Raw genomic sequence first — 223,899 nt, forward strand, 5'->3', positions numbered from 1 at the left:
AGATGTTCTGCATCGAGAGTGGATAACATATCCAAGCTCAATTTCATTCGGCGCTCATGCGAAGGCATTTGCTGTACTATTTGCGGCTGATTCAAGCCTAAACTATCGTATAGTAACGGGCCTGTGTACCCTTTATTAGGACCACCGTACAAATAAATAGCATTGGAGGCAAATCGAAGCACTGCAACTGTTTCTTTATCCAAAGCGTTTTTTAATTTTTGATGTGCAGTCGCTATTTTTTGTTCATGCTCGGCAATTACTTGCTGCGCTCTTTCTTTACGGCCAATAATAGAAGCGATCTGCAGCAACGTTTTCCGCCAATTTTCCGAGCTGCTAGGCAGCTTGTAGATAGGTGAGATTCTGCTGCATTGATCCAAATTCCACCTGTGATATCCCTCATCCAAAAATATAAATTGAGGCTTGTGCATGGAAAGCATCGACCAGTCTTTGCTGGATATATCGATCTGCGGCACATCATTCATTCCTAAATACTCTTGCCGCCCCCAATGTTTATGTGCACACTGTATAACCGGGGTCACCTCAAGGGCTACTAAATAATCCTCTAGAAACGGAGCGAAAAATCTGGTTTCCAGCGCATGGCCGGATCGGTATTGACCAGGCGTGACACCGACCTTTTGCTTGAATTTACGATTAAAATAATACTCATTGTTATAGCCGACAGAATGAGCGATTTGCTGCAGATTGTCATTCGTAGTCAGCAATAATTGCTGTGCTTTGTCTATACGGACTGCATTTAAAAATTCGATAGGAATTTGACCCGTCATTTCTTTAAATGTTTTTGTATACTGCCAACGATTGATCGCCGCACTCGCTGCCAGCTCAGATATTGTCAATGGTTGATCGTAATGCTCGCGCACATATGCGATCGTTTTCTGGATCACTTCACGAATATTGTAATCTTCCTTTTTAGCATGAAAGCTCTTTAAAATTTGGGTGAATAGAGCAAGAAACCGGGTTTGATTGTTTAATTGCTCTATTTCATTTTCGGCAAACTGATGCTCGTATAAAGTATCTGCTTGTATACGTGCGGCTGAAAAACTTTCACAGCCCGCAGCTACTCTTTTTACAGCTTCACTAAAAAGTTCGCTGCCATTCGCCCCAAAAGGCGCTTTGTGATCCATGAATATCGAAAAAGCGATCGTATAGTACTCCAATCCTTCTTTCTGCAACGTTATTTTATATTCACTGTTAGGAGGCAATAAGCAGCATATGCCGGCATGCAGTTCGTAAGCTTGGTTACCTGTATGCAGCTGACCGCATCCTTCTGCAATTAACAAGATCGAATAAACGGGCAGCTCCAGCCAGACAGATTGATTAGGCAGCTCTTTATTCCACTTTATACTCTCCCAAACAGGTATATATGAACAATGAGTAATTTTAGGCTTCAATAGAAATACCTCCTTCCTTTATTTTCATTTGATAATGATTATCAATATCTATAGTTAGTGTAAATGAAAAAGAGAAGCTTTTCAACGATTTATTGAAAGCTTCTCTAAATATTATTATACATGTGTATGCAGAGCGTTTATTTCTTGGAAAGCACGTCTACAATATCGTCAAGCTTTTTCATATTTGCTGTAATAGCTCCACTTTGCCAATGGGAACGCTCGAACTTATACACTTTATTATTTTTAAAGGCTGGCACCGAGTTCCATAGCGGACTATTTAACAGCTCGAAGGCTTCCTGGTTTTCAGGAGATTCCCAGCTTCCATTAGAGGGAAACACGATTATATGATCTGCATCTAGTTTGGCAAAGGCCTCTTCAGACAATATTTCTTGAAAGCTTTCCATATTTTTAGCAAGCGGATGAGGTTCAAGCCCAAATGTACTGTATATTTCACCGGCATACCGATTTTTCACACCGAACAATGCAATGGTATTGTCTCCTGTGTTGACACGAATTACGGCAAATGTTTCCCTGCCTTCCGTTTTATCAAACATCGCTTTCGCTTCGCTTACTTTGTCGGCATATTGCTTCAGCACGGCTTCGGCTTTTTCTGGTATAGATAAAACGTCGGCTACCGTTTTGAAAATATCTTCAGCGCTTTGCAATTTATTTTCAGGAATTCGATAAGTTGGCGCAATCAAGGAGTACTGCTCATAGTTGGCTTTGTCTACTACGCCATCAACGATAATAAGATCTGGCGAATAAGCAAGCAGCGCTTCAAGCGAGCCTGTTATATCAAAAAGCGGTGCATCCAGCTGCAAATATTCCTGTGTTCCCCAAGTGGGATGGTACCATTGTACGACTGGGGTTACATCTAATGCCTTCAAATAATCTTCCAAGTAAATTGCCGCCACCCTTTGTGGCTTAGCGGGAATTGTTACGCTGCCGAACTCATCTGTAACCTCTCTTGTCTCCGCTGTTGCTTCCGCTTCTTTGATTTTGTCGTCATCCGATTGTTTTTCAGTTGCTGGCGCATGCGAAGCCGGCTGCTGTACTGACTCATTTGTATTTTTGCTGCAAGCGGCCATCGTTATTAGCAGCAGCATCATTATAATCGCGGATGTAACTTTTACTGATTGAATCGTCATTTGTTTCTCTCTCCTATATGTTTTTATCACTGATACTCATTCTCAGTTGACAAGACATATAGTAGCTTACTCTAGCATGTGTAACAATACACTTTCTGGATCGCTTTTTTATACTTTTTCAAATACCGCAATTTCTCGCGACCAACGCTTCTTGCTGCAGTGTAATTAATGACATTAATGACATTAAGTTAATGACGTTAATTGTATATAGTTAATGGGATTAACTAACTACACTTCATTCTCCTGTACTGTTATAAATACTTGATACTTTTTACGGTATTGAGCAGGTGTGAGCTCGACCCCCTTTTTAAATACTCTCGTAAAATAGTTCGGATCATTCAAGCCGCACTTGGCTCCAATTTCTTTTAAGCTCAGCTCGGTATGCAACAACAGCCGTTTTGCCAGCTCTATTTGCACATGATGACGATACTGTATAGGGGTTAAGCCTGAATATTGCTTTAGACAGCGAGTAATGTAATCAAAATGATAGTGCAGCTCCTGCTCCATTTGCGACGAATTAAAGGGTCTAGTAATGCTTTGTTCGATGTAATGTGCCGCTTGCTCGCTTAAATAATAGGACCGGGAGTGAAGCCTTTCCCTAATGCCATTCTGAAGCTGGACAAGAAACTGATTGAATACAGCATACAGCTCAAAGGAATGCTGGCGTACAAGCGATGTATGAATTTCGACCATACGATCCAGCAATGGGATGAGCGGCCTTAGCTCAACAACGGAGTGCTTGGGCAAATGAAGGGTTGCCGTCTGCGCGGTCAATGTTTCATTATTGCCTGCAGCTAAAGGCTGAGGCCAGTTCATATGCTCGCTGGAGATGGTGCTTGCTTCCCGGTCATAAATAAAATGCAGCCAGTATACTTCGGACAATTCATCTGAAGCGCGGTAGCCGCGATGTATTTTATTGGGCTCTAGAATGAGTATGCTGCCCTTTGTCAGCTCGTAGCAAATATCGTCTTCCTCAATATAAATTGCGCCACTGACAACAATTAATAAATCATAGAGCTGAAATTTACGTTTGGCATGGATCGTTCCCGAATGCCACAAAGCATGGCCTACTGTTGCAAGCAGCGGCAGCGGCGGCACTTGAAATTCAATCACCTGCATAACTACACCTCCAAAAAAATCGATATTGTGCTATAAATAGTCGATATCGTTAGCTGTTGGCTTTATTTAATGATACTACAATAGTAGATATCAGCATACTATTGGAGGTAGATTCAATGCGTTTTCGCCAAGTTCATCTCGATTTTCATACTTCAGAGGCAATTGAAGGAATCGGCAGCTCTTTTTCTAAAAAACAATTTCAAGAAATGTTGATGCTGGGACGCGTAGATTCAATTACCGTTTTCGCGAAATGCCATCATGGCTGGGCCTATCATCCCAGCAAGGCAAATGACATGCATCCGCAGCTTGATTTCGATTTGCTTGGCGCCCAAATCGAAGCGGCGCACGAAATCAACGTCCTTACCCCCATTTATATCTCAGCAGGATTGGATGAGAAATTAGCTCGCCGCCGTCCGCAATGGCTCATTCGCGACCAACAGGAAAAATTAAATTGGGCGTCCGATTTCATGTCTGCCGGCTACCATCAATTTTGTATGAATACACCCTATTTGGATGTGCTTGTGGAGCAGGTAGCTGAAGTTGTCCGAAGCTATGATGCTGACGGTATTTTCCTCGATATCGTAGGCATTAGAAAATGCTATTGCCAATTCTGTGTAGCGAAAATTCGCGAGCGCGGATCCGATCCCCGCAATTTGGCTGATATGAAGCTGATGTGGGAAGAAACCTATCATACCTATACAAAGCGTATTAACGAAACTATTCATGGTATAAAAAGAAATCTACCTATCTTCCATAATAGCGGCCATATTACTAGAGGCCGGCGTGATCTCGCGCATAAAAATACGCATCTGGAGCTGGAATCGTTGCCGACAGGCGGCTGGGGGTATGACCACTTCCCGTTATCAGCCCGCTATGCACAAACGCTTGGCATGAATGTGCTCGGCATGACAGGCAAATTCCATGAATCCTGGGGTGAGTTTGGGGGCTATAAGCATCCGAATGCGCTTCGCTATGAAACAGCGCTCAGTCTCGCTAATGGATCAGGATGCTCCATTGGCGATCAGCTTCACCCTGCAGGTCTGATGGATAAGGCGACCTACTCTTTAATTGGAGCTGCATACAAAGAAGTAGAAGCCAAGGAGGCCTGGTGCACGGATACATCAGCCATTAGTGAAATTGCGCTGCTATCATTCGAAGCTATATCTTCTTTCACTCGTGCAGAGGGGCAGCGTGTTAATAAATATGCAGATGTCGGTGCGGCGCGCGTGCTGCTGGAAGGCCACTATCTATTTGATGTTATTGATATGGAAGCAGATTTCAGCCCATACAAAGTTATTATTTTGCCTGATGCAATTGTCAATTCCGATCTGCTTATGCAAAAAATAAATGCTTTCTTGGCAGGCGGCGGGAAGCTGCTTGCTTCAGGAAAGTCCGGCCTTGATGAAGAAGAAACAAGCTTTGCATGGGACTTTGGCGCCAATTGGAACGGAATGGCAGATTCCTGCCCTTCTTATTTCCTTCCAGAGTTTCCGCTTCAAGCATTGGAGCAAGCTTCCTTCGTCATGTATACAGAGGCACAGCATATAAGTCTTGCTGATGCCGGCATCGCTCACGGTACGAGAGAAGATTCCTATTTCAACCGTGATCTGTTTACATTCTGCTCACATCGTCATACGCCATCGACCTTGCAGCCAGCCGGCATAGGCATGTCAGAAGGCAAGGACGGCATCTACATCGCTTGGAATGTATTTGAGGAGTACGCGACCAAGGGCAGCTTGCATGTGAAGGAGATGGTCTGCTTTGCACTTGATCAGCTGCTGCCAAACAAGAAGCTCGTAACGAATCTGCCGGCGCAAGGCATAACGACACTGCAAGCCCAGCCGGCAGCTAACCGCTGGATAAACCATCTTCTCTATGCCGCACCCGTTAAGAGAGGACTTGATATCGAGGTAATTGAGGATTTGTTACCGCTGCGTAATATCGAAGTGGCAATCGAAGCACAGGAGCCTGTGCAAGAAGTTTATCTGGCTCCGCAGCTTGCTCCTCTTCCTTTTACCCAAGCGGATGGTATTGTTCGCTATACCGTTCCCGAATGGGCTTGTCATCAAATGATCGTGCTGCAGTTTTAGCTTAATTGCTTATTTTTAAAACAAAACGAGCTGAAGAGTCTTCTTCAGCTCGTTTTGTTCATTTTATTTAACGCTCACTGTCATTATCGACATAAGGACCTGTCGTTCGGCGGACTACAAGCTCAGGAAGCAAAATAACACGCTGCTTATTCAGCTTTTCCCCGCTTATTTGATGTACGAGCAGCTCGATGACCTTGCTGCCCATCTCACGGATCGGCTGTGCAATCGTAGTAAGCGGCGGGTCTACTATTGTTGCAAGAATCGTATTATCGAACCCGATGACGGACAATTGATCGGGAATGATGACGCCTCGCTCGCGTGCAGCTTGAACGGCTCCTATTGCAAGGAGATCGTTGCAGGCAAAAATGGCAGTCGGCGGATGCGGCTGGTCGAGCAGCGCCCCTGCTTCCCGCTTGCCACCATCAATCGTAAAGTCGCTAATTCGAATAAGCTGCTCATCATAGATGAGCTCATATTCCTCAATTGCAAGGCGGTAGCCGCGTACGCGCTCGCTGCTGCTCATAACCTTTAAATCCTCGGCAATGACGGCGATGCGCCGATGACCGCTGGCAAGCAAATGAGAGGCTGCCTGATAGCCGCCCATAAAATCATCAACAAGAACAGTATCGACGGCCAGCGTAGGCATGTCACGAGCTATAAGCGCGATCGGCATGCGTGCCTCCAGCATATCCTTCAATCGTTTGTCATTCCATGCGCCAGTTGCGAGCACGATACCGTCCACGCTTTTCTGCTGCAGCAGCGCAATATATTCGGCTTCCTTCTCCCATTTATTATCTGTGCTGCAAATGACTAGGTTATAGCCCAGCTCATGAGCGCGATCCTCCGCGCTTCGTGCTATTTCTGCAAAAAAAGGATTCGCTATATCAGGTATAAGCATACCGATCGTAAATGTATTTTTTCCGGTTAGCGCAGACGCCACAACACTCGGCTGATAGCCCATTTCGTCCATAATGGCTGTTACACGCCTGCGCGTCTCATCGCTTATGCGACCTGTATGATTCAAAACTTTAGAAACAGTGGCAATTGACACCCCTGCTTTTTGAGCGACATTATAAATAGTGGGCTTCATTGTTCAGTCCAGGTCCCTTCATGCTTTTACGTGCCATAAAACATAGTAGTTACATTTTAAACCAAAAAGTTTTGGCAGGCAATGAACAAGGCGCAGAAATCCGTGCTGTACTGAACTTCATCAAGAGCCACCTTTATATCGGAATCTTCAATCCACTGCCCGACAGTCACATTTTGCTTAAAAGGCGCTTGATTCGTCTCGGTATTTCTTCAGCCAGTTCATTCCATTCCATATATAGGCTGACGGGGATCCGATACGGTTGAAATTGCATGGATGGCTTAAATTTGAACGATTGTAAATAAGCGGCTGCCTTTTGATCGATTTCTTCATTAGTATTGTACGAGCCGGCTAATAGGTCCGGGACCATCAGGCCGCCCTTCCCTGCATTTTCATTTGTTTCCTGATATAAATTCGGAATCTTTCTAAGCTCATCCACTGATGATGCGAAGGCGTGCTTGCCAGGCTGTGAATAAATTTCGACATGCGTTCGTTGCTGTATATTCTGCCCGCCAGCCAGCAGCACATTGTTATAATCCCCATGATAGCTGGCTTCAGCGTATACGACCTCTCCCTCATGTCCGACATAAACCCAAAAATGCTCCAGCTCATACATATGCACAATATCGTAATCAAAATAAATGGCATACTCAATAACAAAGCTTACTTGAGAGGGATCAAACGTAATGTAACGCTTTAACATAGAAGGCGATTGGCACGCCTCCTTGATTATGGTGGCGCCGACCAAAACAGGGAAAAAAGGTTCCTTTTCATCAAAATAAATGATCGGACTGTATCGATCCAGCAGTTCTACGTCCATCTTCACACATTCCCTTCCTCGTTCGTTGGAATCTGCTCCTGCGACTTAATTACGAACGACCATCATCTTTTTTCGCGTATAAAACTCCACGCCATCTTTGCCGTTCGCATGCAAATCGCCATAGAATGATTTTTTATAGCCGGAAAAGGGGAAAAATGCCATGGGCGCCGGCACGCCTACATTAACGCCCAGCATCCCTGCATCGATATTTTCACGGAACTGGCGAATAGCTTGCGCGCTGTCGGTAAAAATACAGCTTCCATTAGCGAATTCGGATTGATTGGCGATAGCTATCGCTTCCTCCAACGACTCCGCTCTAACGATGGATAGCACAGGAGCAAATATTTCATCCTTCCAAATGGATGAGCCCGGCTTCACATGATCAAATATCGTTGGGCCTACAAAATAGCCCGCTCCGTTTGCTGCCTCGCATTGCCTGCCGTCAAGCAGCAGCTGAGCTCCCTCAGCTACTCCCTTCTCGATATAGCCCAAGGTGCGCGCTTTGTGAGAGTCGCGAATGACAGGACCAAGAAATACGCCTCTATCCATGCCGTTGCCGATTGCCAGCTGAGCAGCGGAAGCGACTAAGCGAGCAGTCAGCTCATCGGCAGCCGAACCGACCGCAACGACAACCGAGCAGGCCATGCAGCGTTCACCTGCAGAGCCAAAGGCGGCATTGACGATTTCTTTTACCGTCAGCTCCATATTAGCATCTGGAAGAACAAGGGTATGATTTTTGGCTCCGCCAAGTGCTTGCACACGCTTGCCCTGTGCCGCTGCAGATTTATATACATATTCAGCAACGGGCTGTGAGCCTACAAACGAAATAGCCGCGACCTTTGGATGCTCCAGCAGACGGTTGACTACGTCATGCGCTCCATGCACAATATTTAGCACACCATCAGGCAGACCCGCTTCCGCCATCAGCTCGGCAAGCCGATTCGCTAGCAGAGGCGTTCTTTCGGAAGGCTTCAGCACAAACGTATTGCCGCAAGCAATCGCCAGCGGAAACATCCAGCAAGGCACCATCATTGGGAAATTAAACGGCGTAATGCCTCCAACCACCCCTATCGGATAGCGGTACATTGCCGATTCAAGGCCGGTTGCAATATCGGGCAGGACGCTGCCCATCATAAGTGTGGGCGCTCCGGCAGCGAACTCTACACACTCTATGCCGCGCAGCACCTCGCCATAAGCTTCGGCGTAGCTTTTGCCATTTTCTTGTGTAATTAGTTTAGCAAGCGGGTCCCAATTATCGACTAATAGCTGCTGATATTTAAATAAAATACGGGCGCGGCGCGGAACAGCCGTCTTTTTCCAGCTTTCAAAAGCTGCCGAAGCTGCAGCGACTGCTTTATCTACGTCTTCCTGCGCAGATAGCGGCACTATGGCGATTGCTTCACCTGTTGCTGGGTTGGGGATAACATCCGCGCTGGAGGTGCTGGCATCTACCCACTGTCCTCCTATAAAATTTTGCAGCCTCAAAACAGAATTAGGTGCCGTCATAAGCTACCGCTCCATTCTCTTTATTGTCACGCAGCACTTGCTCGATTTGCTCAATCGTAGGCATAGCATCAGAACAGCTATGGCTTGCTACAACAATTGACGCTGCTGCACTGCCATACAGCTGGCATCGTTCTATCGGCCAGCCTTGCAACAAGCTGTAGATGAACGCGCCGGCAAAGGAATCGCCCGCTCCAAATGTCTTGACGACGTTGGCAGGAAATGTGCGCCCGCGTATAGCTTCACCGCCGCGCGTATAGGCAGTCGAGCCGTCACCGCCACGTTTAATGAGCACAAGCTTTGCATTTTTGGCTAGCCAATAACTTGCCGTTGCATCATCCTTGCCGCTGTAATCCTGCTTATTGTCCTCCATCAGATCGAACTCTTCTCTGCCGCCGAATATAATATCGCTTTGCTCTGCGACCAGCTTGCAGTACACAGATTTTTCGTCATCTGACTGCCAGCTGTACGGACGGTAATCGATATCAAATATAATAACTGCCCCATGCTTGCGAGCAAGCTCGATCGCTCGAAATACCGCTTCGCGGGACGGGCTCTTGGCAAGTGCCGTTCCTGATATAAGCAGTGATTTGGTTTTACTGATCAATTCCTCCTGGATATCAGCAGGCTCTAGCAGCAAATCGGCTGCATGATCACGATACATCATAATACTGCATTCCGCAGGGGATTTAATTTCTGTAAAAGCAAGTCCTGTCACACTTCCAGAATAATCCGTAATGACATTGGACGTATCAATATGCTGCCGATCCAAATAATTCGCGATAAATCTTCCATGCTGATCATTGGCTATTCTTCCAATAAAAGCAGTGCGCATGCCAAGCCGCGCCAGCGCGATTGTAATGTTGGCTGGCGAGCCGCCCACATATTTCGTAAAGGTCATCGTCTCCTCCATCGGACGATGAATTTCGTTGGCATTGAGATCGATGCATAAACGGCCAAGACCAATGAAGTCGATGCTTCGATCTACAGGAAAACGAATGTCATTTGTCGACATAATTTATAGCTCCTCTCTGTTCACTCAGGCTTTGGCGTACCGAATAACCATTCATGCTCGGGATCATTATGAAATCGCCATTGCCTGGCGGGGCCAGCCATCACATTTAAATAATAAACCTCATAGCCCGGCGGCGCAGATACCGGGTGGTAGCCGCGCGGGACAAGAACGGCATCGCCATTTCTCGGCACTAACGCTTCATCGAGTGTACGATCATCGGTATACACGCGCTGCATAGCAAATCCATGCTCGGGGTTCATTTTGTAATAATACGTTTCCTCTAATAAAGATTCTTGAGGCAGGTTGAGCTGATCATGTTTATGAGGCGGATAGCTGGACCAATGGCCTGCCGGTGTGAACACCTCTACAACTAATAAATGATCAGCGGGCTCAGTTTCCGGCAGTATATTATGAATCGTACGTTCCATGACGCCATGTCCTCGCTGAGAAACACCAACATCCTGCGGTCTAATTAATCTGGCCGGATAAGCTCCCTTGCCGGGAGCCGTGCAGATAGCAAGCTCCAATTTAGTTATAGCTTTGATTGCAACCGCATCATGCGGCGGAGCATAGACCGCATAGGGCGGCTTTTGCTCAAATACTGACATCCGCTCACCGATCGCTGTCCAGCTTTCTGTTTTCGTTGCTGCGTTTGCAACGCCCGTCAGCAGCACGATACAAACCTCTTTATTTTCGGTTTCAAAACAATAGGTTTGCCCGGCGTTCAATGTGATCACTTGAAATCCGACATACTCCCAGCCTGCACTCTCAGGAGTAATCGACAATACTAACCCGCCAGAGTCAGGCTTATTGCTGCTTGAGACGATGAGTTTAGACATGCTGCATCACCTCCAGCCTAACGGGAACGCCGTCACGAAGAGATTGGCGCGCAGCTTCCGCGATTCTCTCGGCCTGCAGCCCATCGAAACCGCTGACAGGAACAGGCGTTCCTTGCTGTATACTGCTGCAAAACTGAATAACCTCCTCGCGAAAGGCATCGCGATATCGCTCCAGAAAGAACAGCAGCGGCTTATCTCTATGCACGCCGTGCTCTGTCATGATTTCCGCACTGTTAGAAAAATCATTCGACACCGTTATACAGCCTTCCGAACCAAACACCTCTACTCGCTGATCATAACCATAAGCCGCTTTACGGCTATTATCGATAATGCCCAATGCGCCATTGGCGAAGGTGAGTGTTATGACGGCCGTATCGATATCCCCAAGCTCTTCAAAGACAGAGTCAACCAGTACGGCCCCCTTTGCATATACTTCAACGACTTCTGATGCCGCCAAGTATCTGGCCATATCGAAATCATGAATCGACATATCCATAAACAACCCCCCAGATGAACGGATATACGTCTCAGTCGGCGGATAAGGATCTCTTGATGTTATTTTAATCAAATGCGGCATGCCCGCCTGGCCTTGCTCCACCAGCTCTCGCACACGCTTGAAATTATGATCAAATCTTCGATTAAAGCCGACCTGCAGCTGAACGCCTGCTTTGTAGACCTCATTAAGCACCTCTTTAGTTGAAGCGGGATCAAAGCTAAGCGGCTTCTCGCAAAAAATATGCTTGCCTGCTTGCGCTGCTTTTCTAACAATTGGCAAATGGCTCTCTGTAGGGGAACACACAAACACCGCTTCTAATTCTTTATCAGCAAGCAATTGCTCATAATCTGTTGTAATGATTGCTACACCGAGGCTCCTTGCCCATTCTTGCCACCCTGCCTCTGGACTAATATCCGACACTGCTGCAATTTCAATTTGCGGCAGCTGCAGCATGTTTAGAATATGCAATCTGCCTATTCTGCCTGTTCCAATGACGCCGATCTTTAGTTTTTTCATAGGCTGGCCCCGCTTTCATGGAATAGATAAATATTGCTTAGCCAATTTCGCATATGCAACCGGATCGGCCCTTGCAGGATCCTGTTCGGCTTCAATAATGATCCAGCCGTCATATCCCCGTTCATTCAGCTCCTGCATGATAGGCACAAAATCAATGCATCCGTCCCCGGGCACAGTAAACAATCCTTCGATAACCGCGTCTGTAAAAGGAATCGCTTCCTCTTGCTTCCGCTGTCTTACATGCTTCCGCACATCCTTTAGATGAATATAAGCGATCCGATCATAATAGGTGTGCAGCAGCTCTAGCGGATCAATGCCGCCGTAATAGGCATGGCCGGAATCAAAAAGTAAATGAACAAGGGCAGGATCGGTCGAATCCATTAATCGCTGAATGGCTTGCGGCCCCTCTATAACCGTCTCCGCATGATAATGATAAACGAGCTTCATACCCAGCTGCTTACAATAGCGCCCCGCTTCATGCATGCCAAAAATAAGATGCTCCCATTCCTGTTCATCAAGCTCCAGCTGCCTGCTCCTCTCCTCTGTACGCGGGTCTGAAAAACCATACGATACCTCGCATACTACCGCATGCCGGCAGCCCATTTCATGAAGAAAGTCAGCATGGTTGCGAAAGGCAGCCAGCTCTTCTTCCAGCAGCTCAGGCTGGCTGAACATAACCGATTTCCACTGCGAGGTCAGCACCAGGCCATATTGGGCCAGCTTGCTCTTCAATTCTGCTGCGGGCTTCGGGAATTTGCGGCACATTTCTGTTCCTTTAAAGCCAAGCAGCGACATTTCCGACAATACTTGGTCACAGGTATAGTGGTCTCCGACTGAAAGGACATCTTCATTCACCCAATTAATCGCCGATATACCGAACTGGTAACGCATAACTCTTCTCCTTCCTTTCCATTAGAAGCTTTAGAAGCGTCTTGCAGATTCTAGTTTCTTTTGCAGCTTGCCATAAGCTTGCTGAACTTGATTATTTTCCGAAACCTCTGCAACACCTACATGCCACCACGAATCATAGCCGCTTGTTCCCGTGCCGGGCAGCACCTTAATATCTATTAAAGTACTTGTCGTCTCCAGCTTGGCAAGTTCAAGCGCTTCAGCTAGCTGGTCAGCAGTATGTGCAGTATAAGCCTTTGCACCTACGCTTCTCGCATAAGCAGCAAAGTCAATCGGCATATACGCTCCGCTTAATTGTTCCTGCTGGCGATAACGAAATTCATTGCCAAAGCTGCCGCTTCCATGATCTCGCTGCAAGTTATGAATACATTGAAAACCATGATTATCAAACAATAAGACCGTTATTTTTTTGTTCTCCTGCAAGCTTGTAACAAGCTCCGAATGCAGCATCAGATAGCTTCCATCACCGACAAGCGCATAAACCTCCCGATCAGGCTCGGCAAGCTTCACGCCAAAAGCGCCCGCCACCTCATAGCCCATACAAGAAAAGCCATATTCCATATGATAGGTTTTAGGTATTGAACAACGCCATAAGCGATGCAAATCTCCTGGCAGGCTGCCTGCTGCGCCTACAATGATATCTTCGCTGTTGATAAAGGAATTAATGATGCCCAGCGCTCTCGTTTGCGTGAGACCATCTTTATGCTCAAGCTCATATAATCGATCAACCTCAGCATGCCATTCCTCTTTCATTTGCAATAGCTTATTTGGCTTGTATTTGTTTTCATACCCGCTTTGATTAAGCGCTTTACCAAGCGCAATTAATCCTTCTTTGGCATCAGCAACAATCGGGCATGCTTGCCATTTCACAGCATCTGCTGCACCTATATTAATCGTAATCACGTCAGCATCCGAACGAAAGGCTGTTTTGGACTCTGTAGTGAAATCTGCTAGTCTCGTTCCTACTGCAATGACAGCATCCGCTTCATGCAGCAAACGATTAGCTGCAGCCGTGCCAGTAACGCCTACACCGCCAAAGGCGAGCGGATGCGTCCAGGGCATAGCACTCTTCCCTGCTTGCGTCTCCAGTACAGGGATGCCTGTCGCTTTTGCAAATTGCTGCAGTTCTTCTGCTGCGCCGGAATAATGAACACCGCCACCGCAAATAAGGACTGGCTTCTTCTTGCTGCTCAATAAGGCAGCAGCACGATGGACAGCGGACTGTGCTGCAGGACGCCGATCGGCCATATGCATGCGGTCAGCAAAAAAGTCCGCCGGGTAATCAAAAGCCTCACATTGCACATCTTGCGGCAAGCATAACGTTACTGCACCTGTATCTGCGGGATCGGCAAGCACCCGCATTGCTTGATTCAAAGCTGACATCAGCTGCTCAGGCCTCGTAATTCGGTCCCAATACCTGCTTACAGGTTTAAATGCATCATTGACACTTATTGAATAGTCCATAGGATGCTCAAGCTGCTGCAATACGGGATCTGGCTGTCTGGAAGCAAATACATCTCCGGGAAGCAGAAGCAGCGGTATACGATTAATGGTTGCTGTACCTGCTGCTGTTACCATATTTAGTGCGCCCGGACCTATGGAGGAGGTACAAGCAAACGCTTGCAATCGATTTTGTTGTTTGGCATAAGCAATTGCCGCATTTGCCATCCCCTGCTCATTCTTGCCTTGAATGAATGTAAAATCAGCGAGCTCGCCCTGCTGCTGCGCTTGTTCAAGTGCCTGCCCGATGCCTGTTACATTGCCATGTCCAAAAATCCCCATTATTCCTTTTAAAAACTTGTGCCGCTCGCCATCCCTAACCAAATATTGATGGTTCAAAAAGCGAATCAATGCTTGAGCCATTGTCAGTCGTACGGTGTCCAAAGTATTCCCTCCTTTTCAAATGATTAAGCGCTTACCCTACATAATAACTGCATGCTGCGAACTTCGCAATACTATATTTTCAAATGATTGTTATTTTACTGCCAGCAAGCAAACGATCAATAGGCATGGCATTACACGGCTACCATACGAATATCGTACATAGAAATTCTAGAGCCTCTCCATGGTTTTTCTTCGCTTTTCTATTTAAACTGTTATTATATAAAGCTTACAACTTTCGAGGTGATTTATATGAATATTATATCCAGCAAGCAAAGCAGTTCTCTTTGGAATCATACAGAGCTGTATGTTAAAAGATGCAGTAATAAACGCTCCTATCGAATCTATATTGCGGTTCCTGGCACTCCCCCGCCGCTAGCAGGTTATCCGGTCATCTACTTGCTAGACGCCAACTCCGTTTTTGGCACGATGACTGAAGCGATGCGCCTGCAATCACGCAGACCGGAGGTCACTGGAGTGCAGCCGTCCATAATTGTTGGAGTAGGGTACCCGTCTGCTGAACCATTTCCAGCTGAAAGACATTATGACTTTACGAAGACAACGCCTGACAATGAGCTTCCTCCGCATCCTGCAGGCGGTCAATGGCCTGAGCAAGGCGGAGCTGATGATTTTCTAAATTTTATCGAAGAAGAGCTTCAGCCTTATATTAGAAAAAACTATATGATAGATGGGATGCAGCAGACAATTTTCGGACATTCCTTGGGCGGGCTTTTTGTGCTCCACACACTGTTCAATAAACCTCATCTGTTCTCATGCTATATCGCAGGCAGTCCATCTATTCATTGGAACAAACATAGCTTGTCAGCTTCTGAGCAGCAATTTGCTAAGCGGATTCATCAAGCGCCGCTCCCCATCCGCTTGCTGATCGCAGTCGGCGAATTAGAACAATCCCATAAAAGCGGCATGTTCAGCAATGCCAAGCAGCTGGCAGCTCGGCTAGAGGTACAAAGTGAGCATGGCCTGCACGTTAAATATAAGGAATTTTCAGGAGAAGGCCACATTTCAATCTTGCCTTCGCTTATTAGCAGGGCCATTCGCTTCCCATTGGAAAGTACAGATTTTCGATAAGTTATCATTAGTGGCGATAGAGATCTCGCTATTGTTGAGCGAGCACTAACGGGCCTGCGCTAACTGTATTTCCTCAGGCAGTTGAAAAAGTATAAAATGGAGTATGGACATATGTTTGCAGGTAGTAGCTAAGTACATTTTGTGCATTTAGATTCATTGAACTACCCTTTATTTCGCGAAATGAGCCAAACTAAAAGTAGTTTTTCCCTTTAGAATCATAAAAAAGCCAAATTTCTTAAAACTAAGTACAAGAAATCAGCGTGTTGAAAAAGCTCCGCAGCAGCTTAATAGCCCGGATAACGGACCTAAAGTAGTCAACGGGAAGCCGTCGATTCGTTGTAGCATCCTTTTAGAATTGTGACGGAACTGAGAGGCTCTATTTAGCAATAAAAAGGGGGTTTAAATCTGTAACGGAACTGTGGTGAGCTATATGTCATCTTTCCCCGTTTAGGTAGTGAATTTGAGTAAATAAGGTTTCTCAGTTCCTTTAGATTTTAGAATAAGCTGATTTCCGTACAATAGCGTGTCTCAGTTCCGTTAGCTTTTTCAACGGCCTGAAGAATTGCATTTAGCTTTAGTTTCGGCTTGGTTGCCCACAATGACAGTCCCACCTAAATGCGATAGATCTTCACTTCATTCGTTTTGGTATACTAGCATTTCTAAAAATTCATCCCTCGTCTTTAAGGGTTCACACAGTAAACAAACCTCCCCCAAGACTAGCAGCCAGCCTGTCTTAAGGGGAGGTTTGTAACATTTATGCGGTGCGTCCTTTTTTTCGATAAAGCAATAATATGAAATAAGGCACTCCAATGATCGCTATAACGATGCCGACCGCCAGCTCGGCTGGGGCAAAGACCGTTTTGCCTATATAATCCGCTGTTACGACTAGAAGTGCGCCTATTAACGCACATACCGGTATCATCCGCTTATGCTTATGGCCTGTCAGACGCCTGGCGATATGCGGAGCTATTAACCCGATAAAGCCAATGCCGCCAGCTACCGATACACAAGCACTGACTAGCCCGATGCAGCACAGCAGCAGGAGCGCCTTCTCTTTCTCCACAGCAACTCCCAAATTTCTTGTCGTCGTGTCATCGAGCGTGAACACATCTAAAATGGAAGACTTGTAGTATATAACGGGAACAAGAATAACGATCCACGGCAATACGGATATAATGTACTTCCAGTTAGCGTTATAAATGCTGCCAGCACTCCATACGGTAGCCATTTCAAAGTCATTCGCATTCATTTTAAGACTGATGTACAAAGAAATAGCTCCCATTCCAGAAGCAATCGCAATACCAGTGAGCAAAAAGCGCTGCGATTCCAGCCTGCCGTTTTGCCAGGAGAACAGATAAATTAACAGAGCAGCGAGCAATCCGCCTACCATGCCAAAAAGCGGCATCATCATCGCCGTCCCTGTTCCGATACCTTTTACTTGTCCTTGGAAGAAAAATAAGAAAATAACGATAGCAGCTCCTGCACCAGCATTAATTCCTAGCACGCCTGGATCTGCCAGGCCATTACCCGTCGTGCTCTGTAAAACAGCACCAGCAATGCCTAGCCCGGAGCCAACAAGCAAAGCAATAATAATGCGCGGCAGCCGGAATTGAAGCACGACCAAATTTTGATCATCATCCGAGTTCAGATGCAGCAAGCTTTTCATGATATCCATAACTGATATATTAAAGCTTCCGCTAGTAAGACTTAAATAAATAGCCAGCACAAGCAGCATAAGCAGCACCAGCATTAGCAAGGCAAATTGTGAATAGGAATGTTTTTTAAGCAGCCTTTTCAACCTTTCCGCCTCCCTTCCTACGAATCAAATATAGAAAGAAAGGTACGCCAATGACCGCAGTTACAACACCGATCGGCGTTTCAAACGGATAATTGATAAATCGGCTCAACACATCGCAAAAAGCAAGAAATACAGCTCCTATTACTGCTGAGCATGGAATAATTTTTCGATAATCAGCACCTGTTAAAAATTTGGCTATATGAGGAATAATTAACCCGACAAAACCAATTTTTCCTGCAAGCGCTACGGAAAGTCCCGTCAGTATTACCACATTTATGGTCGCCAAAAGCTTGATCATGACCGTTTTTTGACCTAATCCCGCTGCAACGTCCTCTCCCAACGATAATAGTGTAATGGATTTAGACAGAACCATAGCCAATATGAACCCTATGATAGCAAATGGAATAGCAAGCTTAATCAGAGTCGGATCTATTTGATGTAAGCGGGCGTTATACCAAAAGCTTACATTTTGCGAGATTTGGAAATACATAGCCAGTGCAGCTGAAATACTGCTTAGAAAGGTTCCGATAATCGTTCCTAATATAGCCAGCCGTACAGGTGACAGCCCGCCAGGAATCAATGAGGCCAGCCCGAATACAATGACAACGCTAAATGCAGAACCAAGGAAGGAATAGCCGACCATGCCAAGTGAGGATGTGCCCGGAAGCACGATCATACAAACTGTAATTGCAAAAGCCGAGCCGTCCGATACGCCCATAATGGAAGGGGATGCAAGATAATTTCTTGTCATCCCCTGCATTAATGCCCCTGATATCGCTAAAAATGCGCCGATTAATAATGAACCTATTGCTCGTGGCAGCCTGGAATGCTTAATTATTTGATGGTTCACATTGTCTGGATCGAAATAACTTTACATGCGAAATGCTGCATTTCTTCGTTCGCAGCAGTTCAAATGCTTTTCTCGTGTTTTCAACCATGTGCCTTTGGATATTCGTCTTATAGATTCCTTCGGCTGTCCCTACATACATATAAATCTTTTGATCGGGCGAATATTGGTCAGCTTTACCCATAAACGGCATAAACCCTTCATACCAAAAGGAAGCTGATATGGCTCCAATAGCGCCAAATACTTGTGGATACAAATATGCTGCGTAAATAGAGATAAGACCGCCTAACGAGGCACCCATTATAGCTGTGCCTGTAAAAGAGGAGTCCGTATTGTATTCGGCATCGATATATGGCTTTAAATCATGAACGATAAAGCTTAAGTACCGGTCCCCTTTCCCGCCAAAGTCGTTAAATCTCTCTGTCAGAGCCGGAGCAGGCCAAGGTGTGTAATCATCATTGCGCTGCGCAGATTCAATGCCTACTAAAATGACTTCCTTCAGCTTGCTTTCTGACATCCATTGTTCCATTGTGTCTAGGCTGTTCGTTCCAGCGCAGAATAGATCACAGCCGTCCTGAACATAGACAACGGGAAAAGCGCTCCAGCTTTCCTTATAGCTCGGAGGCGTATAAATCCACAGCCTTCTGTCCATAAAGATTTGTTCGCTTACATTTCCCCTCAACATGTGCCCCTTCTTCCACCCTCCAAATAAAAAATGAGAACAATCAACTATAATGATAATCATTCTCAATAAATTATAAGCGAACATGGATTGTAGTAACATGGACTATTTACGGTTTTCGTTTGCAGTATCTCCATACAGCAGCTTTAATAGATCATCTATCATGCGATCGCAAGCATATGCTGAATATTCACGCCAAGGATCTGATAAAATTTCATACATTTGATTTTTTCTTACCGCTTTCAAATTAGCCCACTGCGGAAGTGATTGAAAAGTCTGCCAATGCTCAAGCGTTTCCGTTTCCTGACAAATATTAAGCAAAATATGATCAGGATCGCTAAGCGCCAATTGCTCTATCGTTACGTTACGATTGAAGCTGCAGCATTCCAAATGCTCTGCTTCGTTCAGCTGCAATTCTTCGTATATGAGCTCTCTCATTCCTCTAGTATGGCAGTAATAGCAGCTATTTTTATACATGCTCAAAACAAGCACGGTTTCCTTCTGCAGCTTTTGCTTTAATAATTGTCTCGCATGCTGCAGCTTCTGCTCATAATGCTCCAGCCAACGCCGTGCCTCCTGCTGTGCCCCTGCCTGCTCAGCTACCCAAAGCAGCTGCTCGCGCCAATTGCCAGATTGAACAGAAAGAGCTGCTACCGGTGCTATGCTCTCCAGCCGCTGCTTCTCCTCCGCATGAAGATGCTCTTCACTGCAAATGATCAGATCCGGCTTGTTAGCAGCCAATATGGACAAATTAGATTCCCAATCCAGATTATAGCGATAAGCGCTTAATTGCACCGGGATTTCCGATCGGTAACGTTTATAATAATAAGCTGTCCATTTTGGGTGCAGCGGTGCGGCAAATGGCAATATATCCAGTACGAGCAAATAACCGGCAATGGACGAATCATAAGCCGCAATTTTAGTTTTTCTTTTTTGCACATAAAATGCAGGAGAGACGCCTACCTGCTTCTTGAACATACGGCTGAAATAAAACTCATCATTATAGCCTACCTGATGCGCAATTTCGCGCAGTTTGGCACTAGATTGCGCCATCAGCTTTTTTGCCTGTTTAATTCTAATTTCTGTTACATATTCGATAGCGCTTTTTCCATACGCTTTTTTAAACAGCTCCACATAATATTTAGAACTTACCTCCGCCATATGCGCAAGCTGGTCTATTGTAATTGGCTCATAATAATTGCATTCCAAATAAGCTTTTGTTTTTTCAAGCGCGGAGCGCGTATCCGTCAAAGGCTTGCTGCCCGAGCACTTGAACATCTGATACAGCAGCTCATGGAACAACGATTGCGCATGAAATCTTTCTGCCGTCGACTCATGATGATGACAAGCATTTATTTGCTCGCACAATGGCAGCAGCTGTGTGCATGTATGCATTGCTATTTGGTCTTTCCACTCCAGCTTTTCGTATTGATTATCCGTCATTCCGTAATCAAATCTAAATAAATACAGCTCCTGCTGAAGAAACGCTGCTCACCTTGGCTTAGGAAACCGTTTCTCACTGAGATATAAACACAATATAAGTCTTCAAATTTTAATAACGATGATTTTTTTCAAAAAAAGCTCCTGCTCGATCTTATTATCGAGCAAGAGCCTCCTTCTACAAAATGAATAATGGCGAATTATTTATATTGCGAGGTTGTAAGTGGAATAAATACGGAGCCTTCTTTGGAAATATCGCCATAAACATATAATTCCTCTACTCCGCCAATATTCACTTCAATCGTTGTCAAGCCATCCTCTGCTTTAATAAGCTCTACTTCTTTCAATATAATATCTTTTTTAGAATCTTTAATGGTGAATTTTTCAATATCGGAGCCAATTGCTGCAACTTGCAGCTGCAATGTTTGATACTGTTTCTTTGGATACAGCATAAAGCTGCTGCTGCGGTTTCCAGTAGCGTTATCAAAAAAGACCTCTTTGTAATCCTTGCCCTTATAGGTAGTAAAGGCCGGGTCTTTAGTATGATACATATCTTTGAAGCCAACAGATAAAGCAGTGCCTTCGATTTTCTCTCCAAAAATAACGGTTCGTGTAGCTTGATCATAATCAACGGCTACCCCTAACGCATCTGCGACCGCTCTAACTGGAACGTAGTTGGCATTTTGATACAAAATGGGTACGATTGCATTGCCATTAACATCCTTCAGCTGCACTGGAGCCCCATCCACTTTAACTTTCACGTCGGGATTCAAGTACGCTTTTATTTCTTGCAGCTTGGTAGCAGCATAAGCACCTGTCCCCATACTCGCCAAAATCGTTACGCCTAAAACGGCGGCCATCGTTTTTTTCTTCAAAATATCCTCTCTCCTTCTAAATATATAAAAATGTATGCGTACTATTATATATATGGAAAGAGTTACTATACAAGTTAAGAAAGTACTATTTGGAGAGATTTAACAATAAATTTGCATGCAAATTTAAAATAGGCTCATTTATAATATTTTTTATGCTGTAGCTTCTGTTTTTTGCCGGACATAGACGGTCTGATTCTGATTTACCGCCTCTTCATGAGCAGCTCCAGTAAGCTCGAAAGGCAGACATAATGGAACGCCGGTGCGGGGATCTGGAATAATATCAGCTTCAATACCGAACACGGTTCGCAAAACGTCCTTCGTCATAACAACCTCTGGCGTCCCCTCGCTAATTAGCGTGCCATTTTTAATGGCAACCATATGCTGCGCAAAGCGGGTAGCGTGATTAAGATCATGAACAACCATCACAATCGTGCGTTTTTGCTCTTGGTTAAGCTGCTGCAGCAGCTTCAGCACCTCCAGCTGATGAGCCATATCCAAATAAGTAGTAGGTTCATCCAAGAAAAGCATGTTTGTGCCTTGCGCCAACGCCATCGCGATCCACGCCCGCTGACGCTGCCCTCCTGACAGCTGATCAACCGGACGATCATAGAAATCACCCATGCCGGTTACTTCTATCGCCCACTCGATCATCTTTTTATCCTCAGCTGTTAAAGAGCCGAAGCCCTTCTGATGCGGAAAGCGCCCATACCCGACTAGCTCAGAGACAGTAAGCCCATCCGGCGCAGTCGGATTTTGCGGCAGTATAGCGAGCTGTTTCGCTACTTCCTTGGTCGGTTGGCTATGAATCGATTTGCCATCAAGAAACACAGTTCCGCCTAGCGGCTTCATCATGCGGGCCATCGCTTTAAGAATCGTTGATTTCCCAGAACCATTCGCGCCGACAAGCGCTGTAATCTTTCCTTCCGGAATAGATAAGTTTAAATTGCTTACGATCAGCCGCTCCGAATAACCGATATCGAGCCTTTCTGTATAAATTCTCTTCATAACTTCTCACTCCTCTTTATGTAGATTCTTTATAATGTTTGAACAATAATAGCTTCCATTTCCTCACACTATATGTTGAGAAGGATTATCAATATCAATGTTAATATATCAAATCCGAAGAAGCTTCGCAACCCTAAAATTAATTGGACATCTGTACAATAGCTTGAAGACTCACTTGTTTTCATGAATAGCATTAGTAATACATGGTAACAATATGACTCAATTATAGTAAAAAATACTTTACGTATGGGGTAATCTGCATGATCAAAACAACTGGAAAAATTAGCTTCATACAACTTTTCATGGTCATCATGCTTTTTAACGGCTTACTCAGTCATGTAATCGTCAACCCGATTTTGCTTGAGGCTTCAAGAAGAGATGCATGGCTATCTGTTCTATTTGCTACTCTTTTATTTCTTCCATGGTGTGCTTTGCTTGTGTACATTATGAACAAATCAGGGAGACAAAAAATACAGCCTTGGCTCGCCGAGAAAACCTCTCCATTACTTTCTTGGCTTATACTGGCTCCAATTATTGCACAGCTATACTTAATTGGCGGTATGACCATTATTCAAACAACTCTGTGGACGGTATCTAATTACTTGCCGGCTACACCTCAATATGTGCTCATTCTCACTCTTCTCCTCGTAAGTCATTTTGCTGCCAGAAACGGCATACGTACAATTGCTATAGGAGCAGGCATATTGCTGCCAATCGTGGTTTGTCTCGGTTACTATGTTTCCTTTGCTAATATGCCGAATAAAGACTGGTTTTTATTGCTGCCTATGATGGAAGATGGCTGGGGGCGTGTTTTAAATGGCATGGTCTATATTGGCGGCGCCTTTATCGAACTGTCTCTGGTGCTTCTTCTTCAGCATCGCTTGTCTAAAAAGGTTAAAGTATGGCAAATGCTCTTGCTTGGCCTCGTTCTTGCCTATATTACACTCGGACCGGTAGTGGGTGCCATAACAGAATTCGGCCCTGATGAATCAGCTAAGCAAATGGTGTCTCCCTATGAACAGTGGAGGCTTGTAAAACTGGGTTCGTATATTGAGCATGTTGACTTTTTTTCTGTTTTTCAGTGGATCGCTGGGGCATCGGTGCGAATTAGTTTGGCTCAATTTTTATTGTATGATTTGATTGCTTTTAAAAAGCCAAAATCCCGCAACCGCTTTTTAGGTGTCATTACACTCAGCTATTTAGTTATCACGCTTTACATAAGCCGAAAACATACGTTTTATTTGGATTTATTTGAAAAGTATCTCGTTATCACTTTAATTATCACTTTGATACTAAGTGCAATATTGACTGTCATTGCTCTGTTTAGCAAATCTTCCAAGGAGGTGCAAAAATGAGTCAACAAGCTGATCTAGCCTCAGTCTGGACCGAGCAATCGCTTCGAGATATGTTCAGTAAAGCTTCTGATGTCAACATACGCTCCTTTCATTATAAGCATGAAGAAATAAGTTTCAGTATCATACTCGTTTTCTCGGAAGGGCTTTGCGATAGCTGGCAAATTATAGAGACTGTGCTTCCAGAATTAAATCAGCAGTTTCTAGAGGACAATTTCGAAGCACTGTTAGATGAGCAATCGATCGGTCCCTTGCCGCTTAAACGAATCGAAGCGAAGCAAGCCAAGGAAGACATGATAGATGCTATATTTGATGGCGATCTTGTGCTGGTTTTTCTAGAGTACAATTCTGTTTACAAGCTAAATATGAGCAATCGGCCAAAACGCTCCCCTGAAGAATCCAGTACAGAAATATCGATCAAAGGGCCCAAGGATGGCTTTGTTGAAGATATAACGACAAATATTGCGCTTATTAGAAAAAGAATCCGCAGCACCTCCTTATGCTGTGAATCATTTGTACTTGGCACACGAACAAAGACGAAAATTGGCTTACTATACTTCGACGATATTTTATCGCCAAAAATATTAGAAGAGGTACGAGAGCGCTTGAATAACATAGATGTCGATGGCATTTACAGCATAAACCAATTAGAGGATGAAATCGTCGATGTGAAATATCCTCTCTTTCCTTTGCTTGATACTACTGGCAGACCAGATTTCGTTGTGAGCGGCTTGCTGGCAGGCCGATTTGCCATCATTGTGGACGGCAACCCTCAGGCGCTAATCGGACCAGCTACATTCGGGCTGATACTAAAATCACCGGAGGATATGCATTTCAGCTTTCAATATGTATCTTTTGCCCGGATTATTCGAATAATCAGTTTTGTGTTGGCGCTGCTGCTTCCCGGGTTATGGGTCGCACTAACCGCTTTTCATCAGGACCAGATCCCTTTTCAATTTATGGCAACCATCGCCGTGTCGCGGCAAGGGCTTCCTCTGTCAGCCCAGATGGAAATGTTTGTCCTGCTCTTGCTGCTGGAAATATTCAGAGAAGCTGGCGTCCGCTTGCCAAGCTCGATCGGGCAGACGCTAACCGTAATCGGCGCTCTCGTTATCGGAGATGCTGCTATTAGGGCCGGTCTCGTGTCCCCTTCCGTAGTAGTCGTAGGATCGATTACAGCCGTAATGGGCGTAACGCTTGTCAATCAAACGCTTAGCACAATGGTCAGCGTTATACGCTTCACTCTGTTTCTTATATCATCCATTATCGGCATGTACGGCTTAATACTGGGCATTGTTTTGCTGATGTTTTATATGTCAAAAATTCATTCTTTTGGCGTACCTTATTTATCCCCTTTGTCGCCTCCCAATGTGGGAGATATATTAAGGGGGTACTTGAGAGCACCCTGGAACAAAATACGCTACCGCCCAAAAGCGCTGCATCCGATTGATCCCGATCATCAAGGGGAGGAAAAGGAATGAGAAAGAAAAGGTTACTTCTGCTGTTCTTGAACCTCTTCATTCTGTTATCGCTAACCTCCTGCTGGAATTCAAAGGATATTCAAAATATGGCTTATGTCACAGCTATCGGGTTCGATTATGCGGATAATCAATATACGACCTACGTGCAGGTACTAAATTTCTCAAACGTTGCTAAAGGCGAGGCTAATGCCATGGGTAAAAATGTTCCCAATTGGATTGGCAAAGGGACAGGCACTACAGTGACGGAGTCGTTCAACAGTATTTATGCTACCTCTCAATTAAGACTTTTTTGGGGACATGTAAAAGCGATCGTTTTAAGCGAACGCTTTTTAAAAGATATTGATCAAGTAGCTGAAACCTATGACATGGTCAATCGTTATCGTGAAATTCGCTATAACATACTGCTATATGGCACTACCGAATCGATGATCGATATCTTTTCACAAAAATCAAATTTGAATATAACACCTATCGAATCGCTGCTTGCGCAGCCGTCGCAAATATATTCTCAACGTTCCTATATACTGCCAGTATACGGCTACAAATTAATAGCAAGTCTGAATGAACCGTCAGGATTAGGCATTCTCCCTGCTTTATCGATTGACCACAACAACTGGTTTGAGGATAAAAAAGGAACGTCGATGTTTAGAATCAACGGCGCCTACTTTTACAATGAAAAAAAATATAGCGGGTACATGACAGCAAAACAGCTGGAGGGCTTCCGCTGGATGCAGCACAAGCTGGAACGCTCGCCAATCAACATCCCTGATGATAAAGATCCCGCAGCAGCAATTGTGCTGCAGAAACCAAAAACTAAAATCCATCATTACGAAAAAGACGGAAAAGTTAATTTTGATATAAAAATTTCCTTGCTGGCTTATGTCGACGAATTGATCAGAAATGAAACGAAAGAAAATATCGAGAAGCAGGCAGGCGAGGTTATAGCGAATCAAATTAGAGCGTCATTCGAAAAGGGAGTCGAGATTAAGGCAGACGTGTTAGAGCTCGGTTCGCGACTTTATCGAATGGACAATACGCTCTGGGAGAAACAGCACAGCAAAAACACATTTTTTCTTACGAAAGAATCACTTCGAAACGTTGAAGTAAAAGTAACCTTAATCCATTCAGGCAAATATAAGCTTAAAGTGGAGTAACTGTAACCGTGATATAAAAACAAGGGAGAATCGGACTTCTGATTCTCCCTTGTTGCTGCTTTATTTAGCTTCATTAGCTTGCTGTGCTGCTACGCCATCCCTCTCATCTCGCTTGGGCATAATGAAAGCAACAGCAATAATTACAATCGCAATAATCGCCGCTATCGTAAAAATGCGGTGCAGGCTCACCTGCAATATTGCAGGTTCAATTTCATTCGCTTTGCCTGTATGCAGCATTAATCCAAAAATCGTAATTCCGACTGTCTGACCAATCGTTCTAATAAAATTGTTGCTGGCCACTGCGGCTCCTCTCATTCTCATGCCTACAGCAGAAGTGACGGCTATCGTAATCGAGGTCGATATGAAGCCAAAGCCAAGCCCGCATAAAGCAGAATAGACGGCAAACCAAAGCATGGCGGAATCCGCATGCAGCGTCGTAAAGCCGAATGTACCGATCAACAAAATAATGGCGCCCAAAAAGCAAAGCTTCTTCAACCCTGCCCGAGCGATTAAGTTACCGGCAAGGATGGAACCAAGCGGCCAAGTAATAGACAATGGAATCATCATAATGCCGGAGTAAGTAGCAGACTTGTTATACACCCCTTGCATCCACAGCGGCAAGTAAAATGTTACAGCGACTACTAGAATGCAAAAAAGAAAGCTTTCCAAATTGGAAATGCTGATTGTTTTATTTTTGAACAGCTCTAGCGGAATCATCGGCTCCGGCGACTTCTTTTCAATGTAAATAAACCAAGCGAGCAAGCATACTGCCGCAAGCAACAAGGCCGCTATAAGCAGAACGCTGGCGGACGTATCGCCGCTTCCTCTTGTATCAATGAGCGACATCCCGTACAAAAAGCAAATCATCGCTAATGAAAAGACAATAACGCCCGGAAAATCGATATGCTGCTTTTTCTTTGCTATCGATTCCTTCAAAGAGCTGCTCAATAAGTAGATCGCCGCTATTCCAAATGGGATATTCATATAAAATATGGCGCGCCATGATACATAATCGACAAAAAGCCCGCCTACTAGCGGTCCGGATATACCTGCTATTCCCCATATGCTGGAAAGCCAGCCTTGGATTTTTGCACGCTGTTCGAAATTGTATAAATCCCCGATGATCGTATAGGGAATCGTAATAAGTGCGCCGGCGCCAAGACCTTGAACAGCCCGAAACCAGATAAGCTGGTCGATCGATTGGGCGAGCCCCGATAAAGCCGAGCCGGTTAAAAAAATAATCGCACCTGCAATAAAAACATTTTTGCGGCCATATAAATCTGATAGCTTGCCGAATATCGGCGTTGTAATGACTGTCGCAAGCAAATAAATAGAGATGATCCAACTGAACTTTTCTATGCCTTGAAGCTCACGGGTAATACTCGGCATTGCTGTGCCTACTATCGTCCCTTCGATGGCCGCAAGAAAGGTAGCTACAAATAATGCGATTGTAATTTTTCTTTTCGTAGCATCATTCGTAACAGCTTCGTTATTCATCGGCGCTCCCGCCTTCCTATGTAGCTAACATTTGACTATTTTTGCAAAGCATCCATTGCTGCATCTACCAGCCTATCAAATGCCTCATCATTCTCCTCCAGCTCATCCTCAACCTCATTTAGCTGCTCCTCATTGCCTGATTCATGCAAAAAAAACAAGCCGTAGCCCCAATCCTTGCCTTTTTTGCTTTGAAGAGCCATTTCATACTCGTTTTTATGGCCCTCTACATTAAATTGAACCTTTCCAACGTAACCGTCTTCCTTCGTGTAATTCATTTCCGCGTGAATAACGGTAATATTCATTGTTTCATCCCTTTCTAGGCGTTAAGTATTCGTCCATGTAGAATAGCAAAACCCCGCAAACATTGCAACAGCATGCTTGCGAGGCAAGGATAATGGCTTCGCCGTCCTTCCTTTAACGAAGGAATACGAATTAAAGCTTCTTCGCTCGGCTATTATGTCTAAATATCAGCACGACAACAACCAGCGTCATTAACATAATAATAGACAGTATCCATAGGGTAGCATTGGATTCACTAGATGCCGCTTTTTGCGAAAGAGGAAGCTCTGGCGGCGCAGAACCGCTTCCAAGCAGGCTTAAATCTTCCGATGCCATATCAATAGATGCGGTACGGCTGCATAGGCTGACATGCAAGTCGCTATCCTTAAGCTTGGCGTATACGAGATACGTTTTGCCTTCTTCAAAGCTGAAGCCGCAGCTCGCCTCATGAAATGCAGATAAAACAGTTATAGAAGAGGTAACCTTTCCTCTCCATACCTCGCTTACATCAAACGTTATTTTGTACGTGCCGCCTGAAGATATAATACCTTTACCCTTTTTCTTATTCTCCGAGACTACGGTTCCTTTAAAAACTGCGTCATGTTCATCGCGATGCTTCAATACATCAGGTGCAGCAGCGCAGTCGCAAGCATATGTTTGCTTCGGCGCAATTACAATGCCCGCTGCCACTATTGCAGCGATAATAAGCAGGCTTATGTATTTTTTAAATGATATAAACGTCACACTGAACACAACTCCAAGCCCCCTCCATCTAATAATCTCTCTATCTTATTGTTAGACGGATGACACTGTAAATAAGTTACAATCTGCCAAACTAAATTTACAATTCCTTAAAACATAATAAATAAAAAGATAGCAGCAAGCGCAAAGCGATAATAAGCAAACCATGATAAACGCAGCTTTTTCATCATATTAATAAAAGTAACGACAGCAATCATACCGACTATAAAAGCGGCAATCAAGCCGACAAGAAACAGAAGGATATCTGACTTCACCAGAAATTCCCTGCTGCCTATCAAATCAACCATACTGGCGCCGGCCATAATAGGAACAGAGACAATAAAGGTAAATTCCGCTGCTGCCTTCTGGCTTGCTCCAAACAGCATGCCGCCGGATATCGTAGAGCCTGATCGGGAAAAACCCGGCCAGAGCGCTAAAATTTGAAAGCAGCCAATGGCAAAGGCCTGTTTATATGTAATATCGTCAAGCTCCTGCGCAACGATATTACGCTTGAAGCGGTCTGCAATAATCATCAGAATACCGCCTGCAACAAGCCCTATTAGCACGGTTTGGGGACCAAACAAATATTTTTTTATGACACTGTGCAAAGCTACCGCTACAACGCTTGCCGGGAGCATAGCCAAAATAATATGCAGCGCGTTCAAGCCTGCGCCTTTTTTGAAATTAAAATTCAATAAACTGACAAAGCGGTTGCGATACAACACCAGCACCGCCAGCACTGCGCCGAATTGAATAACAACCTCAAAAGTTTTTGCACGATCCCCTACAAACCCTAACAGTTCGCCTGTTAATATTAAATGCCCTGTCGAGGATACCGGCAAAAACTCTGTTAAGCCCTCTACAATCCCCATAATAATAGCTTGAATTAATTCGTACAACGATATCTCTCCCTCCGCTGGCTAAATTCACTCCTATATTAAATACTATGCATGTCCAAGGGGAGATACTTCTGTTTCTGATCGATTTACTTCGATATCGACCACATAAATGCGATGATCATCTCTTTGCTGTACCGTCAAAATCACATGATCAAGCGCCCATGGCTCTCCTTCTTCCAGCTCCGGGTTTTTCTCGAATATCCATCCGCCTATCGTATCGACCTCTCCGCTCTCCAAATTCATATGGATAACATCATTTAGATCGCTAATAAGCGCCTTACCGCTAACCCGATAATGGTTCTGATCCAGCTGCTCAATTTCCAGCACTTCATCCTCGTCAAATTCATCGCGGATTTCACCTACGATTTCCTCGACTATATCTTCAATCGTAATCATACCGGAGGTTCCCCCATACTCATCAAGCAAAATAGCCAGCTGCGCACGCTCATTTTGCATTCTGCGCAGCAGCTTGCTGATTGGCATCACTTCCGGCACAGTCAGCACCGGCTGCAGCAGCTCGTCAATTAAAAATTGTCCATCCTTCGGGTCGTGCAAAAACAGGTGCTTCGTATGCAAAATACCGATAATATTGTCCTTGCTCCCCTTGGCGATAGGAAAGCGAGAGTATCGCTCCTGGCGTATCGTTTCTAAATTTTCTTCCTGCGATGCATCAACGTATAAACAAGCCATATCGGTTCGCGGCACCATAATTTCCTTTGCCAGACGTTCATCAAATTGAAAAATGCGATTAACATAACCATACTCGCTCTGATTGATTTTGCCGCTCTCGTAGCTCTCTGTAACGATCATGCGAATTTCTTCCTCCGAATGAGCTTCCTGCTCATGCGAAGGCTTGAAGCCGAGCAGGCGGACAAGTCCATTGGCCGATCCATTCAAAAGCCAAATAAACGGATACATCAGTTTATAAAACCAAATGATTACTGGTGCAGCTGCTTGGCTGATTTGCTCAGCTTTAATAATTGCAAGCGTTTTTGGCGCTAGCTCGCCAAGCACGACATGCAAATAGGTCACAAGAGCGAAAGCGAATACGAAAGTAATAATTGTGCTTACTTCAGCAGGAATATGCCAATAAGCAAGCAAAGGCTGCAGCAGCTTGGCGATCGTCGGTTCTCCCAGCCAGCCCAGTCCTAACGCAGTAATCGTAATGCCCAGCTGACAGGCAGATAAATAACTGTCCAAATGCGAGGTTACACGATGAACAGCCTTTGCATTTTTCACGCCTTCGGCTACCATTTGATTGACTCTGCTTGTGCGAATGCGGACAATGGCAAATTCAGTCGCTACAAAAAAAGCTGTTAGTACGAGTAATAAAATAAATAACACTATTTTGAGAACCATCGTAATCTCCTTATCTGAATGTAAATAATAGGTTAATTCCTATTTCTACATCCTCTCCGATGTATACGCGGTCTATACTCCATACGCTAATGATTGCTTCATATTACCAGGGAACCTCATTATCGCCGTTATTTTCCGTCTCATCCTCATCATGCTTTTGCTTCGTTCCGATTAGCGGCAGCAGCTCTTCCAGGCTTTGCGGCTGCAAAAGCTCAACCGGAGACAAGCCTTTCTGGAATTGAAAAGCATCGCCTTCCAGCACGGCTACATAACGATCATTATGCTTCGCAAAATGAATCGTAATGCCGAAGTCGGAAAGCTGTCCGCTTACGGAGGCATTGCCTATTTTAAACGCAAAGGGAAGATCCTCCTTCTGCTCCACCAAAGCGGCTGCGGCTACCTCAACCTGCTCTTGGGACCACCATTCCTGCAGCTCCCGCTTCTCACTGGCAGCCCAAACCTCAACGGCATTTTCCGCCTCGCTCCTTGCTGCCCCGGCTTCTTCTTGAAACGTATCAGAAACATATTGATGCACCATATCGACAACCTGCTCGCTTATAACTTCAGGCAGCGGCTTCTCATAGGATACGAATTTTAGAAAATCCTCGAAATATCTGGCGTGAGATGCTTGATGGATTTTCAGCTCCCAGTGCTCAAGCGTTCCAGTCTCTGGCATATGAGGATATTGAATCGACTTTATGCTGCGTGCGCTTATAGCCATCTCTACTTGAGTAATTAAGCTCTTTTCCGATATAGTAGCAATTTTGGGTTCAAAATCACATTTCAGCAAAAACAGAAACGGCTCATCAAAATAAGTGTTCAGCTTGGATAAAGCAATAATAAATGCTCCGCCTCTTACCGCAGAGGTATCCATATAAATACGCACCAGCTCATCGGCTATGCCGAAGAATCTTTCTTTATTATCGGCATCTCTTAATCTTTGAAACAAATTATAGTTCTGATTGCTATCCAGCTCGTAGCCGGGCTCAACCATAAACCTGCCGATTTTTGTAGGCACATTGGCAGAACTGGGATTGCGCTCTACTTTGCGCTTGACGATTTTCGTGAATTCATCATTTAAAAAGTCCTTTAGCTCGCTCTCTTCGTACTCATCATGCTCTAATGTTTTATAATGCTTGAAGCGCTTGACGGATGAATCCGCATCACCCTCGGTCTGAATAACAAAAAAAGATAAATATTGCAATGAAAAATCCATGAATGCAGCCCTTTCTAAGCTCAATTAATAATAATATTCATATAAATGAACGGCGGCATAGATCGTCCCGATATGAAGGATCAGCAAGGTAGGAACGCCAAAGATAAAAGAGGCATGCTTCGTTTTATGATGAAACACCTTCATCGCCAGCCAAATCCCGACTGCGCCTCCTAAAAAGCAGAGCCAAAAAAAACGTTTTTCCGAAATTCTTCGTTTATGCCGCCTGGCCAGCTGCTTATCCTCCTTCATTAGCCAATAAGCATAACCGTTCATGCAGCAGTAATACAGTATAATTATGATCCATATTGCCTTATCCACAACTATTTCTCCTTGTCTATATGAAGGTTGCAGTGTTACTGCTGTTCGCGTGGACGCACCCGGTTAGTCGCAACAGCCTGAAGCGGATCATCGGGCCAGTAATGCTTCGGATATCTTCCCTTCAAATCTTTTTTCACCTCAAAATAAGTACTGCTCCAAAAGCTTGCCAAATCATTCGTCACCTGCACCGGTCTTTGTGCTGGCGATAATAGTTGAATCGTAACGGGAAGGTTCCCGTCCGCAAGCATCGGCGTCTGCTTCATACCGAATAATTCCTGCAGCCTGGCTGACAATATCGGCCTGTCAGGATCAGAATAATCAATTGGCAGCTTCGAGCCGCTAGGCACAGTTATATGTGTTGGCAGCTGCTCGTCCAGCTCTTTTTGCTGCTCCCAGCTAAGCATTCCCGCTAAAAGCTGCGCTACTGAAACTTTGCCCAGCTCTTGAGCAGAGCTTTTGCCGTATATATACGGTTTTAACCCTTGCTCCGCATTTTGAAGCAGGCCCTCGTCAGATACATTTGGCCAGCTGCCGGGCGAATACCTGTACATCAGCTGCATTCTTTGCTGCAGCTGTCTCGCTTGCTTTGTCATATGAAGCATAGTCAACCCTCGCTTGCGCAATTGCGCGATGAGCTGCTCCGTTACCATTTCCCAATTATGATTGGGGATGATTTGCTCTTTCAAAATAATGGCGCCAATGCGTTCCTGTTTATGCGTTTTAACAGACTGGCCAGCCTCTTCCCATTGTATAAGCTCATCAATAATGATAAGACTGCTGCAATATTGCCGCAGCTCAGGCAAGCTAATGGCTGCTGCTGATCGGATATAGCTGTCTTTGCCGACGTCTTCAATCTCGCAAGCAACGATAAACGGTGTTTGAAGCAAAGCATCATCTATGGCTCCGGCGCCTCTTCCATTGGCGAGCAAATAACGTTTATCCTCTCTTTGTCTAGCGATCCGGTCAGGGTAGCCATAAGATAACAGCACTCCAGTGGAGAGCTTTTCTTCTGCGTTGCTGCCGCTTGCCGCCATAATCCGCGCTAGACTCATCTCCCATTGCTTAGCTTGAGCGATTATTTTTTGGGCGGCAGGCTGTGAGCTGTAAGCAAGCAAATTTTGAAGTTGGGTATCGACGTCCTGGTTAGCAGCCGAAACAGCCAACGTTCTTTCACTGAGCATGCTCGCCAGCATACATGCTTGATGCTGCTGCCCATACGACAGTGCCTTCAGTATGATTGCGCCAAGCCTCGGATGAACGCCAAGCTGAGCGGTGGCTATGCCTTGCTTGGTAGGATGGCCCGCTTCATCGATCGCTCCTAAAAGCTGCAGCAGCTCGATCGCTTGATTAAAGGCAGCCTCTGCGGGCACAGTTACCCAATTCAGCTCATTACAGCCTTTAATGCCCCATATGCGCAGCTCAAGCGCCAGCTGGCTTAAATCGCCCAGCAATATTTCTGGAACATGATGCTCAGACAGCAGCCTGTGCTCCTGCTCGGTCCAAGCGCGATAACAGCGTCCAGGCGCAAGCCTGCCTGCTCTTCCGCTGCGCTGCTGCGCTGCTGCTGCCGAGATTGGAACAGTTTCCAGCCTGGACATGCCCGTTCGGTAAGAAAACCGCTGAATTCTAGTTTTCCCGCTATCGACTACTGCAGTAATGCCTTCAACCGTAATACTTGTTTCCGCAATTGAGGTTGCAAGCACAATTTTTCGAAATCCCGGCGGAGCGGCTGCAATTGCAGCGCTTTGTGCCTCCAGCGGCATGCTGCCATGCAGCATATGTATGCAGACTTTGGAATCCTTCAACTGCTGCTCAAGCAAGCGCGCCGTTTTTCTTATTTCGCCAATACCCGGTAAAAAAGCGAGCACATCTCCGCCGCATTGCTGCAATGCGCCGACAATAAGCCGGCACATACATTGATCCAGCGCCTCGCTCGAAGGCTTGTCCAAATATTGAATGCTGACAGGATAGCTCCTGCCTTGGCTGGCTATGATAGGGGCATTGCCTAAGAGCTGGGCCAATTCGTTCGTATCGAGCGTTGCAGACATGACAATAATTCGCAGATCATCGCGAAAAAGCTCTTGTGCCTGCAAGCAAAGAGCTAATCCTAAGTCGCCATGTATATGTCTCTCATGAAATTCATCAAATATAATGGCAGCCACATCGCTCAACGAAGGGTCATGCTGCAGCATGCGGGTTAAGATCCCTTCGGTTACTACTTCAATTCTGGTTGACTCGCTAATACAGGTATCCAGCTTCACGCGATAGCCTACTGTTCCGCCTGCTTTTTGCTGCAGGGAGGCTGCCATATACTGAGCAGCCGATTTGGCTGCGAGCCGTCTTGGCTCAAGCATAATTATTTTTTTGCCCGCTGCCCAGCTTTGATTCAGCAAAGCAAGCGGCACTCTTGTAGTTTTACCGGCGCCTGGCTCCGCCGTCAGGACAATATTGTTTTCCTGCTCTAATTTTTGCAAGAGCTCTGGAAGAATAGCGTCAATTGGAAGCTGTTTCATACGCTGTTAGTTCCTTCCTTATTTTAAAATCCTCATCATTTGTACAACCGGTCTGGAATCGCCTGGCAATGCTGCTTCCTTGGCAAGCAGCTGTGAGGAACCGTCGCCGTCAAGAAAAATGCCGTCAATCAGCTTGCCAGCGCCAGTCTGCTCTACTACAGCTGCCCGAAACTCAGACAAAGTATGCTTCGTTTCACTAACGAAAAGGTACAGCATGCCCGCTTCATCGTAAGCGGCAGCTGATCGCAATCTGGCCGAATCCATAAATGGCGCTTCTTCAAGCTTAGCCTGGCTCAGCCATTGATCGTCCTGCTGCAGGCTCATGCTTATGCCGCCCTGTGCCCAGAAACGCGTATAGTCTTTAACGCGTATCTCCTCTGCTTTGCTTAGAACCTGCACATTCATTGTATTTGCTGCGCCGTCCCATACCAAGGTTCCTCGGCTATACTTCACATTTTCCCCGCCGCTGCCGTAATCGCTAGCCTTTCCATTAACAGCTGTACCGTTCACAACGGCGATGCTCAGCAATTGGTCGCCAAAGAAAAAACCGCCATTGATGCCTACCCTGTTGCTTAAAGTAACATTATCATGTATGGCTTCAAGCGTTATATTGGACGGCTTCGTCACTAACTGATGAATAATGGCGCCATTGGACGCTTCCAGCCTCTGATAGCTGTATTGGCTTACATGCTCGATCGTTCCCTGATTAACTGCATCCCTGCCAGTAATCGACTGTATCATGAAATATAGCGCGATAGCGAGTATAACCAAAATACCTGCCAATATGCTAAATGACGCGATCCACTGCTTACGGGTTAATTTGACATGCTGATTGCTAGACATTCGACCTTCTCCTTCAAATCAATGATCCAACTACTAAGCTATTATACAAAAAAAGCAGCACTTTGGGAAAATAAACGTATACAAGCAAGCTGCCTCGCATCCTTTGTTCAAAACAGCACTTCCTTAATCAAGGACGTGCGATGTTTCTTTTTAGGACAATGAGACAGCTTGCTTGATATTTCAAAATGAATTAATCGAGCTCCTCCAATGGATAGAAGATCAAATTGATTGGGAACGCTGAGCCAGCCGGCGGACTGAATTCAATATCCAGGCTTTGTTCCCTTCCTGTAGTCTTTGCCAGCATGACCATGCCGTCGAATGCAGTCAACACTCCCGATGCCGGCGCCTTCATCATTTCACCGTTAATTTTGAAAGGCCCTTTGAAGTAACCGCCTTTGGCCAAAAGCATGATAGCCATTTTTCTCGGCTTTTCCGAGTGGATTTTGTACACAGTGCCATAGTTTCCAGATAGCACGGCTTCCGTTCCGCGCTGCGGATCATAGCCCTGTACGAATGGATCGACTTTACCGTCACCTAGCACAAGCTTTAGCGGGGCCGTTAAGCCTTTTTCGGATAAATCCACTTTCCAATCAAAGCCTGTCGTCTGGAAGGTGCCGCGAATATGGCCGTTGAAAGCCAGCTTCGGCAAGTCCAGCATAGCAGACGATACTGCCTTGTCCGCTGCAAAAGTAAATTGGATTTCGCCGTCTGTTTCTACATCGTACATCAAATTAACGCCTTGTGAAGGATGAAAATCAGGAAACTGCTTGTAGACGAACGTTTGTCCAGAAGGAATGACCATCTGCTCCTGCTTGTCCTCTCCCATCAAAAAATCCACCATCGCTTCGCTGCCAATCAAGTGCGCATAAATGGACGGGTATACCTCGCCTTTGTTAGTCGTTTTAATTGTTACATCATGATCCGAAGTGTTCGTTGCCAGAATAGCAAACGATACTGTCTCCTCTGTTCCATTAATATGGTCCGCATACAGTCTTCCCTTGCCGTTGATTTTGTCTTGGTACAAAATACCGAGCTCCTTGAAGGTTTCGGGGCTGTCGCTCATTAGCAGCGTACGGGAGTTATCTTCCGTTACTTTTTTCGGCAGATCCGGCAAATTCAAATAATATTTATAAAGAGTGCTCCAGTCCGTTTTCACATAACCGCCAACAGGCTGCATATAGATCGGATATTCCTGCTCTGATAAATAGACCTCATCCGTTACGACAATTTCCTTTGTAAAAGGCACGCTCACCTTTCCTTTTTTGTCTGTAACCGTTAAGGTTACGGGATAGGTTCCTGCTTCAAAAAACACATCCTCGCGGCCTTTCCATTCCAGCTTCAAGCCTTCGGCATCAGGATCATAGCTTAAATTTATATATTTAATCGGCTCCCCCTTGCGGTATTCCGTTTTGCCAAGTGCAAATTTCGCAACTGGAGTAGAGTTTTTTTCCTCAGGATCATATACGCCTTCCGGCTTTCGGGTATGAAGCACCTCGACCCTTCTAAGCTCGTGATCGTATATATAGGAAGCCCCCATGTAATCAGAGAGCCAGGTCAACTTGATTAATAATCTTCCGTTGGCAAGCATAGCTACATCATCAAAGTTAAAACGCTGGCCATTTACAAATACTTCCTTGTTTACGGTATCGAATTGAATATTGAATTTGGGCGTTTCCATCATAATTTGACGCGTTTTTTCAATCCATTCTACCTTCATCCCGAAGGCATCGCCTAAAAATTTAGCTGGCACATAAGTTTTTCCTTTGCGGATAATGGGCGGGGAATCCAACGTAAATGCCTCGCCATTCAAATAAACCTCTGGTTGATCGATATGTAAAATAACATATGATGTTCCGCTCGTAATTGTTGAAGCATGGACAGCCGATGGCGTTACCGGAGAAGTCAATAGCGCTACGCTCAGTACAGATGCTACTGCCAGCCGCTGCAGCCGACTATGCTTTTTCTGAATAGACATGGATAATTCTCCTTTTTACAAAAACTATGTATTTAGTTGCAATCTCATAATTAGACGAGCATGCCCTTTTAAAGTTGCACTAAATCATAGAGACGACCAGTCTAAAGCTGCGGTTGTCATAACTTTGTAACATTTAATGTAAAAAGCAGCGCACTCATTCAATATCATCCTGTTCAATTCAACTAATATTAAGCAGTAAGCTTTAATTGCCAGGCGTTAAAAGCACTTGCGGAACTTGAATTTCCGGATGGTCAAACACAACCGCTTTCGTATTGTATACGTTGCCTAACAGCTCCGAGGTGACGACCTGCGCAGGCGTGCCGACAGCTGCAATTTGACCTTGATGAAGCACCATGATTTCGTCGCAATACATAGCGGCCAGGTTTAAATCATGCAGCACGGCTAACACGGTCAGCTTACGTTCCTGCTGCCATGCTTTCACTTGATCCATCAGTTGCATTTGATAGCCAATGTCCAAATAAGTAGTCGGTTCATCTAATAATAAAAGTGAAGGGTTTTGAACCATCAGCTTGGCTAATGCCACTCGCTGTCTTTCGCCGCCGCTTAACTGCTCCAGCTTGCGATGCTGTAAATGCTCAATTCCCATGGCAGCAAGCGCTTCATCAATCATGTTCTCCACATCAGCATCCTCGCCCCCAAGCCAGTTCTGGTAGGGGAATCTTCCCATTGCTGCGATTTCTCTTACTGTAAAGCCTAATGGAGGAATGCCTTCCTGCAGCAGAACAGCCATATATCTGGCCAGCTTTTTTCGCGCGATCAAATGAACAGGCTTGTCATCAAGACATATTTCGCCGCTGCTTGGCTTGACAGTTCCGGACAGCAACTGCAGCAAGGTCGATTTCCCGGCCCCGTTAGGTCCGATAATCCCGTATATTTTCCCTTCCGTGAAGGAACAGCTTATTTGCTTTAATATTGCAGTTGACTGGATAAAGTGGGAAACGTTTTTGATTTGTATCATAATAGCCCTCCCTTACTTTCCTCTTTCTTTCTGCGGATAAGCAAATAAGCAAAAAACGGGGCACCAATCAAAGCGGTCACTACTCCGAGCGGAATTTCTCTCGGACTCATTGCCATTCTTGCCAGTGTGTCAGACCAAAGCACAAACATTCCGCCGCCTATTGCCGATAGCGGCAATAAAAAACGATAATCCGGACCGATCAGCAAGCGAACAAGATGCGGAACGACTAAACCGACAAAGCCGACTACGCCGGATACAGATACGGCAGCTGCTGTCAAAAAGGTGGAGCAGAGCAGCACGATCAGCTTCGTCCTCTCCACCTTCACCCCAAGATGAGCCGCATGCCTCTCACCAAGCATGAACAAATTAAGCGGCTGGCTGAAAATGAACAGGACAGGCAGTCCTACGGCAACAAACGGTAAAATCATCCCAACATGCTCCCAGCTTCTTAAAGCGAGCGAACCCATAATCCAAAATAAAATTTGATTAACGACGCCCTGTGACATCGAGATCATTAACGATACGAAAGCTCCTAAAAAAGCTTGAATTATAACGCCCGATAAGATTAACGTCTCAATATTCATCGCTCCGTTGCGTCTAGCCAGCCATAAAACAGACAGCAGCGCTGCTGTACCCGTTACGAACGCTGTCAGCGGCAGCGTCCAAATCCCCAAGGCAAGCTGCAGCCCGCCAGCTATAATAAAGGCAGCGCCAACCGAGCTGCCGGACGCGACGCCGAGCGTATAAGGATCTGCAAGCGGATTGCGCAGCACACCCTGGAAGCCCGCGCCTGCAAGGGCCAGAGCTGCTCCTACTAATACTGCAAGCAGAACTCTCGGCAGACGCACCTTCGTAATGATGGCTACTTCAGCACCGCTAAAGCTGGAATTATCCATAGACAAGCCAAACATATAATGCACGAGTATGCGCCAGGCATCTTGAATCGAAATGCCCGCTGAGCCTAAAGAAAGGCTAGTAATAATAGAAACAGCAAGAAGGAGCAATGCTGCTCCTCCATACAAGTAAAGTTTTATTTTCATTTCGCTTCAAACAGCTCAGGGTGAACCGCAGCAGACATTGCCTGCAGGGCGTCTGCCAGACGCGGGCCAACTCGCGATACAAGATCCTCATTTATAGGGAAAATCGCTTTGTTTTTCACAGCTTCGATAGCATCCCAGCCAGATCTTGCTGCAATTCCATCCACCAGAGCGTTTGTATCCCCTCCGTAGCTTGAGAATAATATCACATCCGGATTATGCTTGATCACCATTTCATTGTCAGCTTCGAACCAGCCCTGCTGCTCAGCAGCAATATTGCTGCCGCCAGCTAGTGAAATCAGTTCATCGATAAACTCGCCGGAGCCAACTGTCCATCCATCAGAAACATCAAAGAAAACCGACTTTTTCGCTGCATCTTTAATTTTGTCTGTCACTTCCGATTTAACTGTAAGCATATGACCCGCTACTGCAGCAGCTTCATTTTGTTTATTCATAATTTTACCGATTAATTCAATTTTCTGGGCAACTTCGTCATATGTTTTCGGATCCGTTGCATATACGTTAATATTTAAAGCTCTAAGCTGCTCTACTGCGGCAGTATTCATAGTAGAGGAAGCAAGCACCAAATCAGGCTCCAATGCAAGCACCGCTTCAATATTTGTTGTTACATCTCCCACCTTTGGTTTTTCCAGCGCCTCTGGCGGGTAGTTGCTGAAATCATCAACACCTACAACCTGCTCACCTGCACCGATCGCATATAAAATTTCAGTCTCGCTGGACAAAATAGAAACAACCTTGGCAGGCGCTTTTTCAAACGTAAGCTCAAATCCAGTGCTGTCCTTAAGTGTCAAGGGATAGGCAGTCTCGGCCTCCTGATCAGGAGTCGGTGAAGCCGTCGTCTCAGGCGTACTGGCAGCTGAACTGGATGAAGGCGTAGCGCTAGGCTGATTCGTACTGCCAGCTCCGCAGGCAGCCAGCATAGCTGTCAAAATAACAGCTAGCAAGGACAGCAGCATTCGTTTATTCCATTTTTTATTTTTCCACATTGAACATCTCTCTCCTATTCTCTATATCTAGCTGAAACACAAAAAAACATTCCCAACAACAAGTGTCGGAAATGCCCGTGATTGCCTGCAGGATTGCTGCAAACAATGGATCCCCCGAACACCTCCCTAATTCCTCGTAGGCATAAGCGTCTTTTAAACAGGCAGGTATCCTGACTCAGCTTGAACGATCAGCGCCTTCCCAAGCAGCGGCTGCTCAGTGGCATTAACTGATGTTGACTTTCCAGCAAGGCTGGTGTCCAGCATTACAGTGGCGGGTCCGTACCGGATTTGCACCGGTTTCCCAATTATGCTGACCGACGTAAGATAGCATCTCTGCGATCGATTAGCACCTGTTTAATTAAAATAAAATTGTCAGTAGTAACTATACACTTCAACCGCCTATTTGTCCATTCCCGACCATAAATCGAAAGGAGTGCGCTTATGAATAGAAAAGCATCACCCGCTCACTATTCATCTAAAGCAATTGTAATATGCCTGCCTATCGTCATCCTTATTTTCGGAATTTTTTATTTTTTTCAAGATACATTGCATCCTTCTGCAAAAGAGGAAAGCCTGCCTGTTACTACCGAGCATCTTCAAGCTGACTTGCAGGCCATATGGACGGTTACGCCAGCCCCGGCAAAAGTACTCACACCAAACACCTTTATTATCGAGCTTGCAGATAAGGATCAACTGCCGATCACAGGGGCCGAGCTGTCCGTGAAGCTCAGTATGATCGGCATGTTTTGCGGCGATATGAATTTCACGCTTCAAGAGCAGCAGCCCGGTACTTATATCGGAGAAGGCTACCCGCTAATGCCAGGCGACTGGCAGGCTAAACTCTCGATCAAGCTCGGACAAGAGAAACCGGTCACATTGTTTCGCGAAATGAAAGCGGTCCGCACTTTATAACATTTATCACTACCATAGCCATATCGCTATAGACGGAATAAGGCCATTAGCAGCTAGCCCGCGCATTATGGCAATGATTCCTATTAATAAAGCAGCGGCATTGCCGATTTTGCGCAGCAGGCTTCTATTTTTTCTAGTAATCAGCTTTGCTGCTGCCGCTGTCGCTGCCAGTACAGGAAAGGTAGAAAGGCCGAATAACAGCATAATAACAGCCCCCGATACCATTGTACCCGAAGCAGCAGCATTCATCTGCATCGCATAGGTCAGCCCGCAGGGCAGAAATCCGAAGGCAAAACCTGTTAAAGCAATATGCAGAGATTCCATATAGGCACTGCGCTCTGACCTTGGGGTCATTTGATGATGCAGCCTTGCAGACAAAGCCGCTAAAAATGGCAGCTGATTTCGCCGCCATAGCCAAAGCAATATAAAAATACCGCCTATAATAGATGCTGCGCCTTGCAAGCCTGCTACCTTGCCTGCGACATTGAGGAAGGAACCAACAAGGCCCATCACCATTCCAAGCAGCGTATAGGAGGTTATTCTTCCCGCGTGATACAGCAGGCTCGCCCGCCATGCAGAAAAAGAGCTGTTAAGCGCAACCGTCGTTACAATCCCTCCGCACATGCCCATGCAATGGGGAGCCCCGAAAATACCTGTCAGCAATATTAGTCCCGCCTCATGCCATGTTATCATCATCCTTTCGCTGCTCCTTTGTATCTGCGATTCATTTGCAGCTTCAGCCGAAGCGCATTGCTTACAACAGAAATCGAGCTTAGCGCCATTGCAATTCCTGCCATCCACGGCTGCAGCAGACCTGCTATAGCGAGCGGTAGCATCAGCATGTTGTACAGGAAGGCAAAGCCCAAGTTCTGTTTCACATTCGCAATCGTCAATTTACTAACCGCAATTACGTCTGTAACTGCCTTAAGTCTAGAATAGAGCAGTGTAATATGTCCTGCATGCAAAGCCGCTGTCGTTCCGCTCCCCATTGCAATGCCCACATCGGCAGCAGCCAAGGAAGGCGCATCATTCCAGCCGTCACCAATCATTGCGACTTGCTTCCCATGCTGCTGCAGCTGACGCACCAGCTCCAGCTTGCTCGCAGCCGTTTGCGAAGCGTATACCTGCTCGATTCCAGCTTGGGCAGCAATCGCATGGGCGGGCGCCGCCCCGTCGCCAGTTGCCATTATACTCGTTATATATGTGTTTCGCAGCGCAAATACGAGCTCAGCAGCCTCCTCTTTTATCGGATCTCTAAAGCTGATAAAGCCTGCGCAACGATTTTGCCAAGCGGCGAACAGCACCGTCTCGCCATTGGCCTCTCTTTTTTCTGCTTCCTGCAATAATAGCAATACAGGGTTTATTTGGTGCAGCTTCAAAAAACTTAAATGTCCAAGCATAAACAGATGCCCGTCTATTTGCGCCTTGACGCCCGAGCTGGCTATGTAGCTGCTATTCTCGGCTTGAGGAAGCTGCAGCTTCATAGCTACTGCACGACTGACAATTGCTTTTGCAAGCGGGTGCTCGGCTTGCATTTCAGCGGCTGCAGCATAGCTGAGCAAACGGTGCTTCGTCATGCCAAGAGCAATAATTTGTGTAATAATCGGCGTACCTGTCGTAAGCGTTCCTGTCTTATCAAAAACTATCGTATCGACAGCTGCCAAACGCTCAAGTGCACTGGCATCCTTCACGACGACACCCTGCTTGGCCAATCGCCCCGAAGCGAGCACAAGTGATAAGGGCGCAGCTAAGCCAAGCGCGCAAGGGCAAGCTACCAGCAGCACTGCAACCATGCACAAAACAGCATGCTGCCAATTGCCCGTATCCAGCCATATTCCCCACAGCAATAATGTCAATGTCGCGATCAGCATAATTATGGGTACAAATATAGCAGCAATTCGATCAACCTGTCGTTGAATATTCGCTTTAGAGCGCTGCGCCTTCCTGACCAGCTCTTCTATTTGGCTAAGCAGCGTATCATAGCCCGCGGCATTGGTTTGTATCGTCAGTTTTCCCGCTCCATTTTTTGTGCCTGCCCATACTTGCTGTCCTGGGTTTTTCTCTATAAACTTACTTTCTCCCGTCAGCAAAGACTCCTCTACTGTGGAGCAGCCCTCAAGCAGCAAGCCGTCCACAGGTATAATCTCGCCCTCTCGCACCTCGACCAGCTCGCCTTTTCTAACGAACTCACTTCTTACTTCCTGCCACTTTTCTTTGCGCAGCACTCTTGCTAATTTATTGGCCAAGTCATTATAGCTTGAATTAGCTTCATGTGCTTTGAGCGAGGCGGCGGATTCAATATATTTGCCTAACAAAATAGCAGTTATGACAACCGCAGACGTTTCAAAATATAGTGGAATGCCTGCCATCAGCAGCTCTTTTGACTTCCACAGCTCATTTTGGAATACAACATAATGACTGTAAAAATAAGCCGTTGACGTACCTAATACGACTAGCACATCCATGTTCGCGCTTCGTTGCCTAAGGGCATGAAAGGCGCCAAAATAAAATGGCATGGCGATTACGAACTGAATAATCGTTCCAAGTGCAAGCTGCAGCCAAGGATGAAAAAGCAGAGGCGGCAAGCTCTCAGCAATAAAATGCAACCATGACACATGCTGAGTCATGCTCAGCAGAAGCGGGATAGCTAATAATAAAGAGCACAGCAGTCTGGTTTTCAATTTGTTTTTTTCTTGCTTAATACTCTCTATTGAGGTTTGATTGGCTGAGGCGTGAAAGCCCAGCTTCTCTACGGTTTGCAAAAGCTTAGGAATTGTAATCTGCCGAGTATCATATTGGACCCAAGCGGTGCGAAATGCATAGCTTACAGCTGCTTCACTGATACCTTCCTTTTTCTGCAACGCCTTCTCTATTCTGGCAGCACATGCCGCACAATTCATCCCTGTTATAGAGAATTGCCCTGTTGTAAGCTGCTGCTGTTCATTCAGCTGCATTTCATCGATCAGTGGATATGCCGGAGACCGGGCTTTCATTTATTATCGCCCCCATTCCTGTCATGCTGCACAAGCAAGGCCTGTACTTTGCTATACAATATATGTTAGCTTGGGCGAATACATGAATAAACGATTCTACACAATGAATGAACTTGGTCACACGTTCCGTTATTTGCCTAAAAACCGCCAACTTCTTCATTTCGCGGTCACTCATTCCGCTATACAGCTCCAAAAGGGGCACTTTCTGCGATTTATGGATCAATAACGGAACGTCTGTCACTTTGCCGCCTCAAAACTACGATTTTGGGCATAATAACGGAACGGCTGACCAACTAGTAATACACGACAACAGTTTTCCAATGTAAGTTTCCCCAACAAACTGAGGAAAATCAGTTAGCTTGGGCGCATGAGTGCTCATTTTCAAAACAGCGTTTGCTATTGCAAAGTACTTATCGAGGCGGCATCGACCGATTCTGTATGATATTTCATATACAATTGGGGTTTTCGGGGCATTCCAGTACATTGTGTATGAATTTTCATATACATTTAGCCGTTTGGAGGCGGCATCGACCAGTTCTGTATGATATTTCATATACAATTGGGGTTTTCGGGGCATTCCAGCGCATTGTGTATGAATTTTCATATACATTTAGCCGTTTGGAGGCGGCATCGACTGATTCTATATGATATTTCATATACAATTGGGGTTTTCGGGGCATTCCAGTACATTGTGTATGAATTTTCATATACATTTAGCCGTTTGGAGGCGGCATCGACCAGTTCTGTATGATATTTCATATACAATTGGGGTTTTCGGGGCATTCCAGCGCATTGTGTATGAATTTTCATATACATTTGTGTTTTTCAAGGTATTTATGCGTGTTTTGTCAGGAATGCAGCTAGCTTTCTATATACTTTGTTTCTTACGATTCCGACCGCTATTGTTCGCCAATTTCGGATATAGAAACCTGTAAAGTTTAAAATGAGCTTACAAAGACGGACGCTCAACATAAAAAACACTCTTCCGCCGACAAAGGCAGTAGAGTGTTTTTCGTTTAGTCCCTTTCGTATATGGAGCCTGACCGGCTGGCAAATAGCTCTGTGTACACTTTTTCTGCATACGAGTCTGTCATGCCGGCGATATAATCAGCGACGAGCCTTTCCCATGGCCATATGGCCTTGTGCTTGTCATAGCTTTCGGTCCAATCCGGAGGCAAAATGCTGCGCCCTGCATCATAGTCAATAAAGCTGTCCCACAAGCGCTGAATCATAATTTCACTTCTCTTTTGCAGGCGCTGCACGCGGAAGTCCTTTATAAGCGTCACCCAAGCGAGCTTTTTTAATATTTCCATCGTGCGGAGCAATTCAATATCTTCTACCCCATCCCGTACAAACGTAATCCTTTTCCAATTGTTTGCGGGATCCTCTATGATACCGACTTGATTGGCAAAACGGTTTACCCATCTCGCTTTCATTTCGCGTCTCGTCCGGGACGTTTCACGGTCAAACTGCTCGTAGACGGATTGCCATTGCTGATAGTAATCAGTCAGCACGCACTCGACCATATGTCTTATATTGGTCTGTTCCCAGCGCATCGATTCCTGGCTCGTCGTATCATTCAAAATCTCAGTCATAATATGGTCCACAAGGCGGTCATCTTCAAAGAAGCTGTTCGATAATTGAATTTTTCCTGCGCGAATGCCATCTTCAATATCATGGGTTGAGTAGGCGATATCATCGCATAAATCCATCAACTGAGCCTCCAACGTGCTGCATCCCTCCGGCATTTGCCAGAGCTCGCGCAAATAATGGATCCCCTTCCACTCCATCGGATACACGCCCTTGACGACAGCCGGGTCAGCGAGCGAAGCCGGATACTTGTTAATAGCTAACAGCACAGCTGCAGTCAGGTCAAGACCTCTCTCACTTCCCGCCCGCTTTTCCAAGTACATTAAAATACGAAAATTTTGAGCATTTCCTTCATAAGAGGAGCCATTATAGGAACGAAGCAAATCATTCAGCACCTGCTCTCCTTTATGACCAAATGGCGGATGCCCCAAATCATGAGCCAGTGAAGCACATTCGACTACCTCTGGGAGCAGAATAAGACCGGGATGCTCATTGCCTTGAAGGAAAGCATACGATTTGCCCAATCTGCGCGCCACCTCGCGAGCAATTTGCGATACCTCCAACGAATGGGTAAGCCTTGTACGATAATAATCACCCGAGCCTGCACCGAACACTTGCGACTTGCCCTGCAGTCTTCGGAAAGCCGGCGATTGAATTAATCGGGCATAATCCTTCTCATATTCGTCGCGGTCCTCGCTAGTATGAAGATGGCCATTATCATCAAGCCGTATTTTTCGAATATTCATGCGACCACCTCCTGCTTAAGAAGCTATTCTCCTGTAACTACCTCGCCTTTCCAGGAAAGCATGCCTCCATCAACATTAATAACATCATAGCCTTGGCTGGTCATATATTCACATACTCTGCCGCTTCTGCCTCCACTGCGGCATATAAATATAACTTCGCCAGGAACGTCGTGTACTTCATGCTCTCTCGCTTGAAATTGCGATAATGGAATACTGCGGGCTTGCGCGATATGCCCTTCTTCCCATTCGTCAGGCTCACGCACATCAATTAAATTAATGTTTGCGTTATCTGTTAATAAAACATCCAGTTGTTCTGCAGTAATCTCACGAAACATATCAATACCCTCTTTTCTTTGTTCTACATATTATTAAATTTTAGCTTATTTGCTATTCGAATGTCTACTTGAGAAAGGCATTGCAATTATGTTTGTACGCAGCACTGCCGTTGTGCGCCGGTTCCAAAATAAAAAACTGCCCCCGCTAACCATGACGGCAGCAGGAGCAGCACATATTATTTATTTTGACGAAGCAACCTTCGCACGCTTGCGATTCAGGAACTCATACACGATTGGAACTATTACTAGTGTAAGAAGCGTTGAACTGGTCAAGCCGCCAATAACGGTTATTGCCATGCCTTTAGAAATAAGGCCTCCCGATTCAAAACCGAGTGCAAGCGGAAGCAGTGCACCAACGGTCGCGATCGCAGTCATCAGAATTGGACGCAAACGAGTTGTTCCTGCCTCAAGAAGCGCCTCTCTGACTGATAAGCCTTCTGCTTCCTTGTGAATGACACGGTCGATCAAGACGATTGCGTTCGTTACTACGATACCGATCAGCATCAGTGCGCCGATCATTGCTGTAGCACTGATCGTTTCGCCTGCGATAAACAAGCCGACCATCGCGCCGATTGCAATAAACGGCAGTGAGAATAGAATTGCAAACGGCGTTAGACCACCGCCGAACGTTAGAACGAGAACCAAGTATACGATAGCTACAGCTGCCAGCATTGCAAGACCAAGTTGAGAAAACGTCTCGTTAATTTGCTCTGTAACGCCGCCCATCGTAATTTCAATATTTCCAGGGATATCCATGTCATTAATCATTTTATTAATTTCACTGGATACCGCGCCGATGTTGGCTACCGTTGCATCTGCTTTAACTTCTGCATAAATTCTGTCGTTGCTTCTTGTAATCGTGTTAGGAGATTCGCCTTCTTCTATTTTCACGACGTCTTTGAGCGAAACCTCCATGCCAAGCGGCGACTGCAGCTTCACATTTTCCAAATCAGCCAAGCTGCTGTACTGGCGATCCTCTACTTTTACGTAAATATTAACGGCATCGCCATTATTTTCAATCGTTGCAAGCAGCGGACGCTCCCGCACAGGGCTTAGCTCCATCGCGATTTGTCCCGCAGTAAGACCTACCTGACTCAGCTTTTCACGATCTGCAACGATACGATATTGATTGTACGTTTCTGACAAACTGGAGCTGATATTTTTCAGATTTTCCTTTTCCTTGAGCTTATTCATAAGCTCATTTACTACAGGCTCAAGCGACTTCATATCAGGACCGTACACGAGCATGGAAAGACCCGATCCGCCTAAGCCGCCGCCAGCAAAGTCTTGCTCCTTCCAGGTCCCTTTGCCGCCAAGCTCCTTAAGCAGAGGTACGATTTTTTCCTTTTCCTCGCTGAAGCCCTTGTAGTCTTTATCATAATTCAAATTAAATAAAGCTTGCTTGGACGCTCCCGGGCTCATTGGATTAGCACCGCCCACGGAATATTGTACTACTTTAAGATCATCGCTATCTTTATATCTATCCATAAGCAGTTTCTCAGCATCAAGCGCCATTGCTTCTACCTGCTCGCGTGTTTCTCCCGGAGCCGGGTTATAAGTGATAAGCATCATTTTTTGCTCATCGTCCGGAATAAAGCTTGTGCCGACTAGCGGATATAAGCCCAAACTGCCGACAAGCAGCAAGACAGCAATTCCGAATGTGATCAATTTGTGATTAAGCGACCATTCAAGCAAGCCTCTATATTTGCGGGCAAGCTTGCTTGGATTTGAATCATGCTTCTTGCCTTCTTTGAGCCCATTGCGGAACATCATATGCGCCAGCATTGGAACAATTGTAACGGCTACTACCAAGGAAGCGCCTAGCGCAAAAACGACTGTTAATGCGAACGGCATAAAGATTTCGCCGACCATGCCGGAAACGAAGCCAAGCGGCAGGAATACAGCTACGGTAACAATCGTAGAGGACATGATCGGAATGATCATTTCTCTAGTAGCTGACAAAATAAGCTCTTTGCCCTTCAGCTTCTCATTGGAAAGCGACAATCTGCGGTAGACGTTTTCTATAACAACGATAGAGTCATCAATTACGCGGCCAATCGCTACCGTAATCGCACCAAGCGTCATAATATTTAGTGTAATATCCATCTGCTTCAATGCAATCATGGCCATCAAAATGGATAGCGGGATAGATACGATAGAAATAATTGTGGAGCGGATATCACGCAAGAACAGCATAATAATTAAGATGGCCGCCAATGCGCCAATTACTGCCTTGCTCAGCATCGTATTGACAGATTCCTCAATCGGTTCACCTTGGTCAAACGATTGAACAAAGGTCATGCCTTCATTTTGTTCCGCAAGCTTCTTGAGCTCATCCTTAACCTTGTTAACTACTTCGACCGTGTTGGAATCAGCGCCTTTGACGATGTTAATCCCGATCGCGTCCAGACCATTCGTTCTGGAAACAGATTCTACCTTGTCTTCAATCGTAATATCGGCAACATCGCTCAGCTTAACGCCTGGTACAATTACCAAGTTTTTAAGCTCATCTTCTGTTGCGATGTTTCCGTCAATCATGACCGACTTTTCACTATCGCCAAATTCAAAAATACCGAGCGGCACAGAAAGCACAGAAGCGCTAATGATGCCTTTCACCATATCCTCTGTCATATTAAGCTGGGCTAATACATCCTGCTTAAATACGAGCTCGCCTTCCTTCACGCTTTGACCGGCAATTTGAACTGCTGCTACGCCGTCAATGCTTTCGAGTCTAGGAATAACAAAATCCGTAGCTGCTTCTGTCAATTGCGGCATCGTTTTTGAGCTGTCAGACAAGCTCAAGGAAATGACTGGGAAGGCATTGATATTCATTCTGGAAATAGATGGCTTTTGCACCCCGTTAGGGAATGTGATTTGCTCCAACGCTTCCTTTACATTATCTTCTGCCCGATCCATGTCCGTATTATATTCAAATTCAATAATGACTGATGAAGCATTTTCAAATGATGTGGAGCTGACATTTTTAGCTCCCTTTAAATTTCTAGTCCTTTGCTCGACTGGCTTCGTAATTTTCTCCATTATCTCTTCAGGAGCGGCGCCAGGATATACGGTTGTTACACTTACAATCGGAATAGTAATATCCGGGATCATTTCCATCTTCATTGTGCTAGTCGATTGAAGCCCGGCGAACACAACGATAATCGTCATAATCCATAAAGCAAACTTATTGTTGAGCGAAAATTTAATAATGCTTTTCATATTCATCCTCCATTTTTCTCAAATCCAAATTCATATTTCTTTTTATACTTTGAAACGATACCCTACACCCCAAACCGTTTCTATATACTGAGGATTAGAAGGATCGTGTTCAATCTTCTCTCTTAGTCTTCGAATATGCACAGTAACTGTTGCGGTATCCCCATTGGAATCCAGTCCCCAAATACGCTCAAACAATTCCATTTTATCGAAAACCCGGTTAGGATGCGAGGCAAGCAAAAGCAATAGGTCATACTCCTTGGATGTAAGCATAGCCTCTTCATCATGAATCGTTACTCTTCTGGCCGGGCGATCGATGCAAAGACCACGGATTTGAATAAAATCATTATGACTGTCTTTATTAGAAGTAAGTCTTTCATAGCGTGACAAATGCGCTTTTACCCGCGCAACAAGCTCGCTAGGACTAAACGGCTTCGTTATATAATCATCGGCCCCTAAGCCAAGCCCTCTAATTTTGTCGATATCCTCCTTCTTGGAGGTTACCATTAAAATCGGCACGTTGTGCTGCTGCCGGATTTCCCGGCAAATCTCAAAGCCATCCATTTTGGGAAGCATGACATCAAGTATGATGAGATCATATTGTCCATCCAGCGCTTTTTTAAGGCCTATGTCACCGCGGCCTTCAATATGAACCTGATAGCCATGGCTCTCCAAATAATCTCTTTCTAGCTCTGCTATGGCCCGTTCATCCTCAATGATCAGAATATGCTGCATTCATTTTCACCACCTTAGCCGGCTCCATCTTTGGAAGCTTTATCGTAAATATTGCACCTTGGCGCGCGTTTCTTGCTGTTACCATACCGTTATGCCCCTCAACAATTTGTTTCACAATTGCAAGCCCAAGGCCGCTCCCGCCTGTTTCTGAATTACGTGATTTTTCCGCACGGTAAAACCGGTCAAATATAAAAGGCAAATCATCCTCCGTAATACCGGGTCCATTATCTTCGATTTCAATAACAGCGAAATGCTCATCCTGCTTCAGTCGCACTTGCACGCGATGCGGCAAGTTATTATCGTCAAACTCCAAATACTTCACACAATTGTTCAAAATATTGTTAAGCACGCGATTCAGCTTCTCCAAATCTGCAGAGATCATAAGTTGATCTATATTTTCCGAACTAAAAGATAAAGCGATGTCCGACTTCTCAAGCTCGAACTGCTGCTCCTCCATAAAATGATCCAAATATCGGACAAGCTCTACCGGTTTAAAATCGAAAGCAACAGTATGCAGATCCAGCTTGGAAAATAAAAACAGCTCATCAATCAGCTGATCCATATGCGCTGCTTTGCGATAAATCGTTTGTAAATAGCGCTCACGCATTTCATCTGTATTGGCAATTCCGTCCAGAATGCCTTCTATATAGCCTTTGATCGCCGAAATTGGTGTTTTTAAATCATGTGAAATATGGGAAAGCAGTTGCTTGCGATTTTCCTCATATTGAAGACTTTGATCGATTGAGCTTTTCAAGCGAACCCGCATTTCCTCAAAGGCAATGCTCAATTGTTCAATTTCATTGACCCCGCTCGCAAAATTTTTACAATTGGTTGAATCAAGCAGCTGGTAGGATAGATCGCCATCCTTAATGCGCAAAGCTGCTGTCTTCAGCGATTGAATAGGCTTAATAATGCTTCTGGATACATAGTAGGTAAGCAAAAAGCTCGTTAATGTAATAAAGCCAAGCAGTGCAGCGAGCACAAGCGGGTGCCAAAATATTGGTATTGGATCAATTCTGCGGAATAAAATCATTTGGCCGTTGCTTCCATCCGGGTATTGAAATTGAATGTTATGCGTGCCAAAGCGATAAAGCTTGAAGGAAAGCTCTTCAGGCAGCTGCTCGATGTAGGCGCTCCAATTTTCATTCGGAGAAATATCCTGCAAAAAACTGGATACATCTGCTATTTGTCCATTCCTTATGACTACCAGCCCAGCCCATACTTCAGCAAGCTCCTGCTGCAGCTCGTCCAAATAAGCTTTATCCTCGAGCTTGCCAGTGTCATGCTCGATTACATATGTAAGCTCTCCATAGACAAGCGCCTGCTCAAACCTTTCAATTTGCTGATTTTCCGATAATTCACGTAAATCATGCTTGCCAACGATATAAAACACGGTTAAAAACAAACAAAGCATCAAAATAACCGGAACAAACGTCATGGCAAGATAGGACATATACAATTTCAATCTAATGGACAAAGAAATTCCCGCCTCGCATGGCATATTTCGTATGATCAGATTTCCATTTCTTTTACTTTTCTATCATAACGATCATTTCTAACGGATTTCATAGATAATTATTACAAAATTATTACGTTTGCTCAAAGTATTATCTGTAGAGACTACCAAAACCATCCATATTGCACAAGGATAAACGGCTTCCGCCGTCCTTTGGTCGAGCGGGTTTACCGATGAAATATAGAAAAACAGGTATAAGGTGCAACGTATACCTGTTTTTCTATATTTCAAAAAAGGCCAAGTCTTTAGAACGTATTGTCTAAAGCTTGACCTGTTTTTAAATGATACGACTTTTAAATTAGTGAACTTACTTCAAGCCGCCTATGCGATCAATCGGCCATATCCGAAAAACCGCCTTTCCTTCCAGACTGCTGAAAGCGACAGGACCAAATGCGCGGCTGTCAATGCTATGCTCTCGATTATCGCCCATAACGAACACTTTATCCGCGGGTACGACAAGCTTGAAATCGCTTTGATCGGCTAATGTAATACCTTTAATATACGGCTCATCCAAAGGGTTTCCATTAATAAAAACGAGGCCTTCGCGGATTTCAATCTGCTCGCCCGGCAAGCCGATTACCCGCTTCACAATACGCTGATCGTATTCTGGACCGTTGATGATTACGATATTCCCCCTCTTGGGCGCTTTAAAATAATAATTCCATTTGTCAATAACGAGTCTTTCATTTTCCACAAGTGTATTTTGCATTGAAATATTATGTACTTTTGTCTGAGCATACACATAATTGTGAAACAGCATAGCTACCGTAAAGGAGACAACTATCGTAATGATCCACTCCAGCACAGGCTTCCAGCGCTTGGGTTTTTCCGTATTTTCGTTCATATTCGCTGTTTCATCTATATTTGTCATTTGCTATCGCCTCTCCTTTTCGTACGTACCATTATACCACCATCTGCACATATGTTGTACTACGCTTGAAATTCATATTTGTTTCGTATTTTCACAGATTACAATATACAGTAAAATCAGGTACAGGATAAACGAAGGGAGAGATATCCTTGTTTCGCACAACTAAAAGTCAAAAATACATCTTTACGCTTGTTACGCTTATCTACTGGATTTCGATGTATATCTACGTTCCCACATTTTCTCCATATTTGAATAGTAAAGGCTTTTCCTTGCAATTTATTGGGATCGTCATTTCCAGCTATGGTCTGGTCCAGCTGCTTGTGCGTTTCCCGCTCGGCATATGGTCAGACCGGTTTGGCAAGCGAAAGCCATTTATTGTGCTTGGTATGCTTTGCGCCCTGATTAGCTGTCTGTTATTTCTCCTATCAGGCTCCTGGATTTGGCCGCTGGCTGGCAGGATCGTTGCTGGCGTATGCGCTTCTACCTGGGTCGCATATACCGTGATGTATGCCGGTTTTTTTAAAACAGAGCAAACAGGCCGCGCTATGGGCAATATCAGCTTTGTAACGGTTAGCGGTCAAATGATTGGTATGCTGCTTAGCGGCTGGCTGGCTGACGGCTTTCATGCGAATATGCCTTTTATTATTGGCGCGGCAGCTGCTGTCCTCGGATTATTGCTCGCTTTATTTTTGCAAGAGCATGCAGTAAATGATCGGCAGGGCATGTCCCTTGCCAATGTTAAAGAAGTTGTTAAAACCAAGCTGCTTTGGCGGGTCTCCTATTTATCCATCCTTGCTCATTGTGTATTATTTATTACGATGTTCGGCTTTACGCCGCTCAAAGCAGAAGCGCTTGGAGCAGGCGGGCTCGAGCTGACGATCGTTGTATTTGCCTTTATGCTGCCGCATGCTGTTGCCTCTTTTATTACAGCAACGATATTTGTGCCGCGCTTTGGCCAATACGGGACAATAATGATCAGCTTTGTACTAAGCGGCATATGTACAGCTGCTATAGCTATTGTGCCGTCGCTTGAGCTTCTTTATGTTACCCAAGCAGTCAATGGCTTCGCGCAAGGGCTTCATTTGCCGCTTTTTCTCGGCCTGGCAATTAAAGAAGTAGCAAGCTGGGGAAGAGCGACCGCCATGGGCCTTTATCAAGCCGTTTATGCCGCCGGAATGTTTTCTGGACCTTTTCTTGCAGGCTTTCTAAATCAGCAGTGGGGTCTTGGCAGCGGCTTCGCCCTTGGCTCTGTTCTGGCGCTTGCGGCAGCCATTTTTACAGCCATATGGGCCGGCCAAGAACGCAAACGGAAGAAAAAGCTGCCAGCTGAGATGCCATCCTCCCTGCAAGGTTGAATGCTCAGTCATCCGCTGAACAGCTGCAATTGAAGCTGCACATAAATTTTACGAGGCAGCCAATAATACCAGGCATACCGCTGCTGCAATACCCATCATCGCTGCATCTTGTTTTTTCAGCTGCAGCCGGAAGCCAAATACAGGCATTTCTTTTACCTGGCTATAACCCCGCAGCTCCAGCGCTTCAGCCATTTCCTCCGCCTTCCCTACAATCGAACGAAGATAAGGAATAAGCATCGTAAGCGCAATACGAACTGACATCATTCCGCTGGAAGAGGCGAGCTTCCCTCTTGCTCTAGCCAGCTTGCTATATCGCTCCCATTCCTGCATCAGCAGCGGAATAAACCTAAAGATTAATGTCATTAACAATCCGAAAGCCGCAATCGGCAACCCATAACGATTAAGCCAGCCGAAGGTTTGCTCAAACGCTCGCTTCAGACGAAATGGCGTAACCAGCGCCAGAATCGGCATGCCTATTATCATCACTAGCAGCAGCTTAACTAAACGTTGCCCTGTGGAAGCTGCTTCGAGCCAGTTAAAATCAAGCGGGGCCAGTGAAATGCCGCCAATTGCCGTCAGCACAATGGCCAATACAATAAATCCTCTTACTACAGGAAACATCGGCTCCGCTGCTTTGCGCACGATTCCAATCGCAATGATGACCAGCAAGCCTGCCAAGCCTATCACAGGCCACTCTGTCTGAGCCAATATGCCTGCAGACCACATGAAATAACTTAACACTATAGCTCGCGGGTCAAAATATTGGTTGCTTAAGTTATTAATTTTTGAAGGATTATGGCTACTTACATATATTTGCTCTTCAAATGGTTCCACAACTTTCGCTTTCTCATCCCCTGCAAACAGCTGGGAAAACGACTCATCTACAGGACGTTCAGCGCTTGCTGCCGCTTCCTTTATCCAATCGGCTATTAATTCAGCGGCAAGCCCAGGACTCAGCCTTGCAGGCACCTGCTCATGAGAGCCGCTGTTGTGATTATGACCTTCCGAGGGCTTTTGCTGTAACGGAATAAGCTTTTTATGTCGAATCGTCAACACTTGATCCGCTATAGAAAGAAAAGGCTGAATATCATGCGTAACAATAATCGCGCCTCCTCCGCCTTCCTTTTGCTGCCTCAGTACAGATTGCAATAAGGCAATCCCTTCGCTGTCTAACCCGGCCAGCGGCTCATCCAGCAGCAGCCAATCCGGCTTGCAGCATATTAAACATGCAAGCGCCAATCTTCGCTGCTGGCCGCCGCTTAATGTCCAGGGTTCACGCGGCAAAATGTCAGGCTCCAGCCCTACTAGTCGTATAGCTTTTGTAGTTCTTTCCTGCATACATTCTTTGGTGAGCTTATACGGCTTCATAGAATATTCGAGCTCTTGCTGCACATTTGCTGCAAACCACTGGCTCTCTGCCTGCTGCATAGCGATGCCAAGCTTAAGCAGTGCCGCATGATTCAATTTGGGCCTGCGGCCCTTCTTACGCCAAAGCTGTTGCCCTGACAGCTCAATCGTACCCTCTGCAAGCTTTCGTAATCCAGCGATAGACTCGAGCAATGACGTTTTCCCCGTTCCATTTGGACCTGTAATGATTATAATTTCATCCGCTTTAAACTGCATATTGATTTGTTCAATTAAACTGCCATCGCTGATGTCGTTAGTTTTCATAATAGTTACGTTATGAAGTGCCAATTGCCTATCGCATTTAATACTCATAGCTATATACCTCAGCCTTCAGTTCATCCATATTTAACGGAAGCTGATGCAGTTCTATTCCTTTATCAGCCAATTGCCATGCAATTTGGACCGCATAAGGCGCTTCAAAGCCATATTCCTCGCAAGGGCTGCTGCCTTGACGGTTATGAGCATCCCGGGCAAACCATTGCGATGCTGGCCCATTAAACACAATGCGGCCCTGATCAAGAGCAATTACATGATCCCCTCTTACGGCTTCCTCCATCTGCTGAGTCGCCCATATAACGGTTACCCCCTGCTTATTAAGCTCGCGCATGCGAGTAAGCACTAGCTGTGCCGCCTGCTTATCCAGCATCGACGTTACTTCATCCATCAGCAGCAAATCTGAGCTGACAGCTGCCGCTCCTGCAATTGCAGCAAGCTGCTGCTGTCCGCCGGACAAGGCTTCCAGCGGCTGATGCAGAATAGGCTCAAGCCCCAATTGCTTGAACACCTGCTCAGCCCTGTCGAGCATATGCGGCTGTCCCACCTGATGCTGCTCCATCATAAGTACAACATCCTCCCAGCAAGTAGAGCCTATTAGCCCTGAGCTAGGCTGCTGCAGCACGATCGGTATTAAATGGGCTTGCGCCAGCTGCTCGGGCCTGTTGACTCTTTGAGTTCCCTCTACCCTGTAGCGTTCAAATCCCGCCAGCAGCTTTAGCAACGTGCTCTTGCCGCTGCCGTTGCGTCCATAAAGCTGAACCCACTCCCCGCTCTGAATGCAGAAAGATATATTATCCAGCAATTTCTTTTCTTCTTCCTTATCAACTGCTTTAGTAAATACAGATAAGTTTGACCATATAATTTTTGAAAAAGAGTCCATTATTTTTTACCTACCCTCTTCACGATCGCAAAAAGCTGTGATACAATGCTCATTGTTAACTATAAATCATTTTAATTGGTTAACAATAAAAATGCAATAACGAAAAAGGAGATTATGTATGAAAGCACTATCGATTCGTTCACTTGTTTTTACCGCACTATTTGCAGCACTATTTATTGTAATGAGCTTGCAGCAAATGAAGCTTACTGCTTCACCGATCCCCCTCACCTTTCAAACGCTTGGAGTTATTATTGCCGGTATTTTTCTCAAGCCCAAGCAGGCTTTTCTAAGCATATTTGCAGTCGTTGTACTTGGTGCAATCGGGTTGCCGGTTTTCGGCGGCAAAGGGGGGCTTTCGCATATTTTGGGAGGATCAGGCGGATATATTGTCGCTTTCCCTTTCTGCGCATTGTTTATTAGTTTAATCGTAAACAAATGGATGAACAAAGCTAATCATAAATCTGTCATGAATATGATCGTTCTTTACATAATGTTCATTCTGGCAAGCATCGTCTTCGTCTATGCAATCGGAGTGCCATGGATGATGGTTGCACTGGATTTTTCTTTAAGCAAAGCACTCGCTGCCGGCTGCTACCCGTTCATTCCCGGCGATTTAATTAAAGCTGCTGTTGGAATAATTGTTTTGTTTACTTTAAAAACAACGATCGTAAGAACTCGCATTTAGTCAAGGATAAACGGCTCCGCCGTTCTTTGGACAGGCGCGTTTACCGATGAAATATAGGAACAGGTATAAGGAGAAAACTTATACTTTCCTATATTTAAAAAAACCGCAGCGGTCTTGACTTCCAAGAAGTCGGTCCGCTGCGGTTTTACGTTTTAATCGCTGCAATCCTCTGGATTGCCGCCTTCTGCATCTTCTACACTAATTTTCTCAGAAACCGTATCCCGAATAACTGAAACGACAAGCTGGAGCAAATAATTAATATCTGCTTGGCTTTGCTGAAATTGAGCTACAATTGGAATGCCGTCAAGCTCATCTTGGAGCTCCTCCATCTCAGCTTCTATTTTTTTTACCATTTCTGCATTTTTGAACGTCGTTTCGAAAGCGACGACTTCCTTTTGCTTCTTTTTAATAAGGCTGATCAGCTTCTGGATCCGCTCATTGTTATTGATTTGCATTTCTGCACGGCGATAATCCTGAACCTCCTCTGATGCAAATATCGCGTCAGACAGCTCCTTTGCCTTTTGCATAATATTATCACGCACTATAATCTCACGAGTATGGAATGACGGAACATTAGTATTGTCATGCTGATGGCTGCATACTTCTCCAGTTGCATATTCATTATGCACGGCGCCGGCATTTCCTTGTATATTTGACATGGTTGACATCGCTCCTAATTATATCGCTATATTGCTGACTGTACCAGCACTTCAAAATCTATTAACTAACATCGCTTTGCGCGTCAGACTGTACAACTTCACCTTTAATATACCAGGTTTGCGCATCGACTATTTTGACCTGCACAAAACAGCCTATCCATTCCTTAGGTCCTTCCAAATGCACAAGCTTATTCGTGCGCGTACGTCCAGAAAGCACATTAGCGTTGTTTTTGCTCTCGCCTTCAACCAGCACTTCCATAACGGTTCCTACTAGCTGTTCATGCTTCTCGCGCGCTATAGAGGCTACCAGAGCGTTTAGACGCTGCAGCCTTTCTTTCTTTACCTCCAAAGGCACATTATCCTCCATTACAGCAGCCGGTGTGCCTTCACGCGGTGAATATAAATACGTATAAGCCATATCAAAGCCTACTTCCTCGACTAGCGTAAGCGTATCTTCGAACTGCTCCTCTGTCTCGCCTGGAAAGCCGACGATTATATCGGTTGTAAAGGATACATCTGGAATAGCATGCTTGATCTTCCCGGCTAATTCGAGAAACTTTTCACGAGAATATTTGCGGCTCATTTTCTTCAGCACTTCTGTACTGCCAGATTGGACAGGCAGATGGATATGCTCTACCAGATTGCCGCGGCCGGCAAGCACAGAAATTAAATGATCATCGAAATCGCGCGGATGACTAGTCATAAAACGGATACGCGGAATGTCAATTTTGGATATATCGTCCATCAAGTCGCCAAAGCGATACTCAATATCCTCAAAATCTTTGCCATAGGCATTAACATTTTGCCCAAGCAGCGTAATTTCTTTAAAGCCTTGCCGCGCAAGCTCGCGCACCTCATCAATAACATCCTGAGGTCTGCGGCTGCGTTCCTTGCCTCTCGTATAAGGGACGATGCAATAGGTGCAGAACTTGTCGCAGCCGTACATAATGTTGACCCAGCCGCGCATGCCTTCGCGTTTCTTAGGCATATTTTCAATAATATCGCCTTCCTTGGACCACACCTCTACGACTAGCTCCTTGCTGAAATAAGCTTCCTGCAGCAGCATCGGAAGACGATGAATATTGTGCGTTCCGAATATCATATCGACAAAGGAGTGCTTCTGCAAAATACGGCCAACTACAGATTCCTCTTGCGACATGCAGCCGCAAACGCCAAGTATAAGATCAGGCTTCTCCAGCTTCAAGTTTTTGAGATGGCCTAATTCACCGAATACTTTATCCTCCGCATTCTCGCGAATGGCGCAAGTATTCAGCAATATCACATCGGCAATCTCACGATCCTCGGTAGCGATATAGCCCATCTCTTCAAACATGCCGCGCATAACCTCAGTGTCATGCTCATTCATTTGGCAACCGTACGTTTGTATTAAATAATATTTGCCTACTCCCATTGAACGAAGCTCAGCAGGAATAGAGAAATCGTAATGCACTTCAATTTCTTCCTTGCCTCTGCGTTTTTCTTGCTTATAGTTCGGAGTAGAGTTTATTTGAACGATTCTTCCTTTAATACGGTATGTCGAAGTATGCTCATTCTGCTCAAGCAGCTTGGCATCGCTAAAATCGAAATATTTGGAGTAATCTTTTTGTTCTGCGGATTTTTGTTCCGTCATGCTTTGATTGCTTCCTTTCGTCAAAACCAATCACTTCCTTATCGGCGTCTATCATCATTCATATAGTCCAATGTCCTATTATACCAGTTAAGGATTTATGGGGTCAATGAATGAAGCGATCAGCCGCTAAACGATCAGCTCTGCTGTATCTCCATTGGCAATCCCTGCCGCATTCGCTTCATCCGTGTCAATGTGCATATCCAGCGCATAGCTGTCCGATACGCGAACAACTACATTTTCAAATACGACGCCGCGCTCACCGCTTGTTCTTACAGCAACGCGCTGCTTGTCCTTCACGCCGAACCGTTCAGCATCAGTGGTATGAAAATGAATATGTCTGGCGGCAATAATTACCCCTTCCTCCAACTCCACCTCACCAGCTGGACCTTGCAGCTTAATGCCTGCAGAGCCCGCAATATCACCTGATTCACGCACGGGCGGATTAATGCCTAGCGCAAAAGCGTCTGTTTTTGACACCTCAAGCTGAGTTTTTCCTCTTGTAGGTCCTAAAATGCGTACTTTTGGAAAAGTTCCCTTAGGTCCAATAACAGCTACTGTTTCGTTAGCGGCAAATTGGCCTGGCTGTGTAAGTGGCTTCATCTCCGTCAACGAGTAGTCATTGCCGAACAGAATTTGCAAATGCTCTTTTGATAAATGAATATGTCTGGCGGAAACACCGATTGGAATTTGATTATGTAACATGTAAGCCACTCTCCTGTCCGTTCTCTATTTCTGCATTTTATTATTGCATTTCTATATATTAAAAATATAAGCATACAGACTTATGTCTGTATGCTTATATCATAGCACTTATTTAAATTCAGCTACAAGCTTTGTGAACTGTTCTTCACTAATCTGTAACGACTGATGGGCTAATCCGCCCTCATCGAAGCCTTTTATTTGCTTTTCATAAGATGGGCGCGTTGTATCTTGATAAATAAGTCCGGTAAGCATGCTTTCAGTTTCCATAATTTTGGTAATGGCTGAAATACGGTTCGCTGGATCATACTCCGGGAATTGATCCAAATTAACAACCCGCTCCTTAAACCAATCGTACGTATTAATTTTATTAAAGGTAACACAAGGGCTGAACACATTAATGAATGAGAAGCCATCATGTTTTATGCCCTGCTCGATAATGCTTGTTAACTGTTTAATATCGCTTGAGAATGATTGGGCGACAAAGGTAGCGCCTGCCGACATCGCCAGCTCCAGAGGAGACAAGGTTGATTCGATTGCGCCCTCTGGCGTTGACTTCGTTTTGAAGCCTTCCGCGCTGCGTGGCGAGGTTTGTCCTTTTGTAAGACCGTATATTTGATTGTCCATTACAATGTACGTAATGTTCATATTTCGGCGTATCGCATGTATGGTATGACCCATGCCAATTGCAAAGCCATCCCCATCGCCGCCTGATGCGATAACCGTAAGCTCGCGATTGGCAAGCTTAACGCCTTGCGCAATAGGCAATGCGCGTCCATGTATGCCATGCAGCCCGTAAGCGTTAATATAACCGGATATGCGCCCCGAGCAGCCAATTCCCGAAATGACAGCGACCTCCTCCGGTTCAAGGCCGACATTTGCCGCTGCGCGCTGGATAGCTGCTTGAATAGAGAAATCACCGCAGCCAGGGCACCAGTTGGGCTTTAAGTTATTGCGAAAATCTTTAAATGTTGCCATTATTCATTCAACCCCTTACACGCATGATAGACTTCGAGCGGCAAGAACGGGTTGCCATCGTATTTTAAAAGATTAGTGATTTTGTCGGCGAAGCCTGTATTCATTTTAATTTGAGATGCCAGCTGTGCTGTTGCATTGTTTTCGATTACGACAACCTTATCCGCGCTTTCCAAATACGGGCGAAGCAGATCAGACGGAAATGGATACATTTGACGAATCGTGACATGATTTGTTGTGATGCCTTCCGCTTCCAGCTTTTGTCTTGCTGAATCGATCGTTCCGCCGGTTGAACCCATGCCGATAATAAGCAGATTTGGCTTTTCATGAGGCGCATCTGCTCTTACTGCATCTCTAATTTGCAGACCGGCAATTTTTTTAAGTCTTTTCTCCATCATTAAACGGCGATTAAGCGCATTTTCAGACGGACGGCCAACTTCGTCATGCTCAACGCCTGTAACGTGGTGAATGCCGCCCTTCTGGCCCGGCAGCACGCGCGGCGAAACGCCATCCTCTGTAAGTTCGTAGCGCTTGAACATTTCTCCAGGCTCTTTCTCCCCTGCGTCTTCCTGCAGCTTCCCGCGCTTGATCTCTACCTTGCTGAAATCAAACACCTCGCAGGACTGCTTGCCCAGGGAGAGCTGCAAATCCGTCATGACGATGACTGGAACCTGATACTGCTCGGATATATTAAAGGCTTCCACCATATCGAAGAAGCAATCTTCGATAGAAGCTGGCGCAATAACAACCTTCGGTATTTCGCCATGAGTACCGTAAATCATCGCATTTAAATCTGACTGTTCCTGCTTCGTCGGCAAGCCGGTTGAAGGACCGCCTCGCTGTGTATTGACGATTACGAGCGGAGTTTCTGTCATGCCCGACAAGCCGATGGCTTCCATCATAAGCGAAAGCCCGGGACCTGCCGAAGCTGTCATCGTTCTTACTCCTGCATAATTTGCTCCGATAGCCATCGTTACAGCTGCAATTTCATCTTCAGTCTGAACGACTGTACCGCCAAACTTCGGCAGTTTTTGAATCAAGTATTCCATAATCTCGGAAGCAGGTGTAATCGGATAAGCAGACATCAAGCGGCAGCCTCCGGCAATGGCGCCAAGGCCGATGGCTTCATTGCCGATCATAAACAGCTTCTGCTCGCCATCAGCGTCTGCCAGCTTGAATTCATCAAGCGGTCCTCCTGCAAGCTGCAGCACGTAGTCCGCGCCATGCTTGACAGCTTCTATATTTTTTTCTACAACAGCAGCTCCCTTGCGGCCAAATTCCTCTTCAACTGCCTTATTAAATACATCAAGCGGCAAGCCGAGCAGCGCCCAAGAAGCACCTGAAGCTACCATGTTTTTCATAAGCGAAGTGCCCAGATCTTCAGCAATCTTAGTAATAGGAACAGCAAATAATCTAGCATCCAATCCGTCCGGCACTGTAGGGCTGAATTTTGCATCTGCCACAATAACGCCGCCAGGTCGAAGCTCGCCTGCATTAAGGTCGATGCTTTCCTGATCAAAGGCTACTAGAATATCGAGATCATCAGATATCGCACGAATCGGCTTCGTGCTGATCCGTATTTTATTATTCGTATGGCCGCCCTTTATGCGTGAAGAGAAATGACGATAACCGTACAAATAATAACCTAACCGATTAAGAGCCGTGGAAAAAATACGATCGGTGCTCTCAACGCCTTCCCCTTGCTGGCCACCGATTTTCCAAGACAATTGACTAATCAAAGTGTCCATCTCCTCTTTATTATGAACATGTCTATTCGATAGACAATATCAGCTATTAAACTATTTTCGCCTCATAAGAATGTATAAATATGACAGTCTTTTCGTAAAAACAATTCTTATCGGGATAAAAACCTCCGTTTACCTCAGCAGCTTCTCTAGAACTGCTAAATTAGAAGTTTTTCTCATAGTCATAACAATTTTAAGATTGTGCAACTAAAAAAGCAATACACTTTCAATTAACGTTCACAATTTACCAAAATTAATTTGGCAAATTCGTCTCCAAAAATAAAATAGCGTTGCCAGCTAAAAAATGATTCGTTTGGTGTTCAGAATAAAACTTCAGCAGCTCATTCTTCAGTCGATACAAATGACCCGGATGTTTCAGCTCCTGCACATGTGTATCAATCCCGTCAAAATCAGAGCCAAGCATAACTGCCTTCTCACCCCCAAGCTCACAAATATGCTCGATGTGGCAAACAATATCGTATATGGTACTGCTGCGATTGTGCACGAGAAACTGAGGCACATAGGTAACGCCGACTCTTCCTTCTCGCGCTATAATACATTGTATTTGAGAATCGGTCAGATTTCTTGGGTGAGAGCACACTTCACGCGCATTGGAATGCGATGCAATAAAAGGTTTGGAGGTCAGCTCCGCCAGTTCCCAAAAACCTCGGTCAGACAAATGTGAAATATCGAGCAGCATGCCGATCTGTTCGCAATATTGCACAAACTCCTTGCCTGCTGCAGTCAAACCGCCATTGCGCGGCTCCAGCACGCCGTCTGCCGCCCAATTCGCATAATTCCAGGTCAATCCTGCAAATCTTACGCCGAGCCGATACAACATATGCAGCAGCGCCTTGTTGTTGTACAAGCCGTCTACTCCCTCCATCGACAACAATGCGCCAATCCGGCCTTCTTTTATACACTGTCTTAAATCCTGTTTATTGCGAATGAAGCTTATGCTTGGCTGGCTTAATATTTGATTGTAAAACAAATCCACGCTTTCCATTACGGCTACTAGCCAATCCTTCCGTACAGACGGAATATAAATAGCAAAGGTTTGAATAGCCGCCTCTGCTTCCTTTAAACGTTCAAGGGTGACATCTAATTGATCCGCTTCGTCACGAGCAAAGTCAAGCTCATTATTCAGCAACAGCTTGTATAGTACATCGCAGTGAAAATCAACTGACTTCATGCCTTCACTCCCTTGCCTGTTGTACGTCATTTCAGACAGTTATATGACTCACTTGTCCATTAGCCTACAGGTCATTGCAAAAAGCCTGTTTACATCCTACGTAAACAGGCCGCGTCGTTACAGCTTGCCAGCAGTGTATTCTCATGTTGACAGATACGGCCGTTGCCGATTATCGCGGTTCAACTATTAACTTGATAGCTGTGCGATCTTCGCCATCAATTACGATATCGGTAAATGCCGGAACACAAATGAGATCCACACCGCTAGGAGCGACAAATCCACGCGCAATAGCAACCGCCTTAATCGCTTGATTCAATGCGCCAGCACCAATGGCCTGCAGCTCCGCTCCGCCACGCTCGCGCAAAACGCCCGCCAGCGCTCCCGCTACAGAATTTGGATTGGACTTTGCTGATACCTTTAATACATCCATGAAAAGTACCTCCCCTAGAATGTTGGTTGGATTCACTTATAAATTCTATTCGTTATTTTTTAAAAAATTCCTTCATTTTCAACTTCAATTGACTGTAAGTTCAGAATTATCAGAATTTATTTTATGAATTGAGGCTGCACGCGCTTTTTAAAAAAAGCTGCCCTTTTACAAGAGCAGCCAATCTTCTTCCGTTAAACGGATTTTATCAATTTTTTGTGCTTTGCCGGTCACATCGTCAATTTTTACGGACACTGCGTGCAAATGCCATTTCCCTTCATCCACAACAAAGCGCACTGGCATTTGTGTCTTGAAGCGATACAGCACAGCTTCCCGCTCCATTCCGAGAACACCCTCCTTGGAGCCTACCATGCCTACATCTGTAATATAGGCTGTGCCTTGCGGCAGTATTGTATCATCATTTGTCTGGACGTGAGTATGCGTGCCGACTACAAGTGAAGCTTTCCCATCCAGATGCCAGCCCATTGCAATTTTTTCTGAAGTAGCTTCGGCATGGAAATCAACAAATACTGCAGACGTACGCTTCCTTGCCTGTTCAACCAATTGATCAGCCATTTGAAAAGGACAATCTATTGGCGGCAAAAAGGTTCTTCCCTGCAAATTGATAATAGCAAGCTCTTTTCCATTTGCCTTAATAAATGCCATCCCTTTGCCGGGCGCTTCTGGGCTGAAATTAGCCGGGCGCACAATTCTTGGCTCCTCATCGATCCATTCGAAAATATTTTTATTGTCCCAGGTATGGTTGCCCATCGTAATGCCATGGATGCCCCATTCGAAAAACTCAGTAGCAATCGTTTTTGTAATTCCGCGACCTGCAGCGGCGTTTTCACCATTTGCAATAATGATATGCGGATTATATTTGCTGACAAGCGAAGGCAATACCTGCTTCAACGCGCTTCTGCCGACATTGCCAACGATATCGCCAATAAACAATAAATTCATCGTTCTTACCACACTTCCTTCATATGCACAAAAACAAGCTGCACTGACAAAGCCCGCTTTTTGCAAACTGCTGTTTGTTGCTTATAATTTGAAAGAAAGTGGCTGCGCAGCAGCCACTTTCTTCAATCGTCTGTTCGATTGTAATGGAATCAAATTCTATTCGTTATGAATTTGATTATTACTTCGCATATTCAACCGCGCGCGTCTCTCTTATTACCGTTACCTTAATATGTCCCGGATAATCAAGCTCGCCTTCGATTTTTTTCGTAATATCTCTTGCTAGGCGGAACGCCTCTGTATCATCAATCTTGTCAGGCTGCACCATAACGCGTACTTCACGGCCAGCTTGAATCGCATAGGACTTCTCAACACCTTCAAAAGATTCTGTAATCTCTTCCAGCTTCTCCAGTCTCTTAATATACGTTTCGAGCGTTTCTCTGCGTGCGCCTGGTCGAGCGGCAGACAATGCGTCTGCAGCGCCTACAAGCATTGCAATAACCGAAGTCGCTTCTGTATCTCCATGGTGAGACGCGATACTATTAATAACGACAGGATGCTCCTTGTACTTCTTCGCCAGCTCTGCTCCGATTTCAACGTGAGAGCCTTCCACTTCATGGTCAAGCGCTTTGCCGATATCATGCAGCAAGCCTGAACGCTTGGCTAATGTTACATCCTCGCCCAGCTCTGCTGCCATTAAACCAGCTAAATAAGCAACCTCCATGGAATGCTTCAGTACATTTTGGCCATAGCTTGTACGATACTTCAAACGACCTAATATTTTGATCAGATCAGGGTGCAAACCGTGAACGCCAACCTCGAAAGTTGCTTGCTCACCATATTCGCGAACGCGCTCATCGATTTCCTTGCGTGACTTTTCAACCATTTCTTCAATACGTGCAGGATGAATTCGTCCATCTGCAACTAGCTTTTCAAGTGATGTGCGAGCAATTTCGCGTCTAATCGGGTCAAAACCGGATAAAATGACCGCTTCCGGTGTATCATCAATAATTAGATCGATACCGGTCAATGTTTCTAGTGCTCGAATATTGCGGCCTTCGCGCCCAATGATACGGCCTTTCATTTCCTCATTTGGCAGCGTGACAACGGATACCGTCGTTTCAGCCACATGATCTGCCGCGCAGCGCTGAATAGCAAGCGATATAATATCTCGCGCTTTTTTATCCGCCTCTTCCTTAGCTTGTTGCTCAATATCTTTAATCATTTGTGCTGTTTCGTGGCGAACTTCCTGTTCTACATTGGACAAAATGATCGATTTAGCATCTTCCATCGTCAAACTTGAAATTCTTTCCAGCTCGCTTAGCTGTTGCTTATAGATGGAATCAATCTGTTCTTGCGTTTCCTCGATGCGTTTTTCCTTGTTGGCCACAGTTTCTTCTTTGCGTTCAAGCATCTCTAGCTTTTTATCCAACGACTCTTCTTTCTGCATGATGCGTCTTTCCTGACGCTGTACTTCGTTACGTCGCTCACGAATGTCTTTATCAGCTTCGGAACGGAGCCTGTGGACCTCGTCTTTCGCTTCAAGCACTGTTTCTTTCTTCTGAGCTTCCGCATCCTTTTTTGCATTTTCTACAATTTGAATAGCAGCTTGCTCAGCGCTAGAAATTTTGGCTTCAGCTATAGACTTTCTAATGACGTATCCAATCCACAAGAAAATTGCGCCAACAAGGATATAACCCAAGATCCAGATCCATAGATCTTCCATCTTGTTCACCTCCTTGCTGCATACGCCAAGCATACGCCCGGCATGATAATAGGCTTTTAACCAGTTCCATATTGTTTCATCATAATACAATTTGACGAAAATAATCATGTTGAATCAACTTTTGGAAGGAAAATTGATTCAAAGATTGAAGGAATACAACCTCATTTTATCTTTTCACAAATTCAATTGTCAAGCAAAAGCCCATCATCTTCTCCTTTTTCCTCCACCGCTCGCTGAAATTGCTCCATTTTCATTACTTCGCGAACGATATCGGAAGGAAAGCCTCTGCGCATTATAAACAATTGGAGCTTGCGTCGTCTGTCAGCATACTCGCCTTTTAACGATCTCCATTTCTTATCTGCTAACGTACTGGCAGCTTGCAATTCACTTTCATAATCAAGCTCAGCAATCGCCTCCATGCTTGCTTCCTTGGAAACGCCCCGTTGCCGCAGCTCATTCATAATGAAGTGTCTGCCTTTCAAAGCAGAATTCACCCTGCTCTGTACAAATTGCTTCGCATATAACTCATCATCTACAATTCGTTCCTCTTCTAAACGATCGATAGCATATTGTATATGATGCTCTTCAAATTCCTTGCGCAGCAAGTAGCTGTACATTTGCTTTTTCGTTCTCGGCTTCGCTCCCAAATAAGCTATAGCAAGCGAATAGGCTGCATACTTATGATCTGCCTCCTGGATTTCTTCCACTTGCTCCTTCGTCAGCTCCAGCCCTTTCATCAAGCGATATTTAATCCATATATCTTCATGCACAGACAAAATAGGTTCTTCGCCGCCAGCGTACAATAAATATCTTTTCTTCCCCTGCTTTTCAAGCTTGACAGATGTAATCATATAGCTATGCTCCATCGTGCTCATCGCAATACTTCCCCCTGTTTTAAAAATAACGTTTTCGGTCCCTATTGCCGACATCAGACGCATAGTTTCTTCTTTGAAATAAGCGTATGCTTTAAACTTTTATAGCATAAAACAACTTCGCCGGTCCACAAGGACCGGCGAAGCGCAGGAATGAATATGTATCAAACCTTGAATCAATCTCATACTGCTGATAGCAGTTAAATAAAATTGATTATTTCCTTATAGTTCAAACTCATCGAAATCTTCTTCTTCCTCTTCAGAAACGGTTGCTTTGGCAGCTGCAGCCGACAAATTGCTTGCCTCGCGAATTTGCTTTTCGATTTCCTCGGCTAGCGCTTTGTTATCCTTCAAAAATTGCTTCGCATTTTCGCGGCCTTGGCCAAGGCGCTCACCGCTATAGGAGAACCACGCTCCGCTCTTCTGTACAATTTCGAGCTCAACGCCAATGTCGATCAAGCTTCCTTCCTTCGAGATGCCTTCACCGTACATAATGTCGATTTCGGCCTGCTTGAATGGCGGAGCTACTTTATTTTTAACGACTTTAATACGAGTACGATTACCTACCATATCATTGCCTTGCTTCAATGTTTCCACGCGCCTTACATCAAGGCGAACACTGGAGTAAAATTTCAACGCTCTTCCGCCAGGCGTTGTCTCCGGATTACCGAACATAACGCCAACCTTCTCGCGAAGCTGGTTGATAAAAATTGCAATTGTTTTGGACTTAGAAATAGCTCCCGAAAGCTTACGCAAGGCTTGAGACATTAGTCTCGCCTGCAATCCGACATGGGAATCACCCATATCGCCTTCAATCTCTGCCTTTGGCACAAGTGCAGCTACCGAGTCAATAACGATAACATCAACAGCGCCGCTTCGAACGAGCGCTTCAGCAATTTCGAGCGCCTGCTCGCCTGTATCTGGCTGAGAAAGCAATAATTCATCAATGTTCACGCCAAGCTTGCTCGCATATGAAGGATCAAGCGCATGTTCCGCATCGATAAAGGCTGCTTGTCCGCCAAGGCGCTGCGCTTCTGCAATGGCGTGAAGAGCAACTGTTGTTTTACCTGAAGATTCAGGTCCGTATACTTCAATTATGCGACCGCGGGGAAATCCGCCGATTCCAAGTGCAATATCAAGAGCGATTGAACCGCTAGGCACGGTTTCAACCTGCATATGAGTCGATTCACCCAATTTCATAATAGAGCCTTTGCCAAACTGCTTTTCAATTTGCTTAAGAGCATTCTCCAACGCTGCGCGACGATCCGTCAACACACTCACATCCTTCAACGATTATATTAGTATAATACCTCTTTTACAGCTGCTTGCCAACACTTTTTTTCGAACACACATTCGCATATTTTTTCAACTGCTGATTTTGAGCGCAATCAAGCCCTTATAACAAACGCTACAGCCAACTTTATAAACACAGCTCATCTTACAGCCCGCCCCAATGTTAATAGCATCAAATGATTATTGCGTACATGTAACTTCAACAATCAATTGCTGTAAAGTAACTATTTCTTGAGGCCAGTCGTGCCTCGTAAATGTTAAAAGCAACTCCCCCTTCGAAAATTGCGTTCTGACATCTCCTCTCTCATTCAAGCGGGAAGCCGTCGATTCGTTGTAGTAGTTAAATAACCGAGCAAAAGTCGTAATGCCATATGTTTAGAGTTGTAACGGAGCTGAGAGGCTCTATTTGGCAATAAAAAGGTATTTTAAAACTGTAACGGAACTGTGGAGCGCTATAGGTGATCTTTTCCCCGTTTAGGTAGCGATTTGAGTAAATAAGGTTTCTCAGTTCCTTTAGATTTTAGAATAAGCTGATTCCCATACAATAGCGTGCCTAAGTTCCGTTAGCGTTTTTCAACGGCCTGATTTATGCAGTTAGATTAAGCAAATATAGCCCAAATTCAGCCCCCCTCAAACTAAGTACATATTTTCAGGCTGTTGAAAAACAGTTCGGAAATGTAACGAATCCCCGCAGCGTTATTGCGTGGAAAAAGCCCTTTTAAAAAATCTAACGGAGATATGGAGACTGTCGATTAATTGTGGGCAACTATTAAAAAGCAATAAGTAAGGGGAAACGGAGAGCAAGAATGGGAATGGAGAAGCGGCAGCGTCCGCCTTTGTAGGCCAATTTTATCCTTAACAGGGTTTATTTATTAAGAAAAATTGGACTACAACAGCGGTCGGAATCCCAATCTTGATCGCAGTGGCACCCCTTCTTATTGCCTGTTGCCTTATCCACAATTAATCGACAGTCTCATATGCGGCCTTATTCAGGTCAAAAGGTGCTAAAAACGTGGATTATTCACACATAGAGCTGCTAATCTTCGTTACAATTTAAAATGAGCTGTTTTCGTTGAATTAGCGCTTGTCAGCTTCGTTAGAATTATTTTTCAACAGCTTGATATCTTCTCTTTAGATCAGCATATTCACCTAAAAACACCAAACCAGATACGCAAAAATCCACTTAGTTGAACTACGGCACATGTTCGCACAATTCTGCAACACTGCAACACTTTAGATTGGGGAGCGAGTTAAGTCAAATTTGGACATTGGGCCTAATTAACTGTGATTCGTTAAAGTTAACCCAAATTGCCTCCTAGAAACTGTGAAGCGAGCCGATTAACAATATCGTCGTTAGCACCAGTCTCTTATGCTTTACGAATGTGTCATATGCCGATTTGTGCTTAACAGGTGTAACATGCGCTGAATCCCCTCCTTCCTAACCTTTTAACTTTCTAAGACGGTTTACCGATAAAAAATAGGAACAGAAGCAAGGTGACAAGCTATACTTTCCTATATTTGAACATAACAAAAACCGCAGCGACTGAGTCGCTGCGGTTCTTCCGCTAGTTGATTTCAAGTATACCTGATCCCCAATAAAATAACAATGATCAGCTAAACTAGACGCAGCAGCTAGTTTGCAGCGCTGAGCGCTTGCCACAAACGGAACAGCGCCGCATTGACTGCACGCAATCTTACCATGGATCGATTGCCGTTGAATTTGCCTTCGTAGACAACTGTTTCCTTTCCCCGTTCTGCAATCGCATAATAAACGAGTCCAACTTCTTTCCCTTCAGATTGAGACGGGCCTGCAACACCGGTAAATGAAACGCCGAAGTCGGCATCCGCCAGCTCGCGAATACGCTCCGCCATCATTCGTGCTGTATTCTTGCTTACAGCACCTGCAGCCTGCTCCCCTTCCAAATCCTCCATCGGAATGCCGAGCAGTTTATGCTTCATTGCATTCGTGTAGGTAACCGCTGCTCCTGCGTACTCTCCACTGCTCCCAGGAACGCTTGTAATCATTTCTGAGAATAAACCGCCAGTGCAGCTCTCGGCGCTCGCCAGCGTTCTTCCTGAGCCTCTAAGGAGCTCCAAAACAGTAACCTCGATCGGAATGTCTCGCTGAGCATATAAATGCTCTCCGACACGTGCTTTAATTTGCTCTACAGCTTCATTAATTTTTATATTAGCCTCAACCTCGTCATCCGCTTTGACGGATACGCGTATTGTAACCTCGCCTTCTTTGGCATACGGGGCAATCGTCGTTTCCTTTTGCGCTTCGATCAAGTCGATAAGCCGATGCTCCAAATTGGACTCGCCGATTCCGGCAAATTTCAAAATGCGTGAAAACAGCGGCTTTACATTGCCTAGAATAGCTCTTAGCCAGTCATCACCCGCTCCGGCTATCATCGCCTTCATCTCGCGCGGAGGGCCTGGCAGAAGCATATAGTAAGTACCGTCCTGCTCCAAAGCATTGCCAACCGCAAGCCCGGTCGTATTTTCAAGCGGAACGCTTCCTTCAAGCATAATAGCCTGCCTGCGGTTGCTTTCCACCATATGTACGCCGCGTTCTGCGAACATATCTTCAATTTTTTTCATGGATGGCTCATGAATAATCAGGTCGCGCTTCAAATATTCCGCAAGAACATCCTTCGTCAAATCATCCTGGGTAGGGCCGAGCCCGCCGGTAAAAACAAGCAAATCTGCTCTGCCGCGGCCGACTTCAATCGCCTGGCGCAATCTGCCGGCATTGTCGCCGACAACTGATTGGAAGTATACATCAATGCCTAGCTCGGCTAATTTAATGGATAATGCCTGTGCATTCGTATTTACGATCTGGCCGAGCAGCAGCTCTGTGCCGACAGCGATTATTTCTGCTTTCATCTCATTTATCCCTTCATACTAAAGTTGTCCAAGACGGGGAAAGGCACTTCTCCATGCTGTGGAAAAGTGCCTGTTCCTTTATTCAACTGGTATCAAATGCTTATTCTTAACGAAATAATCTACGCCTGAATACACCGTAATCAATGCGGCTATCCAGCTTACAATGACGTCAAACGGGAAATCGATAAACGCAAACGGAAAGTTATTGAGCAGCAATGAAATAATCATCGTGATTTGAATCGCTGTTTTCCATTTGCCCCATTTGCTGGCCGCCATAACAGAGCCTTCAAGCAGTGCAATTTGACGCAGCCCGGTTACTGCAAACTCACGGCTTATTATTACGATGGCTATTAAAGCGTTCAGCTTGTCCATTTGCACCAATGAAATAAGCACCGCAGCTACAAGCAGCTTATCGGCTAACGGGTCAAGCAGTTTGCCCAAGTTTGTAACGATTTTGTTTTTGCGGGCAATATAGCCGTCAAGCCCATCTGTGCTGGCAGCAATAATAAAAATTAAAGCCGCGACAATTTGATTGTAGGTGATTTCAAAATCAGAAAATTTCAATGATCCGAAATTAAACTCCATGAGCAGAAAAAACAAAATAACAGGAACAAGAAAAATTCTTGCTAGCGTAATTTTATTCGCTAGATTCACGCAATTCCCTCCCCGGATAAGTCGAACTCATACGCATGCGTGACACGAACCTTTTGAATAGAGCCAATTTCTGTGCGGCAGTTGGAAATAAACACTTCGCCGTCAATTTCAGGCGCATCGTACATAGAACGCCCTATATATACATCGCTCCTGCCATCATAGCGCTCAACAAGAACGTCAATTTCCTTGCCGATATATTTGCTGCTGTTATCGCGGGACACGACCCTTTGAATTTCCATAAGCGTGTTAACGCGCCACTCTTTAACATCATCCGGCACATGATTCGGAAGCCTTACTGCAGGCGTTCCTTCCTCGCTGGAATAAGCAAATACGCCCAAACGGTCGAATTTGACCTCTCTGACGAAATCGCAAAGGCGCTCAAAATCCTCCTCGGTCTCGCCCGGGAAGCCTACAATTAAGCTTGTGCGAAGCGCCACATCCGGAATGGCTTGGCGGATTTTGGCAACGAGCTCGCGTGTGTCGCGCTGACGGCCAGGTCTGCGCATTCTTTTCAAAATAATATCCTCGCTGTGCTGAAGCGGCATATCGATATATCTACAAATTTTCGGATTGCTAGCGATCGCTTCAATCAGCTCATCAGTAAAGAAGCCCGGATACGCATAGTGCAATCTCACCCAAGCAATTCCCTCAACCTCGCTTACTCTATGGAGCAGCTCAGGCAGCATGAAGCGATCGTACAGATCGGTGCCATAATTGGTCGAATCCTGTGCAATGAGGCTGACTTCCTTTACGCCCTGTGCAGCAAGCTGCTCTACTTCCGCAATAATAGATTCCATAGTTCGGCTGCGGAACTTGCCGCGCATCATCGGTATACTGCAGAATGTGCATGCGTTATCGCATCCCTCTGCAATTTTGACGAATGCTGTATAGCGTGGAGTCGTCACCTTGCGAGGCAATTGAATATTGTAGTCAAACACAGGATTGCCGACTTTAATCGGCTTTTTGCCGCGCAGCGCTTCATCCACAATATCCGTAATGTTATGAAAATCTCCTGTGCCGACGATGCCATCGATTTCAGGCATTTCCTGCATCAGCTGCTCTTTGTAGCGCTGTGTAAGACAGCCTGATACTATAAGCGCCTTCAAACGACCTGATTCTTTAAGATCAGCCATATCCAAAATGGTATTGACTGATTCTTCCTTGGCAGCATCAATAAAGCCGCAAGTGTTTACGATAATGACTGTAGCTTCCTCTGGCTCATCTACCAACAAATAGCCTCTTTCATCAATTAAACCCGACATAATTTCGGAATCAACCAAGTTTTTCTCGCAGCCCAACGTAACTACCTTTACTCGTTCACTCATTTGTTTATCCCCAGATCCCTTCTATCTTGTTACCCATTCCTGTTACCTGTAATTCATAAATTGCAGCTCTACCGGCAAATCTGCGCCTCTCAATAATGCGATTACCGCTTGCAGATCATCGCGGCTTTTGCCAGTCACTCTTATTTGATCGCCTTGTATTTGGCTTTTCACCTTAAGCTTGGAGTCGCGAATCAATATGTTGATTTTTTTTGCAACATCCTGCTCAATTCCTTGTCTAAGCTTAATACGCTGGCGAACGGCGCCGCCTGAAGCACCTTCAATTTTGCCAAAATCCATATTTTTAATAGGAACACCGCGCTTTATAAGCTTGGATTGCAAAATATCAACCACGCTTTTCAGCTTAAACTCATCATCGGAACCGATGACAAGCTCCTCTTTTTCAAGCTCAATAGAGCTTTTGCTCCCCTTGAAATCAAATCGGGTCGAAATCTCTCTCTCAGCCTGCGTAATCGCATTGCCTACCTCTTGAAAATCAACTTTAGACACAACGTCAAACGAGCTTTCTGAACTCATTGGCCGCTCCCCCTATCCCCATTCCATTAATAACAAAATTAATTGGTCGTTCCGCTAGGCGGCGCCGATTGAACTGAACCGCCCGTTTCGGCTTCTCCCGCTTCAATTTCGAATAAAAACTTTTTAGAGCTTGATTTGTCGCCATCCGTTACAAGAACGCCGTCAATTTTAATTTCAGCGTAGTCCGCGCGTCCCACATTCACATAAGTGCGCATCGGCAATTCATATGTAAGGACTGCTCCATCCTGTGCATTATCATAATACAGTCTATTACCATTTTTGCCATATTCCGAAATCTCAACCCATGCTTTTCCGCCATTAATCTTAACTTCTATCGTATGAGTCTTGTTAGCCGGACCAATCAAATACTTTTCCCCCTTAACCGATGAGGAGTAGCCATTATTGACAATAGTTGTCGTTGGCGTAGGCGTTGGTGTTGGAGTAGGGCTCGGCGTTGGCGTTACTGCTCCGCCAGCAGCACCGGAAGGCGACGGTCTTTGCGATACTTGCGTAGTAACCTTAGACGGATCGAGCTTGTCCGGATCATCTGCTTGTCTACTAATGGCATAATACCATACAACCACTATGATTAAAATGAAAAAGCACCACATGACGATATTGAAGCCAATCTTTCCGAATCTTTCAGACTTGATTGATTTCACACGTCTAGGCGGCCTTGCTGCTATTGGCTCGGGATGCTCCTGCTGGCTCGGAGAAGGCGGCACCTCATGCTGATATAAGCGCAGCACTTCTTCTGGATTCAGCCCAACAGCTTCTGAATAATTTTTAATAAAGGCGCGAACATAAAATGTGCCTGGCAGCACACTATGGTCCCCGGATTCGATTGCCTCCAAATATCGCTTCCTAATCTTAGTCAATTCTTGAATGTCATCCAGTGACAGTTTCCTTTCCTCTCTAGCTTTGCGCAGCAATGCGCCCAAATCAGACATGAAAAGGCCTCCCTTCTTTTAGATACCATCAACATCATCCAATGAAATATCACCGATCGCAATTTCTTCATCAGGGCTGCTTCTTAATTCAATAATAAGATCAAATATTTGATAATCATACCTGCTCTCATTCACAAATATATCGGGATGCTCAATAACTTTAGTCGCAGGCATCTCCATAACTTCCTTTAACAGTATCTCATGCTTTTCATTAGAGCGCACCGTGCTTACTATCCCGTCAATGATAAACACATTATTAAGGTTCATTTCTTCTTCCGTCAATTGACTTCTTACCGTTTGGCGCAGCAAGGTGGAGGATACAAAGGTCCAGCGCTTATTAGCGCATACGCTGCCTGCAATAATCGATTCTGTCTTCCCTACGCGCGGCATTCCTCTAAGACCGACTACATGGTTGCCCTCCTGTTTAAATACCTCACCCAAAAAATCAACGAGCAAGCCAAGCTCGTCTCTTGTGAATCGAAAAGTTTTGTGATCATCGGAATCACGTTCTATGTAACGGCCATGACGAACAGCCAAAATATCTACAATGGTCGGCGTACGCAATTTATTGACAGTTATATTATCCACTTTTCTTAGCAATTGTCCAAGCAATTCAATTTTAACATCATCATTCGTTTGCAGCAGCATGCCTCTTGTTCGATCCTGCACACCGTTGATTGAAATAATGTTCACCTCAAGCATACCAAGTAAGGAGGCAATATCTCCAAGCAGTCCAGGACGATTTTTATGAATTCTGTATTCCAAATACCATTGCTTTAATTCCATGAAGGCTGCCACCTCTTCTAAAATGACCAATTAAAAATATCTCTACTGCTTATTCTACAAATTTCGGCAGTATCCTGCAAATCATACAATTTCCTTTCTAAGATTCACAGCTTCGCGTTCCTTTGGACAAGTACGTTTTACAGTGAAATTAGAAGTTTTATATTTGCAGAAAAGCCTCCAACCTGGAGGCTTCCCGCATAAGCAAAACCTCTATTTTAAACTTGCCTGAAACTAAGTCAGCCAACCGCCGTTAGGGCTAATGATTTGACCGGTAATATATGACGATTCCGGCAATGACAAGAAATAAACGAGCGAAGCGATTTCATCAGCTGTGCCCAGCCTGCCTAGCGGAATATCTTGTTTAATCGCAGCTTTTTCATCTTCGTCAAAGCTATCCATCATCTCGGTATCAACAGCGCCAGGCGCCACTGCGTTTACTGTAATGCCTGATGGCGCCAATTCCTTTGCCAATGCTTTTGTAAAAGCATTCATGCCGCCTTTCGTTGTAGAATACAGCACCTCGCAGGAAGCGCCGGAGATACCCCAGATGGAGGAAACGTTAATAATACGTCCAAAGCGCTGGGCAACCATGTTCGGCATAAAGAGCTGTGTAATAAGAAACATCCCTTTCAGATTAACAGCCATTACATCGTCCCATACTTCTTCACTCACATCTGCAAGCAGGCCATAATGCGCAATACCGCCGTTATTCACGATGATGTCGGGCATCATGCCATGAGCCTCCAGCTTCTCCTTCATTCGTTCAAGCTGCTCTTTACTTCTTAAATCTGCCGATATCGTCAGCACTTGAACGCCGTACGTCATACATATTCTTGCCGTTTCATTGGCGCTTTCATGAGAATTCAAATAGTGAATTACGATATTAAAGCCTTCCACAGCAAAGCGCTTTGCAATAGCAGCGCCAATGCCGCGGCTTCCCCCAGTAATTAATACCGTCATTTTCTTAAAGCTGTTCAATGCTTGTCGCTTGTAACGATCGATACAGCCATATGCTCAAAATCAAAATGGTCGCGCAATCTGGCATTAATCTGTTCAAGCGTGCTGTTTTCATACAATGCCAAAATGTCGAACATATCGCTGTCTCGGAAGGAATAGCGTGTAAATTCGCCGGCAATCGCTTCGGGAGAGTTAAGCATTCTTAAAAATCCGCCGATTTTTTTTCTTTTTACTCGCTCAAACAATTGTGGATCCAGACCATCCTGTGCGGCCTTTTGAATCGCTGTCCTCAATTGTTCCAACAATCGTTCAGGCTCTGGCGTGTCTCCGCCAATAACAGAGAAGCCGTAGCCTGTCATAATATTGTACTCATGGCCGAACGAATCCGTAATAAGCTGCTGCTCATACAAGAATTGATACAAAGGTGTGCTTGATCCGAGCAATACATCGAGCATCAGCTTAGTGACTACTTCCTGCTCTAACAGCTCAATTCCGGCTGCCGTCACTTGTTTTTCCTTAAAGCCTATCATACATTTAGGCAGAGAAACAGCCAATTTTCTTACAACCTTTTTGTCACGAACGGCAGCAGGCTCTTCTTCAAAAATTCTTGCGATTTCACCTTGTGGGGCAAAAGATTTTTTGGCCTGATTGCGTTTAACCAAATCAATAATGCTTGGCGCATCCACACCGCCGACAACGAACAGCAGCATATTGGAAGGGTGATAAAAGGTTTCATAGCATGCGTATAATGTTTCCTTGTCAATTTTACCGATCGATTCAGCCGTACCGGCTATATCAATATGAACGGGATGCTTTTGATACAGCGCCTCAATCAAGCCAAAGTAAACCCGCCAATCCGGATTGTCAGCGTACATATTAATTTCCTGTTCAATAATCCCTTTTTCCTTCTCTACATTTTCATCAGTAAAATAAGGATTTTGAACAAAATCGATTAAGGTTTCCAGGTTTGCTTCAATCTGCTCTGTGGCAGAAAATAAGTAGACAGTGCGGTCAAAGGTAGTAAAAGCGTTAGCCGACGCTCCCTGAGACGCAAAGGTAGCAAAAATATCGCCAGTCGGCTCTTCGAACATTTTGTGCTCCAAAAAATGGGCAATACCGTCCGGCACCTGAACAGCCTCTTTGCCGGCAACGGCAAAGTGATTATCAATCGAGCCGAACTTTGTCGCAAATGTTGCATAAGTCTTCTGAAATCCGCTCTTTGGCAGGACAATTATTTCCAAGCCGTTATCGAGCACTTCCCGGTATAGCGTTTCTTGAAATCTTTTGTATTGTAATACTTCCATTATTAGCGCGCCTCCTTCCGGTTGCGAAGAAAGTAAATCGTATCCAGCTCGACATGCTGTGCAACAGAAACAATCTGCTCGGAAGTTACAGCATTCACTTCAGCAAGCAGCTGCTCCACAGGACGTTCAATTCCAGAGAATACGCTATTAAAATGATAAGCTGTCATTTCAAAAGCAGAATCCTGCATCTCCCGCAATTGATTTGTAAGCATCGCTTTCGTTTGGCTCAGTTCGAGCTCAGTAAGCTCGCCGCGTTTCATCGCTTCCAGCTGCTCTTCAATAATGGCAACAGCGCGGTCATAATTTTGCATTTCAATACCTGATTGAATCGTGCATATGCCCTTATGTCCGTCTAATCTTGAAGAAGCATAGTAAGCAAGGCTTTCTCTCTCACGCACATTCAAAAACAGCTTGGAATGAGGATAGCCCCCAAGAATGCCGTTATACATAAGCAAGGCTGCATAGTTCGGGTCATTATAGCCCGTATGCGTTCGAAGCCCCAGATTAAGCTTGCCTTGACCCACATCCAATTCTTCAACCACACGTTTAATTTCACCATGGCCTGACTTCAATATAGTCGCGCTATATAAAGAAGGTGCGCCGTCGTGAATGTGGAAGTGCTGCTCGATGAGCGCAGCAACCTCGTCAAGCGTTGTATCGCCTACGACGTACAGATCAAAAGCTGCTTCCCGCTGCCAATGCAAGTAGCGTTTATATAACGATTCAGGCGAGATATGCGGCAAATCGCTTCTTTGCCCAAGCGGATGCAGACGATAAGCTTCACCCTCACACATCTCCTCAAGACAGCGCTCAGCTGCATAGCGGATTTTGTCATTAACGATCGCGTCAAGCCTCTTGTGCAGCGTTTCTTTCTCAGCCTTTACATAGGCAGCTTGGAAGCCGTCGCCCTCCAATAAAGGATCGGAAACGGTTTCGCCGAGAAATTGCAGCGCCTCTGCCAGCAGCGATTGCTCCGACGATACAAATTGATCATTAATAACGTCCATTCTAAATTGCACAATTTGCGCGTCGCCGCGCTTATATACATCAAAACCAAATCCAGCGCCATACATTTCGTCAAGCTTGCCTCGAAATGCGGTAGTCTCAGGCAGCTTGGCATTTCCTCGGCGTAAAACAAATGGCAGAAGCGCTGTTTCCGTTACTGTATCTTCCCTTAAGGGCACTCCGGCAAATAATGATATTGCGAAGGTTTTGAATCGTTTGGTAGGTAAAACATGCAGTCTCAAACGCTGTACCTGACCCGTTTGGAATAAACTCACGATTGGACTTCTCCCTTCCGTGCACGCTCAGTTCGTGCTTTACGTTATCTTCTTGATTCTAACCGAAATGAAATGGAAGAAGCAACCACCTCCTGCCTTGCAGAATCGGGTTGCTCCTACCTTCATAAAGGTATGCTTGCAGTTGAAGCTTCATAACTGCAACATTGAATTCGTAACATTTGTATTAATCAAATACAGAAAATATGCTTGCCAATCGTCATAATTTGCTGCCTTGTCCAAATCCACTTCGATGTAGCTGTTACCGGATTGAAGTAATACAGACAGCCGTTTGTTGGATCAATGCCATTAATCGCATCTTCTACAGCTTTTCTAGCGGTATCATTGGGTGTCAAGTAAATTTGACCGTCGGCAACTGCGGTAAAAGCTCCGGGCTGGAAAATAACACCATACACAGAGTTTGGGAAGCTTTGTGATTTGACGCGGTTAAGAATAACTGCCGCGACAGCCACTTGCCCTTGATAAGGCTCGCCCCGCGCTTCTCCATATACGGCGTTCGCCATTATTTTGAGATCATTTTCAGTTAACCCAAGTCGGTTGGATTGTGGCAACGAAGATCCCCCAGCCGAGCCTCCTCCGCCAGTAGTTCCTTGATTGTTGCCAGTGTTCTGTCCGGGTTTCCAAGCTTTAGTAGCGTCTACAAGCTTTTGCTTCGTCAGCGAACCTACAACGCCATCGGATTTCAAGCCGAATTTCCATTGAAACCAGGTCACTGCATTTTTCGTTTTCGAACCGAAGATACCATCTATTTTGCCATCATAATAACCAAGGAAATTCAATCGGCCTTGCAGTTCTGTAACATCCTGGCCTGTCGACCCCATTCGAAGCGTAGCACTGCTAAACGTTTGTTCCGCATCTCGCGGCTGCATGACATACATCGTGGAAAGAAACAAGACAACAACAACAGTCATCAAGATTACTCTTATTCTCATGTAGGAATCTGCCTTTCTCATCCAAGTTTGTTCGCTATAGGTAGCGTTGCCTAACTTAAGTATGAGAAAGTTCTCCCTTTTCTATGCAGAAAGACTAATTTTGATCATGAATTATTGTTGAGACAAGGCTTATTGCTAGTTTGCTTGAAATTGCTCCTGCGTCATAAGCACTTCTCTTGGCTTGCTTCCCTCATAAGGACCGACAATCCCTTTGGCTTCCATCTGGTCAATCATTCTCGCTGCCCTCGTATAGCCGATTCTCATTCGTCTTTGCAGCAAGGAAACAGATGCCTGCTTCGCTTCAACGACGATTTGAACAGCCTGGCCATACAGCTCGTCAAGCTCAACTTCGTCTTCTGTCTCTTCCTCAATTTCTGGAACGAGATCTTCCTTATACTCCGCCTCTGCTTGATCACGGGTAAACGAGACAAGCGCCTCCACCTCCTGATCAGACAAGAAGGCGCCTTGCACACGAATCGGCTTGGACATGCCTACTGGCAAAAACAGCATATCCCCCCTGCCCAGCAGCTTCTCAGCTCCAGCCATATCAAGTATCGTTCTGGAATCGACCTGCGAGGACACGCCAAATGCAATTCTGGACGGAATATTTGCTTTAATTACCCCAGTAATAACATCAACGGACGGCCTTTGCGTTGCGATAATAAGGTGAATACCTGCAGCTCTGGCCATTTGCGCCAGCCTTGCTATTGAATCCTCTACATCGTTAGCGGCTACCATCATTAAATCAGCAAGCTCGTCGACAATAACAACAATATATGGCAATATTGCAGCAGGATTATCAGCCATAAGCGCATTATAACCTTCAATATTGCGCGTTCCTGATTTGGAGAACAGCTCATAGCGCTTCTCCATCTCAACTACTATTTTTTTGAGCGCCAGCGATGCCCGCCTTGGATCCGTAACGACAGGAGCTAACAAATGGGGAATGCCATTGTATACATTTAGCTCTACCATTTTGGGATCAATCATAAGAAATTTGACTTCATCCGGTGCTGCTTTATATAAAATACTTGTAATAATACCGTTAATACAAACGGATTTACCTGAGCCAGTAGCACCCGCTACCAGCAAATGGGGCATTTTTGCTAGATTGCCGACAATCGTTTGACCAGAAATATCCCGTCCAAAAGCTATGGACAGCTTGGAAGGCGCATTTTGAAAAGCAGCTGTTTCCATAACCTCGCGCATCGTTACAATAGACACTTCCATATTTGGCACTTCAATACCTATTGCGGATTTACCAGGTATAGGCGCTTCCATACGCACATCTTTGGCAGCAAGCGCAAGCGCAATATCATCAGTTAATCCGACAATCCGGCTTACCTTTACGCCAGTTGCCGGCTGCACCTCATATCTGGTCACCGCCGGACCGCGAACGACATCGAGCACTTTAGCTCGCACGCCGAAGCTCTCGAGTGTAGCCTCCAGCTTGCGCCTGGAATCAAACAAGTCGCTTGCTTCAGAGCCTGCGCCGCCTCCGCTCGGCTTGTTTAACAAGCTGAATGGCGGGAGCATGTAGGGTACAGCCTGTTGAGCGTGCTGTTCGTCAGCAGCAATTGGCCTGCGTGGCAAGCCTTCCATCATTTGTGCGGCTGTTACGATAGCTTCTGAGTCGTGCAAATTATGTAGATTGGAATTTTCATCTGAGCTATCAGCTGCAGAAATGTCCCCTGCCTCTGCATCAGCTTCTGGTTTTGCCTGCTCGACAGCACTATTGTCGTTGTTATAAGCATGAACATCTTGAGAATCATATCTATCCTGCTCCTCGTAAACAGGCAGATTATCCGTACTAGAATGCATTTGGCCAGCCTCGCTATAGGAAGCTCGCATTTCTTCAGGATCATGGTCAAGCTGATTATGTTCTATTATTGCAGCAGCGTTCTCTTGTGAACGATTATCCGCATCCCATGGCGGGCTGCTGTCCGTTCCATCAATGCGGTCATTTGCACTGTCTTGCTGCGAGTAGGAATTGCGGGCAGCGTGCTGAAGCTCCCATTCCTCCTCTTGATCTGACTCTTGCATGCCAATATTTTTCGCTTCCATTCTGCCCGTAACAGACTTCCAGGAGAAGAACAACGATTTCTTTCTTTTTTCCACACGCGGCGCGCTTTCATCAGCAGCATCATTATAATAATCGTCGTCCTCCATTTTTTCTTCCTCTTGCTCGCTCGCTGCCAACTGGTAAGCATTTGCTTTTTTAACAGCTGCTCTTTTCTTTGCCCACTGCATTTGTTTGGCCTTGAACAGCTTATATATCCGCATCGCTTTCTTGACAACGATGCGAAGCATATCGACATAAGAGCGGCCGGTGAGCAGCATTAATGAAATAGCGAACATGACAAGCATAATCAGCAATGCGCCATAATAGCCAAACAATAAGAACAAGGCTGAATATTGCACAGCACCGATGTATCCGCCGCTTATTTGTTTATCGCGAATTGAAGTTTTAGGAGCATCTAAAGAAATTAATTCTTGTTTGAGACCTTTGTCCAGCTCGCTAAAAATCAAACCGCCTGACCATTGCTCCTTAGGGAGCACTTCAAAACGTTCGTTAATTTCTGAAATAGCGCTGCTAAGCGTAAATGCAAGCACCAAAACAAGCAGGCCCGTTTTGCGGCTTGTCCAGCCTTTGGGCCATGCTCGCTTAATCATAACTGTCAAACCTATATAGACGCCAACCAAGGCCAGTACAAAATAAAATTTGCCAAGAGCAAGCCCAAACAGCTTGGACAATGCACGTCCAACAGCTGCCTCGCCTGATAAAGCAATAATCGAAATGGTAATTAACAATATACCGTAAACTTCATACTTCAGCTGAGCGCCTATCGATTTTTTCTTTCTCTTTCGTTTTGCCAATACAGTCACCTCTAATTACACATTATACCATAGCAAAATAGTAGAGGGCTATTAAGCAATGCGAAGAAGATTCTCATAATTAAAAGCAGTCGTCAATCCAGCTCCTTTAAGAAGACTAATCTAAGCTGTTATATGAAACAAATGCACCCGGCATCAGAGCAGGGTTCAAGTAATCGTCAAGCGAGCATTGCAGCAATCTAACGATTTGCCCAACACCAGGCGATACCGGCATTATCTCCATTTTGACGCCGAGGGCTTCAATTTGCACGGTTGGCTTTAATTGATCGATGCCATCCAAAATAATTTCCAGCGGCAGAGCCGTGTATAGTGTCATGCTACTCACCTTTCTTTCTTTGTTCGATCAATGCATTTAACTTTTTCATCGCAGCACCTAGCCCTCCCACTTCATCGATCAAGCCGTGCTTTACTGCATCAGCACCTATTACCGTTGTTCCAATATCTCTAGTCAGCTCGCCCATCGTAAACATCAATTGTTTGAATTTCTGTTCAGACACTGCGGAATGAGCCGTCACAAAGCGTACGACACGCTCCTGCATTTTTTCCATATATTCAAACGATTGAGGCACGCCTATAATTAGACCAGTCAGGCGAATCGGATGGATCGTCATAGTAGCTGTTTCGGCAATAAAGGAGTAGTGTCCAGCTACTGCTATAGGAACGCCAATCGAATGCCCTCCGCCAAGCACAAGCGTTACCGCAGGCTTTGATAATGAAGAAATCATTTCTGCAATAGCGAGTCCAGCTTCCACATCTCCGCCAACCGTATTCAAAATAATAAGCACGCCTTCAATTTTGCTATTCTGCTCTGCGGCAACAAGCTGCGGAATCATATGCTCATATTTCGTCGTTTTATTTTGCGGCGGCAATATAAGATGCCCTTCGACCTGTCCAATAATCGTCATACAAAAAATATTGGATTCACTGTTTGTTGGAACTGTTGACTGTCCTAACTGGGTAACAGCTTCAATTGCAGCCGATATTTTTTTGCCTTCTTCTTCTCCTTCCCGCTCTTGACCTTGCTCTTTCGTTGTATCTTCTTTCATTGCGGATACCCCCTCATCACTTTAACTAGCTGTTATAGTATGAGATGGGAAACAAAAAAATATGATGCAAACCGCATAATAAAAAATCGCTTGTCTCTAAGACAAGCGATTTTTGCGTGATGGGTTTCAGCGATTACACTTCCATTATGATCGGCAATATCATTGGACGTCTGCGCGTTTGCTCATATAAGAATCGTCCCAGTGCATCTTTAACATTCGTTTTTAAGGACGCCCATTCATTCACCTTATCATTCATCAGCTTATTAAGCGTAGATGTAACAATACGGTTCGCTTCATCCAGCAAGCCTTCCGACTCGCGAACATATACAAAGCCGCGTGAAATAATATCTGGTCCTGACAAAATCGTTCCGTCCTGCTTGCTAAGTGTCACAACAACGACCAGAATACCGTCTTGTGACAGTAATTTGCGGTCACGCAGTACAATGTTTCCTACGTCGCCAACTCCAAGTCCGTCGATCAACACATTGCCCGCCTGTACTTTAGAGCCCTTGCGAGCGACTCCGCCCTGGAACTCCACCGTATCGCCGTTGTCGACAATAAACACGTTTTCAGCATCCATGCCGATGTCTTCGGCAAGCTTGGCATGCTGGCGTAGCATACGATATTCACCGTGAATTGGAATAAAGTATTTTGGTTTAACTAAATTGAGCATAAGCTTCAGCTCTTCCTGGCTGCCATGCCCGGACACGTGAACGCCGGATACGGAGCCCGGTCCGTAAATAACATGGGCACCCAAGCGGAACAGCTCATCTACGGTGCGGCCTACATAGCGCTCATTGCCGGGAATCGGCGTTGCTGCAATGATAACTGTGTCGCCAGGTAAAATATCTACCTTGCGGTGGGTTGAACGAGCCATTCTCGTAAGCGCAGACATTGGTTCTCCCTGGCTGCCTGTACATAGGATCACAACACGGTCTGCAGCCATTTTATTCACTTCCTCAGGCTCAATCAGCATTCCTTCTGGAATGTTCAAATACCCAAGCTCTGAAGCGATGCTTACAACATTAACCATACTGCGTCCTACTACAGCAATTTTGCGGCGAGTTGCTATAGAGGCGTTAATGATTTGTTGAATACGGTGAACGTTGGAAGCGAATGTTGCAACGACGACACGCTGCTCCGATTTGCGGAAAATATCTTCGAGCTCATGACCGACATTACTTTCTGAAGGCGTATAGCCTGGCCGTTCGGCATTCGTGCTGTCCGACAACAGCGCCAACACGCCGCGCTTGCCGATTTCGGCAATTCTTTGCAGATCAGCAAATTGATCATTGACAGGCGTATGGTCGAACTTGAAGTCACCTGTATGCACTACGTTTCCTTCTGGAGTCTCGAGGCAAACGCCCACGGAATCTGGAATACTGTGATTTGTACGGAAAAACGTAGTGCGAATTGCGCCGAGTAAAATTTCTGAATCCGCATTTATAAGAATTCGTTTCGTTTCACCAAGCAATCCAGCTTCCTTAAGCTTACCTTCGATCAAGCCCAGTGTGAGCTTCGTTCCGTATACGGGAACATTTAGATGCTTGAGGACATAAGGCAAGCCGCCGATATGATCCTCATGGCCGTGAGTAATAACAATACCGCGAACCTTATCGCGATTTTCGACTAAGTAGCTAATATCCGGAATAACTATATCTATACCCAACATATCTTCTTCTGGGAACTTGAGGCCAGCATCCACAACTACGATATCGTTGTTGTATTGAATGACATACATGTTTTTACCAATTTCGCCTACTCCGCCCAAAGCAAAGATGAGCAGCTTGTCCTGATTATTCTTTTTTGACAAATGAATCTATACCTCCTAGTTTTTATGCGTAACAAAATAGCGCTTCATTGCGATCAAAACGCAGTTGAAACATTACGTGTTGTACATATTTCGTTTTATTTATTTTGATTATTGTCAGATGCCGCTCTGACTTTAAAAATGCCAAGAAAATTTTACCGAACCCATTCACTTGTCATCATTATACATGATCAAAAAGACACTTTACAAGTGCTAGCCAAAATATCATGCGATACCGCTCATTCTTTACCAGCATTTTTTATAGTTTTACCGAGTATTTATGCGGTTATGCTTTTTTTGCAGCATCTTATTTTTTTATTGTTAAAACGTGCATTTCCTGCTCTATTTTAAAGTTCATATCTTGAAATTCATTGAATTGATTAATATGTATGCCCGTTTTTTTGATTTTTATGGAGAAGTCAGGCGCTGCCTCCCAAAAAATTCCACTAATCATTTCAAAAAAGCCGGTGCATAGCGCACCGGCTTAATTAGCGAGCTTGTAACCACAATTATTTGGAATAGGATTGCAAAAGCTCTTCAATAAATTGGGCTTCTCCTTCATTCACCGTAATAAGCGGAAGTCTTACGCCTCCGACTGGGAAAGCTTTTAGACCAAGCGCATATTTTACAGCTACGGGATTTGGCACAGGGTTCGGACAAGCAAACATGCCTCTAAAAATTGGGTGCAGATTTCCGTGAAGCTTGGCAGCCTGCTGAACATCGCCGTTCAAATAAGCTTCGATCATCTGCTTCATCTCAGCACCTGCAATATGGCTGGAAACACTAATGATGCCTTGTGCTCCAACTGCAAGTGCCGGCAGAGTCGCGCTGTCGTCGCCGCTATAAACCAAAAACCCTTCAGGGGCAGCACTAATAATTTGAGTAAGCTGATCGAGCGAAGCACAATCCTTCGTTGCAACAACGTTAGGGATTTGTGCAAGTCTAAGCGTAGTATCTACAGAAATATTAACTGCCGTTCTGCCTTCAACATTGTAAAGAATGACCGGCAGGCTTGTAGCCTCTGCAATCGCTTTGAAGTGCTGGTACAGCCCTTCTTGCGAAGGCTTGTTGTAGTAAGGCGCTACAAGAAGCACGCCATCTACGCCGCAGGCTTCTGCAGCCTTTGTCAATTGAATAGAGCCGGCTGTATTATTGCTGCCCGTACCTGCAATTATTTTGCAGCGTCCGGCAGCATGCTTGACTGCAAATCGAAACAATTCCTGCTTCTCATCTTCAGTAAGCGTAGGCGATTCGCCAGTCGTGCCTGAAACAACCAAGCTGTCGCTTTTTTGTACATCAATCAAATAATCGATCAGCTTTTCTGTTGTTGCCCAATCAATTTGTCCTTGTGCATCAAATGGAGTAACCATTGCGGTAATTAATCTTCCAAAATCCATCCTGACTCCTCCTAAGCCGTTTTGCTTCGCAAGACCAGAAAGCATGCGCCTTTGTTTTGCGAAGCAAAACTAATCAGGTTAAGCTTAAATCATTGGTTTGCGAACAGGTATAATATGAATAAAGCTTACAGCATCTATTTGTGAAGCTCAAATTTATTATGAAGGGTACGAACTGCTTCTTCCATTTCAGTACCTTGCACAAGCACCCATATCGTTGTGTTTGAATCGGCTGACTGCATAATAGCAATATTCTTTTCAGTTAATGCCTCGACAATTTTGGCCATAACCCCTGGCTGACCGTTCATTCCGCCTCCGATAATCGATACTTTCGCACAGCCCTTTCTTTCCTCAGGCTCATAGCCAATAGTCCGGAGCAGCTTGATGGCTTTGGCAGCATCTTTATCAAATACAGTATAGGTCACCTTGTTAGGCGTAACATGAATGAAATCAACACTAATCTGATGATCGGCCATTGTTTTGAATACGGATAAAGGCATATCGGTACATTGGTCCGGAGATTTGACAGTAAGCTGGGTTAACCCGGAATAATGAGCAATTCCAGTTACATGTCGATCATACAGCATTTGCTCGCTGCCTGTATACACCTGATCGCCTATCCATGTGCCCGTATCCTCAGAAAATGTCGATCGAATACGAATCGGCAGCCTTGCTTGCTGGGCAATTTCGACAGCTCTTGGATGAATAACCTTAGCTCCCTCTCTTGCCAAATTGCATATTTCTGCGTAAGAAACGGCCGACAACGGCTTTGCTCCTGTCACAATACGCGGATCAGCTGTTAAAACACCGACTACATCTGTATATATATCTACGATTTCGGCAGTCAGTGCAGCACCTAGCGCCGTTGCGGAGGTATCGCTGCCGCCTCTGCCTAATGTCGTTAATTCTCCCGCTTCAGAAACTCCTTGAAAACCAGTTACGATCACGATCGTTCCCGCCTCCAACGAAGCTATTAAAGCTTTGGGGCGGATTTCCAAAATTTTGGCATTGCCAAACTGTTCATCCGTTATAATGCCAGCACCGGCTCCCGTATAAACATGAGCCGGCAGTCCGCGTTCTTGCAGCATAGCGCAGAGCGTCACTGCGGATATGGTTTCGCCGCAGCAAAGCAGCAAATCGCGCTCACGAGAAGATAGCGGCTCTTTCTCGCTATACACAAGCTCCAGCAACGTATCGGTTGCATAGGGTTCTCCTAATCTGCCCATTGCCGATACAACAACGACAACTGCATAGCCATTATTGCGTTCGCGTATAATGTGGCTGATTACTTGTTCCCTGCTTTGCTTGGTTGTAAGCGAGGAGCCGCCGAATTTTTGAACGAGGATGCGCATACTGTATACCTCCCAGAGCCTGCTGGCTCTTATAGCTGGCGGGCGATATACGCGCCTCAATGAGACTGTTTAGATTAACCTTTTACGATTTCTTCTGCAATTTGAACTGCATTCCAAGCCGCGCCTTTTAACAGGTTGTCAGAAACAATCCACATATTCAGGCCGCGATTATGCCCAAGATCACGTCTTAGACGGCCAACGAAAACATCCGGCTTGCCAGCTGACTCCGTAGCAAGCGGATACTGCTGGCTTGCAGGATCGTCAACAAGCGTAATGCCTGGCGCATTCGCCAGCAGCTGCTTTACTTCCTCAAGATCATAGTCATTCTTAAGCTCAACATATACCGACTCAGAATGGCCATAGACAACCGGAATACGCACGCAAGTTGCGGTTACTTCGATGGACTCGTCGCCAAGAATTTTTTTAGTTTCATTGACCATTTTCATTTCTTCGAATGTATAACCGTTATCTGTAAACTTATCAATTTGCGGAATGGCGTTAAACGCAATTTGGTGCTTCACAGGAAGTGCTCCTACAGGCAAAATAGCCGGATTGACTTCTTCTTCAGCAAGTGCTGCCTTCGTTTGGCGAAGCATTTCAGTTATAGCGCTTGCGCCTGCTCCTGAAACAGCTTGGTAAGTAGATACGATAACACGCTCAATTCCATAACGGTCCAAAAGCGGCTTCAAGGCAACAACCATTTGAGTCGTAGAGCAATTCGGATTGGCAATCAGGCCGTTATGCTCACGGATTTTGTCAGCATTAACCTCTGGAACGACAAGTGGCGTATTTACATCCATGCGATAAGCGCTAGTATTGTCGATACATACTACTCCTCGCTCTATAGCATGGCTGGCCAGCGCCTTCGTAACATCTCCGCCTGCGCTGAATAAAGCAATATTTATTCCATCAAAGCTTTCAGGCTTTGCTTCTTCTATAGTAACCTCTTGACCCTTGAACTGGACTTTTTTGCCCGCAGAACGTGCTGAAGACAATAGCTTAAGTTCCTTGATCGGGAAGTTTCTCTCTTCAAGTAATTTAATAATTTGTTCCCCTACTGCGCCTGTTGCTCCAACTACCGCAACATTAAACAATGTTTGACTAGACATATGCTTTCTTCTCCCCTCACAATAATAAATCTGTTTACTAGATTAATATAGGCTGCAGCTGCTCCCCTTGAAGCGCTGCCTCGCACGCTTCCATAATTAAATCCATTTTTGCCACGAGTGAATTAGGCTTTTGCACCGGATTGTCTTGTCCGAAAGGTACAAAATAAATATTTTTGGCGACAAGCAAACGAGCTATATTCGCTGCGTTTAATCCAAGGCCGTCATTAGTAGAAATCGCTAGGACAACAGGTCTGCGATTTCTCATTTGAGCTTTGGCGGCCATCAGCACTGCGCTATCTGTTTGCGCATTTGCCAATCTGCTCGTTGTATTGCCCGTACAAGGCGCGATAACCAGCACATCAAGCAGCTTGGAAGGCCCAAGCGGCTCGGCTTGCACGATTGTTGATATAATTTCATTGCCTGTAATCGAGGTCAGCTGCTCCTGCCATTCCTTGGCTGTACCGAATCTAGTATCCGTTGTCACTAGCGTTTGCGATACAATCGGTATGACTTTCGCGCCAGCATCGACAAACCGCTGAATTTGCGGCATTACCTCTGCAAATGTACAATGGGAGCCAGACAATGCATAACCTACTGTTAAACCATTCCAATCCATTATTCATTCCTCCGATTGCTAATATCGTCCATCATCAACTGTACTAAACAATCCGCTATGATTCGTCCAGCAGTTTGAGGTGCAACGATACCTGGCAATCCGGGGGCTAACAACGCTTTAACGCCGTATTTTTCCGCAAAGGGAAAATCTGTGCCTCCTGGCTTTGATGCAAGGTCTATAATGACCGCATGCTTCGGCATTTTTGCGATAATTTGCGCTGTGACTATCATAGTCGGAATTGTATTAAAAATCAAGTCAATCTTGCTTACATGATGTTGCAAATCACTGATATAGAAAGGGTCGAGCCCCATTTCAAACGCTCTGGCGTAATGCTCTGAGCGCCTGACGCCTACCTTGACTTTAGACCCTAGCGCTTGCAGAGCCCTAGCCATTGTAAATCCTGTACGGCCTAACCCTAACACGATGGATGAGGAACTGTGAATTGTAAACTCTGTATTTTCTATCGCCATCTTCAGGGCGCCTTCGGCAGTCGGTATCGAATTATAAATAGCAACATCATCACGTTCAAACAATTCGACCAGCTTTAATCGGTGCATCGCGCACAGCTGCTGCAAATAAGGTCTGGCCATGCCTGTATAAATTACAGCGTGCTTCGGCAGCTGCTCGGCAAGCTCATTCGTCAGCTTTAAAGGGCTGTTGCCAAATGGCGCAGCGACCTCACCTTGCTCGTCAGTTCCAGCTGCAGGCAATATCAATACATCTGTCGTGGCAAAGACCTCTTTGTCACAAGAACAAAATGTAACAGGGCCATAATCTGCCTCGTATTGTTCAAAGCCGCATACGAAGACTGAAGCTTCCAGCTCGTTAAGCTTTCTAATGACTTCGACTTGTCTGGCATCGCCTCCAAGCAAAAGCACCTGTATGCCTGTAAACATCGAGCATCACTCCCTTCTATCACTAAGCTACAAGGATAAACGGCTCCGCCGTCCTTTGGACTGGCGCGTTTACCGATGAAATATAAGAACAGATAAAAGGTACAAACACTTATACTTTCTTATATTTTAAAATATACTATGCCTTTGCCCAGTGCATGGTGATAAGAAGAAATGATGCGCTTCAAGAAATAACGATGCAGTCCTTTTGCTTTTGCGTTAACTTTCGAATTATCGTCGATCAAGTCATTTGCGGAGCATGAGCGAATAATTGTACAATTTTTCTTAAATAATCCCCCAACTAAAACGCTTTGATTGGGGCTTCGACGCTTTTTGTACGAAACTGGAAGTTTAATAATTAGAGAAAAAGGCTTCGGTCCCCCTTTTTTTTGACCCGTGCGTTTTAAATTAAAAAAGCTGCGCTTAAGGAGCATCAATTCTCCTTAAACACAGCTTAAACCGAGTAACTCAGACGGTTGAAAGGTACAAATAAATGTATATGAAATTATTAATTAACACCTGTATGTCCAAACCCGCCGCTGCCTCTTACGGTATCAGGAAGCTCGTCAGTCTCTACGATTTGCACGCTTGGCAAAGTCTGAAATACCATCTGCGCAATACGCTCGCCGCGTTTGATGACAAATGGCTCCTGACCTAAATTGATGAGCAGCACCTTAACCTCACCGCGATAGTCGGCATCGATGGTGCCCGGCGAATTCAAGCTGGTAATGCCATGCTTGTATGCAAGTCCGCTGCGCGGACGAATTTGCGCTTCCATATTGGCAGGCATCGCCATTGAAAAGCCTGTCGGAATAAGCTGGCGCTGTCCTGGATTTAGCACTACATCTTCAGCCACAGCAGCGTGCAAATCAAAGCCTGCCGCCCATTCTGACATTTTTTGAGGCAATGCTATATCCTCATTGCCAGCCAATCGCTTAAATAGAACCTGTTGCAAAACTATTCCTCCTTATATTAGCTGCGTCTTTATCATTTGTACCGACAGCAGCTACTGCAAATGGAACCGACAGCATCCGCTGTGTAACGAATGCAACGTCTTCCATCGTAACCTTATCAATGCGTGCAAGCATTTCATCAAGCGTGAAATGCCGTCCCAGCATAAGCTCGTTTTTACCTAGTCTGTTCATCCTGCTGCTTGTACTTTCGAGACTCAATATCAAGCTGCCCTTCAGCTGCTCTTTCCCGCGTGTCAGCTCGTCCTTGGACAGGCCGTTCTTCTGCAGCAGATCCAATTGCTCCATCGTCAGATCAATGACTTCCTTCGTCTGCTTTGGAGCGGTTCCAGCATATACCGTAAAAAGTCCTGTATCCGCAAATGACATATGATAAGAATAAACGGAATAGGCCAGTCCGCGCTTCTCTCTTATTTCTTGGAACAAGCGGGAGCTCATTCCTCCGCCAAGGGCGTTGCTTAACAGTATCATCGCGTACAGCTGCTGATCTTTAAAAGAGCATCCCGGAAAAGTAAGACAAATATGCTGCTGTTCTGTCTTTTTCTTATAAAATATGTAGTCGCCTACAAATAACGGAGCCTCATTGCTCACTTCTTTGCTGGAGTGCAGGTTAAAGCCGCCAAAATATTGCTCTAGCAGCGTCAGCAATTTCTGCTCTTCAACGTTGCCGGCAACACTAATGACCGTATTCTCAATCGTGTACATTTCGTTCATATACTGTCGTAAATCCCCAGGCTTCATATCGATCAAACGATCTTTGATTCCCAAAATGGAATAAGCAAGCGGATGATCTCCGTAAGAAGCGCGCGCCGCTTCATCATGCACTTTATCGTCAGGCGTATCCTCATACATTGCGATTTCTTCCAAAATCACGTTTTTTTCTTTCACCAGCTCTTCTTCATTCAGCTCGGAATTAAAAAACATATCAGACAATGCATCAACAGCGATCGGCAAATGCTCATCCAGCACCTTTGCGAAATAGCAAGTATATTCTTTGGAGGTAAATGCATTTACATTGCCACCTATGCCGTCGAATACATCTGCAATATCTTTTGCTGTTCGAGTTGCTGTACCTTTGAATAGCATATGCTCTATAAAATGTGAAATTCCGTTATTGTTAGTCGATTCATTGCGAGAGCCAGTTTTTACCCATATTCCAAATGATACCGAACGGACAGTAGGCATATATTCAACCACTACTCGCAAACCGTTGCTAAGCATATATTTCTTCACAAGCGTCCTCCTAAACTATGAATAAGTCCACTATATCAGAATCGCTACTTCCCCTCAACTGCTCCGGCATCAATACGCTCGGACGACAAGGTCTGACTGACAGTACCGATTGCATATCCTCTTTTTTTAGCTGCTTTTATCATCCCGGGCAAAGCATCGCGAGAGCTGGCAGTAGGATGCATCAAAATCAGTGCGCCAGGCTCCAAGTGATTCGTAATTTTTGTTACTATAGAGCTTGCAGGAGGCTTGCGCCAATCAACCGTATCGATCGTCCATAAAACCGTTTGCAGCCCCTGCTCTCTTGCGATTTGTACGGTAGCCTTATTATAAGAGCCTGACGGCGGGGCGAACAGTCGATTTTTGACCTGCAGCACCGACTCCAGCAGCTGTTCTGTCCGCTGTATTTGCGACTGCTGCTCCGCTCGGCCAAGCAGCTTCATATCCGGATGCGAATAAGCGTGATTGGACATTTCATGTCCTTCAGCTTGAATCTGCTTTGCTATATCCGGATTTTTTTTCAACCAGCTTCCATCGAGAAAAAAAGTAGCCTTCACATTCTCATCCCGTAAAGTTTTTAAAATAGCTTCTATGTACTCATTGCCCCAAGCTACGTTAATCATAAAGGAAATCATTTTTTTATTCGGATTGCCGCGATAAACAGGATGAGCCCCCAGCTGTTCAAGCTTTATGTCCGGCTCAACCTCTGCATAATGAAATGGAATAATGTCTGAGTTTGGGTTTAATCGGGCTGCCTGGAACGTTTTCTCTACATCCACTTCCAAGCCGTTATAGCCAGGTATAGCATGCCATACACGATCGATTCTTGCATTAATAGGAGCGATATACTGGTTTTTTGCTTCTGCAACAATGCGCTCGTACAGCTGCTCCTCTGCCTCTGTGCGCTTGCTGCTCCAAACCAACTGGCTTTCCTTGCTGCTCTTTAGGCTTTTTATAAAAAAGGCCACATCTGAATTTAACCGAACAAAAATCAGCAATGCTAAAATAGTGCCGGCAATAGCCGCACCTTTACGCATCCATAACATTGGCATCACTCCATTTCATGCCGCCTGGCGAGACAAAAATACTCGTACAAGCAGCATCATGCTTATCACCAATGTATGACAGCTTGGACGCTGTTATGTAAACATTTTTTTATCAAGGATAAAAGGCTCCGCCGTCCTTTGGACAGGCGCGTTTACCGATGAAATATAAAAACTGATATAAGATTACAAGAACTTTACTTTCTTATACTTTAAAATAAAAAAGAGACAGATTTCATCTGGCTCTTCGAACGTTTTGTATGGAAGGGAAATTCCATCCAATCCTAGGATTGAGCTGGAACTTCCGGCGTTAATACCGCTTTGCGCGACAAATTAATTCTGCCTTGCTGGTCGATTTCCGTTACTTTCACAGTAATTTGATCCCCAATTTTCACTACGTCCTCTGTTTTGGCAACACGCTCAGTGGACAGCTGCGAAATATGAACAAGACCGTCTTTATTTGGCAATATTTCAACAAATGCGCCGAACTTCTCAATGCGCTTTACTGTGCCCAAATAAACTTCGCCGACGACAACCTCTTTGACGATACCTTCAATGATCGCCCTTGCTTTTTTGTTCATTTCTTCATTAGAAGAAGCGATAAACACCATACCATCTTGCTCGATATCAATTTTAACGCCGGTTTCTTCTATGATTTTGTTAATGATTTTACCGCCTGCACCGATAACATCACGAATTTTATCCGGATTGATTTGCAGCGTCAAAATTTTCGGAGCATATTGAGATAGGCTTGTTCTTGATTCGGACATAACTTCAAGCATTTTGCCCAAAATGTGCATACGGCCTTGGCGTGCCTGCTCAAGCGCTTGCTCAAGAATGCTGCGATCGATGCCCGCAATTTTAATATCCATTTGGATGGCAGTAACACCCGCTGGCGTGCCGGCAACTTTAAAGTCCATATCGCCAAGATGGTCTTCCATGCCTTGAATATCGGACAGGATCGAGAATTGCTCGCCATCTTTAATCAGTCCCATTGCAATGCCTGCTACTGGCGCTTTAATTGGAACACCTGCATCCATCATCGCCAGCGTGCTCGCGCAAATGCTTGCTTGTGAGGTAGAACCGTTGGATTCTAGCACCTCGGACACTAAACGAATCGTGTACGGGAATTCTGACTCAGACGGAATAACTTTGGATAGAGCGCGTTCACCAAGAGCACCATGTCCAATTTCGCGACGGCCTGGAGGACGAAGCGGTCTAGCCTCGCCAACGCTGAATGGCGGGAAGTTATAATGATGCATGAAGCGTTTTGTTTCTTCCGGCGATATGCCATCCAAAATTTGAACGTCTCCCATTGCACCTAGCGTACAAATGCTTAGCGCTTGCGTTTGTCCACGAGTAAACAAGCCCGAACCATGCGTACGCGGCAGCAATGCTACATCGCACTCAATCGGACGAATTTCCTCAAGTGCTCTGCCGTCTGGTCTTACTTTATCATGAGTAATCAAGCGGCGAACTTCTTCTTTTACAATATCGTACAGCACTTCTTTTACGTCAGCCATCAGTTCAGGACTGTCAGCGTAAATTTCTTCAAAATGCACAACTGTTCTGTTGTTTACTTCGTCAATAGCATCTTGACGGGCATGCTTTTCTGCAATTTTAATAGCAGCGACAAGATCTGCAGAAGCATATGCTCGTACAGCCTCATTAACCGCTTCATCTACTGCATGCAGCTGAACTGCCATCTTGTCTTTTCCTGCAATAGCTTGAAGCTCATTAATTGTTGCTACAATCTTTTTAATTTCTTCATGGCCGAACATTATCGCTTCCAGCATAACGGTTTCAGACACTTCATTAGCCTCTGCTTCCACCATCATGATTGCGTCGTTCGTTCCAGCTACGACTACGAAAATATCCGTTTCCTGCTCCTGCTCAACCGTAGGGTTAATCATATACTCCCCGTTAATACGGCCGACGGTAACACCGCCTATTGGCCCATTAAAAGGAACATCAGAAATAGCCAGCGCCGCAGAAGTTCCAATCATGGCCGCAATTTCTGGCGAGCAGTCCTGATCCACGCTCATCACGATATTAGCAATTTGCACATCGTTGCGGAATCCTTCCGGAAATAGCGGACGTATAGGCCGGTCTGTCAAACGGCTGGATAGAATCGCCTTTTCGCTAGGTCTGCCTTCCCGCTTAATAAATCCGCCCGGGATTTTACCTACTGCATACAAACGCTCTTCATAGTTTACAGTCAGCGGAAAAAAATCTAGATCCTTCGGCTCTGTTGATGCTGTAACAGTACAAAGCACAACAGTATCGCCATATCGCACAGTAACTGCAGCATTTGCTTGCTTAGCCAACCGGCCCGTTTCCAGGGACAGCGGTCTTCCGCCAAGCGTCATCTCTACACGGTGTATCATTTAATTCCTCCTTTTCCTATTACAAAAAGCAACCCGATTCCTATTATCATGTCGATAACCGGGACAATCAGGTTGCTTTTCATGTCGCTTGTTTTAACGGCGAAGGCCGAGTTTTTCAATCAGTGCGCTGTAGCGTCTGATATCTTTGTTCTTCAAGTATGCCAACATTTTACGACGTTGACCTACCATCTTAAGCAAACCGCGACGGGAATGATGATCTTTCTTGTGCTCGCGCAAATGCTGCGTCAAGTTAGAAATATTCTCCGTCAGGATAGCGATTTGTACCTCTGCAGAACCAGTGTCACTCGCGTGTGTTTTGTGCTCTTCGATCAATTCTTGCTTACGCTCTTGTGTAATTGCCATCCTCATTCACCTCCTTTTCATAATCGCCAATAGCCTCGTTGCCGTCGGTGAGATCATGCACCCAAGCTATGGTTCAACTGCTATATTATACAATTGTATAACAAGCAATAACGATGTAAAGTATACCATATTGTCTCTTCGTTTGTCGAGCGATTTCCTTTACTCAAACATAAACAGCTTTGCCGCACCTTCGAAAGATGCTTTTTACCGCCCTACGCTAACGATGCTTTTTGCTGTTTCGGCATCCTTATTAATTTGAGCAATTAACTCCGCAACGGATCCGAAGCGCTGCTCTGATCTGATGAAATCAATAAAATGTACGGTTACAGCTTTCCCATAAATATCTTGATTGAAATCAAACAAATGAGCTTCCATGACAGGCTTAATGTCTTCTTTATTAAATGTTGGCTTAATTCCGTAATTTAATACACCGCCGTACATTTTCCCATTCACTTCTGCCTTAATAGCGTAAACGCCCAGCTTTAAGCCGGCATAAGGATCATTAAAGCGTAAATTAGCAGTTGGAAAACCAATTGTGCTTCCCCTGCCGTCGCCACGCTCGACTGTGCCTGTAATGGTATATGGTCTGCCAAGCAGCCTTTCTGCATGCTTCAAATCGCCTTCCTTAAGCAGCTGCCGGGTAAATGTGCTGCTCACCTTTTGGCCATTATCAAATAAAGGCTCTACGACAGATACGCCGATCTGCGGCAAGCAGAGCTCCTTGAGCATGGCAGGATCACCAGCTCCGCGACTGCCAAATCTAAAGTCAAAACCGACAGTGATATGCTTTACATTGAGCTTTTTTATTACTTCATCAATAAATTGCTCAGGCGATACAGACGCAAACTGCAAATCAAATTTCATAACAAAAACAACTTCAACGCCGAGCTTGGCAAATATCGCTGTTTTATCATGAAGCGGGGTTAAGCATTCGTCATAATGAGCGCCTCTGCCGAGCACTGCTTTAGGATGAGGAGTGAATGTCATAACGGCTGCCCGCATATTATTTTGCTGCGCAACTTTAACAGCCTGTCCGATCACATTTTGATGGCCTTTATGTACCCCGTCAAAATGGCCGATAGCAAGCGAAAGCTGTGTATTAAGTGTAAGAGGCAAGTTTTGTAATGGATAGCTTATTGGTATAATGTCCAATGCTGAAACACCTGCATTCCTGATGAACTATTCGGCATTGCCTTATTTAAAGCCTTGAATAGATCTGCATCTGCGATAAACTTAAATAGCAGAAAACACTTTAATCGGCTTCAAAAGACTAGCTGCCGTATCTATTTGAAAAATGCCCAAAAATATTCTCGAACGATTGTACAGCCGGACAATTTGCCCGTTCTCCCATTCAGCTTGTTGAATATTTGCCGCTTGCAGCCGAATCTTCTGGCCCTGCAGCGCGCGCTCCCCTATAGCATCATCAACAACTGACTCTGGGATATGAGAGATCGCTTCATCAGCAGCCAGCAAATGATCGGTTAGCTTATCGGCTTGCGCCAATTGCTCGATTTGCTCGATTGTCAAGCAGCTCTCTTCTGTTATGCCGCCCGACATAGTACGAATGAGCTTTGCCATCGTTGCGGGTACTCCTAAAGCTTTGCCTATATCCACACATAAAGTACGAATATAAGTGCCCTTGGAGCATTCCACAGAAAACGTTATTTCCGGTTCCTCCGCCTGCAGATTCGTGCTGAGCAATTCGATTTGATATATATGCACTTTACGAGATTTCCGCTCAACCGTCTTTCCTTCTCTAGCCAACTCATAAAGCCGCTTTCCGTCGACTTTAACGGCTGAGAACATGGGCGGCACCTGATCAATTGTCCCTTCAAACCTGGTCAGCGCTGCTTGTACCTGCTCAAGCGAGACTGAAACATGATCAGAGCGCTCTATAACATCTCCCGTTATATCCTCTGTATCTGTTGCAATGCCCAGCCTTAAAGTAGCCGTATAGGCCTTAGGCCTGTCCTGCACATATTCTACTACGCGCGTAGAACGGCCTAGACATAAAGGAAGTACGCCCGTAACCATCGGATCAAGCGTACCGGCATGACCAATCCGCTTCATCTTCAATAGTCGGCGTACTTTTGCTACTACATCATGAGAAGTCCAACCTTCCGGTTTCCATACTGCCAAAATGCCGTCCATCTACATTACCAACGCCTTTCTGACAGCTTCCACCAATTGTGCAGTAGCCTCTTCAATCGTGCCATCAAGCTTGCAGCCTGCCGCTCTTGTATGACCCCCACCGCCAAACTGCTGCGCAACCTGCGCCACATTCGCTTTTCCCGCAGAACGCAGACTTGCCTTCAGCGATCCGTCTTTACTCTCTTTAATCAAAATGCCAACCTCTACTCCGTCCACATTAAGCGCATAATTGACGATGCCCTCAATATCTTCCGAGACAGCCCCTGTATTCTTCATATCCTGTTGATCGATATAAAGCCAGCCTATTTCAAGGTTGTCACTGAAAGTAAGACGATTAAGCGCGAGCTGCAGCAATTTAAGCTTGCCGATCGTCATTTTTTCCAGCAGCCAGTCTGCCAGCCAATAGCCAGATACTCCTACCGCCAGCAGCTTTGAAGCAATTTCCATTACCCGCGGGCTAGTATTCGAATACCTAAATCCACCTGTATCAGTAATTAAGCCTGTATAAATTGCGGTAGCGCAATCCAGATCAAGCGGTTGCTTGGCAAGCTCAATCAAATCAAACAAAATTTCTACTGTTGCAGCGGCATCAGGCCGTATGACATTGACAGCGCCGAAGCCGTTATTCGTAGGGTGATGATCTATATTAAGTAATTGCGAGTTAACCCCGAATGATCGGCTGACTTCGCCTATTCTGTGAAAGTCGGCACAATCAACAGCGATTATACGGTCGAACGATTCTTGAAATTTATCTTCACTGTAGCGTTCGATACGATCAAAATCGTATAAATAATTCAAGCGGCTTGGCAGTTCGCTTTCGTTAACTAGCACAGAGGCTTTGCCAAGCTGTTTGAGAAGCCAGCTGACGGCGACGGTTGAGCTGATAGCGTCGCCGTCCGGCTGGACATGAGAAACTACAAGAAAAGAGTCACCTTCAAGAATAAAGGCCAGCGCCTGCTCCAGCTGTTCCATATATTCCTTGTGGGCCGTCATCATTGCTTATCATTTCCATTATTAATTTCGTCAAGCAACGACTCGATACGGCTTCCGTACTCGATACTGTTATCGAATTTGAACAGAAGCTCTGGGGTATGGCGAAGCTTCATACGTTTGCCAAGCTCTGAACGAAGGAAACCAGTCCCTCTTGCCAGCGCTTTTAACGTAGCTTCTTTTTGCTCATCATTGCCAAGTACGCTCAAATAGACGCGCGCTTGAGACAAATCGCTTGTCGTCTCTACACCTGTTACCGTAATAAAGCCGATGCGCGGATCTTTAAGCTCCATTTGAATAATTTGACTCAGCTCTTTTTTAATTTGCTCGCTGACTCTGCCTACTCGAATTTTTGCCATGCTTAAATCACCTCTCTACTGTCTCCATGACAAATGCTTCGATAATATCGCCTTCTTTGAAGTCGCTGAAACGCTCTAACGTTATACCGCATTCGAAGCCTTGGCTAACTTCCTTGGCATCATCCTTGAATCGTTTCAACGAATCCACTTTACCAGTATATACAACTATGCCGCTTCTAACCACTCTAGCCTCAGCATTTCGCGCTACTTTTCCATCGGTTACCATACAACCGGCGATTGCACCTACACGAGTAACCTTAAATACGTTGCGCACCTCAGCATGGCCGATAACGACCTCTTTATAAATCGGATCAAGCAAGCCCTTCATAGCTTGTTCAATTTCTTCAATTGCGCTGTAAATAACACGGTGCATCCGAACATCAACCTTCTCAGAAGCGATTGTAGCTTCTGCTTGCGGATCCGGACGAACGTTAAAGCCAATTACGATCGCATTCGATGCGGATGCCAAAATAACATCAGATTCCGTAATAGCTCCTACGCCGCTATGAATAATTTTGACACGGACGCCTTCTACTTCGATTTTGGCCAGGGAGCCCTTAAGTGCTTCAGAAGAGCCTTGAACGTCAGCTTTAATGATAACATTCAGATCTTTAATTTCGCCTTCTTTAATATGGTTGTAAAGATCGTCCAGCGTAACTCGAGTATTGGCGCCGATTTCGCTTTGACGGTGCTTCACCGCACGGCGTTCAGCAATTGTGCGCGCTTTGCGCTCATCTTCAAACACAAGGAATGGATCGCCTGCATGAGGCACTTCCGTCAAGCCGGTAATTTCAACAGGCGTTGAAGGTCCCGCTTCCTTCAAGCGGCGGCCGCGGTCGCTTACCATTGCTCTGACACGGCCGAAGCAGTTGCCCGCCACGAAAGCATCGCCAATGCGAAGTGTGCCGTGCTGAACAAGTATTCGGACTACAGGCCCTTTACCTTTATCAAGCTCAGCTTCAATTACTGTACCGCGAGCACGCTTGTTAGGGTTTGCTTTGAAATCATTAACTTCAGCTACAAGAAGAATCATTTCGAGCAAGCCTTCGATTCCGATACGCTGCTTCGCTGAAATTTCAACGAAGATCGTATCTCCGCCCCATTCTTCAGGGACAAGCTCATACTCCGTCATTTCTTGCTTGATGCGATCTATATTAGCTTCAGGCTTATCGATTTTGTTGACTGCAACGATAATTGGAACGCCGGCAGCTTTGGCATGGCTGATTGCTTCAACGGTTTGCGGCATAATGCCGTCATCCGCTGCTACTACAATAATAGTAATATCAGTAACTTGAGCGCCGCGTGCACGCATCAACGTAAACGCCTCATGACCCGGAGTATCAAGGAACGTAATTTTCTTGCCGTTGATTTCTACCTGATAAGCACCGATATGCTGGGTAATACCGCCAGCCTCGCCGCTAGATACATTTGTTTTGCGAATGGAATCAAGAAGCGTCGTTTTACCGTGATCGACGTGTCCCATAATTGTGACGACAGCAGGGCGAAGCTTAAGATCTGCATCATCATCCACTTCTTCGATCGTTTCAAACGCATCTTCTTCCACTGGAATTTTCACTTCAACTTCTACGCCGTATTCATCAGCAATTAGTTGAATAGCTTCCATTTCCACTTCTTGGTTAATCGTAGCCAGAACACCTAAAAACATAAGCTTCTTGATTACTTCAGAAGCGTCTTTATGAAGCAGCTTTGCTAGATCACCCACCGTTAACGTGCCGCGAACGATAATTTTCTTAGGTGTATTGTCGATTTTTTCGCGAGGCGGCTGTGGAGCCTGCCTATTATTGCGGCCACGATTATTACGGTTGTTGCCTCTAAAATTATTTTGACGGTTTGAGTTATTGTCATCAAATTTTCTTTGACCGCCCTTACCGCGATTCGAACTATTGTTGTTTGAAGAATATCTGTCTTCAGAACGGTTTGTTTTATCTTCCGTGCTCGTTCTTCCCTGCGGCTGCTGCTGATTGGAACGGGCTGCAGAATCTGTGCGCGTATTGTTTTGCTGCTTTTGTCCGCCTCCATGATTGGAATGGCTGCGGTTGCCGCCTTGACCTTGACCAGCTGAACGTCCAGCTTGAGACGACTGATTACTCGAGCCCTCTTGGTTCGATCTATGCTGACCGCCGCGATTGCCGCCCTGCTGATTGGAGGAGCTGCGCTGTGCGCCTGTGTTATTGTTGGAACGGCCTGCCGGTCTTTCAGCTGTCCGTACACTTTGTGTCGCTGCTTGTTTTTCTTCTTTTGGCTGCGACTGATTAGAAACTGTAGTATTAGTGTTTTGTTTTTGTTCTGATGTTTGAGTTGTCATATTAATGGATTTCATTGGCCCCTGTCTATCTTGATTTGTAGGTTTTGCTTCTTGAGCGCGCTTAGCAGCTGCATTGGCCTTGATGTCACGGAAGAAACCTTCTACCTTTTGCACCATTTCAGGCTCCATAACGCTCATATGGTTGTTGACTGGAAGATCCAGCCGCTTCAATATTGTAATAATTTCTTTACTGCTCATATTTAAAGACTTTGCATATTCATAGACGCGCAGTTTATCTTTCATATCCTTACTGATTTTGTTATTGCTCAATAGGATCCACCTCCGTATAATAGCTCAAATGACTCGCAATCATAGCTGCAAATTGCGTATCCGTAATCGCCAGTACTACCCGATCTGGTTTACCAATTGCTTTTCCCAGCTGTTCGCGGTCGAATGCTTCGGCGAGTTGTATTCCGTAGGTGCGGCATTTATCTGCAAATTTCTTTTTGGTATTGGATGAAGCATCGGCGGCGATAATAACGAGCTTGCACTTGCGCTGCCGGACTGCCTTGAGAACAATTTCATCGCCAGAAATCAGCTTCCCTGCTCTCATCGCCATGCCCAGCTGCGAAAGACTTTTATTAGTCTTCATCTCCAGCCAGCTCCTTATTAGCGATAAACCGCTCCTCTACTGCAATAAACTGTTGCTCTAGTTGTTCGTAAATCGCCTCACTGACAGATTGTTTCAAAGCTCTATCGAGAGCCTTGTTTTTTCGAGCCAACTGAAAGCAACCTACTTTACCGCATAAATAAGCGCCTCGCCCCGCTTTTTTACCCGAAAGATCTATCATAATCTCTTCGGCCGGTGTCCGTACAACCCGAATAAGCTCCTTCTTCGGCATCATTTCCTGACAGGCTACACATTTTCGAAGCGGTACTTTTCTTGGTCTCACCGCACACCCCTCCTTTGCGAAATCGATCGTCCTTTACTAAGGACCCGCTTGCTTAAAACGATCAATCAAAGGAAACCGAATCTTGATGCATCGTTTCTGCTGATGTTTTAGGACGGCCAAATTCCTGCTCGGCTTGCGACTCGCTTTTAATATCAATTTTCCAGCCAGTCAATTTAGCGGCAAGCCTTGCATTTTGACCTTTAATCCCGATCGCAAGCGATAATTGATAATCCGGCACAATTACTCGCGCCATCTTCTCCTGCTCAAACACGATAACCTCAAGCACCTTGGATGGGCTAAGCGCATTGGCCACATATTCCTCCACATTGTCTGACCAGCGCACGATATCAATTTTCTCGCCTTTCAGCTCAGTTACGATCGTTTGCACGCGCAAGCCCTTCTGGCCTACGCAGGAGCCAACCGGATCAACCTCGCTATTGCGCGAATGCACAGCGATTTTCGAGCGAAAGCCCGCTTCGCGAGCTACTGAGCGAATTTCTACCACGCCGTCATAAATTTCCGGCACTTCCAGCTCGAACAAACGCTTAAGCAGGCCCGGATGTGTTCGGGATAAAATAATTTGAGGGCCTTTCGTCGTGTTTTCCACTTTAGTAATAAAGGACTTCACACGATCGCCATGCTTGAATTTATCTGTCGGCATCAGCTCAGTCAACGGCAGCACCGCTTCCACCTTGCCTAAATCAACAAACAAATTACGCGTATCCTGACGCTGCACGATACCGTTGACAATATCCTCTTCCTTATCAATAAATGCATTATAAATAAGGCCTCGTTCAGCTTCACGAATTCGCTGGGTAACGACCTGCTTTGCCGTTTGCGCTGCAATACGGCCAAAGTCACGCGGTGTTACCTCAATCTCCGCAATATCATCCAGCTGATAATGCGGATTAATTTCGCGAGCCGCTTCAATTGATATTTCAAGACGCGGATCAAGCACCTCATCTACTACTGTTTTGCGAGCATATACCTTAATAACACCGCTATGTCTATTAATGTCTACCCGCACATTTTGCGCAGTATTGAAATTACGTTTGTAGCTTGAAATTAGCGCTGCTTCAATCGCTTCAAGAAGCACATCCTTAGCTATACCTTTATCACGTTCTATCTCATGTAATGCTTCAATAAAATCCATACTCATTGGAACGATGTTCCTCCCTTCATAATCTTGTACACTAGAAAACAACTGCAAGACGTGCGCTTGCTACTTTTGCATATGGAATCGTATGATCTTTTTTTCCTATACGAACAACGACATTCTCGCCATCGAATGCCTCTAGGTAGCCTTCAAATTCTTTTAGTCCGCCAATTGGTTCATAGGTTGTAATAAATACATGCTGGCCGATTGCTTTATGTACATCCTCAGCCCTTTTAAGCGGCTTCTCTGCGCCTGGGGAAGAAACTTCAAGAAAATAGGCCTCCTTGATCGGATCCTCCTTGTCCAACTGCTCGCTGACGTACTCGCTAATACGACCGCATTCATCAATGTCGATTCCGCCGTCCTTATCTACGAATAATCGTAAAAACCAGTTGCTTCCTTCTTTTACATATTCAATGTCAACCAGTTCAAAGCCATGTTCATTGAGATAGGGTTGTACCATAGCCTCAACAGCGGATTTGATATGGGATGTGCTCAAATTAAAATAACCTCCTGTTTGTTGCGCGCTAATGAGAATTTTTCCATTACAAAACGTAAAGAGTGGGTTTCCCCACTCTTCTGCATCAAATGTCACTATCATCATTTCCACAAAAATTATATCATAATCAACGAAGAGTGACAAGAAATGATTTCTAGCTGTCTAAAACACAACTCTAAAACGCTAAAGGAGACTTTCGATTAATTGTGGAGAAAAGCAGCAAGCAATAGAAAGGGGGACCACTGCGATCAAAAATGGGATTCCGACCGCTGTTGTTGCGCACAATTAATCGACAGCCCCTTAATGTCCCCTATACGCTTTCTAAAAGAGCGAAAGCTGGTTGCTTTCCGGCAACCCTCTAAAGCAGCCCATCTCGCTAAGCATCTCAATAATTGTTTTTGTAGCTTTCGATTTCATCTGGAAGTCTTCTACAGACAAAAACTCTCCATCCTCACGCGCCGCCGCGATATTGCGCGCTGCATTGTCGCCTATGCCCGCAAGCGCAGCAAACGGAGGAATCAGTGAATTTCCGTCCACGATAAATTTCGTAGCCTCGGACCGGTACAAATCAATCGGCTTGAACGAAAAGCCTCTGGCGGTCATCTCCAGCGACATCTCCAGCTGAGATACCATGCTCTTCTCCTTAGGCGTTGCATTAAACCCTTTTGCTTCAATCTCCACCAGCTTGCGAAGAATGGCATCGTAACCTTGGCATAACAGTTCAATGTCGAAGTCATCCGCGCGAACGGTAAAATAAGTCGCATAAAATTCGATCGGATAGTACAGCTTGAAAAAGGCTGTGCGCACTGCAGATATAACGTAAGCCGCAGCATGCGCCTTCGGAAACATATACTCGATGCGCAGGCAGGAATCGATGTACCACTGCGGAACCTTGCAGCGCTTCATCTCCTCTATCCATTCCTGCGTAAGGCCGCGGCCTTTACGCACGCTCTCTGTAATTGTAAATGCCAAGCCAGCATCCATATTAGCTTTGTAGATCAAATAAAGCATAATGTCGTCACGACAGCCTATAACGGTTTTAATGTTGCAGGTGCCATTTTTGATAAGCTCTTGCGCGTTGCCCAGCCATACGCCTGTTCCATGTGACAAGCCTGAAATTTGCAGCAAGTCGGCAAAGGAAGACGGCTGTGTTTCCTGAAGCATCTGACGCACAAACTTCGTTCCCATCTCCGGTACGCCGTAAGTAGCTACCGAAGAGCGAATTTTCTCAGGCTCAACGCCAAGTGCAGCAGTCGAGTTGAACAAGCTCATAACCTTTGGATCGTTCATTGGAATAGTCGTCGGATCGACGCCCGTCAAATCCTGAAGCATACGCATCATCGTCGGATCATCGTGTCCCAGTATATCCAGCTTGAGCAAATTCTCATCGAAGGCGTGATAGTCAAAATGCGTTGTTTTCCACTCCGCTGTCACATCATCAGCCGGAAATTGTACTGGCGTAACATCCTCAACATCCATATAGTCCGGTACAACAACGATACCGCCCGGATGCTGCCCCGTGCTGCGCTTCACGCCTGTACAGCCGCTTGCGAGCCTGGCTAGCTCTGCGCCTCGCCACTTTTTATGATGCTCTTCCTCATATTTTTTCGCAAAGCCATATGCCGTTTTTTCTGCAACGGTGCCAATCGTGCCGGCACGGAACACATTTTTCGGACCAAACAGAACCTTGGTATAGTTATGCGCAACAGGTTGATATTCTCCTGAGAAGTTCAAATCTATATCCGGAACCTTATCCCCTTTAAAGCCCAGGAACGTTTCAAAAGGAATGTCCTGGCCCTCGCCTTTCATCGGCTGGCCGCATTCCGGACAATTTTTGTCCGGCAGGTCGAAACCGCTTGGCACGCTTCCATCTAAAATCCATTCGCTGTGGCGGCAGTCTGGATTTTTGCACAAGTAATGCGCTGGCAATGGATTAACTTCTGAAATGCCTAGAAAAGTTGCGACCACTGAAGAGCCGACCGAGCCCCGGCTGCCTACAAGATAACCATCCTGATTCGACTTTTTAACAAGCTTTTCCGAAATAAGATAGTTCGCTGAAAAACGATATTTAATAATAGGAACAAGTTCTTTTTCCAAACGGTCGACGACTACTTGCGGCAGCGGCTCGCCATACATGCTGATTGCCGTATTGTAGCAGGTGCTTCTAATTTCTTCATCGGCGCCTTCTATGTTAGGAGTAAACAGCTCTTTGGGGAACATATCATATTTCTCAAAGCGTTCGGCCAAATCAGCTGTATTCGTAACAACAACCTCAAAGGCTTTTGCATCGCCCAAGAAAGCAAACTCCTCCAGCATTTCCTCTGTTGTGCGCAAATGCGCGTCCGGCTTGCGTATGCTCTTCAGCGGACTAAAGCCGGTAATGCCATGAATCGTAATATCCCGATAAATTTTGTCGCGAGGATTGAGGTAATGAACGTTCCCGGTTGCAATAACCGGCTTGTTCAATTCAACGCCAATATCGCATACTCGGCGCATTGCCTGTTCAATTTCGGCACGGCTGCGCACAAGCCCCTTCTCAACCAGATGCATATAGAAATCGATGGGCTGAATTTCCAGCACATCATAAAATTCTGCTACGTCCTTCGCTTCTTCATAGGATTTATTCAGTACCGTTTCAAAAAACTCGCCCTTCTCGCAGCCTGATATTACTAATAGTCCTTCTCTTAGCTCTGTAAGCTTACTCTTTGGAATCGTTGCTACCCTTTTAAAATATTCAGTATGCGATAAGGAAATAAGTTTGAATAAGTTCTTTTTGCCATCGGCATTAAGCGCGTAAATATTACAATGGAAGGGGCGGGTGTTGGATAAGTCCATGCCGACATAATCGTTCAGCTGATGCAAATCAACGATTTTTCGTTCAACGGCATCCTGGATGAGGCCAAACAGCACGCCTCCCAAGGCGATGGAGTCATCGATCGCGCGGTGATGATTTTCAAGGCTAACCTTATACTTATCAGCCAGCGTATTGAGACGGTGATTTTTCATCGTTGGATGTAAAAACCGGGCTAATTCGAGCGTATCAAGCACCGGATTATTAACCTCCGGCAAGCCCAACGACTTACAATTTGCTTGAATAAAGCCTATATCGAAGCGGGCATTATGAGCTACTAGTATATCATCGCCGATAAATGCTAAAAACTCCTTAAGCTTTGGCTCAAGCTCAGGCGCATCCTTTACCATTTCATCATTAATATTAGTCAGCTGCTGAATGTTATAAGGAATGCTTTCATGCGGATTAATGAAGGTGGAGAAGCGATCAATCTCCTTGCCTTCCTTCATTTTCACGCCGGCAAGCTCTATAATTTTATTATTAATGACGGAAAGCCCCGTCGTCTCAATATCAAATACAATATACGTGCCTTCAGCAAGCGGCTCAGGACGCGAATTGATCACCATTGGCACCGCGTCATTAACGACATTGGCCTCAAGTCCAAACAATACCTTAATGCCGTGTTTTTTAGCAGCCTTAACGGCGTCCGGATAGCATTGCACATTGCTGTGATCTGTCACAGCAATCGCCTTATGCCCCCACTTGGCAGCCATCTTCGCATAGGCATCGATAGAAGCGACCGCATCCATCGTGCTCATCGTCGTATGCAAGTGAAATTCCACTCGCTTGAGCTCGGCACGATCCATCCGATCTGGCGGCGAGCCGATTTCGTGCAAATCATTCGGCATCATGACCAGCTCAGGCTCCTGCATGAAACGGTCGTATTCTATGCGGCCCCGCGCTTTTATCCATTTGCCGTTAGACAGCTGCGAAAGAACCTTCACATCTTCCTTCGTCTTGGCAAACATCTTCATCGCTATGGAATCTGTAAAATCAGTTATATTAAAAACAAATAACGTGCTCCCGTTGCGCAGCTCCTTCACATCCAGCCCGAACACGGAACCTTGTACCGTTATTTTCTTTTCTTCATCGTGAATATTCATAAGAGGCGTAGCCTCTTCGCGAATGTCATAACCTACGGCAAGCCGTACAGCTTCATCGCTATCGCCATCGGCAGCCGTTGATTCCGAATAGGCCTCGGCCATTAGCTGCTGAACAGTTTCCCGTTCCTCCTGTTCAATCTTTTGCATAAATTGTTCGTAAACTTCTTCTCTCGACTCTCCAACCACCAGCTTGACCCGGCACTCTCGCATAAAAAATTGCCTGTAAAAACGAATAATAAATTCATCAATTTGTTTTTTTCTAGCTAATTCAAGTCCTGTATTATCAAGCAATGATATGGTAAGCAGATCCCCTTCGGCTTCCAGGGTGCTTTTATGCAGCCAGCCATTCACAGATGCAATTTGCTGCTGAATCCATTCCAGAAACAGCGGCCAGTACTGCAGCATTATGTTTCCTGTTTCAACAATAGGATCATAAGTAAATTGAAAGGAAACAGAGGCTATATCTTTGAATTTCAATTCGGCAGCTTGTACAAGCGCGCGATAAGCCATTAATGGCACTATGGACGTTTTGCATATGCAAAACGTCCATTCGCGATTGTTCTTGCTTACTATAACCTGATTAATATAACCATCTTGATAATAAGATTGAATTAGATCCTGCGGCAGGCCCGTATGCTGCAATAGCAGCTCAAACCGCTGCCGCTTCTCAGTGGATAGGCTCATTCCATTCCTCTCCCATCAATCCGAGCTGAATACCAATCAGCTCTTAATAAGCACGAGCAAAAACTACAGTATGCTTCGATTCATCACCGCAAACAAGACAAGAAGATTTTTGAACGCTTGGGTTAAACGGTATATTACGGCTTGTCGCTCCCGTCTCTTCCTTCACTTGCGCTTCGCATGCCGCAGATCCGCACCAGCCTGCTTCAACAAAGCCGCGCTTTTCCTGGAACAATTGCTTCATCTCGTCAAGCGTATCTACAACCTGTGAATTATCAGCCATAAATTGCTTGGCGCGATTATACATTTCTTGCTGGGTTTCCGCCAGCATTGCTTCAACCTCTTGGACGAGCCTGCTTTGTTCCACTATACGCTTCTCGCCGGTAATGCGGGAGACAAGTACAACTTGTCCATTTTCCATATCTCTTGGTCCAAGCTCGAGACGGAGCGGAATGCCGCGCATTTCGTATTCGTTGAACTTCCAGCCAGGGCTTACATCGGAGCGGTCATCGACTCTAACGCGAACACCTGCTTTTTTCAGCTCCGCGTAAAGCTCGTCTACTCTGCCTACGACTTGTTCTCTTGTTTTGGCTGGTCCAATTGGAATCATAATAACCTGTGTCGGCGCAACCTTCGGCGGCAATGCCAATCCGCGGTCATCGCCATGCACCATAATTAACGCACCGATCAATCTTGTACTTACGCCCCATGAAGTGGTATGGCAAAATTGCAAATTGTTTTCACGGTCAAGGAATTTGATATCAAAAGCATCTGCAAATTTTGTGCCCAAATAATGGGATGTCCCGGCTTGAACTGCCCGCCCATCCTTCATCATCGCTTCAATCGAGAACGTATCTACAGCCCCTGCAAACCGCTCAGACGGCGTTTTTTCCCCTTTAATAACAGGGATAGCAAGAAACTCTTCGACAAAGGAAGTGTATACGTCGAGCATTTGCATCGTTTCGGCGCGCGCTTCTTCCTCGTTTTCATGCGCTGTGTGTCCTTCCTGCCATAGAAACTCGCTTGTACGAAGGAATGGAAGAGTGCGCTTCTCCCAACGCACAACGTTAGCCCACTGATTGATCAAAACAGGCAGATCGCGATACGATTGAATCCACTTCGCATACATATGTCCAATCATCGTCTCTGAGGTCGGACGAATAGCCAGTCTTTCCTCCAGCTTTTCGCCAGCTGCTTCGGTTACCCATGGCAATTCGGGATTAAAGCCCTCAACATGCTCCTTCTCCTTCTGGAAAAAGCTCTCGGGAATGAACAATGGAAAATATGCGTTGCGATGACCCGTTTCTTTGAAACGGCGATCCAAATCACGCTGAATATTTTCCCAAAGCTCATATCCCTCCGGACGAAATACAATACAGCCGCGTACTGGAGAATAATCCATTAGCTCAGCTTTTTTGATGACATCGATATACCATCTCGAAAAGTCTTCGCTTTGCGGTGTAATTTCTGTAACAAACTGTTTATCTTTGGACATGTTCTATTGACTACTCCCCTCTTACTAACCGTAAAATATCATTATAGGTCACGACAAGCATCAGCAGCATCAGCATCGCAAAACCTACAAAATGAACTAAGCTCTCCTTGGAAGCGTCAAGCGGACGGCGGCGGACGGCTTCAAGGCCAAGGAAGATTAATCGGCTTCCATCCAGAGCAGGGATTGGCAGCAGGTTGAATATTCCAATATATAAGCTGAGCAATGCGGTCCATTGTGTTAATTGTACGATTCCTTGCCTAGCAATTTGGCTAGTCATTTCGGCAGTCCTTACAGGTCCGCCCAAATCATCCAGCTTAAACTGTCCGGTAACGAGCATTTTCAAGCTTTTAAAAATGTTGATCGACATTTCTTTCATAAGGTAAGCTGATTTGGATACAGTCTCACCCGCAGTCGCAGGACGTGTGGCATATTTGGAGGTAACGCCTATTTTGCCGACTCCTGCTTCATCTGGCACCGGCGTCAGCTTCACTTGCATCGGCTGGCCGGCTCTAATAATATCAAGTGTAATCGGTACGCCGGCAGAATCTCCGATAATATCAATCATTCTTCCGAAATCCGTACCGATCTTCTCACCATTGACGGCATCGATCACATCGTCTGACTGAAGCTGGGCCGATTGGGCCGGCATCCCATCAGAAACCTGATTAATAAGCAGCTTCTCTGCTACGCCAGCCATTTGAATGTAAGTGCCAAACAGCAAAAAAGCTAGAATAAAATTCATAAGCGGACCGGCAAAAATAGTCATGGCGCGCTGCGGCAGCGTTTTGCTGTTAAAGTGTCGATCGATTGGAGCGATTTGCGTTTCCGATCCTCTAGCAATAATGTGTGCTTCACGCTGTACGGCAAAGGTTTCACTTTCCCCGTCTACAAGCAAAGTAAGCGAAAGCTCTTTCTCCAAATCAACAGCCTGCACCTCGCCGCGCATTACATTGCTGCGCTCATCCAAGCGATCAAGATATATAGCCGTTACTTCATTGTTTTTTATCCGGACTGCTATCGTTTGGCCTGGCTGCACTTCGACAATTTCGGGGTCTTCTCCAGCCATTCTGACAAATCCGCCAGCTGGTATAAGCCGCAGTGTATATTTTGTTTCTCCGCGTTTAATTGACAACAGCTTAGGACCAAAGCCAATGGCAAACTCACGAACTAAAATGCCTGCCCGCTTAGCAAATATAAAATGACCCCACTCGTGAATCGTCACAATGACAAAAAATACGGCCACTGTCAAAAATACAATTTGAATCATATGCATATAGGTATAGCCTCCTGTTCATTACGGCCTGTACATAGATTATCATTATTCTCCTATCCGATACAAGAGAACCATAATTGCAGGATCGGCTTAAATCTCTGACGCTAGTCGTCTCGCCCAAAGATCTACTTCAGCAATACTTTGCACATCAGGAAGATCAACAGCTTCATGACGGCTAATAACGGTCTCCAAAACTCGTTCTATATCAAGGAACGAAATTTCCTCTCGCAAAAATCTTGCGACAGCCACTTCATTGGCAGCATTAAAAACAGTTGGAGCAGACTGCCCCATTATTCCGCAATCATAGGCAAGCTTAAGACAAGGAAACCTTATGTAATCCATCTCACGAAAAGAAAGCTTGGCAATAGCTGCTAGATCAAGTCTTTTGGTAGGCGTTGCCCAACGCTCTGGATAAGTAAGAGCATACTGAATCGGCACGCGCATGTCCGGGTCTCCCAGCTGTGCAATAATACTGTGATCCTTAAACTCTACAAAGGAATGAATAATACTTTCAGGATGCATGAGTACTTGTATACGATCATAAGGCATATCAAAAAGCCAGTGCGCTTCGATGACCTCCAGCCCTTTATTCACCATCGTCGCAGAATCGATTGTAATTTTTGCTCCCATGGACCAATTAGGGTGCCGGAGTGCGTCTGCAACAGTAACATTCGCAAGTTCATCACGCGACCGATCGCGAAATGAACCGCCTGATGCAGTCAGCGTCAATGTATTAACAGCCTCTCTTGGCTCACCGTTCAAGCACTGGAACAATGCCGAATGCTCGCTGTCTACGGGGACAATTGCCACTCCGCGGTCGCGAGCACGCTTCATTACCAGATGCCCCGCTGTAACTAATGTTTCCTTGTTTGCAAGCGCAACGGTTTTGCCTGCATCAATCGCCGCTAGTGTGGCGGGTAAACCGCGGCTGCCCACGATTGCGGTTACAACGACATCCGCTTCTTCAATCGAGGCAGCTTCAATCAGACCTTCCTCACCGTACACGATACGCATTGAAGCCGGCAAATGAAGCCGCGCTTCCTCTGCCAGCTCCTTCGTTGCCAGGCATACCAGATCCGGATTATATTGTTTAGCCTGCTTAATAAGCAGTTCAATATTATTCCCCGCCGTCAAAGCGGTTACCTGAAATTGTTCAGGATGATGCGATACAATATTTAATGTTTGCGTTCCTACAGAACCTGTCGAGCCGAGCAGTGCAATTTTTTTCATCATTGCTTCTCCTTCCTCTATAAAGGGATTAATCCCGTAAGCAGAAGCAGCGGGAATACAATCAGCCAGCTATCGCAGCGATCCAGCACTCCGCCATGTCCCGGCAGCAAAGTGCCAGTATCTTTAATGCCCTTTACTCGCTTATAGGCAGACTGCATCAAATCGCCAAGCTGGCCGGCAATTGCAGCTAGCAAACCAATGATTACGGCATGTCCGATAGATACGATAGAAGGAGCGCATAGCGAGAAGATAACAGCAACAATAACAGCAAGCGCAACACCGCCAATTGCACCCTCAATCGTTTTGTTAGGACTTATTTCGGGCCACAGCTTGTTTTTGCCAAACGCTCTGCCTGAGAAATATGCGCCTACATCAGAGGACCATATCGATCCAAATGCGATAAACGCCCAAAATAAACCGTCATTCTCGATTAATCTCACTTCAATCATAGCATTGAAGCCATAACCCACATAGATGGCGCCAAGCAGCATAAGCGCTGCATGGTCTATCGTTTTGCGATTTTTAGTTATTACTGTGACAACCAGCAATAAACAAACTAGCAGCCAAATCATTTGCATCGCGGATGGGGCTGCAAGTCCCCAATGCTCCCATGGAAGCACAACATATAGCATGGCCGCATAACCAAGCAGCGTCATGCTGTCATACCACTTATGTCCGTTCATCCGGGCGAACTCATAAAACCCGATAACAGCAAGCAAAATCATTAAAGCTGCGTACCAATTTCCGCCTGCAACTGCTACAGCAATAAAAAATGCGCCGGCAAGGACACCTGTAATGATACGTTGTTTCAACTGTCGTCACACTCCGTCTTTGAGCTTATAATCCGCCATAACGCCGAATGCGTCGCTGATACTGTTCAATTGCTTCAAGAAAATGAGCTTCCTTGAACTCCGGCCAATATACATTTGTAAACCAAAGCTCACTATAGGCCAACTGCCAAAGCATAAAGTTGCTAAGTCGCAGCTCCCCGCTCGTTCTGATCAACAAATCCGGATCAGGCATCTCTTTTGTTAACAGCCTTTGCGACATGGATTGCTCATCAATATCCTCAAGCTGCAGTTTTCCATTTTTAACATCCGCGGCAATATCCCGAACGGCTGCAAGCATTTCCATTCTACTGCCATAATTTAGAGCAAAATTTAATACAAGCCCTGTATTTCCAGCCGTTTTGGCAATAGCTTCTTCCACAGCCTTCAAGGTGTGCTCAGGCAAATCATCCCTATAACCCATCATTCTGACCTGTACATTATTAGAAATAAGCTCTTTTAGCTCAATTTCCAAAAATTGCTGAGGCAGCTTCATTAGAAATTCCACTTCATCCCTGGGTCGTTTCCAGTTTTCTGTTGAGAAAGCATACAACGTCAAATATTTAACGCCAATCCTGTTTGCCTCCATCGTGATGCGCTTCACTGTCTTCATACCGGAATGATGACCCGCAACGCGAGGCAGACCGCGATCTTTAGCCCAACGGCCATTTCCGTCCATAATTATAGCAACATGCTGCGGCACATTATCCATTGCTTGCGATTTCGACTGCGGCAAGGACGAAATGCCTAACTTGGCCAGAAGTCGCTTAATCATCCTGCTTCCCCCCAAACCGAAATCAACAAGAAGAAACAACGCCATCTTAAGATGCGCGGTTTCTTCAAGAATTTCAAGACCAATTCCGCCTCCCAGAGGGGCGATTGTATGTTAGACTTCCATAATTTCTTTTTCTTTTGCTGCAAGCACTTTATCGACCTCAGCAATAAATTTATCTGTCGATTTTTGAATATCTTCCTGATGACGACGTGATTCATCTTCAGAAATATCCGTCTTCTCAAGCTTTTTAACATCGTCATTTGCGTCACGGCGAATATTGCGGATCGCAACCTTAGCATCCTCGCCGAACTTTTTAGAAGCCTTGACAAGATCAGCGCGGCGTTCTTCCGTAAGCATCGGAATACCGATTCTTATCGCTGAACCATCGTTGGAAGGTGTTAGTCCCAAATCAGATTTCAAAATCGCCTTCTCGATTGCAGCCAGCGAGGACTTATCCCAAGGCTGAATAAGAAGGGTTCTGGAATCAGGAGCATTTATGTTTGCTAATTGATTAAGAGGTGTCATTGCACCATAATACTCAGCTTGAATACGATCAAGCAGCGCTGGACTAGCTTTACCCGCGCGAAGCGATGCTAGTTCTCTCTTCAGGGCGCTTATCGCTTTTTCCATACGCTCTTCCGCATTCTTTTTCACTTGTTGAGGCATTACTTAGCACTCCCTTTCACAATTGTTCCAATTTTTTCACCCAATACAACACGCTTAATGTTTCCATTTTCAGTAATCGAAAATACGATAAGCGGAATATTATTATCCATGCACAAGGAGGATGCTGTCGAGTCCATAACTCCCAAATTACGATTAAGCATATCCATATATGTCAGCTCTTCAAACTTCTCAGCAGACTTGTCTTTGAATGGATCTGCAGAATATACGCCATCCACTTTGTTTTTAGCCATCAGAATAACCTCAGCTTCGATTTCAGCAGCACGAAGCGCAGCAGTAGTATCCGTTGAAAAAAATGGATTACCGGTTCCAGCTGCAAAAATAACGACACGGCCTTTTTCCAAATGGCGAATAGCACGTCTTCTAATGTACGGCTCAGCAATTTGCTGCATCGCAATTGAAGTTTGTACACGAGTTGGGACATCAATTTGTTCCAACGCGTCTTGAAGCGCAAGTGAATTCATCACTGTAGCCAGCATGCCCATATAGTCAGCAGTTGCACGATCAATCCCTTTTGCAGAGCCGGCAATTCCTCTCCAAATGTTGCCGCCGCCGACAACGATAGCCACCTCTACTCCAAGGTCGATCACTTCTTTCACCTGATTGGCAATGGAAGAAATGACGGAAGCTTCGATTCCGTAACCTTCTTGCCCCGACAATGATTCGCCACTTACTTTCAAAACGATGCGTTTAAATACTGGATGTGCCAACTGAAATACCTCCATCATGCACCTCATGCAAGCATGAGGCAATTAAAATGTTTTTTGAAAATGCAAGATCAACTAATTTTTAAGAAAAGAAGGCGGGGCGAACGCCCCGCCCCGCCTGTGCGTTCGGATTAAAGTTTAGCTTGTGCCATAACTTCTTCTACAAAGTTATCTACTTTTTTCTCAAGGCCTTCACCTAGCTCGTAACGAACGAAGCGACGGATGGAGATATTTTCACCAATAGTGCTAATTTTCTCATTAACAAGAGTTGCCACAGTTTTGTCTGGGTCTTTAATGAAGGATTGCTCAAGCAAGCAATATTCTTCGTAATATTTAGAAATGCGGCCTTCAACCATTTTTTCAACGATTTTTTCAGGCTTGCCTTCATTTAGTGCTTGATTTTTCAAAATTTCGCGTTCTTTTTCGATTTCGTCAGCAGGAACTTCCTCGCGGCGAACGAATTTCGGATTGGATGCTGCAATATGCATAGCTACATCTCTAGCAAACTCGCGGAATTGGTCTGTTTTTGCAACGAAGTCTGTTTCGCAGTTGATTTCAACTAGAACGCCGATACGACCACCAGCATGAATATACGATTCAACAACGCCTTCAGTTGCTACGCGTCCAGCCTTGTTAGCTGCAGCTGAAAGGCCTTTCTCGCGAAGCAAGGCTACCGCTTTATCGATATCGCCGTTTGTCTCATCCAATGCTTTTTTGCAATCGAGCATTCCTGCTCCTGTTCTTTCACGAAGTTCTTTAACCATGCTTGCAGTAACTGCCATGAAAAACCCTCCTATAAATTAACATCTGAATTTTGTTCAAAAAAAGGGCAGTGAGAGGTTTTCACCATCTGACCACCCTTTGTGTGAAATATAAGATATTACAAGTTATCCGTTAAGGATAAACGGCTTTGCTGTCCTTCAAAAAGGTGCGTTCACCGATGAAATGCAAGGGCTTATATTTCTTTTCGTTTAGCTGAATGAATTATTTATTAAGCTGTTGTTTGCTCGCCTTGATTAGCTTCAACAATAGCATCAGCCATTTTGGAAGTCAGCAGCTTAACGGCACGAATTGCATCATCGTTACCAGGGATTACATAATCGATTTCATCCGGATCACAGTTAGTATCTACGATACCAACGATTGGGATACCAAGCTTGCGAGCTTCTGCAACTGCAATGCGCTCTTTGCGTGGATCGATAATGAACAATGCGCTTGGAAGACCTTTCATTCCTTTAATACCGCCAAGGAATTTCTCCAAACGATCTTTTTCTTTGCGAAGAATGATTACTTCTTTCTTAGGAAGAACTTCGAATGTGCCGTCCTCTTCCCATTGCTCTAGCTGCTTCAAACGATCGATACGCTTTTGGATTGTTTGGAAGTTAGTTAGAGTACCGCCAAGCCAACGTTGGTTGATGTAGAAGTTTCCACAACGCTCAGCTTCTTCTTTAACTGAATCTTGAGCTTGCTTCTTAGTACCAACAAATAGTACTGTGCCGCCTTCAGCAGCTACGGATTTAACAAAGTTGTAAGCTTCGTCAACTTTCTTAACCGTTTTTTGCAAGTCAATAATGTAAATTCCGTTTCTTTCTGTGAAGATATAACGATCCATCTTAGGGTTCCAGCGACGAGTCTGATGACCGAAGTGTACCCCAGCTTCTAGTAGCTGTTTCATGGAAATAACCGCCATTTCTTCAACACCTCCTGATATGGTTTTTTGATTTCCTCCGCTCGTCGCATCTTCTACCAAAACTTATGCCGAGCATAAGCACCATTGGTAAAATTGACTAAGCGTGTGTTTTTAACACCGTCAATTAATATATCATAGATAATGCCCAGGTGCAAGGAAACAATTAAAAATTATAGCTTTTCACGCTACAGGCAAATTTCTGGAACGTTCATTCCGTTATTTTCGGCTGCGTATTCACGTGCCTGCTCCTTGGACAAGGGTTGGCTCGTAACGATACGAGCGACCTCGTCCGGACTCATTTGCTCTTCGAACAGGAAGCAGCCGGCTCGCACTTTTTTGATGCTGCCGTTTACTTTTTTCTTCATCATTGCAACAAAAGACTCCGTATCCTCCAGCACCTTCTGCTCATGCAAAAGCTTGGCAGCTGCTGATAGTGTGAAACCCGGCTCGATACGCAGAATAAGCTGCTCCCGAGACACAGCAGGAGCAGCCGTCACAGAAGGCTGTCCCTGCGCGTCCTGCTCCGTATCGATTTCAGCGGTTTCTGCATTGTTTTCAATGTTTTCTGTATTGTTTTCAACTTCCTTGCTCGGCTCAGCAGTCCCATTGTCCGTGTCAGCCTGAACCTGCGGGCCAGCCATTCCAACACTTCCTCCATCGGCTTGTCCATCACCAAGCAGCTGAGAATTACCGTTTATTTCTTGTGACTTCTCATTCAGCTTTTCCTTGCTGTCATTGCCGAGCGAAATCAATTGAAGCAATAGCGCACCAACAATGATGCCGATTCCAAGCCCTATCAGGAACGAACGTTTATCCACGAGCACTCGCCTCCTGCTTGGCAAGCTGTATAATTAACTGAACCTCGCCCTTGTTAAGCTGAAGCTTCTTCGCTATCGCTTCTATTGATTTTCCGCTATTATGCAGCTGAAATAATTGCTCATAGCGCTGCTCCAAAGATGTCGGAGCAGGCTTCTCCTCAATAGACTCCTGTTGTGCTGGCAAGTTCTGTGCAGCAGCAGCTGGTTGAGCTTGCAGATGCTGCTCCGCCCGGCTTTTCTTTTGCTGCTCCAGCTCGTTCATCAGCGCAGCCAGTTGCGTCTCCAGCTGAGAAACCTTGCTCTCATGCGCAGAAGCTGTTTGTTTAGAGCTTTGTTGAGTTTCCTTTACTAGCTGAACAAGCGCTTCATGCTCTTGCTCAGCCGTAAACATATACTGCTCAAGCAGCTGCTCCATATCTTTAGTTTTTGCAGCATCAGCTGCAGCTTTTGATTTCGCACGCGGCATAGCATAAGCAATAACTGCGATAGCAGCACCTAGAAGTACAATATAATGCCATGGCTCCGACACAGGTTTAACCGCCTTTCCTACCTTAGCTTGCTGCCCTCGAGCTGCGATTATTATAATGAAATATCCAAATGATGTCCCTTGTAGGGATGGGCAGGGGCTTCGTTAGGGTCAGCATCATTTGCATCGCGCCTTTTGCTGCGCGGCCCTTTTTGCCCTTCCTGCTGCGCTTTCCCCTGATCACTCGTTTGGACTTGCGCTTTTGCCGACTTTTCAAGCTGGCTGCTTTGCGTCCTCTTTTCCTCTGTTTCTCTTTCTGTTTGATTCGCAAGTAAGTTTTGATCAACTATCGGCTTTTGGGCAGCTTGACTTTGTAAAATGCTTACATCCTGTGTTCTTGGAATGGACATTTGCAGATCAAGCGATTTGAATGCCAATACTATCTCCTCCTTGCACTGCCATTATAATGGAAACATCGCGACGTCGCCTTCATAATATTTGAAATAAACATGCTCAGAGCTGTCTTTTATAAATTTAGTATACCGGCCGATTACGATTTTCGTTCCACCGAAAATTATGCCGCTTACATTAATTCGCGAAAGCTCCGTATTTTCAAGCGATTTTTCAATTTCCAGCATACGTTCTTTCTGCTGATCGATATCGAGTGAGGTTTGTCTTCGGGTAGCGGTGAGCTTTACTCTCATCGCCAGGCGGTCCGGCGTCAATTGGCCGGCTGCTGCCATTTGATCCAGTATAACGAGCGCTTTTTCTGTTTTGTCCAAATTTTCCATAGCAGCCCGGATAGATTTTCTCAAACCCTGGAATTCCTCGCGCAGCTGAGGTTGCACGCCTACCTCGATCGTAGTTGCAGTAGACATTGCATTGCCGATAATTCTTGCAGTTACCGTCTCGCCAGCTTGAATGAGGCCGCCTACAATCAAGCCTTTTGTGCCTGAGCATACAATATGCTGGCCTGCCTTCACATTAGAATGCATAATGCTTTGAGTGACGGTAACATCGGCTCCAGCTACAACATTAGCATCTTGAATAAAAGAGCTTTTCACATGCTGTCCGGCATGAATAAAGCCTTTCCCGCTGGCCATAATGCCGCCGGTAATTTCAATCGAGCCCCCTGTTTCGATTTCTGCGCCCTCAACGCCGCCAATAACGCGAATATCTCCGGAAGCCTTAATCTTAAAACCATTAAGCACATTTCCCCGTACAATAACCGTCCCGACAAAATCAATATTGCCGACCCGATAATCTACGTCTCCATTTACTTCATAGATCGGAAAAACATTAATTTTTTCTTTATCCGTTATCGAAATCATACCATCAATTGCAGCGTAAAGCATCGGTTTTTCTCCCGCTACAACGACATTCTTTCCCAGCTTAAAATGTGCTTTCTTGCCAAATACCGCTTCAAGCTCATTTCCATCGACTGTCCTGCCTGGCTCCCCCTGCATGGGTTCAACAAGCTCGGCGATCGGCTGGCCTTTCTTTACATTTTTAAGCTTGGTAATCTCTTTAAAATCAATGGTTCCATCCTGGCCTTCGGCAGGGCGTTTTTCTTGTCCGCTTTCCAGATCATAAAAAAATCGGATATAGCCATCTTTACCGGGCCTCGCTATTTTGCCGGCAGCCACTAAAGTTTGATCCTTGAAATAAGCGATCGGGTTGGCGCATATTTGCTTCAGCACATCTGGCAGCAAGCCATACGCAATTCCTTTTGCTTCTAAAAACGATTGAAGTTGTTCAGGCGTAACAACAAAATCATCAGACAAACGATTAAAGGTTACGAAAGCAGATAATTTATCAGAAGATACATGGATGCGCAAGTATGAATCCAGCTTTTCCACGTCCACTTGATTTCCTCCTTACTTCTCACGTTTTTACTTTTAGTCTATAGATTAATGCTGCATTAGCTGGTCCTTATGCTTGGCTAATACACCCCTAAGCCTTAAGATCGCTTTGGAATGCAGCTGCGATATTCTCGATGGCGACAAAGACATTACTTCAGCAATTTCACTTAATGACAATTCCTCGTAATAAAACAACGACACAACAATTCTCTCTTTCTCGGTCAATCGTTCAATTCCTTTAACCAATGATTCCTTTAAATAAAACTCATGCACCTTATAATCCGGATTTTTAGCTTTATCATCCACCAAAAGCGACATTCTGGTCTCGGAATCCTCTTCGCGAATAGGATCCTCTAAAGAACATACGGTAGCTACAGATATATCCTGCAGCATATTAACAAATTCCTTCTCTGAAACCTGCAAGTAGGCGCTAATTTCCGCATCTGTCACAGAACGCATATATTGCTGCTCTAAAAGCTGATAGGCATCCTCAATTCGTTTAGCTTTTTCTCTAACCGAGCGAGGAACCCAATCCCCCTGCCGCAGGCCGTCAATAATTGCGCCTCGAATACGCCAGGATGCGTAAGTTTCAAATTGCAGCCCGCGCAAATAATCAAATTTCTCTATAGCATCAATCAGCCCCATTACTCCGTTGCTTGCAAGATCATCGCGGATAATATTTTTGGGCAAACCGATAGCCATGCGATTCGTTACATAATCGACAAGCGGCAAATACGTTTCAATCAACTGTTTCTTCGCTTCTAGATCACCTTGCTCACGCCATTCTTTCCACAGCTGAAGGTTTATCAAATGAGGTGTCTTTAGCTCAGTCATCAGCTCACTCCCCTGTCAGGTGACGAATTGCTTTCGCCAATTCCTCAGGCTCTGTATTTTTGGATGAAACAAATTGTGGTGGATTAAGAGGCTTGAACTCAGCCTGCTTCTGCTGCTCCTGTTCCTTTTTAATAGACTTTTCATCCTCTGTCTGCTGAACGTCAGTGTCTGTTAATTGGGACTTAAGCAAATCATTTAAGTCATCCGTTTGAGGCGGCGTCACAAGGTCTAGCTGAGCCCCTTTATCCTCCTCCTTCGCATGCAGCGAGGGAGTCAAAGAAGGCGGCTTAACAATCTGAGCGAAAATCAACCGCACCGCATATGCCACCACAAAAAATGAAATAAAAGCGTATACGCTGCGGAGCAGTACGACGTCTATCAAATTACTGCTTAAAGAAAATATAATCGTCAAAACTGCACCTACTAAGCCAAACGCAACGTTCCACCGCCAACTTCCTATCATTTCAAATCTCCTTTATACCATGCTGAACGCTTCTAATAGAAAGAATTCCGCTGCTGCTGTCAAATTCGATCGTTCGTCCATAGCTTCCACCCGTATCCTGTCCTAAAACAGGTATGCCCAGCTCCTGAAGCAAATGCATACATGACTCTACGTTGCGCGGACCAATGCGAAGGGAATCCGTTTGGCCTGCGAATGTAAACATTTGGGCGCCGCCTGCCATTTTAGCTTGAAGCCTGTCTCTCTTAGCGCCGCTCTCTATCATTTTTTGAAGCAAATCAGGTATAGCTGTATCCGCATATTTTGCAACATTAAATTGCAAATCGCGAGCAATATTCGATGAAGGCAGCATAACATGAGCCATTCCGGCAATTTTGCGCAGCGGATCAAACAAGGTTAATCCGACACATGAACCTAGTCCAGTTGTTTTAAGCACATCGCCGTTCAACGCAATATTCAGATCAGCCATACCGACCTTCACCAGATTGTGCTGTATCATTCCAAACCGACTCCTAATGCTCCAAAAATTTTGTCAAAAGAATGTGGATCCGGAATGAGGAAAAACTGGCCTTCCAACGATTGATAGCCTTCTAAAAAAGAAGTTTCTATTAGAAGCGCTGAATCTCCCATTTCACCATATTGCATTAAGCCATAGCTTAATATAGCGCCTGCCATATCATGTGCAATAAGCGGCACAGAAGGCTGCAAAGCAAGCTGAGTAAAATCAGCAAGGGAAGATAAGTAAGATCCAGCTAAAATATTGCCAATCTCGCATAGGGTTGATAGCTCCATCTCCGAATACGATCCTTCTGTTCTCGCCTCTTGCACTAATAGATGCATAAGCAGCCGATCGGCTGCATGATCATCCATTATAAAAAACATATTCCCCGGCGCTTCCCCCTCTACTCGAAGGAACACCGCGATCACTATTTTTTCAGAGCCTCCTACACGCTCGGCAACTTCTTCAAACGGAAGCAGGCTAACCTTGGGAACTGCCATATCTACCGGCTTGTTCAATAAAGTTGATAGTGCAGTAACCGCATTGCCAGCCCCGATATTGCCAACCTCTCGCAATACATCGAGTTCAAATGCTTCAAAGCGATTGTAGACACCCAATTTGCTACACCTCTAACCCTTCGAGCTGAATGATTTCTTGCTTATTCAACACTTCATTCAAATTAAGCATAATGAGCAGCCTGCCTTCTCCGAGCTTGGCAATGCCATGCAAATATTTCGCTCGTATCCCACCAACAATTTCAGGTGGAGAATCAATTTCATCCGTATCAATATCGATGACATCATTTGCCGAATCAACGATAAAGCCAACCTCGATATCATTTACAGCCACTACGATAATACGGGAGTTTTCATTCAACTCTGTTTCTTCAAGATTAAATCTGCCGCGCAAATCGATAACTGGCACTACAGCGCCTCTTAAGTTAATGACCCCTTTAATAAAAGCTGGAGTTTTTGGCACGCGAGTAATTGGAGACAGCCGTTCGATCGTTTGTACCTTATCAACTTCGATACCGTATTCTTCATGATTCAGAGCAAACACAATTACTTTCAATTCTTCTCCCATCTGTATCCCTCCTTATTTAATTAAAGCATTTGGATCAATAATTAACGCCACGTAGCCATCGCCTAGAATAGTTGCGCCGCTTACGGCATGAATATTAGTCAAGTATTTGCCCAGAGACTTCAGGACAATTTCGCTTTGGCCAATAAATTCGTCAATAATAATAGCTGCATGCTTGTCGCCTTTGCGTACGACGATAATTTCGCTTTCCTCTTCTGTTGAATCGTCAAAATCAGGACATTCCAGCACCTTGCTTAACGAAACGATCGGAATTACAGTATTGCGGAATTGGATCATAGGCTGTCCATGTACAAGCGTAATCTGTTCACGCTTAATGATGGCCGTTTCTACAATTGATGACAGCGGCATTGCATATTTTTCAGACCCCATCTGAATAAGCATCGCCGAAATAATAGATAACGTCAAAGGAAGCTGGACGGAAAACTTAGTGCCCTTGCCTTGCTCGGAGCTGATCGAAACGTTGCCGCCTAAGGAAGTAATTTTACTTCTGACGACATCAAGCCCTACGCCGCGTCCTGATATATCTGATATTTTATCAGCTGTACTGAAACCAGCTGCAAAAATAAGCATATTAATTTGGTCGACTGAAAGCTTCTTCGCTTCCTCTTCTGTCAATACCTTATTTTTAATCGCAATCTGACGCACTTTATCCGTATTGATTCCGCGGCCATCTTCCTCAACCTCAATAAATACATGATTGCCGCTATGAAAAGCTCGCAATTGAATCGTTCCGGTCTCAGGCTTCCCGGCTGCAATTCTTTCCTCCACCGTTTCAATGCCATGGTCGATCGAGTTGCGCAGCAAATGGACTAGCGGATCACCGATCTCATCAATAACCGTTCTGTCTAGCTCTGTATCTGCACCGGTTATGACGAGCTCGATTTTTTTGTCCATAGATTTTGCCAGATCGCGAATCATGCGCGGAAAGCGGCTGAATACAGTATCTACCGGCACCATACGCAGCTTTAATACGATATTTTGCAGATCGGAGCTGACTCTGGCCATATGCTCGACTGTCTCGGTCAAGTCGTTTCTATTAATTTCGCTGGATAGCTGCTCGAGTCTGACCCTGTCTATCAACAGCTCGCTAAATAAGTTCATTAATGTATCCAAGCGGTCTATATCAACACGTATCGTACGGGATACCGCGCCATTTGACGGCGGCGCCTGCTTTTTGGCAGCAGGTGCAGCCTCGCTGCCTGGCGCCGAGCTTTTCGGTGATGGAGCTGCCGGCGCAGCTGCCGGACTTTCTACTGCCGCTGCAACTGAAGCGCTGCTTGGACCTTGTACAAGGCTAGAAAGCGTTTCTTTATCCATAAGTGCGACATCAACCGATTCAATTTCAGAAATAGCTAGCAGCTGTTCCTTTAATTCTGTCTCAGACAGGCTTGAAATTGTAAAAATAGTAAAGGAGCGGTCAAATTTCTCTTGCTCCAGATCCTGCACAGAAGGATTGGATTGGATAACCTCGCCGTTGCGTTCTATTAAATCAAATACCATATATGCTCTGGCTGCTTTAAGCAAGCAGCTTTCCAGCACAGATACTTGGACAAAATAAACCTTATGCCCGCTTTCTATCGATTGCTCCAGAACGGATGCTTGAAATTGATCAAGCAGGCCGCCTGCTGAAGAATTAGCAGCTGGAGCAGACTCGGCGCTGCTTGCAGCTGCGGGCTGCGCGGCTCCGCCAGCTTTATAATCGCTCTTTGTAATGGCCTGCAATGAAGCTACAATTGCAGAAACGTCAGCCTGGCCCGTTCCTCCGCCAATAATATCCTGAACCATCGCTTCCAAAGCGTCTAGACCTTTAAACAAGGTATCAAATATAAAGCTATCCATTTGCAGCTTGCTGTTGCGAACAAGGTCCAGCACATTTTCCATTTCATGCGTCAGCGATGCCAAATCTTCAAAGCCCATAGTAGCGGACATGCCCTTTAGCGTATGCGCTGATCTGAAAATGGATTGTACAATAGTAAGATCCTCAGGATTGCTTTCAAGCTGCAGTAAATTTTCATTCAATGCTTGCAGGTGATCATTTGATTCGTCAATAAACATGGATAAATATGCATTCATATCCATCATCTCGCACCCCCTGTTAATCGGTCTGAATTACGCTTCCTTTATTTAGTTAAAATCGCTTGTTCAAGATAGGCGGATATTTGGCTTAATGGCAACACCTTATTAGCTGCGCCGCTTTCAATTGCCGAACGCGGCATACCATATACGATACAGCTTTCCTCCGCCTCTGCCACTGCTGATGCCGCTCCGCTGGCTACAAGCTGCTTCAGCCCTAAAGTGCCATCGCTGCCCATCCCTGTCATAATGACGGCATGACGCTGCAGCTCGGTAAAAGAAACGAGAGATTCAAACAGCACATCCACCGATGGCCGGTGACCATTGCGCTGCGGTTCACTAGAAAGCTTGATGCAGTATCCGTCTTTATCCTTCTCAAGTCCCATATGCGAGCCGCCTGGCGCTATATACACCTTGCCTGCATAGACGCGCTCCCCTTGCTCCGCCTCTACTACCTGCAAGGAACTGAAATTGTTAAGCCGCTGCGCCAGCGATTTGGTGAATTTAGGCGGCATATGCTGTACGACAAGTACCGGCGCTGCAAAGTCAGACGGCAAGGAGCTGATGACTTCGTGCAAAGCACGCGGCCCGCCGGTAGAGGTGCCGATTGCAACCAAATGAGTAAAATCATTTTTGTCGGCACTTTTTTGAGTTGCTTTCTGCAGCTTCTGATTTTGCAGTACAGGTTTTATGATAGAAGCAGGCTGCTTGATCGGTTCTGCACTTGGCAATTTTTTCTTTATTAACGGATTATTCGCATGCTTTTTTATAGAAGTTTCTGCAGCCTGCTTTTGCTCGTTGTCTCGCATGAAAGGCTTTGCCTCTTTGCCGGACTCCTCGGGCTTGCGATAATCTAACGTGCGCTTATGTCCCAAAACGGCTTTTGGCTTTTCAGCAGTCTGCAGCCCTGCCGGCATGGAGCGTTTAGATACTACTGCAATTCTTAGCTTTTCTAGCAGCAGCTCGCCTACTTCGCTTACATGCTGCGAAATTGCGCCGAGCGAAGGCTTTCTTATAAAATCAAAAGCACCATATTGCAAGGCTTTAATCGTTTCTCGCGTATTGTCTTCGCTAATGCCAGAAAGCATAATAACCGGTACCGGACTCTGCTTCATAATCGCCTGCAGCGCCTCGATGCCGTTCATAACCGGCATTTCCAAATCAAGGGTTACAGCGTCAGGCTTTAATTGTTGAATCATTTGTAAAGCTTCAGCCCCATTGACCGCTGTACCAGCAATTACAAATTGTCTATCCTGCGCGATTAAATCTGAAATAATTTTACGCATAAATGCAGAGTCATCAACAACGAGTATTCGATAAGGAGCCATTCCATTACCCCCGTTCCAAAGGATTATCACGCTAGTCTGAACATTTTACTTAAAAACCCTTTGATACCACTACTCTGTTGCACAGGCGCTTGAATTGCTAGAAACGACCTAGCAATTTCCATCACAGCTTTTGAGGCAGCTGTAGAAGGATAGCATATTGAAAAAGGAATTTGTTTCTTAACTGCGCTTGACACGTTGCCATCATCAAACATAATGCCGAGCGAAGGCAATTCCGTATCTAAAAATCGCTTCGCTACCAAGCTGATCTTGTCCAATGTCTGCTGTCCTTCCTTGCGGTTGGTTGCCCGATTGACAACGAGCTTGAAGGACACATCGATATGCATCGCTCTTACCATTTTGATTAAAGCATAAGCGTCCGTTATTGAAGTAGGCTCAGGCGTTGTGACGACGATTGTTTCATCCGCGGCAGTAATAAACTTTACTGTCTCCTTTGACAGCCCGGCGCCTGTATCAAACAATATGACATCATACCTGCCGTGCAGCTTTTCAATTTCGCCTGCAAACCTTTCCAGCTGCTCTGCCGTCAGCTCCAGCAAATCCTTAAAGCCCGATCCGCCAGCAATATAATGCAGCCCCTCTGGGCCGACAGCTATAATGTCCCAAATTGTTTTTTCCTGAGTGAGCAAATGATACAGATTGTAGGGGGTCGTTTGTCCCATAAGCACATCAATGTTCGCCATGCCGATATCGGCATCAAATACGAGAACCTTTTGACCTAGACGCTGCAAGGAAAGAGCAAAATTCAAGCTGAAATTGGATTTGCCAACACCACCTTTGCCACTAGTGACCGTAACGACACGCGTGTTTTTAAGCTGGCTTTGCGAATTATTTTGTTTGACGAGCTGTCTCAATGCTTCTGCCTGATCATTCATCGCTTACTTCTCCTAGCAGTAACTGTATATAACTTGAACGATCAAATCGCTCGATATCATCCGGAACGGTTTGACCTCCAGCTACAAAGGTTGGAATAAGACTGTATTTTAAAATAAGATTCAAAATTGCCCCATACACGGTCGTTTCGTCAAGCTTTGTAAATAGTACCTTCGTAATGCCATACTTGGTGAAACGCTCCGTAATAATTTCCATATCCTTCGTTTTCCCTGTCAGACTAAGCACCAATATCGTCTCGCTCGGCCTGGATGAATGAAATAAGCTGTTCACTTCGGATACATGAAGCTCGCTTCGGTAATTTCTGCCTGCCGTATCCATCAAAATAATATCGCACTGGCTTAAATTATCGTATGCTTTATGAAGATCGCCTTGCGAAAATACAATTTCAAGCGGAATATCCAAAATTGTCGCATACGTGCGCAGCTGATCGACAGCTGCTATTCGGTAAGTATCGGAAGTAATGAAGCCTACTCGTTTATTATTTTTAATTTTGTATTCTGCCGCAAGCTTGGCAATTGTCGTTGTTTTGCCGACTCCCGTTGGACCGACGAAATGGACAACCGATGCTTCCGGATGAATTTGATTAGGACTGAAGCTTGCAAGCCACTCTTCTAATCGATCTGCTGCTGCCCGCCACAGCTCATCTGGCGAAAGCTTGTTCAATTCAGTATCATACTGTTCAAGCAATTCATTAGTGAGCCTTTCAATCCATTCCAGCTCAACTTCCTGATCCAGCAATCTCCGCCTAAGCGCAAGCACTGCATCGGAAAACGCGCTATGACCTGCTTGCTGCTTCGATAGTTTCATCATCTGCTGCCGCATTTCCTGTAGTTCTTCTAGAATTTGCTTATCAGAAATGCCGCGGTCAGCAGCAGGCATATGCGCCGGATTGACCGGATTATCCTTTACTGCTGGTGCCGGCTCCGGCGGGGGTGCCGCCGTCCGGGAAGAGCTTTTCAATATTTGCTCTAGAATTTGATTTACATCGGCTGCACTTGGCTTGCTGACGGTCTCACTGGCGGCAGGACTTTCCTCTACCGCCGCAGTCACTTCAATCTTTTTTTTGCGAAACAAGCCCATAAAGCCGCCAACTGCAACAGGTCTCGATTCCAAGATTACAGCATCCTTGCCCAGCTCTGAACGAATGAGCGCAACCGCTTCAGGTAGCTGATCAACTACATAACGCTTTACTCTCATAGATTCACCACCCCAACACTTTGCACCTCAACGCTAGGCTCAAGCTCGCTGTAAGACAATACAGGAATTTCCTGCATCGTTCGTTCCAACAGTTGGCGCAAATACATTCGAATCGTCGGCGATGCCAATATAACTGGCTGATGGCCCGATTGTATTTGACGATTCACTTGTTCATTCATCAGCTGATACATGCTTTGTGTCGTTACCGGATCCATCGCAATATACGAGCCATGGTCTGTTTGCTGTACGGATTCCGCAATTTTTTTCTCAAGCTGCGGTCCTACTGTAATTACGCGAAGCGTTTCTCCAGATGGAGCAAACTGCTGAGTAATTTGACGCGATAGCGATTGTCTGACATATTCAGTAAGCACATCGGGATCTTTTGTATATTGGCCATGATCTGCCAGCGTTTCAAATATAGTAACCAAATCGCGAATCGACACCTTTTCACGCAGCAGCTTGGCAAGCACCTTTTGAATATCTCCGATGGTAAGAATATTAGGGATAAGCTCGTCTACTAGTGCAGGATAAGTTTCCCTGACATTTTCAACCAGCATTTTCGTTTCTTGTCTGCCAATCAGCTCATGAGCATGTCTTTTAATAATTTCAGTCAAATGAGTTGCTACTACTGAAGGCGGATCGACAACGGTATAGCCCGACAGCTCGGCGCGTTCCTTCATGCCTTCGTCAATCCATATGGCCGGCAAGCCGAAGGCCGGTTCAGTCGTTTCTATACCGATAACCGAATCGTCCTCGAATCCTGGACTCATCGCCAAATAGTGATTTAACAGCAAGTCGCCTCGAGCTACCATATTGCTTTTAATTTTGATGACATACTCGTTCGGCTTAAGCTGAATATTATCGCGAATGCGGATGACTGGTACAACAAGACCTAAATCAAGCGCGCATTGTCTGCGAATCATAATGATGCGGTCCAGCAAATCTCCGCCTTGCTGCGTATCTGCAAGCGGGATAAGTCCATAGCCGAATTCAAATTCAATCGGATCAACCTGCAGCAGGCTAATAACACTTTCCGGACTTCGCACCTCTTCAATTTGCTGCTCTTCAACAAGCAGCTCTTCCTGTGCTTGCTTTTTATGTAAGGATTTTTGCATAATATACGCGCCAACAGCGATAACAATCGCAAACGGCCATGTTTTTAAAATGCCGATTGGCGTAAGTCCCAGCATCGCTACAGTACCTGCTGCTATATACAGCATTTTTGGATACTTAAATAGCTGAGAGGTGACATCTTCTGCCAAATTGCCCTCTGATGCCGCTCTCGTCACGATCAAGCCTGCAGCAGTGGAAATCAGCAGCGCCGGAATTTGTGTAACGAGCCCGTCACCAATCGTTAAAATGGAAAACTTGGCGAGAGACTCTGTAAAGCTAAGATTATGTATAGACATACCAATGATAAAGCCACCGATTAAGTTAATGATAACGATAATAATAGAAGCAATTGCGTCACCTTTGACAAATTTACTCGCACCATCCATTGCCCCGTAAAAATCTGACTCCCGTTCAATTTTGGAGCGGCGCTCTCTTGCTTGCTGCTCATTAATCAGCCCAGAGTTCAGATCCGCATCGATACTCATCTGCTTGCCCGGCATCGCATCGAGCGTAAAGCGGGCAGCAACCTCTGCAACACGCTCTGAACCTTTCGTAATAACGATAAATTGCACGACGACCAAAATGAGAAATACGATAAAGCCGACAACGACTTCGCCGCCGCCTACCCAGCCCCCAAATGTCTGAATGACATCGCCAGCTTCTGCGCGAGATAAAATACTCCGTGTAGTAGATACGCTCAAAGCAAGGCGGAACAGCGTCGTAATAAGCAATATAGCTGGAAAAATCGAAAAATCCAGCGCTTCTCTTGTATTCATCGCAACTAGCAAAATCATGAGCGCTATCGAAATGTTAAGAATCAGAAGTATATCGATAAGCAATAATGGGATTGGGATGATCATCATGAGTACGATACCAATTATTCCAAGTATGATGACCAGATCTCTTGCTTTCATGACGTTCCCTCCTCCCACCTGTTATGTCGTTCGTCTCCGACCTTTAATTTTATATACATATGCCAGTATTTCAGCCACAGCTTGGAACAGGTCACCGGGTATCACATCGCCAATCTCTGCCTGTTCGTAAAGCGCTCTGGCAAGCGGCTTGTTTTCCATCGTTATGACACCATGTTCCTTCGCAACCTCTTTTATACGAAGAGCAAGGTGATCCATCCCTTTTGCTACAACGGTTGGCGCCTCCATTTGGGAAGCGTCATATTTCAGAGCTATTGCAAAGTGAGTCGGATTCGTAATAACAACATCTGCTGTCGGTACATCCTGCATCATGCGCTGTAAAGCCATTCGGCGCTGCTTTTCCCGAATTCTTCCTTTAATGAGCGGATCACCTTCGGATTTTTTGAACTCATCTTTAATATCCTGCTTTGACATTTTAATACTTTTTTCATGCTCATATCGTTGATACATGTAGTCGGCAATGGCCAGAACTGCAAGTACAGCGCCTATCTGAATGCCTAAATTAATCGTGATTCCTGCGGCGTATGAAAAAATATGCTCAATAGGCTGAGTCGAAAGGACTATCATATGATCCCATTCGCTTGTTATAGTAGAATAAACAATGACTCCGATAATAAGCACCTTTAGTACGCTTTTTAAAAACTCTACTAAGCTTCTTACAGAAAAGATTCGCTTGAATCCTTCTATCGGGTTCAGCTTTTTCAGCTGCGGTTTTAATGGCTCACCTGTAAACAGAAAACCAAATTGTACGATATTCCCTACAGCGCCAAAAACGACGGCGATAGCAAAAATAGGAAGCATCAAAATGACGATCTTGGAAACAACGGTTATAAAAAAATCCAGCACATTGCTCGTTGTTACTTCAAGCAGAAGCCAATCCTGAAAGAAGCTGCCGAATAAATGCAATATATTCTGCTTATAGTAGTTGCCCAGCATGAGAAAAGAGGCAAACACAAATAGTAAAATAAATGCTCCTGGCAAATCTGAAGACTTGGCTACTTGCCCCTTTTTCCTCGATTCACTACGCTTCTTCGGCGTTGCCTTTTCCGTCTTTTCTTGGCTGAAAAGCTGTAAATCCATCCGCAAACGAAATGTTTTCATGCTCCCGCCTCCTATTGCCCATCCGCCGCGGGAGCTTGCTGTAAAATACCAAACAACTGCTCAAGCGAAGAAAATAAAATAGAAAACAGATTTTCAAACAAGACCGCCAGGCTTGGTATCAATACAACTAAAAGAAATAAGCCGACGATAATTTTCAAGGGGATCCCAACGACAAATACGTTAAATTGGGGGGCTGTCTTTGTTAAAAAACCAAGCCCTACATCCGTCAAAAAAAGGGCTACCATCATTGGAGCAGCAACTTGAATGGCAAGCAAGAAGGTCATGCTAAGCGCCTTCGTGAGAAAAACACTCACATTTCCGCTCATCACCCTTGCAAACAGCTCATTATCAAGCGGCATCCATGCATAACTGTTCATAAGCCCCGCCAGCAAGTAATGATGGCCATTAAGCATCAGAAACAATACCATTAATACCATATATTTGAAGTTGCCTAGAAGCGGAGCCGATGTCCCTGTATTGGGATCAATCACGTTAGCCATTGCAAATCCGATTTGCATATCCATGAGGGCGCCTGCTGTCTGAACAACTGAGAAAAATAAATATACGACGAAGCCCAGCAAAACTCCCAGCAAAATTTCTCGCAGTACAAGCAGTATATATTCAGGCCCTAGCACTATGTTTTGCTGCAAGCCATAGGACAGAAATACTAGCAGCGAAATCATAAAGCCTAATCCGATTTTGAAGGTTGCCGGTACGCTGCGCGAAGAAAATATCGGCGTCACGACGAAAAATGCTGTAATTCGACAAAAGATTAACAAAAAAATAGGAAAACCGTGTACGATTGCATTCATCAACTTTACTCACAACCTAACCGATGTAATGATGTAAATTATTCAGCAGCTGATAGGCAAAGTCGACAACCGTGTTTAATATCCATGGTCCAAAAATAATGATTGATACAAATACCGCCACAATTTTTGGAACGAAAGCGAGCGTCTGCTCTTGAATCTGCGTAGTTGCTTGAAATACACTGACGAGCAAGCCAACAACCAGCGCAAGTACAAGCATCGGTGCACTAGCTTTTAGTACGGTATATACTGCCGAGCCTGCTAGTCCGATAACAAAATCAGCACTCATCTTTGTTCCCTCCTTACCCTATCAAGTGTTAAAGCTGAGAAGCAATGATTTGACAATTAAATACCAGCCGTCCACTAACACGAACAACAATATTTTGAAAGGAAGTGAAATCATTATTGGCGGAAGCATCATCATCCCCATCGCCATTAATGTACTGGCTACAATCATGTCAATAACGAGAAACGGTATAAAAATCATAAAGCCCATTTGGAAGGCTGTTTTCAGTTCACTGACAGCATAAGCCGGAATAAGCACGGTGATCGGAATATCCTCATAGCTTGTCGGCTTTTCCGTTTGGGTGTAATTCATAAATAAAAGCAGGTCCTTCTCTCTTGTATGGGAGAACATGAATTTTTTCATCGGAACTGCAGCTTTTTCAAATGCTTCAGTCTGTGATATTTCTCCCTTTAAGTATGGCTGAAGCGCCACATCGTTTACTTGGCCAAAAGTCGGAGCCATTATAAAAAAAGTAAGGAACATGGCAAGTCCAATTAATACTTGGTTTGGAGGCATTTGCTGTGTGCCCAGCGATGTTCGGACAAACCCCAATACGATTACAATTCGTGTGAAGCTGGTCATCAGCACTAGAATAGCTGGCGCAACGCTCAACACCGTAATTATTAAGAGCAAGGACAAAGCGCTAGTGCCTGCTGGCTCTTCTCCGCCGCCAATATTTATTGAAATATCAGGCAAAGGTTCCGCTGAAGCAATCTGAGCGGCAAACATAGACAACAGCAAGATTGCTACGAAGGAAACTAACCTTTTACTTTTCATCATCCATCAACCGTTCGTTTGATTTTGCATCCTTTATTAATTGCTTAAGCTGTTCATTGCGCATAGTTCGCTGGTTCAGCTGATTTTGCAGCAAATCTTCAAAGCTGGAATCTGAATTGGCTGTACTGCTGTCAGCTTCCTGCTGCTTGGCTGCTTTGGAAGTCTGCCATTTTTTTATAAAGGCTAGTCCGAATTGACCGGAGCTCCAGCCTTGATCTGCATCTCGCTCAAAAGCAGCCAGCACTTCCTGGGCCTCCAGCGGATCATCGATCTTATCGAGCAGCGTAATGTTTTGACCTACACCAACGATATATATACGACCAGCTACTTCGATAACCTGCAGCGAGCTATGCTGTCCAAGAGACGTTCCGCCTAATGAACGAAGTGCGCGATTAACCCCCCATAATTTATTGCGATTAGACATCCATTTCAGTAATAAAACGATAAGTACGATTACAATCCCAAGTGCTACCATGATCCAAACGATGCTTCCCAGCAATTCGCCCGGAGACGTTTGTTTAAAGGTCGGCTCCTCAGGAAGGCCGCTTGTTTCACTGCTAGCGGCCAACCACAGTCCAACACTACCTAGTTTTGCGACCATAAAGCTTACCCAAGAGTTTTCTTGATCGCTTCAATAACACGATCTGCTTGGAATGGCTTCACGATGAAGTCCTTAGCGCCAGCTTGGATCGCATCGATTACCATTGCCTGCTGTCCCATTGCAGAGCACATAATGACCTTGGCATTAGGATCCATCTTTTTAATTTCTTTGAGCGCGGAAATACCGTCCATCTCTGGCATAGTAATATCCATCGTTACAAGGTCTGGCTTTACTTCTTTAAATTTTTCAATAGCTTGAGCACCATCCTGTGCCTCGCCTACTACTTCATATCCGTTTTTCGATAAAATATCGCGGATCATCATTCGCATGAACGCTGCGTCATCAACAATTAAAATACGATTTGCCATTTTTCATATCCTCCTAGGTGGTTCAAGTTATTATTGTAATTTCTGAATACGATCCCATTGGCTTACGATATCGGTTACACGAACACCAAAATTCTCGTCAATGACTACGACTTCGCCTTTTGCAATGAGCTTGTTATTTACTAGAATATCTACCGGTTCACCGGCCAGCTTATCAAGTTCAATAATCGAGCCTTGCGACAATTCTAAAATATCTTTAATCTGCTTCTGGGTCCTTCCTAATTCTACAGTGACCTTGAGCGGAATGTCGAGTAATAAATTTAGATTTGTTTGATCGGTTTGAGCGTAGCCATTCTGATTGAAATTGGCAAATTGCACGGGCTGTACATTCACATTTCTATTAATGTTTGACTGCGCATATGGATCATGATAGACCGGCTGCTGTTCGTACATTGGCGCTGCTGCAGCATGCTGAGGCGCATTCATGGCTGGCTGAGCTGCAGGCATCTCCGCTGCTGGCGCCGGCGCTGGAGCAGGAGCAACAGACGGGCTTTGCTGCTCGGCAGCTGCCGCAGTCTGACTCGCTGCATGAGCATGCTCCTCCTCCACATCTCCCATTAGCGTAGACACCATCTGCTTCGCAAACGACACTGGAAGCAGCTGCATAATTGTAGAATCTATCAAGTCCCCAATCGTAAGATGGAAAGAGATTTTAATAAATACATCTACTGGCGGCAAATGGTTCATGCCATCTCCATTGTTAACATCTAAAATATCAATGCCGGGAGGCGAGATATTAACCATACGATTGAAAATCGTCGACATCGATGTCGCCGAAGAACCCATCATTTGATTCATTGCTTCTTGTACAGCGCTTATATGTATTTCATTTAATTCTTCTGCTGTTACTTCGCCTTCTCCGCCCAGCATAAGATCGGCGATAACCTGAGCATCCTTTGTTCTGATTACGAGTGAATTAATCCCTTCAAAGCCATCGACATACTGTACGCTGACTGCCACGTGAGGCTTAGGAAATATATCTCCCAGCTCAGAGCGCTTTACTAGCGTAACATGCGGAGTTGTAATATCTACTTTTTTGCCTAATAGAGTCGACAAAGCAGTAGCAGCACTGCCAAATGTAATATTTCCAATTTCACCGAGCGCATCCTGTTCTATTGAAGACAAGAAATCGGATAATTGAACCTCATTAGCGGGTGCTGGCACATCATCTGGCTCATTAGAGGATTGACGAAGCAAGGCGTCAATTTCTTCCTGTGATAAATAGTCTTTACTCATCATACTCTTCTTCCGCTCCTTCACTTACAATCTCGTCAACCTGTATGGCCAGCCTATCTTTTGTCGAACCCGGGCTGCCAATAAATTTAAGCTTTTCACCAACTTTTATTTTCAATCCTTCATCAATCGGCTTATTAAGCGATAGCACATCTCCAACCGACAGGCTAAGAAACTCCTTGATTGTAATAGAGGTTTCTCCTAGCTCAGCGATGATATCGAGCTTCGCCTTCTGGACACGCTGCTCTAATGTTCTAACTTCCTCCGGTATGCGTTCCTTTTTCTGTGAAACAAACCAATGATGAACCGATAATCTTGGCATAATTGGTTCCAGCACAACATGCGGGATACAAAGATTGATCATCCCAGTCGTATCGCCGATTTTTGTGCTAAAGGAAATTAATGCGATCGTCTCGTTAGGAGATACAATTTGCATAAACTGCGGATTCGTTTCCAGCGCTTCCAATCGCGGCGAAATGTCTACAACTGTTTTCCAGGCTTCCTGCAAACTTTCGAATGTGCGTGCAAAAATACGCTCCATTACTGTCGTTTCAATTTCTGTTAAATTCGAAATTTTAGAAGGTGCTACTCCTTGGCCCCCCAGCATGCGGTCAAGCATCGCATAGGCTACGTTAGGATGAACCTCAAGCACCATCCGGCCTTCTAAAGGCTCGGCTTCAAATATATTCAAGATCGTCATTTTCGGTATAGAGCGAATAAATTCATCGTAAGGAAGCTGCTCCACGTCAACAACATTAATTTGAACAAAAGTACGAAGCTGTGCTGAGAAATAGGTTGTTAAATATCGCGCGAAGTTTTCATGAATACGAGTTAAGCTGCGAATATGATCCTTTGAAAAACGAACTGCCCGCTTAAAGTCATATACACTAACCTTCCGTGTAACCTCTTCCTTTTTTAAATCCTCCGCATCCATTTCACCGGATGATAGCGCAGCTAGCAATGCGTCTATTTCATTTTGCGATAAAACATCAACCATTATCTCACCTCCTTCGAGGAATGTTGCATTTGTGCATTAGATTTGTGAAATCATAAAGTCAGTAATTTCCACTTTCACGAGCTTTCCTTTTGGCAGTACCGGATTGATAAGATTAAGCAGCTTTGACTCCAGCATATCCTCACCAACCGAGCCTTCCAAATCTTCTGGCATCATATCAGCCAAAGTACGGCTTATAATAGGCTTAACCTCAAACTCAATAATTTTATCAAAATCTTCTTTTGTCTTTTTACTGTCCAGCTGGAATGCGAAGTTCATAATCACTATGTAATCTGGATCTTTCAGATTTCTTCGGTAATCCTTGAGCTCAGAGGTAACTTCCACACGCTCTTTGGCGCTTAGAACCTTTACTGCAACAGGCTTGTTGCTTGCTTCTCCTTTATTGCTCTGATCCGAAAAGAACTTGTTATACAAAATGAATGACACAATAGCTATTAATGTAATGGATAACAAAATAGTAATCATCCACGGCAGCATCTTCTTCATGTCAAAGGCCCCTCCGTTTGTTTACTGCTGCGAGCTATCCCCACAACACCTATTTCTTGAAAATATTGCTGACAAAGCTTCACAAGCTCGGAAGCTTTTTCCTTCACTACAATTCTATTTCCTGTCGTTAGCGTAATTATAGTGTCTGCAGCCTCATCCACAGTTTCGATAAGAAGAGCATTAATCGTTATTTTTGTTCCGTTTAAGCGTGTAACGGTAATCATTATTGGCCCCCTCTTATGGAGGGAGGCTTCCGCCTCCCTTATTCATTACGAACTTAACGCTTCAGGTTAACAACCTCTTGCAATATTTCGTCAGAAGTGGTGATTATTCTGGAATTCGCTTGGAAGCCGCGCTGTGCTACGATCATTTCAGTAAATTCAGCAGTAAGATCAACGTTGGACATTTCCAGCTGACCTGAAATAATTGAACCTGTGCCGACTTCAGCGTCGCCTGCTGTAAACAGCTCAAACTCGCCATCCGGGTTTGCGTTAACTGTCATACGGTACATATTGCCGCCAATTTTTTCAAGACCGGCAGGGTTGACAGCCTTTGCGATACCAAGCGTTCCTGCTTCCACTTGACCGTCAGCTGTAATTCCGATAATTTGACCTGTTTGGCTAATTGTAAAGGCCGTAATTTCTTCTTCAAGTACGATTGGAGCACCGTCTTGTCCTAATACAAAATAGCCCTCGGCCGTAACAAGCTGTCTGTTTGCATCAAGCGTAAAATTACCCGCTCTTGTCAAAAATTGCGTCTCAGCGTCGCCGCCAGGCGATACTACAAAAAATCCGTCGCCGTCAATGCGCAAGTCTGTCGCGATATTAGTTGTCATTGCACTTCCTGGCGTATGAATCGTATCGATGCTGCTGATCGAAACGCCTAATCCGATCTGGCGAGGATTCACACCGCCGCGTGTTCCTTCTTCTGGGGCAGTTACGCCTGCAACAGTCTGGCTTAATATATCCTGAAACATGACCCGACCAGCTTTAAAGCCTACAGTATTTACGTTTGCAATGTTATTGCCGATTACATCCAGCTTCGTTTGAAAGCCTCTCATTCCGGATACGCCGGAATACATGGATCTCAACATTTTATTTTCCTCCTTAAAACGGATTAAGTACATGGAGCAGCTGCTTCAATCGGTCCACAGCTGCGGGCCTCCTGCAAGGTCCAGCCCTATGATAAAATAATGGCACTGTCAATTTGTGTAAACACATTGCTTTGCATTTGCTTGCCTTCTATTGCTGTAACTACCGTCCGGCTTGGCACATTTACTATCATTGCAATATCGCGATAGACGATAAGCGAATCCTTGGCTCCTTTTTGAGCCGCTGCATCCACCGCATCGCTGATTTTGCTGATAGATTCAGGCATAAGCTTAATTCCTCTTTGCTCCAGTCTTGTTTCTGCATGGTGACTGAATTTGATGAGCTTGTCATCCAGCATTTGCTTGAATGAGGAGGCTGGCTCCGAAACTACTTTCCGGCTTTTATCGCTTTGCAGCGGGGCATGAGTAACAGGAAACAATTGTCCAATTTTTATGCTGTTATTCATGGCGTTTCATCCTCGCCGCCTGGGTTGCTGTTATCGCCATCCTCAACTTCTTCTTCGCCGCCGTCAGCTTTTGGCTCAGAAATGGAAATCAAGTAATCAATCGCCACTTCATTTTTGCCTATCTTGGCCAGCAGCTTGCCATCCTTAGCTACTACTGCGTCTACAATACCGCTTAGAGTAATTACTTCGCCCAGTTCATCATACTCATACCACTCTACCGCTTTTCCAATTATATTAGAGGCGGATCCGATATTCTGCCGCAGCAAAGCCAGCTCATTAGACATATTCATCAACTGCTCAACAGACGTAAATTGAGCCATTTGCGCGATAAAATCTTTATCCTGCATAGGCTGCATCGGATCTTGATTGCTCAGCTGCGTCACTAAAATTTTTAGAAATTGATCCTTACCCATCGTATCCCCTGTATTGCGCTTGGAAGCCGTTTGTACATTAGATTGATGGTAGTTCGGCCAAACATTCCTTGTCGATATGTTGTCTGCCAACGCTAGTCACCTCCGTTCGACGCCAATTTTCAGGCCCTGCATTTTATACCGTTTCATTAACAGCTCGCCCAAAGCCCAGCTGCTGGATGACGACCTGCTCGATCAGCTCAGTTTCGAAGCTTGCTTCGCCATGGCTATTGTCTGACTGATCTTCCTGATTAGTAAAGCGGCCTCCGCTCTGTTTCTCTTGCTGCTGATCAAATTCAAGCGTTGCAGCCTGCTCATGCGTGACGTTCAATTTGTCCACGTTCAAGCCTTGCGCCTGCAATGCAGCACGCAGTTGCGCCATTTGATTCTCGATCAGTTCCTTGGCCATCGATGTATCGGTTTGAAATACTGCTGTAAGCTGTCCGTTTTGCATCGTAATTCTGACATCGACTTGTCCCAGCTGCTCTGGATAAAGCTTAAGCTTTGCTTCCGAAATGCCATTGAAGGTTGCGATACTGAATTTTTGAACAATCATGCCGGACATCGTGTCTGCAAATTTGTCAGCAAATACGAAAGTCGTTGCAGCCTGATTGGACGGAGCCGATACCGGAACTGTGCGGGCATGCATCAGCTGATTAACCGGAACAGCAGCATTCACTTCAGCGCCACTATTCACGGCTACCGCTTGGTTGGCTGAGCTTGACACTGCCTGCTGCTCTGCTGTCAAGCTAACGCGATTGGATTGCTGATGCAATTTCTCCAAATGCTTATCGGCATCGCTTCCATTCGTTTTCGCTACTGCCCAGTCTGGAAGTTTATTATCAGCAGCTTCAGTTGGAAGTTTGGCTTCAGTTACCGATTTGTTAGCTAATAGCTCATCTAGCTTTTGAACGAATTGGGCTAGAAGCGGAAACGGATCCTGAAGCTTGCCAGCTTTTATTTCTCCATGCTGCAGAGCAGATTGCAAATTCAGCAACGCATCTTGCAGTTGAATAATAGTCGCTGCCTTATTCGATACTTTCTTTGCTCCTAATGCTGCTAGGTCATTTGCTTCCTGCGGCTGCTGTACTTGTGTCGCTTGCACCTGCACGCCCAGCAAAGCCATAAGTGCATAGCTATGCTGCAGCATAGCTGCAAGTTCGTCCTCGCTAACTGCTGCTTCTTCTTCAGCTGCGATTGCCTCGTCCAGCTTATCTAACAGCTGCTCCAGCTGCTTCAGCAATTCCTCTGCGGATATTTGCAGTTCATTTGAAGCTCCAGCTGTCACTGTGCTGTTTATGATTTGTTCAACTATTCCGACTGGCTGACTTGTGTCTGTTGCAGCGGATGCGGCAGGTGTGTTGACTTGACTGGACAGCACTTTGGAGAACAATGCATTACCGGTGCTCTTCATTGCGCCATTCGCACTATTTCCCGATGCTGCTGACGCAGCCGGGACAGCTGCAAATGGAAGAGTTGATGTAGCCATTTCCATTTCTTTCACCTCCTTTCCTAGTACAATTTGCAAGCATTTTATTTGTTATCATTTAATAGTTTGGATACAATTTGAGCGGTTGTCGTTTGATTGCGTTTAGACATTTCTGTAAGAATGCCTGATCTTGCCGCATCATTCAGTGACTCTAGCAGGCTTAGCACCTTAGCTGAGCTAATTTCATTCATTTTGAGCAGCAGCTCTGCTGCGCTCTTAGCTTCCATTACATTAAATGTCGCTGCCAGCTCGTCAGATTCCAAACCTTTCACCGGGGCTCCAGGCTGCGCATCTTCATTTAATTGCAGGCGGGACTGCAACGCCGATATTTGCATATCTTTTGAAAGGACGTTGTCTTTCAGCATCATTGTAGCGTCCGCAGCACGCTTGGGATTCATCTTTTCCATAATGCGCACTCGATCATCCGGTCTCATCGATGAGAATAACAGCACCGACTCTTCCACTGTCATATTCTGAATAATTGGCGCTGCTTTACTTGGTGTCATCTTGGAAAACATACTTGCCAGCTCTTGAATTTTCGCTTCATACTGTTCAGCATCCAGCAATGTCTCTTCACTCAAAGCCTTCAGCTGCGCATTTTCACTTTCCAAATTTTTAAGCGTCTGCTCGGAAGCTCCTTTGCTTTCATTAGCTGCGAGCAATTCACTTTCCAGCTCAGAAACCTTTTTTTGAAGCTCTTCGATTTTCTCTGACATCTTAATTGTTCTAATTTGATCATCATCCATGGAGTTCCCTTTAACTTTAGGATCAGGAACTATGTTTTTCACAACAGGAATCGATTGTCCGATTGTAAAAACGCGATTTCGAAAATCGACATCCACAAAGGCAGCAAGAATGACAAGCAAAATAACGACCATGACGACTGGCACCATCAGCATCATAAATCTTGCAAAGCCACCATAACCTTCTTTTTCCACACTCGTTTCCGCCAATTCTATTCACTCCCTCTAGCCGGCATAGCAATGATTCATTATTACGGGACAGTCACCATGAATCGGGCGGTTGCAAGCTCGTCAAGCTCATTCTGTTCCTTTAGCTGCACATCATGCCTGAACCGTTCGTAGGCATTTTCCTTGGCTTTAAGCCATACCTTCTCATCCTTCATGCGATCCGCTAGCTTGCTTCTGCTTTTGTCAACGGCAATTTGCGCTTTTCTAACATCTTTCAGCTTCGCTTCAATTCTGGTATGTAAATACTCCGTATATTGCTGGATCATTTGAAGCTCCGATAACGAGGCTCCGCCATGCGAGGCTTCGTGAAGCTTGTCCTCCCAGTGCTTTTTTGCTTCCTCAAGCTCCTTCAAGGAAAGCTCCTCGGAATGAAGAACGCTCAGATCGCTGGAGAGAATCCATTCCGCCTGCGTTTTCTCGCTTGTTTTCAAATCGACTACCTTTTGGAATGAATAATGAAAAGCTGCCACTGATTACTCAACTCCCAATAAAATCATTTCGCAACCTTTGCTGTGCTTCGTCATAGCTTACTTTCTCAGTCGTCTTTTGCCTTGTAAAGCTATTAATCTCTTCTATATAAGCGATAGCTTGATCAATATCTTTATTGGAGCCTTGCTGATAGGCGCCGATATTAATTAAATCCTCTGACTCGCGATAGATGGCAAGCAGCCGTTTTAATTCATTAGCAGCATCCTGCTGCTCTTCAGGCACAATCGCATTCATAACGCGGCTTACGGAAGCCAGCACATCAATAGCAGGAAAATGTCCTTTATGGGCCAGCTGCCTGCTCAGCACAATATGTCCGTCGAGAATACCGCGGACGGCGTCTGCGATAGGTTCATTCATATCATCACCGTCAACAAGCACGGTATAAAAAGCGGTTATCGTACCTGTCGGACCAGTACCTGCGCGCTCTAACAGCTTCGGCAGCGCTGCAAACACGGAAGGCGTGTAGCCCCGCGTCGCAGGCGGCTCGCCTATCGCAAGCCCGACTTCGCGAAGCGCCATTGCATAACGCGTAACGGAATCCATCATGAGCATGACATTCAAGCCGCGGTCACGAAAATACTCAGCAATCGTCGTTGCAATGAGTGCGCCCTTCATTCGAATAAGTGCAGGCTGATCCGAAGTCGCTACTATAACAACCGATCGCGCCAAGCCTTCAGGACCAAGGTCCTTCTCGATAAATTCGAGCACCTCGCGGCCGCGCTCGCCAATTAGTGCAATAACATTGACATCCGCTGATGTATTACGCGCGATCATGCCGAGCAGCGTACTCTTTCCTACGCCTGAACCGGCAAATATACCAACGCGCTGGCCTTGCCCTACTGTAAGCAAACCATCGATAACCCTTACGCCTATACTAAGCGGTTCTGTTACACGCGGTCTTTGAAGCGGATTATTCGGCTCATTATGAGTCGAATAATGAGGCATACGGCTAGGCAGGAACGAGCCGTCAAGCGGATTGCCCAGCCCGTCAAGCACTTTGCCAAGCAGCTCTGAGCCTACCTGGACCGTAAGCGGCTTGCCTGTGCCAACGACATCACATCCTGGACTTATCGCATGCAAATCGCCTAGCGGCATCAAAATTACTTTATTTTCCCTAAACCCTACTACTTCTGCTATTAACGGTTTTGCGCCTTTAGTAGGGTAAATATGACATACATCTCCAATGCTGGCATCCGGTCCCTCGGACTCAACCGTAAGTCCTATAACCTGTGTTACTTTACCGTTGATTCGCACTGGATCTACGGTTTGCAAATGTTCTACATATTTAATGGCATCAAGCTTACTCATACCCATCACGCTCACGATTCTCTTCGAGGCTTTGATTGGCAAGCTGGAGCAGCTCACGTTTAATTTCTTCCAGCTGTGTATCAATGCGCGCATCAATGCTGCCAAAGGCTGAACGTATGACACAGCCGTGATCTGTAATAGTTGAATCTGGCAATATTTGCAGCTCAGCTTGTGAATCGATCGATAGCTGCAATTCTTCCCTGGCCGCTTGTACAAAAGCAAGCTGAGAAGGCGATACACATAATGTTATAACGCCTTGCTCCCGCCTTCTGGACAGCGACTTGCGAATCAGCTCAAGGGCAAGATCATTCGTATCAGCCAGCTGTTTCCCAATAATTTTCTCAGCGATTGAGCAGCTTAGTTCGACCAAAAAAGGCTCGGCTTCTTGAATAATCTGCTCTTTCATTTCATAGGCTGATTGCAATAATTGGGCTGCTTCCTGAAGCTTGCCTTCCCACTGCTGTGAAAGCTCGTGTTTTACTTGTTCACGCCCTTCCGCATAACCGCGTTCCAAGCCTTCCTGACGGGCAGCTTCGGCGATCACTTGATCCTCTTCGCGCTTTTGCAGCCACCATACATCGATTTGCTGTTCGGCTTCCTCCAGCAGTCTATTGCTTTCTATCGTAGCTTCTTTAACTCTCTCTTCCGCTACAAATTGAGCATCATTCAATATTTGATCCCTCAGCGAAATCGTCTCTGCATCCGGCTCCTGCTCTGCTTGTTGAGTCTCGAAATCCACTGGTTGTAAAGCTGCTTCATATTGATGAATTCTTTCAAGCTGCTTATGCTCGCCTACAGGTATAACTCTGGAAGATTTAATAAGATTAGACAATGATATCATCTCCCCCGCCGCGAGCAATGATGATTTCGCCAGACTCCTCCAGCCTGCGAATCGTTGCTACGATGCGAGTTTGGGCTTCTTCGACATCACGCAGACGAACAGGTCCCATAAACTCCATTTCTTCCTTGAACGTATCCGCCATGCGCTTGGACATATTGCGGAATATAGCTTCTCGCACTTCTTCACTCGCCACTTTAAGAGCAAGCTGCAAATCTGCATTTTCAATATCACGGATAATTCTCTGGATAGAACGATTGTCGATATTGACAATATCCTCGAATACAAACATCCGCTTCTTGATTTCTTCAGCCAGCTCAGGGTCCTGAATTTCAAGCGCATCGAGAATCGTACGCTCTGTACCACGGTCTACCCCGTTTAAAATTTGTACAATGGAATCGATACCGCCTGCATTTGTGTAATCCTGCGTCACAGTAGCAGACAGCTTCTGCTCCAGAACGCGCTCAACCTGAGAAATAACTTCAGGGGAGGTACTGTCCATAAGCGCTATTCTGCGAGCGACATCCGCCTGCTTGTCCTGAGGCAAGGATGATAATATTTGCGACGATTGATCAGATTGCAAATAGGATAGGACGAGAGCAATCGTCTGAGAATTTTCGTTTTGAATAAAATTCAAAATTTGTGATGGATCAGCCTTTCTGGCAAAATCAAACGGCCTAACCTGCAGCGTGGCAGTAAGTCGATTAATAACATCCAGCGCCTTTTCAGCACCCAAAGCCTTCTCCAATATTTCCTTGGCGTAAGTAATACCGCCTTGTGAAATATATTCCTGAGCTAAACAAATTTGATGAAACTCAGAAAGTATCGTCTCTCGCTCTTCGCTATCTACCTTACGTACGTTAGCAATTTCCAACGTCAATTGTTCGATCTCATCATCTCGCAAATGCTTGAAGATTTGGGCGGATACTTCTGGTCCCAGCGTGATTAATAAAATGGCTGCTTTTTGCCGACCAGTCAATCCTTGCATCGTTCTTGCCAATTCGTGCACCCCTATTCATCCACAAGCCAAGTACGAAGCAGATTAACAAACTCATCAGGCTTGCGTTTGGCAAGTGTTTCAAGATTTTTGCGCGCTTGATTTTCGCTGCTGACAGTTTCCAGATCAAGCGTTGGATATTCCACTTTCGCCGGAGGAGCCATCTCCATCTGTTCCTCAATCGGCTGTTTTCGCTTGCGTGCGAGCATAACAACTAAGCCGCCGATTAATGCCAGCAATGCTGCACCGATGCCAATTGCCCAAGTTGTAGAAATTCCGCCTGCAGAAGCTGTAGCATTCCCTTCAGAAAACTTGCGTGCGATCAGGGAAACTTTCTTTTCAATTAATTGATCATTATTAACATCTTGTCCGGAATCCGCCAGCTTGCCGCGTACAAATGTAGTCAAATAATTCATAATTTGCGTTCGGCTAGCTTCATCGCTTATTGCTGATTCATCAATAGCTACGTTAATGCTTAAATCCCTTAATACAAAAGGAGCAGATTCGATGTTATTCGTAATGCGGTTCACATCATAGTTGCGAAATTGGCTGCTCGTTTCAGAGCTTCCGCTGTTTTGAGAGGCTGCGTCGTAAGAAGGTATATCCGTCTCGCCAGTTCCTGCAACACCGCCGGCAGCTCCTGCGCTTCCAGTAAAGCTGCTGTTATTCAGCTCTTCGCTTATGATAATCCCGTTATTATTGTTGTTTTCCAGCGGCTTGACCAAATCTTCCTTGCTGACCTTTTTGTCAAAGTTGATGCTGCTGGATACGCTGACTACCGTTTTATTGATATCTACAAAGGAGCTTAGAAATTGCTGAACACTTTTTGCTACCTCGGACTCGAATTTTTGCTGAATTTGGAATTGCAGCGCTATCGCATCCATTCCGCTTGTATCATTGCCGCCTGCTTCAGATGAGGTCAGCACGCCTTGCGGGCTCGCAATTACAATATCTTTAAGCTCTAAATCCGGAACAGCCACTTTAACTAAATTATAGTAACCGTCGATTTCTTTTTGCGAAGGACGATAGCCTGGAACAAAGTTAATTCTTATGCTCGCAGTTGCTTTACTAGTATCTTCAGGTCTTAGAAAGACACTTTCCTCCGGGCGATTGATCAGCACCTTGCTGCTCTCTACCCCCTGCAAGCCGTTCAACAGCTTTTGCACCTCGCCGTTAAAAGCGCTCTGATACATGACATTAAATTCATTTTCAGTGGTGCCCAGCTGAGACGATTTGTTACTGAACAAATCAAAACCGATTGATCCGTTTTGTACGAGGCCTTGTGAGCCCGCATCGATCTTAACTTTTGAAGCTACCTTGCTCGGCACAGATATGTTTTTGCCGTTCGAGCTTATTTGATACTCGATTCCGTTGTCATCCAAATATTGAATAACTGCTGCCGCATCTGTTGCATCGAGGTTTTTGAAGGCTAATTCATATTCGGTTTTTGTAAATATAACCGTCATTAAAATGATGGCCACCAAAATTCCGCAAACAGAGGCTCCTAACCATATTTTTTGTTTTCTGCCCATCTGGCCCCAGAATTGTGTGAGCCTTTCTCGATATTGGGCGAATTTCTCGTTCACGTTGTCACCTCACCCAATCTCTCTGCTGAGTATAAAGTTCATTAAATTTGCATCCTCATAATATCCTGGTACGCTTCAACCATTTTATTGCGCACCTGTGCAGTAAGTTGCAAACTGAGCTGGGCTTGTTCAGAAGCAATAAGTACTTCGGTTACATCGATTTGTCCTGCCATATATGTATCGTTTAATTTGTGAACATTTACCTGCTGAGCTTCTACGCCTTCAAGAGCCCTTTGCAAATATGCACCGAAAGACTGCGTCAATTGAGCAGGAGTCTTATCCGCTACCGGATTGGATTCCATCTGCTTAATTGGAACAATCTGACTAAGTGATACTGCTTGAATCATTAATATCCCTCCAGTCTAATGTGAAAGTCACTATTTCTTGCCAATCTCCAGCGCTTTGACAAACATTGATTTTGAAGCGTTAATTGCGGTTACGTTAGCCTCATAGGAACGGGATGCGGATATCATATCGATCATTTCCTTCGTCACGTCTACATTTGGCATTCGTACATAGCCGGCTTCATCAGCATCGGGATGCGTCGGATTATATACTAGCTTATCCGGAGAGCTGTCTTCTGTGATTTTTGCCACTTTTACGCCATGTTTTTGATTGGTCTGGCCTAGCTGCTGGTTGAACATAGAAGAGAAGGTTTGGCCATTCGGTGCTAATACGACCATTTTTCTTTTGTATGGCTCAAATTTCCCATCAACAAAGCTTCCTCTAGTGGATTCAGCATTAGCGATATTCGACGATATAACGTCCATACGCATACGCTGTGCAGTTAAAGCTGAGGCACTTACATCAAAGCCGTTAGAAATTTTCAACTACTAGCCTCTCCCTTCAATTGCAATGTTCATCATTTTCATATCATGGTTCAATTGTTGAATGTAAAAACTGTAGTTCAGCTGGTTTTTTGCCAGCAAAGCCATTTCACTGTCAACATCGACATTATTGTTATTATTTCCCATCGAGGTTGACTGGTCCGTTATAACCTTTGCTACAGGAATTTTAGCTACTTCAGAACCAAAGGCTATATGCCTATCATCAGTCCTTTTTCCTGCAAATTGCAATTTCCTACTGTTACCAAGAGACTGCTCTAGCATCGATTCAAATAATACTTCTGACCTTTTGAAATGAGGTGTATCCACATTAGCAATATTGTTGGAAATGATACGCTGTCTCATTTCTGCGGCTTGAACAGCTGCTTCCAACCGTTGGAATGACGCGCTATTCAATAACTTCATCACTATCTCACCACTTTCAATTAGAAAATCTTAATTTAATGTATTCAACAGAATTTCTCTCATTCCTGCTTAGTTCGACATAAATTTATTATAAAGTTGATTTTTTTGTCGATTTATCAAACATGTAAAAAATGGTCCTAATTTTCATGATTTTGGCAATAAGAAAAAAGACCTGTCTTTTTGTGGAAAGACAGGTCTCGAGTAGAACTTTAGTTCTATAAATGATTTTTCACTTCTTTTTATTTAATTCCAGTAAAAGCTGCTGATTCAAAATTTTAATGTATGTTCCTTTCATGCCGAGAGAACGAGTCTCTATGACGCCGGCACTTTCTAATTTGCGCATCGCATTGACGATCACAGATCGTGTAATGCCAACCCGATCTGCAATTTTGGATGCAACGAGCAGCCCCTCCTTGCTGTCGAGCTCCTCAAAAATATGTTCAACAGCTTCCAGTTCGCTAAATGACAGCGAGCCGATCGCAACAGCTACAACTGCGCGGCTGCGCACTTCCAATTCAATCTCTTCCGCACGCTCGCGCAAAATTTCCATGCCTACTATTGTCGAACCGTACTCCGCAAGCACAAGATCGTCCTCGTCAAACTGCCCGTCAGCGCGTGAAATGACAAGCGTGCCAAGGCGATCGCCTCCGCCTATAATCGGCACTACCGTCATAATCTGCTGATCCATCAGAGTGTGAAACGTTTCCTTCAGTCCCGGATCAGGCGCTACATTCGGCATCGACTCCTGCATGTCCAAAAATCGGTCATTAATATGCTGTGCAAAACGCAGCTCTTCAGCAGGCAGCGAACGAAAATAATCATGGTCATACGGATCAGCAGCGGCGCAGCCTAATATTTTGCCTCTGCGACTAACAACGAACACAGTTGCCGATATCGTTGAGCTGAGCACCTCTGCCATTTCCCTGAAATTAACTGCTTTGCCGGCTGCTCTTTGCAGCAGCCGGTTCAGCGTCCTTGTCTTTGATAATAAACTCATGTGCCTATTGCCTCCTACAACTCATAACCACTACAATATATATTGGCTCAAATCTCGATTTTGCGCAATGCTTCCCAGCTTTTCTTTTACGTATTCAGGCGTAATCAATAGGTGCTCAAGCGACAACTCCGGCGCTTCAAACGATAGATCCTCCAGCAGCTTCTCCAAAATGGTGTGCAGCCTGCGGGCTCCAATATTTTCTGTATTGCGATTAAGATCAGCAGCAATCGAAGCAAGCTCCTTAATGGCATCCTCTGAAAATTCAACCTCTATCCCTTCCGTTTCAAGAAGAGCGGTATATTGTTTTGTCAGAGCGTTTTTAGGTTCTGTCAATATCCGGACAAAATCCTCCAGACTCAAGCTTGTAAACTCTACCCGAATCGGAAAACGCCCTTGCAGCTCAGGAATCAAGTCAGCCGGTTTGGCAATATGAAACGCTCCAGCAGCAATAAATAATATATAATCTGTTTTAACCGGCCCATACTTTGTCATTACAGTCGATCCCTCGACAATTGGAAGGATGTCCCGTTGAACCCCTTCGCGTGAAACATCTGGTCCCGATCCGCGAGAAGGGCTCGCAATTTTGTCTATTTCGTCGATGAAAATAATGCCGCTCTGCTCCGCGCGTTGAATAGATTCCGCTATTACATCGTCCATATCAATGAGCTTATTCGCTTCCTCTTGAATAAGCGCTTTGCGCGCCTCACGAACAGCCAGCTTGCGCTTCTTAGGCTTTTTAGGCATCAATTGCCCAAACAGCTCCTGCATATTCATGCCCATGCCTTCAGGTCCTTGCCCAGAAGCAAGCATATCCAGCATATTAGGCGTCGTATCCTCGACTTCAATTTCAATAATTTCATTTTCCAATTCGCCTGCTTGTAGCTGTTGGCGCAAAGTGGAACGCTTTTGCTGCAGTTGCTGATCAGCCTCAGGCGCCTCCGGCTCGGATTGCTCCTCCTGGCTGCTGCCAAACAGCATTTCAAATGGATTTTTGGATGCCTTCGCTTTTACTGGCGATGGTGCAAGCAGCGATACAATTCTTTCATTAGCTAGTTGCTCCGCCTTCTCCTTCACTTCTTCTGTCTTTTCAGACTTCACCATGCGGATAGCTGTTTCAATCAAATCTCGAACCATCGATTCAACATCGCGGCCTACGTAGCCTACCTCTGTAAACTTTGTTGCTTCCAGCTTGACGAAAGGTGCTCTAACGAGCTTGGCTAGCCTGCGTGCAATCTCCGTTTTACCGACGCCGGTAGGACCGATCATTAATATATTTTTAGGGACGATTTCATCTCTTATCGCTTCATCCAGCTTGCCTCTGCGATATCGATTGCGCAGAGCAACCGCGACTGAGCGCTTAGCTTGCTTCTGACCGACAATATACTTATCAAGCTCCGCAACAATTTGACGCGGTGTCAATGCATCCTTGCTCATCACTTCATCTCCTCCATTCTATTTCAGTTGATTTCTTCAACAATAATATTATGATTCGTATATACACAAATTTCAGCAGCAATGGTCAATGCCGATTTGGCAATTTCAGCTGCATCCATATGAGAGGCATGACGCTGCATTGCTCGTGCGGCCGAAAGCGCAAAGCTGCCTCCGGAGCCGATAGCCAATATGCCGTCATCAGGCTCGATAAGTTCACCATTACCGGAGATTAACAGCAATCCAGTCTTATCCATGACAAGCATCATCGCCTCCAGCTTGCGCAAAACACGATCCGAACGCCATTCCTTGGCCAGCTCAACAGCAGCACGCTGCAAATTGCCATGATGCTCTTCAAGCTTCCCTTCAAACTTTTCAAACAACGTAATCGCATCCGCAACTGATCCGGCATAGCCTGCTACAACCTGACCGCGGTATAACCGCCTTACCTTTTTGGCAGAATTTTTCATAACCATGTTATTTCCAAATGTCACCTGCCCGTCTCCGGCGATTGCACCTTTTCCATTATGGCGAACTGCACATATTGTTGTTGCATGGAATTGCATTTCCATTCGTATACCTCCTTATAGCTCTTTTCTCATTACTGTACGGCAAGTTACTCCAAATGTTCCTTTATAAATGAATCTATTTGTTCAAGTGCTCTCAATGCGATGGCTTCATTTTTTTCCTTTTTGTTGCGTATTTTTTTGCCCAATGGCGGCATTAAGCCGAAATTGACATTCATAGGCTGAAAATGCTTGAAGTCAGCCGTTGTTATATAATACGCAAGACTCCCTATCGCTGATGCCTCCGGGAATATAAGTGGTTCAAGCCCGCGAGCGATGCGGCCCGCGTTGATGCCTGCAATAAGTCCTGAGGCAGCCGATTCAACATATCCTTCGACTCCGGTCATTTGACCAGCAAACAGCAAGGTATCACGCGATTTAAATTGATAGGATGCATTCAGCAAGCGTGGAGAATTAATAAAAGTATTGCGGTGCATAACGCCAAATCTGACAAACTCCGCATTTTCAAGCCCAGGTATCATGGAGAATACACGCTTTTGCTCTCCCCATTTCAAATGTGTTTGAAATCCTACCATATTATATAGCGTCCCAGCTGCATTATCCTGGCGCAGCTGTACAACAGCATGCGGAAGCTTGCCCGTATGAGGATCAACTAGTCCAACCGGCTTCATCGGACCAAACAACGCCGTTTGCTTTCCTCTTTCAGCCATTACCTCGATCGGCATGCAGCCTTCAAAATACATTTCCTTTTCGAAATCCTTAATAGCTGCTTTTTCTGCAGTAATCAAAGCTTCATAGAAGCGGTCGTATTCCTCTTCCGTCATCGGGCAATTTAAATAGGCAGCTTCTCCCTTGTCATAGCGCGAGGCCAAGTAGGCCTTGCTCATATCAATTGAATCCTTCTCAACGATAGGTGCTGCCGCATCATAAAAATAAAAATATTCCTCGCCAAGAAGCTCCTGGATAGAAGCCGATAATTCCGGCGCTGTAAGCGGGCCTGTAGCGATTACTACAATACCGTCTTTCGGAATCTCTGTCACTTCTTCATTGCGAATCTCCACTAGCGGATGCTCTCTCAGCCTGCTGGTAACCTCAGCAGAAAAGCCTTCACGATCGACTGCGAGTGCGCCGCCTGCCGGTACGGCATGCGTATCTGCACTGTCTATAATAATGGAGTCCAGTTTTCTCATCTCTTCCTTTAATACGCCTACCGCATTGGCAAGTCCAGCCGCTCTCAGACTATTGCTGCATACTAATTCAGCGAATTGGGATGTATGGTGAGCCGGGGTCTGTCTGACCGGACGCATCTCATACAATGTAACCGGCACTCCCTGCTGGGCAATTTGCCATGCCGCCTCACTGCCTGCAAGCCCGGCGCCTATTACTGTAACTCGTTGTTGTGACATAGCAACTTTTCCTCTCTCTTCATTATATATAGTAAGATGACAGTCGACACCCTCCATAAGTGGGAGGGTGTCGACCGAGTAAGCTTCCTAGTTAAAGCTTTCTTTATTCTTCTATCTCCATATCGGCTTCTTCCACGATTTCTTCTGAATAGCTGCAAGAAGGGCATAGCAGCTTTGCACCGCTGCGATTGCGCTTCTCAACCATTTTGGTATCGCATTGCGGACAGGATTTATCCGTAGGCTTATCCCATGACACATAGTCGCATCCAGGGTATTGGTCACAGCCGTAAAAAATTCTTCCTTTTTTACTGCGGCGTTCTATAATTTTGCCTTCGTGGCATTTCGGGCAAGTTACGCCTATATCTTTAATGATTGGTTTTGTATTGCGGCAATCCGGAAATCCGGAGCAAGCCAGAAACTTGCCGAAGCGGCCTAGCTTGTATACCATGTGCTTGCCACATTTTTCACAAAGCTCATCAGATATTTCGTCCTGCAGCTCAACTTCCTTCATTTCCTCTTCTGCTACTTCCAGACGTTTTTCGAATTGCTTGTAAAATTCGCCAAGCACTTGAACCCAATTGCCCTCGCCATCCTCTACATGGTCAAGATTGCCTTCCATGTTGGCAGTGAACTCCGCATCCAGTATTTCAGGGAAAAATTCTTCCATCAGTTGAATAACAAGCTCTCCAAGCTCCGTAGGAATAAATTTTTTCTCCTCAATTGCGACATAGCCGCGTTTTTGAATGGTTTCCAGCGTTGGCGCATACGTGCTTGGACGCCCTATGCCAAGCTCCTCCATCGTGCGTACAAGTCGCGCTTCGGTATAGCGTGGAGGCGGCTGCGTGAAATGCTGCTTCGGCTCGATCGATTCTGCCTTAACCTTATCGCCAATAGCAAGCGGCGGTAAAAACTTATGCTCTTCTACTGTTTCATCGTCGTTGCCTTCCACATAAACCTTCATAAATCCAGCAAATTTTATCTTTGAGCCTGCTGCGCGAAACATCACGTCGCCTGTTTTTAGATCAACAGTCATCGTATCAAGGACTGCTGAAGACATTTGACTTGAAATGTAGCGTTCCCAAATCAGCTTATACAGCCTAAATTGATCTCTTGTTAAAAAAGATTTCATTGCATCAGGCTCGCGCAAGGCGGATGTAGGACGAATCGCTTCATGCGCATCCTGGGCATTGCTGTTCTTCTTAGTATACACTCTAGGCTGCTCCGGGACATAGTCCGCGCCGTATTTCTGCTCGATAAATGTTTTTGTCTCTTCTTGTGCAACAGGCGAAATTCTCGTCGAGTCTGTACGCATATACGTAATTAAACCGACGGTTCCTTCTTTGCCCAGCTCTACACCCTCGTAAAGCTGTTGAGCGACTGACATCGTTTTGGATGCTCTAAAGCCAAGCTTTCTGGCGGCTTCCTGCTGCAGCGAGCTCGTTATGAACGGCGGAGCCGGATGACGCTGCCGCTCTTTCTCCTTCACTTGCTCAACCGTGAAGTTTTTTCGGTCCATCGCCTTTAATATTTCATTCATTTGGTCTTCGTTGCCAAGCTCTCGCTTCTCATTGTTAATAGAATGGAATCTGGCTTCAAAAACCGATTTGTCAAAAGATAGCTTTGCCGTGATCGACCAATATTCCTCAGGAATAAATTCATCGATTTCGTTCTCGCGATCAATGATAAGCTTAACTGCTACCGATTGCACGCGGCCTGCGGACAAGCCTTTCTTAACCTTTTTCCAAAGCAACGGACTTATTTTATAGCCCACCAGCCGGTCCAAAATTCTTCGCGCCTGCTGTGCATTAACCAAATCCATATTAATCGCCCGCGGCGTCTTGAAAGCATCCTTCACAGCCTGCTTCGTTATTTCATTAAATACGACGCGGCATGTTGCACGCTCATCGAGCTCCAAATAATGTGCTAAATGCCATGCGATTGCCTCGCCCTCGCGATCAGGGTCAGCCGCCAGATAAACATGTTTTACTTTTTTTCTGGCATCCTTTAATTCCTTCAGCACGCTGCCCTTGCCGCGAATCGTAATATATTTTGGTTCAAAATCGTTCTCCACTTCAACGCCGATCTGGCTTTTTGGCAAATCACGAATATGGCCCATTGAAGCCTTCACTATATATTTGCTTCCCAAATATTTACCAATGGTCTTGGCTTTGGCAGGTGATTCTACAATAACCAATGAATCTGCCATGCGAGGTGCCTCCTCTCTCTATATCAAACTGCAATTTATATATTACAAAATCATATATACTGAACCAGGATGAAGCTCAATCTTTTGTTTTATACATAAATTTAGCAGAACTGCGTTCAAATGTCCAAACGGAATTGAGGATCTTTCAAATATTTCATCAAAAGTCAATGATTCCACTTGCAGCAATCCGATGATCTTTTGTTCATCCGATGAAAGCTGTTCAATGCTAATAGCTTCAGTATCCTTCTTATGTTGACGATTATTCATAATCGAATCAGCTTCCGTCTTCAGCCAAGGAAGCTCTTCGAATATTTGATGCGCACTGCTGATCAAGCGTGCTGCTCCATTGCGTATCAATTCATTGACTCCTTCGCTTTTAGGCGAATGAATCGGTCCGGGGACAGCAAACAGCTCTCTATTCATTTCAAAAGCATGCTTTGCTGTTATAAGTGATCCGCTCTTTGCCGCACATTCTATGACAACAGTTGCCGCAGACATTGCTGCAATTATTCGATTGCGCTGATGGAATTGACCAGGATGAAGTTTCATGCCGAATGGGGTTTCTGAAAGCAGCAACGCTTCATTAGATAGTCTGGCATACAAATGACGGTTTTCAGGAGGGTAGCATTCATTGATAGCTGTAGGCAGCACCGCTATCGTTCCTCCAATGCCCGCTAGCGCTGTTTCATGAGCGATTGAATCAATGCCTCTCGCCAAGCCGCTAACGACCGTTACAGCACCGTCTGACAGCTCCTGAGCAAGCTTACGCGCAGCATGCCTCCCATAAGCTGTAGGCACTCTGGTTCCGACGACAGCTGCAGCAGGTCTTGTCAGCAGCTCCATTCTGCCCAGCGCATATAACACCCAAGGAGGCTGTGAAATTTCTTGAAGCTTTTGTGGATAGCTATAATCAAAAGGAGTCAAAACCTTTATTCCATTATGTTCGTGCTCTGCCGGAATAGCCGGCTGACTTGTCCAATCTTCATGCTCGTTGGCGCGTAAAATTATTTGCGCTTGCACACGGCTCATTCCCGCTTCCAATAGCAATTGCTCTTTCCAATATCGCCTTGTCCACAATCTGCTGGATACAGCCTTATTAATCGCATGCCAGCCAATGCCCGGCAGTTGATGAAGCGCTATAACCATTTGTTTGGCAAGCTCTAAATCGGTTTGATTGATTGACATCGTAACCATCCTCCTGAACGGAGGCCTGCTTGCATACTTTTCTATTGTGCGTTACTGCGCCTTATAATGCAAGTAGACTCTCCCAAAATTATAGGTTTTTTAGCTGAATTTCATTCTTTTCGGCAGTAATTTGCAGTTTAACGGTTTATTTTAAACGTATTTCATCCGAAATTGAACCATAGCACATTGAAAGTTAAGAACAGGCAAAGTGTGAAACTTATATAAAAAAGCAGCCTATTCTCATAATGAGAATAGGCTGCTTACCTAGACCTAGGGTCTTATTTATGCGTGATACATTTTTCAAGAAGGCCTTGCTCTTCAAGAACGCTGACCAAAGTAGATCCCATATCCGAAGGAGTAGGAGCAACTTTGATTCCGCATGCTTCAAGTGTAGCAATCTTTTCAGCTGCAGTACCTTTGCCGCCGGAAATAATTGCGCCAGCATGACCCATACGTTTTCCCGGAGGAGCTGTTGCACCGCCGATAAAACCAACAACTGGCTTTTTCATGTTTGCTTTGATCCACTCAGCTGCTTCTTCTTCAGCAGTTCCGCCGATCTCACCGATCATAATAACAGCGTAAGTGTCAGGGTCATCATTAAAACGGCTAAGAATATCAATAAACTCAGAGCCTTTTACTGGGTCGCCGCCGATACCTACTGCAGAGGACTGACCAATGCCGCGAGTGGTTAGCTGATGAACAGCCTCATAAGTAAGTGTTCCAGAACGGGAAACTACACCTACATGGCCTACTGTATGAATGTAGCCTGGCATAATGCCAATCTTACACTCGCCAGGAGTAATAACACCTGGGCAGTTTGGTCCGATTAGAACGGTTTTGCTTCCTTCCATGTAACGCTTCACATTAACCATGTCAAGGACAGGAATTCCTTCAGTGATACAAATAACTAGCTCAAGACCTGCATCAACTGCTTCCATGATCGCATCAGCTGCAAAAGCAGGTGGCACATAAATTACTGAAGCAGTAGCACCAGTAGCTGCTACAGCTTGAGCAACTGTATTAAAAACAGGCAAGGAAACTACAGAACCGTTTTCAAGTGTAATATCAACGTTTGTTCCGCCTTTACCCGGAGTAACACCGCCAACCATTTGAGTACCGTAATCCAAAGCACCTTTGGCATGGAATAAGCCAGTAGCGCCAGTAATCCCTTGAGTGATAACTTTTGTGTCTTTGTTAACCAAAATACTCAACTAACTCACATCCCCTGATTGAATTCATATGCGCGCAAGTCGCATAGCAAGCATTCTTATTTCACGAGATCGACAATTTTTTGAGCGCCATCCGACATGGAATCTGCAGCTACTATATTCAATCCCGACTCATTCAATATTTTTTTGCCAAGCTCAACGTTTGTACCTTCAAGACGCACAACAAGCGGTTTGTCTAGACTAATTTGTTTAGCCGCTTCTACAACGCCGTTAGCAATTACGTCACAGCGCATAATACCACCGAAAATGTTAACAAAAATGCCTTTAACCTTCTCGTCGGACAAAATAATTTTGAACGCTTCGGTTACTTTTTCAGTTGTAGCACCGCCCCCAACATCAAGGAAGTTAGCTGGGTCGCCGCCATAATATTTAATAATGTCCATAGTCGCCATTGCAAGGCCCGCACCGTTAACCATACAGCCGATGTTGCCATCAAGTGCAATGTAGCTCAAATCAAACTTGGACGCTTCGATTTCTTTTACATCTTCCTCTTCCAAATCGCGCAATTCTACGATGTCCTTGTGTCTGTACAACGCATTGGAATCAAAGTTTAGCTTTGCATCAAGCGCCATTACATTACCGTCTCCTGTAACTACAAGAGGGTTAATCTCTGCAATGGAGCAATCCTTTTCAACGAATGCTGTGTATAGAGCAAGCATAAATTTAACTGCTTTATTAACCAGTTCGTTAGGAATATTGATCGCATAAGCAAGCTTGCGGGCTTGGAATGCTTGCATGCCAACAGCCGGATCGATAACTTCTTTGAAGATTTTCTCCGGAGAATGCTCTGCAACCTCTTCAATTTCAGTTCCGCCTTCTTCAGACGCCATCATCGTAACGCGACCAGTTCCGCGATCAAGCACTACGCCGATGTAATATTCTTTCTTAATATCACAGCCTTGTTCGATAAGAAGTCGTTTAACTTCTTTACCTTCTGGGCCAGTTTGATGAGTTACAAGCACCTTGCCAAGAATTTCTCCTGCATATGCACGAACCTCATCCAAGCTTTTTGCCACTTTAACACCGCCAGCCTTACCACGGCCACCAGCGTGAATTTGAGCTTTTACTACGACTACGGGTGTTCCGAGATCCTTGGCAGCTTCAACAGCTTCGTCTACAGAGAATGCTACTTTCCCCTCTGGTACGACTACACCATACTGTTTAAGAACCGCTTTGCCTTGATACTCATGGATGTTCATTGTCGAAATCCTCCATTTCACAGACTCAATCAGTCATATGTACACATACAAGCATATTGTAACACTTTTTCTTGTCCAATACCTCACTTTCATGTCGAAAGAATACATCCTTTTTGATATGGGTATCATCTCGAAACAAGATCAAACGTCAGATTGAGCGGTATTATGTCGATATTGTTGCCTTTTATAATCATTTTTATGAAAAAATTTAGTTACTCCGTCATATATGCCGTTGACATTATTTCACATATACTCTAACATTGTTACCAATTGGCTAGTGTTGCTGCCCCGTCTTTAAATAGGCGTAATATTACATTCACTGAAGCGTTTGCATATGCTCACGGCAGTCAAGCAAATGGATTTAAATGATAACTTTTTGATATCGTTTCGGTAAGGAAGCACCTTCTGATTCAACATGGAGGTGTTTTTTTGTTTTCCTGTATTCGAAGCGCGAGTGTATATGGCGTAGATGGCCGAGAAATAGCAGTTGAAGTTGATATTTCAAGCGGATTGCCTCAGCTCACAATCGTTGGATTGCCCGACCCTGCTATTCGGGAATCTGTTGAGCGGGTGCGGGCAGCTATTAAAAACAGCGGGTTCACCTTTCCTATGGACCGCATTACAGTCAACTTGGCTCCGGCTGATCTGCGCAAGGAAGGAACTGCCTTTGATCTGGCTATCGCTTCAGGCATTCTTGCAGCGAGCGGTCAAATCGCTGGCAGTCAGCTTAAGGATGTGCTTATTATTGGAGAATTGTCGCTTGACGGCACCGTTAAGCCAGTGCCCGGCGTACTTGCCATGATTGAGCAGGCTAAACACTGCGGGTTAACTAATATAGTATTGCCGGCCGCCAATGCTCATGAAGCATCTTGGATATCGGGGATGAAGCTGTTCGGCATCCACCATCTGAAGCAGCTGCTTGCACTCAGGTTTGAAGCTATTGAAAGCCTTGACAGCCTCGCCCAGCCTGCTGACTGTCATGAAGCCAATACTATGGAGGATTATGCTGAAATTATAGGTCAGCAGCTAGCCTTAAGAGCTATGCTGATCGCAGCTGCAGGCAAGCATAATATGCTGCTGTGCGGTTCGCCAGGCACTGGTAAAACGATGATGATTAGAAGATTACCGACTATTCTACCTTCACTTACAGAGGAAGAAGCACTCGAGGTGACGAAAATATACAGCGTTTCAGGCAAACTCCCGCAGAAGATAAGCGGGTTAATGTCAGCCCCGCCCTTCCGCGCTCCTCATCATACAATTTCCGCCGCAGGTTTAATAGGAGGCGGCTCTATTCCGAAGCCGGGCGAAGTTACACTAGCTCATCACGGCGTGTTGTTCCTTGACGAGCTTGCTGAATTTCCACGCAGTGTGCTGGAGATGCTGCGCCAGCCGCTTGAGGACAGGCAGGTGACGATTGCCAGGTCTAGAGCAACGATTCAATTTCCAGCGAGCTTTATTCTTGCCGCATCGTATAATCCATGTCCATGCGGGTTCAGAAATCAAGAATATGGCAGTAAGCTGTGCACCTGTTCCCCGGCGGCTATCGCTCGTTACTTATCGAGGCTGTCGGGTCCGCTGCTTGACCGTTTTGATCTGCAGCTGGAGATTTCCCGCCCAGCCAGCCTGCGAGAAGAAGCGGCTTCCGCAGATTCAACCGCCAAACAATATGGAAATAACTCAGCTGATATGAAAAGACTTGTCAAGCAAGCAAGAGAGCTGGCCTGGCAGCGCAACAGCATATATGGCGTACGCTATAACAGCCAGCTTGCCGGAGCAGCATTAAAAAAAGCTGCCAATATGAATATATCCGCAGCCCGCCTGCTTGATTATGCATTCCAAAAGTTAAGTATCAGCATGCGTGCTTATGATCGGCTGTTACGGCTCGCCAGAACGATAGCCGATATCGAGCAAATGGAGACCGTTACTGCTGAACATATTGCCGAAGCGATACAGTATAGAAAACTGGAAGAAAAAACAACCGACAATCGTTAAAATGCTCCTTCGATATGTTTCAATTGGTGCGATTGAGCAGTATTACCAAGCTCTATTGCAATGACATCAAATCTTACATGGCGGTCATTCCACTTCTTTGATTGCAAATAATATTGTGCATTCAATCTGATGCGCTGCTGCTTTCGGTTATGTACAGATTCGGCGGCTGTGCCGTATTTGCCGCTGCCTGTTCGCGTACGGACTTCGACAAAAATAACTCTGCCATCATTCTCGGCTATAATATCAATTTCTCCTGTCTTGCATCTCCAATTGGTATGCAGGATATGATAGCCGGACTCGATGAAATAAGCTATGGCCAGCTGCTCGCCCAGCTGGCCTGTCTGCTTTTTATCCAAGCTCATGCTGCCAATCCCTCGCTTTACGATCTGATTGGTATACAAAGGATAATATTTCTGCTACTAATGTAAACAGCTCCGCAGGTATTTCTTGCTCGACATCGAGCTTGGACAATACCTCGACCAAAGAGGCATCCTCCTGGATTGGTACATTATTCTCACTTGCCAAAGCCAATATTCGATCTGCAAGCTCGCCTTTCCCTTTCGCTATTAATACAGGCGCCGTACCTTTCTCCGGCTCGTATTTGAGCGCTACAGCTTTCCGCGGCGCCGTTCTTTCTGCTGCTTCACCCAGCTGCTCCTTGCTCATACTTTGAAATCAACTCCTTTGTAACGAGTTGCCGAGAATAAAGAGGAGTCTGGAGGCGCAAGCTTTGGCTTGTGCTTGCTCTCAACTGCAGCCTCAGCTTCCTCCTGCTTCGACTCATCAGGCATAGCTGTTACCTTAAGAGAGGACAGCTGATAACCGATCTGCTGCATACGCTCTGCCATAGTCAGCCTGGTCGCCTCAGTCAATTCAGCCGTTGCGGGATGATCATTCCAAATATGCAAGCTTACCATTCTATCAGCTACAAATACGTCAATAATCGTTTCTCCAATTGTCTTCATTGACAAATTAAACAACAGTCTGCAATTTTCTGCATCAAGCTCGCCTTTGCGGCCCCTTCTCGTCTGAACATGGACAGAGGCTGTCTGACCGCCTTCTTGATCCTGGAGCGGAATATACATCGTTATATGTGTGAATAAGGAATTGTTGCGCTCCGCTGTCAGCATAAGCTGCTGGCCGGTTATTTGAGATACAAGCTGATTGGCAAGCTCTTTGGCAGCCGCCGGCGCATCGGCCGCAGCAATCAGCTGCAGCAGTGCTCCTTTGAGCGATTCAGCAGCTTGAATAGGCTCGGCATGTGCTGCTGAGCGCTGCATAACTGCAGCTGCCTCATGACTATTCTGCAGCACACGCGCATCGGCTGCAAGCGGATGGCCGCTTGCATGCGCAGGCGATGCCGGAGCAGCAGCTTGCTGATGCTGTGATACGCTGCCGCTCGGGGCAGACGGCTGCAGGTCAGTCTGCATCGCTTGCGAGCCGCCAGACGCGACCGCTGACGTATTCGCCGCGTTCGCTTGTACAGCAGCAGTCGCCTGCTGCTGCCCTGGCTGCGCCTGAAGGCTTTGTGCTGGAGGCTGAAAAGCAGACTGCTGAGCGCCGCCGCTGCTGGAGGAAGCGCCCGCTTGATTTGTCATCTGCGCTGTCATCGCAGATGGAGCCTGCGGGCCAGCTTGCGGCTGCGGAACTGTTGCTGCGGTCGCTTGCTGCGCTGCACCATTATTCAAAATGGCAGCGTTGGGAGTGTTTGCTGCTTGAGCTGGAGCTTGTGCTGCAGCTTGCAACCCGCCCCTTCCGCTCGAGGAAGCCTGCTGCAGCTGCTCTGAATATTGCTTCGTAGCTTGTTTGGCAAGCTGCAGTTCATGATCGACCCCCAACCACTTCATCATGCCGCCAAGCCAGTTCGCTGGTTGAGACTGGCTGGCTTGGGCAGCTTGTGCTGTCCCTCCTCCTTGACCTGGCACATTGCCCTCACCTTGGAAATGATTCAGCGTACCACCCGCGCTGCCAGCTTGCTGTAAGCTTGCTGCCATACCGCTTGTTACACCTTTTCCACTACTCGTTAATCCTTGCAAAAAAGAATTACCGGCATCAAGCAAAGACAATACTTTCGCTGCAGCTTGAAGGAAGGCTGCGGAGCCCGCTCCTGAAGAAACGAGTGATGCAGATTGATTGGCCAAAGCCCCGCTTAGCATGTTGCGCAATGATTGCAGCAATTCATGCTGCGGCTGGCCGAACATGATTTGCTGCATGGCGGAGATCGTTGCAGCAGTCAATGGCATGCCGCGTTTAAATGCAGCAGCGGCAGCTTGCATCCACTGCTCCATATTAGCGCCAGGAGGCAGCAAGGAGGCTGCCTGCTGAAAAGCGGCAGCAGTAGCCCGGTTAAAAGTAAAACCCTCCTGCCGTAAATCCTTTACTAGCTCGACAGCCCATTTTTGATCAGGCAGTCCAAGCTTTTTAGCAATATCTCTAAAGGTATCATCCAGCATGCCGGCGGCAACCGGATCCACCTGTTTCATAATAATTGTAGAGCCGCTTGACTGCGGCTGAACCTGCAAAAAGGCAGTCTGGCCCGCTTGCAACGGAGATTCAAGCTTTGCTCTAACCTGCACTCCTTGTATTTGAACGATCGCTTCGTTATTATCAAGCAGCTGCGATACTACGCCGCGTACTGTTTGACCAACTTTTAATTCCAGCGTCCGCGAATCGCCAACCGTCTGTTCGCCGAGTAAGCTTCTCATTAAGTGACTGATATTCATAAGCTCGTTCCTTTCAGAGGCATTTCTCACTCTATCTTTATATCGGCTTATAAGGCTGTTCCATGAAGAGCGAGCTGCAAGCAAGTTGAAATCTGCCGTCCTAATGAACACTACTGCTGCACTTTTATGGGGAAAGTTTAATTCGAAATTTCATATAGAATAAACCGAAATGACTCGAAAAACATTATTGTGCTAAAAAACATACAAACTATCGCGGCTGTTGAGTGTCGTGAGTCACTTTGTACGAAAAACCATACAAACTGCGCAACTGAGGAGTGTCGTGAGTCTCATTGTGCGAAATTGAGCTTATTGATAAAGTACAGTATGGAGAATAGACAAGTCTACATTCAGCTCGTGGTAACTAAGTACATTTTGTGCATCCAGATTTTCTTTTTCATCGAATAAATGATTCAAATGGATTTCATGCATCTAGTTTTATTGAATTACTCTATTATTTGCGAATTGCGCCAAACTAGATGTAGTTTTTCCCCTTAGAATCACAAAAAGCCAAATTTCTTAAAACTAAGCGCATGAAATCAGGCTGTTGAAAAACGCTAACGGAACTGAGACACGCTATTGTACGGAAATCAGCTTATTCTAAAATCTAAAGGAACTGAGAAACTTTATTTACTCAAATTCACTACCTAAACGGGGGAAAGATCACTATAGCGCTCCACAGTTCCGTTACAGTTTTAAAACACCTTTTTATTGCTAAATAGAGCCTCTCAGTTCCGTTACAATTCTAAACAGATGGCATTACGACTTTTGCTCGGTTATTTAACTACTACAACGAATCGACGGCTTCCCGCTTACTGCTTTTGGTCTGTTTTCCGGGCTATTAAGCTGTTGCGGAGCTTTTTCAACAGCCTGATGAAATACAGTTAGCTTTAGCGCGCGAGTACTTGTTACTCAAAAGTTAGCATAAGCGCGTGAGTGCTCTTACCACATAACAGAGTTAGCCGTCGTCGCAAAGCGTGTGTTACGGTTTTCCAACAGCCTGAGAAATTCCACATTGTCACATTTATCACCTATATTAACGAACTATATTAATGACCTATAAAAAAACTCGCCCCTAACGCCGCCCCATTATGGGCAAGCATTACAGGCGAGTCTTTCGCAGTCTATGCTTTGCTTGTCTCGCTAAACTTTGCTTGTCTCGCTAAAAATTTTTTTCAAAAATGTCGCTCTATGCTCAGAGCTAGGTCCTCTTAGCAGAAGCTGCTCGCGATGAAGCTTAGTTGCATATCCTTTATGTACCGCGATCCCATATCCGGGAAATTTCTCTTCCCATTCATTGACACATAATTTGTCTCGGGTCACTTTTGCAACAATTGAGGCGGCAGCAATCGTCTGGCTGATCGCATCACCTTTTATTAAAGATTGCTGCGGCGCTGCAATATCCAGCTTTTCAGCATCTATTAATACATAGTCAGGCGCCGGCTCCAGCGACTCCACCGCAATCTTCATTGCAAGCCTGGACGCTTGCTTAATATTGATCCGGTCAATTTCCGATGCGTCAATTCTTGCTACAGACCAAGCGATGCACTCTGCAATAATTTCTTCATACAGCTGTTCACGCTTGCGCTCTGTTAACTTTTTGGAATCATTTATGCCTTCAATAATCAATCCCGGGGGCAAAATAACTGCCGCGGCCACTACATCGCCAAACAAACAGCCGCGCCCAACTTCATCCACCCCCGCTATTGCTGTGTATCCCATCTCCCATAGCATTTGTTCATGCTGCAGCACTATCTTTTCCCCCTGCCTGAATCTATCGTTGATGGCGACGCGCAGGTTTACTCCTCCGAGCCAATCGAACGAACCGGCATATCTTCATACGGCTCCTCCAGCGTCAAGCGGCCCAGCTTGCCTGAACGAAGATCACGCAATATTAATACTGATGCTTTTTCCAAATCAATATGACCGCCGCTCACGACACAGCCTCTGCGTCGCCCGATTTCTTCCATCAACTCAACGATTGCTGTTGGATTTTCGAAATCCTCCGGTTTGTTTTTCAAATCATAGCGCTCAGACAACGCCGGCCAGTATCGCTTGGCTAGCTCCTTCACAGCGTAAAAGGCAATATCATCTACATGAAGAATTTCTTCCTTGATTGCGCCTGTAACAGCCAAGCGGTAGCCTACCTTTTGATCCTCGAATTTGGGCCATAATATACCCGGCGTATCCAGCAGCTCCATATCACCGCTCGCCAGCTTGATCCATTGCTGGCCTTTTGTTACGCCTGGACGATCCCCGGTAGCAGCTATCTTTTTTCCGGCCAATCGATTTATTAGCGTCGATTTACCAACGTTCGGAATACCGACTATCAATCCTCTGATTGCTCTTGGGTTAATTCCTTTGGCAACCTGCTTGTCGATCCACTCTTTTAATATCTCTTTGGATTTCACAGCAATTTGACCAACCTGGAAGCCTGTCGACGAATCGACAGCGATACATTCATGCCCTTCATGCGCAAAATACGCCATCCATTGCTCCGTCGCCTTCGGATCAGCCAAATCACTTTTATTCAATACGATCAACCTTGGCTTATGCAGCAAAATTTCATCGACCATCGGATTGCGGCTCGACATTGGAACACGAGCGTCAAGCAGCTCGATTGCGATATCAATCAGCTTGAGCTTCTCTTGTATTTGCCGGCGCGCTCTCGTCATATGACCTGGAAACCACTGAATATTCATCTACTCACCTCATGGTGTATACTGAGCCGTACTAGTAATGATTAATGAATTTGATTTGGTTGAGCGGCCAGAATATTACCTCTGCACGACCAATAATTTCTTTTTCATTAATAAAACCTAAATAACGGCTGTCTGTGCTGTCTCCTCTATTATCCCCCATTGCAAATACAGTTCCCTCCGGAACGACAGTTTCACCATTTTTGGAATTAGGATAATTGTACTGATTGCCGCTGCCATTATACAGCATGCCCTGAGCATGCTTGGCTGCTACAACCTCTCTTATATACGGCTCATCTATAAGCTTGTCGTTAATATATAAATCATCGCCCTTAAGCGAAATTGTATCGCCAGGTACGCCAATTACACGCTTAATAAACTTTCTTCCTTGTTCAGGAACATTAAATACGATTACATCTCCATATTTAGGCTTCCCTATATTGTATATCAATTTGTTCACGATCAACCGTTCACCCGTTTCAAAATTCGGCTGCATCGACGCGCCATCAACAATAAACGGCGAAAACAGAAACTGTCGGATAATAAAAACAAGCACGATGGCTATTACTAGCGCTTTAGTCCACTCCAAATACTCATTGCCGGCTTTTTTACTTTTTACTTTGCTTCCATGTACCGCGGAACGGTCGGGCATATCTGCATGTTCTGATTGCGAAGAAGGAGATTGGTCCGTTATTTGTTCATTCCATTGATCATTATCATGTTTATTCACACTCATCAAATTCTCCTTTTCTAGTCATATTGCTATACGTAACAGCCGCCTCATTCGTAAAGGGTGCGATCGGTTACAAAATCGAAAGAGAAGGCAGCCTACACCCAATACGTTCAACTTTTTTCCTGAAAAACGAAAAGGAGCTTGTTTGCGCAAGCCCCTCTTGTCGTTTTAACGAATCTCTTTAATTCTAGCAGCTTTACCGCGCAGACTGCGAAGATAGTAAAGCTTCGCACGGCGTACTTTACCACGGCGAGCCACTTCGATTTTATCGAGTTTAGGCGAATGAAGCGGGAAAGTTCTTTCCACACCTACACCGTAAGAAATTTTACGCACTGTAAATGTTTCGCTAATGCCGCCGCCGCGACGTCTGATTACAACGCCTTCGAACAACTGGATACGCTCGCGCGAACCCTCAACGACTTTAACGTGAACTTTCAAAGTGTCACCAGGACGAAAGCTCGGAAGATCCTTACGCAATTGATCTTGTGTAATTGCTTGTACGATATTCATTTCGTTCACTCCTTCCACCATAGACGTTCTTATAGGCTCCTAGGCTCCACGATTCCTCTGAATCGCTTCATGGCGTATAGCGGACCGTCCGACTTTAAGAACAACACTGCAAATTCTACCATAACCAGCGCAATATTTCAACACTAAAACCGTGCTAAACGTTTATTTTTATTTGCTCTTCCTCCGCAATTTTTTTCAGCCACTGCCGTTCCTTATCTGTCAGCTCTGCAGCGCTTAACATATCAGGACGCCTGCGCAGCGTACGCAGCAATGACTGCTCTCTGCGCCATATCTCAACATTGGCGTGATGACCCGAAACAAGCACGTCCGGCACACTCCAGTCGCGAAATACAGCTGGCCGAGTATAATGCGGATATTCCAGCAAGCCCGTGCTGTACGAATCTGTAACAGCAGAGCTAGCATTGCCGAGCGTTCCAGGAAGAAGGCGGACAACGCTATCAATTATAGTCATAGCTGGCAGTTCGCCTCCGGTCAGCACGTAATCGCCGACAGACAGCTCATCTGTAACCAGATGCTCGCGAATACGTTCATCATAGCCTTCATAATGTCCGCAAATAAGAATGAGATGCTCTTCCTTAGCAAGCTCCTCCGCCTTTTTCTGTGAATACGGTTGACCCTGCGGGCACATAAGTATGACGCGCGGCTTGCCAGCCGGTTCATTGGCTTTTATGAGCGCCTCAACCGCCTCAAATACTGGCTCTGCCTGCAGCACCATTCCTCCGCCGCCTCCATAAGGATAATCATCGACCGTCTGATGTTTATTTTTGGAGTAATTGCGAAAGTTGACAGCCTGCAAGGATACAATACCTTTGTCCCTAGCCTTTCCAAGAATGCTGGCATTAAATACACCATCGAACATTTCTGGAAACAAGGTGAGCACATCTATTTTCACACTAAATCAATCCTTCCAAAAGTCGAACAGTCACCTGCTTGTTTGCTACATCCACGTCAAGTACAACTTCGTCTATGACAGGAAGCAATATTTGCTTGCCTTGATTTTTTGGACGATCCACAACCCACACATCATTGGCGCCCGGCGATAAAATTTCGCTGATCGTTCCTAGCTGCTCACCATCTTCCAACACAACCGTGCAGCCGATAATTTGGTGATAATAGTATTCTCCTTCATCAAGCTCCCCTTGATTCGCCTCTGATACTTTTAAGCTCCAGCCTTTATATTTTTCAACTTCGTTAATGTTGTCCAAGCCTGCAAATCGAATAAAATACATATTTTTTTGCAATCTTGCAGCTGTAACTGTAACCTGCAGCGATTCCTTACCAGACTCATTCACAAGCAGCAGCTCGCTGCCTGGCGCAAAGCGCTCATCAGCAAAGTCAGTTTGCGGCAGCACTTTGACATCGCCGCGAATACCGTGCGTATTTACTAGCTTGCCGACTGTGTACCATTTTTCGCTCATCATACCGCCCCTTTATTTTATCTGTTTCATACAATCTATTATAACACGCCAAGAAGGCCAGGATCATGATCCCAGCCCTCTCTAGTCGCGTGCGAACTATGAATTTATATCGACGACTACACGCTTATTCGATTTGACTGAAGCTGACGTTACAACCGTACGTATCGCCTTGGCAATACGCCCCTGCTTACCGATTACTTTACCGATATCGTCGGGGTGTACTGACAGCTCGTAAATCACGCTGCGTTCATCATCCTTCACTTGTACTCGCACATCTTCAGGATGATCCACCAAAGCCTTCGCTATGACAAGAATTAATTCTTTCATCACAAAGCCCTCCGCTGTTCAACAGTTATTTCTGTTGCTTAAGCTCATGGAACTTCTTCAATACACCTGCTTGAGAAAGCAAGCTGCGAACTGTATCAGATGCTTGAGCACCATTTTGCAACCATTTCAAAGCTTTATCTTCATCGATTTTTACTTGAGCCGGTTGAGCAACCGGATTGTAAGTACCGATTTCTTCGATAAAACGTCCATCGCGCGGGGAATGAGAATCAGAAACCACTACGCGGTAGAAAGGAGCTTTATGAGCACCAATGCGTTTCAAACGGATACGAACTGCCATTTATAATTCACCTCCTTCAATCAAATAAAAGCCTCTATATATTAAAACGGAAATTTCATGTTTCTTCCCATCAAGCCCTTAAGCCCTTTTTTTCCTTTGCCTTTCGGACCCTTCGGTCCCATCATGGATGAGAACTGCTTCATCATCTTGCGCATATCATCAAATTGCTTGATCAAGCGGTTGACTTCAACGATGGTTGTTCCGCTGCCGGCAGCGACGCGCTTGCGTCTGCTATGATTAAGCAGCTCCGGCTTTTGCTTCTCTTCCTTCGTCATCGACTTGACGATCGCTTCAACGCGAGAAATCTGCTTGTCGTCTACCTTCATATCCTTCATATTTGCCTTCATTTTGCCCATGCCAGGCAACATATCCATAAGCTGATCAAGCGGTCCGAGCTTGCGCACCTGCTCCATTTGCTCAAGGAAATCATCAAAGGTAAATTCGGCATTGCGCATTTTGCGCTCCATCTCAGCCGCTTTTTCGCTATCGATATTCGCTTGTGCCTTCTCAATAAGCGAAAGCATGTCTCCCATGCCTAAAATTCTTGAAGCCATGCGCTCCGGATGGAACGGCTCGAGCGCATCGATTTTCTCGCCCATTGCTGCAAACTTGATCGGCTGGCCGGTTACGGCCTTGACCGACAGAGCGGCACCGCCTCGCGTATCGCCATCGAGCTTGGACAATACGACGCCTGTCAGCTCAAGCTGCTCATGAAAGCTCTTCGCAACGTTAACTGCATCCTGACCTGTCATTGCATCTACAACGAGCAACACTTCATCCGGCTTTACAAACGCATGGATCTGCTTGAGCTCCTCCATGAGCGCCTCATCAATATGCAGACGGCCGGCTGTATCGATAATAACATAATCGTTACCATTGTCCTTTGCGAACTGCAAGCTTGCTTTGGCAATTTCAACCGGCGATACTTGATCGCCCATTGCAAATACCGGCGCGCCGATTTGGCCTCCAAGCACTTGCAACTGCTTGATAGCTGCAGGCCGATAAATATCGCATGCTACCAAAAGCGGCTTGTGATTGCTTTTTTGCAGAAGCTTAGCAAGCTTTCCTGATGTAGTCGTCTTACCCGCACCCTGCAAGCCGGCCATCATAATGACAGTCGGAGGCTTGTTAGCCTTGGCTAGCTTGCTCTGTGTACCGCCCATAAGCTCAGTCAGCTCTTTATTAACGATATCGATGACGACCATGCCTGGAGTAAAGCTCTTCGTCACATCAATGCCGACTGCGCGTTCCTTTACCTTCGCGATAAAATCCTTTACAACCTTGAAGTTAACGTCCGCTTCAAGCAAGGCAAGCCGCACCTCGCGCATCGCCTCCGAAACGTCCTCTTCGGATACTTTGCCTTTTCCCTTCAGCTTGCTGAATACATTTTGCAATCGACTGGTTAAGCTTTCAAATGCTGCCATGAACCGTCACCTCCTTCTTGTAATTGTTCGGTTTGATGGTATGCCTGAATCCATTCCATCAGACACTGCTTGTCTTGTGAAGTCAAAGCCAGCTGCTCGATACCGCGCTTCAGCTGTCCAATCAGCTGCTCACGCCGTTCGTGCTTTTCCAGCAATTCTAATTTTCGTTCATAGGTTTCAAGCGCCTGTTCTGCTCTTTTTATATTGTCATAAACAGCTTGGCGGCTAATATTAAATTCAGACGCAATTTCGCCAAGCGAGAAATCATCATGATAGTAATATGAAAGTATAGTACGCTGCTTCTCTGTTAATAAAGGCTCGTAGAAGTCAAACAACAAATTAATCCGCGTCGTTCTGGCCAGGGCATTCGCTTCCTCAGCACTCATTGCCTCGCCCCCTTCTTACATTTCGCAAACCTGTCAAGTAACATCCCTTTACAGCATATCAACGATACTTATCATACTTGAGTTCACTCAGCCTGTCAAGTCTTTTTACTTGTCACATCAATATGTTTTTTATTTTAAAATAAAAGGACCGCCTATTAAACCGGTCCTCCTAGCTATCGTTTACTTGTCCTGCGTTACTGCGTCCTGCTGCTCTTCTTTCACAATCAAGCCTGCGAACAGTGCATGTACAAATTGCTCCGAGTCAAACTGCTGCAGATCCTCCATTTTTTCGCCCAGCCCTACAAGCTTAACCGGCAAGTTCAGCTCATTGCGAATCGCGATGACGATACCGCCCTTGGCTGTGCCGTCAAGCTTCGTAAGCACCAAGCCTGTAACGCCGCTCTTCTCGCCAAACAGCTTGGCTTGGCTTAATGCGTTTTGTCCCGTCGTAGCATCAAGAACCATCAGCACCTCATGAGGAGCATCCGGAATCTCACGCTGTATAACACGAAAAATTTTGTTCAGCTCTTCCATCAAATTGGACTTGTTTTGCAAACGGCCTGCGGTATCGCAGAGCAATACGTCTACTCCGCGCTGCTTGGCAGCCTGAACGGCATCGAACATGACGGCCGCCGGGTCAGAGCCGGCCTGCTGCTTCACTACATCTACACCGACGCGGGTCCCCCATACCTCAAGCTGTTCGATTGCGCCCGCGCGAAAAGTATCGCCGGCAGCAAGCAGGACACTCTTGCCCTCGCTTTTGAATTTATGGGCAAGTTTGCCGATTGTCGTCGTTTTGCCTACTCCATTTACGCCAACAAATAGAATAACGGTAATGCCGTCTTTCGCCATGCGCAGCTCAGCGTTGTCGTCACCCTTAAGCAAGGCAACCAGCTTCTCTGACAAAATAGGCTGCAGCTCAGCAGCATCTTCAATTTTTTGCTTTTTGACTTCCTTGCGCAAATCATCGATTAATTCCATAACCGTCATAACCCCGACGTCTGCACCGATCAAAATTTCTTCAAGCTCCTCATAAAATTCCTCGTCGATTTTTTTGCGGCGAAGAATGAGCTCCTCTACTTTTTCAACAAAAGCAGTCCGCGTCTTGGACAAGCCTTCCTTAAATACATTAGTTACCGCCTCTGTTTTCGAAGCGATGCTTTCCTTCAGCTTTTTAAAAAAACTCATTGCTGCAGCTCCTTCATTTTTGCTATAACCCTTCAAAACCTTTTATCTTTTATCAAAGACAGCCATTTACGCAGTTACTTGGTTTTCTTCCTCCTCCAGCCGTACGGAGACAAGTTTGGAAACGCCGCCTTCCTCCATCGTAACGCCATAAAGCACATCTGCTTCTTCCATCGTACCCTTACGATGAGTAACGACAATAAATTGCGTCAGTTCAGAAAACTCACGCAAATATTGAGCGAACCTGGACACATTGGCCTCATCCAATGCTGCCTCAACCTCATCCAGCACGCAGAACGGAACCGGCTTCACCTGCAAAATCGCAAACAACAAGGCGATTGCCGTCAGCGCCCGCTCTCCGCCTGATAGCAGCTGCAAATTTTGCAGCTTTTTGCCTGGCGGCTGAGCCACGATATCTATTCCCGTATCAAGGACACGATCCGGCTCCACCATAACCAGATCTGCGCGGCCGCCGCCAAACAGCTTTCCAAATACGACGACAAAATGGCTGCGGATCGCTTCAAAGGTCGTCCTAAAGCGTTTGGACATCTCTTCATCCATTTCGCTTATAACCTGGTAAAGAGTAGTCTTTGCTTCAATTAAATCATTTTTCTGCTCGGATAAAAATTCATAGCGCTCCTTGATGCGCTCATACTCATCTATCGCCCCTAGGTTGACGTCACCCAACGCAGTAATTTGCCGCTTCAAATCTCTGACATCGTGCTGCGTTCCGGCAATATCCTCCGGTACCGGGTATTGCGTGCGGGCCAGCTCAAAGCTTAGCTCATACTCTTCACTCAGCTTGCGCAGTAAATTTTCAAGCTCAACATCCATACGATTAGCTGCTATTTCAGTTTGTCGCATTTGCTCTTCAATATCGCGAAGCTGGCTGCGCTGCTCCTTCGTTTCATTTTCGCCCTGATCCAGATCAGCAATTCTTTGCGCCCTTGCAGCACGCTTGAAATCGGTCTGCTCTGCGCACTGCTGCTTTTTAATCCGCAATTCATTGAGCTGCTCGATTTGATTGCTCGTTTCCTCTTCATGGCGAATGGTCTCAGCAGCTTGCTGCTCTGCAATCTGGCGCAGCTGCTGAAGCTCCTGCTTCGCATGCTGAATATCAGTGCGGACGCGAGCAGCCTGATCCAGACTCGACAAGCGCTCCTGATCGGTTTTGGCGACTGCAATTTTGAGGTCGGTCAACTGTCCCTGAAGCTGCTCCTTGGCATTCTCGCTAGCCTTGCGCTGCTCTTCCGCAAGCTTGATCGCCTCTTGCAATCTTGCTTCATCATCTGTCAATTTCTCCAGCCGCTCATTGGCAAGCTTAATCGCTTCCTCGGCAGCTGTCTGCTCCGAAACATGCGTAGCGCGATCAGACGACGAAATTTCCAGCTGCTCCTTCATATGACGCTCTTCGCTTTGCAGCTGATCCAGCTGGGACTTTGCCTGCTGTTCTTCAAAACGGCACTGCTCCGCCTGCTCTCTCAGCTGATCGAATTTCTGATTGCGGATTGATTGCTCCTTGCGCAAATCGGATAGCTTATCGCGCAAATGCTCTACAGTGCTCTTAGCTTGGACAATTTCTTGATCCAGCGCTTCAATTTGGCGCTGGCGCCCAAGCAGGCTTGCACCCTTCTTGTGAAGACTGCCGCCAGTCATCGAGCCGCCCGCATTAACGACGTCGCCTTCTAGTGTTACGACACGGAAACGGTACTGGCATCTCGAAGCGATCCGATTCGCCTGCTCCAACGTCTCTGCAAGCAGGACGTTGCCCAGCAAACTGAACACAACAGCGTTGTACTGGCTGTTGCACTGAACAAGCTCGGCAGCAACGCCGACAAAGCCGTCGAGGGATTGCAGCATGCGCTTGTCCTGCTCAGGTATATGCCGCGCCTTGATTACATCAAGCGGCAAGAACGTCGCACGCCCCAGCTGCCTTTGCTTCAAAAAGCTAATGGCTGATCTAGCTGTCTGTTCATTTTCCATTACAATATGCTGCATCGCATTGCCAAGCGCTGTCTCTACCGCAACTTCAATTCGTTCCGGCACAACAATCAGTTCGGCTATCGCGCCATGCACACCGGAAATTCCGCTTGCACCGCGCCTAGACGCTTTAAGCACCTCTTTAACACCTTGCATAAAACCGTCGAGCGCATCCTGCATTTCCTTCATCGTATCCCGTCGCGAAATACAGCTGTCCAGCCTTTGCTCCCATTTGCGAAGCGACTGCGACACCTCGTCCAGCATAGATGTTATCTCTTTCAGCTTTTCGGATTCCGTAATAGAATCGTTACGGATCTTGCTGAGCCGCTCCAACGTTTCATTAATTGTCCGCTGGAGCTCAGAATGGCGCTGTTTCAGCCGTTCCTGCTGCTCCGTCCATTTATTTTCATCCTCATCCAGACGTTCCATTCTGCGCTGCAGCGATTCCTGCTGCTGAGCGTAATAGCGCAGCTCGTTGCGGTGCTGAGCCATACTGCTCAGCACTTCCAGCAGCTCTGCCTTAAGTCGCTCCTGAGCATCCATTACAGCCTCGCCAGATACGCCGAGCAAATTAGCTTCTTCCTCGGCAAGCGCCGCCTTCAATTCCGACAGCTGAAGCTCCAAGCCGGCAGCTTTGCTGCGGTACTCGGCTTCCTCCTTCGAAAGCAGTACGATTCTTTCATCCTGCGCAGCGATGCTTTGCTCAAGCTGCTGCTTGTTCTGCTCCAGATTTTTTTTGCGTTCCTTCAGCACCTCGCCGTAGCCTTCGCACTTTTCTGCCTCTTCGCTAATTTGCAGCATCAAAGCGTGCAGCTCATCTAGCTCGGCTTCAATATTGCGCAGCAGCTGGCGGTCATTTTCCAAATGGGCGTCATGCTTGCTTACGACCGTGGACAGCTGCAGCTGCTGTTGCTTGAGCTGCTCCAGCTTCTGATTGGACTCTTCCCAGGATCGATGGACCGTCTCGATATTATGTACGTACATCGAGATCTCTTTTGTTTTAAGCTGCTCTCTGAGCGATTTATAATGAATAGCTTTCTCGGATTGCTTGCGCAATGGCTCGACCTGATCCTCAAGCTCCGAGACAAGATCATGGATGCGCAATAAATTTTGCTCAGTCTCATCGAGCTTTTTTTGCGCTTCACGCTTACGCGATTTGTATTTGACGATTCCTGACGCTTCCTCAAAAATACCGCGGCGATCCTCTGATCTTGTACTTAATATTTCTTCAATTCTGCCTTGTCCAATAATGGAATAAGCTTCCTTTCCGATACCGGTATCCATAAACAATTCAGTAATATCCTTAAGCCGGCATGGCTGCTTGTTAATGAGATATTCACTTTCCCCGCTGCGGTGAACACGCCTGGTGACGGTTACCTCATTGTACTCTAGCGGGAGCGCATTATCCTCATTGTCCAGAGTAAGAGATACTTCTCCGTAATTGACTGCCTTGCGGGCATCGCTTCCGGCAAAAATGACATCTTCCATCTTGCCGCCGCGCAAGCTTTTGGCGCTTTGCTCGCCCAGCACCCAGCGAATGCCATCTGAAATATTGCTTTTGCCGGAGCCGTTCGGCCCAACGACAGCTGTAATGCCGTTGACAAATTCCATTTCGGTCTTGTCGGCAAATGATTTAAAACCTGATAATTCGATCCGTTTCAAAAACATGGTATGGCTTTCACCTCATAGCATATTGTATCATATTAACTCTTAAGAAACGACTAGCATATGCACGAGAAACGGCTGCTTCACCGTCTTTTTTTGACAAGGACAAACGGCTCCCTTATTCTTCGCTTTAATGAAGTAGTAACGTTTACCGAACTAATATAAAAACAATATAAAAACTGGTATAAGGTGAAAACTTATACTTTCCTGCATTTATAAAAATACAAAAAGAATGCTATCGCATATCGTGCAACAGCATCCCGCATTCACTCCGTATAGTAATCTATCCTGCTCACTTGCATACATAGCGCCTTTCATTTCAGCAGCTCTTCTGCCGTATGCGTTTACTTTTCCTGAGGCAGCTTTTGCCACGCCTCAGCAGCAGCGCGCTGCTCCGCTTCCTTTTTCGTGCGGCCGGTGCCTGTACCGTATTTTTCTTCGCCGAGATATACCTCTACGACAAATTCCCGGTCATGCGCCGGGCCTTTTTCTTCCGTAATTTTATACTCGATTGCCCCTAGCCCGTGATGCTGCGCTCGCTCCTGCAGCTTCGATTTGGCATCCTTCATAACGAGTCCGAAATCATTGGACTCAATATTAGGGAACATATACCGCTCTAGAAATCGTCTGACTTCTTCCAGACCGGCGTCCAGATAAAGAGCGCCAAGCAACGATTCGAACAGGTCTGCAAGCAGGGCCGGACGCTGCCTGCCGCCAAGCTGCTCCTCACCGCGGCCAAGCAAAATATGCTCGCCGAGCTCCAGCTTTTCGGCAAAATAAGCCAGCGAGGCTTCGCAAACGATTGAGGCGCGCATGCGGGTCAGCTCCCCTTCAGGGCGCTTGGGGTAAGTTGTATACAAATATTCTGAAACGAGCAGTTGAAGCACCGCATCGCCCAAAAATTCCAATCTCTCGTTATGCTGAACAACGCCTCTTTGTTCATTTACATATGAGGTATGCGTAAACGCTTGCTTCAGCAGCTTTGGCTGTTTGAAATTAAGCTGCAGCGAACGCTGCAGCTCATCAAATGAATTATTCTTCATATACTTTCATCACAATCGTCGCGTTATGGCCGCCAAATCCGAAGGAATTGGACAACGCTGTACGCACTTCAGCCTTGCGCGGCTGGTTAGGCACATAATCAAGATCGCACTCCGGGTCTTGGTTATCCAAATTGATCGTAGGCGGTATCATGCCATTTTGCAGCGTCAAGCCGATAATTACGCTCTCTACCCCGCCGGCAGCGCCAAGCAAATGGCCTGTCATGGACTTGGTCGAGCTGACAGCCAGCTTATAAGCATGATCGCCAAAAGCAATTTTAATCGCCTTCGTTTCGGAAATATCACCTACAGGCGTTGATGTGCCATGCGCATTAATATAGTCGATCTCTGAAGGATCAATGCCTGCATCCTTAATTGCCTTTTTCATACATAGCGCCGCTCCGTTCGGATCTGGCTCCGTCATATGATGCGCATCGCCGCTCATGCCGTAACCGATAATCTCGGCATAGATTTTTGCGCCGCGCGCCTTGGCATGCTCAAGTGATTCAAGCACCAATATGCCTGCCCCTTCGCCCATGACAAAACCATCGCGATCAATATCAAACGGCCTGCTGGCTTTTGTTGGCTCATCATTGCGGACCGACATAGCGCGCATTGAACAAAATCCCGCCATTCCTGTAGGCCTGATTGTCGCTTCCGCACCGCCCGCAATCATAACGTCTGCATCTCCGCGCTGAATGAGCTTGTAAGAATCTCCGATTGAATGCGTGCCTGTCGCACAGGCTGTAACTGCTGTGCTGTTAGGACCCTTAGCTCCAGTCATAATGGAAACCTGTCCAGATGCCATATTCGCAATCATCATTGGAATAAAAAACGGGCTGACCCGCTTCGGGCCTCTCTCAAGCAATATATTATGCTGATCTTCCCAAGTGCCAAGACCGCCGATGCCGGACCCGACCATAACCCCTACGCGCTCTGCATCAGCATTGTCGCCGATGCGAAGACCGGAGTCCTCAATGGCAAGCTTGCTGGCTACTGCAGCAAATTGAACAAATCTGTCCATTTTGCGAGCTTCCTTCTTATCAATACCGTAATCCTCGGGATTAAAGTTTTTGATTTCTGCAGCAATTCGAGTTGTATAGTCCGAAAAATCAAATGCTTCTGCTTCAGAAACACCAGATTTGCCTTCCATTAAATTGCCCCAAAATTGCTCCAGGTCAGACCCTAGAGAAGTAATGACGCCCATACCAGTTACAACTACTCTATGTTTCATTCCATTCACCCCTGCACTTAGCAATATAGATGATGCTAATTTCTAATACTGCTTCTATATAAATGCGACAAGTCGCGAAATAACCGTAATAGATGGAGATAAGTCCCGTCTTGCAACGGGACTTTTCTTGAAACATAAGAATGAATAAGCATATTCACTTACTTTGTTCTTATATTTTTTCGAGAAACTATGCGTCCTCAAGCAAGGACGCCATAAACGTTTCTTTTACTACTGCTTATTAGGCAAGGGATTGTATGTAGTTCACAACTTCACCTACAGTAGTAATTTTCTCTGCATCTTCGTCAGAGATCTCCATATCAAACTCGTCTTCCAGCTCCATGACTAGTTCTACAACGTCAAGTGAGTCAGCGCCGAGGTCATCTTTAAAAGAAGCTTCAAGAGTAACTTCTGCTTCATCCACGCCAAGGCGATCGATGACAATGCGTTTTACACGCTCTACTATATCGCTCATCCGGTTCACCTCCTCCACCGTATTATACGAAAATTAATAATAAAATGCTATTGCAACCTTTGTCCAGCAATTTCTTATACTTTCCTATATTTTAAAAAGAAAGCTACATGTACATACCACCGTCTACATGAACCGTTTGACCTGTCATATAGGATGCTGCATCCGAGGCCAGAAAACGCACCGCGTTCGCAATATCAGATGCTTGTCCAAGCTTAGCCAGCGGAATTTGTGCAGAAAGAGTATTTTTCATCTCTTCTGGCAATTGATCTGTCATATCCGTTTGAATAAAGCCTGGAGCGATGCAATTGACTGTAATTCCACGCGATGCAAGCTCCTTGGCACTAGCCTTTGTCAAACCGATTACGCCAGCCTTTGCAGCGACATAATTCGCCTGTCCAGGGTTGCCAAGCACACCAACTACCGATGAAATATTAATGATGCGGCCAGAACGCTGCTTCATCATCGAGCGTGTCACTGCTTTAATGCCGTTAAAAACGCCCTTGAGATTCGTTTCGATTACTTCGTCGAACTCTTCTTCCTTCATGCGCATAATGAGATTGTCTCTTGTGATGCCTGCATTATTTACTAGAATATCCAAGCCGCCTAGCTGATCGATAACTTCTTTAACCATGGCGTCAAACTGATCGGCCTTACCTACATTTGCTTTAATCATTATCGCCTTCTTGCCAAGCGCTTCAATCGCTTGGACAGTTTCGGCCGCAGCAGCCTCGCTGCCGGAATAATTCACTGCAACATCAGCTCCGCCTTCAGCAAGCGCAATCGCAATCGCTCTGCCAATTCCGCGAGAAGCGCCAGTAACTAATGCTGTTTTGCCTTCTAAGCTCGCAAACATAAGCTATCCCTCCTATACTTCAATAGCATCTAGCGCCTCAATGGCTTCTAGGCTATTCAAAGTAATAATACGAACGGTCTTATCTATTTTTTTAATTAATCCAGATAAAACAGAGCCTGAACCGATCTCAACAAAGGTATCTACCCCTTGTCCGATCAAGTATTGGATACTGTCTTCCCACAATACAGGAGAATATACCTGCTCAGCAAGCAGCGCGCGAATTTCCTCTGATGCCGTTACTTGCTTGGCTGTAACATTGGCAACAACAGGAATGGCTGCCGGAGCAATAGCCGCTTCAGCCAATTTTTGCGCTAATCGTTCAGCGGCAGGCTTCATCAATGAGGAATGGAACGGTCCGCTTACCTCCAGTGGAATAACACGTTTCGCACCTGCTTCCTTGCCTCGCTCGGCAACCGCCTGTACACCCGCAGCACTGCCTGATACAACAATTTGTCCAGGGCAATTCACATTGGCAAGCTCAACAACGCTTACTTCTGAAGAAATTTGCTTACAAAGCTCGTCAAGCGCTCCTCGCTCTGCTCCAAGCACAGCTGCCATCGCTCCTTGCCCGCCAGGCACCGCTTCCTCCATAAACAAACCGCGTGAGCGGACTAGCAGAACAGCATCCTGAAACGTAAGAGACTGCGCAGCGACAAGCGCGCTGTATTCACCAAGGCTATGGCCGGCTACATAATCAGCTTTCAGCCCTTTTTCCTTTACAACCTGGAGCAGCGCAGTGCTTACTGTAAGCAGCGCAGGCTGTGTATTGGCTGTTTGCTTTAAAACTTCCTCAGGTCCCTCCATGATCAAGTCTGTCAAAGAGTAGCCAAGCACCTCATTCGCCTGCTCGAATATAGCTCGAGCAGCTTCATGCTTTTCATAAGCATCTTTCCCCATACCTACAGCCTGAGCCCCCTGCCCAGGAAATATGAATGCTATTTTGCCCATGTTTCCCCCATTCCCATCGAGCTGAAAGGAGTGCCATCACACAACCTGACGCTCGCTGCCGCAATTACTACCATATTATTATAAATTTACCATACAAGCACAGAAGCACCCCATGTCAAACCGCCGCCAAAACCAACAAATACAAGCTTGTCTCCCGTCTGGATACGCTGTTGTTCGACTGCTTCAGCCAATGCGACAGGAATTGAAGCAGCTGACATGTTGCCATACTTGTTCAAATTAATCATTGCTTTCTGCTCAGATAACTCCAATCGGTTCATCGCTGAGTGAATAATGCGAATATTGGCTTGATGCGGAATAAGCAAGTCAATCTCATCCTTGGTCATGCCAGCCTTCTCCAGCGCTTCCTCAGCAGCACTGCCCATAATGCGAACAGCAAACTTAAACACATCATTCCCTGCCATATAAATATAATGCTTTTTATCCGCTATGCTTTGTTCAGTAGCCGGCATTCTTGAACCGCCGCCAGAAACCTTAAGCAGTTCGCCGCCGCTGCCGTCCGCGCCAAGCACGAACGATTTGAAGCCTCGGCCTTCCGGAACCTCGCCCAGCACAACTGCTCCAGCGCCGTCGCCAAACAAGATGCAAGTATTGCGGTCCGTGTAATCTGTAATGCGCGAAAGCGTCTCGGCACCTACAACCAAAATATGCTTGTACATACCGGTAGCAATCATACTGGAAGCTGTTGAAAGCCCATAGATGAAGCCGGAGCAAGCTGCTGACAGATCAAAGGCAGCCGCCTTCTTGGCGCCCAGCTTATCCTGCAGCAAGCAGGCTGTTGACGGAAAAAACATATCCGGCGTAATCGTAGCTACAATTATAAGATCAATATCATCGGCAGTAAGCCCAGCTGCCTCTATCGCTAGTCGCGATGCCTCGTAGGCCAAATCAGAAGTAGCCTCGCCAGCTGAGGCAACGCGACGCTCCTTAATACCTGTTCGAGTGACGATCCATTCATCATTCGTCTCTACCATTTGTTCTAAATCATGATTGGTTAATATCCGCTCCGGAACGTACTTGCCTGTTCCAATAATGCCGACTGGACGCAAACTCATTACACACACTCACTTCCCATTAATTTCTGCTGCAATCGAATGAATCAAATTACTTTGAATGGCTAATCTCGCTTGACGTACTGCATTTTTGACGGCTACTACGTCCGAAGACCCGTGACATTTCACGACAAGCCCCTTCAATCCTAACAGAGGAGCGCCGCCATGCTCCTTATAATCCATTTTTTTCTTTAGAGCGCGCAGGCGAGGCATCATAATGGCAGCTGCTAATTTAGTCATTAAGGAATGGCCGAAAGCCCCTTTCAATTCTGAAAAAATAGTGCCGGCTGCGCCTTCCATCGCCTTAAGCAGTATATTTCCTGCAAAGCCGTCGCAAACGAGCACATCGCAGTTGCGGTTCAACACATCTCTGGCTTCCACATTACCTATAAAATGAATTGGGGCGTTTTCGAGCAAATCAAATGCAGCACGAGATACTTCATTGCCCTTCTTCGCTTCTGTTCCGACATTTAGAAGTCCTACCCGCGGCTTTTGTAGTCCATGCACCTTTTCACGATACAAGCTGCCCATAATCGCGTATTGCAGCAAATGATCGGGCTTTGCATCCATATTTGCTCCAAGATCAAGCGCAAGCACGCCCAAATCGTCCATCGTAGGCAGCATTGGCGCAAGCGCCGGGCGTTCTATTCCTTCCATGCGGCCAACAACCAACAGGCCTGTTGTCATAAGTGCTCCTGTATTGCCAGCTGACAGCATCGCATCAGCCTTGCCTTCCCGAACGAGCTGCCCCGCCACTACCATGGACGCGCCCTTCTTGCGTCTAACCGCCTTAACCGGCTCGTCATCCGGTTCTATAATATCATCGGCATGATGAAGCGACACGTTGCCCGGGCAGCCTCTGCCAAGCAAGGGCTCAATTGCAGCTGTGTTCCCGACCAACAACAGTTCCGTATCCGGAAACTGTCTTGCCGCTTCAATAGCTCCCTGCACAATAAGAGCGGGGGCATTATCCCCGCCCATTGCATCAATTGCGATCCGCAATTGCTTCTCCTCCTTCTTGATCAGACTCCCCTGCGGATCGATATATAACGAAATTGCCTTGAAAAACCATTTCATCGCCAACATAAGTAAACAGCTCTACCTTTGCTTTACTGCGTTCGCCAGAAATGGAGCGTACATAAGCTTTCGCAATACACTTCTCGCCTAGTCTAACGGGGCGAATAAAACGAATATCTGCAGTAACTGTCAAAGCGATAGCATCGTCAATAACGGCGACTGCAAGCGAATTAGCCTGGGCGAACACATGATGCCCCCTGGCTATTGATGTTCTTGAAAATACATGCTCTTCCTTAATTTCAAATACAGAAATACCGCTACGATCCAGCTCTAAATCAATAATATCACCTATAACTTCATGCAGAGGCAAAGAGCGGACCGAGTCATAGGAACGTTCAGCCATAAGCTTCATTCTTTCCCTCAGCTCCGGTATGCCAAGCTCCATGCGATCAAGCCGTATCGTTTGTATACTTACCTTCAGTAAGCGCGTTAACTCTCGGTCGGTAATAAATGGATTTTCCTCAATCAACTGGGCCAGCTGCTGATGCCGCTGCCGTTTAGGCATCCGTTCGATGATCGGCACCACCTTTATACTAGTTATATTTTCTGTAAGATGAAACGATTCCATTATTTAAATAACAAAAATATAATCAATCTAATTCAAATTTATCACCTGGTACTAAAACAGTATATAAAAAAATGTGTCCATGTGCAATGGATTAGCAAATTATATATGAAATAACAGCTGCCGGGCAACAAAGCCTCACTAATTTCAAAAAAAATAACGCTTCATCGGATGATGAAGCGTTATTGCTGTAATAAATTGATTATTGGGAAATGATCTCTTTCGTTTTGTAAAAACCACAAACTTTACAAACACGGTGAGACATTTTGAACTCTCCACACTGCTCACATTTCACCATACCAGGTAGTGCAAGTTTAAAGTGTGTACGACGCTTGTCGCGGCGAGTTTTGGATGTTCTACGTTGAGGTACTGCCATCTTTCCCACCTCCTTCACATAATCAATACACTATTTTTTAAACAAATCCTTCAAAGCTTCAAACCGCGGGTCTATGTGATCGGTCTCGCAGCTGCATGAGCCTTCATTGAGGTTATGTCCGCAATGCTGGCAAAGACCTTTGCAATCATCAGCACATAGTGGTGCAAACGGCATAAACAGCAGCAGTGATTCTTCTAAATAGGGCAGCAAGTCCAATTTATCCGTTGTCACTTCTATAAACTCGCTGTCTGCTTCTTCCTCTTCGTCTGTATCCTCAATCGATTCAACAGGCTTGAATTGTTCGGAAAAAGATATCACCGTATGTTCCTTTGTCGGTTCCAGGCAACGCGAGCAAGCCAGCTCCAGGTCGATCGTCAACTGACCGTCAACTGCTATGAAGTCATCATAACCGGTTACCTGAAGTGAAACATGCAGCGGTCCTGCATTAAGTACATCACGCCGTCCCTTGAATAGCTCGCTAACATCAATCTGTTGATCGATCGTAGCCTGCAAGCCCTTGGACATCATCTCTTGAATATGAAATTGCATAAGATCACCTCAAACAAACAAAGTTTATTATATCTATTTGTACTGCGTTTTGTCAACAATTTCACTGTTCAAGATTAGTCAAAACTTCCAAACCGGCAGCAAGCTGAGTGCCAATGCCTTATTTAAGCGCCTGATTCAGTTAGAAATTCAAACCAGCCCTGTCATATGCTATGCTATAGTATAACCATTATATTAATATTACTTCATCTTGAGAGGAATTCAAGCATGAAAACAGTCGGGCTAATTGTAGAATACAATCCTTTTCACAACGGACATCTTTACCATTTGCAAAAGTCAAAAGAAATGACATCCTCAGATGCTGTTGTAGCCGTAATGAGCGGCAACTTTTTGCAGCGCGGCGAGCCTGCGCTTCTGGACAAGTGGGCGCGGGCCGAGATGGCGCTGGCTAACGGCTGCGACCTGGTTATCGAGCTGCCGGCTGCCTATGCGACACAAGCGGCGGAGTGGTTTGCCTTTGGCGCTGTATCGCTGCTGCAGGCGACTGGCGTCGTGGACAGCTTCTGCTTTGGAACGGAGAGCGGCAACATCAAACCGTTGGAGACTGCCGCGCGAATCGTTGCCAATGAACCGGAGGACTTCAAAACATTGCTGCAGCAGCTGCTCCAAGCTGGCGCCAGCTATCCGAATGCATACAGCTCAGCAATCAAACAATATTTGTTGCACTGCGGAGATCTTGATGCGGCACAATTTTCATTCGATATGCCTAACCACACTTTAGGACTGCATTACTTGACTGCACTAAGACGGATAAACGGCACGATGAAGCCTTACACTATCGCCCGGGAAAAATCGCAATATAATGACACATCCGCTCAAGACGGCACGATAGCAAGCGCTACGGCAATTCGCAAAATGCTGCTTGAACAGCAAGACCTGCAAGCAATAAAGGGATATATTCCAGAAGCTACCTTTCAGATCATTGAAAAGCATTGGCGCAACAGGCACTGTCCTATGGACTGGGAACGTTTCCGCAGCCAATTGCTGCACAAGCTGCTTACAACCCCAATTCATGAGCTGGCCAGCATTCATGAAATTACAGAAGGGCTAGAGTATCGCATTCATCATATGCTGCAAGCTAATACGTTTTCAACTGTGGAGGAAATGTTGAGTGCCCTGAAAACTAAGCGCTATACGAGAACGAAGCTTCAGCGTGCACTGCTGGCTATTCTGCTTGGACATCGTAAAAAAGACTTCGAGGCCAAGCGGCTTGCTGAGGGCGTAACCTATATTCGTGTGCTCGGCTTCACAGAAAAGGGCCGCAGCTTGCTGCGCAGAATGCGCAAAGAAGCCACACTGCCTGTTCTAATGAGCGCAGCAAGGCCAAAGCAGCTAACAGACTTTCTGGAGCTTGATATTCGCGCCAGCCACGTCTACGAGCTGGCAAAGCCGGCTTCAGAAGCCCGCATACAATTGTATCGAGATTACCGGGAAAAACCGATTATCGCCCCTTAACTTGGTGGATCGCTGCTATAGCATCTTGCAAGGTTGATACCCCAACAACCTGCATCGCTGTATGCAGCGATTTCGCTTTTGCCACTGCTTCCTTTTCATTCGCCTTTGGCACTAAAAATAATTGGACGCCCTGCTTGCTTGTAATGACAACCTTCTGCTTTATGCCTCCTATCGCGCCTACCTGCCCCGTTGAATTAATCGTACCTGTAGCTGCGATAACAAGCCCCTCGGTCAAATCCCCTTCCGTCAGCAAATCAATAGCATGCAGAGCGAATACTAAACCTGCTGATGGCCCGCCGATTTCTCCAGCTTTAATATCAATGGCAGCATCGCTCTGTGCCGGTACCAGCTCCCTGGCTTCCGCAAAGGTTTGTACACCTAGCTGGTCCGCCAATTGCTCGAGCGACCATTGCTCCGAATCAACATTGAGATCAAGCGTGACAAGCAGATCCTTCGGTTCTGTTCCTCTTATAATTTCCAGCTCAAAGGTTTGGCCGCTTCGCTCAGGCTTTAGCTGCTGCACCATATCCTTCAAGCTATCCGGCTGCTCTTTTCCTTTTAATCCCAGGATGATATCCCCTGCGTGCAGCAATTCCCCACCTTCTTCGCGGCTTTTCACTGCGGCTACTGAAATAGCTTTTAATTTGTAGCTATATGGAATGCCCGCAAAGTGGTAGGCGGCTTCTATCGCTGCGTTTTGCGAGCCTTGCATAACGTGCGCAAGCTGCTCGGCATATTGCTTTTTGGACTGACCTTGAAACACTTTATATTTATAAAAAACTTCTTTATCCCGGTCAAAAGCTGACTTAATAATTTCAAAAAAATTAGGTTCCGAAAGCTTAACTGCGGTTAGTAACAGCTTCCCCTTGCTCTCCTCTCCGTTTATTTGCTCAATATCTACCATAGGCTTAACTGGAACTGCAATACCAGGCTCGAAAATCACATATGGAGTAGGAGAATATAAAAGCAGCCACATCATAACAGCAGTTGCTAGCGCACTTAACAATGCTTTATGCCAATAGGAAAGTTTATTGTACATTTTGCCTCCGTCCTTACTGAAATTACTCATTGCTTAACTAGACAGGTCTATATTCGCACCGCTAAGCGTAGTCTATTTACAGAGCACCGTTTGTCCAATCTATAGCAAAGGAGCTGACGCTGTTGGGTAGAACATTATTGCTTGCAGCCCTCTCCCTCAGTCTAGTATGTATGATCATTATCCAGCCGGACGCTTCCTTTCAAGCATCACTGCAAGGGCTTGGCGTGTGGTGGAATATAGTTTTCCCCGGGCTTCTGCCCTTTCTTATTCTGTTTGAAATTATGCTTGCCTTTGGATTGATCCGCGGCTTTGCAACTTTGTCAGAGCCTGCAATAAGGCGCTGCTTCAAGCTGCCTGGCACTGCTGCTGTTCCAATTGCAATCGGCTGGTTCGGCGGCTTCCCCGCCGGCTCCGATGCCGCTATGAATTTAATGAAGCGCGGCTTGCTGAATAAATCGGAAGCAGCGCGGACGATGGCAATTGCCCACATGCCCAGCCCGCTTTTCGTTTTAGTTATCGTAGGCTCTGCTTTTTTGAAGGAGCCCATTACAGGAATCATGATTTTGGCTGCCATTTGGCTGTCAGGCCTTTGGATGATGTTTAGTGTTCAAATGCTGCTCCCTAGAAAAAAAGCACACCAGCAACATGCCTCAACCAATGAAAAAAAAGCTTCAGCGGCTGAGTTCTCTGAAGCTGTAGCATCGAATCATGAATGGCCAGCTCATATTCAAAAATCGTTGATGAATAAAAAACTGCTTCATAGAGCTGCAGCAGCGATGCGGCTTGCCAGATTGGAGGACGGCAGAAGCTTCGGCAAAGTATTGGGCGATGCTGTCGCCGCATCTGTTCAAAAGCTGCTCGTCGTAGGCGGATTTATGATTTTTGCAGCTATGGTAGCCAAGTTATGTTCACCGTTGTTTCAGTCCGCCCAGCTCCCTTATTTGGGACAGGCACTGCTTGAAAGCCATCTTGGAGCACATGCCATTGCAGCTAACGCTGAGCCGGGAAAAAGCTTGGCCTTGCCTGCTGCTATTATCGCTGCAGCGTTATCCTGGAGCGGCATAAGCGGTATTTTGCAAGCCAGTTATACTACCTTCGGCTCTAGAATTTCCATTTTCCCATTCGTACTGTATCGTATATTGCATGCCGCGCATGCTTTTCTGTTTACGATTATACTATGGAAACCATTATCCTGGCTGCTTTCACATATGGTAAAGGAAAATACATTCCCTGTTGTACGGATTTTCACAGAAAAATGGATCGGGCAAACCGAAGAACATCGACTGTTATTCTACTTTCATGATTTGCCGTATATTTGGCAGCTATCGCTTCCGTTTACTATATTAGCAGCAGGATTGTTGCTCGTTGTTTATTCTATTTTATTACGATTTCTTAGAGCGCTCTAAATATTTTCCCTGCAGCTTCATCTCTACATAAGGAGGCACGAGCTCATGTACATCACCGTTGAAATGTGCAATTTCCTTTACAATACTAGAGCTTAGATAAGAAAATTTAGGATTAGTCATCATAAAAATGGTGTCGATCTCGTCGTCCAGCAAATGATTCGTTGAAGCTAGCTGCAGCTCATATTCAAAATCAGTAACGGAACGGATACCTCTTATAATGACATTCGCATTTTTGGATTTCATGAATCGAACGAGCAGATCTCGAAAGCTGTCGATTTCGACATTAGGAATATGTTTCGTCACTTCCGCCAGCAGCTCTTTCCGCTCTTCTACCGAGAATAGCGGATTTTTACTTGTATTATTAAGAACAGCGACGATTAAACGATCAAATTGCTTGGCTGAACGCTGAATAATATCCAGATGGCCATATGTAACAGGATCAAAGCTGCCTGGATAAACTGCAATTCTTATTTTTTTCGTATCGGACGCTTGCTCATTCGACATTAGAATCACTCCCGCTAAAACTATTGATGTCTTTATACTGATATATAGTAACCGCCGTATCACCGTACTCGGCAGCTTTTTTTAATTCAAACCTCGGATGCTCCTGGGGATAGCTGACAGCTGCGTCATGCTCCACGACGATAACAGCATCCTGCTCCAGCATTTGCAGCTCTGCAAGCGATTCCATCAGCTCTATCATATTCGTCATGCGATAGGGCGGATCAAGAAACACGATAGCTAGCTTCAGCCCACGCCGCGCTAACGCTTTTAGGGCACGTTCTCCATCATTCCGGTAAATTTCAGCAAATGGCTCCATTTTGACGGTCTGGACATTCAAGCGGATAATATCCGTGCTCTGCTTTTCGCGGTCTACGAATATAACCCGTTCCACTCCTCTGCTCCAGGCTTCAATTCCGAGTCCGCCTGTTCCAGCAAATAAATCCAGCGCAATACCTCCATTAAAGTATGGACCGATCATACTAAAGATCGCCTCTTTAACTTTATCCGAGGTTGGCCGCGTTTGATTGCCGGGAACCGCTTTTAGGGCTCGTCCTTTTGCTTCGCCTGCAATTACTCTCACTGCCTGTTGCCCCTTTCTAAAATATAAGAACCCCAGATATCCACCTCAAGATGTTCTTATTATTCACCAAAAAACTGTATATCTTTAGCCAAGCATTCTTCTTGACTATTCCCGCTTATAGTAACATACATTCTGTAAGGGAATAAAGTATAAGCTTATTTTAATTAGTAAGAATGGCGATTTAATGATATTGGATTTCGGGGAAATGAAGTCTTTAAAAGAGGCGTTGGATAGCATGACAGCACAGGCAAGCACAAAGGACGGGAGCATGTCATTCCTTTGAGCTTGCCTGTCAAACAAGTGATTTATCGCTGAATTTATTGGATATGAATTGAAATTCCTGATTTGATCGACTGATGAATAGCAGCTACAACTCGCGTATTCAACAGCCCGTCAGCTGAGGATGCCAACGGCTCGGTATCCAGACGCACATTATCAATAAAAGCGTTCAGCATATAATTGGGCGCTGCACCAAGCTGTCCATTGATCGATGTGCCTAGCGTATGCATATGTCTATAGCTGCTTGACGCCTGACGTACCATTTGATCGGCCAAATCAACATATAAAGCTCCGTCTGACCCTATAATTTCATATTTGAAATCATAAATCATCGGCATGCTTTCAGGTAAAACCCAGCTCGTCGTAAAGGACGAATGTGTTCCATCCTCAAACGAAATGATTGCCTGGATTGAATCATAGGTGTCGATGCCCATGCCGGCCAGCTTGCCTTTTGAGCCTGCTGCAAACACCTTAACCGGCTTTACGCCTTTGAACCATAATGCCAAATCGATTGAATGCGGCAGCAAAAACCATCCCGGAGAAGAGCCTTGCGACCATTTCAACATTTTTGTCGGCACGTAGATCGTATCATTAAGACGCGAATTCATCGTAAGTACACGGCCGATCTCCCCCTGCCTAATCGCCTCCTGAACCGCAACAAAAGGGCTATTCCAACGATTTTCAAATGCTACCATGCATTTGATGCCTGATTTCTGAACAGCTGAATACATGATTTCTGCTTCCTCCAGGCTAGTGGAGAAAGGCTTCTCTACTAAAATATGAACACCTTTGCTTGCTGCCGCAAGCACCGGAGCCTTATGCAAATAATCCGGCGTAGCCACAATCAGAACATCAAGCTGCTCTTGCTCCAGCATGTGCTCGATATGACTATACCCATTTGCTCCGAACCGCTCGCAAGCTGCAGCTAATGAAGGCTCATAAGCATCACTGACCGCTTGCAGCTTGGCATAATTATTTTGCTGCACAGTCTGCGCGTATAACTGGCCGCGTATTCCCATCCCTACAACGCCGACTTTTATCATGCAAGCCTCTCTTTCTCGAAAGGAGCCATCGCCACCGTTTCGTCGCGACGAATCGATTCGTAGGCAGCCAATGCAACAGCAGTCGCCTTATAGCCGTCCTCGCCTGTAATCGGCACATTTTTCCCGCTTAGCAAAGCATCGAGAAACCCTTCTACCAAATAACGGTCAAGATCATCTCCCCAAAAGCTCCACTGTGCTTTGTTGCTGCTGCCGCCGTAAATTTCATTGTTTTGCGCTAGCGCATCCACCGAAATGACGCCTTTCGTGCCAATCACTTCAAGCGTCACATCAAAAATCATCGGAAATGCCTCCGTAAGCGACCAGCTCGTATCGATAACACCAATCACGTCATTTTCGAATTTCACATGCACCATGCCTGCATCATCGACGTCGATGTCGTAAAACACGGTGCTTGCCTGAGCATAAACCTCCTTCACCGGCACCTCCATAATCCAGTTCATTACATCCATAATATGAACGGTATGATCCATTATTGAGCCGCCGCCTGACCGCTCCGCATCAATAAACCAATGTCCCGGATTGACACCGCGATTCGTCCCTTTTATCGCGATTACCTCACCAATATCACCACGCTGAATAGCAGCTCTAACCTCAATAATCGAAGTCAGATAACGGCAAGGGAACGCCGTCATAAGCTGCACCTGCTGTTCTTGGCATACATGGATCATTTGCCTCATTTCTTCAATGGACAAGCCTAGCGGCTTCTCGCATAATATATGCTTTCCAGCCTTTGCGGCGTCGATTGTAATGCGAGCGTGATCCCTGTACTCTGAGCAAATAATGACCGCATCACAATCCGTCAGCAATAGATCGCGATAATCAGCGTAATAAGGTATGTCATGCTCGCTGATCCATTTGTCGACCCGTTCCTTTTTCTCATCGGCAATTCCTGCAATGATTACGTTAGGATGGTTCAACAGTCCTTTCAAATAATTTTCGGGATGTCCGGCATGAGCAAAGCTTATCATGCCGACCTTTAGAATTGTCATCAGACTTCCCCTCCAGTTGCAAAAGTTGAAAGCTTTACTGGCTGGCCAATCTCCGCAGAATGGTTGGCAGCCAAAGAGAGAAGCAGCGCATTGTAAGCATCGTACTCCGAAATAACCGGCTCAGTCCCATCTTTTATACAAGCGATGAAATGCTCCAATTGCGTTTGATAAGGATCCCGAAGCAGCGGGCTTTGCAGCCTGACAGCTTCGGCTGCTGATCCGGAATCCGCACCAGAAACTTTTTCCTTCTCTACATCTTTAATCATCCGAATGCTCGAGCTGCTCTCGCTGTTAAAACGAATAACTCCCTTCTTCCCGGAGATGCGGCAGGAATAAGTTAATGGTCCCGCATAGCCCCATAATGCTTCCAAATTAGCAAGCGTTCCGTTCGTAAATTTTATAGTCACAAGCGCATACTGCTTTTCTGCCGTTTTTCGTTTCATAGCATATACCGTATCTGCCTCGCCCAGCAGGCTGCTTACAAAGTCCGTATCATGAATCATAAGATCCATCACTACTCCGCCGCTTGTGGCGTCATCGTTATACCAGGAGCCGGGCTCCTTGCCCGGATGGGCGACAACCCGCCTCGTGTTAATCACGCCAAGATCGCCGATTTCGCCTTGTCTGACGTGCGCGGTCATATTTTGATAGCTTGGAAAAAATCGAAGAACATGTGCAATAAACAGCTTCACCTTATTTCGTTTGCATACCTGGATCATTTCTTTGGCGTCTGCTAAATTACCGGCCATCGGTTTTTCGCATATAACATGTATGCCCGCGGAGGCAGCCTTTACTGTCATTTCTTTATGCAAATGTGTCGGCAGACAAATATTGATAACCTCAGGCTTCGCCTCCGAAATCATTTGCTCCAGCGTATCAAAATAAGGAATGCCTCTTTCAACAACCCGCATCTCCCGTTCTCTCATACCGCACATGCCGACCAATTCCACATTTGCCATAGCCTGGTAAGCCGCAGCATGCGTAAATCCCATAAAACCGCAACCGATAATGGCCACTTTCATGTTCAAGCTCTCCTTTGCCCCATATCATACATTCCCTACATTTGTCTTTAAACATATCTGCCGTGGCTGTCGATTGTGATTTAAGCATCAAGCAATGATAATGGATGGACACTACGATCAAGTTTGGGCTTCCGACCGCTGTTGTACGCCAATTTTTTAGATTATTTAAAACATTTAAAGGTTAAAATTGGCCTACAAAGGCGGACGCTGCCGCTTCTCCAGTCCCAATCTTGCTCTCCGTTCCCCTTTCATATTGCTTACCAATGATTCCCACAATAAATGAGCAGCCCCCGACATCTTCTATTTAACTCCGCCAAAGGTTAAACCCCGGATCATATATTTCTGAACGATCATGGCAAACACAAGCACAGGAATGATGGTGATTACGCCAACTGAGGACATCTCGCCCCATACGACACCTGTAATCGAGAGAAATAGCGTAACAGTTGTCGGCAGCGTATTCGCATCCGAGCTGGTAAGAAACAGCGCAAAGGCAAATTCATTCCACGATTGTATAATGCAAAAAATAGCGGTAGCAATAAGTCCCGGCACGGCCAGAGGCAGTAATATTTTCATAAACACCTGAAACCTTGAACAGCCGTCGACCAAAGCAGCCTCCTCGATAGCAAGCGGAATTTCTTCAAAAAAGCCTCTCATCATCCAAATCGTAAAAGGAATATTAAAAAGCATATAGCAAATAATGAGCACCAAATGAGTATCGAGAATTCGCAGCATTTGCGCCATCACGAAAAATGGTATAACCGTCGCCATAGGCGGCAGCATGCGCAAGCTCAATACCCAAAAAGCCATATTCTCCCTCTTCTTGAATTCAAACCGGGCAAACCCATAAGCCGCCAGCCCGCCGATTATAATTGAAATAAGCGTCGTAAAGACAACCACGATAAAGCTGTTGCTCAAATAGCTCGTAATGTTGCGGTACATGAAAGTTTCTCTGTAATTATCCAATGTCGGTTTAAAAAACCATACGCTTGGATCAAGGGTCTGCGTTCCTGTCTTAAAGCTTACAAGCAGCATCCAAAAGAGCGGGAAGACAGATACAACGCAGACGAAAACAGTGATCAGTGACAGGCTCATGTGACTGGTATGCTTGGCAAGCTTCATCGTTTTCATCCTTTCTCCTCCACTCCTTTGCGGAATATTCTCAGTAATATCATACTAATTACCGTAATGAGCACCATCAGCACCAAAGCGGCGGCCGATGCCCGGCCAACCCAGCCCGTTTGAGCAAATCCGAGCCTATAGACGTGCAAGCTTAAAAATTCAGTAGCGCTTCCAGGCCCTCCCTGCGTCAAGGAGAACGGGATATCAAAGGTACGGAGCGAGTCAATTAGTCTGAAAATAAGAGCGAGCAATATCATAGGCTTAAGCAAAGGCAGCGTAATATGACGAAAAACCTGCCATTTACTTGCGCCATCCGTAAGCGCGGCCTCATACGGTTCTATAGGAAGCGATCGCAATCCGGCATAAAGAATTAAAGCTACAAACGGAGTATTTTGCCAAATATCAACCATCATCGTTGAAAGCAGCGCATTTTCTGGAGCGAGCCATACAACTTTAAGTCCAAGCGAGTTTTCAAGTAAAAAGTTAAGCACGCCATATTCTGCATTCAGCATCAGCTTCCATATTTGTCCCGTAATGCTCGGTGTCATCGCAATCGGTACAATTAAACAGGCAAAAACGACTGACTTGAATCTCATCTCGCGATCGAGCAGCTTGGCCAGGAAAAAACCGAGCACGAGCTCAATTGCCGTTACCAGAACACTGAAATAAATGCTCAGCGAAAAGGAATTGCGGAACTCAACGCTTTTTATTAAACGCCAATAATTTTCAAACCAGACTATTTTAAAAGACGAAGCGCCCAGCTCATAATTTGTAATACTTAAAAAATAGAGCGCTAATGTCGGAATGAGGGTGAGCAGGCCCAGCAGAAGCACCGCAGGCAGTATATAAACCATATACGGCCGTTGTTTAAAGTATGATCGCAGCATAATTATATCCTCTCACTTCTTGAAGAGAGGAGTGCATTATCCATCAGGCTCAGCACTCCTCATTCTTCTAATTTATCTGCTACTCCTTGACGATATCTTCGAGCTCCTTCTGCGCTTTTTCGGCAGCATCGGCGACCGTCATCTCATTGCTTAATGCCATACTGCCGTAATAACCTACACGGTCAAGCATTTGTCCCAGCTTCTCGTGCGGCGGAACCCAGGAAACACCGCGCTCCATAAGAGCGTTGGCATCCTTCAGCGCTTCAAGCACAACCGGATACATAACATCATCGCCAGCCAGCTCAGGATCTTCGAATTGCGAGGTTCGCACCAATACGCCGCCATGCTGGATATACTCCTTGCTGCTCAGCTTGCTGTTCATATAAACAATGAACGCCCAAGCCGCATCTTTATTTTTAGATTGCTCAGAAATCGCCATCGTCCAGCCCGCAAGCGCGCTTGCACGTCCAGCCGGCCCTTCCGGTGTAGGCATAAAGCCTACCTTGTCATACACCTTTGACTTTTTCGGATCAAGAATCCAGGGCGCAATCGCTGTCGCATCGAGCCACATCGCTACCTTGCCTGACATAAAAGCCGATACTGCTTCTTCATGCGTGTAAGAAGCTACGTCTGGCGGGGCGTTTTGCAGCAAATCTACATAAAATTGCAACGCCTGCACCATAGAAGGATCGTCCATCGTAATTTCACCTGTCTTCTGATCCAAAATGCCGTCGGAGAAATTATACATAATGCTCATAAGCCCTGATGCAAAATGAATGCCGCGCTGCGCACGCATCGCTACACCGTACAAGCCGTCCTCTTTGCCGTTGAAAAATTTCGCCAGCTCCAAGTATTCATCCATCGTTTTCGGCGGTTGCTTGTCATACTTCTCAAACAAGTCTTTGCGGTAAGCGATAAAGCGCGTTTCTCCTGCCGTAGGAATACCATAGACCGTACCGTCTTGCTTCGCAAACATATTGCGGTAAGCAGGAACGATGTCATCATAGTCGAACCATTCTGGCGTTAAGCTGCTGTCATCCAAGTAGCTGTTAAGCGGTGTTGCTACATTTTTGGATATATACTCGTCATTCCAAAAATTATCTACCATTAATACGTCATACGTGCCTGTTTTCGCTGTAATATCCATAAGCTGCTTATTTTTCAAGTAGGTTTGTTCCATTACTTCCCAGCGCACTTTGATGCCCGTCAACTCTTCGAAGCTTTTTGTCATCTTTTGAAAAGCATCAGTGGACGGATGGCTGGCAAATGCAAGCTTGATCTCAGTTCCCTTATGCTTTTCTGCTATTTTCTTGCCCCAGTCCTCCAGTGATAATGGACCGTTTTCCGTTCCGCTGCCGTTATCCGACTCCTGAGGTGCTGCACTGCCGCCCGAATTACTTTCGCTCGGAGCCGGCTTGCCGGATGACGAGCCTCCGCAAGCTGCAATTAACGAAGCCATTAATACAAGACAGAAAAAAACGAGTACCGACTTAGACGATTTTCCGTACATAGTGAACCTCCCTGATTATGTCTTATTGAAGCTAATCTAGCGCTTACAATTGTGATTATAAAATGTGAAAAGGCTTTCAACCATGTCGCCAAACGCCCTCGCTTGTCTTTAGAAAACTAAAAGACCGCATCAGCGGTCTAAGATAAAGCCTTTTCCCTATATTCCAAGGGTGAGACGCCAAAGGCTCGTTTAAATACTTTGGAGAAATAAGGGTAATCATAAAAGCCGCATTGTTCGGCAATGGTGCTTATCCGCTCCTCATCCCCATTTTCCAGCTTTGTCCTGACTTGCTCCAGACGGTACTCGCTTATATACTGCGTAATAGGCATATTCATCACTTCCCGGAACATTTTACTTAAATAAGCAGGGGATACTCCGGCGCATTCCGATAAATATTGCAAATTTAAGTCCTCGCGCGAGAAGCTGGCCGCAATTTCAGTTATTACCAAATCAACTACACGCTTGTTGCGCGGCGCTCGTTTATCTGCAATAAGCTGAACCTGCTCTAGCAGGAATAACTGCCAGTTATGAAATAACTCCTCAGCCGAGCTTGATGCTTGCTGAAGCTGAAGCTCTTCTTCTATAACTGAAGGAATGTGCTGAATTAACTCTGCTGTATATGCTACATAAAAGTGAGACATCAGCTGCTGCAGCTCTAGCAGAGTAAGCTTCCGTTGCGAACAAAACTGCTTCCATTGCGCCAGCAAATGCTCAGCCTCATCCATTCGCTCGCCAAGCATGCTTCGAGTCAGCTGTATCACCGTATCCTTCATGACTCGCACAAGCTGATAATCTGATGCCCAAGCATCGGGCGTTCTCAGCCTTATTTTGAGCAGCATCTCTTCCATCTTTTCTTTTGTAACCGGCTTAAGCAAGTAGTCCGAAACCCCGTATTTAAGAGCCTGCTGCGCATAACAAAAATCGGCATATCCCGTCAAAATAACGATTGCAATATGCGGCTGGCGTTCCTTTACCGCTTTAATCAGCTCCATGCCATCCATCACTGGCATTTTTATATCAGATACTATTAAATCCGGAAGCTCTTGCTCCATCATTTCCAAAGCAGCCTTGCCGTTCTTCGCTTCCATGCACAATGCAATATCCGCATGCATTTGCTGAAGCAGCGTAATAATGCCTCGCCTTATAATCGCCTCATCGTCTACAACCAACACTTTCACGCTGTCGCTCCCCCTTCCTGATGTAAGATTCTTGGCAGCCTTACCCGTACAATCAATCCTCCCCAGTCAGAATGTGACAGCTCGATGCCGTAAGGGGCGCCAAAGCGCAAGCGAATCCGAAAATGCACATTCAGCATGCCGATGCCATGACGGGTATTCAGATGCACCGGTATAGTTTCCGGCATTTCTTTTACATCCTCCAAACGAAACAAGTCCATCATGCTCAGCATTTGCTCCTCGCCCATGCCCTCTCCATTATCCTCAATTTGAATGACATAGGATGCATGACTTTCCTCGTAGCCTGATACTGTAAAAAAATAATCTCTTTCTCCGGTAAAAGCATGATAGTAAACATTTTCGATAAGCGGCTGCAAAGTAAGTTTAATAATAGAATAATCGTATAAATGCTCTGGGATTGATAAGTCAGCTTCGATATCAGGATAGCGTTCCGCCTGTATAAGCAAATAGGTTTTCACATGCTCCAGCTCTTCTCCGAGCGTAACCTCAATACGCTGTTTTTCAATAGAATATCTAAAAAAATCGGCCAGCGCCTTGCTCATATGATTAATGCTTGGCACTTGATGAACAATTGCAAGACAATTGATCGTTTCTAGTGTGTTATAAAGAAAATGAGGATTGATTTGGTTTTGCATCGCCTTTATCGTTGCTTCCTTCTGCTGAAGCTCGGATTCCATCTTTTCCATACCTACGACATAAACCCGCTGGATCAGCTCTGATACTCGTGCTATCATTTTGCTGAAACCAAGGCCTAGTGTGCCGATTTCATCCTTATATTTAGTCGGAAACCTGACGTCGAAATCTCCCTTCTCCACATGCCTCATCAGCTTCAGCAGCTTGCGTATAGGTCTGACCAAAGTTAAAGAGAGCAAAATCGAAATGACTAGCGTGATCATAAACACTGCAGCTACGACAACCGTTCGGAAGGTTTTTATTTTCATCACTTTATCAAGCAGCGATTGCTTATCTACATAAGCGCGGACCTCAAATCCTGAATATTCCAGAGGTGCGGTCATAGCGATCCAATCAGCGCTCTCCTCCGGTTTAGGCGGGAAAGAAGCAAATAATTTGGTGCCTGTCGTATGAATCAGCTCAATGTACAAATCATTATCTGCCAGCAAGTGAAAGGCGTCCCCAAACATTTTGGCGTTCAGCCGTATTACAATCATCCCGTCCCTGCCGTCAATATCATATTTAGCCATCGTCAAATATACAGAATGAAGCGAACGATCCTGATAAAAAATATGCTCCTTCGTCAACTCCGACCAAAGCGCCTTCTGTTTTCGGGTAAAATTGTAATACCATTGATGAGTTCGGTAATCTATAGCTTCATTGCGCACGAAGCGCGGATCATAGAGAAACCGCTCCTTGCCGTCTTCATCCTTACGGATTAAAAAAATGGACTCTACATCCCCTGAATACCTCATTTGAAACGCTTCCAAAACTTTATAAGCATTGAGCATATCCTCTGTTGTCTTTATATCTGATATTTCTGCTTTCATCAAATCCAGACCTGTTTCGGAGTATTCAAAGAAATAATACATATCGTTGACGATTCGTTTCAGCTGGTTGTCCAGATTCAGAGCCGCTTGATTGATCGAACGCTGAACGCGGTCAATCTCGTTGCCAATCAAAATATCCTTAAAATAAATTTGATAAACCGTAGCAATGCTGAATACGCCGATCATCGATACTAAGCTTATCGATACGAATATTTTTGTAAATAAAGAACGATTCATTAAAAAAGTCAGCAGCCGTTGGAGCATCCTTCACGTATCCTCTCTTAATGATTTCAGGTGACTATATCTATGACACGCCGCTAACAAATTGTCAATATCCTTTCAGCAGCCAAATATTTCAGGGCATACAGGTATAAACATTTTAAAAGCGGACAAAATAAGTTCATCGGCGTCGGAAGATGCCGTAGACAACCGCGGAGAAGACTTACGTTTCCCCATAAGTTCTTCGTCCGGTTTCTCCTCTCCCATGTATGGAGCTCTCGAAAGAGGGCTCCGATTTTTTTAAATAAACCCTTTATATATAAGGGTTTTCACTTGTTAAAGATTCCTAAATGAATTATGTTGTTGACCAATTGTTGACCAACTTTCTTATGCTTTATCAAAATAAGCCTGCATCAATTAGCATAAAAAAAGACCCCACTAAGAGGTCAAAAATGCGTTGATTTCTACAATTATCGTTGATATTTCAACTTTTTATTACGCAATACTACTATGACTATAATAAGTGAAATTATTATAACAGCACATATGAAATAGAAGTTAGAAATTACATTCATAATGTGAAAGGATGCTTTATGGACATAATCAACTTTTACCACTGGCTCTCTTCTTTAACAGCAATTGCAGTAAAAGTTGATATCCCTTTTCATAATATTTTGTTCCTTTTGGATAATTATTTGAAGCATTTCAGTAATAAGCCCCAGTCATATCATTTGTTTGGTCTTTACTTTACCATTATTTCACCAATCTTGCTGTCTTGGATAATTTCTCCTTGCTTAACTCCATAAACATTTCCTTTCTAAGCAACAAAAGGATAAGCCCATGACAATGCTTGAACAGAGAAAGAAATAATAAATATAAGTAATAGCAACAATTGCTTATGCTTAATTGTAATGGGTAAATTATGTAAATAATAGATTTATTTTAAATAGTTTTTGTAATTATCGGTATCTTGATTGGTATCATAATAAGGAACATTTTTCATTGATAATTATATAGTATAGGTAAGGACATGAGTCTAGTAGAACAAACAATCAGCAAATACCTTTATATCCTATCCTCTAATGTTATCCGGGAATGGGGAACTAGTAAAACTCACTATTTTAATAATTATTTATCTACAACTGCGGATAAAGGCGCGCGTACGATTTCTAAAAAGGTTATTACGTTCGCCGAGGTTTGTCACTAATTTTCAAATGTTAACAAAAAAACTGCTAACCATTAAGGTAAGCAGGGTTTGTCTTATTTACAGTTATTCATATATCTACTCAATATTCCACATATCGCCAAAATGTGACTTATGGAGTATAATCTATTAGACATGAAGTCCTATCAAGTACTCTATTCAATTGGAATTGATAAAGATTCGACGTACTGTCGAAACACCAATTAATAGAAAAGAAAATCCACATCCTATACAGGACACGCTTTTTTAGGCGGTACTGATAGTTACAAGCGAGGAAGATCTTGATTCTGCAAGCGCAGCAGCTAAAACAGCGGTAGAGCCAAAGGCGCAAAGGATGAACAGCACTTGAGAGTACTTTTTTGTTTATTCATCATACTAATATTATGGTACTTATAGTAATTTAGCGTACATAAGGAGGGTATCACTTGTTTGAAAGACCGATTATGAAAGAGATGTTTGCAACTGAATTGTCCTTGTCTAAAACTAACCCAAGATTCCCGCATCCGGTAAATACTGAAGAGGAAGCTATCCTAACCTTTTTTTCATTAAAAAAGGTTGGACCTAAGAAAATAGAGGCATTGATCCAGGATATTGCTGAAAACCACTCTGTACTGGAAGACTTTATTGCTTTAAAAACCAATGATGAATACACAGTTTATGATGGTAATAGGCGTCTTACTGCTTTAAAGCTACTAGTAGGAGATACAGCTAGTCTTATCAAAGATTTATATCCTAAAACTTATAACTACATTCAAGAAGTTAAAAAAGAATTTTATGCAAATGAAATTAAGCTGTTTGTCAAAGTTTATTCTGACGGTCATTCGATGGCAAATCATGTGATGAAAATCCACTCTGGCGAGCAAGAAGGAGTCGGACAAATCACTTGGAGTGCCACAGAAAAAAACACATTTTCTTCACAGTTTCTAAATAAATCTTTAAGTACTGGAAATCAAATATATAAATTATTAGAAAAAGACCCAAATCAACAAGAATTATACAATGCGATCATAAACAAAGGTTATAGCTCAACTTTTGAACGTATATTTGGGTTTTCTGATATCAGATCTAGAATTTTTAACTTAGATAGAGGTATTTATGTAGATCTGGAAAATAAACAGCACTACGATAAAATAATCGAAATGATTGAATATTTCATTTCAAAAGATGCTACCGTAGCCGATGTTTATACTAGGGAACTAACAAATACATTCTTTTCGCATATATCACCTATAAGTACAAATATTGATTCTGAATCTGATACGGAATCAAATGCTGATAATAATTCTATTTCTAGTAACCCTAGCATTAATACGACTATGTCAATCAAACCTGTTCAAATCAACTCTGGGCCAAGTCATTTAAGTTTAGATGAACCTAATTTAAAAGAGGCTAGTCCAAATATCCTCTTTAAATCTGATTCTAATACTTTAAATAAATCTGGACCTCAGAATCAACCTAAACCAATCGAAAGAAAATATTTATTTGAAGATATTGTATATTTCGGTTCTCATAGAGGCATTCAACGTGTCCTTTACGAAATACAAAAGTTAGATCATACAAAGTATAAGTTGAGTGCAACTTATCTTGTCAGAACTTTGCTAGAATGCACATTACAAGAATTTTTAAAAAAGAATAACCTTTTTGGTAACTGGAATAAACCTGGAATTGATCCATCTATAACTGATTTAATTAATTACTGTAATAATAATAAGTCTCTAAGATCGTTCAATAATAACTATCAGAGAATTATTGAAAATGCATCATCATTACGTGATCATGATCAATTAAATACTATAGCCCATGCGAAATTTAGTGAACCATCTGACGAAAAGTTGAAAGACATTGAACGAAGATGGTATTCATTAATTGAATTTTGTATAACAAATCTAAATGCTGGCCAAACAGAATAAGTTGTGATACTATATGCTCGAGGTGATTCTATGGCCGGTTTATCTCCCTTAAGATATCCGGGCGGCAAAGACAAAACGTATCAATATGTTAAACATCTAGTTAATCTAAATAATGCTTCAACATATATTGAACCATTTGCTGGAGGAGCTGCTGTAGCGCTGCGGCTGCTATTTAACAAAGATGTAAAAAAGATTATTATTAACGACTTTGATCGTGGAATCTACGCCCTTTGGAATGTAATTGTTAATAGATCGGAAGAATTAATACAACTCATACATGAAACTCCTATTAACATGGATCAATGGTATACCCAGAGAAATATTCAAAAAGAAAAAGAAAATGCTGATGAATTGCCTTTGGCATTCTCCACCCTATTTCTCAATCGAACAAACAGATCAGGTATAATAAAGGCTGGTGTTATTGGCGGTAAAGATCAGAGCGGTCCGTATAAAATAGACTGTAGATTTAACAAAGAAACCATCATTAGACAAATAAAAAAAATCGCTTCATTTTCTAGACACGTTAAAGTTTGTAATTACGATGCAAAAGATTTTATTACTGCGGAGATAAAAAAAACTCGCAACTCACTTACTTTCTTTGATCCCCCCTACTACGATAAGGGACCTGATTTATATACTAATTTTTATTCCCATGATGACCATGTTGAGTTAGCCAATATTATTCAAAAAGAAATGAAAAATCGCTATTGGATTCTCACATACGATATAGCTGAAGAGATTGAAAAGCTATATCAACATCATGTTCATGCTAAATACTATTTGAATTATTCTATTGCAACACCAACAAAAGGTCAGGAGTTTATTTTTTTCTCGAATAAAACCGACGTAGGAGCAATTAGTAAATATTTACGACTCGCATAATAAATATTATAGCCCTATAGCGGCTATATTTTTTAATATAAAATACAAGCACACATTCTTAATCATGGGGTATTTGTAGTATTTTACACCATGTATAAACCTACAGATCTAGAACTTTGGACTTCATACATATATTAAGAAAGCAATTTATTCACTTCTTCCGACTTAACAATCATTTCAGTTGCAAGAACATTTGATACGCAAATTAGATACATCGATGGTCCTACATTTGCAGATTAGAACGATGACTATTCTTTTCTCTTTCATAATAAAAAACTCTTGGACAACAAAGGAATGATTTTTCCATGAACGATATAATGGAGAAAAATTAATGTTTTTGGGATCAAATGTTGACCAAATTCCCAAAAACCACACTATTTTCACCATATTATTCTTTTTATCAATCCCTAAAGACCGGATACTAAGTATTTCGAATAAACATCATAAAACCTCTCCGGATATGGAGCTCTTGCTAAAGAGCTCTAATTTTTTTACAAAATAAATGAGTGGCGGACAATACCGTATAAATGTTCGTTTTTTTAGAAATAGTATAAATAACTGTTCTAAATAAATATTCAAAATGATAGGGGCTGAATATATGCATACTGTCTGGAAAGGCGCAATTAGCTTTGGGCTAGTTCATATTCCAATTAAAATGCATGCCGCTACGGAGGATAAAGATATCCACTTCAGGCAGCTGCATAAGGAATGCGGCTTGCCGATTTCTTACAAAAAAACATGCGGCAATTGTGATAAAGAAGTAGGGCCTGACGATATTGTCAAAGGCTTTGAGTACGAAAGAAATAAATTTGTCGTTATTAAAGAGGAAGAGATTGAAGCGATTAAGCCGGAATCTGCCCGCACCATTAAAATTTTGGATTTTGTCGATTTAAAAGAAATCGATCCGATCTACTACGACAAAACCTATTATCTTTCTCCGGATATGGCTGGTTCGGGAGCCTATGACCTGCTGCTTGCGGCAATTTCTCAAACGAATAAAATAGGAATAGCTAAAATTTCGATTCGAAGCAAAAGCAGTCTTGCTGCTATTCGTGTCATCGATAACTGCATCTGCATGGAAACCATGCATTTTCCTGACGAAATCAGGTCTGTTAATCAAGTGCCTAACTTAACCGATGCGGGTCTTGCCAAAATTGATGATCGGGAATTGCAAATGGCTAAAATGCTTGTGGAGCAGCTGTCGAGCGAGTTTGATGCAGGAAAATATACCGATGAATATAGATCTTCTCTCATCGAGCTAATTGAGGATAAGATTGCGGGAGAAAGCCCTGATATTGTTGCTGCGCCGGCAGCTGCGGGCCCTAGCAAAGTAGTTGATCTGATGGCAGCATTGCAAGCCTCTTTGCAAGCTGTGCAAATTCCTCAGGATCCTGGAACAGACAAGCCTAAACAGCCGCGTAAAACGAAAAAGGCAGCCAAGGATGTCGTATCATGATCACAAAGCAAAAAACAAACAAGCCCCTTCGTATAGGGGCTTGTTTGCTTGAATGAAGTGGCTAGCGTTTTCGCCTCACGCTGTAGTATCTCATCGCTCGCGGCACGCCTTTGATTTCCAGCAAACCATCATAAATGAGCTGCCTTAGCCGATATTCGTAATAACTGTCACCGATATATTGCTCACTATGCCCGTACGCTTCTCCAATTACTCTTGTTGCTTTAATAAAGTCATGGTCTGACTTATAGGTGTGCAATTTCTCTACCGTCTCAAGCAAATACTCATCCAAATAATGCGCAGCGACATTAAGTACCTTTTCTCCATCCCATACACGCAGCACCTCATCATGGTTGGCTAGCGACAGCCATTCATGCTCCAGCAGCTGCCTCATTTCGCGCGTTATTTCCCCTTGCTCTTCTGCCTCACCATAAACAGCCTGAAGCTTGTCTGGCGGGATTTCGCCTGTATGTAAATATTTAATTGATCGATTTGCCGTATTATATTTTTTCTCACAAGCCTCAGCAACATCGAAAACATATATTTTATTTGAATTATTTCTCAGCAAATACATAGCATATCTTAGCCCAGCCTGTTCGTGTGCATTTTTTCCGCACCATATTTCAATGGAAGCTTCGGCTGGAATATTAGCAATCTGTTTATTTATCTCTTGATAATAGGCAATATCATCGCAATCAGCCTCGTCGTTGCCATCGTTAATATGGTCTTTAAACCATTCGTTTCTATGTGCTCGGCCAGCCTCCACATGCAGCTGCCATAGAGGGCCGATAGAAAAGTGGTCGCGAAAATTTATTATTTTGTTTGAATCCACATACCCGAGCTGTCTAATCGCAAATTTCAAGCTGCCACCAATAGAATCACCGAAAACGATATGCACCTTCGTGGTAGCAGCGTTCGGCGCCCAGTATGATACCGGATTATGGGGAACTAATAGCTTCTCATAAAGATTTCTCAAGCTTCTGTATAAATCTGTTTGTGCATCCTTGTTCCTTTCAGCAATATCCAGCTGCATCTTGATCATTGTAAGCAGCTGCTTTGCATCTTGCGAGGAAATATCCTGAATCGCCATCCGTAGTGCTAGTCTTTTGTCCAAAAGCTTTAACCTGCCTTTCGCAACCTATTAAGCTATCCCGCTCACAATTACTCATAGCATTTAAAAATTTCATCAAAAAGAACTTTATTTTTGTTATCCCAGACGAGACTACGTTCAAACGTGCCTGCTCTGAAAAAAAGCGGAGCCCGCTGCTTAAACCAATCCTGCGCAGGCAGTAAATCGATATCGCATTTGTTTACCCACCGCAATTCCCCTTCTGGCGGGTGTTCAAGCAGAGTGCCTTCGTACGACGTGGCTAAATAATTAAATACCATGTAACGCAAATTTTGCACGGGATCACAAAATTCATCCAGCCCTTTATAGGTAATATCCTTCACAATAAGTCCAGTCTCTTCTCTTACTTCGCGAATTGCGGCCTCTACAATACTTTCTGGAAAATCGACCTTGCCGCCTGGTGCAATATAGCCAGGAAACCCCCGATCCGCAGGTCTATTAATTAGCAAAACCTTGTCTTCATCTTCCACCATACACATCGTATACAATTTATGATTAATCATTGCTGTTACTTTCCCCCGCGTTCAGCTTGTCATTATAAGTTCATACTTAATCGGATCATGTCTACGCACGGAATGCCATTTTCAATAATCGGTTCATCGTAATGCTTTATAAAAAAGTCTTTTTCCACCTCAGTAATGCGAAAACCGCATTTCTGATACAGCAGCAGCTGATAAATGCTGGAATTGCCTGTGCCTACTTCTAACGTTTTAGCACCGAGCTGACTAGCTTCTTGTATAGCTCGTTTAATGAGTTGTTTACCTATGCCCTTGCCTTGACAAGCTTCAGCTACCGCTACATTGATAATTTCCATTTTAGCTGAGGCTTTCTTAACTAATACGATTACGCCTACTATTTCGCCATTCTCCTCAGCAACTAGGCAGTGACCCGATTTTAAATACTGCTGGACAAGCTTCTCTGACGGGTCAGCCAATAGCAGCAGCGGCATCGGCGCTGCTTCCCCCTCTGCAAGATATCGGATCGCTATGCTCATAAGCTCACCAGCTCGTAATGTTCCACGGTCGGGAACGGATCATAAAAAGATGAAGCTTGCCGAAAGCTTAGTTCAAACTCTTCTGTTTGTCCCGGCTTGATTTGCAGAATTGCGACTTCTAGTATCATATCTTTACTCCTTATTATGTGTATATTCAATTAGCCAGCAATCTCTATACTTTCCCTCATGAAGCTCATGCTCCTTTAACAGCTGCTTTTTGACAAAGCCGCATTTTTCATATACATGAAGCGCTCTTTCATTCCACGTTTGCGGGTCCATTACTATTTTGCTGGCAATGCGCTGCTCTGTTAAATATTTTATCATGGATTGAATAAGCTTTGTGCCGATTCCACGCCCCCAATATTCCGTCTCGCCAATAAATTGATCCATGCCAAAAATAATTTCTGACGGGTTCGAGTAGCCTTATGCTGCCTGGTCCTCCTTATCCAGCTCATAAAATTGCAAATATCCGATCGATAGACCATTATATTGGATCAAGCATGGTGTAACATGCCTATCCTTGCTATAAAAATTTTCGCGAACTAATGCCAAATCATGTGGACGATCACGTCCTTCGTAATAAGCAAGCACAGTTGGATCCGACAGCCACTTTACTAACAGCAGGGCATCCTCATCTGCAAGCAGCTTTAAACCGATTTCCTTGTATTGAAACAATTGCATAGCCCCCCTCCTGCTTCAAGCAAATACTATTCTTTAAAATGCGAAATATCACCATGAAGTACAATTTCGGCCTTGTCTTCTTCGATAACGATCTTGCTTAAACAGGTTGGATGAATATAAGGAAGCTCCCATAGCTGTTTCATGGGCCTGTCCTCGAAAAAAGCCATTAACACCTTTACGACAACTGTATGGGTCACAATTAAAATATGTTTGCCAGTATGCTGTGCAATAATTTCGTTCAATTTATGTACGGCGCGGTTAGCTACCTGCAGGAAGGTCTCGCTTCGCTCTACTCTGAACAGCTCAGGATCATTCCAAAAATAATCAAATTGTTGCGGATGGCTCAGCTTCACCTCCTCTTGCTTCCTGCCTTCCCAAATACCCAAATTAATTTCCTTCAGCTCATCGCTTTTGTAAATCGGAATATCTCTATGATTTCGTATAAGATCCGCTGTTTTCATTGTTCTTTGGCTGGAGCTTGAATAAATGACATCTATGACTGCATTCTCAAGCGAATCGCCTAACCACTTTGCCTGATTAACGCCCAGCTCGGTAAGCGGAGAATCCTGATGGCCTTGGAGCCGATGCTCAATATTCCATTCCGTCTGTCCATGTCTGACGATGTAAACCGTTGTTTTTTCATTCATTGCTTCCACTCCTCTAGTTCTTTAAAATAAACGTATATGTTTTAATTTTACAGCAAGACGGTCATAGCTTTTTTTCAATTTGCTTCTAGAATCGGGCAGCAGATCAATGCCTAGCTCCCTCGCTATTTGCTCTGCAACCTGTTCTATGGGAAGATTATTTGTATTTATTTTTTGTTCAAAAATCGGGTTGGAGTGTCCTTCCAGACACCGGTCAATCTGTGCTGCAGCCCACGAATTCGCTCCTTCCGCCCTAGTTCTGAGTCTTTTCAGCAGGACTTCCTTCGATGCGTATAATGTAAAATGCCGGACATCAAAGCCGTCTTGTTGCAGCTTGCCAACAATTTCTGCAAAATATTGAGGATTTACGATTGTCATTGGCACAATAATGATCCCGTTATATTGATCTGCCATCATTTTTAAAAAAGTATAATTAATTTCACGCCAAAGCTCGAAATCTTGAAAATCATTTTTTGCCAGAGCAGTCGGAATATTTTTTCGTATATAATAGCCTGCTTCTTCGGGATCAAAAATAAATGATTCAGGAATTCTGCGATGTAATTCATGTGCAGTTTGCGTCTTACCAGATCCAAAGGCCCCGTTTATCCAAACAATCATTGCATCACCTCGTTCTTATTACTACTACTAAGCCTAATACAGCAAAGCAGCAAGCAATAGCAATATAAATAGCTACTGTTTTGAAAATTCGCAGAAACCATTTATTAAAATCTGTGACTAAAGTCAACGTTAATGGACTGTCGTTATTGGCATGATCTAGGGATGTTTCTATTATATAGTCTCCCTGCTCGATCACACGAAAAACGAATAAAGATTCGCCGACGCTGCCATGATACATGTACGATTTAGACGTGTCACTTTTAACTTTAAGTAAATTATGATTTTTCAAATGTTGAATAGTAAACTCAAGTCGATGCTCAAGATTTTGAATACGATCAAATTCCCCAAATTCAATCGGGCCAAGCTTTTTTGTAGTCTTGAGGTATTCGTAAAAAACGGTATAGACCCCTGGCTTTAAAGTCAGCTCATGCTTAGGATAATCTAGGCTTACTCGATTTTTGATAGTACTTTGATGAGTTAAAATAATAACGGCATGAGCAATCCCTGCTGCAAAAACAGCAATGGCAATAATAAAAAAAATGTACTTTTTTAAGTCCGCAAGCAATTTATTTCCCCCACTTTGATAAGCTAATAGCTAAAATTCAACTAAAAATATGATCCTTCTGCTACTTTTATCGTTTTCTTGAGAAATTTTTCAGAAGACATACCATTATTATACATTGCAGGGAGAACGAACAACACTACAAAAAGTAATAAGCCGGCATCCTTAATAAAGGACACCCGCTTGTTTTCTCAACTTAAGCTATTTTTATGTGCTATCGTTTCAAATTGCCTTCCTCAATTGCCTCGTTAATAATTTGCTCCTTACCTGCTTATCGATCCATCTTTTCCGTCCATTTTGCTCTTAAATAACCGATTTTCATCCCTGTATGCTCCATATTTCTATGACTTTGCGAACCAAGCGCACATTGCCCTACAATAATTTCACAGTTATTCTCAAATGCAGTGTTGATTCTTTTTTGCAGTAATTTACGATGCAGGCCCATGCCTCGAAATTGAGGTAGTGTTGCAGCAAAAGTGAGTGAGGCGACACTGCCTTTTATAAACATGACTGCTGCTGCAGCCGGCTCCCCTGAAACCGAGGCCAAATAAAATTTCCAGCCGGGGCGGTCATACAGCACTGCATTATTGGCTGCTATATGGGGTATTCCGTTATCTGCCATTCCGAAAGATTTGCAGTGGATAGCTGCATATTGTGAAAATTGGTCTTTTTCCAGCTCTTTTATTTCAATATCCTTGACATGCTCCTCTGCAAAAAAACGCGGCGACATATATAACGAAGTATGAAAGCCTGAAACATATAGCCCAGCATCTGCCAGGCGGTTTAAAAATGGCTGATCAACAAGCGTCGGAACGATTTCTAGCTGTACATTCCTTTGCTTCTCTTTGTAATAGGCTAATATTCCCTCCAAATAATCTGCACTCGTGCTGCGCAGCCCCATTACAGTGTTGAAGGAAGGCCATGGCATCATTTTGCTGTAAAAAGCATAGGCTTGTCCAAATTTCTGTATGGCAACTCCTTCCGGATTGCCGGTTCTAGACTGTATCGCCAGCATACGATCCAGCATATAATCTCTTTCTGACAGCTCAATTGTTTCAAGCAGCTCTTGCGAAGGAGTTAATGACATCATATTTCCAGCCTCCAACTCAAATGTTATTAATAAAATGCTGTACGGCCAAATATAGCTCCTGCTTTTCTGTACCTCGTATATTATGCCCGCTATGTAAAAATTCACGGAGCTGCATGGCAGCAAACATATTGCGATAGCTGGCTATCCCTTCATCCGTAAGAAGGGTGTCGCTAAGCATCCCGCGCTTCACTAACACAGGTTTTTCAAACGTAAAAAAGATGTCCTGCTGAGTTGAATCGTTCTGAATACCGCGGACAGCTGCAGGACGTATATTTCTTTTTGCAGGAATTACATAATTGTTTATATAATCCTCTTGCCAGCTGACAGTCATCGCTCGATGTTCGGGCGGATAGTCTTCTACTAGAATAGAAGCAATTTTTTGTTTATTTTGACTTGCATAGGATAAAGCATAAGACACGCCCCTGGAGTATCCAAACAAATGAATAAGCGGCACACAAGCCTCCCCTATAACTGCTGCAATATCGGACACATGGTGCTCTAAATCATAGCCTTGCTGCGGCGTATCGCTCTGCCCTCTTCCCCGAAAGGATAATGCGATACACCTGCGCGGCAATAGCTCCTCCATTAAATCTGCATACTCTTCAGCAGTTTCGGAAAGACCCGGGCATATAAGTACAGGTGTCAAGCTTGGATCCGCCATGTCCAATGAATCAAGATAATGAATGGCTAAACCATCATTTTCAGCAAAATTTGAACGTATGCTCATGTCTTTCCTCCCTTGGCATTCTCTCTCCATTCTTTACTTTCCACCATTGGCTTTCAATCGCTTTTTCTCTCTTATGTTATACCAGCGGATAATAAATAGAATTGCAACGAACAGAAACGCAATTAGCTTGCCCGTGTCCATAAATTCTCCTTCATATTTCCCTACAAAGTTACAGCGTATATAACCGTCTTTCGTTTTTACAGCGATCGCTTCCCCCAGTTCTATCCCTTTCAGCATATAATATTTCGTCCCGACAGGGTAAACATTTGAGAAATTACCGCTATATGTTCCTTCCTTATCAGAGTAAGAAGTCACCTGTCCTATTATTTTTCCAATATCATCTGCGTCAACTTTTTCATTTGTAATTTCATAGGTATTTCCAGCATATACAACAAAAGCGCGCGCCCAATCCGCATTTACGGTCGGTACCAACGTACAAAATAATATAATGACTAGTAAAGATTTTCGCAGCAGCATCTTTATCAGCCTCCTTACACCATCCTATGCGCTACCTCCTCCATAAGTTGCAAAATGTCATGGGCAGAAAATAATTGCTCTATATGATAGATGCCGCCCGGATTTATTGACTTATAGAGAGAATCCGCCACATATGCTGCTACTGCTGCAGTCATGGCCGAGTGATCCTTTCCAGTCGATCCAGCATATTTTTTGCTATGCTCCACTGCTTTTTGCAAATTGCGCCCGGCAGCAATGACATTTCTGCTATACATATCCGCCCACTACTAAAATCTGGTCCTTCATTGTCATTTTCCTTATAATTGATAATAATTATCAATTATGAGGAGAATGACTACAGTCTACCATCCCGCATTCGCGGGATTGTGCAGCCTAGCAGCTGCCTTAGAACTGGAACCTAGCATGTCCAGCCTCCAAAGTGCCAGCGATCCCTTCTAGCTCCAGCAGCTTTTTCTTCATATTTAAGCCGCCTCGGAAGCCTGTCAATTTTCCCGCCTTACTAATAATCCGATGGCAAGGCAGAATGATAGGAATTGGATTAGCGCCGCTTGCGGCGCCGATTGCTCTCGAAGCTGCCGGTCTGCCTACTGCAGCAGCAATATCTCCATACGTTCTTGTCTGTCCATAAGGGACATCGCCAAGTGCTTGCCAAACCTTTTTTTGAAATGGTGTACCTATCAGATCAAGCGGAATATCTGTAAAACCAACTGGTTCCCCTGCAAAATAGGCTTGCAATTTTTCCAGTACTCCTGTTGAGGCTATTGCCTTTTTATCTTCCTGCAGCACTCCCTGCGATGCATTCCGGGCAAACCAGGTGCCCCAATGCTCCAAGCCTTCATGTGGAAAAATAATTCTGCAAACCCCTTTCTCACTTGCTGCTACAAACCATTCCCTTCCATCCAGCTCGATACCTGTCCACTTTATTTGCTTAGCACCCATTAGTCGTCCTCTCCTTTTGGCGAAATTGTGTCGGGATTTGCTGCATATGCTGTTTAAACCATTTGGTGAAATGGGCAGCGCTGCGAAATCCAATCTGCGCCGCAATTTCCTTCACTTCCAGCTCGCTGCCCTTCAGCAGCTGCTTGGCGGTCTCCAACCTTTTCTCATCCACAAATTGCGCAGGAGAGCGCCCTGCTGCCCGTTTATATACACGTTGAAGATGAAAGGGGCTGATCTTGAGCTGCGCAGCCAGCACCTCCAAGCTAATCCTCTCTGTATAGCGAGCCGCTAATATAGCGTTGGCTTGCTCCACAAGGACAGCATCTGGCCCGTGCTTCCCATTCTCTTCCGGCTTGCATCGCTTGCAAGGTCGAAATCCGTCTTTGATAGCAGCATCAACACTCGGATAAAGCGTAATATTTTCACGCTTAGGCGTTCTAGCCCGGCAGGACGGGCGGCATACTATTTTTGTCGTTTTCACACCAGTATAATAAATACCGTCAAAGGTTGTCTCTTTATTTGCTATTGAAGCATATACCTGATCAAATAGCTTGGTATCCATTTCTCATTTCTCCTCCGCGCAAATATACTGTCTTTATGACTAGTATACATCTGACCAGCTGTCCGCCCAAGACATTACAAATACGACAGCAATATTTCGATAGCTGCTGTTCAATACAGATGACGAATCTACGATCCATTTTAAGCAAAAAATTTATTCTTTCTTGTATCAAGGATAAACGGCTTACGCCATCCTCTGGACGAGCGCGTTTACCGGTGAAATATAACGATTAAGGTACAAAAACTTATACTGTCTTATATTATTTATAAAACAAACAAAGTTCTGCGGCATCGCAGAACTTTGTTTGTTTTTGTAAATTTTTATTTATCAGCCAATTGCTTCAAATAATTGAAGCTAATCGCCAGGCTTTCGAATGGATCGCGCAAGCATACATCCTGCTCAACGACGTACCATTCCACACCAATCTCGCGGCATCCATCGATGATCGCTTTGTAATTCATATTACCTTCGCCAATCTCAGCAAAAACCTGCTTATTGTCAACAATTGCCATATCCTTCAGATGCACAACTGCCATGCGGCCATCGACAAGCTTAATCATCTCCAGCGGATTTACACCACCAGTTTGTACCCAATACATATCGAGTTCAAAGCCAAAGCTCTCTCTGTTGCTTTCGGACAGCAGTATATCCATGCCTGTCGTGCCGTCGAAATTCGTATATTCAAAATGATGATTATGATAAATAAATTGCAAGCCTTGCTCAGCCAGCTTGGCAGAAATTTCATTGGCGATTGATGCAAATTTCTTATAGCCCTCTGCGCTGGAACGAAACTCTTCCGGGAGGCCTCCAAGTCCAACGTACTTGCAATCCCATAGCTTATGCTGATAAATGACATCTTCCAAATTTTCTGTAAGCGCCTTATAGCTGACATGCGTTGCACAAATTTTAAGGCCAATTTCATCCGCAATTGATTTAACTGTTTCATGCGGGATTGGGCCGATACCGGACACTTGGACAGCCTGGTAGCCAATTTCTTTCACCTTTTGCAAGGAAGCTCGCAAGCCTTCCTCGTCTTTGCAAAATTCCCGCAATGTATACAACTGAGCTGCAATATTCGATAATTTCATATTCTCGCCGCCTTATCTGCAAACGTATTTTAGTGCTGCTAATCTATACTCAGTATAGCATTATGAGCACTTGCCCACTTTACTTACGTTTACATTCGCAGCCTATTCATTTAACTGCTATTGGACTATTTCAAAGATTAACCCTGCTTTAATTGCTTTCCTGCAATGATTTGTATCTTTGAGCCGGCAAGCCTTTTACGCCGGGCGTGAATATGAAGCAGCTTCCCGCCAATGGCTCCGCAAGCAAATGCTCTTCGCTCAGGCCTTCCTTGGCCGATGTAATAAAAAGCTGATCCAAATTATCACCGCCAAAGCAGCAGGACGTAATATTCGTTGCCGGCACTGATATGCTTTCTACTTGCTTGGCAGTAGCCGGATTCCACCTTGATACGCAGGCTCCTCCCCAATGCGCTACCCAAAGCATCCCTTCAGCATCAATTGTCATTCCGTCTGGGAAGCCTTGTTCTTTTTCAATCGTAATAATAGCTTTGCGGTTACTTAATTCGCCTGTTTCAGCATTATAATCGAATTGATGAATCTCTCGGGTAGGAGTGTCGATGTAGTACATTTTTGTATCATCGCTGCTCCAGCAAATCCCATTTGAAATGCTAACATGGCTAACAGCTTGTCTGACTGAGCTGTCACGTTCAAGACAATAGAGCGCTCCTGTCTCAGTTTCGCCCTTCATCGACATCGTTCCTGCCCAAAATCGTCCGGAGCGATCGCATTTTCCGTCGTTCATGCGATTATCGGGCAAATGCTCCTCGACTTTTCCGATTTCGCTCAGCTGCTGAGAAGCCAGCTCCAACCGGTAGAAGCCTGTTTTCATAGCACATATCAAGCTTCCTCTGCCAGCTGGTACAGCTGCACCGATCAAATCATTAAGCTGGATCGTTTTCAGTTCCTCCGTTGCAGGATAATAAAAACGAATCTGCTTGGCTATAATATCTACCCAATAAAAAACTCCTTCATCCTCAAGCCATACAGGTCCTTCGCCCAGCTGCGAGATTGAACCGGCTACTGGTTTAATTGTCATTTAGACGCCTCCTTCGTTGATTCGTATATCTCCTCGCTGTGTAATCAGCCTATTGCAATAACGTACCCTTTACAACCGTCACCGCTTGGCCAGAAATTAATATGCGTTCCTCAGCAACAGCAAGCTTAAGCAGACCCTGTCTTTTGGAAAGCTGCAGCGCCTCCAGCATACTTTTCTGGAGTTTATTGCTCCAGTAGGGACCTAGACAGCAATGAGCTGATCCGGTAACAGGGTCTTCATTAACACCTAGACGCGGATAAAAACACCTTGAAACAAAATCAATATTATCCCGCTCCGATCGGCTTGTTACAATAACCCCTCTTGCATCAACCTGCTTCCATAAATTAAAATCCGGCTTTAAGCTTTGTACTTTTTCTTCATTCTCAAGCTCGATTATATAATCAAGCCTATTCTTTCCTATATACAAGAAGTCCTCACCCAACCCATCCAGCAGCTCCTGCGGCGTGTTGACGGGCGTTTCCTCTTTTTCTAAAGGAAAATCTAGCTCTATCCAGTTGTCCTGCTTAGCTGCCAGCAATGTCCCGCTCTTAGTAGTAAACCTTAATACACTTTCTTGGCTTATTTGCTCTTCCCATAAAATATGCGCACTTGCCAACGTTGCATGGCCGCACAAATCAACCTCGCTTTCAGGTGTAAACCATCTTAGCAAGTAGCCTTCCTCTTGCTTGATCAGAAAGGCTGTCTCTGACAAATTCATCTCAGCAGCAATTTCCTGCAGCCGATAATCAGTAATTTCAGCATCCAGCAAGCATACTGCTGCTGGATTGCCCCCAAAAGGCTTATTTGTGAAAGCGTCCACAATATATAGTTTCATCCTTTAAACGCCTCCAGTTTATCCACGTGCCAAGATGATCTACAAAAATAATATTCCCTATTGCCTTCATATTTCCTTCTTTACTTATATGCGAGCTGCTTCAATCCACTTATTAATGACGACTATCAGATTTTCCTTATTTCGTACTACATCATTCATATTGGCAAACTTTATAATTGCTCTGTCATCCGCCACCCATTCTAGCAAGCCTGTAGGATCGTCCATTATGCGCCCGTTAGCTGCACGCTGCTTTATCTTTGCGCCACAATGAAAAATAAGTCTGAAGAAACCTTTTCCTTGCAAATTGAATGTAATTCTATCGTCATTGTCCACGCAAAAACTAGGGGCTTTCCATTTCACGTGCTCTGTCAGTTGATCATATGCACTTAAAATGATAGCACGCACCTCTTCGATTTCAAGCTTCAAAGGATGCTCCAAATCCTCCATAAATAGTGCTGCTTCTTGTTCGCCAGTCAGTTTAGATTTTTTTGAGGGCGATGGCATGAATGAGTCTCTCCTTCTATTTAATAGTCATAATCATTTCTGCTCTTTAAATACTGCTTTATTTCACGAAGCTCCTGCAATATTTCTTTTGTATGCTGTCTGTTATGTGAGTAATCTACACCTATCCGGACGGATAGAGCAGTTAGAAAAACACCAATTAAGACCATTAATAATGTTCCCATACTCATTAATCCTCCAGTTTCTATAACATTGCAGCTCAATTGTACCATATTTACCCAATACTTTTCTGTTATTTGCCAATAACAAGGATGAATGGCTCCGCCGTCCTTTAGAAAGGCGCGTTTACCGTTGAAATATAAGAGCAGATACAAGATTACAAACTTATACTTTCTTATATTTCAAAAAAGAACCTATCGGTGATCTAACTTGCCGTCATCGTGAAGAACAAACGATGCGTCATTGCGGTACGGTCATCCATGACCGTTAGAACCAAAATGCAGTTTTTTTGTTGCATATGCGGACACTTATGACCATTAGAAGATATTTCCGCCGAATTCTTGAGCTTTTTTCGCGCTAACGGATATTTCTGTCCGCTAGAAAGTGGAAGTTGACGAAAAGTGAGCGCTAACGGTCATCACTGTCCGTATCGTTAGGATCATTTGAGCTCACCAGCCGCATCATACGCCAAACATACAGAACTACGCCATCTTCATCCCTGTTGCACCGTGTGCATACTTCATATTAAGCCATGAAAGTAATCCTTTAGAATCTGCTTAACATTCCTCGTTTCTTCCATGTCTCTGGCTTCTCAACAAAAAAAGCCCTTGCCGCACGGCAAAGGCTTCACTTCCATTAGAAAATTTTTTTCACTACCTTGCTGCATCTTCCTTCTCGAGTTTTGCAACAGCAGCTTCACTGACATCAACACGCTTCATAAACAGTGTTAACAGCAAGGCTACTACAGAAGTAATCGCTGAAATAACAAAAGTAAATTGAATTCCCTCCAGCAAAGCAAGCTGCGAGATATGAGCTTTCACCTCAGCAGTAATTGTAGCAGGATCCAATCCTGACATTTGCTCGACAGCGCTCTTTTCAGCTCTGGAGTTCATAATCGTAATAAAGATGGCTGTACCGATTGCGCCTGCAACCTGCTGTACGGTGTTATTGACGGCCGTACCATGCGGGTTAAGCCGTGTCGGCAGCTGATTCAAGCCGTTAGTCATAAGCGGCATCATAACCATTGAAATACCAAACATACGAGCGCTATACAGGAAAATAATATATCCAATCGAAGTATCCACTTGCAGATGCGAAAGCATGTAAGTTGTTAATGTTGTAATAGACAAACCAACAAAACCAAGTACTCTAGGTCCAAATTTATCGAAAAGCTTGCCTGTTATCGGTGACATAATACCCATAACGATAGCGCCAGGCAGCATCATCAAGCCAGAATCAAACGGTGTAATGCCGCGAACGGACTGGACATAGGCAGGTGTAAGAATCATGCCTGAAAACATAGCTGCAGCATTCACAACGGAAATGATGGAGCTTAATGCGAACATCGGATATTTATACACTGTTAGGTTCAATAACGGTTCTTTCAGCTTGAACTGACGAATTACAAAAGCGATGATGGCGACAGCGCCAATCGCAATTGTTCCATAAACCGTTATATCTGACCAGCCAGCACTGCTTGCTGCACTGAAGCCGTAAAGCATACCGCCGAAACCGATCGAAGATAATAGAACAGACGTATAATCGAGAGATGATTTTTTCGTTGGCATCACGTTTTCCAGCTTCCATACTGCTAGCAATAAGCTGAGAATGGCAAATGGAATAATCATTTCAAACAATAAGCGCCAGTGGTGATATTCAACGATATAGCCTGACAATGTCGGTCCAAGAGCAGGCGCTGTAATCATTACAAGTCCAAATACACCCATCGCTGTACCGCGTTTCTCTCTCGGAAAGCTGATAAGCATAATGTTCATCAGCAAAGGCGACATGACAGAAGAGCCTGCAGCCTGGATCATACGGCCGGTTAGCAACAATCCAAAGCTAGGCGCAACAGCTGCAACAATCGTCCCTAATGTAAAGAGCGACATCGCTACAATAAATAATGTTCGGTTCGTAAACTTCAAAAGTAAAAACGCGGATACCGGAATTAATATACCGCTGACAAGCATGTAGCCTGTGGATAGCCATTGTACAGTGGAATACTTCTCGATGCCAAGATCGGCCATAATCGATGGCAAGGCAACGTTCATTAGCGAGTTATTTAGAAACGATACAAATGCGCCAAAAAACAAAATACCTATCATGAAATAGGGCGGTTTTTTTAAAGTTTTTAATTCGCTCATCCTACTTTTTTTCTCCTATCATTATTAAGTATAAAATAAGGTCACTCGATGATTTTATATCATGAGTACAAAAATATCAAGTTTTTATACCGCAAGTACAAAACCGTTGTAAATGTCATTATTTATGATTACAATGTAAGGAGTATATAAATAGAGGAGAGGCGCTGTATGAATAAACGAAAAAAAGTGGTTGTAGACCATGCCTTGGCACTCTTTATAGAAAAAGGCATTCAACAGTCGTCAATCCAGGATATAATCGAGCGTGCAGGCATTTCCAAAGGAACGTTCTACAATTATTTCAGCTCCAAAAACGATTGCGTCGGCGCGATATTAGAATTAATTCGTTATGAAGCCAGCATCAGCCGCAGTGAACTGCTTATCGGCAAAGATAAAAAAGATCTTTCCGTATTAGTACAGCAAATCGCAACCATTTCAATATTGAATGCAAGCCGGAATTTGTCGGCTATATTTGAAGAAATATTTCATTCTGGAGACATAGAATTAAAAAAGCTTGTTTTAACCTTTCGCTTATTCGAAATGGAATGGCTCGCCGATCGGCTTGTCGACGTTTTTGGCGAAGAGCTGCGTCCGCATGCGTTGGAAGCTGCCACTATCTTTTATGGCATTCATCATCATATTACCTTCACTGGCAGAATTATCGATCAGACTGATCTTAATTTATTGAAGGTATCACATACAGTTTTTCATTACATGAAGCATATTATTCAATCGTTAGTGAACGAAAAAACCGCTTTGCTTGACAATAAAAAGTTAGCACTGCTGCGGACAAAGCTCCGCTTTAACCGTATAGATAAACAGGAAATTATCCTTTTAATCGATGAGCTTAGATCAAGTGCTCAATTAACTAAGCCGCAGGCTGATTTGACGAGTGCGATGCAAGCTGAATTAAAGCATGAGCCTGTAAGAGAAGCGGTTTTAACCGCCTTGCTCCAGCCTCTCATTAATGCCTTCCAAGGCTCAGACTTTATAGATCAAGCGAGGGAAATTACAAGCTTGACTTGGATGTATTTGAAGCAATAAGATAAAGCACTCCCAGCGGGAGTGCTTTATACTTTTTAGCAGGCAAAGAAGACAATCTTCGGTTGCCTATATGTATGATATGGACACACGTTCCGTTATTTGCCTTAAAACAGCCATTTATTTAATTTGGCGGTCACACATTCCGCTATTCGTGTCTGAATGGGGT

The 223,899-nt window shown here is 45.0% G+C and carries 208 protein-coding genes, 2 pseudogenes and 1 riboswitch (1 of these 211 cut by a window edge); of the genes and pseudogenes, 15 read left to right on the top strand and 195 right to left on the bottom strand.

Annotation, left to right across the window (positions count from 1 at the left end; all coding sequences use genetic code 11):
- The 3 genes from V1L65_RS05760 to V1L65_RS05770 all read right to left on the bottom strand — a co-directional run.
- Positions 1-1,409 carry the 5' portion of a helix-turn-helix domain-containing protein gene (locus V1L65_RS05760; protein ID WP_331698132.1) on the bottom strand. It extends 187 nt beyond the left edge of the window, so 1,409 of the gene's 1,596 nt are visible here — the first part of the coding sequence; its start codon is at positions 1,407-1,409; its stop codon lies beyond the left edge, outside the window.
- Between the two features lie 137 nt (positions 1,410-1,546).
- A complete protein-coding gene (locus tag V1L65_RS05765; protein WP_331698134.1) occupies positions 1,547-2,557 on the bottom strand; it encodes an ABC transporter substrate-binding protein in 1,011 nt (336 codons plus the stop codon).
- A 228-nt stretch (positions 2,558-2,785) separates the two neighbouring features.
- Positions 2,786-3,676, bottom strand: a complete 891-nt coding sequence (locus V1L65_RS05770; RefSeq protein ID WP_331698135.1) for a helix-turn-helix transcriptional regulator — start codon at positions 3,674-3,676, stop codon at positions 2,786-2,788.
- A gap of 116 nt (positions 3,677-3,792) precedes the next feature.
- Between V1L65_RS05770 and V1L65_RS05775 the strand changes: the two genes are divergently transcribed.
- Positions 3,793-5,766 (top strand): alpha-amylase family protein, encoded by a 1,974-nt coding sequence (locus tag V1L65_RS05775; RefSeq protein WP_331698136.1) that lies wholly within the window; start codon positions 3,793-3,795, stop codon positions 5,764-5,766.
- A 67-nt stretch (positions 5,767-5,833) separates the two neighbouring features.
- Here V1L65_RS05775 and V1L65_RS05780 read toward each other — a convergent pair whose 3' ends face one another.
- The 8 genes from V1L65_RS05780 to iolD all read right to left on the bottom strand — a co-directional run bounded on the left by V1L65_RS05780 (position 5,834) and on the right by iolD (position 14,835).
- Positions 5,834-6,856, bottom strand: coding sequence for a LacI family DNA-binding transcriptional regulator (locus V1L65_RS05780; protein ID WP_331698137.1), 1,023 nt, complete (start codon positions 6,854-6,856; stop codon positions 5,834-5,836).
- Between the two features lie 166 nt (positions 6,857-7,022).
- The gene (locus V1L65_RS05785; protein WP_331698138.1) at positions 7,023-7,679 is read right to left on the bottom strand and encodes a hypothetical protein; all 657 of its coding nucleotides are present in this window, start codon (positions 7,677-7,679) and stop codon (positions 7,023-7,025) included.
- A 39-nt stretch (positions 7,680-7,718) separates the two neighbouring features.
- Positions 7,719-9,179, bottom strand: coding sequence for a CoA-acylating methylmalonate-semialdehyde dehydrogenase (locus tag V1L65_RS05790; protein WP_331698139.1), 1,461 nt, complete (start codon positions 9,177-9,179; stop codon positions 7,719-7,721).
- The gene (iolC, locus tag V1L65_RS05795; protein WP_331698140.1) at positions 9,166-10,191 is read right to left on the bottom strand and encodes a 5-dehydro-2-deoxygluconokinase; all 1,026 of its coding nucleotides are present in this window, start codon (positions 10,189-10,191) and stop codon (positions 9,166-9,168) included. The genes V1L65_RS05790 and iolC overlap by 14 nt, the downstream gene beginning before the upstream one ends.
- Before the next feature lie 20 nt (positions 10,192-10,211).
- The gene (gene iolB, locus V1L65_RS05800; RefSeq protein ID WP_331698141.1) at positions 10,212-11,030 is read right to left on the bottom strand and encodes a 5-deoxy-glucuronate isomerase; all 819 of its coding nucleotides are present in this window, start codon (positions 11,028-11,030) and stop codon (positions 10,212-10,214) included.
- Entirely contained in the window at positions 11,023-12,042 is a 1,020-nt protein-coding gene (iolG, locus tag V1L65_RS05805) for an inositol 2-dehydrogenase (RefSeq protein ID WP_331698142.1), read from the bottom strand. The genes iolB and iolG overlap by 8 nt, the downstream gene beginning before the upstream one ends.
- Before the next feature lie 15 nt (positions 12,043-12,057).
- A complete protein-coding gene (gene iolE, locus V1L65_RS05810) occupies positions 12,058-12,933 on the bottom strand; it encodes a myo-inosose-2 dehydratase (RefSeq protein WP_331698143.1) in 876 nt (291 codons plus the stop codon).
- A 30-nt stretch (positions 12,934-12,963) separates the two neighbouring features.
- Positions 12,964-14,835 (bottom strand): 3D-(3,5/4)-trihydroxycyclohexane-1,2-dione acylhydrolase (decyclizing), encoded by a 1,872-nt coding sequence (gene iolD, locus V1L65_RS05815; RefSeq protein ID WP_331698144.1) that lies wholly within the window; start codon positions 14,833-14,835, stop codon positions 12,964-12,966.
- Between the two features lie 249 nt (positions 14,836-15,084).
- On the opposite strand from iolD, the gene V1L65_RS05820 reads away from it, so the two are divergent.
- Entirely contained in the window at positions 15,085-15,921 is an 837-nt protein-coding gene (locus tag V1L65_RS05820; RefSeq protein ID WP_331698145.1) for an alpha/beta hydrolase, read from the top strand.
- 754 nt (positions 15,922-16,675) lie between these two features.
- Here V1L65_RS05820 and V1L65_RS05825 read toward each other — a convergent pair.
- From V1L65_RS05825 to V1L65_RS05850, 6 genes and pseudogenes are all read right to left on the bottom strand, one after another.
- Entirely contained in the window at positions 16,676-17,671 is a 996-nt protein-coding gene (locus V1L65_RS05825) for a FecCD family ABC transporter permease (RefSeq protein WP_331698347.1), read from the bottom strand.
- 31 nt (positions 17,672-17,702) lie between these two features.
- A pseudogene (locus V1L65_RS05830) lies at positions 17,703-18,587 on the bottom strand (FecCD family ABC transporter permease); the annotation flags it as partial.
- Positions 18,550-19,350, bottom strand: a complete 801-nt coding sequence (locus tag V1L65_RS05835; RefSeq protein WP_331698146.1) for an alpha/beta hydrolase — start codon at positions 19,348-19,350, stop codon at positions 18,550-18,552. The gene V1L65_RS05835 and the pseudogene V1L65_RS05830, both read right to left, overlap by 38 nt.
- Before the next feature lie 3 nt (positions 19,351-19,353).
- Positions 19,354-20,691 carry an ABC transporter substrate-binding protein gene (locus tag V1L65_RS05840; protein WP_331698147.1) on the bottom strand — a complete coding sequence of 446 codons (1,338 nt, stop codon included), beginning with the start codon at positions 20,689-20,691 and terminating at the stop codon, positions 19,354-19,356.
- Positions 20,692-20,888: 197 nt separating this feature from the next.
- Positions 20,889-21,563, bottom strand: coding sequence for a stalk domain-containing protein (locus V1L65_RS05845; RefSeq protein ID WP_331698148.1), 675 nt, complete (start codon positions 21,561-21,563; stop codon positions 20,889-20,891).
- Positions 21,564-21,713: 150 nt separating this feature from the next.
- Positions 21,714-22,568 carry an ABC transporter ATP-binding protein gene (locus tag V1L65_RS05850; RefSeq protein WP_331698149.1) on the bottom strand — a complete coding sequence of 285 codons (855 nt, stop codon included), beginning with the start codon at positions 22,566-22,568 and terminating at the stop codon, positions 21,714-21,716.
- Positions 22,569-22,828: 260 nt separating this feature from the next.
- Here V1L65_RS05850 and V1L65_RS05855 point away from each other — a divergent pair, with 260 nt between their 5' ends.
- Genes V1L65_RS05855 through V1L65_RS05865 form a run of 3 tightly spaced genes read left to right on the top strand, consistent with a single transcriptional unit; the run spans position 22,829 to position 26,555 of the window.
- Positions 22,829-23,923 carry a GerAB/ArcD/ProY family transporter gene (locus V1L65_RS05855; protein WP_331698150.1) on the top strand — a complete coding sequence of 365 codons (1,095 nt, stop codon included), beginning with the start codon at positions 22,829-22,831 and terminating at the stop codon, positions 23,921-23,923.
- Complete coding sequence (locus V1L65_RS05860) at positions 23,920-25,401, top strand: spore germination protein (RefSeq protein ID WP_331698151.1); 1,482 nt, start codon at positions 23,920-23,922, stop codon at positions 25,399-25,401. The genes V1L65_RS05855 and V1L65_RS05860 overlap by 4 nt, the downstream gene beginning before the upstream one ends.
- On the top strand, positions 25,398-26,555 hold the full coding sequence (locus V1L65_RS05865; protein ID WP_331698152.1) for a Ger(x)C family spore germination protein: 1,158 nt from the start codon (positions 25,398-25,400) through the stop codon (positions 26,553-26,555). The genes V1L65_RS05860 and V1L65_RS05865 overlap by 4 nt, the downstream gene beginning before the upstream one ends.
- Positions 26,556-26,615: 60 nt before the next feature.
- Here the strand turns inward: V1L65_RS05865 and V1L65_RS05870 are convergent, their stop codons facing one another.
- From V1L65_RS05870 to V1L65_RS05930, 13 genes are all read right to left on the bottom strand, one after another.
- Positions 26,616-28,052: an MDR family MFS transporter gene (locus V1L65_RS05870; RefSeq protein ID WP_331698153.1), complete on the bottom strand. Its 1,437-nt coding sequence runs from the start codon at positions 28,050-28,052 to the stop codon at positions 26,616-26,618.
- A gap of 35 nt (positions 28,053-28,087) precedes the next feature.
- Positions 28,088-28,354, bottom strand: a complete 267-nt coding sequence (locus V1L65_RS05875) for a hypothetical protein (RefSeq protein ID WP_331698154.1) — start codon at positions 28,352-28,354, stop codon at positions 28,088-28,090.
- A gap of 130 nt (positions 28,355-28,484) precedes the next feature.
- On the bottom strand, positions 28,485-29,084 hold the full coding sequence (locus V1L65_RS05880; RefSeq protein ID WP_331698155.1) for a hypothetical protein: 600 nt from the start codon (positions 29,082-29,084) through the stop codon (positions 28,485-28,487).
- 98 nt (positions 29,085-29,182) lie between these two features.
- Positions 29,183-29,971, bottom strand: coding sequence for an undecaprenyl-diphosphate phosphatase (locus V1L65_RS05885; RefSeq protein WP_331698156.1), 789 nt, complete (start codon positions 29,969-29,971; stop codon positions 29,183-29,185).
- A 45-nt stretch (positions 29,972-30,016) separates the two neighbouring features.
- Positions 30,017-31,330, bottom strand: coding sequence for a hemolysin family protein (locus V1L65_RS05890; protein ID WP_331698157.1), 1,314 nt, complete (start codon positions 31,328-31,330; stop codon positions 30,017-30,019).
- 103 nt (positions 31,331-31,433) lie between these two features.
- Positions 31,434-32,546, bottom strand: coding sequence for a DUF3900 domain-containing protein (locus V1L65_RS05895; protein ID WP_331698158.1), 1,113 nt, complete (start codon positions 32,544-32,546; stop codon positions 31,434-31,436).
- A gap of 24 nt (positions 32,547-32,570) precedes the next feature.
- Positions 32,571-32,864, bottom strand: a complete 294-nt coding sequence (locus V1L65_RS05900; protein WP_432503908.1) for a DUF1294 domain-containing protein — start codon at positions 32,862-32,864, stop codon at positions 32,571-32,573.
- A gap of 35 nt (positions 32,865-32,899) precedes the next feature.
- On the bottom strand, positions 32,900-35,377 hold the full coding sequence (gene hrpB / locus V1L65_RS05905; RefSeq protein ID WP_331698159.1) for an ATP-dependent helicase HrpB: 2,478 nt from the start codon (positions 35,375-35,377) through the stop codon (positions 32,900-32,902).
- Between the two features lie 18 nt (positions 35,378-35,395).
- Positions 35,396-36,220 (bottom strand): phosphodiester glycosidase family protein, encoded by an 825-nt coding sequence (locus V1L65_RS05910; protein ID WP_331698160.1) that lies wholly within the window; start codon positions 36,218-36,220, stop codon positions 35,396-35,398.
- Positions 36,221-36,410: 190 nt separating this feature from the next.
- Positions 36,411-38,195 (bottom strand): stalk domain-containing protein, encoded by a 1,785-nt coding sequence (locus V1L65_RS05915; RefSeq protein ID WP_331698161.1) that lies wholly within the window; start codon positions 38,193-38,195, stop codon positions 36,411-36,413.
- A 202-nt stretch (positions 38,196-38,397) separates the two neighbouring features.
- The gene (locus V1L65_RS05920) at positions 38,398-39,174 is read right to left on the bottom strand and encodes a heme ABC transporter ATP-binding protein (protein ID WP_331698162.1); all 777 of its coding nucleotides are present in this window, start codon (positions 39,172-39,174) and stop codon (positions 38,398-38,400) included.
- A complete protein-coding gene (locus V1L65_RS05925; protein ID WP_331698163.1) occupies positions 39,171-40,214 on the bottom strand; it encodes a FecCD family ABC transporter permease in 1,044 nt (347 codons plus the stop codon). Before V1L65_RS05925 ends, V1L65_RS05920 begins: the two co-directional genes overlap by 4 nt.
- Positions 40,211-41,218, bottom strand: coding sequence for an ABC transporter substrate-binding protein (locus tag V1L65_RS05930; protein WP_331698164.1), 1,008 nt, complete (start codon positions 41,216-41,218; stop codon positions 40,211-40,213). Before V1L65_RS05930 ends, V1L65_RS05925 begins: the two co-directional genes overlap by 4 nt.
- Positions 41,219-41,361: 143 nt before the next feature.
- A riboswitch (cobalamin riboswitch) is annotated at positions 41,362-41,587 on the bottom strand.
- 72 nt (positions 41,588-41,659) lie between these two features.
- On the opposite strand from V1L65_RS05930, the gene V1L65_RS05935 reads away from it, so the two are divergent.
- On the top strand, positions 41,660-42,130 hold the full coding sequence (locus V1L65_RS05935) for a FixH family protein (RefSeq protein WP_331698165.1): 471 nt from the start codon (positions 41,660-41,662) through the stop codon (positions 42,128-42,130).
- Positions 42,131-42,139: 9 nt separating this feature from the next.
- Here V1L65_RS05935 and V1L65_RS05940 read toward each other — a convergent pair whose 3' ends face one another.
- The 8 genes from V1L65_RS05940 to lepB (V1L65_RS05975) all read right to left on the bottom strand — a co-directional run bounded on the left by V1L65_RS05940 (position 42,140) and on the right by lepB (V1L65_RS05975) (position 54,132).
- On the bottom strand, positions 42,140-42,826 hold the full coding sequence (locus tag V1L65_RS05940) for a sulfite exporter TauE/SafE family protein (protein ID WP_331698166.1): 687 nt from the start codon (positions 42,824-42,826) through the stop codon (positions 42,140-42,142).
- On the bottom strand, positions 42,823-45,123 hold the full coding sequence (locus tag V1L65_RS05945) for a heavy metal translocating P-type ATPase (protein ID WP_331698167.1): 2,301 nt from the start codon (positions 45,121-45,123) through the stop codon (positions 42,823-42,825). Before V1L65_RS05945 ends, V1L65_RS05940 begins: the two co-directional genes overlap by 4 nt.
- Positions 45,124-46,139: 1,016 nt before the next feature.
- Positions 46,140-47,459 (bottom strand): deoxyguanosinetriphosphate triphosphohydrolase family protein, encoded by a 1,320-nt coding sequence (locus V1L65_RS05950; RefSeq protein ID WP_331698168.1) that lies wholly within the window; start codon positions 47,457-47,459, stop codon positions 46,140-46,142.
- Positions 47,460-47,482: 23 nt separating this feature from the next.
- The gene (locus tag V1L65_RS05955) at positions 47,483-47,794 is read right to left on the bottom strand and encodes a rhodanese-like domain-containing protein (RefSeq protein WP_331698169.1); all 312 of its coding nucleotides are present in this window, start codon (positions 47,792-47,794) and stop codon (positions 47,483-47,485) included.
- Between the two features lie 180 nt (positions 47,795-47,974).
- Positions 47,975-51,013 (bottom strand): efflux RND transporter permease subunit, encoded by a 3,039-nt coding sequence (locus V1L65_RS05960; RefSeq protein WP_331698170.1) that lies wholly within the window; start codon positions 51,011-51,013, stop codon positions 47,975-47,977.
- Between the two features lie 42 nt (positions 51,014-51,055).
- The gene (locus tag V1L65_RS05965) at positions 51,056-51,745 is read right to left on the bottom strand and encodes a response regulator transcription factor (protein ID WP_331698171.1); all 690 of its coding nucleotides are present in this window, start codon (positions 51,743-51,745) and stop codon (positions 51,056-51,058) included.
- Positions 51,723-53,222: a sensor histidine kinase gene (locus V1L65_RS05970; protein WP_331698172.1), complete on the bottom strand. Its 1,500-nt coding sequence runs from the start codon at positions 53,220-53,222 to the stop codon at positions 51,723-51,725. The genes V1L65_RS05965 and V1L65_RS05970 overlap by 23 nt, the downstream gene beginning before the upstream one ends.
- A gap of 346 nt (positions 53,223-53,568) precedes the next feature.
- Positions 53,569-54,132, bottom strand: a complete 564-nt coding sequence (gene lepB, locus V1L65_RS05975; RefSeq protein ID WP_331698173.1) for a signal peptidase I — start codon at positions 54,130-54,132, stop codon at positions 53,569-53,571.
- Positions 54,133-54,281: 149 nt separating this feature from the next.
- Between lepB (V1L65_RS05975) and V1L65_RS05980 the strand changes: the two genes are divergently transcribed.
- Positions 54,282-55,487, top strand: a complete 1,206-nt coding sequence (locus V1L65_RS05980) for an MFS transporter (protein WP_331698174.1) — start codon at positions 54,282-54,284, stop codon at positions 55,485-55,487.
- Between the two features lie 48 nt (positions 55,488-55,535).
- Here the strand turns inward: V1L65_RS05980 and V1L65_RS05985 are convergent, their stop codons facing one another.
- Both V1L65_RS05985 and V1L65_RS05990 read right to left on the bottom strand, forming a co-directional pair.
- Complete coding sequence (locus V1L65_RS05985) at positions 55,536-57,206, bottom strand: ATP-binding cassette domain-containing protein (protein WP_331698175.1); 1,671 nt, start codon at positions 57,204-57,206, stop codon at positions 55,536-55,538.
- Positions 57,196-58,050 carry an ATP-binding cassette domain-containing protein gene (locus tag V1L65_RS05990; RefSeq protein ID WP_331698176.1) on the bottom strand — a complete coding sequence of 285 codons (855 nt, stop codon included), beginning with the start codon at positions 58,048-58,050 and terminating at the stop codon, positions 57,196-57,198. The genes V1L65_RS05985 and V1L65_RS05990 overlap by 11 nt, the downstream gene beginning before the upstream one ends.
- 118 nt (positions 58,051-58,168) lie before the next feature.
- On the opposite strand from V1L65_RS05990, the gene V1L65_RS05995 reads away from it, so the two are divergent.
- A complete protein-coding gene (locus V1L65_RS05995; RefSeq protein WP_331698177.1) occupies positions 58,169-58,735 on the top strand; it encodes a biotin transporter BioY in 567 nt (188 codons plus the stop codon).
- A gap of 152 nt (positions 58,736-58,887) precedes the next feature.
- Here V1L65_RS05995 and V1L65_RS06000 read toward each other — a convergent pair whose 3' ends face one another.
- From V1L65_RS06000 to sucC, 99 genes are all read right to left on the bottom strand, one after another.
- Positions 58,888-59,394, bottom strand: coding sequence for a RicAFT regulatory complex protein RicA family protein (locus V1L65_RS06000; protein ID WP_331698178.1), 507 nt, complete (start codon positions 59,392-59,394; stop codon positions 58,888-58,890).
- Positions 59,395-59,455: 61 nt separating this feature from the next.
- The gene (gene miaB / locus V1L65_RS06005) at positions 59,456-61,024 is read right to left on the bottom strand and encodes a tRNA (N6-isopentenyl adenosine(37)-C2)-methylthiotransferase MiaB (protein WP_331698179.1); all 1,569 of its coding nucleotides are present in this window, start codon (positions 61,022-61,024) and stop codon (positions 59,456-59,458) included.
- 126 nt (positions 61,025-61,150) lie between these two features.
- Positions 61,151-61,726 carry a phosphate propanoyltransferase gene (locus V1L65_RS06010; RefSeq protein ID WP_331698180.1) on the bottom strand — a complete coding sequence of 192 codons (576 nt, stop codon included), beginning with the start codon at positions 61,724-61,726 and terminating at the stop codon, positions 61,151-61,153.
- A 108-nt stretch (positions 61,727-61,834) separates the two neighbouring features.
- Positions 61,835-62,701, bottom strand: coding sequence for a 2-oxoacid:ferredoxin oxidoreductase subunit beta (locus V1L65_RS06015; protein WP_331698181.1), 867 nt, complete (start codon positions 62,699-62,701; stop codon positions 61,835-61,837).
- Positions 62,701-64,437, bottom strand: a complete 1,737-nt coding sequence (locus tag V1L65_RS06020) for a 2-oxoacid:acceptor oxidoreductase subunit alpha (protein WP_331698182.1) — start codon at positions 64,435-64,437, stop codon at positions 62,701-62,703. Before V1L65_RS06020 ends, V1L65_RS06015 begins: the two co-directional genes overlap by 1 nt.
- Before the next feature lie 259 nt (positions 64,438-64,696).
- Positions 64,697-65,635, bottom strand: coding sequence for a dipeptidase (locus tag V1L65_RS06025; RefSeq protein WP_331698184.1), 939 nt, complete (start codon positions 65,633-65,635; stop codon positions 64,697-64,699).
- 169 nt (positions 65,636-65,804) lie between these two features.
- Positions 65,805-66,065, bottom strand: coding sequence for a stage V sporulation protein S (locus V1L65_RS06030; RefSeq protein ID WP_331698185.1), 261 nt, complete (start codon positions 66,063-66,065; stop codon positions 65,805-65,807).
- A 165-nt stretch (positions 66,066-66,230) separates the two neighbouring features.
- Entirely contained in the window at positions 66,231-67,025 is a 795-nt protein-coding gene (locus V1L65_RS06035) for a TIGR00282 family metallophosphoesterase (protein ID WP_331698186.1), read from the bottom strand.
- A gap of 178 nt (positions 67,026-67,203) precedes the next feature.
- Positions 67,204-68,748: a ribonuclease Y gene (gene rny / locus V1L65_RS06040; protein WP_331698187.1), complete on the bottom strand. Its 1,545-nt coding sequence runs from the start codon at positions 68,746-68,748 to the stop codon at positions 67,204-67,206.
- A 182-nt stretch (positions 68,749-68,930) separates the two neighbouring features.
- Positions 68,931-69,677 (bottom strand): regulatory protein RecX, encoded by a 747-nt coding sequence (locus tag V1L65_RS06045; RefSeq protein WP_331698188.1) that lies wholly within the window; start codon positions 69,675-69,677, stop codon positions 68,931-68,933.
- 165 nt (positions 69,678-69,842) lie between these two features.
- The gene (gene recA / locus V1L65_RS06050; RefSeq protein ID WP_331698349.1) at positions 69,843-70,892 is read right to left on the bottom strand and encodes a recombinase RecA; all 1,050 of its coding nucleotides are present in this window, start codon (positions 70,890-70,892) and stop codon (positions 69,843-69,845) included.
- 1,653 nt (positions 70,893-72,545) lie between these two features.
- A complete protein-coding gene (locus V1L65_RS06055; protein WP_331698189.1) occupies positions 72,546-73,799 on the bottom strand; it encodes a competence/damage-inducible protein A in 1,254 nt (417 codons plus the stop codon).
- A gap of 78 nt (positions 73,800-73,877) precedes the next feature.
- Complete coding sequence (pgsA, locus tag V1L65_RS06060; RefSeq protein WP_331698190.1) at positions 73,878-74,453, bottom strand: CDP-diacylglycerol--glycerol-3-phosphate 3-phosphatidyltransferase; 576 nt, start codon at positions 74,451-74,453, stop codon at positions 73,878-73,880.
- The gene (gene rimO / locus V1L65_RS06065; protein WP_331698191.1) at positions 74,450-75,778 is read right to left on the bottom strand and encodes a 30S ribosomal protein S12 methylthiotransferase RimO; all 1,329 of its coding nucleotides are present in this window, start codon (positions 75,776-75,778) and stop codon (positions 74,450-74,452) included. The genes pgsA and rimO overlap by 4 nt, the downstream gene beginning before the upstream one ends.
- A 42-nt stretch (positions 75,779-75,820) precedes the next feature.
- Positions 75,821-76,312, bottom strand: coding sequence for a YajQ family cyclic di-GMP-binding protein (locus V1L65_RS06070; protein ID WP_331698193.1), 492 nt, complete (start codon positions 76,310-76,312; stop codon positions 75,821-75,823).
- Between the two features lie 38 nt (positions 76,313-76,350).
- Positions 76,351-77,262 (bottom strand): helix-turn-helix domain-containing protein, encoded by a 912-nt coding sequence (locus V1L65_RS06075; protein WP_331698194.1) that lies wholly within the window; start codon positions 77,260-77,262, stop codon positions 76,351-76,353.
- Between the two features lie 18 nt (positions 77,263-77,280).
- On the bottom strand, positions 77,281-78,048 hold the full coding sequence (locus V1L65_RS06080; RefSeq protein WP_331698195.1) for a DUF3388 domain-containing protein: 768 nt from the start codon (positions 78,046-78,048) through the stop codon (positions 77,281-77,283).
- Positions 78,049-78,279: 231 nt separating this feature from the next.
- Positions 78,280-79,008 (bottom strand): elongation factor P 5-aminopentanone reductase, encoded by a 729-nt coding sequence (gene ymfI, locus V1L65_RS06085; protein WP_331698196.1) that lies wholly within the window; start codon positions 79,006-79,008, stop codon positions 78,280-78,282.
- Positions 79,009-79,022: 14 nt separating this feature from the next.
- Positions 79,023-80,309, bottom strand: coding sequence for an EF-P 5-aminopentanol modification-associated protein YfmH (gene yfmH, locus V1L65_RS06090; RefSeq protein WP_331698197.1), 1,287 nt, complete (start codon positions 80,307-80,309; stop codon positions 79,023-79,025).
- Positions 80,310-80,311: 2 nt separating this feature from the next.
- On the bottom strand, positions 80,312-81,589 hold the full coding sequence (yfmF, locus tag V1L65_RS06095; protein ID WP_331698198.1) for an EF-P 5-aminopentanol modification-associated protein YfmF: 1,278 nt from the start codon (positions 81,587-81,589) through the stop codon (positions 80,312-80,314).
- A gap of 188 nt (positions 81,590-81,777) precedes the next feature.
- The gene (sleB, locus tag V1L65_RS06100) at positions 81,778-82,539 is read right to left on the bottom strand and encodes a spore cortex-lytic enzyme (protein ID WP_331698199.1); all 762 of its coding nucleotides are present in this window, start codon (positions 82,537-82,539) and stop codon (positions 81,778-81,780) included.
- Positions 82,540-82,674: 135 nt separating this feature from the next.
- Positions 82,675-85,416: an FtsK/SpoIIIE family DNA translocase gene (locus V1L65_RS06105; RefSeq protein ID WP_331698200.1), complete on the bottom strand. Its 2,742-nt coding sequence runs from the start codon at positions 85,414-85,416 to the stop codon at positions 82,675-82,677.
- A 115-nt stretch (positions 85,417-85,531) separates the two neighbouring features.
- Positions 85,532-85,750 carry a YlzJ-like family protein gene (locus tag V1L65_RS06110; protein ID WP_331698201.1) on the bottom strand — a complete coding sequence of 73 codons (219 nt, stop codon included), beginning with the start codon at positions 85,748-85,750 and terminating at the stop codon, positions 85,532-85,534.
- A gap of 1 nt (position 85,751) precedes the next feature.
- Positions 85,752-86,480, bottom strand: a complete 729-nt coding sequence (locus V1L65_RS06115) for a ClpP family protease (RefSeq protein WP_331698202.1) — start codon at positions 86,478-86,480, stop codon at positions 85,752-85,754.
- 133 nt (positions 86,481-86,613) lie between these two features.
- Positions 86,614-88,293 carry a ribonuclease J gene (locus V1L65_RS06120; protein WP_331698203.1) on the bottom strand — a complete coding sequence of 560 codons (1,680 nt, stop codon included), beginning with the start codon at positions 88,291-88,293 and terminating at the stop codon, positions 86,614-86,616.
- 506 nt (positions 88,294-88,799) lie between these two features.
- Entirely contained in the window at positions 88,800-89,687 is an 888-nt protein-coding gene (dapA, locus tag V1L65_RS06125; protein ID WP_331698205.1) for a 4-hydroxy-tetrahydrodipicolinate synthase, read from the bottom strand.
- A gap of 134 nt (positions 89,688-89,821) precedes the next feature.
- The gene (gene dapG, locus V1L65_RS06130; protein WP_331698206.1) at positions 89,822-91,036 is read right to left on the bottom strand and encodes an aspartate kinase; all 1,215 of its coding nucleotides are present in this window, start codon (positions 91,034-91,036) and stop codon (positions 89,822-89,824) included.
- A 74-nt stretch (positions 91,037-91,110) separates the two neighbouring features.
- On the bottom strand, positions 91,111-92,145 hold the full coding sequence (locus V1L65_RS06135; protein WP_331698208.1) for an aspartate-semialdehyde dehydrogenase: 1,035 nt from the start codon (positions 92,143-92,145) through the stop codon (positions 91,111-91,113).
- 37 nt (positions 92,146-92,182) lie between these two features.
- Positions 92,183-92,761: a dipicolinate synthase subunit B gene (locus V1L65_RS06140; protein ID WP_331698209.1), complete on the bottom strand. Its 579-nt coding sequence runs from the start codon at positions 92,759-92,761 to the stop codon at positions 92,183-92,185.
- Positions 92,761-93,657, bottom strand: coding sequence for a dipicolinate synthase subunit DpsA (gene dpsA / locus V1L65_RS06145; protein WP_331698210.1), 897 nt, complete (start codon positions 93,655-93,657; stop codon positions 92,761-92,763). The genes V1L65_RS06140 and dpsA overlap by 1 nt, the downstream gene beginning before the upstream one ends.
- A 505-nt stretch (positions 93,658-94,162) precedes the next feature.
- Positions 94,163-94,609 (bottom strand): dUTP diphosphatase, encoded by a 447-nt coding sequence (gene dut / locus V1L65_RS06150; RefSeq protein ID WP_331698211.1) that lies wholly within the window; start codon positions 94,607-94,609, stop codon positions 94,163-94,165.
- On the bottom strand, positions 94,590-95,858 hold the full coding sequence (locus tag V1L65_RS06155; protein ID WP_331698212.1) for a M16 family metallopeptidase: 1,269 nt from the start codon (positions 95,856-95,858) through the stop codon (positions 94,590-94,592). The genes dut and V1L65_RS06155 overlap by 20 nt, the downstream gene beginning before the upstream one ends.
- Before the next feature lie 44 nt (positions 95,859-95,902).
- Positions 95,903-96,901, bottom strand: coding sequence for a polysaccharide deacetylase family protein (locus V1L65_RS06160; RefSeq protein WP_331698213.1), 999 nt, complete (start codon positions 96,899-96,901; stop codon positions 95,903-95,905).
- 281 nt (positions 96,902-97,182) lie between these two features.
- Complete coding sequence (gene pnp, locus V1L65_RS06165) at positions 97,183-99,285, bottom strand: polyribonucleotide nucleotidyltransferase (RefSeq protein WP_331698214.1); 2,103 nt, start codon at positions 99,283-99,285, stop codon at positions 97,183-97,185.
- Between the two features lie 93 nt (positions 99,286-99,378).
- Positions 99,379-99,648, bottom strand: coding sequence for a 30S ribosomal protein S15 (gene rpsO, locus V1L65_RS06170; protein ID WP_331698215.1), 270 nt, complete (start codon positions 99,646-99,648; stop codon positions 99,379-99,381).
- A gap of 204 nt (positions 99,649-99,852) precedes the next feature.
- Entirely contained in the window at positions 99,853-100,800 is a 948-nt protein-coding gene (locus tag V1L65_RS06175; protein WP_331698216.1) for a bifunctional riboflavin kinase/FAD synthetase, read from the bottom strand.
- A gap of 81 nt (positions 100,801-100,881) precedes the next feature.
- Positions 100,882-101,799 (bottom strand): tRNA pseudouridine(55) synthase TruB, encoded by a 918-nt coding sequence (gene truB, locus V1L65_RS06180; RefSeq protein WP_331698217.1) that lies wholly within the window; start codon positions 101,797-101,799, stop codon positions 100,882-100,884.
- On the bottom strand, positions 101,800-102,792 hold the full coding sequence (locus V1L65_RS06185) for a DHH family phosphoesterase (RefSeq protein ID WP_331698350.1): 993 nt from the start codon (positions 102,790-102,792) through the stop codon (positions 101,800-101,802).
- Complete coding sequence (gene rbfA, locus V1L65_RS06190) at positions 102,792-103,148, bottom strand: 30S ribosome-binding factor RbfA (RefSeq protein ID WP_331698218.1); 357 nt, start codon at positions 103,146-103,148, stop codon at positions 102,792-102,794. The genes V1L65_RS06185 and rbfA overlap by 1 nt, the downstream gene beginning before the upstream one ends.
- Before the next feature lie 7 nt (positions 103,149-103,155).
- A complete protein-coding gene (gene infB / locus V1L65_RS06195) occupies positions 103,156-105,717 on the bottom strand; it encodes a translation initiation factor IF-2 (RefSeq protein WP_331698219.1) in 2,562 nt (853 codons plus the stop codon).
- Positions 105,718-105,733: 16 nt separating this feature from the next.
- Positions 105,734-106,066 carry a L7Ae/L30e/S12e/Gadd45 family ribosomal protein gene (locus V1L65_RS06200; protein WP_331698220.1) on the bottom strand — a complete coding sequence of 111 codons (333 nt, stop codon included), beginning with the start codon at positions 106,064-106,066 and terminating at the stop codon, positions 105,734-105,736.
- Positions 106,056-106,367: an RNase P modulator RnpM gene (rnpM, locus tag V1L65_RS06205; protein ID WP_331698221.1), complete on the bottom strand. Its 312-nt coding sequence runs from the start codon at positions 106,365-106,367 to the stop codon at positions 106,056-106,058. The genes V1L65_RS06200 and rnpM overlap by 11 nt, the downstream gene beginning before the upstream one ends.
- Before the next feature lie 61 nt (positions 106,368-106,428).
- Entirely contained in the window at positions 106,429-107,526 is a 1,098-nt protein-coding gene (gene nusA / locus V1L65_RS06210) for a transcription termination factor NusA (RefSeq protein WP_331698222.1), read from the bottom strand.
- A 34-nt stretch (positions 107,527-107,560) separates the two neighbouring features.
- Positions 107,561-108,022 carry a ribosome maturation factor RimP gene (gene rimP, locus V1L65_RS06215; protein WP_331698223.1) on the bottom strand — a complete coding sequence of 154 codons (462 nt, stop codon included), beginning with the start codon at positions 108,020-108,022 and terminating at the stop codon, positions 107,561-107,563.
- Positions 108,023-108,343: 321 nt separating this feature from the next.
- Complete coding sequence (locus V1L65_RS06220; protein ID WP_331698224.1) at positions 108,344-112,660, bottom strand: PolC-type DNA polymerase III; 4,317 nt, start codon at positions 112,658-112,660, stop codon at positions 108,344-108,346.
- A gap of 43 nt (positions 112,661-112,703) precedes the next feature.
- Positions 112,704-114,152 carry a proline--tRNA ligase gene (proS, locus tag V1L65_RS06225; protein ID WP_331698225.1) on the bottom strand — a complete coding sequence of 483 codons (1,449 nt, stop codon included), beginning with the start codon at positions 114,150-114,152 and terminating at the stop codon, positions 112,704-112,706.
- A gap of 10 nt (positions 114,153-114,162) precedes the next feature.
- Positions 114,163-115,425 carry an RIP metalloprotease RseP gene (gene rseP, locus V1L65_RS06230; RefSeq protein WP_331698226.1) on the bottom strand — a complete coding sequence of 421 codons (1,263 nt, stop codon included), beginning with the start codon at positions 115,423-115,425 and terminating at the stop codon, positions 114,163-114,165.
- A gap of 90 nt (positions 115,426-115,515) precedes the next feature.
- Positions 115,516-116,655 (bottom strand): 1-deoxy-D-xylulose-5-phosphate reductoisomerase, encoded by a 1,140-nt coding sequence (locus tag V1L65_RS06235; RefSeq protein ID WP_331698351.1) that lies wholly within the window; start codon positions 116,653-116,655, stop codon positions 115,516-115,518.
- 17 nt (positions 116,656-116,672) lie between these two features.
- Positions 116,673-117,467, bottom strand: a complete 795-nt coding sequence (locus tag V1L65_RS06240; protein WP_331698228.1) for a phosphatidate cytidylyltransferase — start codon at positions 117,465-117,467, stop codon at positions 116,673-116,675.
- 25 nt (positions 117,468-117,492) lie between these two features.
- Entirely contained in the window at positions 117,493-118,257 is a 765-nt protein-coding gene (locus V1L65_RS06245) for an isoprenyl transferase (protein WP_331698229.1), read from the bottom strand.
- A 111-nt stretch (positions 118,258-118,368) separates the two neighbouring features.
- Positions 118,369-118,923 (bottom strand): ribosome recycling factor, encoded by a 555-nt coding sequence (frr, locus tag V1L65_RS06250; protein WP_331698231.1) that lies wholly within the window; start codon positions 118,921-118,923, stop codon positions 118,369-118,371.
- A complete protein-coding gene (gene pyrH / locus V1L65_RS06255) occupies positions 118,923-119,651 on the bottom strand; it encodes a UMP kinase (protein ID WP_331698233.1) in 729 nt (242 codons plus the stop codon). The genes frr and pyrH overlap by 1 nt, the downstream gene beginning before the upstream one ends.
- Positions 119,652-119,779: 128 nt before the next feature.
- Positions 119,780-120,430, bottom strand: a complete 651-nt coding sequence (gene tsf, locus V1L65_RS06260) for a translation elongation factor Ts (protein WP_331698234.1) — start codon at positions 120,428-120,430, stop codon at positions 119,780-119,782.
- Positions 120,431-120,639: 209 nt separating this feature from the next.
- Positions 120,640-121,338 carry a 30S ribosomal protein S2 gene (gene rpsB / locus V1L65_RS06265; RefSeq protein WP_331698235.1) on the bottom strand — a complete coding sequence of 233 codons (699 nt, stop codon included), beginning with the start codon at positions 121,336-121,338 and terminating at the stop codon, positions 120,640-120,642.
- A gap of 185 nt (positions 121,339-121,523) precedes the next feature.
- Positions 121,524-122,156, bottom strand: coding sequence for a hypothetical protein (locus V1L65_RS06270; RefSeq protein ID WP_331698237.1), 633 nt, complete (start codon positions 122,154-122,156; stop codon positions 121,524-121,526).
- Entirely contained in the window at positions 122,149-122,685 is a 537-nt protein-coding gene (locus V1L65_RS06275) for a DUF6115 domain-containing protein (protein ID WP_331698238.1), read from the bottom strand. Before V1L65_RS06275 ends, V1L65_RS06270 begins: the two co-directional genes overlap by 8 nt.
- 50 nt (positions 122,686-122,735) lie before the next feature.
- Positions 122,736-123,059 (bottom strand): hypothetical protein, encoded by a 324-nt coding sequence (locus V1L65_RS06280; protein ID WP_331698239.1) that lies wholly within the window; start codon positions 123,057-123,059, stop codon positions 122,736-122,738.
- Positions 123,060-123,083: 24 nt separating this feature from the next.
- The gene (locus V1L65_RS06285) at positions 123,084-124,481 is read right to left on the bottom strand and encodes a DUF342 domain-containing protein (protein WP_331698352.1); all 1,398 of its coding nucleotides are present in this window, start codon (positions 124,479-124,481) and stop codon (positions 123,084-123,086) included.
- 51 nt (positions 124,482-124,532) lie between these two features.
- Complete coding sequence (locus V1L65_RS06290) at positions 124,533-125,318, bottom strand: FliA/WhiG family RNA polymerase sigma factor (protein WP_331698240.1); 786 nt, start codon at positions 125,316-125,318, stop codon at positions 124,533-124,535.
- Between the two features lie 4 nt (positions 125,319-125,322).
- Positions 125,323-125,781, bottom strand: coding sequence for a hypothetical protein (locus tag V1L65_RS06295; RefSeq protein ID WP_331698241.1), 459 nt, complete (start codon positions 125,779-125,781; stop codon positions 125,323-125,325).
- A 1-nt stretch (position 125,782) separates the two neighbouring features.
- On the bottom strand, positions 125,783-126,277 hold the full coding sequence (locus V1L65_RS06300) for a chemotaxis protein CheD (protein ID WP_331698243.1): 495 nt from the start codon (positions 126,275-126,277) through the stop codon (positions 125,783-125,785).
- Positions 126,274-126,894, bottom strand: coding sequence for a chemotaxis protein CheC (locus V1L65_RS06305; protein WP_331698244.1), 621 nt, complete (start codon positions 126,892-126,894; stop codon positions 126,274-126,276). The genes V1L65_RS06300 and V1L65_RS06305 overlap by 4 nt, the downstream gene beginning before the upstream one ends.
- Positions 126,895-126,898: 4 nt before the next feature.
- Complete coding sequence (locus V1L65_RS06310) at positions 126,899-127,360, bottom strand: chemotaxis protein CheW (protein ID WP_331698245.1); 462 nt, start codon at positions 127,358-127,360, stop codon at positions 126,899-126,901.
- 12 nt (positions 127,361-127,372) lie between these two features.
- Positions 127,373-129,457, bottom strand: a complete 2,085-nt coding sequence (locus V1L65_RS06315) for a chemotaxis protein CheA (protein WP_331698353.1) — start codon at positions 129,455-129,457, stop codon at positions 127,373-127,375.
- Between the two features lie 41 nt (positions 129,458-129,498).
- On the bottom strand, positions 129,499-130,779 hold the full coding sequence (locus V1L65_RS06320; protein ID WP_331698247.1) for a protein-glutamate methylesterase/protein-glutamine glutaminase: 1,281 nt from the start codon (positions 130,777-130,779) through the stop codon (positions 129,499-129,501).
- A gap of 26 nt (positions 130,780-130,805) precedes the next feature.
- Positions 130,806-131,672, bottom strand: coding sequence for a MinD/ParA family protein (locus V1L65_RS06325; protein ID WP_331698248.1), 867 nt, complete (start codon positions 131,670-131,672; stop codon positions 130,806-130,808).
- Positions 131,665-132,888, bottom strand: a complete 1,224-nt coding sequence (flhF, locus tag V1L65_RS06330) for a flagellar biosynthesis protein FlhF (RefSeq protein WP_331698249.1) — start codon at positions 132,886-132,888, stop codon at positions 131,665-131,667. The genes V1L65_RS06325 and flhF overlap by 8 nt, the downstream gene beginning before the upstream one ends.
- Positions 132,885-134,915 carry a flagellar biosynthesis protein FlhA gene (gene flhA / locus V1L65_RS06335; protein WP_331698250.1) on the bottom strand — a complete coding sequence of 677 codons (2,031 nt, stop codon included), beginning with the start codon at positions 134,913-134,915 and terminating at the stop codon, positions 132,885-132,887. The genes flhF and flhA overlap by 4 nt, the downstream gene beginning before the upstream one ends.
- 21 nt (positions 134,916-134,936) lie before the next feature.
- Positions 134,937-136,034, bottom strand: coding sequence for a flagellar biosynthesis protein FlhB (gene flhB, locus V1L65_RS06340; protein ID WP_331698252.1), 1,098 nt, complete (start codon positions 136,032-136,034; stop codon positions 134,937-134,939).
- An 11-nt stretch (positions 136,035-136,045) separates the two neighbouring features.
- The gene (fliR, locus tag V1L65_RS06345) at positions 136,046-136,846 is read right to left on the bottom strand and encodes a flagellar biosynthetic protein FliR (RefSeq protein ID WP_331698253.1); all 801 of its coding nucleotides are present in this window, start codon (positions 136,844-136,846) and stop codon (positions 136,046-136,048) included.
- 16 nt (positions 136,847-136,862) lie between these two features.
- A complete protein-coding gene (gene fliQ / locus V1L65_RS06350; protein ID WP_331698254.1) occupies positions 136,863-137,132 on the bottom strand; it encodes a flagellar biosynthesis protein FliQ in 270 nt (89 codons plus the stop codon).
- A 21-nt stretch (positions 137,133-137,153) separates the two neighbouring features.
- A complete protein-coding gene (gene fliP, locus V1L65_RS06355; RefSeq protein WP_442955675.1) occupies positions 137,154-137,858 on the bottom strand; it encodes a flagellar type III secretion system pore protein FliP in 705 nt (234 codons plus the stop codon).
- 37 nt (positions 137,859-137,895) lie between these two features.
- Entirely contained in the window at positions 137,896-138,507 is a 612-nt protein-coding gene (locus tag V1L65_RS06360; RefSeq protein WP_331698255.1) for a flagellar biosynthetic protein FliO, read from the bottom strand.
- 5 nt (positions 138,508-138,512) lie between these two features.
- Positions 138,513-138,875: a response regulator gene (locus tag V1L65_RS06365; RefSeq protein ID WP_331698256.1), complete on the bottom strand. Its 363-nt coding sequence runs from the start codon at positions 138,873-138,875 to the stop codon at positions 138,513-138,515.
- A 30-nt stretch (positions 138,876-138,905) separates the two neighbouring features.
- A complete protein-coding gene (gene fliY / locus V1L65_RS06370) occupies positions 138,906-140,132 on the bottom strand; it encodes a flagellar motor switch phosphatase FliY (RefSeq protein WP_331698257.1) in 1,227 nt (408 codons plus the stop codon).
- On the bottom strand, positions 140,122-141,123 hold the full coding sequence (gene fliM, locus V1L65_RS06375; RefSeq protein WP_331698258.1) for a flagellar motor switch protein FliM: 1,002 nt from the start codon (positions 141,121-141,123) through the stop codon (positions 140,122-140,124). The genes fliY and fliM overlap by 11 nt, the downstream gene beginning before the upstream one ends.
- A 36-nt stretch (positions 141,124-141,159) precedes the next feature.
- Entirely contained in the window at positions 141,160-141,627 is a 468-nt protein-coding gene (locus V1L65_RS06380; RefSeq protein WP_331698259.1) for a flagellar basal body-associated FliL family protein, read from the bottom strand.
- Entirely contained in the window at positions 141,624-141,851 is a 228-nt protein-coding gene (locus V1L65_RS06385; RefSeq protein WP_331698260.1) for a flagellar FlbD family protein, read from the bottom strand. Before V1L65_RS06385 ends, V1L65_RS06380 begins: the two co-directional genes overlap by 4 nt.
- 53 nt (positions 141,852-141,904) lie before the next feature.
- Complete coding sequence (flgG, locus tag V1L65_RS06390) at positions 141,905-142,720, bottom strand: flagellar basal body rod protein FlgG (protein WP_331698261.1); 816 nt, start codon at positions 142,718-142,720, stop codon at positions 141,905-141,907.
- Positions 142,721-142,806: 86 nt separating this feature from the next.
- Positions 142,807-143,184 carry a TIGR02530 family flagellar biosynthesis protein gene (locus V1L65_RS06395; RefSeq protein ID WP_331698262.1) on the bottom strand — a complete coding sequence of 126 codons (378 nt, stop codon included), beginning with the start codon at positions 143,182-143,184 and terminating at the stop codon, positions 142,807-142,809.
- Positions 143,181-143,687 (bottom strand): flagellar hook capping FlgD N-terminal domain-containing protein, encoded by a 507-nt coding sequence (locus V1L65_RS06400; protein WP_331698263.1) that lies wholly within the window; start codon positions 143,685-143,687, stop codon positions 143,181-143,183. The genes V1L65_RS06395 and V1L65_RS06400 overlap by 4 nt, the downstream gene beginning before the upstream one ends.
- A gap of 43 nt (positions 143,688-143,730) precedes the next feature.
- Positions 143,731-145,089, bottom strand: coding sequence for a flagellar hook-length control protein FliK (locus V1L65_RS06405; protein ID WP_331698264.1), 1,359 nt, complete (start codon positions 145,087-145,089; stop codon positions 143,731-143,733).
- A gap of 38 nt (positions 145,090-145,127) precedes the next feature.
- Entirely contained in the window at positions 145,128-146,036 is a 909-nt protein-coding gene (locus V1L65_RS06410; protein ID WP_331698265.1) for a magnesium transporter MgtE N-terminal domain-containing protein, read from the bottom strand.
- A 41-nt stretch (positions 146,037-146,077) separates the two neighbouring features.
- Complete coding sequence (fliJ, locus tag V1L65_RS06415) at positions 146,078-146,524, bottom strand: flagellar export protein FliJ (protein ID WP_331698266.1); 447 nt, start codon at positions 146,522-146,524, stop codon at positions 146,078-146,080.
- Between the two features lie 7 nt (positions 146,525-146,531).
- Positions 146,532-147,851: a flagellar protein export ATPase FliI gene (gene fliI / locus V1L65_RS06420; protein ID WP_331698267.1), complete on the bottom strand. Its 1,320-nt coding sequence runs from the start codon at positions 147,849-147,851 to the stop codon at positions 146,532-146,534.
- The gene (locus V1L65_RS06425) at positions 147,844-148,683 is read right to left on the bottom strand and encodes a FliH/SctL family protein (protein ID WP_442955673.1); all 840 of its coding nucleotides are present in this window, start codon (positions 148,681-148,683) and stop codon (positions 147,844-147,846) included. The genes fliI and V1L65_RS06425 overlap by 8 nt, the downstream gene beginning before the upstream one ends.
- Positions 148,676-149,677: a flagellar motor switch protein FliG gene (gene fliG, locus V1L65_RS06430; protein ID WP_432499850.1), complete on the bottom strand. Its 1,002-nt coding sequence runs from the start codon at positions 149,675-149,677 to the stop codon at positions 148,676-148,678. Before fliG ends, V1L65_RS06425 begins: the two co-directional genes overlap by 8 nt.
- Positions 149,678-149,700: 23 nt before the next feature.
- A complete protein-coding gene (gene fliF / locus V1L65_RS06435) occupies positions 149,701-151,272 on the bottom strand; it encodes a flagellar basal-body MS-ring/collar protein FliF (RefSeq protein ID WP_331698270.1) in 1,572 nt (523 codons plus the stop codon).
- A gap of 41 nt (positions 151,273-151,313) precedes the next feature.
- Positions 151,314-151,619, bottom strand: coding sequence for a flagellar hook-basal body complex protein FliE (gene fliE, locus V1L65_RS06440; RefSeq protein WP_331698271.1), 306 nt, complete (start codon positions 151,617-151,619; stop codon positions 151,314-151,316).
- Between the two features lie 30 nt (positions 151,620-151,649).
- Positions 151,650-152,102 (bottom strand): flagellar basal body rod protein FlgC, encoded by a 453-nt coding sequence (gene flgC / locus V1L65_RS06445; protein ID WP_331698272.1) that lies wholly within the window; start codon positions 152,100-152,102, stop codon positions 151,650-151,652.
- A gap of 3 nt (positions 152,103-152,105) precedes the next feature.
- The gene (flgB, locus tag V1L65_RS06450) at positions 152,106-152,522 is read right to left on the bottom strand and encodes a flagellar basal body rod protein FlgB (protein WP_331698273.1); all 417 of its coding nucleotides are present in this window, start codon (positions 152,520-152,522) and stop codon (positions 152,106-152,108) included.
- Positions 152,523-152,751: 229 nt separating this feature from the next.
- Positions 152,752-153,519: a GTP-sensing pleiotropic transcriptional regulator CodY gene (gene codY, locus V1L65_RS06455; RefSeq protein ID WP_331698274.1), complete on the bottom strand. Its 768-nt coding sequence runs from the start codon at positions 153,517-153,519 to the stop codon at positions 152,752-152,754.
- 30 nt (positions 153,520-153,549) lie between these two features.
- On the bottom strand, positions 153,550-154,953 hold the full coding sequence (gene hslU / locus V1L65_RS06460; protein ID WP_331698275.1) for an ATP-dependent protease ATPase subunit HslU: 1,404 nt from the start codon (positions 154,951-154,953) through the stop codon (positions 153,550-153,552).
- Positions 154,954-154,976: 23 nt separating this feature from the next.
- Positions 154,977-155,522 (bottom strand): ATP-dependent protease subunit HslV, encoded by a 546-nt coding sequence (hslV, locus tag V1L65_RS06465; protein ID WP_331698276.1) that lies wholly within the window; start codon positions 155,520-155,522, stop codon positions 154,977-154,979.
- A 44-nt stretch (positions 155,523-155,566) separates the two neighbouring features.
- Positions 155,567-156,883 (bottom strand): FADH(2)-oxidizing methylenetetrahydrofolate--tRNA-(uracil(54)-C(5))-methyltransferase TrmFO, encoded by a 1,317-nt coding sequence (gene trmFO / locus V1L65_RS06470; protein WP_331698277.1) that lies wholly within the window; start codon positions 156,881-156,883, stop codon positions 155,567-155,569.
- 103 nt (positions 156,884-156,986) lie between these two features.
- Positions 156,987-159,089: a type I DNA topoisomerase gene (gene topA / locus V1L65_RS06475; RefSeq protein ID WP_331698278.1), complete on the bottom strand. Its 2,103-nt coding sequence runs from the start codon at positions 159,087-159,089 to the stop codon at positions 156,987-156,989.
- 42 nt (positions 159,090-159,131) lie between these two features.
- Complete coding sequence (gene dprA / locus V1L65_RS06480; RefSeq protein WP_331698279.1) at positions 159,132-160,274, bottom strand: DNA-processing protein DprA; 1,143 nt, start codon at positions 160,272-160,274, stop codon at positions 159,132-159,134.
- A 278-nt stretch (positions 160,275-160,552) separates the two neighbouring features.
- Complete coding sequence (sucD, locus tag V1L65_RS06485) at positions 160,553-161,485, bottom strand: succinate--CoA ligase subunit alpha (RefSeq protein WP_331698280.1); 933 nt, start codon at positions 161,483-161,485, stop codon at positions 160,553-160,555.
- A 56-nt stretch (positions 161,486-161,541) separates the two neighbouring features.
- Entirely contained in the window at positions 161,542-162,702 is a 1,161-nt protein-coding gene (gene sucC / locus V1L65_RS06490) for an ADP-forming succinate--CoA ligase subunit beta (RefSeq protein WP_331698281.1), read from the bottom strand.
- Positions 162,703-163,131: 429 nt separating this feature from the next.
- Here sucC and V1L65_RS06495 point away from each other — a divergent pair, with 429 nt between their 5' ends.
- Positions 163,132-164,694: a YifB family Mg chelatase-like AAA ATPase gene (locus tag V1L65_RS06495; protein ID WP_331698282.1), complete on the top strand. Its 1,563-nt coding sequence runs from the start codon at positions 163,132-163,134 to the stop codon at positions 164,692-164,694.
- Here the strand turns inward: V1L65_RS06495 and V1L65_RS06500 are convergent.
- The 25 genes from V1L65_RS06500 to V1L65_RS06620 form a co-directional block, all read right to left on the bottom strand.
- Positions 164,691-165,056 (bottom strand): YraN family protein, encoded by a 366-nt coding sequence (locus V1L65_RS06500; protein WP_331698283.1) that lies wholly within the window; start codon positions 165,054-165,056, stop codon positions 164,691-164,693. The two genes, V1L65_RS06495 and V1L65_RS06500, sit on opposite strands and share 4 nt — an antisense overlap.
- Positions 165,043-165,360: an EscU/YscU/HrcU family type III secretion system export apparatus switch protein gene (locus V1L65_RS06505; protein ID WP_331698284.1), complete on the bottom strand. Its 318-nt coding sequence runs from the start codon at positions 165,358-165,360 to the stop codon at positions 165,043-165,045. The genes V1L65_RS06500 and V1L65_RS06505 overlap by 14 nt, the downstream gene beginning before the upstream one ends.
- Positions 165,357-167,399: a hypothetical protein gene (locus V1L65_RS06510; RefSeq protein ID WP_331698285.1), complete on the bottom strand. Its 2,043-nt coding sequence runs from the start codon at positions 167,397-167,399 to the stop codon at positions 165,357-165,359. The genes V1L65_RS06505 and V1L65_RS06510 overlap by 4 nt, the downstream gene beginning before the upstream one ends.
- Before the next feature lie 1,158 nt (positions 167,400-168,557).
- A complete protein-coding gene (locus V1L65_RS06515) occupies positions 168,558-169,166 on the bottom strand; it encodes a ribonuclease HII (RefSeq protein WP_331698286.1) in 609 nt (202 codons plus the stop codon).
- 47 nt (positions 169,167-169,213) lie between these two features.
- The gene (ylqF, locus tag V1L65_RS06520) at positions 169,214-170,116 is read right to left on the bottom strand and encodes a ribosome biogenesis GTPase YlqF (protein WP_331698287.1); all 903 of its coding nucleotides are present in this window, start codon (positions 170,114-170,116) and stop codon (positions 169,214-169,216) included.
- Between the two features lie 31 nt (positions 170,117-170,147).
- A complete protein-coding gene (gene lepB / locus V1L65_RS06525) occupies positions 170,148-170,849 on the bottom strand; it encodes a signal peptidase I (protein WP_331698288.1) in 702 nt (233 codons plus the stop codon).
- 165 nt (positions 170,850-171,014) lie between these two features.
- Positions 171,015-171,356, bottom strand: coding sequence for a 50S ribosomal protein L19 (rplS, locus tag V1L65_RS06530; RefSeq protein WP_331698289.1), 342 nt, complete (start codon positions 171,354-171,356; stop codon positions 171,015-171,017).
- A 154-nt stretch (positions 171,357-171,510) separates the two neighbouring features.
- Complete coding sequence (gene trmD, locus V1L65_RS06535; RefSeq protein WP_331698290.1) at positions 171,511-172,269, bottom strand: tRNA (guanosine(37)-N1)-methyltransferase TrmD; 759 nt, start codon at positions 172,267-172,269, stop codon at positions 171,511-171,513.
- Position 172,270: 1 nt separating this feature from the next.
- Positions 172,271-172,795, bottom strand: coding sequence for a ribosome maturation factor RimM (gene rimM / locus V1L65_RS06540; RefSeq protein WP_331698291.1), 525 nt, complete (start codon positions 172,793-172,795; stop codon positions 172,271-172,273).
- 96 nt (positions 172,796-172,891) lie between these two features.
- Positions 172,892-173,122 carry a KH domain-containing protein gene (locus tag V1L65_RS06545; protein ID WP_331698292.1) on the bottom strand — a complete coding sequence of 77 codons (231 nt, stop codon included), beginning with the start codon at positions 173,120-173,122 and terminating at the stop codon, positions 172,892-172,894.
- A gap of 25 nt (positions 173,123-173,147) precedes the next feature.
- Positions 173,148-173,420, bottom strand: a complete 273-nt coding sequence (rpsP, locus tag V1L65_RS06550) for a 30S ribosomal protein S16 (RefSeq protein ID WP_331698293.1) — start codon at positions 173,418-173,420, stop codon at positions 173,148-173,150.
- A gap of 41 nt (positions 173,421-173,461) precedes the next feature.
- Positions 173,462-174,844: a signal recognition particle protein gene (ffh, locus tag V1L65_RS06555; protein ID WP_331698294.1), complete on the bottom strand. Its 1,383-nt coding sequence runs from the start codon at positions 174,842-174,844 to the stop codon at positions 173,462-173,464.
- The gene (locus V1L65_RS06560; protein WP_331698295.1) at positions 174,823-175,230 is read right to left on the bottom strand and encodes a putative DNA-binding protein; all 408 of its coding nucleotides are present in this window, start codon (positions 175,228-175,230) and stop codon (positions 174,823-174,825) included. Before V1L65_RS06560 ends, ffh begins: the two co-directional genes overlap by 22 nt.
- A gap of 180 nt (positions 175,231-175,410) precedes the next feature.
- Complete coding sequence (ftsY, locus tag V1L65_RS06565; protein WP_331698296.1) at positions 175,411-176,418, bottom strand: signal recognition particle-docking protein FtsY; 1,008 nt, start codon at positions 176,416-176,418, stop codon at positions 175,411-175,413.
- A gap of 66 nt (positions 176,419-176,484) precedes the next feature.
- Entirely contained in the window at positions 176,485-180,063 is a 3,579-nt protein-coding gene (gene smc, locus V1L65_RS06570; protein WP_331698297.1) for a chromosome segregation protein SMC, read from the bottom strand.
- Positions 180,064-180,404: 341 nt separating this feature from the next.
- Complete coding sequence (rnc, locus tag V1L65_RS06575; protein WP_331698298.1) at positions 180,405-181,103, bottom strand: ribonuclease III; 699 nt, start codon at positions 181,101-181,103, stop codon at positions 180,405-180,407.
- Positions 181,093-182,334: a beta-ketoacyl-ACP synthase II gene (gene fabF / locus V1L65_RS06580; RefSeq protein WP_331698299.1), complete on the bottom strand. Its 1,242-nt coding sequence runs from the start codon at positions 182,332-182,334 to the stop codon at positions 181,093-181,095. Before fabF ends, rnc begins: the two co-directional genes overlap by 11 nt.
- A gap of 238 nt (positions 182,335-182,572) precedes the next feature.
- Positions 182,573-182,806, bottom strand: coding sequence for an acyl carrier protein (acpP, locus tag V1L65_RS06585; RefSeq protein ID WP_331698300.1), 234 nt, complete (start codon positions 182,804-182,806; stop codon positions 182,573-182,575).
- A 103-nt stretch (positions 182,807-182,909) separates the two neighbouring features.
- Positions 182,910-183,659: a 3-oxoacyl-[acyl-carrier-protein] reductase gene (fabG, locus tag V1L65_RS06590; protein ID WP_331698301.1), complete on the bottom strand. Its 750-nt coding sequence runs from the start codon at positions 183,657-183,659 to the stop codon at positions 182,910-182,912.
- Between the two features lie 12 nt (positions 183,660-183,671).
- Positions 183,672-184,607 carry an ACP S-malonyltransferase gene (gene fabD, locus V1L65_RS06595; RefSeq protein ID WP_331698302.1) on the bottom strand — a complete coding sequence of 312 codons (936 nt, stop codon included), beginning with the start codon at positions 184,605-184,607 and terminating at the stop codon, positions 183,672-183,674.
- Positions 184,608-184,693: 86 nt separating this feature from the next.
- Entirely contained in the window at positions 184,694-185,680 is a 987-nt protein-coding gene (locus V1L65_RS06600; protein ID WP_331698303.1) for a beta-ketoacyl-ACP synthase III, read from the bottom strand.
- Positions 185,681-185,689: 9 nt separating this feature from the next.
- A complete protein-coding gene (gene plsX, locus V1L65_RS06605) occupies positions 185,690-186,679 on the bottom strand; it encodes a phosphate acyltransferase PlsX (RefSeq protein WP_331698304.1) in 990 nt (329 codons plus the stop codon).
- Positions 186,663-187,259: a transcription factor FapR gene (fapR, locus tag V1L65_RS06610; protein ID WP_331698355.1), complete on the bottom strand. Its 597-nt coding sequence runs from the start codon at positions 187,257-187,259 to the stop codon at positions 186,663-186,665. Before fapR ends, plsX begins: the two co-directional genes overlap by 17 nt.
- 262 nt (positions 187,260-187,521) lie before the next feature.
- Positions 187,522-187,695, bottom strand: a complete 174-nt coding sequence (gene rpmF / locus V1L65_RS06615; RefSeq protein ID WP_331698305.1) for a 50S ribosomal protein L32 — start codon at positions 187,693-187,695, stop codon at positions 187,522-187,524.
- Positions 187,696-187,725: 30 nt separating this feature from the next.
- Positions 187,726-188,244: a YceD family protein gene (locus V1L65_RS06620; RefSeq protein WP_331698306.1), complete on the bottom strand. Its 519-nt coding sequence runs from the start codon at positions 188,242-188,244 to the stop codon at positions 187,726-187,728.
- Positions 188,245-188,469: 225 nt separating this feature from the next.
- On the opposite strand from V1L65_RS06620, the gene V1L65_RS06625 reads away from it, so the two are divergent.
- Entirely contained in the window at positions 188,470-189,717 is a 1,248-nt protein-coding gene (locus tag V1L65_RS06625; protein WP_331698307.1) for a nucleotidyltransferase, read from the top strand.
- Here V1L65_RS06625 and V1L65_RS06630 read toward each other — a convergent pair.
- Positions 189,704-190,786: a S16 family serine protease gene (locus tag V1L65_RS06630; protein WP_331698308.1), complete on the bottom strand. Its 1,083-nt coding sequence runs from the start codon at positions 190,784-190,786 to the stop codon at positions 189,704-189,706. The genes V1L65_RS06625 and V1L65_RS06630 overlap by 14 nt on opposite strands.
- 92 nt (positions 190,787-190,878) lie before the next feature.
- On the opposite strand from V1L65_RS06630, the gene V1L65_RS06635 reads away from it, so the two are divergent.
- Positions 190,879-192,162 carry a hypothetical protein gene (locus tag V1L65_RS06635; protein ID WP_331698309.1) on the top strand — a complete coding sequence of 428 codons (1,284 nt, stop codon included), beginning with the start codon at positions 190,879-190,881 and terminating at the stop codon, positions 192,160-192,162.
- Here V1L65_RS06635 and coaD read toward each other — a convergent pair.
- The 10 genes from coaD to V1L65_RS06685 form a co-directional block, all read right to left on the bottom strand.
- Complete coding sequence (coaD, locus tag V1L65_RS06640) at positions 192,139-192,666, bottom strand: pantetheine-phosphate adenylyltransferase (RefSeq protein ID WP_331698310.1); 528 nt, start codon at positions 192,664-192,666, stop codon at positions 192,139-192,141. The two genes, V1L65_RS06635 and coaD, sit on opposite strands and share 24 nt — an antisense overlap.
- On the bottom strand, positions 192,656-193,282 hold the full coding sequence (gene rsmD, locus V1L65_RS06645) for a 16S rRNA (guanine(966)-N(2))-methyltransferase RsmD (RefSeq protein WP_331698356.1): 627 nt from the start codon (positions 193,280-193,282) through the stop codon (positions 192,656-192,658). The genes coaD and rsmD overlap by 11 nt, the downstream gene beginning before the upstream one ends.
- A gap of 281 nt (positions 193,283-193,563) precedes the next feature.
- Positions 193,564-194,568 carry a Gfo/Idh/MocA family protein gene (locus V1L65_RS06650; RefSeq protein WP_331698311.1) on the bottom strand — a complete coding sequence of 335 codons (1,005 nt, stop codon included), beginning with the start codon at positions 194,566-194,568 and terminating at the stop codon, positions 193,564-193,566.
- Positions 194,565-195,578 carry a Gfo/Idh/MocA family protein gene (locus V1L65_RS06655; RefSeq protein WP_331698312.1) on the bottom strand — a complete coding sequence of 338 codons (1,014 nt, stop codon included), beginning with the start codon at positions 195,576-195,578 and terminating at the stop codon, positions 194,565-194,567. Before V1L65_RS06655 ends, V1L65_RS06650 begins: the two co-directional genes overlap by 4 nt.
- Entirely contained in the window at positions 195,578-196,600 is a 1,023-nt protein-coding gene (locus tag V1L65_RS06660; RefSeq protein WP_331698313.1) for a Gfo/Idh/MocA family protein, read from the bottom strand. Before V1L65_RS06660 ends, V1L65_RS06655 begins: the two co-directional genes overlap by 1 nt.
- Positions 196,601-196,900: 300 nt before the next feature.
- Positions 196,901-197,731, bottom strand: a complete 831-nt coding sequence (locus tag V1L65_RS06665) for a carbohydrate ABC transporter permease (RefSeq protein ID WP_331698314.1) — start codon at positions 197,729-197,731, stop codon at positions 196,901-196,903.
- Positions 197,728-198,609, bottom strand: coding sequence for a carbohydrate ABC transporter permease (locus V1L65_RS06670; protein ID WP_331698315.1), 882 nt, complete (start codon positions 198,607-198,609; stop codon positions 197,728-197,730). Before V1L65_RS06670 ends, V1L65_RS06665 begins: the two co-directional genes overlap by 4 nt.
- 79 nt (positions 198,610-198,688) lie before the next feature.
- Positions 198,689-200,119 carry an ABC transporter substrate-binding protein gene (locus V1L65_RS06675; RefSeq protein WP_331698316.1) on the bottom strand — a complete coding sequence of 477 codons (1,431 nt, stop codon included), beginning with the start codon at positions 200,117-200,119 and terminating at the stop codon, positions 198,689-198,691.
- Between the two features lie 137 nt (positions 200,120-200,256).
- A complete protein-coding gene (locus tag V1L65_RS06680; protein ID WP_331698317.1) occupies positions 200,257-201,297 on the bottom strand; it encodes a response regulator transcription factor in 1,041 nt (346 codons plus the stop codon).
- Positions 201,294-203,054, bottom strand: coding sequence for a sensor histidine kinase (locus tag V1L65_RS06685; protein WP_331698318.1), 1,761 nt, complete (start codon positions 203,052-203,054; stop codon positions 201,294-201,296). Before V1L65_RS06685 ends, V1L65_RS06680 begins: the two co-directional genes overlap by 4 nt.
- A 1,611-nt stretch (positions 203,055-204,665) precedes the next feature.
- On the opposite strand from V1L65_RS06685, the gene V1L65_RS06690 reads away from it, so the two are divergent.
- From V1L65_RS06690 to ku, 3 genes are all read left to right on the top strand, one after another.
- Positions 204,666-206,150, top strand: coding sequence for a hypothetical protein (locus V1L65_RS06690; RefSeq protein WP_331698319.1), 1,485 nt, complete (start codon positions 204,666-204,668; stop codon positions 206,148-206,150).
- 30 nt (positions 206,151-206,180) lie between these two features.
- Positions 206,181-207,032: a DNA adenine methylase gene (locus tag V1L65_RS06695; RefSeq protein WP_331698320.1), complete on the top strand. Its 852-nt coding sequence runs from the start codon at positions 206,181-206,183 to the stop codon at positions 207,030-207,032.
- A gap of 598 nt (positions 207,033-207,630) precedes the next feature.
- Complete coding sequence (gene ku, locus V1L65_RS06700; protein WP_331698321.1) at positions 207,631-208,488, top strand: non-homologous end joining protein Ku; 858 nt, start codon at positions 207,631-207,633, stop codon at positions 208,486-208,488.
- A 61-nt stretch (positions 208,489-208,549) separates the two neighbouring features.
- Here ku and V1L65_RS06705 read toward each other — a convergent pair whose 3' ends face one another.
- The 20 genes and pseudogenes from V1L65_RS06705 to V1L65_RS06800 form a co-directional block, all read right to left on the bottom strand.
- Entirely contained in the window at positions 208,550-209,599 is a 1,050-nt protein-coding gene (locus tag V1L65_RS06705; RefSeq protein WP_331698322.1) for a DUF1835 domain-containing protein, read from the bottom strand.
- A 47-nt stretch (positions 209,600-209,646) separates the two neighbouring features.
- Positions 209,647-210,117 carry an 8-oxo-dGTP diphosphatase gene (locus V1L65_RS06710; RefSeq protein WP_331698323.1) on the bottom strand — a complete coding sequence of 157 codons (471 nt, stop codon included), beginning with the start codon at positions 210,115-210,117 and terminating at the stop codon, positions 209,647-209,649.
- Between the two features lie 32 nt (positions 210,118-210,149).
- Complete coding sequence (locus V1L65_RS06715) at positions 210,150-210,602, bottom strand: GNAT family N-acetyltransferase (protein WP_442955676.1); 453 nt, start codon at positions 210,600-210,602, stop codon at positions 210,150-210,152.
- A 2-nt stretch (positions 210,603-210,604) separates the two neighbouring features.
- A complete protein-coding gene (locus tag V1L65_RS06720) occupies positions 210,605-210,736 on the bottom strand; it encodes a hypothetical protein (protein WP_331698325.1) in 132 nt (43 codons plus the stop codon).
- A 4-nt stretch (positions 210,737-210,740) separates the two neighbouring features.
- Positions 210,741-211,289: pseudogene (locus tag V1L65_RS06725) on the bottom strand (GNAT family N-acetyltransferase).
- 26 nt (positions 211,290-211,315) lie between these two features.
- Positions 211,316-211,936, bottom strand: coding sequence for a histidine phosphatase family protein (locus V1L65_RS06730; RefSeq protein WP_331698326.1), 621 nt, complete (start codon positions 211,934-211,936; stop codon positions 211,316-211,318).
- A 21-nt stretch (positions 211,937-211,957) separates the two neighbouring features.
- The gene (locus V1L65_RS06735) at positions 211,958-212,551 is read right to left on the bottom strand and encodes an AAA family ATPase (RefSeq protein WP_331698327.1); all 594 of its coding nucleotides are present in this window, start codon (positions 212,549-212,551) and stop codon (positions 211,958-211,960) included.
- Positions 212,552-212,555: 4 nt separating this feature from the next.
- Complete coding sequence (locus V1L65_RS06740; RefSeq protein WP_331698328.1) at positions 212,556-213,116, bottom strand: hypothetical protein; 561 nt, start codon at positions 213,114-213,116, stop codon at positions 212,556-212,558.
- 268 nt (positions 213,117-213,384) lie between these two features.
- Positions 213,385-214,203 (bottom strand): GNAT family N-acetyltransferase, encoded by an 819-nt coding sequence (locus V1L65_RS06745; RefSeq protein ID WP_331698329.1) that lies wholly within the window; start codon positions 214,201-214,203, stop codon positions 213,385-213,387.
- A 16-nt stretch (positions 214,204-214,219) separates the two neighbouring features.
- On the bottom strand, positions 214,220-214,930 hold the full coding sequence (locus tag V1L65_RS06750; protein WP_331698330.1) for an alpha/beta fold hydrolase: 711 nt from the start codon (positions 214,928-214,930) through the stop codon (positions 214,220-214,222).
- Positions 214,931-214,963: 33 nt separating this feature from the next.
- Positions 214,964-215,407, bottom strand: coding sequence for a hypothetical protein (locus V1L65_RS06755; RefSeq protein WP_331698331.1), 444 nt, complete (start codon positions 215,405-215,407; stop codon positions 214,964-214,966).
- Between the two features lie 14 nt (positions 215,408-215,421).
- A complete protein-coding gene (locus V1L65_RS06760; RefSeq protein WP_331698332.1) occupies positions 215,422-215,661 on the bottom strand; it encodes a hypothetical protein in 240 nt (79 codons plus the stop codon).
- A 130-nt stretch (positions 215,662-215,791) separates the two neighbouring features.
- A complete protein-coding gene (locus V1L65_RS06765) occupies positions 215,792-216,346 on the bottom strand; it encodes a methylated-DNA--[protein]-cysteine S-methyltransferase (protein ID WP_331698333.1) in 555 nt (184 codons plus the stop codon).
- Entirely contained in the window at positions 216,336-216,908 is a 573-nt protein-coding gene (locus V1L65_RS06770; RefSeq protein ID WP_331698334.1) for a bifunctional transcriptional activator/DNA repair enzyme AdaA, read from the bottom strand. Before V1L65_RS06770 ends, V1L65_RS06765 begins: the two co-directional genes overlap by 11 nt.
- Positions 216,909-217,228: 320 nt before the next feature.
- Positions 217,229-217,996 (bottom strand): sugar phosphate isomerase/epimerase family protein, encoded by a 768-nt coding sequence (locus V1L65_RS06775; protein WP_331698335.1) that lies wholly within the window; start codon positions 217,994-217,996, stop codon positions 217,229-217,231.
- A gap of 148 nt (positions 217,997-218,144) precedes the next feature.
- The gene (locus V1L65_RS06780; RefSeq protein WP_331698336.1) at positions 218,145-219,032 is read right to left on the bottom strand and encodes an SMP-30/gluconolactonase/LRE family protein; all 888 of its coding nucleotides are present in this window, start codon (positions 219,030-219,032) and stop codon (positions 218,145-218,147) included.
- A gap of 49 nt (positions 219,033-219,081) precedes the next feature.
- Complete coding sequence (locus V1L65_RS06785; RefSeq protein ID WP_331698337.1) at positions 219,082-219,867, bottom strand: PhzF family phenazine biosynthesis protein; 786 nt, start codon at positions 219,865-219,867, stop codon at positions 219,082-219,084.
- A gap of 84 nt (positions 219,868-219,951) precedes the next feature.
- Positions 219,952-220,371, bottom strand: a complete 420-nt coding sequence (locus V1L65_RS06790) for a DUF1801 domain-containing protein (RefSeq protein ID WP_331698338.1) — start codon at positions 220,369-220,371, stop codon at positions 219,952-219,954.
- A 20-nt stretch (positions 220,372-220,391) separates the two neighbouring features.
- Positions 220,392-220,553 carry a hypothetical protein gene (locus V1L65_RS06795; RefSeq protein WP_331698339.1) on the bottom strand — a complete coding sequence of 54 codons (162 nt, stop codon included), beginning with the start codon at positions 220,551-220,553 and terminating at the stop codon, positions 220,392-220,394.
- Between the two features lie 648 nt (positions 220,554-221,201).
- Positions 221,202-222,692 (bottom strand): MDR family MFS transporter, encoded by a 1,491-nt coding sequence (locus tag V1L65_RS06800; RefSeq protein WP_331698340.1) that lies wholly within the window; start codon positions 222,690-222,692, stop codon positions 221,202-221,204.
- A gap of 168 nt (positions 222,693-222,860) precedes the next feature.
- On the opposite strand from V1L65_RS06800, the gene V1L65_RS06805 reads away from it, so the two are divergent.
- Positions 222,861-223,733: a TetR/AcrR family transcriptional regulator gene (locus tag V1L65_RS06805; protein ID WP_331698341.1), complete on the top strand. Its 873-nt coding sequence runs from the start codon at positions 222,861-222,863 to the stop codon at positions 223,731-223,733.
- The last annotated feature ends 166 nt before the right edge of the window (positions 223,734-223,899 follow it).

The organism is Paenibacillus sp. IITD108 (assembly GCF_036541265.1).
Classification (GTDB): Bacteria; Bacillota; Bacilli; order Paenibacillales; family Paenibacillaceae; genus Pristimantibacillus.

Coding starts and splice junctions, on each gene's coding strand:
- V1L65_RS05765 (WP_331698134.1), bottom strand. CDS start 2,557: ATGACGATTCAATCAGTAAAAGTTACATCCGCGATTATAATGATGCTG.
- V1L65_RS05770 (WP_331698135.1), bottom strand. CDS start 3,676: ATGCAGGTGATTGAATTTCAAGTGCCGCCGCTGCCGCTGCTTGCAACA.
- V1L65_RS05775 (WP_331698136.1), top strand. CDS start 3,793: ATGCGTTTTCGCCAAGTTCATCTCGATTTTCATACTTCAGAGGCAATT.
- V1L65_RS05780 (WP_331698137.1), bottom strand. CDS start 6,856: ATGAAGCCCACTATTTATAATGTCGCTCAAAAAGCAGGGGTGTCAATT.
- V1L65_RS05790 (WP_331698139.1), bottom strand. CDS start 9,179: ATGACGGCACCTAATTCTGTTTTGAGGCTGCAAAATTTTATAGGAGGA.
- iolC (WP_331698140.1), bottom strand. CDS start 10,191: ATGTCGACAAATGACATTCGTTTTCCTGTAGATCGAAGCATCGACTTC.
- iolB (WP_331698141.1), bottom strand. CDS start 11,030: ATGTCTAAACTCATCGTCTCAAGCAGCAATAAGCCTGACTCTGGCGGG.
- iolG (WP_331698142.1), bottom strand. CDS start 12,042: ATGAAAAAACTAAAGATCGGCGTCATTGGAACAGGCAGAATAGGCAGA.
- iolE (WP_331698143.1), bottom strand. CDS start 12,933: ATGCGTTACCAGTTCGGTATATCGGCGATTAATTGGGTGAATGAAGAT.
- V1L65_RS05820 (WP_331698145.1), top strand. CDS start 15,085: ATGAATATTATATCCAGCAAGCAAAGCAGTTCTCTTTGGAATCATACA.
- V1L65_RS05825 (WP_331698347.1), bottom strand. CDS start 17,671: ATGCTGGTGCTGCTTATGCTGCTTGTGCTGGCTATTTATTTAAGTCTT.
- V1L65_RS05835 (WP_331698146.1), bottom strand. CDS start 19,350: ATGTTACTACAATCCATGTTCGCTTATAATTTATTGAGAATGATTATC.
- V1L65_RS05840 (WP_331698147.1), bottom strand. CDS start 20,691: ATGACGGATAATCAATACGAAAAGCTGGAGTGGAAAGACCAAATAGCA.
- V1L65_RS05850 (WP_331698149.1), bottom strand. CDS start 22,568: ATGAAGAGAATTTATACAGAAAGGCTCGATATCGGTTATTCGGAGCGG.
- V1L65_RS05855 (WP_331698150.1), top strand. CDS start 22,829: ATGATCAAAACAACTGGAAAAATTAGCTTCATACAACTTTTCATGGTC.
- V1L65_RS05860 (WP_331698151.1), top strand. CDS start 23,920: ATGAGTCAACAAGCTGATCTAGCCTCAGTCTGGACCGAGCAATCGCTT.
- V1L65_RS05865 (WP_331698152.1), top strand. CDS start 25,398: ATGAGAAAGAAAAGGTTACTTCTGCTGTTCTTGAACCTCTTCATTCTG.
- V1L65_RS05870 (WP_331698153.1), bottom strand. CDS start 28,052: ATGAATAACGAAGCTGTTACGAATGATGCTACGAAAAGAAAAATTACA.
- V1L65_RS05875 (WP_331698154.1), bottom strand. CDS start 28,354: ATGAATATTACCGTTATTCACGCGGAAATGAATTACACGAAGGAAGAC.
- V1L65_RS05890 (WP_331698157.1), bottom strand. CDS start 31,330: ATGGTTCTCAAAATAGTGTTATTTATTTTATTACTCGTACTAACAGCT.
- V1L65_RS05895 (WP_331698158.1), bottom strand. CDS start 32,546: ATGGATTTTTCATTGCAATATTTATCTTTTTTTGTTATTCAGACCGAG.
- hrpB (WP_331698159.1), bottom strand. CDS start 35,377: ATGAAACAGCTTCCAATTGACGCTATTCTTCCAGAGCTCTTGCAAAAA.
- V1L65_RS05910 (WP_331698160.1), bottom strand. CDS start 36,220: ATGTCTAGCAATCAGCATGTCAAATTAACCCGTAAGCAGTGGATCGCG.
- V1L65_RS05915 (WP_331698161.1), bottom strand. CDS start 38,195: ATGTCTATTCAGAAAAAGCATAGTCGGCTGCAGCGGCTGGCAGTAGCA.
- V1L65_RS05920 (WP_331698162.1), bottom strand. CDS start 39,174: ATGATACAAATCAAAAACGTTTCCCACTTTATCCAGTCAACTGCAATA.
- V1L65_RS05925 (WP_331698163.1), bottom strand. CDS start 40,214: ATGAAAATAAAACTTTACTTGTATGGAGGAGCAGCATTGCTCCTTCTT.
- V1L65_RS05930 (WP_331698164.1), bottom strand. CDS start 41,218: ATGTGGAAAAATAAAAAATGGAATAAACGAATGCTGCTGTCCTTGCTA.
- V1L65_RS05935 (WP_331698165.1), top strand. CDS start 41,660: ATGAATAGAAAAGCATCACCCGCTCACTATTCATCTAAAGCAATTGTA.
- V1L65_RS05940 (WP_331698166.1), bottom strand. CDS start 42,826: ATGATGATAACATGGCATGAGGCGGGACTAATATTGCTGACAGGTATT.
- V1L65_RS05945 (WP_331698167.1), bottom strand. CDS start 45,123: ATGAAAGCCCGGTCTCCGGCATATCCACTGATCGATGAAATGCAGCTG.
- V1L65_RS05950 (WP_331698168.1), bottom strand. CDS start 47,459: ATGAATATTCGAAAAATACGGCTTGATGATAATGGCCATCTTCATACT.
- V1L65_RS05955 (WP_331698169.1), bottom strand. CDS start 47,794: ATGTTTCGTGAGATTACTGCAGAACAACTGGATGTTTTATTAACAGAT.
- V1L65_RS05960 (WP_331698170.1), bottom strand. CDS start 51,013: ATGAAAAGCATTATTAAATTTTCGCTCAACAATAAGTTTGCTTTATGG.
- V1L65_RS05965 (WP_331698171.1), bottom strand. CDS start 51,745: ATGCAGCATATTCTGATCATTGAGGATGAACGGGCCATAGCAGAGCTA.
- lepB (WP_331698173.1), bottom strand. CDS start 54,132: ATGACAAATATAGATGAAACAGCGAATATGAACGAAAATACGGAAAAA.
- V1L65_RS05985 (WP_331698175.1), bottom strand. CDS start 57,206: ATGAGTATTAAATGCGATAGGCAATTGGCACTTCATAACGTAACTATT.
- V1L65_RS05990 (WP_331698176.1), bottom strand. CDS start 58,050: ATGGACTCTTTTTCAAAAATTATATGGTCAAACTTATCTGTATTTACT.
- V1L65_RS05995 (WP_331698177.1), top strand. CDS start 58,169: ATGAAAGCACTATCGATTCGTTCACTTGTTTTTACCGCACTATTTGCA.
- V1L65_RS06000 (WP_331698178.1), bottom strand. CDS start 59,394: ATGTCAAATATACAAGGAAATGCCGGCGCCGTGCATAATGAATATGCA.
- miaB (WP_331698179.1), bottom strand. CDS start 61,024: ATGACGGAACAAAAATCCGCAGAACAAAAAGATTACTCCAAATATTTC.
- V1L65_RS06010 (WP_331698180.1), bottom strand. CDS start 61,726: ATGTTACATAATCAAATTCCAATCGGTGTTTCCGCCAGACATATTCAT.
- V1L65_RS06015 (WP_331698181.1), bottom strand. CDS start 62,701: ATGGCAACATTTAAAGATTTTCGCAATAACTTAAAGCCCAACTGGTGC.
- V1L65_RS06025 (WP_331698184.1), bottom strand. CDS start 65,635: ATGAAGTCAGTTGATTTTCACTGCGATGTACTATACAAGCTGTTGCTG.
- V1L65_RS06030 (WP_331698185.1), bottom strand. CDS start 66,065: ATGGATGTATTAAAGGTATCAGCAAAGTCCAATCCAAATTCTGTAGCG.
- V1L65_RS06035 (WP_331698186.1), bottom strand. CDS start 67,025: ATGAATTTATTGTTTATTGGCGATATCGTTGGCAATGTCGGCAGAAGC.
- rny (WP_331698187.1), bottom strand. CDS start 68,748: ATGGAAGATCTATGGATCTGGATCTTGGGTTATATCCTTGTTGGCGCA.
- V1L65_RS06045 (WP_331698188.1), bottom strand. CDS start 69,677: ATGTCGGCAATAGGGACCGAAAACGTTATTTTTAAAACAGGGGGAAGT.
- V1L65_RS06055 (WP_331698189.1), bottom strand. CDS start 73,799: ATGAAAGCAGAAATAATCGCTGTCGGCACAGAGCTGCTGCTCGGCCAG.
- rimO (WP_331698191.1), bottom strand. CDS start 75,778: ATGAGTGAACGAGTAAAGGTAGTTACGTTGGGCTGCGAGAAAAACTTG.
- V1L65_RS06070 (WP_331698193.1), bottom strand. CDS start 76,312: ATGAGTTCAGAAAGCTCGTTTGACGTTGTGTCTAAAGTTGATTTTCAA.
- V1L65_RS06075 (WP_331698194.1), bottom strand. CDS start 77,262: ATGTCTGATTTGGGCGCATTGCTGCGCAAAGCTAGAGAGGAAAGGAAA.
- V1L65_RS06080 (WP_331698195.1), bottom strand. CDS start 78,048: ATGGAATTAAAGCAATGGTATTTGGAATACAGAATTCATAAAAATCGT.
- ymfI (WP_331698196.1), bottom strand. CDS start 79,008: ATGACGGTATTAATTACTGGGGGAAGCCGCGGCATTGGCGCTGCTATT.
- yfmH (WP_331698197.1), bottom strand. CDS start 80,309: ATGGAAGTATTACAATACAAAAGATTTCAAGAAACGCTATACCGGGAA.
- sleB (WP_331698199.1), bottom strand. CDS start 82,539: ATGAGAATAAGAGTAATCTTGATGACTGTTGTTGTTGTCTTGTTTCTT.
- V1L65_RS06110 (WP_331698201.1), bottom strand. CDS start 85,750: ATGACACTATACACGGCTCTGCCGCTGGAAATTATTTTGGATGGCATC.
- V1L65_RS06115 (WP_331698202.1), bottom strand. CDS start 86,480: ATGAAAGAAGATACAACGAAAGAGCAAGGTCAAGAGCGGGAAGGAGAA.
- dapA (WP_331698205.1), bottom strand. CDS start 89,687: ATGGATTTTGGAAGATTAATTACCGCAATGGTTACTCCATTTGATGCA.
- dapG (WP_331698206.1), bottom strand. CDS start 91,036: ATGCGCATCCTCGTTCAAAAATTCGGCGGCTCCTCGCTTACAACCAAG.
- V1L65_RS06135 (WP_331698208.1), bottom strand. CDS start 92,145: ATGTCTAGTCAAACATTGTTTAATGTTGCGGTAGTTGGAGCAACAGGC.
- V1L65_RS06140 (WP_331698209.1), bottom strand. CDS start 92,761: ATGGATTGGAATGGTTTAACAGTAGGTTATGCATTGTCTGGCTCCCAT.
- dpsA (WP_331698210.1), bottom strand. CDS start 93,657: ATGTTTACAGGCATACAGGTGCTTTTGCTTGGAGGCGATGCCAGACAA.
- V1L65_RS06160 (WP_331698213.1), bottom strand. CDS start 96,901: ATGTTATGGATGCGTAAAGGTGCGGCTATTGCCGGCACTATTTTAGCA.
- pnp (WP_331698214.1), bottom strand. CDS start 99,285: ATGATACACCGTGTAGAGATGACGCTTGGCGGAAGACCGCTGTCCCTG.
- rpsO (WP_331698215.1), bottom strand. CDS start 99,648: ATGGCAATTACACAAGAGCGTAAGCAAGAATTGATCGAAGAGCACAAA.
- truB (WP_331698217.1), bottom strand. CDS start 101,799: ATGGACGGCATTTTGGCAGTATGGAAACCGGAAGGTTGGACTTCTCAT.
- V1L65_RS06185 (WP_331698350.1), bottom strand. CDS start 102,792: ATGACGGCCCACAAGGAATATATGGAACAGCTGGAGCAGGCGCTGGCC.
- rbfA (WP_331698218.1), bottom strand. CDS start 103,148: ATGGCAAAAATTCGAGTAGGCAGAGTCAGCGAGCAAATTAAAAAAGAG.
- infB (WP_331698219.1), bottom strand. CDS start 105,717: ATGAAAGATAAACTGCGCGTCTATGAATATGCAAAGTCTTTAAATATG.
- V1L65_RS06200 (WP_331698220.1), bottom strand. CDS start 106,066: ATGAAGACTAATAAAAGTCTTTCGCAGCTGGGCATGGCGATGAGAGCA.
- nusA (WP_331698222.1), bottom strand. CDS start 107,526: ATGAGTATGGATTTTATTGAAGCATTACATGAGATAGAACGTGATAAA.
- V1L65_RS06220 (WP_331698224.1), bottom strand. CDS start 112,660: ATGAGCCTATCCACTGAGAAGCGGCAGCGGTTTGAGCTGCTATTGCAG.
- proS (WP_331698225.1), bottom strand. CDS start 114,152: ATGTCCAAAGATAAACAGTTTGTTACAGAAATTACACCGCAAAGCGAA.
- rseP (WP_331698226.1), bottom strand. CDS start 115,425: ATGCATATGATTCAAATTGTATTTTTGACAGTGGCCGTATTTTTTGTC.
- V1L65_RS06235 (WP_331698351.1), bottom strand. CDS start 116,655: ATGAAAAAAATTGCACTGCTCGGCTCGACAGGTTCTGTAGGAACGCAA.
- V1L65_RS06245 (WP_331698229.1), bottom strand. CDS start 118,257: ATGATTAAGCGACTTCTGGCCAAGTTAGGCATTTCGTCCTTGCCGCAG.
- frr (WP_331698231.1), bottom strand. CDS start 118,923: ATGCCTCAACAAGTGAAAAAGAATGCGGAAGAGCGTATGGAAAAAGCG.
- tsf (WP_331698234.1), bottom strand. CDS start 120,430: ATGGCAGTTACTGCAAGCATGGTTAAAGAACTTCGTGAAAGAACAGGA.
- rpsB (WP_331698235.1), bottom strand. CDS start 121,338: ATGGCGGTTATTTCCATGAAACAGCTACTAGAAGCTGGGGTACACTTC.
- V1L65_RS06290 (WP_331698240.1), bottom strand. CDS start 125,318: ATGACTGAGCTAAAGACACCTCATTTGATAAACCTTCAGCTGTGGAAA.
- V1L65_RS06295 (WP_331698241.1), bottom strand. CDS start 125,781: ATGATAGGAAGTTGGCGGTGGAACGTTGCGTTTGGCTTAGTAGGTGCA.
- V1L65_RS06300 (WP_331698243.1), bottom strand. CDS start 126,277: ATGATACAGCACAATCTGGTGAAGGTCGGTATGGCTGATCTGAATATT.
- V1L65_RS06310 (WP_331698245.1), bottom strand. CDS start 127,360: ATGGGAGAAGAATTGAAAGTAATTGTGTTTGCTCTGAATCATGAAGAA.
- V1L65_RS06315 (WP_331698353.1), bottom strand. CDS start 129,457: ATGGATATGAATGCATATTTATCCATGTTTATTGACGAATCAAATGAT.
- V1L65_RS06320 (WP_331698247.1), bottom strand. CDS start 130,779: ATGGCTCCTTATCGAATACTCGTTGTTGATGACTCTGCATTTATGCGT.
- V1L65_RS06325 (WP_331698248.1), bottom strand. CDS start 131,672: ATGAATGATCAGGCAGAAGCATTGAGACAGCTCGTCAAACAAAATAAT.
- flhF (WP_331698249.1), bottom strand. CDS start 132,888: ATGAGAGTAAAGCGTTATGTAGTTGATCAGCTACCTGAAGCGGTTGCG.
- flhA (WP_331698250.1), bottom strand. CDS start 134,915: ATGAAAGCAAGAGATCTGGTCATCATACTTGGAATAATTGGTATCGTA.
- flhB (WP_331698252.1), bottom strand. CDS start 136,034: ATGAAAACATTTCGTTTGCGGATGGATTTACAGCTTTTCAGCCAAGAA.
- fliR (WP_331698253.1), bottom strand. CDS start 136,846: ATGAATGCAATCGTACACGGTTTTCCTATTTTTTTGTTAATCTTTTGT.
- fliQ (WP_331698254.1), bottom strand. CDS start 137,132: ATGAGTGCTGATTTTGTTATCGGACTAGCAGGCTCGGCAGTATATACC.
- fliP (WP_442955675.1), bottom strand. CDS start 137,858: ATGTTTGCCGCTCAGATTGCTTCAGCGGAACCTTTGCCTGATATTTCA.
- V1L65_RS06360 (WP_331698255.1), bottom strand. CDS start 138,507: ATGGTCGCAAAACTAGGTAGTGTTGGACTGTGGTTGGCCGCTAGCAGT.
- V1L65_RS06365 (WP_331698256.1), bottom strand. CDS start 138,875: ATGGCAAATCGTATTTTAATTGTTGATGACGCAGCGTTCATGCGAATG.
- fliY (WP_331698257.1), bottom strand. CDS start 140,132: ATGATGAGTAAAGACTATTTATCACAGGAAGAAATTGACGCCTTGCTT.
- fliM (WP_331698258.1), bottom strand. CDS start 141,123: ATGGTTGATGTTTTATCGCAAAATGAAATAGACGCATTGCTAGCTGCG.
- V1L65_RS06380 (WP_331698259.1), bottom strand. CDS start 141,627: ATGAAGAAGATGCTGCCGTGGATGATTACTATTTTGTTATCCATTACA.
- V1L65_RS06385 (WP_331698260.1), bottom strand. CDS start 141,851: ATGATTACCGTTACACGCTTAAACGGAACAAAAATAACGATTAATGCT.
- flgG (WP_331698261.1), bottom strand. CDS start 142,720: ATGTTGAGATCCATGTATTCCGGCGTATCCGGAATGAGAGGCTTTCAA.
- V1L65_RS06395 (WP_331698262.1), bottom strand. CDS start 143,184: ATGAATAACAGCATAAAAATTGGACAATTGTTTCCTGTTACTCATGCC.
- V1L65_RS06405 (WP_331698264.1), bottom strand. CDS start 145,089: ATGGAAATGGCTACATCAACTCTTCCATTTGCAGCTGTCCCGGCTGCG.
- fliI (WP_331698267.1), bottom strand. CDS start 147,851: ATGAGTAAGCTTGATGCCATTAAATATGTAGAACATTTGCAAACCGTA.
- fliG (WP_432499850.1), bottom strand. CDS start 149,677: ATGCAAGGATTGACTGGTCGGCAAAAAGCAGCCATTTTATTAATCACG.
- fliE (WP_331698271.1), bottom strand. CDS start 151,619: ATGATTCAAGCAGTATCACTTAGTCAGATTGTTCCAATTAAGCAGATG.
- flgB (WP_331698273.1), bottom strand. CDS start 152,522: ATGAAGTTATTGAATAGCGCGTCATTCCAACGGTTGGAAGCAGCTGTT.
- codY (WP_331698274.1), bottom strand. CDS start 153,519: ATGAGTTTATTATCAAAGACAAGGACGCTGAACCGGCTGCTGCAAAGA.
- hslU (WP_331698275.1), bottom strand. CDS start 154,953: ATGAGCAAGGATGCATTGACACCGCGTCAAATTGTTGCGGAGCTTGAT.
- hslV (WP_331698276.1), bottom strand. CDS start 155,522: ATGGAAATGCAATTCCATGCAACAACAATATGTGCAGTTCGCCATAAT.
- trmFO (WP_331698277.1), bottom strand. CDS start 156,883: ATGTCACAACAACGAGTTACAGTAATAGGCGCCGGGCTTGCAGGCAGT.
- topA (WP_331698278.1), bottom strand. CDS start 159,089: ATGGCAGATTCATTGGTTATTGTAGAATCACCTGCCAAAGCCAAGACC.
- dprA (WP_331698279.1), bottom strand. CDS start 160,274: ATGTCAATCAATCAAACCGATTTAGAGCTTGCCAAACAAATGGTTATA.
- sucC (WP_331698281.1), bottom strand. CDS start 162,702: ATGAACATCCATGAGTATCAAGGCAAAGCGGTTCTTAAACAGTATGGT.
- V1L65_RS06500 (WP_331698283.1), bottom strand. CDS start 165,056: ATGAGCTTGGATAAAAAGCAGACAGGCCAGCTGGGCGAGCAGCTGGCC.
- V1L65_RS06505 (WP_331698284.1), bottom strand. CDS start 165,360: ATGAGCAAGGAGCAGCTGGGTGAAGCAGCAGAAAGAACGGCGCCGCGG.
- V1L65_RS06510 (WP_331698285.1), bottom strand. CDS start 167,399: ATGAGAAGCTTACTCGGCGAACAGACGGTTGGCGATTCGCGGACGCTG.
- ylqF (WP_331698287.1), bottom strand. CDS start 170,116: ATGAATATTCAGTGGTTTCCAGGTCATATGACGAGAGCGCGCCGGCAA.
- lepB (WP_331698288.1), bottom strand. CDS start 170,849: ATGAGTGTGAATAAACATGATAATGATCAATGGAATGAACAAATAACG.
- rplS (WP_331698289.1), bottom strand. CDS start 171,356: ATGAATATCGTACAAGCAATTACACAAGATCAATTGCGTAAGGATCTT.
- rimM (WP_331698291.1), bottom strand. CDS start 172,795: ATGAGCGAAAAATGGTACACAGTCGGCAAGCTAGTAAATACGCACGGT.
- V1L65_RS06545 (WP_331698292.1), bottom strand. CDS start 173,122: ATGAAAGAATTAATTCTTGTCATAGCGAAGGCTTTGGTGGATCATCCT.
- rpsP (WP_331698293.1), bottom strand. CDS start 173,420: ATGGCAGTTCGTATCCGTTTGAAACGCATTGGTGCTCATAAAGCTCCT.
- ffh (WP_331698294.1), bottom strand. CDS start 174,844: ATGGCAGCATTTGAAAGCTTAACCAGTCGATTGCAAAATGTATTCAGC.
- V1L65_RS06560 (WP_331698295.1), bottom strand. CDS start 175,230: ATGAGTGCTGAGGAAGCGAATGCCCTGGCCAGAACGACGCGGATTAAT.
- ftsY (WP_331698296.1), bottom strand. CDS start 176,418: ATGAGTTTTTTTAAAAAGCTGAAGGAAAGCATCGCTTCGAAAACAGAG.
- smc (WP_331698297.1), bottom strand. CDS start 180,063: ATGTTTTTGAAACGGATCGAATTATCAGGTTTTAAATCATTTGCCGAC.
- rnc (WP_331698298.1), bottom strand. CDS start 181,103: ATGAAGAATAATTCATTTGATGAGCTGCAGCGTTCGCTGCAGCTTAAT.
- fabF (WP_331698299.1), bottom strand. CDS start 182,334: ATGAAACATAGAGTAGTTGTAACTGGTATGGGCGTCATTACTTCTCTA.
- acpP (WP_331698300.1), bottom strand. CDS start 182,806: ATGAGCGATATAGTAGAGCGTGTAAAACGCATTGTCATCGATCGCCTT.
- fabG (WP_331698301.1), bottom strand. CDS start 183,659: ATGTTTGCGAGCTTAGAAGGCAAAACAGCATTAGTTACTGGCGCTTCT.
- fabD (WP_331698302.1), bottom strand. CDS start 184,607: ATGGGCAAAATAGCATTCATATTTCCTGGGCAGGGGGCTCAGGCTGTA.
- V1L65_RS06600 (WP_331698303.1), bottom strand. CDS start 185,680: ATGAGTTTGCGTCCAGTCGGCATTATTGGAACAGGCAAGTACGTTCCG.
- fapR (WP_331698355.1), bottom strand. CDS start 187,259: ATGCCTAAACGGCAGCGGCATCAGCAGCTGGCCCAGTTGATTGAGGAA.
- rpmF (WP_331698305.1), bottom strand. CDS start 187,695: ATGGCAGTACCTCAACGTAGAACATCCAAAACTCGCCGCGACAAGCGT.
- V1L65_RS06620 (WP_331698306.1), bottom strand. CDS start 188,244: ATGCAATTTCATATTCAAGAGATGATGTCCAAGGGCTTGCAGGCTACG.
- V1L65_RS06625 (WP_331698307.1), top strand. CDS start 188,470: ATGAAAACAGTCGGGCTAATTGTAGAATACAATCCTTTTCACAACGGA.
- V1L65_RS06630 (WP_331698308.1), bottom strand. CDS start 190,786: ATGAGTAATTTCAGTAAGGACGGAGGCAAAATGTACAATAAACTTTCC.
- coaD (WP_331698310.1), bottom strand. CDS start 192,666: ATGTCGAATGAGCAAGCGTCCGATACGAAAAAAATAAGAATTGCAGTT.
- V1L65_RS06650 (WP_331698311.1), bottom strand. CDS start 194,568: ATGATAAAAGTCGGCGTTGTAGGGATGGGAATACGCGGCCAGTTATAC.
- V1L65_RS06655 (WP_331698312.1), bottom strand. CDS start 195,578: ATGACAATTCTAAAGGTCGGCATGATAAGCTTTGCTCATGCCGGACAT.
- V1L65_RS06660 (WP_331698313.1), bottom strand. CDS start 196,600: ATGAAAGTGGCCATTATCGGTTGCGGTTTTATGGGATTTACGCATGCT.
- V1L65_RS06665 (WP_331698314.1), bottom strand. CDS start 197,731: ATGAAAACGATGAAGCTTGCCAAGCATACCAGTCACATGAGCCTGTCA.
- V1L65_RS06670 (WP_331698315.1), bottom strand. CDS start 198,609: ATGCTGCGATCATACTTTAAACAACGGCCGTATATGGTTTATATACTG.
- V1L65_RS06675 (WP_331698316.1), bottom strand. CDS start 200,119: ATGTACGGAAAATCGTCTAAGTCGGTACTCGTTTTTTTCTGTCTTGTA.
- V1L65_RS06685 (WP_331698318.1), bottom strand. CDS start 203,054: ATGAATCGTTCTTTATTTACAAAAATATTCGTATCGATAAGCTTAGTA.
- V1L65_RS06695 (WP_331698320.1), top strand. CDS start 206,181: ATGGCCGGTTTATCTCCCTTAAGATATCCGGGCGGCAAAGACAAAACG.
- ku (WP_331698321.1), top strand. CDS start 207,631: ATGCATACTGTCTGGAAAGGCGCAATTAGCTTTGGGCTAGTTCATATT.
- V1L65_RS06710 (WP_331698323.1), bottom strand. CDS start 210,117: ATGATTAATCATAAATTGTATACGATGTGTATGGTGGAAGATGAAGAC.
- V1L65_RS06720 (WP_331698325.1), bottom strand. CDS start 210,736: ATGATACTAGAAGTCGCAATTCTGCAAATCAAGCCGGGACAAACAGAA.
- V1L65_RS06730 (WP_331698326.1), bottom strand. CDS start 211,936: ATGAATGAAAAAACAACGGTTTACATCGTCAGACATGGACAGACGGAA.
- V1L65_RS06735 (WP_331698327.1), bottom strand. CDS start 212,551: ATGATTGTTTGGATAAACGGGGCCTTTGGATCTGGTAAGACGCAAACT.
- V1L65_RS06745 (WP_331698329.1), bottom strand. CDS start 214,203: ATGATGTCATTAACTCCTTCGCAAGAGCTGCTTGAAACAATTGAGCTG.
- V1L65_RS06750 (WP_331698330.1), bottom strand. CDS start 214,930: ATGAGCATACGTTCAAATTTTGCTGAAAATGATGGTTTAGCCATTCAT.
- V1L65_RS06755 (WP_331698331.1), bottom strand. CDS start 215,407: ATGCTGCTGCGAAAATCTTTACTAGTCATTATATTATTTTGTACGTTG.
- V1L65_RS06760 (WP_331698332.1), bottom strand. CDS start 215,661: ATGTATAGCAGAAATGTCATTGCTGCCGGGCGCAATTTGCAAAAAGCA.
- V1L65_RS06765 (WP_331698333.1), bottom strand. CDS start 216,346: ATGGGTGCTAAGCAAATAAAGTGGACAGGTATCGAGCTGGATGGAAGG.
- V1L65_RS06770 (WP_331698334.1), bottom strand. CDS start 216,908: ATGGATACCAAGCTATTTGATCAGGTATATGCTTCAATAGCAAATAAA.
- V1L65_RS06775 (WP_331698335.1), bottom strand. CDS start 217,996: ATGAAATTATCGAATATTGCAGCTCAGTTGTATACATTGCGGGAATTT.
- V1L65_RS06780 (WP_331698336.1), bottom strand. CDS start 219,032: ATGACAATTAAACCAGTAGCCGGTTCAATCTCGCAGCTGGGCGAAGGA.
- V1L65_RS06785 (WP_331698337.1), bottom strand. CDS start 219,867: ATGAAACTATATATTGTGGACGCTTTCACAAATAAGCCTTTTGGGGGC.
- V1L65_RS06790 (WP_331698338.1), bottom strand. CDS start 220,371: ATGCCATCGCCCTCAAAAAAATCTAAACTGACTGGCGAACAAGAAGCA.
- V1L65_RS06795 (WP_331698339.1), bottom strand. CDS start 220,553: ATGGGAACATTATTAATGGTCTTAATTGGTGTTTTTCTAACTGCTCTA.
- V1L65_RS06800 (WP_331698340.1), bottom strand. CDS start 222,692: ATGAGCGAATTAAAAACTTTAAAAAAACCGCCCTATTTCATGATAGGT.
- V1L65_RS06805 (WP_331698341.1), top strand. CDS start 222,861: ATGAATAAACGAAAAAAAGTGGTTGTAGACCATGCCTTGGCACTCTTT.